Source organism: Pedobacter sp. AC163 (genome assembly GCF_979258665.1).
Genome location: NZ_OZ409872.1, coordinates 461,369 through 692,054, shown reverse-complemented (window position 1 = coordinate 692,054; position 230,686 = coordinate 461,369). Strand labels below are relative to the sequence as shown.

The 230,686-nt window shown below is 38.7% G+C and carries 153 protein-coding genes and 4 tRNA genes (2 of these 157 cut by a window edge); 109 read left to right on the top strand and 48 right to left on the bottom strand.

Features of this window, described 5'->3' with window-relative positions:
- The 13 genes from ACZZZK_RS02775 to ACZZZK_RS02715 all read left to right on the top strand — a co-directional run.
- Positions 1–94 carry the end of a Dps family protein gene (locus ACZZZK_RS02775; RefSeq protein WP_056849934.1) on the top strand. It extends 380 nt beyond the left edge of the window, so the window shows 94 of its 474 coding nt (coding positions 381–474); its start codon lies off the left edge, out of view; its stop codon occupies positions 92–94.
- A 68-nt stretch (positions 95–162) separates the two neighbouring features.
- Positions 163–858, top strand: a complete 696-nt coding sequence (locus tag ACZZZK_RS02770; protein WP_463482753.1) for a LytR/AlgR family response regulator transcription factor — start codon at positions 163–165, stop codon at positions 856–858.
- Between the two features lie 75 nt (positions 859–933).
- Positions 934–3,141 (top strand): response regulator, encoded by a 2,208-nt coding sequence (locus ACZZZK_RS02765; RefSeq protein ID WP_463482752.1) that lies wholly within the window; start codon positions 934–936, stop codon positions 3,139–3,141.
- 13 nt (positions 3,142–3,154) lie between these two features.
- Entirely contained in the window at positions 3,155–4,213 is a 1,059-nt protein-coding gene (locus ACZZZK_RS02760; protein ID WP_463482751.1) for an NADH:flavin oxidoreductase/NADH oxidase, read from the top strand.
- 21 nt (positions 4,214–4,234) lie between these two features.
- Complete coding sequence (locus tag ACZZZK_RS02755) at positions 4,235–4,786, top strand: antibiotic biosynthesis monooxygenase (RefSeq protein ID WP_463482750.1); 552 nt, start codon at positions 4,235–4,237, stop codon at positions 4,784–4,786.
- Positions 4,787–5,187: 401 nt separating this feature from the next.
- The gene (locus ACZZZK_RS02750; protein ID WP_463482749.1) at positions 5,188–5,745 is read left to right on the top strand and encodes a hypothetical protein; all 558 of its coding nucleotides are present in this window, start codon (positions 5,188–5,190) and stop codon (positions 5,743–5,745) included.
- A gap of 179 nt (positions 5,746–5,924) precedes the next feature.
- The gene (locus ACZZZK_RS02745; protein WP_463482748.1) at positions 5,925–6,971 is read left to right on the top strand and encodes a cupin domain-containing protein; all 1,047 of its coding nucleotides are present in this window, start codon (positions 5,925–5,927) and stop codon (positions 6,969–6,971) included.
- Between the two features lie 28 nt (positions 6,972–6,999).
- A complete protein-coding gene (locus tag ACZZZK_RS02740; RefSeq protein WP_463482747.1) occupies positions 7,000–7,731 on the top strand; it encodes a M17 family peptidase N-terminal domain-containing protein in 732 nt (243 codons plus the stop codon).
- 31 nt (positions 7,732–7,762) lie between these two features.
- Positions 7,763–8,461 carry a YoaK family protein gene (locus tag ACZZZK_RS02735; RefSeq protein ID WP_463482746.1) on the top strand — a complete coding sequence of 233 codons (699 nt, stop codon included), beginning with the start codon at positions 7,763–7,765 and terminating at the stop codon, positions 8,459–8,461.
- A 54-nt stretch (positions 8,462–8,515) separates the two neighbouring features.
- A complete protein-coding gene (locus tag ACZZZK_RS02730; RefSeq protein ID WP_463482745.1) occupies positions 8,516–9,031 on the top strand; it encodes a DsbA family protein in 516 nt (171 codons plus the stop codon).
- A 155-nt stretch (positions 9,032–9,186) separates the two neighbouring features.
- A complete protein-coding gene (locus ACZZZK_RS02725) occupies positions 9,187–10,008 on the top strand; it encodes an alpha/beta fold hydrolase (protein ID WP_463482744.1) in 822 nt (273 codons plus the stop codon).
- Between the two features lie 490 nt (positions 10,009–10,498).
- Positions 10,499–11,053 (top strand): YciE/YciF ferroxidase family protein, encoded by a 555-nt coding sequence (locus ACZZZK_RS02720; RefSeq protein WP_463482743.1) that lies wholly within the window; start codon positions 10,499–10,501, stop codon positions 11,051–11,053.
- 11 nt (positions 11,054–11,064) lie between these two features.
- The gene (locus tag ACZZZK_RS02715) at positions 11,065–13,257 is read left to right on the top strand and encodes a catalase (RefSeq protein ID WP_463482742.1); all 2,193 of its coding nucleotides are present in this window, start codon (positions 11,065–11,067) and stop codon (positions 13,255–13,257) included.
- Positions 13,258–13,320: 63 nt separating this feature from the next.
- Here the strand turns inward: ACZZZK_RS02715 and ACZZZK_RS02710 are convergent, their stop codons facing one another.
- Together ACZZZK_RS02710 and ACZZZK_RS02705 are read right to left on the bottom strand one after the other, a co-directional pair.
- Entirely contained in the window at positions 13,321–13,815 is a 495-nt protein-coding gene (locus ACZZZK_RS02710; protein ID WP_463482741.1) for an ankyrin repeat domain-containing protein, read from the bottom strand.
- 38 nt (positions 13,816–13,853) lie between these two features.
- Positions 13,854–14,168: a hypothetical protein gene (locus ACZZZK_RS02705; RefSeq protein WP_463482740.1), complete on the bottom strand. Its 315-nt coding sequence runs from the start codon at positions 14,166–14,168 to the stop codon at positions 13,854–13,856.
- A gap of 517 nt (positions 14,169–14,685) precedes the next feature.
- Between ACZZZK_RS02705 and ACZZZK_RS02700 the strand changes: the two genes are divergently transcribed.
- The gene (locus tag ACZZZK_RS02700; protein WP_265799207.1) at positions 14,686–15,246 is read left to right on the top strand and encodes a fasciclin domain-containing protein; all 561 of its coding nucleotides are present in this window, start codon (positions 14,686–14,688) and stop codon (positions 15,244–15,246) included.
- Between the two features lie 69 nt (positions 15,247–15,315).
- Here the strand turns inward: ACZZZK_RS02700 and ACZZZK_RS02695 are convergent, their stop codons facing one another.
- Entirely contained in the window at positions 15,316–16,140 is an 825-nt protein-coding gene (locus tag ACZZZK_RS02695; RefSeq protein ID WP_463482739.1) for an SMP-30/gluconolactonase/LRE family protein, read from the bottom strand.
- Positions 16,141–16,272: 132 nt separating this feature from the next.
- Here ACZZZK_RS02695 and ACZZZK_RS02690 point away from each other — a divergent pair, with 132 nt between their 5' ends.
- A complete protein-coding gene (locus tag ACZZZK_RS02690; protein ID WP_463482738.1) occupies positions 16,273–17,037 on the top strand; it encodes a hypothetical protein in 765 nt (254 codons plus the stop codon).
- A gap of 1 nt (position 17,038) precedes the next feature.
- Here the strand turns inward: ACZZZK_RS02690 and ACZZZK_RS02685 are convergent, their stop codons facing one another.
- Positions 17,039–18,091, bottom strand: a complete 1,053-nt coding sequence (locus tag ACZZZK_RS02685) for an endonuclease/exonuclease/phosphatase family protein (protein ID WP_463482737.1) — start codon at positions 18,089–18,091, stop codon at positions 17,039–17,041.
- A 293-nt stretch (positions 18,092–18,384) separates the two neighbouring features.
- Between ACZZZK_RS02685 and ACZZZK_RS02680 the strand changes: the two genes are divergently transcribed.
- The 10 genes from ACZZZK_RS02680 (at position 18,385) to msrA (ending at position 35,175) form a co-directional block, all read left to right on the top strand.
- The gene (locus ACZZZK_RS02680; protein WP_463482736.1) at positions 18,385–18,987 is read left to right on the top strand and encodes an RNA polymerase sigma factor; all 603 of its coding nucleotides are present in this window, start codon (positions 18,385–18,387) and stop codon (positions 18,985–18,987) included.
- Between the two features lie 62 nt (positions 18,988–19,049).
- Positions 19,050–20,195: a FecR family protein gene (locus ACZZZK_RS02675; RefSeq protein WP_463482735.1), complete on the top strand. Its 1,146-nt coding sequence runs from the start codon at positions 19,050–19,052 to the stop codon at positions 20,193–20,195.
- Between the two features lie 43 nt (positions 20,196–20,238).
- On the top strand, positions 20,239–23,844 hold the full coding sequence (locus tag ACZZZK_RS02670; protein ID WP_463482734.1) for a SusC/RagA family TonB-linked outer membrane protein: 3,606 nt from the start codon (positions 20,239–20,241) through the stop codon (positions 23,842–23,844).
- Positions 23,845–23,848: 4 nt separating this feature from the next.
- Positions 23,849–25,279, top strand: coding sequence for a RagB/SusD family nutrient uptake outer membrane protein (locus ACZZZK_RS02665; RefSeq protein WP_463482733.1), 1,431 nt, complete (start codon positions 23,849–23,851; stop codon positions 25,277–25,279).
- Between the two features lies 1 nt (position 25,280).
- The gene (locus tag ACZZZK_RS02660; RefSeq protein WP_463482732.1) at positions 25,281–27,728 is read left to right on the top strand and encodes a zinc-dependent metalloprotease; all 2,448 of its coding nucleotides are present in this window, start codon (positions 25,281–25,283) and stop codon (positions 27,726–27,728) included.
- Between the two features lies 1 nt (position 27,729).
- On the top strand, positions 27,730–28,266 hold the full coding sequence (locus tag ACZZZK_RS02655; protein WP_463482731.1) for a DUF3347 domain-containing protein: 537 nt from the start codon (positions 27,730–27,732) through the stop codon (positions 28,264–28,266).
- Positions 28,267–28,441: 175 nt separating this feature from the next.
- Complete coding sequence (locus tag ACZZZK_RS02650; protein ID WP_463482730.1) at positions 28,442–31,267, top strand: FAD-binding and (Fe-S)-binding domain-containing protein; 2,826 nt, start codon at positions 28,442–28,444, stop codon at positions 31,265–31,267.
- Positions 31,268–31,706: 439 nt separating this feature from the next.
- A complete protein-coding gene (locus ACZZZK_RS02645) occupies positions 31,707–33,785 on the top strand; it encodes an FUSC family protein (protein ID WP_463482729.1) in 2,079 nt (692 codons plus the stop codon).
- Between the two features lie 82 nt (positions 33,786–33,867).
- Positions 33,868–34,662 (top strand): SDR family NAD(P)-dependent oxidoreductase, encoded by a 795-nt coding sequence (locus tag ACZZZK_RS02640; protein WP_463482728.1) that lies wholly within the window; start codon positions 33,868–33,870, stop codon positions 34,660–34,662.
- A 21-nt stretch (positions 34,663–34,683) separates the two neighbouring features.
- Positions 34,684–35,175 (top strand): peptide-methionine (S)-S-oxide reductase MsrA, encoded by a 492-nt coding sequence (gene msrA, locus ACZZZK_RS02635; RefSeq protein WP_463482727.1) that lies wholly within the window; start codon positions 34,684–34,686, stop codon positions 35,173–35,175.
- Positions 35,176–35,332: 157 nt separating this feature from the next.
- On the opposite strand, the gene ACZZZK_RS02630 is transcribed toward msrA, so the two are convergent.
- From ACZZZK_RS02630 to ACZZZK_RS02605, 6 genes are read right to left on the bottom strand one after another with little or no spacing between them, the layout of a single operon-like run.
- Entirely contained in the window at positions 35,333–38,461 is a 3,129-nt protein-coding gene (locus ACZZZK_RS02630) for an efflux RND transporter permease subunit (RefSeq protein WP_463482726.1), read from the bottom strand.
- A 26-nt stretch (positions 38,462–38,487) separates the two neighbouring features.
- The gene (locus ACZZZK_RS02625) at positions 38,488–39,585 is read right to left on the bottom strand and encodes an efflux RND transporter periplasmic adaptor subunit (protein WP_463482725.1); all 1,098 of its coding nucleotides are present in this window, start codon (positions 39,583–39,585) and stop codon (positions 38,488–38,490) included.
- 5 nt (positions 39,586–39,590) lie between these two features.
- Entirely contained in the window at positions 39,591–40,862 is a 1,272-nt protein-coding gene (locus ACZZZK_RS02620) for a TolC family protein (RefSeq protein WP_463482724.1), read from the bottom strand.
- Positions 40,863–40,918: 56 nt separating this feature from the next.
- Positions 40,919–42,268, bottom strand: coding sequence for a sensor histidine kinase (locus ACZZZK_RS02615; protein WP_463482723.1), 1,350 nt, complete (start codon positions 42,266–42,268; stop codon positions 40,919–40,921).
- A complete protein-coding gene (locus tag ACZZZK_RS02610) occupies positions 42,268–42,945 on the bottom strand; it encodes a response regulator transcription factor (RefSeq protein WP_463482722.1) in 678 nt (225 codons plus the stop codon). The genes ACZZZK_RS02615 and ACZZZK_RS02610 overlap by 1 nt, the downstream gene beginning before the upstream one ends.
- Before the next feature lie 47 nt (positions 42,946–42,992).
- Complete coding sequence (locus ACZZZK_RS02605; RefSeq protein ID WP_463482721.1) at positions 42,993–43,694, bottom strand: NUDIX hydrolase; 702 nt, start codon at positions 43,692–43,694, stop codon at positions 42,993–42,995.
- A 156-nt stretch (positions 43,695–43,850) separates the two neighbouring features.
- On the opposite strand from ACZZZK_RS02605, the gene galK reads away from it, so the two are divergent.
- Positions 43,851–45,002 carry a galactokinase gene (gene galK, locus ACZZZK_RS02600; RefSeq protein WP_463482720.1) on the top strand — a complete coding sequence of 384 codons (1,152 nt, stop codon included), beginning with the start codon at positions 43,851–43,853 and terminating at the stop codon, positions 45,000–45,002.
- A 68-nt stretch (positions 45,003–45,070) separates the two neighbouring features.
- On the opposite strand, the gene ACZZZK_RS02595 is transcribed toward galK, so the two are convergent.
- A complete protein-coding gene (locus ACZZZK_RS02595) occupies positions 45,071–45,391 on the bottom strand; it encodes an RNA recognition motif domain-containing protein (RefSeq protein WP_056849966.1) in 321 nt (106 codons plus the stop codon).
- Positions 45,392–45,824: 433 nt separating this feature from the next.
- Here ACZZZK_RS02595 and ACZZZK_RS02590 point away from each other — a divergent pair, with 433 nt between their 5' ends.
- The 4 genes from ACZZZK_RS02590 to treY all read left to right on the top strand — a co-directional run bounded on the left by ACZZZK_RS02590 (position 45,825) and on the right by treY (position 53,016).
- Complete coding sequence (locus ACZZZK_RS02590) at positions 45,825–46,688, top strand: OmpA/MotB family protein (RefSeq protein WP_463482719.1); 864 nt, start codon at positions 45,825–45,827, stop codon at positions 46,686–46,688.
- Between the two features lie 172 nt (positions 46,689–46,860).
- The gene (locus tag ACZZZK_RS02585; RefSeq protein ID WP_463482718.1) at positions 46,861–47,094 is read left to right on the top strand and encodes a hypothetical protein; all 234 of its coding nucleotides are present in this window, start codon (positions 46,861–46,863) and stop codon (positions 47,092–47,094) included.
- An 11-nt stretch (positions 47,095–47,105) separates the two neighbouring features.
- Complete coding sequence (gene treZ, locus ACZZZK_RS02580; protein WP_463482717.1) at positions 47,106–48,980, top strand: malto-oligosyltrehalose trehalohydrolase; 1,875 nt, start codon at positions 47,106–47,108, stop codon at positions 48,978–48,980.
- Positions 48,973–53,016, top strand: a complete 4,044-nt coding sequence (treY, locus tag ACZZZK_RS02575) for a malto-oligosyltrehalose synthase (protein ID WP_463482716.1) — start codon at positions 48,973–48,975, stop codon at positions 53,014–53,016. The genes treZ and treY overlap by 8 nt, the downstream gene beginning before the upstream one ends.
- Positions 53,017–53,027: 11 nt before the next feature.
- Here treY and ACZZZK_RS02570 read toward each other — a convergent pair whose 3' ends face one another.
- Entirely contained in the window at positions 53,028–53,225 is a 198-nt protein-coding gene (locus tag ACZZZK_RS02570; protein WP_463482715.1) for a hypothetical protein, read from the bottom strand.
- A 256-nt stretch (positions 53,226–53,481) separates the two neighbouring features.
- On the opposite strand from ACZZZK_RS02570, the gene ACZZZK_RS02565 reads away from it, so the two are divergent.
- The 6 genes from ACZZZK_RS02565 to ACZZZK_RS02540 all read left to right on the top strand — a co-directional run bounded on the left by ACZZZK_RS02565 (position 53,482) and on the right by ACZZZK_RS02540 (position 59,320).
- The gene (locus ACZZZK_RS02565) at positions 53,482–53,676 is read left to right on the top strand and encodes a hypothetical protein (protein WP_463482714.1); all 195 of its coding nucleotides are present in this window, start codon (positions 53,482–53,484) and stop codon (positions 53,674–53,676) included.
- Positions 53,677–53,864: 188 nt separating this feature from the next.
- Positions 53,865–54,494, top strand: coding sequence for a Crp/Fnr family transcriptional regulator (locus ACZZZK_RS02560; protein WP_463482713.1), 630 nt, complete (start codon positions 53,865–53,867; stop codon positions 54,492–54,494).
- A 374-nt stretch (positions 54,495–54,868) separates the two neighbouring features.
- A complete protein-coding gene (locus ACZZZK_RS02555) occupies positions 54,869–55,438 on the top strand; it encodes a UbiX family flavin prenyltransferase (RefSeq protein ID WP_463482712.1) in 570 nt (189 codons plus the stop codon).
- Between the two features lie 126 nt (positions 55,439–55,564).
- Complete coding sequence (gene mtaB, locus ACZZZK_RS02550; RefSeq protein ID WP_463482711.1) at positions 55,565–56,887, top strand: tRNA (N(6)-L-threonylcarbamoyladenosine(37)-C(2))-methylthiotransferase MtaB; 1,323 nt, start codon at positions 55,565–55,567, stop codon at positions 56,885–56,887.
- 432 nt (positions 56,888–57,319) lie between these two features.
- Positions 57,320–58,468 carry a prolipoprotein diacylglyceryl transferase gene (locus ACZZZK_RS02545; RefSeq protein ID WP_463482710.1) on the top strand — a complete coding sequence of 383 codons (1,149 nt, stop codon included), beginning with the start codon at positions 57,320–57,322 and terminating at the stop codon, positions 58,466–58,468.
- 60 nt (positions 58,469–58,528) lie between these two features.
- Entirely contained in the window at positions 58,529–59,320 is a 792-nt protein-coding gene (locus tag ACZZZK_RS02540; protein WP_463482709.1) for an inositol monophosphatase family protein, read from the top strand.
- Positions 59,321–59,389: 69 nt separating this feature from the next.
- Here ACZZZK_RS02540 and ACZZZK_RS02535 read toward each other — a convergent pair whose 3' ends face one another.
- The 5 genes from ACZZZK_RS02535 to ACZZZK_RS02515 all read right to left on the bottom strand — a co-directional run bounded on the left by ACZZZK_RS02535 (position 59,390) and on the right by ACZZZK_RS02515 (position 62,415).
- Positions 59,390–59,941: a NifU family protein gene (locus ACZZZK_RS02535; RefSeq protein ID WP_056849978.1), complete on the bottom strand. Its 552-nt coding sequence runs from the start codon at positions 59,939–59,941 to the stop codon at positions 59,390–59,392.
- Between the two features lie 87 nt (positions 59,942–60,028).
- Complete coding sequence (purB, locus tag ACZZZK_RS02530; protein ID WP_463482708.1) at positions 60,029–61,375, bottom strand: adenylosuccinate lyase; 1,347 nt, start codon at positions 61,373–61,375, stop codon at positions 60,029–60,031.
- Between the two features lie 166 nt (positions 61,376–61,541).
- On the bottom strand, positions 61,542–61,739 hold the full coding sequence (locus tag ACZZZK_RS02525; RefSeq protein ID WP_056849980.1) for a hypothetical protein: 198 nt from the start codon (positions 61,737–61,739) through the stop codon (positions 61,542–61,544).
- 138 nt (positions 61,740–61,877) lie between these two features.
- A complete protein-coding gene (locus ACZZZK_RS02520) occupies positions 61,878–62,075 on the bottom strand; it encodes a hypothetical protein (RefSeq protein ID WP_116167967.1) in 198 nt (65 codons plus the stop codon).
- Positions 62,076–62,217: 142 nt separating this feature from the next.
- Positions 62,218–62,415, bottom strand: coding sequence for a hypothetical protein (locus ACZZZK_RS02515; RefSeq protein WP_116167967.1), 198 nt, complete (start codon positions 62,413–62,415; stop codon positions 62,218–62,220).
- Between the two features lie 202 nt (positions 62,416–62,617).
- Here ACZZZK_RS02515 and ACZZZK_RS02510 point away from each other — a divergent pair, with 202 nt between their 5' ends.
- From ACZZZK_RS02510 to ACZZZK_RS02495, 4 genes are all read left to right on the top strand, one after another.
- Positions 62,618–63,184: an RNA polymerase sigma factor gene (locus ACZZZK_RS02510; protein WP_463482707.1), complete on the top strand. Its 567-nt coding sequence runs from the start codon at positions 62,618–62,620 to the stop codon at positions 63,182–63,184.
- Between the two features lie 8 nt (positions 63,185–63,192).
- Positions 63,193–64,293 (top strand): S1C family serine protease, encoded by a 1,101-nt coding sequence (locus ACZZZK_RS02505; protein WP_463482706.1) that lies wholly within the window; start codon positions 63,193–63,195, stop codon positions 64,291–64,293.
- Between the two features lie 158 nt (positions 64,294–64,451).
- Entirely contained in the window at positions 64,452–65,087 is a 636-nt protein-coding gene (locus tag ACZZZK_RS02500; protein ID WP_463482705.1) for a peroxiredoxin, read from the top strand.
- A 208-nt stretch (positions 65,088–65,295) separates the two neighbouring features.
- The gene (locus ACZZZK_RS02495; RefSeq protein ID WP_056849985.1) at positions 65,296–65,493 is read left to right on the top strand and encodes a cold-shock protein; all 198 of its coding nucleotides are present in this window, start codon (positions 65,296–65,298) and stop codon (positions 65,491–65,493) included.
- 63 nt (positions 65,494–65,556) lie between these two features.
- Here the strand turns inward: ACZZZK_RS02495 and ACZZZK_RS02490 are convergent, their stop codons facing one another.
- From ACZZZK_RS02490 to ACZZZK_RS02475, 4 genes are read right to left on the bottom strand one after another with little or no spacing between them, the layout of a single operon-like run.
- Positions 65,557–66,741 carry a class I SAM-dependent methyltransferase gene (locus ACZZZK_RS02490; RefSeq protein WP_463482704.1) on the bottom strand — a complete coding sequence of 395 codons (1,185 nt, stop codon included), beginning with the start codon at positions 66,739–66,741 and terminating at the stop codon, positions 65,557–65,559.
- 16 nt (positions 66,742–66,757) lie between these two features.
- Positions 66,758–68,038 carry an aspartate kinase gene (locus ACZZZK_RS02485; RefSeq protein ID WP_463482703.1) on the bottom strand — a complete coding sequence of 427 codons (1,281 nt, stop codon included), beginning with the start codon at positions 68,036–68,038 and terminating at the stop codon, positions 66,758–66,760.
- A 1-nt stretch (position 68,039) separates the two neighbouring features.
- On the bottom strand, positions 68,040–68,507 hold the full coding sequence (locus tag ACZZZK_RS02480; protein WP_463482702.1) for an N-acetyltransferase family protein: 468 nt from the start codon (positions 68,505–68,507) through the stop codon (positions 68,040–68,042).
- Positions 68,507–69,205: a YggS family pyridoxal phosphate-dependent enzyme gene (locus ACZZZK_RS02475; RefSeq protein WP_463482701.1), complete on the bottom strand. Its 699-nt coding sequence runs from the start codon at positions 69,203–69,205 to the stop codon at positions 68,507–68,509. Before ACZZZK_RS02475 ends, ACZZZK_RS02480 begins: the two co-directional genes overlap by 1 nt.
- A gap of 70 nt (positions 69,206–69,275) precedes the next feature.
- Between ACZZZK_RS02475 and ACZZZK_RS02470 the strand changes: the two genes are divergently transcribed.
- The 4 genes from ACZZZK_RS02470 to ACZZZK_RS02455 all read left to right on the top strand — a co-directional run bounded on the left by ACZZZK_RS02470 (position 69,276) and on the right by ACZZZK_RS02455 (position 74,091).
- Positions 69,276–69,833, top strand: coding sequence for a DUF4296 domain-containing protein (locus tag ACZZZK_RS02470; RefSeq protein WP_463482700.1), 558 nt, complete (start codon positions 69,276–69,278; stop codon positions 69,831–69,833).
- Between the two features lies 1 nt (position 69,834).
- Positions 69,835–72,213 carry an endonuclease MutS2 gene (locus ACZZZK_RS02465; protein WP_463482699.1) on the top strand — a complete coding sequence of 793 codons (2,379 nt, stop codon included), beginning with the start codon at positions 69,835–69,837 and terminating at the stop codon, positions 72,211–72,213.
- A gap of 473 nt (positions 72,214–72,686) precedes the next feature.
- Complete coding sequence (locus ACZZZK_RS02460; RefSeq protein ID WP_463482698.1) at positions 72,687–73,394, top strand: CoA transferase subunit A; 708 nt, start codon at positions 72,687–72,689, stop codon at positions 73,392–73,394.
- Positions 73,395–73,428: 34 nt separating this feature from the next.
- Complete coding sequence (locus ACZZZK_RS02455) at positions 73,429–74,091, top strand: CoA transferase subunit B (protein WP_463482697.1); 663 nt, start codon at positions 73,429–73,431, stop codon at positions 74,089–74,091.
- Between the two features lie 57 nt (positions 74,092–74,148).
- Here the strand turns inward: ACZZZK_RS02455 and ACZZZK_RS02450 are convergent, their stop codons facing one another.
- Complete coding sequence (locus tag ACZZZK_RS02450; protein ID WP_056850047.1) at positions 74,149–74,793, bottom strand: uridine kinase family protein; 645 nt, start codon at positions 74,791–74,793, stop codon at positions 74,149–74,151.
- A gap of 2 nt (positions 74,794–74,795) precedes the next feature.
- Positions 74,796–76,337, bottom strand: coding sequence for a LysM peptidoglycan-binding domain-containing protein (locus ACZZZK_RS02445; protein WP_463482696.1), 1,542 nt, complete (start codon positions 76,335–76,337; stop codon positions 74,796–74,798).
- A gap of 282 nt (positions 76,338–76,619) precedes the next feature.
- Between ACZZZK_RS02445 and ACZZZK_RS02440 the strand changes: the two genes are divergently transcribed.
- The 3 genes from ACZZZK_RS02440 (at position 76,620) to ACZZZK_RS02430 (ending at position 81,510) form a co-directional block, all read left to right on the top strand.
- Entirely contained in the window at positions 76,620–77,099 is a 480-nt protein-coding gene (locus ACZZZK_RS02440) for a Dps family protein (RefSeq protein ID WP_265799259.1), read from the top strand.
- Positions 77,100–77,205: 106 nt separating this feature from the next.
- Positions 77,206–79,041, top strand: coding sequence for a UbiD family decarboxylase (locus ACZZZK_RS02435; protein ID WP_463482695.1), 1,836 nt, complete (start codon positions 77,206–77,208; stop codon positions 79,039–79,041).
- Positions 79,042–79,143: 102 nt separating this feature from the next.
- Complete coding sequence (locus ACZZZK_RS02430; RefSeq protein WP_463482694.1) at positions 79,144–81,510, top strand: hypothetical protein; 2,367 nt, start codon at positions 79,144–79,146, stop codon at positions 81,508–81,510.
- Between the two features lie 50 nt (positions 81,511–81,560).
- On the opposite strand, the gene ACZZZK_RS02425 is transcribed toward ACZZZK_RS02430, so the two are convergent.
- Both ACZZZK_RS02425 and ACZZZK_RS02420 read right to left on the bottom strand, forming a co-directional pair.
- Entirely contained in the window at positions 81,561–83,084 is a 1,524-nt protein-coding gene (locus ACZZZK_RS02425; RefSeq protein WP_463482693.1) for an OmpP1/FadL family transporter, read from the bottom strand.
- Between the two features lie 24 nt (positions 83,085–83,108).
- Positions 83,109–84,116, bottom strand: coding sequence for a hypothetical protein (locus tag ACZZZK_RS02420; RefSeq protein ID WP_463482692.1), 1,008 nt, complete (start codon positions 84,114–84,116; stop codon positions 83,109–83,111).
- A gap of 199 nt (positions 84,117–84,315) precedes the next feature.
- Between ACZZZK_RS02420 and proS the strand changes: the two genes are divergently transcribed.
- The 10 genes from proS (at position 84,316) to ACZZZK_RS02370 (ending at position 103,022) form a co-directional block, all read left to right on the top strand.
- A complete protein-coding gene (gene proS, locus ACZZZK_RS02415; RefSeq protein WP_463482691.1) occupies positions 84,316–85,788 on the top strand; it encodes a proline--tRNA ligase in 1,473 nt (490 codons plus the stop codon).
- A 124-nt stretch (positions 85,789–85,912) separates the two neighbouring features.
- Positions 85,913–87,052 carry a cystathionine gamma-synthase gene (locus tag ACZZZK_RS02410; protein WP_463482690.1) on the top strand — a complete coding sequence of 380 codons (1,140 nt, stop codon included), beginning with the start codon at positions 85,913–85,915 and terminating at the stop codon, positions 87,050–87,052.
- A gap of 87 nt (positions 87,053–87,139) precedes the next feature.
- A complete protein-coding gene (locus ACZZZK_RS02405) occupies positions 87,140–87,988 on the top strand; it encodes a TIGR02757 family protein (RefSeq protein WP_463482689.1) in 849 nt (282 codons plus the stop codon).
- 113 nt (positions 87,989–88,101) lie between these two features.
- Complete coding sequence (locus tag ACZZZK_RS02400; protein ID WP_463482688.1) at positions 88,102–88,716, top strand: Crp/Fnr family transcriptional regulator; 615 nt, start codon at positions 88,102–88,104, stop codon at positions 88,714–88,716.
- A 520-nt stretch (positions 88,717–89,236) separates the two neighbouring features.
- Positions 89,237–96,868 carry a beta strand repeat-containing protein gene (locus ACZZZK_RS02395; protein WP_463482687.1) on the top strand — a complete coding sequence of 2,544 codons (7,632 nt, stop codon included), beginning with the start codon at positions 89,237–89,239 and terminating at the stop codon, positions 96,866–96,868.
- An 8-nt stretch (positions 96,869–96,876) separates the two neighbouring features.
- Positions 96,877–97,383 carry a hypothetical protein gene (locus ACZZZK_RS02390; RefSeq protein ID WP_463482686.1) on the top strand — a complete coding sequence of 169 codons (507 nt, stop codon included), beginning with the start codon at positions 96,877–96,879 and terminating at the stop codon, positions 97,381–97,383.
- An 11-nt stretch (positions 97,384–97,394) separates the two neighbouring features.
- Positions 97,395–99,953 (top strand): hypothetical protein, encoded by a 2,559-nt coding sequence (locus ACZZZK_RS02385; protein ID WP_463482685.1) that lies wholly within the window; start codon positions 97,395–97,397, stop codon positions 99,951–99,953.
- A 9-nt stretch (positions 99,954–99,962) separates the two neighbouring features.
- Positions 99,963–101,255 carry a gliding motility-associated C-terminal domain-containing protein gene (locus ACZZZK_RS02380; RefSeq protein WP_463482684.1) on the top strand — a complete coding sequence of 431 codons (1,293 nt, stop codon included), beginning with the start codon at positions 99,963–99,965 and terminating at the stop codon, positions 101,253–101,255.
- A gap of 14 nt (positions 101,256–101,269) precedes the next feature.
- A complete protein-coding gene (locus ACZZZK_RS02375) occupies positions 101,270–102,241 on the top strand; it encodes a PorP/SprF family type IX secretion system membrane protein (protein WP_463482683.1) in 972 nt (323 codons plus the stop codon).
- Between the two features lie 133 nt (positions 102,242–102,374).
- Positions 102,375–103,022: a response regulator gene (locus ACZZZK_RS02370; protein WP_463482682.1), complete on the top strand. Its 648-nt coding sequence runs from the start codon at positions 102,375–102,377 to the stop codon at positions 103,020–103,022.
- Between the two features lie 19 nt (positions 103,023–103,041).
- Here ACZZZK_RS02370 and ACZZZK_RS02365 read toward each other — a convergent pair whose 3' ends face one another.
- From ACZZZK_RS02365 to ACZZZK_RS02345, 5 genes are all read right to left on the bottom strand, one after another.
- Positions 103,042–103,221, bottom strand: coding sequence for a hypothetical protein (locus tag ACZZZK_RS02365; protein WP_463482681.1), 180 nt, complete (start codon positions 103,219–103,221; stop codon positions 103,042–103,044).
- 249 nt (positions 103,222–103,470) lie between these two features.
- Positions 103,471–104,442 (bottom strand): MlaD family protein, encoded by a 972-nt coding sequence (locus ACZZZK_RS02360; RefSeq protein ID WP_056850009.1) that lies wholly within the window; start codon positions 104,440–104,442, stop codon positions 103,471–103,473.
- A 2-nt stretch (positions 104,443–104,444) separates the two neighbouring features.
- Positions 104,445–105,215 carry an ABC transporter ATP-binding protein gene (locus ACZZZK_RS02355; protein WP_463482680.1) on the bottom strand — a complete coding sequence of 257 codons (771 nt, stop codon included), beginning with the start codon at positions 105,213–105,215 and terminating at the stop codon, positions 104,445–104,447.
- A gap of 4 nt (positions 105,216–105,219) precedes the next feature.
- Positions 105,220–106,023 carry an MlaE family ABC transporter permease gene (locus ACZZZK_RS02350; protein ID WP_463482679.1) on the bottom strand — a complete coding sequence of 268 codons (804 nt, stop codon included), beginning with the start codon at positions 106,021–106,023 and terminating at the stop codon, positions 105,220–105,222.
- Entirely contained in the window at positions 106,014–106,376 is a 363-nt protein-coding gene (locus ACZZZK_RS02345; RefSeq protein ID WP_463482678.1) for a hypothetical protein, read from the bottom strand. Before ACZZZK_RS02345 ends, ACZZZK_RS02350 begins: the two co-directional genes overlap by 10 nt.
- Before the next feature lie 549 nt (positions 106,377–106,925).
- Here ACZZZK_RS02345 and ACZZZK_RS02340 point away from each other — a divergent pair.
- The 8 genes from ACZZZK_RS02340 (at position 106,926) to ACZZZK_RS02305 (ending at position 137,892) form a co-directional block, all read left to right on the top strand.
- Positions 106,926–127,763, top strand: coding sequence for a tandem-95 repeat protein (locus ACZZZK_RS02340; RefSeq protein WP_463482677.1), 20,838 nt, complete (start codon positions 106,926–106,928; stop codon positions 127,761–127,763).
- Positions 127,764–127,820: 57 nt separating this feature from the next.
- On the top strand, positions 127,821–128,795 hold the full coding sequence (locus ACZZZK_RS02335; RefSeq protein ID WP_463482676.1) for a PorP/SprF family type IX secretion system membrane protein: 975 nt from the start codon (positions 127,821–127,823) through the stop codon (positions 128,793–128,795).
- A 24-nt stretch (positions 128,796–128,819) separates the two neighbouring features.
- Positions 128,820–130,775 (top strand): OmpA family protein, encoded by a 1,956-nt coding sequence (locus ACZZZK_RS02330; RefSeq protein WP_463482675.1) that lies wholly within the window; start codon positions 128,820–128,822, stop codon positions 130,773–130,775.
- A 311-nt stretch (positions 130,776–131,086) separates the two neighbouring features.
- Positions 131,087–132,394: a DNA polymerase IV gene (gene dinB, locus ACZZZK_RS02325; RefSeq protein ID WP_463482674.1), complete on the top strand. Its 1,308-nt coding sequence runs from the start codon at positions 131,087–131,089 to the stop codon at positions 132,392–132,394.
- Between the two features lie 176 nt (positions 132,395–132,570).
- Entirely contained in the window at positions 132,571–135,588 is a 3,018-nt protein-coding gene (gene dnaE, locus ACZZZK_RS02320) for a DNA polymerase III subunit alpha (protein WP_463482673.1), read from the top strand.
- 17 nt (positions 135,589–135,605) lie between these two features.
- Complete coding sequence (locus ACZZZK_RS02315) at positions 135,606–136,181, top strand: hypothetical protein (RefSeq protein WP_463482672.1); 576 nt, start codon at positions 135,606–135,608, stop codon at positions 136,179–136,181.
- A gap of 81 nt (positions 136,182–136,262) precedes the next feature.
- Positions 136,263–137,369 carry a Fic family protein gene (locus ACZZZK_RS02310; RefSeq protein ID WP_463482671.1) on the top strand — a complete coding sequence of 369 codons (1,107 nt, stop codon included), beginning with the start codon at positions 136,263–136,265 and terminating at the stop codon, positions 137,367–137,369.
- 4 nt (positions 137,370–137,373) lie between these two features.
- A complete protein-coding gene (locus ACZZZK_RS02305) occupies positions 137,374–137,892 on the top strand; it encodes a YdeI/OmpD-associated family protein (RefSeq protein ID WP_463482670.1) in 519 nt (172 codons plus the stop codon).
- Between the two features lie 63 nt (positions 137,893–137,955).
- Here ACZZZK_RS02305 and ACZZZK_RS02300 read toward each other — a convergent pair whose 3' ends face one another.
- The 8 genes from ACZZZK_RS02300 to ACZZZK_RS02265 form a co-directional block, all read right to left on the bottom strand.
- Positions 137,956–138,693, bottom strand: coding sequence for a polyprenol monophosphomannose synthase (locus ACZZZK_RS02300; RefSeq protein ID WP_463482669.1), 738 nt, complete (start codon positions 138,691–138,693; stop codon positions 137,956–137,958).
- 118 nt (positions 138,694–138,811) lie between these two features.
- A complete protein-coding gene (locus ACZZZK_RS02295; RefSeq protein WP_463482668.1) occupies positions 138,812–140,314 on the bottom strand; it encodes a peptide MFS transporter in 1,503 nt (500 codons plus the stop codon).
- 1 nt (position 140,315) lies between these two features.
- Positions 140,316–142,085, bottom strand: a complete 1,770-nt coding sequence (locus tag ACZZZK_RS02290) for a peptide MFS transporter (RefSeq protein ID WP_265799281.1) — start codon at positions 142,083–142,085, stop codon at positions 140,316–140,318.
- A 146-nt stretch (positions 142,086–142,231) separates the two neighbouring features.
- Positions 142,232–143,128, bottom strand: coding sequence for a hypothetical protein (locus ACZZZK_RS02285; RefSeq protein WP_463482667.1), 897 nt, complete (start codon positions 143,126–143,128; stop codon positions 142,232–142,234).
- 37 nt (positions 143,129–143,165) lie between these two features.
- A complete protein-coding gene (locus tag ACZZZK_RS02280; protein WP_463482666.1) occupies positions 143,166–144,341 on the bottom strand; it encodes an acetyl-CoA C-acyltransferase in 1,176 nt (391 codons plus the stop codon).
- A 176-nt stretch (positions 144,342–144,517) separates the two neighbouring features.
- Positions 144,518–144,685 carry a type II toxin-antitoxin system antitoxin gene (locus ACZZZK_RS02275; protein ID WP_463482665.1) on the bottom strand — a complete coding sequence of 56 codons (168 nt, stop codon included), beginning with the start codon at positions 144,683–144,685 and terminating at the stop codon, positions 144,518–144,520.
- 2 nt (positions 144,686–144,687) lie between these two features.
- Positions 144,688–145,209, bottom strand: coding sequence for a hypothetical protein (locus tag ACZZZK_RS02270; protein ID WP_463482664.1), 522 nt, complete (start codon positions 145,207–145,209; stop codon positions 144,688–144,690).
- A 4-nt stretch (positions 145,210–145,213) separates the two neighbouring features.
- Complete coding sequence (locus ACZZZK_RS02265) at positions 145,214–146,071, bottom strand: SPFH domain-containing protein (RefSeq protein ID WP_056849385.1); 858 nt, start codon at positions 146,069–146,071, stop codon at positions 145,214–145,216.
- Positions 146,072–146,261: 190 nt separating this feature from the next.
- Here ACZZZK_RS02265 and ACZZZK_RS02260 point away from each other — a divergent pair, with 190 nt between their 5' ends.
- The 6 genes from ACZZZK_RS02260 to ACZZZK_RS02235 all read left to right on the top strand — a co-directional run bounded on the left by ACZZZK_RS02260 (position 146,262) and on the right by ACZZZK_RS02235 (position 151,095).
- Positions 146,262–148,268 (top strand): HD family phosphohydrolase, encoded by a 2,007-nt coding sequence (locus tag ACZZZK_RS02260; protein ID WP_463486269.1) that lies wholly within the window; start codon positions 146,262–146,264, stop codon positions 148,266–148,268.
- A gap of 80 nt (positions 148,269–148,348) precedes the next feature.
- Positions 148,349–148,435, top strand: a tRNA-Ser gene (locus tag ACZZZK_RS02255).
- A 102-nt stretch (positions 148,436–148,537) separates the two neighbouring features.
- A tRNA-Pro gene (locus ACZZZK_RS02250) sits at positions 148,538–148,611 on the top strand.
- Between the two features lie 57 nt (positions 148,612–148,668).
- A tRNA-Pro gene (locus ACZZZK_RS02245) sits at positions 148,669–148,742 on the top strand.
- 961 nt (positions 148,743–149,703) lie between these two features.
- Complete coding sequence (locus ACZZZK_RS02240) at positions 149,704–150,408, top strand: hypothetical protein (RefSeq protein ID WP_463482663.1); 705 nt, start codon at positions 149,704–149,706, stop codon at positions 150,406–150,408.
- Between the two features lie 60 nt (positions 150,409–150,468).
- Positions 150,469–151,095 (top strand): cupin domain-containing protein, encoded by a 627-nt coding sequence (locus tag ACZZZK_RS02235; RefSeq protein ID WP_463482662.1) that lies wholly within the window; start codon positions 150,469–150,471, stop codon positions 151,093–151,095.
- A gap of 371 nt (positions 151,096–151,466) precedes the next feature.
- Here ACZZZK_RS02235 and ACZZZK_RS02230 read toward each other — a convergent pair.
- From ACZZZK_RS02230 to ACZZZK_RS02220, 3 genes are all read right to left on the bottom strand, one after another.
- Positions 151,467–151,542, bottom strand: a tRNA-Lys gene (locus tag ACZZZK_RS02230).
- 163 nt (positions 151,543–151,705) lie between these two features.
- Complete coding sequence (locus tag ACZZZK_RS02225) at positions 151,706–152,404, bottom strand: NUDIX hydrolase (RefSeq protein WP_463482661.1); 699 nt, start codon at positions 152,402–152,404, stop codon at positions 151,706–151,708.
- The gene (locus ACZZZK_RS02220; protein ID WP_463482660.1) at positions 152,404–153,075 is read right to left on the bottom strand and encodes an HAD family hydrolase; all 672 of its coding nucleotides are present in this window, start codon (positions 153,073–153,075) and stop codon (positions 152,404–152,406) included. Before ACZZZK_RS02220 ends, ACZZZK_RS02225 begins: the two co-directional genes overlap by 1 nt.
- Before the next feature lie 129 nt (positions 153,076–153,204).
- Between ACZZZK_RS02220 and ACZZZK_RS02215 the strand changes: the two genes are divergently transcribed.
- Positions 153,205–154,356, top strand: coding sequence for an aldose epimerase family protein (locus ACZZZK_RS02215; RefSeq protein WP_463482659.1), 1,152 nt, complete (start codon positions 153,205–153,207; stop codon positions 154,354–154,356).
- A gap of 127 nt (positions 154,357–154,483) precedes the next feature.
- Here ACZZZK_RS02215 and ACZZZK_RS02210 read toward each other — a convergent pair whose 3' ends face one another.
- From ACZZZK_RS02210 to ACZZZK_RS02190, 5 genes are all read right to left on the bottom strand, one after another.
- Positions 154,484–155,653, bottom strand: a complete 1,170-nt coding sequence (locus ACZZZK_RS02210) for an alpha-hydroxy acid oxidase (RefSeq protein WP_463482658.1) — start codon at positions 155,651–155,653, stop codon at positions 154,484–154,486.
- Positions 155,654–155,749: 96 nt separating this feature from the next.
- Complete coding sequence (locus ACZZZK_RS02205) at positions 155,750–156,571, bottom strand: amidohydrolase family protein (RefSeq protein ID WP_463482657.1); 822 nt, start codon at positions 156,569–156,571, stop codon at positions 155,750–155,752.
- Positions 156,572–156,577: 6 nt separating this feature from the next.
- A complete protein-coding gene (locus ACZZZK_RS02200) occupies positions 156,578–156,907 on the bottom strand; it encodes an L-rhamnose mutarotase (protein ID WP_463482656.1) in 330 nt (109 codons plus the stop codon).
- Position 156,908: 1 nt separating this feature from the next.
- Positions 156,909–157,763 (bottom strand): fumarylacetoacetate hydrolase family protein, encoded by an 855-nt coding sequence (locus tag ACZZZK_RS02195; RefSeq protein WP_463482655.1) that lies wholly within the window; start codon positions 157,761–157,763, stop codon positions 156,909–156,911.
- Positions 157,764–157,791: 28 nt separating this feature from the next.
- The gene (locus ACZZZK_RS02190; protein ID WP_463482654.1) at positions 157,792–158,556 is read right to left on the bottom strand and encodes an SDR family NAD(P)-dependent oxidoreductase; all 765 of its coding nucleotides are present in this window, start codon (positions 158,554–158,556) and stop codon (positions 157,792–157,794) included.
- A 339-nt stretch (positions 158,557–158,895) separates the two neighbouring features.
- Here ACZZZK_RS02190 and ACZZZK_RS02185 point away from each other — a divergent pair, with 339 nt between their 5' ends.
- The 7 genes from ACZZZK_RS02185 (at position 158,896) to ACZZZK_RS02155 (ending at position 174,184) form a co-directional block, all read left to right on the top strand.
- Positions 158,896–161,640 (top strand): alpha-d-galacturonidase, encoded by a 2,745-nt coding sequence (locus ACZZZK_RS02185; protein ID WP_463482653.1) that lies wholly within the window; start codon positions 158,896–158,898, stop codon positions 161,638–161,640.
- A complete protein-coding gene (locus ACZZZK_RS02180) occupies positions 161,640–163,193 on the top strand; it encodes an MGH1-like glycoside hydrolase domain-containing protein (RefSeq protein WP_463482652.1) in 1,554 nt (517 codons plus the stop codon). The genes ACZZZK_RS02185 and ACZZZK_RS02180 overlap by 1 nt, the downstream gene beginning before the upstream one ends.
- A 141-nt stretch (positions 163,194–163,334) precedes the next feature.
- The gene (locus ACZZZK_RS02175) at positions 163,335–164,912 is read left to right on the top strand and encodes a glycoside hydrolase family 28 protein (RefSeq protein WP_463482651.1); all 1,578 of its coding nucleotides are present in this window, start codon (positions 163,335–163,337) and stop codon (positions 164,910–164,912) included.
- Between the two features lie 6 nt (positions 164,913–164,918).
- On the top strand, positions 164,919–167,729 hold the full coding sequence (locus ACZZZK_RS02170) for a glycoside hydrolase family 95 protein (RefSeq protein ID WP_463482650.1): 2,811 nt from the start codon (positions 164,919–164,921) through the stop codon (positions 167,727–167,729).
- A 110-nt stretch (positions 167,730–167,839) separates the two neighbouring features.
- Positions 167,840–171,328, top strand: a complete 3,489-nt coding sequence (locus ACZZZK_RS02165; protein WP_463482649.1) for a malectin domain-containing carbohydrate-binding protein — start codon at positions 167,840–167,842, stop codon at positions 171,326–171,328.
- A 358-nt stretch (positions 171,329–171,686) separates the two neighbouring features.
- The gene (locus tag ACZZZK_RS02160; RefSeq protein ID WP_463482648.1) at positions 171,687–173,201 is read left to right on the top strand and encodes a sodium:solute symporter family protein; all 1,515 of its coding nucleotides are present in this window, start codon (positions 171,687–171,689) and stop codon (positions 173,199–173,201) included.
- Between the two features lie 50 nt (positions 173,202–173,251).
- Entirely contained in the window at positions 173,252–174,184 is a 933-nt protein-coding gene (locus tag ACZZZK_RS02155; protein ID WP_463482647.1) for a dihydrodipicolinate synthase family protein, read from the top strand.
- 159 nt (positions 174,185–174,343) lie between these two features.
- Here the strand turns inward: ACZZZK_RS02155 and ACZZZK_RS02150 are convergent, their stop codons facing one another.
- Entirely contained in the window at positions 174,344–175,213 is an 870-nt protein-coding gene (locus tag ACZZZK_RS02150; protein WP_463482646.1) for an AraC family transcriptional regulator, read from the bottom strand.
- A 228-nt stretch (positions 175,214–175,441) separates the two neighbouring features.
- Here ACZZZK_RS02150 and ACZZZK_RS02145 point away from each other — a divergent pair, with 228 nt between their 5' ends.
- The 23 genes from ACZZZK_RS02145 to ACZZZK_RS02035 all read left to right on the top strand — a co-directional run bounded on the left by ACZZZK_RS02145 (position 175,442) and on the right by ACZZZK_RS02035 (position 216,070).
- The gene (locus ACZZZK_RS02145) at positions 175,442–177,073 is read left to right on the top strand and encodes a fucose isomerase (RefSeq protein ID WP_463482645.1); all 1,632 of its coding nucleotides are present in this window, start codon (positions 175,442–175,444) and stop codon (positions 177,071–177,073) included.
- Positions 177,074–177,090: 17 nt separating this feature from the next.
- On the top strand, positions 177,091–177,759 hold the full coding sequence (locus tag ACZZZK_RS02140; protein WP_463482644.1) for a DUF3826 domain-containing protein: 669 nt from the start codon (positions 177,091–177,093) through the stop codon (positions 177,757–177,759).
- Positions 177,760–178,291: 532 nt separating this feature from the next.
- A complete protein-coding gene (locus ACZZZK_RS02135; protein ID WP_463482643.1) occupies positions 178,292–181,468 on the top strand; it encodes a SusC/RagA family TonB-linked outer membrane protein in 3,177 nt (1,058 codons plus the stop codon).
- A gap of 11 nt (positions 181,469–181,479) precedes the next feature.
- On the top strand, positions 181,480–183,336 hold the full coding sequence (locus ACZZZK_RS02130) for a RagB/SusD family nutrient uptake outer membrane protein (RefSeq protein ID WP_463482642.1): 1,857 nt from the start codon (positions 181,480–181,482) through the stop codon (positions 183,334–183,336).
- A gap of 42 nt (positions 183,337–183,378) precedes the next feature.
- On the top strand, positions 183,379–184,347 hold the full coding sequence (locus ACZZZK_RS02125) for a hypothetical protein (protein ID WP_463482641.1): 969 nt from the start codon (positions 183,379–183,381) through the stop codon (positions 184,345–184,347).
- A gap of 373 nt (positions 184,348–184,720) precedes the next feature.
- A complete protein-coding gene (locus ACZZZK_RS02120; RefSeq protein WP_463482640.1) occupies positions 184,721–186,376 on the top strand; it encodes a pectate lyase family protein in 1,656 nt (551 codons plus the stop codon).
- Between the two features lies 1 nt (position 186,377).
- Positions 186,378–188,009: a pectate lyase family protein gene (locus tag ACZZZK_RS02115; protein WP_463482639.1), complete on the top strand. Its 1,632-nt coding sequence runs from the start codon at positions 186,378–186,380 to the stop codon at positions 188,007–188,009.
- A gap of 162 nt (positions 188,010–188,171) precedes the next feature.
- A complete protein-coding gene (locus ACZZZK_RS02110; RefSeq protein WP_463482638.1) occupies positions 188,172–191,324 on the top strand; it encodes a DUF6298 domain-containing protein in 3,153 nt (1,050 codons plus the stop codon).
- A 3-nt stretch (positions 191,325–191,327) separates the two neighbouring features.
- The gene (locus ACZZZK_RS02105) at positions 191,328–192,728 is read left to right on the top strand and encodes a glycoside hydrolase family 140 protein (RefSeq protein WP_463482637.1); all 1,401 of its coding nucleotides are present in this window, start codon (positions 191,328–191,330) and stop codon (positions 192,726–192,728) included.
- A gap of 358 nt (positions 192,729–193,086) precedes the next feature.
- A complete protein-coding gene (locus ACZZZK_RS02100) occupies positions 193,087–194,013 on the top strand; it encodes a glycoside hydrolase family 43 protein (RefSeq protein ID WP_463482636.1) in 927 nt (308 codons plus the stop codon).
- 162 nt (positions 194,014–194,175) lie between these two features.
- Positions 194,176–196,005 (top strand): six-hairpin glycosidase, encoded by a 1,830-nt coding sequence (locus ACZZZK_RS02095; RefSeq protein ID WP_463482635.1) that lies wholly within the window; start codon positions 194,176–194,178, stop codon positions 196,003–196,005.
- 169 nt (positions 196,006–196,174) lie between these two features.
- Positions 196,175–197,584, top strand: a complete 1,410-nt coding sequence (locus tag ACZZZK_RS02090) for a sialate O-acetylesterase (protein ID WP_463482634.1) — start codon at positions 196,175–196,177, stop codon at positions 197,582–197,584.
- On the top strand, positions 197,584–200,361 hold the full coding sequence (locus ACZZZK_RS02085) for a glycoside hydrolase family 2 protein (RefSeq protein WP_463482633.1): 2,778 nt from the start codon (positions 197,584–197,586) through the stop codon (positions 200,359–200,361). The genes ACZZZK_RS02090 and ACZZZK_RS02085 overlap by 1 nt, the downstream gene beginning before the upstream one ends.
- Positions 200,362–200,541: 180 nt before the next feature.
- Positions 200,542–203,280, top strand: a complete 2,739-nt coding sequence (locus ACZZZK_RS02080) for an alpha-L-rhamnosidase (RefSeq protein WP_463482632.1) — start codon at positions 200,542–200,544, stop codon at positions 203,278–203,280.
- Between the two features lie 171 nt (positions 203,281–203,451).
- Positions 203,452–204,120, top strand: coding sequence for a DUF3826 domain-containing protein (locus ACZZZK_RS02075; RefSeq protein ID WP_463482631.1), 669 nt, complete (start codon positions 203,452–203,454; stop codon positions 204,118–204,120).
- Positions 204,121–204,237: 117 nt separating this feature from the next.
- Positions 204,238–205,374 carry a sialidase family protein gene (locus ACZZZK_RS02070; protein ID WP_463482630.1) on the top strand — a complete coding sequence of 379 codons (1,137 nt, stop codon included), beginning with the start codon at positions 204,238–204,240 and terminating at the stop codon, positions 205,372–205,374.
- A 142-nt stretch (positions 205,375–205,516) separates the two neighbouring features.
- On the top strand, positions 205,517–205,810 hold the full coding sequence (locus tag ACZZZK_RS02065) for a GIY-YIG nuclease family protein (protein WP_463482629.1): 294 nt from the start codon (positions 205,517–205,519) through the stop codon (positions 205,808–205,810).
- On the top strand, positions 205,764–207,419 hold the full coding sequence (locus tag ACZZZK_RS02060) for an acetylxylan esterase (RefSeq protein ID WP_463482628.1): 1,656 nt from the start codon (positions 205,764–205,766) through the stop codon (positions 207,417–207,419). The genes ACZZZK_RS02065 and ACZZZK_RS02060 overlap by 47 nt, the downstream gene beginning before the upstream one ends.
- Positions 207,419–208,351, top strand: coding sequence for a sugar phosphate isomerase/epimerase family protein (locus tag ACZZZK_RS02055; RefSeq protein WP_463482627.1), 933 nt, complete (start codon positions 207,419–207,421; stop codon positions 208,349–208,351). Before ACZZZK_RS02060 ends, ACZZZK_RS02055 begins: the two co-directional genes overlap by 1 nt.
- A 6-nt stretch (positions 208,352–208,357) precedes the next feature.
- On the top strand, positions 208,358–210,943 hold the full coding sequence (locus ACZZZK_RS02050) for an L-rhamnose mutarotase (RefSeq protein WP_463482626.1): 2,586 nt from the start codon (positions 208,358–208,360) through the stop codon (positions 210,941–210,943).
- Positions 210,944–211,042: 99 nt separating this feature from the next.
- Complete coding sequence (locus tag ACZZZK_RS02045; protein WP_463482625.1) at positions 211,043–212,128, top strand: Gfo/Idh/MocA family protein; 1,086 nt, start codon at positions 211,043–211,045, stop codon at positions 212,126–212,128.
- 135 nt (positions 212,129–212,263) lie between these two features.
- Entirely contained in the window at positions 212,264–213,853 is a 1,590-nt protein-coding gene (locus ACZZZK_RS02040) for a sodium:solute symporter family transporter (protein ID WP_463482624.1), read from the top strand.
- 51 nt (positions 213,854–213,904) lie between these two features.
- A complete protein-coding gene (locus ACZZZK_RS02035; RefSeq protein ID WP_463482623.1) occupies positions 213,905–216,070 on the top strand; it encodes an alpha-L-rhamnosidase-related protein in 2,166 nt (721 codons plus the stop codon).
- Between the two features lie 683 nt (positions 216,071–216,753).
- Here ACZZZK_RS02035 and ACZZZK_RS02030 read toward each other — a convergent pair.
- On the bottom strand, positions 216,754–217,524 hold the full coding sequence (locus tag ACZZZK_RS02030; protein WP_463482622.1) for an IclR family transcriptional regulator: 771 nt from the start codon (positions 217,522–217,524) through the stop codon (positions 216,754–216,756).
- 296 nt (positions 217,525–217,820) lie between these two features.
- Here ACZZZK_RS02030 and ACZZZK_RS02025 point away from each other — a divergent pair, with 296 nt between their 5' ends.
- The 7 genes from ACZZZK_RS02025 to ACZZZK_RS01995 all read left to right on the top strand — a co-directional run.
- Positions 217,821–220,958: a SusC/RagA family TonB-linked outer membrane protein gene (locus tag ACZZZK_RS02025; protein ID WP_463482621.1), complete on the top strand. Its 3,138-nt coding sequence runs from the start codon at positions 217,821–217,823 to the stop codon at positions 220,956–220,958.
- 10 nt (positions 220,959–220,968) lie between these two features.
- Positions 220,969–222,510, top strand: coding sequence for a RagB/SusD family nutrient uptake outer membrane protein (locus ACZZZK_RS02020; RefSeq protein WP_463482620.1), 1,542 nt, complete (start codon positions 220,969–220,971; stop codon positions 222,508–222,510).
- 242 nt (positions 222,511–222,752) lie between these two features.
- Entirely contained in the window at positions 222,753–225,512 is a 2,760-nt protein-coding gene (locus ACZZZK_RS02015; RefSeq protein ID WP_463482619.1) for a family 78 glycoside hydrolase catalytic domain, read from the top strand.
- Positions 225,505–226,611, top strand: a complete 1,107-nt coding sequence (locus ACZZZK_RS02010; protein WP_463482618.1) for a glycoside hydrolase family protein — start codon at positions 225,505–225,507, stop codon at positions 226,609–226,611. The genes ACZZZK_RS02015 and ACZZZK_RS02010 overlap by 8 nt, the downstream gene beginning before the upstream one ends.
- A gap of 163 nt (positions 226,612–226,774) precedes the next feature.
- Entirely contained in the window at positions 226,775–229,159 is a 2,385-nt protein-coding gene (galB, locus tag ACZZZK_RS02005; protein WP_463482617.1) for a beta-galactosidase GalB, read from the top strand.
- 256 nt (positions 229,160–229,415) lie between these two features.
- Positions 229,416–230,576, top strand: a complete 1,161-nt coding sequence (locus tag ACZZZK_RS02000) for an ABC transporter substrate-binding protein (protein WP_463482616.1) — start codon at positions 229,416–229,418, stop codon at positions 230,574–230,576.
- Positions 230,573–230,686 carry the beginning of a CaiB/BaiF CoA transferase family protein gene (locus ACZZZK_RS01995; RefSeq protein WP_463482615.1) on the top strand. Its footprint extends 1,047 nt past the window's final position, so 114 of the gene's 1,161 nt are visible here — the first part of the coding sequence; it begins with the start codon at positions 230,573–230,575; its stop codon lies beyond the right edge, outside the window. Before ACZZZK_RS02000 ends, ACZZZK_RS01995 begins: the two co-directional genes overlap by 4 nt.

Here is a 230,686-nt window from a genome sequence, read left to right as displayed (position 1 = left end):
GAAGTATAAAGATTATGGTACCAGCGATTTTATTACAGGTTTGATGGAAACTCACGAAGAAATGGCCTGGATGATTCGTTCATATTTCAGATAATCATTTTCAGGGTCTTCAAAACAAAATAGAGTAATTATATTTGGTGCAAATCATAAATAAACATCTCTATGAAAGCTCTAATTGTTGATGATAACGACATTGCCAGAACTACTTTGGCACACTTGGCGAAGAAAATTCCAAATCTTACTATCGTAAATGAATATGCTAATGCCATTGAAGCTTATAGTCATATACTAACGCAACCGGTAGATTTGATATTTCTAGATATCGAAATGCCCGAAATGACAGGAATTGAACTTACAAAAAACCTGTCGGGAAGGGATGTCATTATCATTTTTACATCTTCTAAAAAAGAATATGCGCTGGAAGCCTTTGAGTTAAATATTGCAGATTATTTGCTTAAGCCTTTTACGCCTGCCAGATTTTTACAGGCGGTGACTAAAGCCCAGGCTATATTTGACAGTAAAAAAGAAAGTGTAGAATACGAAAAGGACGAATTTCTTTTTGTTAGAGATGCAAATATTACAAGGCGATTGAAGCTAGACGATATTTTTTATGCGGAGGCCATGGGCGATTATGTGAAGTTTTACACCAGGGAAAAAATGTTTGCCATTCATGGAACCATGAAAGCAGCTGAAGAGCGCTTGCTACGAGATAATTTCATCAGGGTTCACCGTTCTTATATTGTTGCCGTAGGTAAAATAGATACTTTGCAAGACGGGGGAATCATCATCAACGGAAAATTTATCCCCGTAGCCGATGCCTATCGCAAAGCATTGAATACCAGAATGAACGTTTTTTAGCTTAAGTTTCGCTTTTGAAATTTTACCAGGTTTAAGGCTGATACAATCATAATTATCGACTTTATATTTTAATTTATGATCAACATTTCGACAGTTATGGGCAATAAACGATTTGCTTATTTGATTGTACTTACCTTTGTTGCAGGCTCTGCTTTACTAATTGCAGTACAAATAAATTCGGCCAGAAATACCAAAGCGCTCATTAATAACAACAATACGCTATTGCACGAACTCCACGCCAGCAATCATTTGCGTGAGATTGATCGGGATATTTTAGGCGTGGAAAGCAGGATAAGAGCATCCATCGCAACGAACGATACTACACATTTGGAGGGTATTGATCAGAAGATCAACCAGATTGAAACCTTTTTAGATTCGCTTTCTAAAGACAATGCAGATACTGCCGAAGAACATCTAATTACCCGTTTGAGTGTGCTTGCCATGGATAAAAAAGTGGTGAAGGAAAAACTCTTACATCGTTACCACGAGCTGGGGAATATGAATGATCAAACTTCGATTGCAAATCCCCGGGCTAGAAAAATCTCTAACGAGATTACTTCTATCACCGCGAAAATTTATCGGAGCCGTCAATTACACATGATCGAGCTGAGTAAAAAAAGCGAGGAAATGGGAGATAAATCGCGGTTGTATGATATCTATATTTTGATCTTGCTGGTATTAAGCGGTGCGGTTGTTGGTTTCCATATCATTCGCCAGTTTCGTAGGCAACACCTGTTAATTAAGGAACTGGATGTTGCCGAGAAAAATGCTACCGTAGCTGCTCAAACCAAAGAAAACTTTTTGGCCAATATGAGCCACGAAATCCGAACGCCTTTGAGTGGAATATTAGGCTTTACCAATCTATTACAAAAAAGACCCTTGGATGATACCGCTGCGGAATTTGTTTCTTCTATTCAGCGCTCGGGAGAAAATCTAATGGCCATCATCAACGATATTCTTGATCTTTCCAAAATAGAAGCTGGAATGATGCGCATCACACCAGGGGTGTTCAGTATTAACGGTTTAATCAACTCTGTGGAGACGCTGTTTTCCGAGCGTGTGAAAGAGAAAAAACTGACCATATCGAGTCAGGTAGATCCATCTATTCCAGATACATTAATTGGAGATGCTACCAGACTTACACAAATTCTGGTCAACCTCATCGGAAACGCCATTAAATTTACACAGCAGGGAAACGTAAATATCGAAGTTTATAATAAAGAACAGCTAGATGGTAAAGTTACTGTCGGTTTTAAGGTTTCTGATACAGGGATTGGAATTGATAAAGAAAAATTAACCGAAGTTTTCGAACGATTTAATCAGGGTGAAGATTCCATCACCAGAAACTACGGTGGAACGGGTTTAGGCCTATCTATTGTAAAAAATCTGATTTTGCTACAGCATGGAAACATCGAAGTGAGTAGTGAGCAAGGTAAGGGAACAACTTTCAACTTTTACATCCCTTATGGCATTTCTGCTGAACAAATACAAAATGTACCGGCATTAGATGTCAATCATTTTAAGGATAAAAATAATATGCCTTGGCGGGTTTTAGTGGTAGATGATAATGCCATTAACCAGAGTTTAATGAAGCATTTATTGTTGCAGTGGAACGTAGATTTTGACATTGTTGCTAACGGAGTTGAGGCTATTGAAAATTTGCGGCACCAGACATACGATTTAATTTTGATGGACATACAAATGCCACAGATGGACGGTTATACGGCAACGCAGCAAATTCGGGAAGTGTTGCAATTAGATACTCCAATAATTGCAATGACGGCACATGCAATGGCAGGTGAGCGAGAGAAATGTTTAAGCAGGGGTATGAACGATTACATCTCCAAACCGATTAAAGAAGAAGAACTTTTTAAGCTAATTTCTGGTTTTGGATTGCAAGAGCGTCATCAACAAGCGGCAGAAAATGTAACTGATCAAAATAGTTTCAAATTTATCGATCTGGATTACATGCGGTCCATTAGCGGAGGCGATGTCGATTTTGAAAAAACAGTTACGCAGCAATTTATAACCAATGTACCCAAGCATTTACAGCAGTTAAAAACTGCCTATCAAAATAATGATTTTACTACGGTAAACATGCGGGCGCACGATTTTAAAACCAGTATTGCTATGCTCGGCTTATTAAATATCCTGGCAGAAAAACTAGATTCGATTGAATTGGTTTCTGAACAAAATGAAGTGACGGAACAGATTATAAAAGATTTAGAATACGTGTTAATGCAAGCAGTTGCTGAAGCAAAAATATTCTTACAACAACTTTAAAAAGATTTAGATTATGGATTTGTTTTCTCCTTTTAACCTACGCAACTTAACGTTAAAGAATAGGGTAGTGCTTTCTCCAATGCAGCAATACAGTGCAAAAAATGGCATTCCTGGAAACTGGCATTTGGTACATTTAGGAAGCCGGGCAGTTGGTGGTGCTGGTTTAATTATCACCGAATGCACAGCGGTAGCGCCTAAAGGTTTAGCCACTCTAAGTGATGTAGGGATTTGGAATGAGGAACAAAAAAATGCCTGGAAAACTATAGTTGATTTTGTTCATGAGCAAGATGCTAAAATTGCGATTCAGCTATGGCATTCGGGAGGAAAGGGAAGTTTAAAACATCCAAATGAAGGGATGAAACCATTAACGCCAGAAGAAGGTGGCTGGACGGTGAAATCGTGCTCTGCAATAGAGATGAACGGAGTAGCCTGGCAAGAATTTACCCTTGAAGAAATTTCTGATTTAAAAAGGGATTTTGCTAATGCAGCAATACGTGCGGTCGAAGCCGGCTTTGATGCCATAGAGATCCACGCGGGGCATGGTTATCTGTTTCACCAGTTTTATTCTGCCGTGATCAATAAGCGACAAGATAAATACGGGGGCAGCTTGGAAAATCGAATTCGTTTTTTGGTAGAAACCGTTAAAGAAATAAGAAGTGTCATTCCAGAAGGCATGCCGCTATTGGTTAGAATTTCGGCTGTAGATTATATCGAAACCGCTGAAGGATGGACTTTGGAAGATAGCATAGCGCTTTCAAAAACACTTAAAGAAAATGGGGTTGATTTTATTACCGCCTCTGGTGGAGGATTTACCAATGTAAGTAAAGACAAGGTTTTTCCTGGATACCAGGTTCCGTTTGCAGCTGCAATTAAAGAGCAAGTGAACATCGCCACTGGTGCTGTCGGGATGATTACCACAGCCGATCAGGCAAATGAAATTGTGGCTAGCGGTAAGGCAGATTTGATTATCATTGCCAGAGAACATCTACGTGATCCGTATTTCGCGCTCCACTCGGCTAAAACTTTGGGTATTGATATAGAAGTCCCTTGGCAATATAAAAGAGCTTTTTAGTTTATAATAACTGGTTTCAACATGGAAAAAGACGGTGCTTCGGTTGTAATTACCCATCATATTTTAAACGATAAACAGAAAGAATATGAACAATGGCTGAGTGAAATTATTCCTATCTCTAATCATTCTGAAGGCTTTATAGATTTACAGATTGTAAGGCCCATTCCGAAGCTTACCTTTGTGTACACCGTAATTATTCGTTTTGATACCATTGAGCATCTCAAAGTTTGGATGGAATCTGACGATCGAAAAAGAATGATCGATAAGGCACAACCATTCTTTAGAAAAAATGATCGGTATCAAATCAAATCAGGTTTAGATTTTTTATTTAACAATGAAAGTGAAGGCAATAAAACGCCTGTCCGCTGGAAACAATTTCTCGCCACCTGGTCGGCCATTTACCCATTATCAATCTTGGTACCGCTACTCTCATTGCCAGTTTTAAGACTGCTCCATATTCCGGTAAATCATTATTTTGACGCCTTTATAAATTCGGGATGCATTGTGCTGTTAATGGTTTACGTGGTAATGCCGAATTACACTAAAATTATTAAGAAGTGGCTTTATAGATAGCATTATTCGCTTCATCATTTCAAGTTGTTCAAAAAGCAGCAGACATTATTCTATTTGTCTGCTGCTTTTTTGTTGCGCTTTTCCTTTGAACAGAAACTTAATCAATTCTTTTTGATTCCGCCTCCGGTGGGTTTTGCGTTAGGGATTGAAAGGGTTTAGTACCAATTCTTTATTGGTACCGTAGCGAAGCGGAGCCCTGCAAAGCCCGACCCTTGCGTAGCTTGGTTAACGCACAGATGGATTAGAAAATTCATGCAAAATGAAAGGTAATCTCACCCATTTATCGCCATGCCCCTGTATTTAACGACATTTTTTGCCCGTTCATCGAAGAGTGATTTATTTGGCCTGATACTCGTATTAGTTTTACACCATCAAGTTAATACAATTAAAACCCTAACATTATGGAAATTCTACAAACTCCAGAAAATGCATTATCTCATTCAACAGTAACAGCTATCATCAATGCGCCGTTTGAAAAAGTAAATATCGCCGATTGGTTATTAAACCTTCCCGACGCTGAATATCAAAGGTGCTCAACCCAACATATCGGCGCCGCCATTTCTTCAACATACGAAGGGCAGCCTGTATCATTAAACGTCGAAACTATCGGTGATGCGCTGATGGTTCAACATTATGTAGCTGTTGAGCACCGCCCGGATTATTGCCGGATGCTTTCCATTTCTGATTCGATTACAAAAGGTGGCCGTACTAAAGTTCAGGTGCTTTGGGAACTTAAAGCCACAAAAATAGACGAACAAACTACCTTGTACACTAACGAAATTCACGCCACTGCTACACCAGAAATGTTCGAATATTTAAAAGCGCATAACATCAATTTAGCTGATGCTGCTGCTTCCAGACAAGCCGCTTCTGATGAGCACAACCATGAAGAAACACCGAACTTTGCAAAAAGTATCGAAAACAAAGCATTAACGGGAGAGTATAACCAACCTTTTTAAAACCGATCACGAGCGTAGTTCAATACGCTCAATCATTAAACAACCTTAACAAGTTTTCAAATCTATCTCAGCTGATCTCAACGATTACTTTCGCCCATTCACCAAATTGAAAATTAAAATGAAAGGTTTCTGAGATAGATTTACAATAGAAAAAACAAGAACCAAAAAAAAATACGACTATGAAAACAACATCACTAAGTTTTAGATACGAACTCGAAAAAAAGGAACCACGTACCAACGATGGAGGAACTACGAGAGGTGCATCTGTTACTGATTTTCCAGCATCGATTGGCATTGCCGGAGTTTCGATGAGATTGCAACCTGGAAGTATGCGTGAATTACATTGGCATGCCAACGCTGCAGAATGGGCGTATGTAATTTCAGGAAACGTTCGTACTACCATTATTCATCCTGATGGACATAGCTATGTTGATAATTTTGAGCCTGGAGATGTTTGGTATTTCCCTAAAGGTTATGGTCATTCCATCCAGGCAACGGGAACGGAAGAATGCCATTTCATTTTGATTTTCGATAATGGAAATTTTTCTGAAGACCACACATTCAGTGTTACCGATTTTGTTTCTTGTATGCCGCCAGAAATTGTAGCTCAAAACTTGGGTTTAACGCTCGAAGAGGTTGCCTTACTACCTCAAAAAGAAGCTTATTTTGCAGCTGGCGTGGTTCCTGATGAAATGTCGTTTGTTGCGCAAGCTCGCCCCGATGAAAAAGATATTCAGTTAACTAGTTTTCACCGATACCCTTTACATGCGCAACAACCAAGAATTGTACCTGGTGGAGGATTACAGCGATTGGTTAGCAGTAAAGAATTCCCGATTAGCAGTACCATGTCTGGTTCTCTTATCGAATTGCAACCTGGTGCGCTAAGAGAAATGCATTGGCATCCAAATGCAGACGAATGGCAATATTACATTTCCGGTCAGGCCGAGATGTCGGTTTTCCTGGCGGAATCTACTGTGGTAACCGAACAATTTAACGCTGGAGATGTGGGTTATGTGCCAATGGGAGCGGGGCATTATATCAAAAACACAGGAGATACAGTTTGTAAAATCCTGATTGGCTTCAATAGCGGAACCTATCAATCCATTGATTTAAGCGAGTGGCTAGCCGGAAATCCTAAAGATGTAGTGGTAACTAACTTCGGATTAAAAGACGGTGAAATTGAAAAATTTCCAACTGAAAAAATCTTTATTCAACCTAAAATATAAATTTCAAACCTCATTTAAACTATTGATTATGAAAACGACACAAATCAAAATTACAGCCCGCATCAGCTTATTCTTAGTGATGCTTTTGGGCTCGGTACAATTTTCTCTGGCTCAAACTTCAGCACCAACTGTAAAGGCCAATACCTCAAAAATTTGGGGTGCTGTAGATGGAATTGCCATTGAAGGGATGGTTCAAGGTCCTTCTACCGAAATTACGCCGCTGCAAATTGCATGCGTTTTTGAATATACCGAAGGCGATATTTTCAATTCTCCACCAGCATTGCCCGAAGCGGTAAATGGAATGGTACATCTTGATAAAAGCCTGAATGGTTTGATCACTGAAATCCGTAAGTCAGGCAAATTTGCGGGCCATTCTTTAGAAACCTTATTAATTACGCCACCAGCCGGAACTATCGGAGCAAAAAAACTATTGCTAATCGGTTTAGGCGACCGAAATAAATTTACACCCGAGTTAATGAAGCAAGTGGCTAGCGTAGGTATGGAGGAAGCATTGCGATTAGGAGTTACTCAATATGCATTCGCAAGCGACCTTAAAGATGCGGGAATTGATTCTCCTACAGCGGAAGTGGCAGGTTATGGGGTAACGGGTGCTGTTAATGCCTACAGAACCCAGGTGTTTTTGAAAGCGAAAAAGATGGCAAACTTTAAACCGATTCAAAAAATAACGTTATTGGCTGGCCCGGCTTACTTTACAACTGCTGGAGAAGGTATTAGCCAGGCCATTACAGCTTTAAAATAATTGATAATCGGTTATAAAGTTAAAATCTAAAATGCAACAGCCAATGGTTTCTTCAGCTAATAGATCCTTACTGCCGGCACAGATAGCCTTGCAAGAAAAATTGGCCATATGCCTGGCTTTAGTTGCCGGATTTATTGATGCAACGGGGCTGATTAAGTGGAAAACTTACGTATCTTTTATGAGTGGAAATACCACGCAGTTAGGATCAGCGATTTCTTCGGATCAATTCGGAACGATGATCATATCGCTTACTGTTATTGGATGTTTTGTATTCGGCATTTACCTGGGAACCTGTTTATCGTTATCAAAACTTAACAAAACGAAAGCTTTAACATTTTATCTCGTTTCTGAAATGTTAATCGTTTATACAGTGGCCGACAATGTTTTTGCGATACCAGCTATTCCATCTGTTGCCATTATTGGATTTGCGATGGGATTAATGAACACAATAGTAACCGCCGTTGGCAACCAGAATGTGAATACCGATTTTGTAACCGGGACACTAAATAGTTTCGCCAGGAATACGGCAATGCTAACCATGAGCAATGACGAGTTAGAAAATAAAAAGTATAAATCAAACGCCATACACCTTTTACTGGTTTGGCTTGGCTTTTTATCCGGTGCATTTATGGCGCATTATGCCTTAATTATTATTGGCGCCTGGATCTTGCTATTGCCTGCATCGGTATTGCTAATCTGCTCACTATTTTATAAATCCAACAGCAATTAGTCCTGGTGCTGATGGAATTTTGGAAACTTTAGGAACCCTTAAAACTAAATAATTATGTCACTAAAACCAACCGTCAGCAATGCTGACCATGCACAAGGAAATATGGATGCCGACCTTGTTGTTGTAGAATATGGCGATTATCAATGTCCTTACTGCGGAGCAGCGTATCCTATCCTTAAAACATTAATGAGTCAATTTGGAGATCAAATCAAATTTGTGTTCAGGAATTTTCCACTTTCAGAAATGCATCAATATGCTAGAGCTGCGGCGCTGGCTGCAGAAGCCGCTGGTTTGCAAGGTAAATTTTGGGAGATGCATGATGCTATTTACGAAAACCAGCGAGCGCTAAACGAAATGTTACTGATGAAGCTAGCCGAAAAATTAGAACTCAATCTTCCTCAATTTGAGGAAGACATAAAAAGTTCAAAGCTGGCAGAAAAAGTCGATGCAGACTTTGAAAGCGGGGTGATGAGCGGCGTAAATGGTACCCCATCGTTTTATGTAAACGGAAAAAAATTCGATGGTGGTGCAGAAGATTTACTGCAACTGATTAGCGCAGAAGAAGAATAGCATTGGTATAATAGCTGCGATATTTAAAATTAATGCCGAAAGCGATTGATTTTTATCATAGATCAATTTGATCTGAAATTCTCAAAGCTACATTTGTACTATAAGTAATTAAAAAACCCTATAAATATAGATCATAAACTTAAAACTTAGAAACCATGAGTACACTAAAATTAAAAGACGGAACAGAGATTTTTTACAAAGACCAAGGTAAAGGACAAACTTTAATGTTTCACCACGGATGGCCGCTATCATCAGATGATTGGGATGCGCAAGTGATATTTTTCTTACAGAAAGGTTATCGCGTAGTCACTCACGACAGGAGAGGACATGGTCGCTCTAGTCAGGATATTTACGGCCATACCATCGAGCAATACGCGTCTGATGCAGCTGAATTGGTAGCGTTTCTTGATCTGAAAGATGTGATCCACATCGGGCACTCAACAGGCGGTGGCGAAGTGATTCGCTATGTGAACAAATATGCCAATGGCAGAGCCAAAAAAGCAGTTTTAATCAGTTCAGTTCCACCGATTATGGTAGCTAGCGACAGCAATCCTGATGGAGTTCCAATGTCTGTTTTTGACGGGATCAGAGAACAGACTTTGAACAACAGACAGCAGTTTTATATCGATTTAACTTTTCCTTTTTACGGGTACAACAGAGAAGGTGCTGATGTGAAGGAAGGCGTACAGAGAAACTGGTGGAGACAAGGTATGATGGGCGGAATTGTGGCTCATTATGAAGGAATCAAAGCCTTTTCTGAAACCGATTTTAGAGAAGATTTAAAAGCTGTGGATATTCCTGTTTTGGTTTTGCATGGTGAAGATGATCAGATTGTACCTTATCAAAATGCCGCTTTAAAATCAATTAAATTATTGAAAAACGGTACCATAAAAACGTATCCTGGTTTCCCTCATGGAATGCCCACAACTGAAGCAGCGACAATAAATAAAGATCTTTTGGAGTTTATTGAAGCATAGTCACAAAATTTTGGTAACTTCAGTACCAATTACTTATATAAAAATAAAGCCTTTCATTTCTGAAAGGCTTTATCTGAAACAAACCATATTATAGATGGTATGGTTTGCAATCTATCTTTCTATCCTATCCAGGCATAGATCGTCCCGTGTTAAACTAGATGCTCCTAATTTGACATTGTAAATTTAGCTATTGTTGCTATTGCGGTATATAGCCCTTTACTACCATTCTCATTTAGTTTTTTTCTCTACTAGCTTGCTCTGTTTTTGATTAATTCGTTGCAGAATTTCAATTAAGAAAACTGCTCTTAATAGGAAAATCTGCCTTTAGCGAGCTGTTGAAACTGGCTGTCCTCTCTAAATTCAATGGGTAAATAAGAATTACAATTTTAGAAAGTTCTAAGAATTTGATCCGTATTCAGATTTAATTAATAACCAAAACTTAATGGTAAAATCTATGGTTGTAAAAGAAAGCAACCCTACAGAACATACCATGAAAACAAAAGACACAGGAAGCGATCCAAAATTCGCATCTAAAACAACTGTTGACGATTCTCCGGCCTTAAACGATTTATTTAAGGATTCAATTGCAGATTTATATTGGGCAGAAAACCATCTGGTTAAGGCCTTGCCAAAAATGATTTCGGCAGCTACAGCAGATTCGCTTAAGAAAGCGATCACCTCTCATCTAGAAGAGACTAAAACGCATGTAAAAAGACTAGAGCAGGTTTTTGAGCTGATGGGCGAAAAGGCTATCGCCAAGAAATGCGATGCCATGGAAGGTTTAACTAAAGAAGCGGAAGGAATTGTTGAAGAAACGCCACCTGGAACTGCAACAAGAGATGTAGGTATTATTCTCGCTTCGCAGAAAGTAGAGCATTATGAAATTGCCAGTTATGGCGGCCTTCATCAATTGGCCATTACTTTGGGTTTAACAGATGTTGCCGATGTATTAGCGCAAACGCTTGAAGAAGAAAAATTAGCGGATACAAAACTAACTGATATTGCAGAAAACGAAATTAATTATAACGCGGCTGAGGAGGCATAAAGATTAAAAATATGGCTAAGAAAAATGCTGAAAATAATCCAGCGCCTGCACAGCAGGAAAATGATAAAACCAATAAACTAGAAGCTTTTGTGGCCGATTCGACTGGGCAAAAGCTCACCACCAACCACGGCGTTAAAATTAATGATGACCAAAATTCACTAAAGGCAGGCGATAGAGGAGCCACACTTCTGGAAGATTTTATACTTCGGGAAAAGATTACTCATTTCGATCACGAGAGAATTCCAGAACGTGTTGTACATGCCCGTGGATCTGCAGCACACGGTGTATTTAAGGTTTACGAGGATATGTCTGAACTTACCCGGGCAGCTTTTTTATGCGATCCTGGTGCTGAAACCCCTGTGTTTGTTCGGTTTTCTACCGTAGCAGGTTCACGAGGATCGACAGATCTTGCAAGAGATGTACGTGGATTTGCCGTGAAATTTTATACCCAGGAAGGTAATTTTGACCTTGTGGGAAATAATATGCCGGTATTTTTTATTCAGGATGCTGTTAAGTTTCCAGACTTAATACATGCTGTTAAACCCGAACCAGATAACGAAATGCCTCAGGCAGCTTCTGCTCACGATACTTTTTGGGATTTTATCTCACAGCTACCTGAATCTGCGCACATGATTATGTGGGCCATGAGTGATAGGGCGTTGCCGAGAAGTTACCGGATGATGGAAGGTTTTGGGGTGCATACTTTTCGTTTCGTAAATGCAGAAGGTGTTTCCAATTTTGTTAAATTCCATTGGAAACCTTTATTGGGAGTTCATGCCGTAGCTTGGGATGAAGCCCAGAACATTTCAGGTAAAGATCCTGACTTTCACAGAAGAGATTTATGGGATGCGATCGAAGCAGGTGCATTTCCAGAATGGGAGCTAGGCGTTCAAATTGTGCCCGAGGCTGATGAATTTAAGTTCGAATTCGACATTCTCGATCCAACGAAAATTATTCCGGAAGAGCTGGTTCCTGTTCAGAGAATTGGAAAAATGACCTTAAATCGGAACCCGGATAACTTCTTTGCCGAAACAGAACAGGTTGCCTTCCATGTGGGCCATGTAGTGCCTGGGATAGATTTTACCAATGATCCATTATTGCAAGGCAGGTTGTTTTCGTACACCGATACGCAACTTATTCGTTTAGGTGGGCCAAATTTTCACGAAATTCCAATTAACCGTCCGGTAGTTCCGGTGCATAACAATCAAAGAGATGGTTATATGCGCCAAACGATAAACCGCGGCAAAACAAGTTACGGTCCGAACGGTATTGCCAATCAAGATCCTCAGCAAGTAAAAGCTGCTGATGGTGGTTTCGTGAGTTATAACGAACGAATCGATGCCAAGAAAATCCGGGCGAGAAGTAGAAGCTTCTTTGATCATTTTTCGCAAGCGAGATTGTTTTTTAATTCGCAAAGTGATCCTGAGAAAAACCACATTATCGATGCCCTAAGTTTTGAGCTTGGTAAGGTTAAGGCGGTAGAAATTCGTGAGCGCATGCTGGCAGTTTTGGCGCAAATTGATAAAGGCTTAGCTGCGGAAGTTGCTTATGCACTAGGTTTGCATATTCCAGAAATTGCTTTGGAAGATTTAAATAATAGTATTCCAGCAGATGCTGATCGAGCAGATTATGCCTCTGAAAATCCGGAAGGAAGTTTGGCAAAATCTGATGCATTGAGTATGGCCGGAACAGTGAAGGATACTATTAAAACGAGAAAGATCGCAATTTTGGCAGCTGATGGCGTAGATGAAAAAGCATTGAGCACCGTTAAAACTGCTTTGGTAGCAGGAGGAGCCATAGTACACATCATCGCCCCAAAATTAGGAGAAATCATTTCTAAAGGAGATCAAAAAATTGTACCTGATGAAAGTTTCCTTACAGCAGCTTCGGTATTGTATGATGCGGTTTATGTTCCTGGTGGTGCGAACAGCGTAGCCACTTTAGAAGCAGAAGCTAACGCCGTACATTTTTTAAACGAAGCGTTTAAGCATTGCAAGGCCATTGCCGCAGATGATGAAGCCATACAGGTGTTAGAATCTACTTATTTCCATAAGAAGTTACCGGCTGAATATTCGAAAGAAACAGTGTTGAGAGAAGGGGTTATAGTTTCGGGAGATGTGGAAGAATTAACAAGCACATTTATTGAAATGATTGCCCTCCATCGCTTTTGGGAACGTGAGAATCCACGGAAAATCCCAGCATAATTACAAAAAAATGGCGCCATTTGGCGCCGTTTTTTTGTTTTGAGGTTTTGTAAATAGTTAATGTTATCCTGCGATTTTTGCCAAATGTGCTTCCAGCAACTCAATTCCTTTCTCATTTCCCTGCATCGCTGCAAAATCTAAAGCATGTTGCCCTCTATTATCAAGTAAATTGGCATCAGCACCGCTAGCCAATAGTAATTGCAAAACGTCATTTCTACCAAACATCGCTGCAAACATTAATGCCGTTCCTCCATTTCCATGTTTCAAATCTAAGTTTGCCCCATGTTCAATTAATAATTCGACAATGCCGATATAACCTTTAAATGCCGAACCCATTAAAGCAGTATTGCCGCCAAAATCAGCAGCATCGATATTGGCACCATGCTCAATCAATAATTTGGCTGCTTCAGGTTGATTATTATAACAAGCGATGATCAGAGGCGTATAGCCCTTTTCATCTTGAAAATTTAAGTCTGCATTGCGGTGAATCAATTCTGTTAAAACTTCAATTTCTCCTTTTCTTGCAGCTGGTATAATGAGTAAGTTTATGTCGTTCATGTTCTTACAACCTTGCTATGATTTAAAAGTTTTAAAAACTATTTTCCGTACACAAGTATCTTTAATTCTTTCCCTTCCGTACTTTGCTGCAGTGTATTGCTCAAAGCCAAAAAGCACTTTTCATAGTCAATACGTTCATTAAACATCCGGTGACCCCGAAGTTTTAATAAGGCTTTTAGAAAGGTGATGGCAATTGTAGCATCAGGATGTGATGAGAAAAACTCCAGGTATTTTTTGTTTCTGATCGTCGCCCTCATATCATCCAGATCGATATTTAATTGTCCACCTCTAACTTGAGCGCTATCAATTTCATCAGCAATATTAATGGTGGTGTTATTTTCAAAAATCAACATTCGATAAGATTTCGGCAGGAAAGCATATGTCTTTTTGGCTTCTTCATAAGTTTTAGTCGAATCTGGGCCGAGAAAAAAATAGCGATTTGCTTATTTTCCATTTCACATGGTTTTTTAAATGCAAACGCGAAATCCTTTTCCTTTATCGGTTGAAAATATTGCTTTTTTGAGTTTAGATCATAAATGAAAACATACTTATTGTTCGCGGTAAATTTAATATGGCCGGTTAATTTAAGGCTATCGGTTTGAGCAAATGCGTTAAATGAAGCCAGGAAGCCGATCATCAATAGAATTCTTTTCATGAAGAGTATTGTTAAGTGTAGATAACTGATGTAAAGTATTTAATTTACTTTATATATCTAGCTAATTGGCTTTTTTTATCTGTTAAAATTCCCTTCTGATTAATTTATTTCAATTTAAACTTCTGTTAATCAACTGTTTGATGTTAAAATTGATTTTAAAAAATCCGGGGTTCATCACTTTTGCGTAAATGATGTCATAACAGAAACAAAAAACCATGAAAAAATTATTTTTATCGGCAGTGGCTATAGTAGCTATCGCAATCGCATCAAACACATCAGTTCAGGCTCAGGAAAAAACCAAAATGGTTGGCGGCGCTGCAATGTATCCATCGAAAGACATTGTAGACAATGCAGTGAACTCAAAAGACCATACTACCTTGGTTGCAGCAGTTAAAGCAGCTGGTTTAGTAGAAACATTAAAAGGAGCTGGACCGTTCACGGTGTTTGCACCAACAAACAGTGCTTTTGGTAAATTACCAGCAGGTACAGTTGAAACATTGGTTAAACCAGAAAATAAAGCAACGTTAACCAAAATCTTAACCTACCACGTAGTATCAGGAAAGCTAGATAGCAAAGCAATTGCAAAAGCAATTAAAGCTGGTAAAGGAAAAGCTGAACTAACTACAGTTGAAGGTGGTAAACTTTGGGCTTGGATGGAAGGCAAAAAATTAATGTTGAAAGACGAAAAAGGTGGTATGAGTACCGTTACAATCGCTGACGTGTATCAAAAAAATGGTGTTATCCATGTAATTGATACCGTTTTAATGCCAAAATAATCATCCCTACAGTAATGTTAAAACCGCATCGAAATATTTCGATGCGGTTTTTTTATTTAGTGCATAATGCTAAAATTCCATTTTATATGCGATCACTGAATTGGTATTGAATGTGGGTACGTATAGCATTTTGCTTTTCGGATCGTAGCCGATATCTGCAGTGTTCATTTTACCTCTTACATCCAAAAGCTTTTGTTTATTGCCATCTTTCTTGATGTGGTAAATGATTCCTTCCCAACAGGTAACAATAAAATTCCGCTTTCCATCAGGTTCGAGGCCATCGCCAGAAGCTTCCAAACCTTCAGCAATTTGAGTTGCAACTTTATGCTTGTCAAACTTTAATAATTTTGTGCCTGACAACACATGAAGTTCATTGTTAATAAATTTTAAACCATTCGCAGATGTTACATTTTCCAAATAGATTTCGCTTTTATTGTTAATTATCCGATGAATTTTATTTGTTCTCGTATCTGAAACATAAATTATTCCACGTTTATCTATCGCAATATCATTCAGAAAAACTGCTTCCGGAACTCTTATTGTTGCGGTGATTTTAGCCGTGGCCGTATCGATCTCATGTACCACATCAAGGTCGGCCACATAAAGTTTTCCATTGTAAATTGCCATTCCTTTCGGCGCATTTAAACCCGTAATCCAGGTTAAATTTTTAGTGCTACCATCTCGGTTTAAAATGGCGATACCGCCTTTGGCGTCTTTCTTATTAGCCGCACCATCAATCAGCGATACATACATTTGTTGTTTTTGGGGGATATAAAGAACCGATTCAGGTACGGCAAGCTGATCTTTAGACTTCCATATCTCTTTCAAACTGGTGCTTTGAGCATTTAAAGATAATGCTGCAAAAAGCAATGTCGTGGAAAAAATGTATTTCATGTTTTGAATTTGGAGGATGATTAGCAAAATATAAAATTTAAAATCCCGATACAAACTTTTATGGAAATCACCCATTGAGGTATTGCATCCTACCGTGATGTGTGGCAATTTTAGTAAAAATAAAAGAGGGTTATGTTACACAAAATATTAGTGCTTGTTTTGATGCTTTCATCTTGCGGTGAAACAGATGCACAAAACAAAAAAGTAGTTAAAAAAGCAATTGTGGTAAAGCAGGTTTCGCCATTATTTGTAGGCAATTATGAAGGAATCAATAATGCTAAAGCCATTTCAATTAATTTGAAAGCCGATGGAGCGAAGGTTTCAGGATCATTAATCATGAATGGAGAATCAGCGAAAATTTCGGGCATTGCTTCAAAAAATATTGCCAGTGGGAAAATTATCGAAGATATTAGTGGTAAAGTCTATGCTTTTAATGCAGAACGAAAATTAAATACATTATTCTTTTCGATTACTTTTCCAGAGTATAATAATCAGGTGGTTAAAATGGAGCTCACCAAAATTAATGCGCTAAACACTGCCAATTTAACTAAGCAAAGAGATTCGAGATTATTGGGCACCTGGCGCAATACCGAAGTCATCAGTAGTGGGAGTGGAGAGTTTTATTCATCTTTTTCTACCGATTATTTTCTTACGCTCAATGCGGATGGAAGCGCCTTTGCATGGTCTGGAAAAAGCGCTGGCGGAACCAAAGATGTTATGGTTGATGCCAATGGAAATGGTAAAGCCCAAAAGATGGAATGGTACACGCAAGGTAAAAGTCTATTTTTTGTTGATCCTTTAAGTAGAAAGCAATCATCGGTAAGCTTTTATGCAGAGCCAGCCCGAATGATGTTATCTACCAACAATAGCAAAAAGGTTTACCATCGAATGAAGTAATTTACTCTACTTCTGCATTAACTTTCTCTTCTGCCAGTTCAAGATCTTCTTGTGTGGCTTGCGGTTTTTCATTTTGGCTTTCTGCCTTCGGGTTATGTTGCAATTCCACGCACATAGGGAAGTGATCGGAGCCACAATTTTCCAGGCGTTTGATGGAGTTAAGAGAAAAATCTGTCGAGCAGAAAATATGATCTAAAGGAAAACGCAAGAAAAAATAATTGGCATTAAAAGAGTTGAAAAATCCTCTGCCACGTCTTGGGTCAAGCAATCCGCTAATTTTACCGAATAATTCAGTGGTATAACTCCAGGCGACATCATTCAAATCGCCCATTACAATCACTGGGTACTTATCATCTTTTGCTTTGTTTGCCACCAACAAGATCTCTTTGTCCCGCTCTGTTGATCGAGGATTTTCTTGCGGTACTGGTGGCTCTGGATGTAAACAAAACAATTTAACCAACTGTCCTGATGGTAATTTCACCAAAGTTTCAATAGAGGGGATATCACTTTTGACGAGGTAGTTTACCTGACCATCAATTAATTCATATTTAGAGTATAACAGCATTCCGTAGGTATTTTCCAGCGGAATTTTAACTTGATGTGGATAATCGTTGCTTAGAAAATCCATTTCCTGCTGCCACCATAAATCGGTTTCTACCAATAGAACCACATCTGGCTTGCACTCGGCGATGATTGTAAGATATTCATTCGCTTTTCTATTCTCCTGAAAAACGTTTCCGATAAATAATTTTAGGGTAGAAGAAGTTTCCTTGTTTTTAGAATCTATAATCTGTTTTTTACCAAAAATGGTGAAGGGACTAATCAGATATAGTAAATAAAAAAGGTTAAGCAATAAAGCAACTATAATAATGAGATCAACTGTGGTTTTTGGAAAATCAAATAAAAATATAACCCCAACTAGCACCAGGTTTAATACCAGCTTTTGCAACCTTGGGTATTCAAACACCCTGAAAATCCAGAAGTCGTGACGGATGAATGGAATGAGTGTTGAAATGATAATCAACAAACTAAGAAAAAATGGAACTGAATGCATCAAATAGGAAAGTTCGGCAGGCGACCGAGCGCTTTAAGTTTAGTTTACAATTTTTAGAACGTATTTAACACCGCTTTGTTTGTTTTGACTGCGTGAAATACTGGATTCAGCCTTGGATTTTTAATTGACAGGAGTCTTGTACGCTAATTTGCAAACGCTAACCTCAATTGTAAAATCCTCAAGGGCATCTGTTTAATGTAAAATATGACTGAAATTCTTTAAATTTAATTCATATTGGATGTGCTTTCAGGATTTCTTAACATTTAATTAGCATAATTTGTAGCTTTGACAAAATGTCCCTTGAAAATCTGAACGATAGCGACGAATTAAGATACCTCGAATACTTAAAAAGTGGTCGCAGGGAGGGTTTTGATTTCATTTATTCCACCTATAGCCGGCTGCTATTGCCAAAACTGCAGCGCATGGTTAAGAATAATGAAGTTGCTGATGAGCTTTTGCAGGATATTTTTCTCAAAGTTTGGATAAACAGGAATGATATCGACTTATCTAAATCTTTTAAAGGCTGGATTTTTACCATTGCGCAAAATACGGTTTATGGCTACTACAGAAAATTGGCCTTAGACATTAAAATGCAGAAATACCTGATCGAAACCTTTGCAGAATTTTACAATCAAACCGAAGATTACATTTTTAACAAAGAACGTTACGCCTTACTAAATTCAGCGATAGATAAATTACCAGCTCAACGCAAGGAAATATTCAAACTTTGTAGGTTAGAAGGTAAAAGTTATCAGGAAGCTGCCGAAATTCTAGCAATAAGTCCTTCAACTGTGAGTAATCAATTGGTAAATGCAACGAAATACGTAAAGCGCTATGTTTTTTTTCATTCCCAGGAGTTTATTATGCTCTGTATTCTGGCATATTTAAAAAAATAACAAAAAAAATCAAAGTGCGATAGTGTGTTTGTCCATCTCGTGCATAATATATAATGACAACGATGGAGAAAAACTCAATAAAACCAGAACTATTCGAAAGATTTATTGCTAATGAGAGCAATGCTGCGGAGCTTAACCAGCTTTTTCAGTATTTTGAAGTTGCTGATGAATTGGAGTTGAAAAACTTAATTGCCGCTGAAATTGAAAGTGGTGCCGAAGACTTTGATACACTTGGAAACCAGAAGCGTCTGGATGCTATTCATGCCAAACTTACTGAACATCTTTTTGAGAAGAAGACAAGTAAAGTTTTAACCTTGGTAAGAACTGGCAGCTTGCTTAAAATTGCTGCAAGTCTCCTCATCATTTCACTATTTGGCTTGCTTGCGTACAGGCTTTTAAATCCTGGTCACCTAATCACTCCAGGAACTGCAATTGCCACATTAAGTTTTGATGGTAAAAAGACCAAACTTGGGGTAGGACGTGACACAACGATTTATCAGAAAAATGGCATTCAGGTAAGTACAAAGGCGGATGGCACTATTGTTTACATGGCTGTAAATGCTGATTCGGCAACGGCCTCGAGGTTGAACACGCTGGAAACGCCGAAAGGTGGCGAGTACAAAGTTACTTTGGGCGACGGCTCAATTGTAATGCTCAACGCTGGCTCGAAGCTAACTTTCCCAACAGATTTTAGAGGAACTGAAAGGAAGGTTTCTGTAGAAGGTGAGGCCTTTTTCCAAGTGGCCAAAAATGCCGCAAAACCATTTATTGTTGCCGTTGCTGGTAGTGAAATTAAGGTTTTAGGGACACAGTTTAACGTGAGCAGTTACCCCGAAGATCGGGAAACAACCGCAACATTGTTAGAGGGAAGCATTCAGTTTTCAAATGCGGGTCGCAAGGTTATTTTAAAGCCAAACCAACAGGTTTCTGCAGGCTACAGTAAATTAGAGGTGAGAAATGTTTCGGCCGACGATTTTGCAGCATGGACCAAAGGTGAATTTTTGTTTAACGATGTTCCGTTGAATGTAGTGATGCAAAAACTTGGGCGCTGGTACAAAGTTGAAGTCGATTTAGCTGCGATGCCGCAGAAAAACCTGTACATCAAAATATCCCGCAAGGCGGATATTGATGAGGTTCTAGAAAACATTTCAAAAGCCACCGGTTACCAATTCGAGATCGAATCGAATAAGATTGTTTTAGAGAAGTAAGATACCCGTCGTCGTCAGTTAACAACCAACCAAACTAAATTTTATGACAAACCACTACTTTCGCTTCGTCCGATCGGGATGCGGCTATTTATTAAACTGGTCGGCATTTCTATGCATAGCGATGCTAGTTTCGCTAAATGTATCGGCGCAAAATAACCAGTACAATTTTGTTAAAGCACCACTGAATACCGTTATTTCGGAAATTTCGACCAAAACCTCGTATGAATTTGTATATGATGCGGAACTGGTGAAAAAAGCTACGCCAATCAGTTTAAGCCTTAGTACCACCAGTATCAGAATATTAATGGATGCGGTGGTTAAGGGGCAAGATTTTACTTACGAGATTAACAACAACAAAACAATTGTACTAAAAGCGGTTGCTCAAAATCTGGAAGAATACACTGTTCATGGAATGGTTACCGATAGTATCGGTGGGCCACTTCCGGGCGCTTCAGTAAAAATCAAGGGGACCAATAAATATACCACCACAGATGGTAATGGGCATTTCAATGTAAATTTAAATAGCCAGTTCAATACTTTGGATATAAACTACATTGGATACCTCTCAACCACACAAAAATTTGATAGAAATGCTGCTTTAAAAGTGGTAACGGTAAAATTGAATGCAAATTCATCTTTGCTAGCTGATGTGGTCGTAAATGGTTTTCAATCTATTAGCAAAGAGCGATCAACTGGAGCAGCAACCATCATTGACGAGAAAAAGCTAAACGAAAATATTAATATTGACATACTGAGTGCGCTTGAAGGCCGTGTTGCAGGATTGGTTTATAATAAAAATCCAAACGGGCAGGGTCCTGATCAGCCAGTGTTAAGAGGGCAGGCTACATTTACAATAGTAGGAGGAAACGCTCCCTTAGTTGTAATTGATGGTTTGCCAACAGAAACCCCTTTAGAGGAAATTAATCCTTATGATATTGAATCAGTTACTGTTTTAAAAGATGGTGCTGCCGCTTCAATTTACGGATCAAGATCGGCAAATGGGGTGATTGTATTAACGACTAAAAAAGGAAAAGAGCCGCTTAAAATTTCTTTAAATACCGATTTTTTCATCGATACCAAACCTACTTTCGAAAGTATGCATTATGCATCAACTGCTGATATTGTAGATTTTGAAACAGATGTTTATAATAGAGAACGTGCCCGTTATGCCAATACTGAAACCATGTTTGCCGCTTATGGAACAGTTGCTAATGGAAGTATCAAATATTACAGTCCCTTATATCAGTTATTTAGAGATAGAGATGCGGGCAAAGTGACCACAGATCAGTTTAATCAACAAATAAGTTCTTTTAAAAACGCAGATTACTACGAGCAATATCGCGATAACGTATGGCAGAATGCTTTTCGTCAACGTTACAACTTGTCTTTGAGTTCAGCAGGTTCTAAATCAAATACTTTTGCATCCATCAACTACGATCGCTCTGCTGAACGTATAGTAGGAAATAACAGCCAAAAATTTACACTTTATTTCAAAAATACTTATAACATAAAAAAATGGTTGTCAACCAACATCGGTTTTAATGGTGCTTACTCAACATCTACTTCAACTGAAGGAAGTTATGATTCTCATACCGCTATCTCCCCTCGATATGCTTCCATAGTAAATCCTGACGGGAGTTTGGTATACTCAAATTATGTTAATCTTCAAGACGGTATTGCGGGTTCGATTATTAATGGTGCAGTTGCAGGAGCACTTAGTAACATGCCGCAATATAAATCATACCGATTTAATATTTTGGAATCGCTGAATGAAGGTTTAACAGATGCCAATACGGTTTCTTTAAGAGCTTTTGCCAACGTTCAAGCTAAAATTATGGATGGTTTGAATTTCTCCAGCCAGATTCAGTATGAAATGGGAACAACAAAAGCAGAGCAGATTTATGATGTAAACTCCTATAAAATGCGAGCGGCATACAACGCATTAGTGAATTTTACCCCTGCTACCAATGTTTATACATTTGGATTGCCTACAGGTGGTAGAATAAGCCAAAATATGCAGCAAAAAAACTCTTATACCTTTAGAAATCAATTGAGTTTTGATCGATCCTTCGGTGATGGAAAACATTCCATAGCTGCTATTGCAGGTACAGAGATGCGTCAAACCTTTTCACCTATCGGAATGAGTGACATTAGATATGGTTACGATCCGGTAACGTTAACATCGACTATAATTAATAATCAAATTGTGAGTCAAACAGGCTTACCGAGCTACATTTTTGGTGGTAATAAAACTCTCGGTATTGCTGGTCGTAGCTTCCAAGAAACTAAGCACAGAAATCTTTCTTATTTTTCAAATGCCAGTTATACTTATTTAAATCGTTACAACGTAACTGGTAGTTTCAGGATAGATCAGGCAGATCTATTTGGAGCTGATCCAGAATTTAAAAACAGGCCATTATGGTCAGTTGGTTTAGGGTGGAACGCTAGCAACGAAAAGTTTATCGAATCGCTTGGTTGGGTTAATTTGCTCAAACTTCGGGCTACATATGGTGTAAATGGAAATCAAAATACGGAAACCACAAAGTTCTTAACTGCAAGAAGAGTTAATGATAATCTATTTACATCACTTCAATATTTAAACATTATTGGCTTGCCAAACCCGAAATTGAGATGGGAAAAGACAGAAACTTACAACTTAGGTTTGGATATGGCTTTTTTGGGTAATCGACTACGCGGAACTATTGATTTTTATGATAGAAAAAGTACCGATTTAATGGTAACGACTGATTTAGATCCAACTGTTGGAACAGCATCATTAACCATTAATAATGGTATCTTAAGAAATAAAGGAATCGAGTTTACAGTAAATGGCGATTGGTTTAAATCTGGCGATTTGATGTTAAGTTCTACTTTTGTTTTGGGTTTTAATAGAAGTAAAATTGGAAGAGTAAATAGAGCGCTGGCAACTGCTACTTCATATGTAAGCTCTCCACAAACCTATTATACAGAAGGCACAGACTATAATACTTTGTATGCTTACCGTTATGGTGGTATGGTTAATGGTTATCCTTATTTCTTGGATGAAAATGGTAAGGCAACGCTTGAGTTTGATGCAACCGGAACTCCAATAGTATCTACAAGTAGAGATATCAATAACTATGCTGCTTTGGTAAGTATGGGTTCTTTAATACCAACCTACAATGGGTCATTCTCTCAACGCGTTTCCTACAAAAATTTTGATTTAAGTGCCTTATTGGTTTTCTCTGGTGGCAATGTGATGAGGAAGGATGTGACGCCATTAGGTTCAAACGATATCTCTGATCAGGATATTACACAGCGTTATAAAAATGGGATCACGCCTGAATTGCCAAGGTTATATGTTGATTATTCAGAAGCGATGCTACAGCGAGCGTCTACAATCTCAACTTTGTGGCAGAAAGCAGATGTGAATGTGGTAAAAGCTGATTACGTTAAACTGAGAAGTATTTCTCTTGGTTACAGTTTGCCAAAACAGTTTATCAAAAAGTTCAATATTCCATCAGCTAAATTTACTGCACAGGTTAACAATCTGTGGTATGCAAGTGCTGCCGGAGATGATATTGATCCAGAATCATATTCGCTGAACTCGGGTACGAGAACACTTCAAAATCCAAAATCATTTGTATTGGGCATCAACTTAACTTTTTAACGTCATGAAAAAAAATATAGCAATACTTGCATCTTTTCTAATTGTCTTCGCAATTTCTGGATGTAAAAAATATACTGATTTAACGCCAAAAGGATCACTAGTGATAGAGAATGCTCAAGATTATTATGAGTTAGTTTCTTTTCCAAATAGAGCATATCTCATCAGTAATTTTCAATATCTGGTAGATGATATGTGGATTAAGGAATCGAATTTCATTGGTATTACTCCAAATATCAATACCGTCCATTTCAGTTTCAACGAAAATATCGATCGGGTATCAATGATCAGTTCATCTAACTTTTACGATCGTGCCTACTTATATATCAATCGCTGGAACACCATCATTTCATCGGTAGATGCAAGTAAGGGCGAACAAAACGTTAAGGATTTGGCCAAAGCTGAAGCCAAAGCATTGAGAGCTTTTGATCATTTCCTGTTAGTTAATGTTTATGCTAAAGCTTATAATCCGGCTACTGCCGCTACCGATGGTGGAATTTGCATCATGGATAAATATGATTTAGAGGCACAACCTACTAAATCAACAGTGGCGCAGGTTTACGATTTCATTCAGAAAGATATCGATGAAGCTATTCCGTTTTTACAGGTTCAGCCCAGCGATCCATATCATCCATCTTTGGCTTTTGCCTGGGCGCTAAAAGCGAAAATCCATTTATTTAAAAGAGAAATTGCACAGGCAAAAGAAGCATGCGAGAAATCGCTTTCTTACAATAACCAGATTTTCGATTTGGTAAAATATACCACTACGCAAGGCGGACCAGCGGTTACGCCAATTATAGCGCCTAATAATCCTGAAGTATTGAGTTATCAATACATTCAGGGCTACAACGAAACTAATTTTGGTTATACCTGGTTAATTAGTCCTGAGTTAAGAGCTTTATTCGGAACAAATGATGCTCGCTTTAACCTGTTTTTTAATACGACAAGCGCAAGCTTTTTGGATATTGGTTCTGGTGCTGCCTATTACAGTATTGCTTATACACGCTTTTTCTATCCAACAGTGGGTTTGAAAACTACCGAGGTTTATTTAATGCAGGCTGAATGTTTGGCCCGTCAGAATGATTTGGCAGGAGCAATGGCCGTTGTAAATAAGTTGCGGGAGAAGCGTATTCTTTCTGGCACCATTAATCTTCCTGTTCCGGCAACGCGGAAAGAAACTATGGAAATTATTATCAATGAGCGCAGGAAAGAGATGGTATTAGGCTTTAATCGTTTTTTCGATTTAAAAAGATTAAACACCGAAACAGAATATGCAAAGACAGTAGTTCGTACCTATCCTGTGGTGAACAAAACTGTTCCTCAGCAAACCTATACGCTCTTGCCAACATCAAGATTGTATGTGATTCCGTTTCCGCTTAACATCCTAAAGAAAAATCCAAACCTAACTTTAAATACCGACGAAAAACTTCCGTTTTAAGATGAATTTTAAACAAATTTTACTTCCGATTTCATTTGCGCTCTCCTTAACAGCATTTGGTCAAAAACCGGTTGCAAAACCCGATAGTACGGTTAAAAAAGCTCCTGTTGAGTACAGCAAAATTATCCCTGCCAGTGCTATTGGGCAAGATGGACTTTTCAATGTTCGTCAGGTTGATCAAAAATGGTTTTTTGAAATTCCTGATAGTTTGCTTGGCAGATATTTGCTTGCCGTGACCCGATATGTCACCACTCCTCAAGGATTTGGGAGTTTCGGTGGTGAAAAAGTGAACGAACAAACATTATATTTTCAGAAAGGGAATAACAATAACCTGTTTCTTAAAGGTGTTGTGTATCGCCAGGAAGCTAAAAGCCTCGATGGGCCTATCTTTCAAGCGATGATGCAATCGCAGGAAAGCCCGATTGTAGCCAGTTTCGATATAAAAGCGAAGAATCCGGTTACGGGGAATTATGTAATTGATGTAACGGATTTTTTTAAGAAAGACGTGGCCGTGGTTTCAATTTCTGCTGATGAAAAATCAACGAAAAAGTTAAATAGTTTAGCCGACGATCGTTCTTTTATTGAGAAGATATCCTGCTATCCGATTAACACCGAAATTAAAACCACCAAAACATATGCAAGTGCTGGTTTGGGCATTCCCGCTGGAGCTTTAACCGGCGCCGTTACCTTGCGTTTAAATACCTCTTTTATCCTTTTGCCTAAAGTGCCCATGCGTAAGCGCATTGCTGACGAGCGAGTTGGATATTTCAATAACAAATACATCCTTTTTGATGATGATTATCAACGTACGCAAACCAAATATTTGGTACAACGCTATCGCTTAGAACCGAAGCAGGAAGATATTTCAAAGTACAAAAAGGGCATTTTGGTTGAGCCAAAAAAACCAATTGTGTATTATATAGATCCGGCTACGCCAAAAAAATGGCGTCCTTATCTAATCCAGGGGATAAACGATTGGCAAAAAGCATTTGAGCAGGCGGGTTTTAAAAATGCCATCATTGGTAAAGAATGGCCTGTTGCAGATACGACGATGAGTTTAGAGGATGCCCGCTTTTCGGTGATCAGATATTACGCTTCGGAAACGCCGAATGCCTATGGTCCCCGAATTAGCGACCCCCGCAGTGGTGAAATTATGGAAAGCCATGTGGGTTGGTATCACAATGTGATGAAACTGGTGCACAACTGGTATATGATTCAGGCTGGTCCGCTAGATAAAAGATCCCAAAAAATGCAGTTTGATGATGAATTAATGGGGCAGTTAATTCGCTTTGTTTCCTCACACGAGCTTGGGCATACGCTTGGGTTAAGGCATAACATGGGTGCAAGCAGCCAAACTCCGGTAGAAAAACTTCGTGATAAGGCCTGGGTGGAAAAGAACGGACACACAGTTTCGATCATGGATTATGCCCGCTTCAATTATGTGGCGCAGCCTGAAGATAATATTTCTCCAAAAGGAATTTACGCCCGGATTGGTGCCTACGATAAATGGGCAATAAATTGGGGTTACCGGTATTTTGATGGTGAGAAAGATGAATATGCAGAGGAAAAGTTGTTAGATAAAATGACCACCGATACCCTCACCAATAACCCAAGATTATGGTTCGGTGGTGAAGGTAAAGACGAAGACCCACGTAGCCAGTCGGAAGATTTAGGCGACGATGCCATTGTTGCCAGCGACTATGGAATCAAGAATTTGAAGAGGGTAGTGGCTAATCTGAAACAGTGGACATACGAGCCTGGAGATCAGTATAATAACCTGGCTGAGCTTCACAAGGAAGTTGTTAAGCAATACAGTCGTTATTTGTACCATGTAATGAAAAACATTGGCAATCGCTACGTAACTACCCGAAGTGTAGATGAAAAAGGAGTGGTTTACAGTGAGGTTCCTAAAAAGAAAGTGAAAAGCGTAGTGAGCTATGTTGGTCGCCAGGTTTTTGAGGCACCACTTTGGATGTATCCGGCTGATCTGGCTAAATACATCGATTTAAAGCCGATGGAACAAATTTCCGATCAGCAATCGCAGATGTTAAATATGTTTCTTAGTCCGGGGATGCTTTATAATTTAAGTCAAAAAGCGCTAACCTCTGCTGATCCATATCCCGTAAGTGAATTTTTGGATGATTTAATGGTAACAGTTTGGAAAAAACCTTCACTCGATATTCAGCAGGATACTTATTTAAGGAATTTACAACGTTCGTATGTAGAAAAGATAGGCATGGTCATCAACCCGAAAGATGTTGCAGATGGTAAGATGATGAGTGGTGCTCAGCGGAGCGATGTTCGGCTGGAAGCATTGGCGCACATTAAAGCCATCAGAAGAAAGGTAGAAGAAATCATTCCTCAAACAACGGGTATAAATAATCTTCATTTGCAGGATATGCGCATCGAAATCGATAAAATTATTAAAAAGACAACCATAAATCCATAACATGAAAAAATACATTTTAACAGGTTTGCTTTCTATTGCTGCCTTTGGTTTTTCGGCATCTGCCCAAGTAAAAACATCGGCACAAGAAGTAGCTACGCCAGAACTGGCAGAGAAAAGGGAATTACTTAAGAAGCAGGTGATCGCAAATTATTTAGGTATGAAAAATAGCCTCGTGCTTTCTGATGAGAAAAAAACAGCTGCTTATGCCAAAGAATTTTCTAATTCGCTTACGTTATTCAAGTTTAAAAAACTGACGCTAGAGGAGATGAACATCGCGACAGTTGCCAGACAAAGCATTAAAGCCCTTGCAGATAGTATCACTGCCGCTCCATCTATCAACGAACAGAGAAAACTGATGGAGAAATTGTCGACTCAATTTTGGGCAAATATCGAAAAGTATAAACCAGCAAACACTGCTCTTTATCAGCAAAGATGCCCTATGATGGGAACAACATGGGTGAGTGATGAAAAGAAAATCGCAAATCCTTATTACCCTAAAAATATGCTGACTTGTGGAGAGGTGATTGCGGAGAAATAATAGAAAGATTTTAAATAATAGTTAATGATAGACTGCTGCAGAATAACGGATGTTTTCTGCAGCTTTTTAGTTTTCGGATTTCCTCTTCATATTGTTACCAATCGTGGAATTTGTTGTTGCACCTGATTGATAGTTTAAACTATCTTTGTTTTAGAAAGACTATTGTGAATTAAAGATGAACGAGATTGGAAAATTGCTTAGCAAAATAATTGCTGAAGACCGAATCAAAACCAGATTAATCGATCTGGTTTCATACGCCTCTGATGCCGGATTTTATTACTTGAGACCAAAAGCAGTTGTTCAGCCTATTTCTATAGATGAAGTGGTCGCTTTGTTCGGATTTTCCCATCAGCATAACGTTCCGATTACTTTTCGTGCTGCGGGTACAAGTTTATCAGGTCAGTCGGTTTCTGATGGTATTCTGGTCGATTTAAGTCAATACTGGAATCTGGTTCGGGTAGAAAACAGTGGCGAGCAAGTTCGTGTGTATCCAGGCGTGACTGGAGCAGTCGTCAACTCAGAGTTAAAAAAATACTCTAAAAAAATTGGGCCGGATCCGGCCAGTATTAATTCTGCCATGATGGGTGGGATATTATCAAACAATGCAAGCGGAATGTGTTGCGGCGTGAGCAAAAATTCTTACCACACCATTAAGTACATCAACTTTGTTTTACCAAATGGTAAGCGTTATTCGACGGAGCAGAAGGATGATTATGTTCGTTTTGAAAACGAGTGTAAAGACATCTGTTCGGGCATTTCGGCATTAAAAGAGCAAATCACATCTGACGAGGAAATTTTCAATCTCATCAGAAATAAATATAAAACCAAAAATACAGTAGGTTATTCGGTAAATGCCTTTATCGACTATGCTCATCCGCTAGATATTCTTGCCCATATTTTGATTGGAGCGGAAGGTACGCTAGGATTTATTGCTGAAGCAGTACTTAATACGGTACCGGATTATCCTTTGAAAACCACAGCTTTACTGTATTTCCCAAATATTTATGCCGCTTGTAATGCAATTGTTCCATTAACGCATTCTGGAGCAGAAGCTGTGGAGCTGATGGATCGGGCATCACTCCGTTCTGTGGAAGATATTAAAGGTGTTCCAATAATTCTTAAATCGTTACCAGAAGAAGCTGCAGCACTTTTGGTGGAGTATCAGGATCATACGCAAACTGCTATTGATTTTAAATTAGCACAATTTCTTGCCGTTGCTGACGCACTTGAACTTATGCTGGCGCCAGAGTTTACTAACGATCCTATCGAGCAGGCATTTTTATGGAAGATTAGAAAAGGCATGTTCCCCTCTGTTGGTTCTGTTAGGGCCAGTGGTACAACGGTAATCCTTGAAGATATTGCTGTGCCTGTAGCTGAATTGGGAAATGCTATTTTAGACCTGCAAGCCCTATTTAGTAAGTATGAGTATAGCAATGCGATTATTTTCGGCCATGCTAAAGATGGAAATATCCATTTTGTAGTGACGCAGGCTTTTGAGACTGCAACTGAAATTGACCGTTACGATCGTTTTCTACATGAAGTAGTTACACTGGTAACTGAAAAATATAAAGGCGCCCTTAAGGCAGAACATGGAACGGGAAGGAACATGGCGCCATTTGTTGCAACTGAGTGGGGTGAGGGAATTTACGAAGTAATGAAAGCGTTGAAACAACTTATTGATCCACAGAATCTGCTAAACCCTGGAGTAATCATTAATGAAGATAAACATGCTCATATCAAAAACTTAAAAGATCTACCTAAAGTTGAAGAGGAGGTTGATAAGTGTATGGAATGTGGCTTTTGCGAATACAAGTGCCCGAGCCGAAATATTACCTTAACCCCTCGACGTCGGATCGTAGTGAGACGTGAGTTACTTAAGTTAAAGCGAAATAACGATAATGCTACTTACAAGAAGCTTCTTAAGGAGTATGAATATGACGGGCTGGAAACCTGCGCCGTTGATGGCCTTTGTGCAACGGCTTGTCCGGTGGATATTAATACAGGTTCATTAGTAAAGCGTTTGAGAAGAGAAAGCCATAGCAAATTTGCTAACGGGCTGGCCTTAATGGTTGCGAAAAACTTTAAGCCGATAACTTCTATTGTTAAATTCGGGATAGAAGTTGCCTCTGGAATGAATTCGGTATTTGGCGCAAATGCCATGACGAACTTGACTAAGGGCGTCAGGAAAATAATTCCTGGAGTGCCGCTTTGGTCAAACCAAATAAAACCGACCCATGCAAAAGGCGACAGGATATCAAAATCAAATGTTAGTGATGCGCCAGCTGTAGTTTATTATCCAACCTGCATCAGCAGGACCATGGGTGGAGCCGTAACGGATCAAAAAAACATCATCGAAACATTTCTTCAGGTTTCCGAAAAACTAAATATTAACTTCCATATTCCTCAAAATATTCAGAACACCTGTTGCGGGCAAATCTTCTCATCAAAAGGTTTTAATGATGCATTCAAACATACTGTAAATGATACGGTTAACAAATTATGGGAGTGGAGTGAGGGTGGTAAAAACCCAATTGTGCTAGACATTACTTCCTGTACTTATACGCTTCAAGAATGTCGCCCTTCTTTAACTGAGGATAACAAGGTTAAATATGATGCTTTAACCATAATTGATAGTGTAGACTATATTTTAGATTATTTACTGCCAACGGCAAATGTGGTACGTAAGAAGAACAAGATTGCACTTCATCCGGTCTGTTCCTTACAAAAAATGGGTTTAGAAGGCAAGTTTGTAAAGATTGCCCAGCAACTGGCTGATGAAGTTCTGCTACCTGTTCATTCGGGTTGTTGCGGAATGGCAGGCGATCGTGGATTTCTTTTCCCTGAACTTACCGCTTCTGCTACATTGCCTGAGGCAACAGAAGTAAAAAAAGATAACTATGAAGGTTACTATTCATCTGGTAAAACCTGCGAAATAGCCATGTCTGAGGCAGTTGGGAAAAATTACGAGTCTATTATCTACCTGCTGGCAGATTGTATTTAACTTTTTCGATTGCTTTAAATACTTTATTAGCCTTCCGTTTTTTGCTATCTGAAGATAAAATTAAGCGTACTTCAATTTCTTATACGGGTAGTAATACTCTTTTGAAATCATCATATTCCCTTTAAATTTGTACTGTAGATTAAATCATCGGGACGATTTATCGCTAGAGAAGAGCAGCAGATAGTACAACACTATCTGCTTTCTTTTTGCTTTGCTAGCATAAGCGAGTGTTGCTTAAGTTTCCTGGCAAATTACTCAGATGGATCTCTAAACAATTTATTTGACTTATTTACAATTTCAGGGCTATGCTTCAAGCCATTCTACACTTATTTGAAGTATCGTTATTTCAGTATGGGAGTATTTCTTTCCAGCGATGTTTCGCTGATTAACGAATGGATGAGCTATCTTTGCGGTACTAACAAAATCATTCATATTCATCTTGATTACTAAAGGCAAACGAGTAATTTCATCTATCACCTATTTTTTTCTTGGAGAATATTTTTCAGATGCGCTGCGCACTACGCTCACAGTAATCATTCCCATTATATTTTTCTTTTATCTTGGAAATAGAGAGGCGGCAACTGGTATTGGCGTAGGTGCATTGCTCATTAGTTTAACCGATTTGCCCGATAACCGATTTAACAAGTTTAGAACGGCTTTATTGAGTCTTGCGTTTTTCTCATTTACCACTTTTGTGGTTTCACAGGTTTTAGATTATCCTATTTTTAAAGCGCTTGTGATTACCTTCCTGGCCTTCGCATTTTCACTTTTAAGTGTTTATGGTCAAAAAATGGGTTTGATAGGTACCATGTCACTTATTGTATGTGCCTTTGTAATGGGGCTTCATCCGCCACGGCCAATTTATTTTAGTGGCTACATGTTACTTGGAGGAATTTGGTATTATATGATCAGTTTAATTCAGACCGTCATCAGACCGTATCGTTCGTTGAATCATGCTATTTTTGAATGCCTGATGGCTAGTGCCGAATTTTTAAAGGCGAAAGCTAGAAATTATGATCCCAATATCCCGCTGGATCATCAGCAAAAGGAGGTCATCAAACTTCATATTCGTGTTAACCAAAAGCACGAACTGATCCGAAATTTGCTTTTGACTGATCGCTATGCAATGGATCCGGGAAATAGCAACGGGCAAATTCTGCTGGCACGGGCCGGCTTTCTGATTGATTTGTATGAGCAACTTAACGCGGTGCATTTCGATTACGAAAACGTAAGGCAAACCTTGGCGGGAACTGATGTGCTGCCGTTGATTGCAAGTTTGATAGCTGAGCTCGCAGAAGTAATTGAAGCGCTTGAGCAGCACATTCGTTCGAAAAACAATCGACCAAGTTCATCAAAAGAGGTGAGCAGGTTTTTAGAAAGTAGAGTGCTTTTGATCCAAAAACTTCCAGCGCTTACTGAAATTCAAACAAAATTTGTCAAAAACGTCTTAACAAACGTCGACGAGATCAGCAGTATTATAGCTTCCATTCGTAATAAACAAACTTTTACTGCGCACCACAAAGCTGGTCGTGAAAAAATTGCTTTTCCTCGTTTTTTAAGTTCCGACCGTTTTCCCTTGAGCGATCATCTCACTTTAAAATCACCGATTTTTCGCTTTTCTCTGCGGATGGCGATTTGCTTTCTTTTTGGTTTTATCTTAATCAGTCAATTTCAGGCTAGTAAATATAGCTACTGGCTGTTTCTAACGCTGGTAATTGTCGCCCGCCCCAAATTCTCCATCACCTGGAAACGAAATTTTCAAAGACTTAAAGGCAGTTTAGGAGGGATTGTAATTGGTTTGGTTTTGATTTACATCATTAAAAGTCCGGCAGTCCTATTGTGTATTTCGGCAATTTGTCTGCTTGGGTTTTATGCTTTCAACAGAATCAATTATACCATTAGCGTGCTATTTATTACGCCTGCAGTTATTCTTACTCTAGGGAGTTATCATGGTCATTTTGATCATATTGTGCATGATAGAATTTTGTATACTGCTATCGGATGTGCCATAGCGATTATGGCTACCTATCTCTTCCCCATCTGGGACAGCAAAAACCTACATCAAAAGATAAAGGAAGCAGCAGATGCCAGTTTGAAGTACTTTATTATCGCCACAACGGAATCTAATCAGGGTGAAAATGCGGCCAGACTCGCACGCAAGAATGCAAATCTTAGCCTTTCAAGCTTGTCTGAGTCTATAGAATCTGCCAGTCAGGAACCTCAGCAATCGTTGAGAGATTTGAAAAATTTCTACGAGTTGCAGGTGATCATTTATAAAATTAATGCGATGGTTACTTCTATCTTTTTATCAGGAGAAAGAGTAAATCAAAATATTAATGATCAAATATTTAACGAGATTCATTTCAATCTGAACTTAAGTTCGGAAAGTTCTACTAATAGACTTGAATCTAATCAACAGTCCATCGGCGAAGTAGTTGGCAATAATGCATTGTATCAAAAACTACATATCATTCTAGCCTTATCTGCGAACCTTAATGAGTGCTACAAAAGCAGCTAGTTGAATTTTACATCAATATGCATTTTCGCATAAACAGATTCAATACGTATTTGTTATCATTACGTTTTAATTGATATACAAAATGGATTTAAATCTAAAAAATAAAACAGCTTTTATCAGTGGATCAACCGCTGGTATTGGTTATGCTATTGCCGAAAGTTTTTTAAAAGAAGGGGTTACCGTAATTATCAACGGAAGATCGAAAGATACTGTTGATACTGCCGTAGAAGATTTGAAAAAGACTACCGGAAGTAATGCGGTAAGTGGAATTGCTGCTGATTTTTCAAAGGTAGAAGAGGTGAATGATTTAATCGCTGCTTTACCACAGATTGATATTTTAATAAATAACGCCGGGATCTTCGAACCAAAATCATTTGAAGAAATTAGTGATGAGGATTGGTTTCGCTTTTTTGAAGTGAATGTGATGAGCGGAATCCGTTTATCACGTCATATCTTTCCAAGGATGTTGGAAAACAACTGGGGCAGAATTATATTCATTTCCAGTGAGTCTGCAGTGTTCATTCCTGATGAAATGATCCATTATGGAATGACAAAAACCGCCCAATTGGGTGTAAGCAGAGGTTTAGCTGAGCTAAGCAAAGGCACAAATGTTACCGTGAATTCGATCCTTCCAGGGCCGACAAAATCGAAAGGTGTCGGCGGTTTTATTGAAGATTTAGCTAAAAAAGGAAATATTAGTGTAGCTGAAGTTGAAGATGATTTCTTTAGGAATATGCGTCCAACTTCGTTAATCCAGCGGTTTTTGGATGTAAGTGAAATTGCCAATGCAGTAACTTATTATTCAAGTCCATTGGCTTCTGGCACAAACGGGGCAGCAATACGTGTAGAAGGCGGTTTAATCCGCTCAATTTTGTAAATAATAGATTAGAATATAATTATGAATACTGAAAAAGCCATATTAGCAGGAGGTTGTTTCTGGGGGGTAGAGGAATTGATCCGTCATCAACCAGGCGTAATTTCAACAGTAGTGGGTTATACTGGCGGTGACGTACCGAATGCTACATACCGAAACCATGGCACCCACGCCGAAGGAATTGAAATTGTATTTGATCCTGAAGAAATGTCCTATCGAAAATTATTGGAGTATTTTTTTCAAATCCATGATCCGACAACAAAAAACCGTCAGGGAAATGATGTAGGTACTTCTTATCGTTCGGCGATCTTTTACCTCAGTGAGGAGCAAAAAAATACGGCACTGGAATTGATTCAGGAACTCGAAAATTCGGGCAAGTGGCCTGGAAAGTTTGTTACAGAGGTTGTTCCTGCCGTAGATTTTTGGAATGCCGAAGAAGATCATCAGGATTATCTTCAGAAGATTCCTTATGGTTATACCTGCCATTTTGAAAGACCGGATTGGAAACTGGATTAACAAGCAGCAGGCGTATCAAAAACATCAGTATCATCTTGACCTTATAGAAGGGCTCATTAAAATTCCCTGAAGTAACGTTTAGACAAACTCAAAGGCTATATTAGAAAAAATTATTTTAAACAACAAAGCCTTTCGGATTCTGAAAGGCTTTGTGCTTTTATGCCTGTGCAGGATTAATCTTTTCAACTTTCTTTTTGTACGACCAGTAGAATACAATCGGATAAACAAAAAGGTTGAAAAGTGTATTGGTAATTAAGCCTCCAATTACAACAATGGCTAAGGGCTTCGAAGCTTCAGAACCAATTCCTGTAGATAAAGCAGCCGGCATTAATCCAATCGCTGCCATTAAAGCAGTCATTAAAACTGGTCTGAATCTGCTTGCAATACCATCTCTCATGGCATCGGTAAATGTCCAGGTTTCGTGGTGTTTCAGTTCGGCAATATTGGTTTTGAAACGGGTAATCAGAATTACTCCGTTTTGAACACAGATGCCAAACAAAGCAATGAAGCCGATACCTGCAGAAATGTTAAAGTTTACACCTGCAAATAATAAAGCCAAAATTCCACCAATCATGGCAAACGGAACATTATTTAACACCAGCAAAGCATCTCTTATATTTCCGAAAAGCACAAACAGAATGAAGAAGATTAACAACAAACTCACTGGAACGGCTTCTGATAATCGGGAAATGGCTCGTTGCTGATTTTCAAAATCTCCAGCCCATTCCAGTTTGTACTCTTTCGGAAGTTTTATTTGTGCATTTACCTTTTGTTGTGCTTCGGCAATTACGCTGCCCATGTCGCGGCCACGGATGGAAAATTTAATAGCGCCGTAACGTTTATGTTTATCGCGGTAAATCATACTTGGTCCGGTAATTTTTCTGATGCTCGATATTTCACCAAGTTGTACATTTGAGCCCGATAAAGTTGGGATCCTTAGTTTGCTGATCGAACTTTCATCATTCCTGAAATCTTCCGGATAACGAATAATAAGGTCAAACTTTCGCTCACCTTCATAAATTTGTGTGGCCGCTTTACCGCCAATTGCCATTTCGATAACCGCATTTGCATCAGCAGTGCTCACCCCATAAAGCGCCATTTTCTTTTGGTCGAGGTTAATTTGTAATTCTGGTTGCCCAAGGTTGCGCAAAATTCCGAGGTCTTCAATACCCTCAACTGTTTTTAAAATCTTTTCAATTTTTTCTTCTTCCTGTTCGATGAATTCGAAGTTTTCGCCAAATATTTTTACCACAATAGAACCCTTTACACCAGAAACGGCTTCTTCCACATTATCAGAAATGGGTTGCGAAAAATTGAGACTGATGCCTGGAAAAGTTTTGAGCTTTTCCTGCATCCGCTCGATCAACTGCTCTTTGCTTTGTTTTCTTTTCCATTCTTTCCGTGGATAAATATCGACGTGAAATTCCATGTTGTAAAATCCCGTTGCATCGGTACCATCGTTTGGTCGGCCAGTTTGCGACATCACTTGTTTAACTTCTTCAAAACTCAAAAAGATCTTTCTCATATCATTGGAAAGCTTTTTGGTTTCATCTAAAGAAATACTCAGCGGCCCTGTTGCCCGAACGTAAATAGAACCCTCATCTAAGCTCGGGAGAAATTCTGTACCTAAAAACTTAAAGCTAAATGCGCCCATCAGCAACACGATAATAGAGATGGAAAAAACCAGTTTTTTCTTACTGAAACAGATATCGTAGAATTTTAGGGTGGCTTTAGTCATCCATTCCAGAAAAACATTGTGTTTTTCTTTTACATTTTTCTTCAGCAATACACTCGCCATTGCAGGTACCAGTGTAAAAGTTAAAATAAGCGCACCTAAAAGCGCAAAACTCAGTGTCCAGGCGAGTGGAGAAAACATTTTGCCCTCTACTTTTTCAAAAGTGAAAATCGGCAACAAGCCCGTAATGATAATCAGTTTGGCAAAAAGGATTCCCTTTCCATTTTCCATACAGGCTTTTTTGATGAATCCGAGCTTGCTAATTTTATTAAAACGATCCATGCCCAGCTTCTTCGCCCGCATATCCAGGGTAACAAAAATTCCTTCGACCATCACCACTGCACCGTCGATAATGATCCCGAAATCTATCGCCCCCATAGATAACAGATTTGCAGGCATTCCTTTCAGTTTAAGACAGATAAATGCAAATAGAAGCGCTAACGGAATGATGATTGATACGATCAGCGTGGTCCGCCAATCGGCCATAAAGAGGAAAACAATCAGAGTAACAAATAAAATTCCTTCGAGCATGTTTCCCATCACTGTGTGTACAGAATAGTTAACCAGATCTTCACGGTCGTAGAAGGGCTTAATCTTCACATCATCGGGTAGGATGGAACCGTTAATCACATCGATCTTTTCTTTTAAACGGGCAATTACTTCACTCGGATTACCACCCTTGCGCATCACCACAATGCCTTCAACCACATCCGGATCATAATCTCTACCTACCTGACCTAATCTCGGCAAAGCCGATTCTGCAACCTCGGCAATTGTTTTTACGTAAACCGGAGTTCCGTTTACGTTATCCACTACTACGTTTCTAATTTCATCTATATTGTTGAGCACGCCAATTCCACGCACCACGTAAGCCTGCCCGCTTTGAACAATAACATCGCCACCAACGTTGATGTTGCTTTTTGAAACAGCTTCAAAAAGTTCGGTAGCGGTTACGCCATATTGAATTGATTTCTGAGGATCAACTGTGATTTGGTAGGTTTTTACCTCTCCACCAAAACTAACTACATCAGCAATGCCCGATACGGATAGGAGCTCACGCTGGATCACCCAATCCTGCAATGTTTTCAACTCCCGAACCGATTTCTGATCACTGCTTAAAGTGTAACGAAAGATTTCTCCTGTGGGTCCGTATGGTGGCTGTACCTCAGGCTGAATTCCCTCGGGCAAATCGGCTTCATCAAGGTGATTGTTTACCTGAACCCTCGCTTCGGCGTAATCAACATCATCTTCAAAGCTTACTTTAACTATCGATAATCCAAATAGTGATGATGAACGAATGCTGGTTCTTTTCTCGGTTGGATTCATGGCAATTTCCAACGGCCTACTTACGAATTTCTCTACCTCTTCGGCACTTCTGCCTGGCCACTGCGTAATAATAGTGATGTTGGTATTGGTAACATCTGGAAAGGCATCTATCGTGGTACTTTTGAAGCTGAAATAACCGGCCAGGACGAGGATGAATGTGGCGAAAAATATAAAATATTTATTTTTCAGCGCAAAGCCGATGATACTTTTAATGAATTTGTTCATGATTAAAGTTTGATGATGTAGGGATTTTACTGGGTTTTCAGGTTTTCAAAAAGGAAAACTTGTTTCGACGCAATGACACGATCGCCAGCTTTCACACCTTTGCTGATAAAGATCTTGTCGGCAGTTTTGCGGCCGATTTCGATCTCCTGAATGCGGACTTTATTATCGCCGCTTAATAGTAAAACATAATTTTTATTCTCATCAAAAATTACCGCCCTTGCGTTTACCACAGGTAAATTCACACCTGAACTAGCTGAAACCTTTACCGTACCGAGCATACCTGGCTTCAATAAAAAATCAGGATTTGCAATGACAACCCTTGCGTTCATAACCTTGCTATCTTGATCTATCAGGTTGTAAATTTTGTCGATTTTTCCCTTAAAAGTTTTCTCCGGATAGGATAGGGTCGACAAATTCACTTCATCGCCAGCTTTTACCCTGGAGATATCCGATTCGTAAATGTTAATCATTGCCCAAGCATTAGAAAGATCGGCCACTGTAAATAAACTTTTGTCGTTATCGCCACGCAACTGCATATTGTCGTTAACATTTTTTTCAATTAAGAAGCCATTCAATGGCGATTTTATGGCATATAAACCCGTGCTGCTTCCTCCATTTATTTTTAAAACAGAATTGGCCCTTTTCAGCTCCGCTTTCTTAATTTGATAATCGTTTTTAGCCTCTTCTAACTCTTTAGCAGATGATAAACCACTTTCATAAAGTTGTTCGGCTTGCTTAAAAGTTCTACCGGCAGTTTTAAGTTCAGCATTTGCAGCGATTACTTCTTTATCAAAGCCGGCCATTTCAGCACTGTTTACTGTTGCGAGGGTTTGTCCTGCCTTAACCTGGTCGCCTAAACGCACATTCACGCGATTTACCGAACCGCTTACCATGGGGAAGAGCTCCGATTTTCGATCTTCATTGGCCGTAATTTTAGCAGAAAATATAATGTCCGCTTTGCCATTTGCCTGCTGAACAGTGTCGATAGTAAGCCTGTTCAACAGCGAATCTGTAATCGCGAATTTTTCAGATGGAGGCGCTGCTTGTTTATCGCTACAGCCAAAGCCGAAACTTACTGATGTTAATAAGAGTGCCTTAATGATATTTTTGTGGATGGTTTGCATAGTAATTATTTGAAAATGTTGGTGCCAGTAACGTAGTTTAATTCCTCTCTCGAGCTCATTCTTTCGAATTTCAGATTGTTTATTTGCAGGATATTTTCCTTGTAGGATTCATATAAATCGAGGAATTCGATTAAACTGATGTTTCTTTCTCTGAAGTTTTTAATTAAACCGTTAATCAGTTTATCAAATTCGCCATTGAAGGCAGGATCGATTTCTGAAGAAAGTTTTTCATTTCTCAACGCAGTGCGATAGCTGTTAAAAACCTCGTTCGATAGCAAGATCTCCTGCTTTTTGATGTTCGAAGTAGCAGCATCAATTCCAACTTTTGCCTTTTTAATTTCCCCCTGGTTTCTGTTGAATAAGGGAATAGGAATCTTTAGTCCAATACCCGTATATTTTTCAGGGTAATTGCCTTTTAAATCGTAAGCCAATGAGATTTCGACATCAGGAATGGCCATTGCTTTTTGAAGCTTTAAATTGAGTTCGTTATATTCAAGATCAGTTTTCGCAAGTTTTAAATCGGCCCTGTGTGTTCTGGCAGAGTCGAGCAGATTGGAATAGGGAATTTGATTTAAGGAAATATCCTTTTCCACTCTTTCTGGAAGTTCTAAAACCAGGGAGACATTGGGTTCCAGGCCGCATAGTAAACGTAAATCTTTGTGATAATCTTCCAAATCATTCAGCAGGTTTACCCGTTCTGATTTTAGGCCAATAATCAATGATTTTATTCTAACTACATCTTTTAGTGCAACATTACCCGCTTTCAACTGCAAATCGTACGCCTTTAAAAGGCTTTCAGTCGATTTGATCTGGTCATCATAAACCTTTATCGTTTGGGTGGAGAAATAAGTCTTGTAAAAAGTATTGCGTAACTCAAACTTAAGTGTACGTATCAAATCGAAATATTCAAGTTCCGCCAATTTTACGCCTGTTTGGGCAAGCTTAATGTTCTTGTTTCGCTTGCCGGCGAGTTTAATTAATTGAGAAACCGAAGCCGCATACTGCCCATACTCAAAGGATGTTTGCAGGAATTTCTTTGTTTCGTGGTTGTAAAAAAGATTTTCGTATTCAAGCTCCGGATTATCGAAAAGCTTTGCCGTAATTACTTCGGCTTTGGCGGCATCTATTTCGTAATTACGGGATAACAGGTCAAAATTATTCTTTAGAAAAAGGACTTCGGCCTGTTTTAAATTGAGCTTTAAAGTGTCAGTTTGTGCTAAGCTTACCTTGGTAGAAACAGTAACTATAAAAAGTAGAAAAATACTTATTCTCATCATGCGGCAAAACTATCTTTGCCGAATTAAACATGAATTAAATCGAAATTAAAACCGGATTAAAATAAAGGCAGGGTAATAATAAAGGTGCTTTTTTGAGTGCTTGAGCTTGAAATCTCAACTTTCCCTTTAAATAGGTTTATAATTTTTTGAGCCATATATAGACCCATTCCTTCACCGGTTTTCCCTAGTTCTTTAGAGCGGGTGTAGAATGGTTTAAAAACTTCTTCTCGCTCCGACGCAGAAATTCCTTTTCCCTGATCACTTATTTTGACAACTAAATTTTCAGCATTTCGTTCCAGTGCACAGGTTACCTTTTTGTTGTCGGAGAACTTAAAGCCATTTGAAATAATGTTATCAAACACGATTTGTAACAATACAATATTTGCCAACACCTGGGGTTGGCTGCCAGCCAAATTGTTTATTATATCAATTTTGAGATTTTTTTGATGCTGCCACTCCTGTTTAATTTTTATCAACAGCTCATCTATCCGAACAGGAGAAAGCTGTGACTGAATCAATTCGACATCCATTTTTGCCAGGGCCAATAATCCGGTAATGATATGATCCATCTTTTCTGCATCATCCAGCATGGATTGAATCGCTTTTTGATAGGAATCACTATCACGCTCTTTAGATAGCGCCAGTTCTGCAGTCATCATCATCCTCGTAACGGGTGTGCGCAACTCATGCGAAGCATTGGCAACAAAGGTTTTTTGAAGAATAAAAGCCTGCTCCAACTCGTTCATCAATTGATTGAAGTTTTTTGCGATAAGACTAATTTCGTCTTCGGTGTTGCGCTCTTCAACTCTAAATTCCATGTTTTTCAAGCCAATTTGTTTCACTTCGGTCATAAACTTTTTTAATGGCTGTAGCATTTTTTCAGCAATCCATCTACTCAAAAGCAAAACGATAATGGAAATCATTACGAAAACAAAAACCATAATTTTCAAAAGCTTTACAAGCCTGTCATGAGAGCCTTGGTCGGTTGCCGAAGCCAGGATTACAAAATCGCCTTGGTTGTCTTTGTAATAAATGCCAACAACCTGCCGCTCTCCATCGGTATATTTTAAGCGTTTGTTTCTTCTAACCTTTTCTATTGTAGCTTTTGTCCAATATTGTGCGGAATCGCCAATAAAGGTTGCCCTATTTTTATAGTCATAAATGCGGGTTACCTCACCATTTAACTTTTGCAGGTATTTATGCCGCACTTCGTTTAAGGCATCTCTGCTAATTTCGTCGGCCTCCAGATACAATTTCGCCGTAACCATTGTTCTATCTGTAAGGCGCTCAAAAAAATCAGCCTGCAGAAATTTCATGAAAGTAAAATACACTACGCAAAGCACCGCGAAAAGCAAGGAAGTGCTGATTAAAGTAAAATACAACGCAATGCGATCTTTTATTTTCATTACTTAAAAATGTAGCCCATATTTATTTTAGTGTGAATTAATTTTCTGTCGAAGTCTTTGTCTATTTTCTTCCGCAGAAAATTAACATAAACATCTATCACGTTTGTCCCTGTATCGAAATTAATATCCCAGGCCATTTCAGCAATATACCGACGCGATAACAAACGGTTGGGATTTCGTAAAAACAACTCTAATAAAACAAATTCTTTGGCACTGAGGTCGATGATTTTTCCGGCCCTGCTTACCTCTTTGCTTAAGGTATCCATTGTTAAATCCTCGAAAATAAGTTGATGATTTGGAATGTTTTCTAAAGAAGTTTGTCGTCTTAGTAGTGCTGAAACACGGGCAAGCAGTTCCTTTAAATGAAAAGGTTTTACCAGGTAATCGTCAGCGCCAGCATCTAAGCCAGTAACCTTATCATCAACGGTACCCATAGCGGTGAGCATTAGGATAGGAGTCTGGATGTTTTTTTCGCGAAGGCGTTTACAAACCTGGATGCCGCTTAAACCCGGCATCATAATGTCGATAATTAGCAGGTTAAATAGTTCCTGAACGAAGTGTTCCAACGCATCAATTCCATTGGAAACAACATTTATCTGATAGCCGTTTTCTTCCAAAGCAGTTTGTAACAATGCTGCAATTTTTGGATCATCTTCAGCTATTCCTATTTTAAGCATTTACAAAAATAGTGATATGATCTTAAAACGGGATTAAAATGAAGGTGCTAAAGGGGTTTTAGGTTTGGAATCAGGTTTAAAAATGCTTGGAGGTTTGCCTGATATTTTTTCTTATCCAGCTTAAAATAATAGGCGCCTTTTTTAGAGCAGGATTTGTCTTTCTCTTCCAACTTAATTAGTAAGCCCGTTGAACTGATCTTCCTGCTGAAGTTTCTGGTGTCAATCTTGGTATCATTTACCTCCTCAAATAAAATCTGTAACTGAGGAATGGTGAATTTTTTAGGTAACATTTCGAACAAAATAGGGTGTAAGGCTGCTTTATAGCGTAATTTTTCTCTCGCATCTGCCACCATCCTGTCGTGGTCGAAAATGAGTTTAGGTCGCTCACTAATTAAAAACCATTCTGCGTGGTAATCATCATTTAGTTGCGTTTTGTATTTATTGAGATCAATCAATGCAAAATAACAAACGGAAAGCGTTCGCTCGATCGGGTCTCGGGCAGGCTCTCCGTAGATTTGCAATTGCTCCAGATAAATTCCTTCTAAGCCAGTATTCTTTTTTAAAACACGTTGAGCGGCTTCATCCGGACTTTCATTACTGCCCACAAAGCCTCCAATTAAACTCCACTTGTTGATTTCTGGTTCCAAACCTCGCTTCACAAGTAAAATTTTCAAGTGTTCTCCGTCAAATCCAAACACAATGCAATCTACAGCGACTAAATAATGAGGTTGACTAGAATATTCTAACATGTTTAATAATTATCGGGTGATGGTTTAAATTTCTACTAAAATATAAAATATTAGCAAAGTTATTAATTGTCGTTTTGACATTTAATATATTATAGATAGCTTTGTTATTATTAGATTAACGAAAATACGCTCAATTCAAAACACAAAGAAATAGTTATGGACATAGAATCTTTAAAAGCCTCATTTGTAAAAACTTTTAATACTGAACCAATCATTGTAAAATCGCCTGGTAGAATTAATATTATTGGCGAACATACCGATTACAATGGAGGCTTTGTGATGCCTGCTGCCATAAATAAAGCTATTTATGTTGCTGTTTCTAAAAGGACAGATAACGAGATCCATCTTTATTCAGAAAGCTATCAGCAATTTCATAACTGTAGTATTGAAAGCATTGAGAAATCAGACAAAGGCTGGGCAAACTATATTTTAGGTGTTGCAGATCAGCTAAAGAAGAGAGGTTATAAGTTTGGTGGATTTAATCTTTATTTGGATGGTAACGTTCCGCTAGGAGCTGGCCTGTCTTCTTCTGCTGCATTAGAATGTGCAACCGTATTTGCAATCGATTATCTCAACGGCCTCGGTATCTCTCCAATGGATAGGGCGCTAATTTCACAGAAAGCGGAGCATGTTTTTGCGGGAGTGAACTGTGGGATTATGGATCAATTTGCTTCCGTTTTTGGTAAAAAAGACTATGCCGTAATGCTGGATTGCCGTTCGATGAAATACGTTTACATCCCCTTAAAATTAGATGGCTATAAATTGGTTTTATTGAATACGAATGTCAAACATTCACTGTCCGACTCGGCATACAACACCAGAAGATCGCAATGCGAACAAGGGGTAGCATGGGTAAGCGAATTTGTTGCGGGTGTAGCTAGCTTACGGGATGTTAACCGGGCTATGCTTGAGCAATACGTAAAGCCAAAAAGTTTGGAGGTTTTCCAGAAATGTAACTTCGTAGTAGAAGAAATCGAAAGGGTAGTGAAAGCCGCTGATCAACTTGCCAATGGCGATCTTGCCGCTTTAGGTCATCTGATGTTCCAAACTCATGAAGGCCTGAGCAAAGATTATGAGGTAAGCTGCGCTGAACTTGATTTTCTGGTAGAACTTGTAAAAAATGATAATGCTGTTCTTGGCGCACGAATGATGGGAGGCGGGTTTGGAGGCTGTACCATCAATATTGTGAAAGATGAAGCTATAGATGAACTGATTGATCGGGCGAAAATAGACTATAAAGAGCGGTTTAATCTGGAACTTGATGCCTACGTGGTACAAACAGATAATGGATCTGAATTAGTGAATTAAATTTTAGGATAAATAAGGTTTATACAACATAGGCCTTATTTATTGTAATCAATTTTACACTAGGTGTTTTAACGTTGCATTCTTGGCCGTTTACTTTTTTGAGGCTGTGAACCAGAAGGTTTTGGCTTAAATACTTTCTTAGGTGCTTCTTCAGCGCTTTGTTTCACTGTAATTACATTTCCCTTAAAAGTTTCACCATTTAACATAGAAATAATATTGCTAGCATCTGATTGATTGAGTACTTCTATAAAGGCATAACCCTTACATTTTCCGGTTGCTCTATCTCTAACAATTTTTATGGTTTCAATTTTACCATGTAGGCTGATAAAAATTGCAAGATCCATTTCCTGGATATTATCTGCTAAACCACCGACAAAAAGCTTAATCATATTAAGAAAGTTAATCTAAGGATAATTTTAATTATTAATATGTCCTGATAATCACCTTTTATATTAATAATGTTGCAAAATAAGCAATATTAACGCAGAAACAAATGTAATTGTTCTCTTTTTTTGCGAAACTTATTGAATTATAGTAGTTTAATATTGTTTGAAAAATCAGTAAGGCGATTTGTTTGTGCTAAAGGTTCAACATCTCTTTAAATATGTTTACTATCAGTCATTTTATTGGTATTGATTATCACCTCAGATATTCAAAATTTTATAATCGATCGCCGCTTCTAATCAGAATAGATGAACTTTAGATTACTTTTTCAAGCAGAATGAGTTCTTCTTCTAAGAACCAACCTGCTTCAATTGGCCTGAAATCGGGTTTTTAATATTACGGCAAGGAATTTGTTAAGGATTTGGAAAAAATAAGATTATGAAAATATACAAATCATTCCCATTAGTGCTTCTGGCAATTGTACTGGTATCTGGTTGTGTTAGCAACAAAAAATATACAGAGTTACAGGATACTTATGCTAAACTCAGAGAACGGAACCAGGAGCTGAGTAATCAATATCAGGATAGTCAAAGAGAACTTACTGGTGCAACCAGCAGGGTTAAAAGTTTAGAAGAACAAATTGCATCAGAAAAAGCAAATGTAACCGCCCTTCAAGATGCATTGAACAAATGTTTAAGTTCAAGCAGCCAGGGAAATGTTAACATTTCAAAATTGGTTGATGAAATCAATAGTTCAAATAAATACATCAAACAATTGGTTAATGCTAAAAACAAAAGCGACTCACTCAACATGGTATTAACAAATAACTTAACCCGCTCATTAAGTAGGGAAGAATTAAGTGATGTTGACGTTCAAGTGTTAAAAGGCGTAGTGTACATCTCTCTGGCCGACAACATGTTATATAAGTCAGGTGGATTTGAAGTAAGCGATAAAGCAGGAGAAACTTTAAGTAAAATCGCTAAAATTATTCAAGATTACAACACTTATGATGTACTAATCGAAGGTAACACAGATAATGTTCCAATTTCTCAGCCTAATATTCGCAACAATTGGGATTTAAGTGCTTTACGTGCTTCTTCGGTTGTTCAGGTTTTGCAAAACAAATATTCTGTCGATCCAAAACGCTTAACAGCAGGTGGAAGAGGTGAATACAATCCGGTGGCCGATAATAATACGCCAGCTGGTAAGGCTAAAAACAGACGTACTCAAATCATCATAACCCCTAAATTAGATCAATTTATGGATCTGATTGGCAAAGCACCCGAAGCATCTCAAAAATAAAATAACGAATTAGTTAAATTAAGAGCCTGGCCATTTATTGATGCAGGCTCTTTTTTTATTACCAATTCTATCAAACTAATAACCATAACAACATAATCAATAAAAAATTTCATCTGCATCACAATTCCTTCAAACATTTTCTATCCTTTAGCGATTGTTCATATACAAAATTATGGAAGAGCTAATCAATCAATTAAAAAAATATTTAGGAAACAGGGTTGAAGAAGTGCGAAGCAAAGGACTTGCCGAGGTGGAAATAGTTATCGGGGAAATGGAAGATGTTGATCAGCTTTCGGCTGATCTTAAAACTCATATCGGGGAAATTGTAGATGAGATCACGTTAGCAAAAATTGATTTTGTTACCCCTGAAGGAAAGCAACTCTACAGCTTTGCGCTAAACCAATAACATCAGGTATTATGAAAATAGATATCCGAAAGCGAAGCATTGGTTTGAATTTTTTGGAAAGTAATAAAGTCGAAATCTGGCTTTGGGCTCCTAATGCTAACAATGTAACATTATTAATTCCAGAAAAAGACTTAGAAATACCATTATTGAAACAAAATTTTGGTTATTGGTATGCACTCTCATCCGATATTTCCGAAGGTGATCAATACTCTTTTAAAATCTGGCAATCTAGTGAAACAGATGACGATGTTTCTGATGCTAAATTTATCACAAGAGCAGATCCTGCATCAGTTTACCAAAAAGATGGCATTTCTGGAATGTCAACTGCGTTAAATTTGAAATCATTCCATTGGACGGATAAAGAGTGGAAAGGCATCTCGTTAGAAGATTATATTATCTACGAGCTTCACACCGGTACTTTTATTCCTGATGGAGATTTTAAATCCATTGAAAACAAGCTGGATTATTTAGTTGATTTGGGCATAAATGCGATCGAAATCATGCCTGTGGCACAATTTCCTGGTAACCGAAATTGGGGTTACGATGGTGTATATCCGTTTGCTGTGCAAAATACCTATGGCGGCCCAAAAGACTTACAGCATCTGGTAAACCTTTGTCACGAAAAGGGCATTGCAGTAATTTTAGATGTGGTTTACAATCACTTAGGACCGGAAGGGAATTATTTCAGCGATTTTGGGCCCTATTTTACGGATAAATATCACACTCCCTGGGGTAGCGCAATCAATTTTGATGATGAAAAATGCGATCCCGTAAGGCAGTATTATATCGAAAACGTATTGATGTGGTTCCGCGATTTTCACATTGATGCATTGAGACTAGATGCCGTTCATGCGATTAAAGATGGAAGTGCCAAGCACATTTTAAGAGAAATTAAGGAAAACGTAAAACTTCTTTCTGAAACTGTTGGCAGGGATTTCAATCTTATAGTTGAACTTGATTTAAATGACAATAAATACATCAATCCAATAGAGCAGGGTGGTTACGGTATGGATGCACAATGGATTGACGAATTCCATCATGCGCTTCGCGTAACTGCCGGTCAAGCGAAATACGGCTATTATTCTGATTTCGATGGAATTGAGCATTTGGGTAAAGCTTTGACTGATGCCTATGTTTATGATGGTCAGTTTTCGGCTCATCGAGAAAAGCGCTTTGGAACAAAAGCCAAAGACAATCCTGGAAAGCAATTTATCGTTTTCTCTCAAAACCACGATCAGGTTGGCAATAGAATGCTTGGCGAGCGGGCAAGCCAGCTGGTAAGTTTTGAAATGCTAAAGCTGATGGCTGCAACTGTATTTGTGAGTCCTTATTTACCACTCATTTTTATGGGTGAAGAATACGCTGAAGAAAATCCATTTATGTTTTTTATCTCACATATTGATGAAGAACTGGTTGGACTGGTAAGGGAAGGAAGAAAAAGAGAATTCGCCGCATTCCATAATGGTGAAGAAGTTCCTGATCCGCAAAGTGAGGAAACATTTAATCATTCAAAACTAAATTGGCAAAGCCAGCTTCAGGGCAAACACCAGATCATGCATGCATTTTACAAGGCAATTATAAAGCTGCGAAAATCCTTACCTGCATTGGCTCATCTTAACCGCCAACAATTAAAGGTTGATGTTTATCGAGATCAAAATTGTTTAACGATGATCCGATGGCATCAAAATCAAAAAGTATTATGCGCATTAAATTTTTCAAAGCAACAGCAAGTTTTGCCAATCTCAAATGGATTGGATTATAACCTCGTTTTAAATTCTGCAGCCGATCAGTGGGGAGGAAACCACAATAACGATGTAGATTTTACTGATAATAAGCTCACTATTTTTTCAGAATCGATCCTAATTTTTACTAGCCAAAATGTTTAAACCGACTTCAACATACCGCATCCAATTTCATAAAGATTTTAATTTTAAATCATTAAATAACATCATTCCGTATTTACAAAAACTAGGGATCGATACCATTTATGCCTCACCGATATTCGAAGCTGTTGAGGGTAGTACTCATGGTTATGATGTTGTAAATCCACTTCGGGTGAACCCTGAAATTGGTACAGAGGAGGAATTGTTAGAGATCTCCACAAGGCTAAAGACAGCCAACATTACCTGGATTCAGGATATTGTCCCTAATCATATGGCATTCTCACCAAAAAATAAATGGTTGATGGACGTTTTGAAAAATGGGAGCAAGTCAAAATATGCCTCTTTTTTTGATATCGATATTTCGAATGACCAAAAACTGATGGTACCTTTTTTAGGTTCAGATCTGGAAGATGCTATTGAAAGCTCAGCGTCAAAATTAATCAAAAATAAAGATGAATACTTTCTAAACAATGGAGATTCAAACTGGCCCCTAAATATAGTTAGTCAGGAAAGGCTTGCTGGGAAAAACGACGATGAAATCATCGATAAACAACTGATTAAAGAAATTGCGAATGAGCAGTTTTATCGCTTGTGTAACTGGCAAGAAACAAATCATACCATCAATTATAGAAGGTTTTTTACGGTAAATGCACTAATCTGTCTGAACATTCAGGATCACGAAAACTTCGACATTTACCATGAATACATTTTAGAGCTAGTTAAAAAAGATATTTTTCAAGGTTTACGCATTGATCACATTGATGGACTTTATGATCCAAAAGTGTACTTAGATAGATTGAGAAAAGCTGTTGGGGATGAAGTTTATATTGTTGTAGAGAAGATTTTGGAGCGAGATGAACAATTGCCGTCCGATTGGCCGGTACAAGGCAATACAGGATACGACTTTTTAGCCATGACAAATAACTTATTCACTAATCAAACGAATAGGGGCAAGTTCGATGAAATTTATAAAGAAATCACGGGCAAAAATCTTGATCCAAAGATATTAATAAATGAAAAAAAAGAAACTTTCCTGTTTCAATACATGCAAGGAGAGCTAAACAATTTATTTGATTTATTTACCGATTTAGAGCTTCTTTCAACTGAAGAAATTGACCGGCTTAAACCTGAAAAACTAAAACGAGCTATTGCAGAGCTATTGATTCAGATGCCTGTTTATCGCTATTACAATTACAATTTTCCACTTCCAGAAAACGATAGCGAAAATTTAAAAGCATTATTGACTCTAACGGCAAATCAAGAAGACTTAAAAGAAGCGGCTTCTGCTTTAAAACGAATGTTTCTAATGGTACCATTAGACTCGGATGCTGAATATAATGGTAAACTGAGCAAATTTTACCAGCGGTTAATGCAATTTAGCGGGCCGTTAATGGCTAAAGGGGTAGAAGATACTGTAATGTTTACCTATAATCGTTTTGTTGGGCACTCGGAAGTTGGCGATGCACCCGATGCATTTGGTTTCAGTGTCACCGAATTCCATCAGAAAATGGTTGACCGTCAGTTGTATTGGCCATTGTCGTTAAACGGAAGTTCTACACACGATACCAAGAAGGGAGAAGATTTTAGAGCAAGAATAAATGTACTTACTGATCTTCCTGAGGTATGGAAGGTAGCAATTAAGGATTTTAATTCAGCGATAAAAAACTCCGAAAAACTAAGCGAAATCTATAAGTTAATCCACAATAATGATTTTTACCTTATTTTCCAGACTATTTTAGGTGCTATCCCTTACCCCGGCGAGGATGCGGATGAGTTTGATAATCGTTTGGTTCAGTTTATAGAAAAGGCCTTAAGAGAAGCAAAAAAAAGATCTGATTGGGCAGAACCGAATGAAGAATATGAAAAACTATTACAGGATTTCGCACTTCAATTAATTGATGAAAATGAAGAAAGCTTCGCTATAATCTCGAAACTTCTCAATCGCATTGCAGATTTTGGAATTTTAAACAGTTTGTCTCAACTGGTTTTGAAATTCGTTTGTCCAGGGATTCCCGATGTTTACCAGGGAACAGAACTTTGGGACTTGAGCTTAGTTGATCCAGACAATCGCAGGCCGGTTGATTATGAAAAACGGAGTGAGTTTATACAACAAGAATCATCGGTAAAAGAACTTTGGTCTTCAAGGTATTCTGGAAAAATCAAACTATGGTTAACTAAAAAACTCATTAATTTTAGAAAAGAAAATCAGGATGTTTTCACTCAAGGGGATTATATTCCGTTAAAAGTAGAAGGTACTTATCACGATAATATTTTAGCTTTTGCTCGTAAATACAAAGAGCAATATGTTGTTATTGCGGTTCCTTTAGGTTTAGCAACGATAAGCAAAGTTGAAGAAATTGTGGATTTTAATTGGTTAGATACCCAGATTATACTTCCGAAAGAGTTTCCTACAAGCTGGCGCAATATTATAACTGAAAAAGATGAAGTAAAAGATATCCTTAACGAAAACATTTTGGTTAACCAGTTATTTGGTGAATTGCAAATTGGTTTAATTGAGTTAAAAAACAAAACCATTGAGCGATCTGCAGGTATCCTGATGCACATTACTTCCTTGCCTTCGAAAAACGGAATTGGTGATTTTGGATCTGAAGCCAATCGATTTGTTGATTTTTTAGCAGAAACAAACCAACAATACTGGCAAATATTACCACTAAATCCCACGAAAGTTGGAAATGGCTATAGTCCATACTCCAGCAATTCGGCTAAGGCGGGTAATGTTTTACTAATTGATTTAGAACAATTGGTAGATGAAGGTTGGCTTACGGTTGATGATTTGAGCGCTTCCGTTTTGCCTTTTGAAGATAAAGTTGAATTTTCTCAAGTCGAGGAGGCAAAATTCAAGTTGCTCAAAAAAGCTTACAAAGCTTTCAAAAAGGACAAATCGGAAAATACTGACCTAGAATTTTCAAACTTCTGTACCAAAGAAATTGAATGGCTTAACGATTTTGGTTTATATACTGCTTTAAAAAATCATCATCAACAATTAGAGTGGTATAACTGGCCGGCAGAATTTAAAAAAAGGGAAACCAAACAAATCGATGTTTTTCGTAGTGAATTTGCTGAAGAAATTGACGAGGTAAAATGGCAGCAGTATGTATTTTTTAAGCAGTGGCATAAACTGAAAGATTATTCAAACTCAAAGGGTATTAAAATAATTGGAGATTTGCCATTTTATTTAGATTATGATTCTGTGGAAGTTTGGTCTGATCCCGAGCTTTTTAAATTGGATGCTAATTTGAAACCGACATTTGTAGCTGGTGTTCCTCCAGATTACTTTAATGAGAATGGCCAATTATGGGGGATGCCTGTTTTTAACTGGACTGTACTTGAAAGCACTGATTACGAATGGTGGATTAAGAGGTTACAGAAAAATATGGAAATGTTCGATCTACTTCGTTTAGACCACTTTATTGCTTTTTCGTCCTATTGGGAAATACCTGCAGATAGAGAAAATGCTATTAACGGGAAATGGGAAAAAGGAGGGGGAGAAAATTTCTTTAAGGTAATTAAAGATAAATTTCCAGAGATGCCTTTCATTGCCGAAGATTTGGGGGAAATAAGCACCGAAGTAGAGCAGCTTAGGGATGAATTTAAATTGCCTGGAATGAAAGTGCTACAGTTCGCTTTTGGAAGTGATCTTTCTGCATCTTCGCATATTCCCCATAACTTTACAAGCCAAAATTGTATTGTTTATTCTGGTACACATGATAATAATACATTAGTTGGTTGGTATGATAGAGATGTTGAACAACAAACAAAGGAGCGCATAACAAGATATTTTGATCGCCAGATTGATAAAAAGAATATTCATCAGGAATTTATCAGACTTGCATTTTCATCGACTGCTAAAATAGCCATTGTGCCGATCCAGGATGTTTTAGGTTTAAATGAAGAAGCAAGAATGAATATTCCAGGTAACGCAAATGGCAACTGGTTATGGCGATTGGATCTGGAAAAGCTCAAAGCAATCAAACATTGGCTAGCAGATATTACTTCAATTTACGGCAGAACAAAATAACGCGGATACATTCACGCAAAGTGCTTGATGTCTTTCTTGTCTAGGTAAACGAAAATATCATTTAAAGTGACACATCTGGTTGCTCTGATTGCAGATTTAAGTACTTCCGTTGTAATTCCAAGTCTGATGGTCCAATAAATTAGATCTTTTTCTTCAGAAATGCTTACAATTTCTGTTTTTTGGTCAATTGATGAAGATGAATTGTTCATAATAACAGTTTTTTGGGTTTTTATAAAACAATAATTAAACAAATGGAGCTTTCAATTCTAAGTTAGTAATTATTTTGTCTATTTATTGTGCCTTGTGAAACTTTTTTGAAAATTTCTCATATTAAATTCCTTCGGTAATTTTTTTCTCTTTGCATATTGTTATCTTATTATAGCTAAAAGTTGTTCAAAAATGATTAATATGTATTTTTAATTCTACATATTTAGTTATTTTTGTCGAATTTTTAGGATGATATAAATGAGTAAATTAAGAGTAGGCACTATTGTCTACATTGATAGCGAGAAACAATCGGGTGTAATCGTAGACGAGAATGCTCAAGATATTACATTTAGTATGGAGTTCGTTAATGACTTTGTTAAGGTAGATGATCAGGTTTCTTTTGAAATTACATTAGACGATGGTTTAAAAGCCATCAATATCTCAATTCTTTAGATAGATAGTTTCTAGATATCCTCTACATTCTCAAATCATTCTAAATCGAAAAGGATTTCAATAGGAACTCATCAAAATTGATATCATGAACTCCAAATTCTAAAACTTTTTCTTATTATTGTTATTCATTATTCCCTAATATCTAATTTACGGCTCGAAAACATTTTCCACGTCCCTAAATTTTTAAAATGAATCCCGAAAAAATCTATAATGCAGATAAGTGGTTAGCGTATGGCGGATTTTCACCTTTAATTACTGTCTTTCGCACCTTTCACGATTTGTCTCCCGAAATTGAACAGATTATAAACGAGCAAACATTTCCTGTAGCTTTTAAAAAAAATAAATTTATTTCATCTCCATTACACCGCAATAAGTTCATCTTTTTATTGTTAAAGGGAGTTGCCAGGGGGTATATGAAGGAGGAAGATAAAGAAATAACCACCTGGATTGCAAAGGAACATGAACTTGTGGGCAACATCAGAAACTTGTGGGATGAGCAGCAGCCAACAGAAGAGTATGTGCAAGCTTTGGAAGACGTAGAAGCTATTGCTGTTCCGCATGCGATGTCGAGGCAACTTTATAATAACTTCGAAATTGCCAATTATGTAGGAAGGAAGATGACACAAATCCACTACTTATATGCTTGCGAAAGGGCTTATATATCTAGATTACAGTCAGCTGAGAAGAGATACAAGCGTTTTTCACAGAGCTACCCTGAACTGGTCAATCGTGTACCACTTAAATATATTGCATCTTTTCTGTGCATGCGATTGGAGACTTTAAGTAGATTGAGGTCTAAAATCTCGGCTGAAAGTTAATATAGCTAATCAGTCTTTCTTACAGCTTATTATTCAGCCGATATTTTAAGTATTTATACGTTTTTTTAAGCCCTAAATCATTTAATTTTTATTTCCAATGTTGTAATTGTGCTGAAAAAAATACGCTAATCGTTAAAAAGATAAAAATTAAATTTATATAAACTGTTATAATTCAGTCTGTTAATCTGTGTGTAAGCTCAAATATCTGATTTTTCCCATTTAACACTTCTTGATTATCTTTTTTTAAAAATTTATATATATTTGTTCTTACCCTTTCGAGGGTATGTTTTTCATAGGTAGATGTAGGGTCAGAACATTGTTCTGGCCCTTTTTTATGTGTGCTAATTCTATTTATAAAACGCTAATTTTGTGTTATGAATAAAAAGAAAGTTGTAGTTGCGGTAACAGGAGCAAGCGGTTCAATTTATGCAAAGGTATTATTTTATAAGCTGGCACAGTTAAGCGATCAAATTGCAGCAGTTGGGGTTGTGATGAGCGATAATGCTAAAGAGGTTTGGCAGTTCGAACTCGGAAACCAAGATTACAGCAGCTATCAAGACTTTACTTTTTATAATAAAAACGATTTTAATGCACCATTCGCTTCTGGTTCAGCGAAATACGACACGATGATAATTGTTCCATGCTCAATGGGTACATTAGGCCGAATCGCTCACGGCATCTCGAATGACTTAATTTCGAGAGCTGCAGATGTAGTTTTAAAAGAACGAAGAAAACTAATTGCAGTTGTTCGTGATACGCCATTCAGCTTAATCCATATCAATAATATGAAATTGGTTACAGAAGCCGGCGGGATCATATGTCCGGCAAATCCATCGTTTTACAGCCTTCCAAAAACAATTGAAGAAGTAGCTGGAACGGTAATTAGCCGGGTGCTAGATTTGGCCGGTTTTGAACAAGAAAGTTATCGCTGGAATGAAAAGTAATAGGACTTGAAATATTGGTTTCGACGGGAGTACCCTGCTGTCTAATGTTGATTCACTGTAATTTACTTTATATCTCAAATCTCATATTCCAATACTCTAATCTATTTTCCTATCTTTGCAGGCTCAATGAAAAAGGTCGCATTTTATACATTAGGTTGTAAATTAAATTTCTCTGAAACTTCCACAATCGGTCGATTATTTACCGATGCGGGTTATTCTGTTGTAGAATTTCAAGATCAAGCCGACGTTTATGTGATTAATACTTGCTCTGTTACCGAACACGCAGATAAAAAATGCCGTAAAGTTGTAAAAGAAGCTCTAAAATATTCACCGAATGCATTCGTGACGATTGTTGGTTGTTATGCACAGCTAAAACCGCAGGAAATTGCTGAGATTGAAGGCGTTGATATGGTATTGGGCGCTGCTGAAAAATTTAGAATTGTTGATTTCATCACCGACTTAACGAAAAATCCTAAAGCTGTAGTTCACCAACAAAACATTGAAAAGGTAAATCACAACTTCATTGCATCATATTCTATCGGAGATAGAACCCGAACATTCCTAAAAGTTCAGGATGGTTGCGATTATCCATGCACTTATTGCACCATTCCATTGGCTCGTGGCGCTAGTCGTAGCGATACAATTGAAAATGTAGTAAGTAGAGCAAGGATGATAGCAGAAAGTGGTGTTAAAGAAATTGTGCTTACAGGGGTTAATATCGGCGATTTTGGTATCCGTAATGGCGAACGAGAAGATAAATTTTTCGACTTGGTTAAAGCTTTGGACGAAGTTGATGGTATTGAAAGAATTCGTATTTCCTCTATAGAACCGAATCTATTGAGCAATGAAATTATTGAATTTGTTTCTACTTCGAAACGTTTTGTTCCACATTTTCATATCCCTTTACAATCTGGTTCTGATAAAATTTTAGGTCTAATGCGCCGTCGCTACCGTACAGATTTGTATGTAGAGCGTGTTGCTAAAATTAAAGAAGTAATGCCTCATTGCTGTATCGGGGTCGATGTTATTGTAGGTTTTCCTGGAGAAACAAAAGAGGATTTTCTCGATACTTATCAGTTTCTAAACCAGTTAGATATTAGTTACTTGCATGTTTTTACTTACTCTGAACGTGAATTAACAGTAGCTGCTGAAATGGCTGGTGTTGTTCCTGGAAGTCAAAGAAACGAACGCAGTAAAATGCTACATATTCTTTCTGACAAGAAACGCAGAGCTTTCTACGAATCGCAAATTGGAAGCGAGGCTGAAGTGCTTTTTGAAGCTGATCAAAAAATGGGTTACATGCATGGGTTTACCAAAAACTATGTTAAAGTACGTGCCAAATATGATCCGGTTATGGTTAACGAACTTAAGGCTGTTAAGCTGTTAGAAATGACAGCTGATGGAGAAGTTGAAGTGGCTGAACTGGAAACTACATACGCACATCATTAAACTGAATTTAATTTTTTAGAGAGCAATCTATAAGCTGCTTTAACGCTACCCGGGCTATCTGCTAAATCTTTTTGCAAATTTTTAGTAATTAATATAAGTGAGTGAAACAAAAAGGATATCGCTGCTATCCCGTCTATACACCCAAAAAATTGCTATAAACTCTGGTATGATCCCCTCGTTATGCCAAGAATTACTTAGTGATGTAATCTAAACCTGATCGAAGCGAACATGAGCATCAGCCTTTTTCTGGCTGCTGGCGAATAAAGCGTAGAGCAGGACAGAGGCAACCGATTTAAACCGAAATTGCTTTCCAAATCATAACAAATCTCCAATATAGTAATAGAATCTTTCAATTTAACATTGCCAATTAAGAGTTGCGCCATACCTTTCAGCTTTGGTCTTTCTTTCCTATCTTCGCAACAAATAATTTTTATGTTTCCTACCGTTTCGCATTTTTTAGAATATCTGTTTGGTATTAACTTGCCATTGCCATTTAACACTTTTGGCGTTTTTGTTGCCATTGCATTTATAGCTGGTTATTGGGCTTTCACTAAAGAATTAAAACGCAAAGAAGCACTGGGAATTCTTCATCCAATAAAGAAGACCGTTGTTATTGGTAAACCCGCTACCACATCAGAAATTGTAATGAATGCACTTTTTGGCTTCATTATCGGTTACAAGTTGGTTTATGCATTTCTAAATTATTCGCTTTTTGTAAGTGATGCTCAATCTATTTTAATGTCTACCAAGGGGAACATTATTGGGGGGTTATTTTTCGCTGGTTTGTTTGCTTATTGGGATTATAAAGAGAAAGATAAAAACAAGTTAGATAAGCCGAAAGAGACGCAGGTTACGGTACATCCGTATCAATTAATGAGTAATTTAATTGTATGGGCTGCTATCTGGGGTTTTCTAGGTGCTAAATTTTTTGATAATTTAGAGTATTGGGATGATTTTGTTAAAAATCCAATTGAGCGATTGTTGTCTTTTAGTGGCCTTACCTTCTATGGCGGTTTAATTTGTGGGGGTGCAGCAGTACTGATCATTGCCAAAAGAAATGGAATAAAACCTTTACACATGCTGGATGTTGGTGGACCGGGTATGATGCTGGCTTATGCTGTTGGCCGTATTGGTTGTCATTTATCTGGTGATGGTGATTGGGGAGTTGTAAATTCAAATCCGAAACTATTTTCTTGGTTGCCAGATTGGATGTGGTCTTATACTTATCCAAACAATGTGGTGGGGGAAGGAATCCCAATTCCGGGCTGTACTGGTAAATTCTGTAACGAGCTGGCGCAAGGCGTATATCCAACACCGTTATATGAAGTAATTGTTTGCCTTATTCTTTTTGCATTTCTGTGGAGCATCCGCGATAAAATAAAAGCACCGGGATTAATGTTCGGTATTTATATGATTTTGAATGGAATAGAACGTTTCTGTATTGAATTGATTCGTGTAAATTCAAAATATCATGTATTCGGTTTGCGGTTTACTCAAGCTGAAATGATTTCTACCTTTTTAGTGTTAGGCGGTATTGCCTTAAGTATTTATGCACTAAGGAATAAGAATAAGCTAGCCTAAATTCCTTTCCAAAAATTCATTTTAAATCCAACAACCTTGCTAGGTTTTTGTTAAACAGCTATGAATTACGAATTACTATGCAATAAAGTAATATCAATTGTAAGGCTTACCGGAAATTTTATCCGTAAAGAGTCGATGCAATTTGATGCTACAAAAATTGAATACAAGGGGTTAAATGATATGGTTTCCTACGTTGATAAAACTGCGGAGCTGAAATTGGTTCAAAACCTTGAAAAATTAATTCCCGATGCTGGCTTTATCACCGAAGAGAAAACTATTTCCAGAGAAGGTAAAAGCCATACCTGGATTATTGACCCCTTAGACGGAACTACCAATTTTATTCATGGCATACCTGCATATGGAATAAGTGTAGCACTTTACGAAGATGGTTTGCCTGTTATTGGTGTAGTTTACGAACTTAATAGAGCCGAGATGTTTTACTCGTATGAAGGTGGAAAGGCTTTTTTAAATAAGAAAGAGATTCAGGTTTCTGTAAACCCTGATTTAAAATCCAGTCTTTTAGCTACAGGTTTTCCTTATTACCAGTTCGATAAGCAAGCGCAGTATTTGAAGTTGCTCGAAGAAATGATGCAAAAAAGCCACGGTGTCCGAAGGATAGGAGCAGCTGCGATAGATTTAGTTTATACCGCCTGCGGTCGTTTTGATGCTTTTTTTGAATACAATTTGCAACAGTGGGATTTTGCTGCCGGATGTTTTATCGTTCAGCAAGCTGGCGGAGAGGTTTTCGATTTTTCTGGCGGAGATGAATACTTCACAAAAAGAGAAATTCTAGCCACTAACGGCAAGTTGACCAAAGAAATGTTAGAAGCAATAAAAAGACATTTCAGTTAACAAAAAGAGCATAAACAATAAAGGCTCACTTGAAAAAGTGAGCCTTTATTGTTTAATGAATATGATTGGTTATAAAGCTTCAGAAACCACATCAGTAACTTCAGGAACCATTCTTTGTAATAAGTTTTGAATACCAGATTTAAGCGTTATGGTTGATGAAGGACAACCACTGCAAGATCCACGTAATTCTACAGTTACCACACCATCGTCAAAAGATTTGTAAGTGATTGCACCCCCATCTTGTTCAACGGCAGGGCGAACGTAATCATGCAAAATTTGTTGAATTTTAATCTCCGTTTCCGAACCTTCGAATGCTGGAGCTTCCTCCGCTGTTGCTTCTTTTATCTTTAATTCAGATTCTACCGCACCCTTAACAAATTCCTTTAAAATAGCTTCGATATCAGCCCAGTCTGCATCGTCAGTTTTCGTAATGGTTACAAAGTTACTGGCGAAAAAAACACCAGAAACAAAATTAAACTTGAACAATTCCTTTGCGAAAGGAGAATGCTCAGCGCTTTCTTTAGTTGCGAAATCTTCACTGCCGTTAATTAAAAGCTTGTTAACCATGAATTTCATGGTTGCCGGATTTGGAGTTTGCTCTGTATATACGTTAATCGTCATGTCTTAATCAATTTGAATAAACAAAATTAACAATTAGTGGCCAATAATACTTTTCGCTGCTGTCTGTTTAGCGTCAATTTAATTCTGCTAAAAAACGCCAGTGTAATTAAATGGAGTTATCGTCCTTAACTGTACTTTAACTTCCTCAGTAACAGCCAAACCTTCAATAAATTCTGCAATGCTTGCTGCATTAATTTTCGAATTTGTTCTGGTCAATTCTTTTAATGCCTCATAAGGATTTGGAAAGTTTTCTCTACGTAACACTGTTTGGATAGCCTCCGCAACGACAGCCCAATTATCATCTAAATCTGCGTGTAAAGCAGCTTCGTTTAATAAAATTTTATTTAAACCACGTAAAGTAGAATTGATTGCGATTAAAGTATGCCCGAAGGGAACACCTATATTCCTTAATACTGTAGAATCTGTTAAATCCCTCTGTAACCTGGAGATTGGAAGTTTTGCTGCAAAAAACTCAAATAAGGCATTTGCGATTCCTGCGTTTCCTTCCGCATTTTCAAAATCGATTGGATTAACCTTGTGTGGCATCGCTGATGAACCAATTTCACCCGCCTTGATTTTTTGTTTGAAATAATTCTTCGATATATAAGTCCAGATATCGCGGTCCAGGTCAATGATAATGTTATTAATGCGCTTCAAACCATCACACTGTGCTGCAAACTGATCATAATGTTCAATTTGGGTGGTGTGTTGCGCTCTTGTTAAGCCTAGCGTTGAGTTTACGAAATTGTTTGAGAAATCAACCCAATTAACTTGCGGGTAAGCAATGTGGTGTGCATTAAAGTTTCCTGTTGCACCACCAAATTTTGCGCTGTTTGGAATGATCTTCAAGCTTTCTAATTGAATACTTAATCTTTCTGAAAACACTAAAAATTCCTTTCCTAATTTAGTAGGTGAGGCGGGTTGCCCATGCGTGTGCGCCAACATTGGAATGTCCTTCCACTCAGTAGCCAGCTCATTTATTTTTTGAATTAGCGAATCAATCGCTGGATAATAACTTTCGTTTAAGGCCAGTTTTACTGAATATGGAATGGCTGTATTATTGATGTCTTGCGACGTTAAGCCGAAATGGATAAATTCTTTATAGTCTTGTAATGAAAGTGCATCAAATTTTGCTTTGATAAAATATTCAACAGCTTTAACATCGTGATTGGTAACTTTTTCAGTTTCCTTAATTTCGAGCGCATCAGTTTCTGAAAAATTCTCGTGTATCGTTCTTAATTTAGCGTACAACGATTTGTCGAAATTTTCTAAACCTGGTAAATTAATTTCGCATAAGGCAATAAAGTATTCAATTTCGACAAAAACACGATATTTTATTAGCGCTTCTTCAGAAAAATAGCTAGATAAACGTTCGGTAGTTTTTCTGTAACGACCATCAATAGGTGAGATTGCTTGTAGCGAAGTTAAATTCATTATGCGGATTATAATTTTGCCGCAAATTTACTACAATTGATGGATTAAATAGACTGAATGAAATAAAATTTGAGCCTACATGATTATTTCATTTTTTATAGTGGAAGATATAAACGAAAAAAGCTCCAATCGGTTACGATTGGAGCTTTTTTATATAAACCGTTAATTAGTTTTTAACAACAGTAGTATCAGTTTTAACAACTGTATCAGCAACAGTAGTGTCAGCTTTAACAGTAGTATCAGCAGTGATAGTAGTATCAGCGCCTAAAGTATCAGTACCTTCGCCTTTTTTTTCTGAGTTACAAGCAGCAACTGATAAAGATAAAGCGATAGCTAAGAAGCCTAATTTGAATGCATTTTTCATTTTAATTTTGTTTTAGGTGATTAATTAATTTACCCTTAATACCTAAAAAGAAAAAAGGTAACCCAGAAAAATTAAATTAAATAAAAAAACTCCAACCCATTAAGATTGAAGTTTTTCTATATTTTATTAAACTATTAACTAGTGTTTTACAACAGTAGTATCAGTTTTAACAACTGTATCAGCAACAGTAGTATCAGCTTTAACAGTAGTATCAGCAGTGATAGTAGTATCAGCACCTAAAGTATCTGTACCTTCAGCTTTTTTCTCTGAGTTACAAGCAACAACTGATAAAGATAAAGCGATAGCTAAGAAGCCTAATTTGAATGCATTTTTCATTTTGAAATTTCGTTTTAGTGATTAATTAATTTACTGTTAATACACGAAACCTAAAAAGGTAACCCGTGAAAATAAAAAAATAAAAAAAAAAGCTTGAATCCCTAAAGGATTGAAGCTTTTCTATATCTTATTAGACTATTAACTAGTGTTTTACAACAGTAGTATCAGTTTTAACAACTGTATCAGCAACAGTAGTATCAGCTTTAACAGTAGTATCAGCAGTGATAGTAGTATCAGCACCTAAAGTATCTGTACCCTCAGCTTTTTTCTCTGAGTTACAAGCAACAACTGATAAAGATAAAGCGATAGCTAAAAAGCCTAATTTGAATGCATTTTTCATTTTTGAATTTTTTTAAGTAATTAATTTTCTTGTTAATGCCGCAAAGTTAAAAAGGTAACCCAACAATTTTCAAAAAAATGAAAATATTTTTTATCCGGCTTGGGTTACCACATTTGTGGAGATTGTATTAAGTAATGATAGTAGCTATAAATAATTTTTTATCTAATATTGGGTTACTATTTTTAGAAAAATGTATTAACTAGTGAATAACAGTTTAAAGAGTTCAGTTCCAACAGATAGAGAGGTTGTTTTAGGTATTCTAAATAACTCAGAAGATACACTTAACAAGTTATACAAGGCTTATTATACAATGGTTTTGCAGTTTATTCTCAATAATAATGGAGATGAAGATGATGCAAAAGATGTTTACCAGGAGGCTATAATAATTTTATATAACAAAATTAAGGAAGGTAATTTTGAACTCAGCAGTAAGCTTAAAACATACATTTATTCAGTTTGCAGGCGTATTTGGCTTAAGAAATTAAGCTTAAATAGTAAAAAATCCGGCAACATTACTGATTACGAAGATGTTTTAATTGTTGAGGAAGATGTGGAGGAGCATGAGGAGAAGGATTTGCAATTTGTTAAAATGCAATCAGCTCTCGATCATTTAGGCGAACCCTGTAAAACCATTATTCAGGATTTTTATATCCACAACTTATCCATGCAGGATATTTGCGAAAAGTTTGGTTATACCAATACTGATAACGCAAAAACACAAAAGTATAAATGCCTGCAAAGGTTAAAGAAAATATTTTTTCAACCATAGTAATTGAAATGAGAAACGATTTGGAGTTAGATGCAATTATTGAAGATTATCTTTTAGGTAAACTTAATCCACAGGAAACAGAAGCCTTTGAAACTTTGCGTCGCAATGATGCAGCAGTTGATCATAAGGTGGTTTCACATAAGTTCTTTCTAGAATCGATGGAGGTGTTTGCTGCCCAATCACGCTTAAAAGATCAGTTGAATAACATTCATAGTGAGATCGATGTAGAAGGTTTAGCTTCTGCTTTGAGGCCTCATCCGTCAAAAGTGGTTCAATTATGGAGAAAACATAAATCTGCCATTGCTGTAGCCGCTTCGTTTTTAGTATTGTCGCTGGTTTCTGTTTATTCTATTCAGCATAACTCGAAACAGAAAGAACAACTTGTGTTATTAAGCAACCAGGTTAATAAGGCAATTAAAACGCAAAATAATTTAATTAGAAAAATTAATAATACCACTAATGCAACTGGTAAACCTGCTGTACAAAATAGCTTTGGTGGTACTGGGTTTGCCATTTCTACAAATGGTTACATTTTAACGAATCTTCATGTCATCAATGGCGCAGATTCTTTATATGTTCAAAACAATAAAGGCGAATCTTTCAAAGTGAAATCAATTTACACCGATTCCCAGAACGATATCGCTATTCTTAAAATCAGCGATAAAAACTTTAGCCATCTTTCTTCTATTCCGTATTCGATTAAAAAAACAACAAGCAGTATTGGCGAAACGGTTTATACTTTAGGCTATCCAAAAGATGATGCTGTTTTAGGTGAGGGATATGTGAGTTCAAAAAATGGATTTATTGGTGATACTACGCAATATCAGGTATCTATCCCTGTAAATCCAGGTAACAGTGGCGGACCGCTGCTTGATAATAATGGCAACTTGGTTGGTATTATCAGTGGAAAACCAGACCAAACTGAAGGTGCTGCTTTTGCTATCAAATCAAAATATATCTTAGAAGCCATGAGAGCAATCCCTCAAGATTCGTTAGGCACAAATAAACTATCAGCAAGTAGTAAAAAAAGTTTGCTTTCTGGTTTAAAACGTACTAAGCAAATTGAAAAATTGCAAGATTATGTATTCATGATTAAAGTTTATAATTAATTACCCAAACAAATTAATATTCTTGAAACCCTGTTGATTAACCTCTTCAGGGTTTTTTGTTGCGATTATAATTTCATTGTATTAAAATAATACAAAGCCTATGTATTTAGTATAGTAATGTTTAGATTTGTTTAAATCAACTATAAAATAAGAATATTATGAGTATAAGATTAGGCGATACCGCACCAAATTTTCAAGCAAATACCTCCATTGGCGAAATAGATTTTTATGACTACCTGGGCGATAGCTGGGGTGTTTTGTTTTCTCACCCGGCAGATTACACACCCGTTTGCACTACTGAACTTGGGCGCACAGCTGCATTGAAAGATGAATTTGAGAAGCGTAATGTAAAAGTCTTGGCTATTAGTGTAGATACTGCTGAATCACATAAAGGCTGGATTAGTGATATTAATGAAACGCAGAATACCTCTGTTGAATTTCCAATTATTGCTGACCCTGATAGAGTAGTTGCTAATTTGTATGACATGATTCATCCCAATGCATCAGAAACCTTAACCGTTCGATCTCTCTTTGTCATTGGCCCTGATAAAAAAGTTAAACTGATCATTACTTATCCAGCCTCGACAGGTAGGAATTTTAACGAGGTGTTGAGGGTAATCGATTCTCTTCAATTAACTGCAAATTATAGTGTGGCAACGCCAGCCGATTGGAAAGATGGGGAAGATGTTATCGTGGTAAACAGTATAAAAACGGAAGATATACCGGCAAAATTTCCGAAAGGACACCAGGTGATTAAGCCATATTTGCGTACAACACCTCAACCTAATAAGTAATTTCGAAAATCAGTGATTTTGTTCGCAACATTTTTGTTGAGTTGCGCCAGGTAGGTTGTTTTAAAGTTGCGAATCATTATATTTGATAGTTTTGTTTCAGAATTGGCGCTTAATCTGGTTGTTTACTTATTTATTTGATAAAAAATGATTAATTAAGAGGTGAATCAAAGCATAAGGGTTTATTTTTTTATACAATTTTTTATTTTTTATGGCAACCGGAAAAGTTAAATGGTTCAACACGCAAAAAGGCTTTGGATTTATTGTTCAAGAAGACAATAAGGATTTATTTGTCCATTTTAAAGACGTTTTGGGTGGAATTGAAAGCATCAAAGAGAATGACACAGTAGAATTTGAAGTAGCTGAAGGCAGAAAAGGTTTACAAGCAGTAAACGTTAAAAAGATTTAAGCGAAAATATATAAACTTAATCATCCTCACATTAAGCCTTTCTATGGAGAGGCTTTTTGCGTTTTAGTAATATTGAAGAATAGTTGATCTTAGGATAATATTATTCCCTGAAATATCTTTTGTGAAAATAAGGAACTCATCTTTCCCCGCTTTTATTTTATACTTTTTAGCTAAATCTGCTGGTTTTGCAGGGTAGTTTCTTACAATAATATTTCCAATTAATTCTGCGCCTTTTTTCAAATCTTTGGCTGAAAAAATTTCATTTATTATAAATATTCTTCCAGGAAAATCAGTGTTTAGTTTTGCGGAGGTATAGAGTTGTGTTTGCGGATGAAGTTTCCTTAATCCATATTTTTTTCCTATCAAATTAAAGGCACCCGATTTAAGTAATGCGGCATCCGGCTCATATAAATAATCTTGTGGTAAAACACTTTCGATAAAGGTGGCGGAGATATTTGATTCATGTTGTAGAAAAGAAAAGGTTTTTTCAGTATCGTTTATGGTAACAGCTTGAATTTTTACTTCTTTATCCGAGTTGCTGTCGATAACCCAAAGCAATTCTTTACACTCATTTTTTACACTTACAATATGAATTTCGCTTACGTTTCTTAATTCTGATAAACCTGCTGAAATGTCTAGTAGAGGAGCGGTTTTAATGATAATCCTTGATGATTTAGACAACAATAAATCAAGATTGCTAACTACATCAGGCGTACAATCTTTCAGCATGAAAACTTTGCCGCTATCAGCTCTTCTTGCTGGATCTACATAAATGGTATCGAAACTTTTTGACGTTTTTTTCAGGTATTCGATTCCATCTCCAGCATAAAAACTGATGTTTTTAACATTTAAAATCGAGGCGTTATATTCAGCAATCTGCGATAGATCCTTATTGTATTCAGCATGGGTAACCGCTTTGGTTTTTTGCGCAAAGTAATAGGCATCTACGCCAAAACCGCCAGTTATATCAATCAAGCTATTGCCTTTTGCAAGTTTTGATTTGTATTTGGCGGTAACTTCTGATGAGGTTTGCTCAATCGAGAGTGGTGCTGGATAATAGATTTTTGGTGTGTTGTACCAGGTAGGCAATTTCTTTTGCGCTTTTTTCTTTGCACTAATTTGTTGAGCCAGTTCAACGGAAGAAACTTTTTCAAAACTACTTCTAGACAAAACAATTTTATTTACATCAACATTTAGGTTTGCATCGATGTATTTTTGAATTGCATCATCTAAAATATTCTTATTCATTCTTTTTAAGTAGCACTTAAATTGAGTCAATTTTATTTTTGCCCCTCATTACCATTTGGCAGGTATGACGGCTTTTAACCTCTAATAAAATATCTTTATCAACCGTAACCCGATCAATCGTATTTTGGTTGTAATATCTAATGGTAACTAATTCCAGTCCCTTATTATATTTTACTGTAAATTCTGCTGATAGGTCTTTAATCAGTTTTTCAATCTGAGCCGGATGATCATCAACACTAACAGAAAAGCTAATGGCGGAATTCAGCATGGTGTTGATTTTGATTTTATGCTTATGAAAGAGTTCGAAAATGTTGCTCAAATTCTCTTCAATAATAAACGAATAGTCTTTCGGAAAAATAGAAATTAACGCCTGATTTACTTTGAAAATAAAAGAGGGGATGGGTAGGGGATTGTTCTCGCCCGTAATCGCAGTGCCTGATCCTTCCGGTTGAATAAATGATTTAACCAATAAAGGAATCCCTTTATTTTGTAATGGTTTAATGGTTTTAGGATGGATAACAGTTGCGCCATAATAAGTTAGTTCAATCGCGTCATGATAAGACAATTGCGGAATTTTCTCTGTTTCATCGAACCATTTAGGGTCAGCATTCAAAACCCCAGGTACATCTTTCCAAATGGTTAGTGCAGCGGCATCAAGGCAGGATGCAAAAATTGCAGCAGAATAATCAGAGCCTTCCCTACCTAGGGTGGTTGTATAATTTTCGCTTGTGCCGCCGATAAAACCTTGGGTAACCACTATCTTTTCAGCTAATATCGGCATCAAGTCACGCTGAATAATTTGATTTGTTTTTAGCCAATCTACTTTTCCTTCCCGATAAGTATTGTCAGTTTGGATGTAATTTCTCGCATCCACCCAAAGTGATTTATTCCCGGTTTCATTCAGCCATGCTGCTACAATTTTAGTTGAAACCACCTCGCCAATGGAAACAATCTGATCGTAAATATAGTCAACATCATTGTCGGGCTCGTCTTCAATTAACCAATCAATTTCTACGAAAGAATTTGCTACATCATCATAAACCGGATTTACTTTGCCTTCAAAAAGTGCTTCTATTATCTGAAAGTGAAAATTTTTTATCTCGTCGAAAATAGCATGTGTTTCATCACTTTGTGACAAATAGGCTTTGGTTAAATCTTCCAATTGATTGGTGATTTTTCCCATTGCAGAAACCACAATCAAAAGGTTCCCTTTTCTATAATCGCGAACAATATTGGCTAAATTTTTTACTCCTGCTGCATCCTTAACCGATGCACCCCCAAACTTAAAAATATCCATATTAAAATGCCTTTACTTGTTCTTTAGAAAGTGCTGCATTTAACCAGCCACTTTCTAAATGTGCTGCATATTTATTGTAAAAATTTATTGCCGGCTCATTCCAATCCAATACCTGCCAAACCATTCCGGTATATTTTTCACTTTTGGCTTCGTCAATCACCTTTTCAAAAAGTACTTTACCTATCCCTTTGCCACGCATTTCTTCTGTTACGATAAAATCTTCTAAGTATAATCTACAACCTTTCCAGGTAGAGTATCTTGTGTAAAATAAGGCGAAACCAACAATTTCCGTATCTACTTCTGCAACGAAAGCTTTCCAAACAGGATTCTCTCCAAAACCAGCATCGATAAAGTGATTGATATCTACAGTTACCTCTTCGGGAGCTTTTTCATATACAGCCAATTCATGGATCAATTCCAAAATCGTTGGGCAATCATCCGCTTTAGCTATTCTAATATTTAAGTTCATTAATTTGGCGATATATTTTTAAAATGCTTGATTATTCTTTTACCGAAAATACTGCTTCCTATACGAACCATGGTACTACCTTCTTGTATGGCAATTTTGTAGTCAGCGCTCATGCCTGTCGAGATCTCCTTAAAAGAATCTTCGTTTGGAAAAAAACTAGCCTTAACGCCATCAAAAAAGACTCTAAGTTCATGAAATTCGATCGTGATCTGTTTCTCGTTTTTGGTATTTGTCGCAATACCCATCAAACCAACTATGCGAATATTTTTAAGCTGTTGATATTCATCAGACCTTAATAGCTCAATCACTTCATCATAGCCCAAACCAAATTTAGTATCTTCATCAGCAATATAAACTTGTAATAAACAATCAATTACTCGCTTGTTCTTCAAAGCCTGCTTATTAATTTCCTGGAGAAGTTTAAGGCTGTCCACACCGTGTATCATCTTTACAAAGGGTGCAATATATTTCACCTTATTGGTTTGAAGATGACCAATTAAATGCCATTCAATATCGTTCGGAAGTTTTTCTTCCTTTTCTAACATTTCCTGTACATGGTTTTCGCCAAAAATACGTTGTCCGGCATTGTAAGCCTCCTGGATAATTTCTACTGTTTGTGTTTTTGAAACAGCAATTAGCTTAACTCCACCAGATTCTACTTCGCTTTTATATTGTTTAAGATTATCAGCTATGCTCATTTATAACTATTTTTGGGTAAAATTAACAACCTTGCTGCAATTTGGGCAAAAAAATAATGTTTAATTAATAATGAGGAGATTAGTCTGGACTCTGGTAGTCCTGTTTTTCGTGTTCGGCTGCAAGCCAAAAGCGCCAGAAGGCATTATTGATAGAGAAACGATGGAACAGATATTATATGATGTACATTTGGTAGATGGCTATCTATCGACCATTTACATACAAGATTCTGCAAGAAAAGTTGGTGCAGCTTATTATAACGGCATTTATAAAAAGTACAATACGGATTCTGTTCAATACACAAAAAGCTTAAATTATTACAACAGCAACCCGGATCAATTGCAGGAGATTTATAAGGCGATTTCCAAAAAATTGGAGAATCAAAAAGTAAGTTTAAAAAAGGCAGACTCATTAATGCAACGAAAAGCCTTTGTCAAAGATTCTGTTAAAATTATAAAAGCCTTCAAAGCTGACTCTCTTGCCATCAGAAAAAAGATGAAACCAGATTCTGTATCGAAAGCGGCAGCAGAAAATCAAATTAAAAAGAAGAAAGCCAAGGCTGATTCGGTATTAAATACAAAAAGAAATTTTAGCGGAGCGTTACAACTAGCGCCCGCGGCAGTACAATAATATGTTATACCCTGATAATTGTTTAGAACGTTTAGGATTTGTAGAGATAAGACAGCTGATTAGCAAACATTGCTTAAGCCCAATGGGTCAGGCAATGGTGCAAAAGATGCAGGTGATGAGTCGTTTTGACCAGATCGATAAATTTTTACGCCAAACCAACGAATTTAAAAGCATCCTGCAAAATCAGGAACCGCTACAAATCAATACCTTTTTTGATATCAAATCGCTAGTCGAAAAGATTAGGGTGGAAGGTACTTACCTTTTGGAAGATGAGTGGTTTCAGGTTTATACTTCCCTGCAGACTGTTTTTTCAGTTTTGCGTTTTTTTGAAGAAAGAGCAGAAGTGTATCCAACACTCGAGGCCTTATTTGAACATTTGCCGATCGAGAAAAACATCCTTCGAAAGATAGAGACAGTTATTGATGCGAAAGGTAAAATTAAGCCAAATGCATCTAAAGAATTGCAAGAAATCACTTCATCTATTGCTAAAGCCGAGCAAGATGTGCGCAAGCGGATGGACTCCATTTACAAACAAGCTATTGCCAATAATTGGGTAGCCGATGGTAGCTTAACCATTCGCGATGGCAGAATGTGTATTCCTGTTTTAGCCGAAAATAAAAGGAAGCTTAAGGGATTTATTCATGATGAGTCGGCCACTGGTCAAACTGTTTATATCGAGCCAGAAGAAGTTTTTACCCTTAACAATAAACTTCGTGATTTGGAATTTGATAAGCGCAGAGAAATCATTAAAATTCTGATTGCATTGACTGATGAACTACGTCCTTATTCGCCACTATTGCTTTCCTATCATGGTTTTTTAACCAAACTTGATTTTGTTAGGGCCAAAGCTTTATTTGCTTTGGATATTGAAGCGGAAATGCCTGGGTTACTAAAAGAACCAAAAACCAAATTAATAAATGCAAGGCACCCGCTGTTATCTATTTCTTTCGCCGCCGAAAAGAAGACAGTAACGCCATTAAATATCCATATTGATGCTGAAACACGTGTAGTTTTAGTTTCTGGCCCAAATGCTGGAGGTAAATCAGTGTGCATGAAAACGGTTGGTTTACTCCAGATTATGTTGCAAACGGGCTTACTAATCCCGGTTGATGCCAATAGTGAAGTGGGTATTTTTGAAAATATATTTGCTGATATTGGTGATGATCAATCGATAGAAAGTGATTTGAGTACCTACAGTGCCCACTTAAAGAAAATGCGTTATTTCGTTGAGCATGCTTCCCCAAAAACGATGGTTTTGATTGATGAATTCGGTACGGGTACTGATCCACAATTTGGAGGTCCGATGGCCGAGGCAGTATTGGAAGTACTCAACAATAAAAAAGTGCGTGGCGTAATTACCACACATTATTCTAATTTGAAACTTTTTGCTGGCAACACGCCTGGTTTAGAAAATGCGTCAATGCTTTTCGATAACGCTAAAATGAAACCTTTGTACATTCTAGAGATGGGCAAACCCGGAAGTTCTTATGCGTTTGAAATTGCTCAAAACATCGGTTTGCCTAAAGAAGTGATTCAGCTTGCCAGGGAAAAAACCGGTTCGAATCAAAATCGCGTTGATACCATGTTAGTAGATTTAGAGCGTGAAAAGAAAACGATTTACGATGCAAAAGTGAGCCTGGCCACTCAACAAAATAAGGCTAAAAATTTAGTTGCCGAAAATGAAAAATTAAGAGCTTTTTTGGATGAAAACAGAAGGGTTTTAATCAAAGAAGCAAAGCAGGAAGCGCAAAACATTATTAAAAATGCCAATAAACTGGTAGAAAATACGATTGCTGAAATTAAAGAAAAGCAGGCTGATAAAGAAGTAACCAAACAATTAAGGCAAAATTTGCATCAGGAGTTAGTTAAGAACACCGTTCCAAAAGAAAAGCCAAAACCTGTTCAAGTTATTGTTGGTGGCGAAATTACGGTTGGAGATTGGGTAAAATTTACTGACAGCGAAACAACCGGGCAAGTGCTGGAAATTAACAGAAACGAACTGGTTTTGGCTATTGGAGATTTACGCTCGAACGTGAAAAAAAATCGTGTTCAAAAGATCAGCAATAAGGAAGCGAAAAAGGTAATCCAAAGCAGTGCCGGTTCGTTCGCGGGGAGAATGAACGATGCTGTATCAGGCTTTAGAGCTGAATTAGATCTTCGCGGAAAAAGAACTGAAGATGCTTTATTTGAAGTAGAGAAATATTTAGATAAAGCGATTATGTTAGGCTTTCCATCTATCAAACTTATTCATGGTAAAGGCGATGGAATATTGAGGAAAATGATTCGGGAGTATTTGAGGAAATATAGTCAGGTGAATAGGATGGAAGATGAACACGCAGATAGAGGCGGTGATGGGATAACCTATGTTTATCTGAATTAAAATTTATCTTTAATTTCTTATTTGAAGAAGGTAGATTTCAAAGTTTTAATACCACTCTCTTGCCGTCATTACGAAAACATTTTGCGATTCTTCATCGCTAATGTTTTTGGTATGCTCACGCTAATGTGAATTGCTGGAAGGATTGTTAAGTTGAGATTTGTAAATGATAGAATGAAAAATTATTACTTTTTATTCCCGGGACATTTCTTACAGCGTTTACCTTTTTTAAACTTCTCACAACATTTCTTATGTTCCGCAGTGCAGCTTAAAATAAAACCCATTCCTTTTTGAAACTCAGGATCGGTAGGTAGAATAAAATTGTTTTCTTCTCTCTCGTAAATCATTGCAGTACAAAGGTAATGCTTGTTTAGATCAATTCCAATTAAAAGTTATTCGTAGAAGATTTAAACTGATTTCATGCTGGGTTTGTAGCCGCAATTTGTAAATTAGCGAACTAACCAAAAATTCATAAAATGATTAATAAAGTGGTATCAAGCGCTAAAGAGGCGATTGATGATATATCAGATGGCGCAACCTTAATGCTTGGTGGTTTTGGACTTTGCGGAATTCCTGAGAATTGTATAAATGCTTTGGTAGAAAAAGGCGTTAAGAATTTAACCTGTATTTCGAATAATGCTGGGGTTGACGACTTTGGCATTGGATTGATGTTAAAACAGCGTCAGGTTAAAAAAATGATCTCTTCTTATGTCGGCGAAAATGCAGAGTTCGAACGGCAATTACTAAGTGGCGAATTAGAGGTTGATTTGATTCCGCAAGGAACTTTAGCGACAAGATGTTTGGCAGCAGGATATGGAATGCCTGCTGTTTTTACACCAGCAGGAGTAGGAACAGAAGTTGCAGAAGGTAAAGAAATCAGAAATTTTGATGGTAAAGATTATTTAATGGAATATGCCTTCGACGCTGACTTTGCTATTGTAAAAGCTTGGAAGGGCGATACCGCTGGGAATTTAATTTTTAGATCGACCAGTAGAAACTTTAATCCAGTAATGGCAATGGCTGGCAAGATAACCATCGCAGAGGTGGAAGAGTTGGTTGAGGCAGGCGAACTGGATCCAGATTATATTCATACGCCAGGAATTTATGTTCACAGAATCTTTCAAGGTAAAGATTACGAGAAAAGAATAGAACAGCGTACGGTTAGAAAGTCTCCAGTTATTTAATCATCCTCTCATTCAAAATTCATTCATTTACATAATGGCATTTTCAAAAGAAGAAATAGCGCAACGTATAGCGCAAGAAATAAAAGATGGTTACTATGTTAACCTTGGCATTGGTATACCAACCTTGGTGGCCAATTATATTCCAAAGGGAATAAATGTTGTATTGCAATCCGAAAATGGACTGCTTGGAATGGGACCATTTCCATTTGAAGGTGAAGAAGATGCTGATTTAATTAATGCGGGTAAGCAAACCATCACTACTTTACCGGGCTCCTCAATTTTCGATTCGGCAATGAGTTTTGGAATGATCAGGGCGCAAAAGGTTGATTTAACCATTTTAGGGGCAATGGAGGTTTCTGAGAATGGCGATATCGCCAATTGGAAAATTCCTGGTAAAATGGTTAAAGGAATGGGTGGTGCAATGGATTTAGTAGCATCAGCAAAAAATATCATTGTAGCCATGCAGCATGTAAATAAAGCGGGAGAGAGCAAGTTGCTATCTAAATGTACTCTTCCACTGACTGGGGTAAAGTGTATTAAAAAAATTGTTACTGAATTAGCCGTTTTAGATATTCTGCCCGAAGGAGGTTTCAAACTTTTAGAACGAGCACCCGGAGTGAGCGTTGATTTTATTAAACAATCTACAGCAGGAAGGTTAATTGCTGAAGGCGATATTCCGGAAATGCGATTGGATTAAAATAAAAAAGGGGTCAAGTTTTTAAAGCTTGACCCCTTTTTGTTTACATCTATTATTTTAATTTATATCAACCAGAATACTGTTCCTTAAGTCATTCGAAATATCTTCAGTGATGGCGATGATTTCATCAGGCTCATTGGTGTTATTCATAATCACCTTATTACATTGCTCTCGATAAGGCAACAAATATTCCTTGTAGGCTGGAACCACATGGTTATGCCACTTATAAAGGACGTCATCTTCGGGGTATCCACGTTCCAAACCATCGCGTTTAATGCGGCGATCTAAAGCAACTTGTTCATCAGCATCAACAAAAATGGTATGATCTAGCAAGGCTGCAATTTCTTTGAAATGCAAAATAAAAAGGCCTTCAACAATGATTATAGGTGCTGATTTAATCTCTAATATTTTAACTACCGCAAGTGGATTATTGAAATTATACTCCTTTTTATAGACAACCTCTCCGCTTGTAAGTTGTTTTATATCCCTTAAAAACTGTTCACTATCAATGGTTGAAGGAAGATCAAAATTGTAAAGTTTATTTTCTTCCTGGGTCATATCGCCTGCAGGAATATAATAATCATCCTGGGATACCAAAGTTACTTCATCTTGCTTGAAGTGATGTAAAAAGCAGTTTAAGAAAAATGTTTTACCCGATCCACTTCCACCGGCAATACCAATTATAAAAGGTTTTTTATTCAAACTCATTGAGCACTATATGTTAGATTGCAAAAAAAACGTTTGTCTAAAGCACCTAATGAATCGGCTACCGCTTTAGTCATTACAATGATAACATCTTTTGTGGATTCGTTCTCTGTAAATTTACCAACAACCTTTGCGAATGTTGTTTTGTTAGTCATTGGGTTGGTAATTTTTATTACTCTGCCTACTGGTGCTGTACGGTGTAAAACTAGCATTTTCGAGCCGTCTAAATCTGCATCAGCAATCCAAACAGCTGCACCTTTTTCCTCAATTTGGCTTAGGCCATAAACACTTGGGTCGCGACGAAGTTTTGGATCTTTAACCATTGTGCTATCTGGTTCACTTTCCTGCTCTTGTTTAGATGCCTCATTTACAGATTTTGGTTGAGGTGGCTTAGGAATAATTAATTTCTGATCTACTTTTATGGCGTTATCATCCAGTTTGTTAGCTGTTCTGATTTGATAAGCCGTTAAATTATACTTCTTCGCGATGCTGAAAATATTTTCTCCAGTTGCTACAGTATGAATAAAACTTTCTTCTTTCGAAGGTGAAGCAGACGACGTTTTTACCGGTTCAGCTTGTTTTTCTTCCGGTACTTCTACTTCAGCAACTACTCCTCCGGGCACTTTTAAAACTTGCCCAATCGTAATCGCATTATCTGGCAAATTATTTAATTTCCTTAATTGGTAAGCAGTAATACCATATTGCTTTGCAACCGTAAAGATGGTTTCGTTACGCAAAACCGTATGAGTACCTGCAGCATCTGAAGTTTTGGCCGCTTCGGTTGGCGTTTTGGCAACTTCGGTTGGAGTTTGTTCTGCAGTGCTGATTACTTTATTTTCATCAACATTTTTTGTAGCCGGAATCTTTAATTTCTGACCAATTCTGAGATTATTGTTTGATAAATTATTTGCCTTTTTAACCTCTTCTACGGTGGTGCCGTATTTTTCTGCTATTTTCCCAAGAAACTCTTTAGGCGCTACCGTATGCTCAATCATGGTTTGATCTGCAACAGTACTCTCAATAGCGGGCGTAGTTACCGTAGTTTTAGCTGGTTTTATTGGCTCGCTTGTAGCGGGGGCATCTGTACTATTTTTCGTAGCGATCTTTAAAACCTGCCCAATACTTAAATTATTTCCGGTAAGGTTGTTCAGCCTTTTAATTTCATTTATAGTTGTTCCATACTTTTCAGCGAGCATATTTAAATTGTCTTTTGCTTTAACAGTATGCTCAATGATGCCGCCGTCTTTGCCCGAAGAAACAGGGGGCGTGCTGCTTGTTGTTCCCCAGGGAATATTGGTTGGAACTTTTATAATGACCCCAACTTGAAGGTATTTGTTCTCGTTGTAGCTCATAATATCTTTTGGCGAAACATTATATCTTCTTCCAACAGAATAATAAGTGTCTTTGGCTACAATTTGATGAACGATAAGTTTCTTTCCGTTATTATTTTCAACGCCGATAGAGTCTCTAAGTGTGTTTGCTTTAGCATTTGCGATGTTTAGAGCAAATAGAACAAAAGCAGATAAGTATATTTTGTGCATTTATTTTCTATAAATTTCTTAGTCAAAGGAAGCAATTATACGAATAAAATATTTAACCCTGTGGAGTTAATTAACCCGTTTTTAAGTAAAAATAAGATAACTTTATTTCAAAAAAATGGTCATAATATTCATTCACAATATCTTGTGAAAGAAAACAATTGGCTTCGTGTTGATTAATAAACGAACTAATAAATAAGGTATTGTATAGATGAGAATTTAGATTAAAACATTTATAAATTTGGGTTGTTACGTACACATTAATATCACATAAAAATTAATAAAATGGACGCTAAAGAAATAAGCTTAAATGAAAAAGAAGTAAAACCAGTGGTTGATCTTTTGAACGATTATTTGGCAAATTATCATATTCACTATCAGAAATTAAGAGGTTGTCACTGGAATATAAAAGGTCAGAATTTTTTTACGCTTCATGTTAAGTTTGAAGAATTATATACCAATGCACAGCTTACCATCGATGAAATTGCCGAGCGTGTTTTAACTTTAGGTAAACCACCACATAGTCGTTTTGCAGATTATATCAGTGAATCTGAAATCAAAGAAATTGACACGATTGGCATGAAAGATTTAGATATGGTTGATGCGGTATTGGATGATATGGCTAAGTTGATTGAAATTGAAAGAGAACTATTAGAAGCTACAGATAAAGCTGGCGATGATGGGTCGAATGATATGGTAAATCGCTTCATGCAGTTTAAAGAAAAAAATACCTGGATGTTACGTTCTTTCGCTGGAAAGAAATAATACTTTGAAGTAGGTTTTAAAAGCCTCAGTTAAATGGATGAATTGTCAAATCTGTTTATCTGAGGCTTTTTTGTGTTATAGAATAGCTATTTATTTATCTTTGGGCATGGCATATAAAAGTTTAGCAGAGTGTGTTTCCGATCTTGAAAAACACGGTCATCTAATAAGGATTAAAGAAGAAGTCGATCCTCATTTAGAAATGGCCGCCATCCATTTAAGGGTTTATGAGAAACAAGGCCCTGCTTTGTTGTTTGAGAATGTGAAGGGTAGTCCCTTTCCGGCGGTTTCTAATTTGTTTGGAACTTTGGAGCGGTCGAAATTCATCTTCAGAGACACCTTGCCAAAAGTGCAGCAATTGGTTTCATTAAGAAATGATCCAATAAAAGCATTGAAAAATCCTTTCAAGTATGCAGGGTCAGCAATGTCGGCATTGTCGGCGTTGCCCATGAAAACGCCATCTGCAAAAAATAATTTTTTGAAAACCTCCATTAGTAAATTGCCACAAATTGTAAACTGGCCCATGGATGGAGGCCCTTTTGTAACGATGCCTCAGGTTTATACTGAAGACATTGATAGGCCGGGAGTTCTAAATGCAAATTTAGGGATGTATCGCATTCAATTGGGCGGGAACGATTATATTCAAGACAAGGAGATCGGTCTGCATTATCAGATTCACCGGGGCATTGGTGTTCACCAATCTAAAGCAAATAAAGCAGGTTTACCACTTAAGGTGAGCATTTTCGTCGGTGGTCCTCCATCTCATCCTCTGGCTGCGGTAATGCCATTGCCAGAAGGTTTATCAGAAATGACTTTTGCCGGAGCATTAGGCGATAGGAGATTTCGCTACTTTTATGATGATGAAGGATTTTGCATTTCTGCTGACGCCGATTTTATTATTACTGGAACTGTTTATCCTAATGAAAATAAGCCAGAAGGTCCTTTCGGCGATCATTTAGGTTATTATAGCCTTACGCATCCTTTTCCTTTGATGAAGGTGCATAACGTATACCATAAAAAAGATGCCATCTGGTCGTTCACAGTTGTTGGACGGCCGCCGCAGGAAGACACAAGCTTTGGTGCATTAATTCACGAAATTACAGGATCGGCCATTCCACAAGAAATTCATGGATTGAAAGAGGTACATGCTGTTGATGCAGCAGGTGTTCATCCTTTGCTGTTTGCAATCGGAAGCGAACGTTATACGCCATATTTAAAGGAGCGAAGACCACAGGAAATCTTAACGATCGCCAACCATATCCTGGGTAAAAATCAACTCAGTTTAGCTAAATATGTTTTCATCGCAGCTAAAGAGGATGATGAAAAATTAAGTACACATCACATTCAGGATTTTATTACTCATATTTTGGAAAGGGTAGATTTAACCAGAGATATCCATTTCTATACCAACACCACAATCGATACCCTGGATTACAGTGGCGATGGTTTAAATAGCGGATCGAAGGTTGTTATTGCAGCAGCAGGGGAGAAGAAGCGAAATTTGTGGAATAAAAAGCCTGAAGGCTTAAAGTTAGGGGATGGTTGCTATCAATCTCATCTGGCTATCCCTGGTGTTTTAGTTATTGAATGCGACAAATATATCAGTGCGGAAAAAACAGCAGCAGAAATTGCTTTGTTAAACATCACCTTAATCGATCAGGATCTTTCCGGATTACCATTAATTGTATTGGCCGATGATTCTGAATTTACAGCAGCAAATATTGATAATTTAGTTTGGATCACTTTTACCCGAAGTAATCCCGCTGCCAATATTTATGGCGTTAATGATTTTACTATCGATAAACACTGGGGTTGCAAAGGCCCAATGATTATTGATGCAAGGAAAAAACCTCATCATGCTCCTGAACTCATTAAAGACAAAAATGTGGAGGAAAAGATCGATGCCTTGGCTAAGCCAGGAATGCCGCTACATGGAATAATTTAGTTGAATATTTGAAAATATTTGCCCATTTTTAGGTACATGTTTTGCATTTTACCTCAACTTTCGCGTGCCTTAGCTATCATTTTATTAATACTTTGTTGCTGGATGAAGTTGTCCGCTCAACAGGTTGACAGTTTGATAAAGGTAATTCGTCAGTATGGAAAACAGAATGCAACGTCTAGCATCTTTGTTCACTTTGATAAAAACGTTTATTCCAATAACGATCAGGTTTGGTTTACCGGGTATTTACTCGAAGGTATTGCACCAATAGCCGATTACCATACTTTACATCTTGCATTGGTAAATAATGCTGATAGTTCGGTAGTTCTTCAAAAGAAATTTTTAATTCGTGAAGGCTTTGCATTCGGAGATTTAGTTTTGCCAGATTCGCTGTCCGGCGGATCTTACCGGTTTGTAGTGAGTACCAATATTAGAATAGCTGGCTTTAACGTTTCTGACTTTATTCAGCCCATTACCATAAAATCTACCACAAGAAATCTTTTACAACCCAGCATTTCCGTTTTTAATTCTTACAATGATCAAACTCAAAATGGAACCATGTTGCTTAAAGTTTTGACGAGTGATAATCGTTTTGTTGAAAATGCTGAAGTGAAGTACACCATTGGTCGTGATTCGATTTTGAAAAGAGCTTCGTCAAAAACGAGCGTGATTGGAGAAATGATGATTGATTTCCCGGCAAACAAAATTAACGCGAAGAACAATTTATTAAGAATTGCAATAAAAAAAGATAACCAGGTTAAATATCTCAAGCACGAATTGCCAATAATCAACGGGAAAAAATTTCAGATTAGTTTCTATCCTGAAAGTGGCTATTTGGTTAATGGATTGTTTAGTAAAGTGGGGATTGAAATTAAAGACCTAATGGGTACTCCTCTTCTTACAACGGCAGTTTTGTATGAAAATGATAAAGCTATTGATACGGTTAATACGAATTCTATCGGGCTTGGTTTTCTTTCTATCATACCCAATATCAAATGCAAATACAGCCTAAAAGTATTAACTGGTGATATTGAAGGAGATCATTATGATTTGCCACCTATTTTGAGTGCGGGTGTGACGATGAATGCTAATAATGTTATTGCAGATAAAGACTTTCGTTTAAAATTACAAAGTAGTTATGATACTCAAGTTCATGTTGTGGTTCATAATTATACCGATCTCTATTTGCACAGCGAGATTGCCTTGAAGAATGGTGTCACTCAACATGTTAGACTTGATCTGGATTCTGTACCGATGGGATTAAATGCCATAACCTTATTAGATAGTGATTTCAAGCCTCTTGCGGAACGGATTTTTTTTAGCCATTACGATCAAACGAACCAATTGCAAATTTCAACTGATAAGGATGTATATGGTACGAGGGATAGTGTTCGATTGGATATCCATACGATTACCAGAAGCAAAAATTCCCTTCAAGGTTTGGTATCCATTTCGTGTACACAAGCTAACCGATTCTCTGAATTAAACAATATAAATATTGTAGACTATGCATTGCTAGAAAGAGAATTGGTAAACTTACCGGCTAACCCGATGGGAATCAAAGTTACGGATCGTGAGTATTTAAATAATATTCTCCTGGTGAAAGGGTGGAGGCGGTATCATTGGCCCCGGTTAAGAGATAGCTTATTTGCGCAAAAGAAAATAATTAATGATGAAGTTAGCGGCCAGATAAGAAAAGGGAAGAAAAACGTAATGCTACCTATGGAATTATTTACGATAGCGAAGAGTACTGTTCATAGCATTTCATCAGATAGTACCGGTAAATTCAAAATCCCTTATTCTAATTTAATTACCGATGATAAAGATGATGTATGGGTGAACCTTAACCATAAAAACGCATCCAATTATACATTAGAAATTCATGATCCGGCTGAAGAGCTGAAAAAAAATATTAGTGCGCAGCATTATGAAGAAGTAGTTGCTAACTTATCAAAATCAGTAATTAATCAAGCTTTTACTGATCCTCGTGGTATAAATCTAAAAGAAGTAGTGATCAAGAGTGATAAAGGCGAAAAAATTGATTTTGCGAATAATGGTTATATGAATAATTGTGGTGATTATGTCTGTCCTAATAACATTTTAAATTGTGTAAATCATTTTGGAAATTCTGAGAACAAAAGCCCTAAAGAGGGAGGTCAGTATCGGAATCAAAACGGTGGAATTACCATTTATCATGGTTGTGCAGAGCGTAAGAAAGATGCAAATATTTCTATTTTGAGGGGGATAAAACTCGGGAAGGAGTTTTATAATTTCGAGTTGGATAATAAGGATGAACCTATTAATATGTCAACTATATTTTGGGATTATCAACAAGTTTTAGATTCTGAAGGAAAGGCTCGACTAAATTTTACAACTGGTGATTTAACAGGCCGTTTCAAGATTGTAGTGCAAGGTGTTACTGCCAATGGTCCAATTTATGGTGAGCATTACATCACAATCAAGCGGCCATAAAAAAAGCTCTCGATGCAAATCGAGAGCTTTTGATAAAATATTATCTATTCTTAAAATCTAACTCCGAAAGTTAAGAATACATTATTTCTATTGCTCTTAACATCTGCAACAGGCTCAGAATAATCATCTAGTAAATAAGGGCTAGAATTGAAATTCGTTTTATAATTCTGATAAGCCAAATCGAAATAGTAATTATCAACACGGTAACCTATACCGCCTGTTAAAAACTGGCCTTGGTAAAAAGAATTCGATCCACCTTGAATACCGTTTCCATTTACACCATAACCACCTCTCAAACTTACTTCATTGCTTACTTTAACTTCTGCACCAACTCTATAGTTTATAGCTTCTTTGTACGATGCTTTTACAAACGCATTATTGTCGCTAATCGTTGATGAACTTCCACCACCATCTGCCGAGAAACGCATTGATGAATAGTCGATATAATCAACATCTGCAGAAATTAGAGCGATATTACTAATTACATAGCTTAAACCTGCCGATGCTTTTAGTGGCGTACGCAGATTATAAGTAAAGTCATAATACCTGCTTGGGCTATTAATTGATGAAGCGGCATTAGTTGCATTACCTGCTAATCTAGCTTGCAAAGTTTCGGTTGTATTATCCTGAATATTAAGCCACGTTGGAGTCTGGAAGTTTAATCCAATCCTCAACTCTGGAACCGGGCGATAAATCATTCCTAACTTTAAATTGAATCCATTACCCCGAGACTGTTGATATCTAATATGAGTTAAGGTGTAATTTTCGTTGCCAGTGTAAGCAGGAATCGCGTCATCATAAGAATTAACAATACCAGATTCTGTAAAGGAAGCATCACTAGTATATTTTACATTCACAAAACTCGCTGTTCCACCTATATATAATTTATTCGAAAAATTAAGTGCTCCAGCTATATTGAATTCTGAAGTAGATCCAAGTCTGCTTTCAGTCCAGTTTTGATTGAAGTTTGCATTATTATAAGGTTCTGCCGAGAAACCATTTGGATAGTTTGGAGCGTTTTTATTAATTAGATAACTATCATAAGCATCGCCTGCAACTGAATTCTCAGTTCCGAAACTATTAGCCTGATCAACATAAGAGTCTCTTATTGAACTATTGGTGTTAATGCCATTATAGTCGATGTTATTAAGAAAATCATTGTTCCTGGTATAGCTAAGTCCGAAAACAGTACTAACCAAGCCTTTATTTACATCAGAACCTTTTAGTTTTGCGGCTGGATTATAAAATACAACACCTAGGTTATTTAGATTGATTTGACTTTTGTTGGATTTAATGTTGTTGCCTAAGTAAGAACTTTCATTGGAAACGCTATTAAACTCAGGAGTAATGTTAAATTCTGATTTGGTGAATAATCCAAGTCCCGCAGGATTCGCATTGATTGATCCTATGTCGCCACCAACGCCAATTTGAGCACCAGCCATTCCTTTAAAACGCGATGAACTCCCATAATTTGTTTGCGAAAATCGGAACGCGTCAGGGGCATAACTCTGTGCGTATGCTGAACCAATGGTAGCTACTGTAGCTACCATGGATGCCAATATATATTTTTTCATTTAATGTGCTTTATTAGTAAGATATTAACCTCGTCCTGCTCTTGATGGTCTGGAACCACCACCGCCGCCGCCGCCATTAGAACCGCCGCCGCTGCTTCCACTACTTGATGGAGGTGGAGAATATGTTGGTCTGCTCATTTCAGTTCTTTGAGGTTGTTGAGGTGTATAATTTTCGTTTCTGGTCGGTCTACTACCTTGTGTTCCTTGCGGAGTGTAGCCTCTTCCAGCATTATTACTAACTGGTCCTTGATTACGGGTAGGTCTTCCTGCATTGTTATTTGGCGCATAGCTTTGACCTGTTTGGCCGTTTGAATTTGCAATACCTGATCTACTTGGTCTTCCAACATTCCCTGCGGTACCATTTCCATAAGATCTTGGAACACCTCTATCGTTACTTCCTGGTCTAGGTCTGTAATTGTTATTGGTAATCACGCCGCCGCCATAATAGCCGCCGCCTAAGCCCCAGCCACCACCGTACCAGCCACCGCCGCCCCAACCGAAGCGATCGTAATATGAATATGGCCCCCAATTGTTCCAGCCCCAGTTATTCCAACCGTAGCCCATGTTGCCATAATAGAAAGGATTATTCCAGATGCTGCCGTAACCGAAGCCACCGCCCCAACCGAAACCACCACCCCAGCCACCTAAACCATAGCCATTATTCCAACCCATGCCATAACCTAAATAAGTGGTTGCGCCATAACTATTGCCATAATTGAAGTTTTCGTAGTATGGATCGTAATAGCCACGAAAGCTACTGCCATTGTAGAAACGATTAATTCTGGAAGAGTAGTCCATATCATAATAAGGATTACTGGTCCCATAGTATTCATCGTAATCTTCGGTTTGTCCTTGTACCTGTGCTTGGGCTTGACTTTGAGGAGGAACGTAAGCTTCTACCTCTCTCGCCTTCGCCACGGAATTATATACATCATCATTGGCTTTGGTTTGGGCCAATTTTGTTGTAGAGCATGATGCCGCCAACCCTGCAGCAGCAATCATTACAATGGGTAAAAATTTAATTGGTTTCATTGTGTTTATATTTAGTTGTGTGTGTTCACTAATTTACTAAAAATGGATCAAATTTACTAAAAATCAACTATTTAATTAGTCAGATTTATGTATTAATGCAAATGCCTTCACTGTATAATCGTTTTGTAGGCATAAATTTATAAATTTGTGATCTAATTTCACCTTTTTTAACACACAAATTACGTTCCAAATACATAAGATGAGCAAAGAAATTACAAGCAGAGAAGCAGATTATTCTCAATGGTATAATGATATCGTTATAAAAGCCGATCTGGCTGAGCATTCGGCAGTTAGAGGCTGCATGGTAATTAAACCCAATGGTTATGCTATATGGGAAAAAATGCAGGCCGTATTGGATAAAATGTTTAAAGATACAGGCCATCAAAATGCCTATTTTCCATTGTTCATTCCGAAGTCATTTTTTTCAAAGGAAGCCTCACACGTTGAGGGGTTTGCCACAGAGTGTGCTGTCGTGACACATTATCGTCTAAAAAATGACGGTAATGGAAATATTGTGGTGGATGAAACTGCTAAATTAGAAGAGGAGCTTATCGTTCGCCCAACCTCAGAGACTATTATCTGGAATACTTATAAAGGATGGATTCAATCTTATCGTGATTTACCAATTTTAATTAATCAATGGGCTAACGTGGTTCGATGGGAGATGCGCACCAGGTTGTTTCTTCGTACAGCCGAATTTTTATGGCAGGAAGGGCATACTGCTCATGCAACTGCTGAAGAAGCGATTGAAGAAACAGAACGTATGCTGCACATCTATGCCGATTTTGCTGAAAATTGGTTGGCCGTTCCAGTGGTTAGGGGAAGAAAATCCCCAAATGAAAGATTTGCTGGTGCTTTAGATACCTATTGTATTGAAGCCCTAATGCAAGATGGAAAGGCGCTACAGGCAGGTACTTCCCATTTCTTAGGTCAGAATTTTGCCAAAGCTTTTGATGTAAAGTTTACTGGAAAAGATGGTAAGTTAGATCATGTTTGGGCAACTTCATGGGGTGTTTCTACACGTTTAATGGGTGCACTTATTATGGCGCACAGTGATGATTCAGGACTTATTATCCCACCTAAATTGGCGCCAATTCAAGTGGTGATTGTTCCAATTTACAAGGGAGATGAAGACTTAGCGAAAATTTCGGCTTATGTAAATGAGTTAACAATGCGCTTAAAAGGAATGGGAGTGTCGGTAAAATACGATGACAGAGATACACAACGTCCGGGCTTTAAATTTGCTGATTATGAATTGAAAGGCATACCAGTACGTATTGCTATTGGTGGCCGCGACTTAGAAAACAAAACAGTGGAAATTGCCCGTAGAGATACGAAAGTTAAACAAACTGTTCCACAGGAGGGTTTAGATATATACATTGTGAAATTACTGGAAGATATTCAGACCAGCATGTTTAACAAGGCCTTAGCTTATCGTGATGAGCATATTACTGAAGCGAACAGCTATGAAGAGTTTAAGGAGTTGTTGGATGGTAAAGCTGGTTTTATTTCAGCCCATTGGGATGGAACTCCAGAAACAGAACAAAAAATTAAAGAAGAAACCAAAGCAACCATTCGTTGTATTCCTTTAGATAATAAATTGGAAGATGGGGTTTGTATTTATTCTGGGAAGCCATCAATACAACGTGTTTTATTTGCGAGAGCATACTAAAAAGTCTTCAGTCGATAGTCCTGAGTCTTCTTAATGATTGAAATATTAATGTAAAACTGTTTAGATAAGATTGGGAAATCTCAATCTTATCTCGATACTTGAAGCGCACATCTCAAAAGAAAAAATGAAATTCGGAACAAAAGCCATACATGCAGGTCAAGAACCTGATCCAACAACTGGTGCTGTAATGACACCAATTTACCAAACTTCAACCTATTGGCAAAAATCGCCAGGCGATAACAAGGGTTATGAATACTCTCGGGGAACAAACCCTACACGTAAAGCATTGGAAGATTGCTTGGCAGCTTTAGAAAACGCCAAATATGGTTTGGCTTTTTCTAGCGGTATGGGTGCTACAGACGCAGTTTTAAAACTGCTTCAGCCGGGTGATGAAGTGATTACCGGAAATGATTTATATGGTGGATCTTACAGGATGTTCACTAAAATCTTTTCTAAGTATGGAATTAAATTCCACTTTTTAGATTTATCCAAACCAGAAAATATTATACCTTATATTAACGATAAAACTAAACTGGTTTGGATTGAAACACCCACAAATCCTACCATGCAAGTTGTTGATATTGAAGGTGTAGCAAAGATCACAAAAGAAAAAAAGATAATATTAACAGTTGATAACACTTTTGCTTCGCCTTACTTGCAAAACCCTATCGATTTGGGAGCAGATATCGTGATGCATTCGGTTACAAAATATATTGGAGGCCATTCGGATGTAGTGATGGGTGCATTGGTTACCAATGATGACCAATTGTACAAAGATTTGTGGTTTATCTATAATGCTTGTGGTGCAACGCCTGGGCCACAAGATTCATTTTTGGTTTTACGTGGAATAAAGACACTGCATTTGCGGATGAAAGCGCATTGTGAAAATGGCGAACGCATTGCCCATTACCTCAAAGCACATCCAAAAGTAGACAAAATTTACTGGCCAGGATTTGAAGATCATCCAAACCACGATGTTGCTAAAAAACAAATGAGAGGTTTTGGTGGTATGATTTCTATTACTTTAAAGGGAGCCGATTTACAGGAAACTTTTAGAATTGCATCAAATTTTAAAGTATTTACTTTGGCAGAGTCATTAGGTGGTGTAGAATCTTTAATTAACCACCCTGCAACGATGACCCATGGATCAATTCCGAAAGAGGAACGAGAAAAAGTGGGCGTTATTGATAGCCTTTTGCGTTTAAGTGTAGGGGTTGAAGATATCGATGATTTGCTTGAAGATTTAGAAAATGCTTTAAAATAAGCATTTGAAAAAAGAAGTTAATAACTTTAGTCATCCATTTGATCTGCTTTTGACTGATCGGATGGATGACTTTTTAGTATAAATGGAATGGATTTCTTAGCACTTCAAAACTTTTTGGACAGTAAGGTAGAACAGTATAATCGACCAGAGTTCATTGCTAACGATCCAATTTGTATTCCTCACTTATTTGCTAAAAAGCAAGATATTGAAATTGCAGGTTTTTTCGCTGCGATTCTGGCATGGGGACAACGTAAAACCATCATCAATAAGTGCAGAGAGTTGTTAGCTAGAATGGATAACTCGCCACATGATTTCGTTTTGCATCATCAGGATGCTGATCTGAAACAGCTCCTGCAATTTAAGCACAGAACATTTAACGATACAGATCTACTCTATTTTATAGCTTTTTTCAAAGCACATTATGCGAAATATAATAGTTTAGAACATGCTTTTATTCCCGAAAATGCATTTCAAAATGGTTATTTGGAAACAATGTCTGACTTGCCTTCCGTTGAAATGTCTTCAGCAGTGTGTTTTGCAAGCGATTTGAATTTCACAATTGAACAATCATTAAACTACTTCAGAAGCTACTTTTTTTCTCTTGAAGATTTTCCTCACCGAACTAAAAAACACATTTCTTCACCGGCACAGAAGTCAACCTGTAAGCGACTAAATATGTTTTTACGATGGATGGTGCGGAAGGATACTAAGGGGGTTGACTTCGGGATTTGGGAAACTTTAAAGCCTGAGCATTTGATCTGTCCTTGTGATGTTCATGTTGATAGGGTAGGGCGGTTACTGGGTTTAATCACCAGAAAACAAACCGATTGGTTAACGGCAATTGAATTAACTAACAATTTAAAACAGTTTGATCATAGCGATCCAGTGAAATATGATTTCGCTTTATTCGGGTTAGGAGTAGAGAAAGTGCTTTAATGCCCCTATAATTAAGAAAAGTCTAGAAAAGCTTCTTTTTTACAATCTATCTTCCTATACTTACATAGTAATTTCAATAGATATTACAATTTATCTGTCCCCATATTTTATCGATGATTGCAGTTAATTTATCTGACCAAGATAGATGGAAGAAATACAATAATTTTTCTCCATTAATTTCAATATTTAAAAAATTTCATCCGCTGAATGATGAAATTGAAAAGCGCATTAATCAGCATACTTTTCCGATAAGTTATAAGAAAAATAAATTCCTGGTTTCTCCTGTAGATCGAAATAAATATCTTTTTTTAATAGTTAAAGGCGTGGTAAGAGGGTTTATTAAAGATGGGGCTTCTGAAATCACTACCTGGATTGCTATGGAGAATGAAATTGTGGGCACGATTAGGAATTTATGGATCGATGGAGATTCAGAAGAATATTTGCAGGCACTGGAAGATGTTGATCTCATTGCTATTCCGCATGTGCTTTCAGAATATTTATATGAAAATTTTGCGGAGGCCAACGTTGTTGGACGAAAGATGATGGAGCTTTATTACCGTTCTGCTGAAGAGCGAGCCTTCTTATGCCGCATCTCGTCTGCCGAAAAACGATACAAGCGATTCTTGTTATCTTTCCCTGATTTAATCAATCGTGTATCATTGAAACATATTGCATCTTTTTTAGCCATACGATTGGAAACTTTGAGCAGAATAAGAGCAAAAATTTAATAAGCTTATTACACAAATAAATTCCTCAAATATCTCTAGAAGGGCTAAGTTTTTGATACAAAAACTTAGCCCTTTTTGTTTGCTCAATAATTGCAAAATCAACCTATTTCTGTAATATAAATTCGACATTTTGTTATTATGTTGTTGATTATTGTCAAATAATCTATCCCTCTATTTCGTCCAATAATTTTGCTTTTAGAAAATATTGTCAATTTTTATCTCGTTTGTATTATTGGTAATACAGTTTTTGACAAAAAAAGAACAAATAGCAGCGCTAAAATTGGCCTAATTATGTGCTTGTGGATATCCAAAAAATAGTTTAGTTTTGCGGCCCTTAAAAAAGGGTCAATTTTAGGTTGTTTTGTATGTTAAAACTGGTTTTAAATCAACGAGATACAGCATATTTTAAAATTGAAATTTTGTTAAGATAAATTAAATTTTAAGAAGAATTTTTAATTGGATTAAACCTGATTAAACCACAAACTGAGAATATTTATAACGCTCACAATTTCTAATCAAAATGAAAAAAAATCTACTGCTTGCTTTAGGTCTTACATTAACCATTTTTAGCGCTGTTGCTCAGCAAAAAATGAAAGACGGTACAGTTGTACAAAGTAATTTACCAAACAAAGATGCAATTCTTGAACTGGAGAGTAATAACAAGGGTTTGTTATTTTCGAGGGTGATGCTGAAGGATTCGAAAAATCCAGCTCCGCTTTCTGCTCATGCTGCAGGTATGATGGTTTACAACACACAAAAGATTGCTGATGTTGTTCCAGGTATTTACTATAACGACGGAACACAGTGGATTTTGGCTCGTCAAGGCCAGGCGTCAGGTATTACATATAACCCTGTAACCTATACGATCACCTATATTGATCCGGCCACCAACTTACCAGCCAACATCGATTTGAAAGATGTTGTTAAGAAAAATGAAACTGTAACTTCTTTGGTAAAGCAAGAAAATGGGACTTATTTATATACCTCGGAAAGTGGCAAAACTACCACGATTAATGTTCCAGCCGATGTAATTAATAATTTCCAATCAATTGTTAACGATAACTCTGTCAGGACGATTTTAGAGAGTATCTTTAAAAATACCGGTGGAAATGTTTTTTACGATGGAGCCAATTTTACTTACGTTGATAATAACGGCGTAAAGCAAACCATCAATATTGCCCAAATTGTAAAGGCGAATGAAACGATCACTACACTAATTGATAACAAAAACGGAACTTACACTTACACTGCTGAAGACGGGAAGACAACTTTAATAAACGTTCCTGCAAATGTGATTTCAAATTTTCAAACTATAGCCAACGATAATTCGGTACGAACCATCATCGAAAATATCGTTAAAAATACCGGTGGAAATGTTTTTTACGATGGAACCAATTTTACTTACGTTGATAATAACGGCGTAAAGCAAACCATCAACATTGCTCAAATTGTAAAAGCGAATGAAACAATCACTACTTTAATTGATAATAAAAACGGAACTTACACTTACACTGCAGAAGACGGGAAGACAACGTTGATCAACGTTCCAGCTGATGTTGTTAATAATTTTCAAACTATCGCAAACGATAATACAGTAAGAACGATAATCGAAAATATTGTTAAAAATACCGGTGGAAATGTTTTTTATGATGGAGCTAATTTTACTTATGTTGATAATAATGGCGTAAAACAAACCATCAACATTGCACAAATTGTAAAAGCGAATGAAACCATCACAACCCTAATTGATAATAAAAACGGAACTTATACTTACACTGCAGAAGACGGGAAGACAACTTTGATTAACGTTCCAGCTGATGTTGTTAATAATTTTCAAACTATCGCAAACGATAATACAGTAAGAACGATAATCGAAAATATTGTTAAAAACACCGGTGGAAATGTTTTTTATGATGGAGCTAATTTTACTTATATCGATAATAGCGGAGTAAAGCAAACCATCAACATTGCCCAAATTGTAAAAGCGAATGAAACCATCACTACTTTAATTGATAATAAAAACGGAACTTACACTTACACTGCAGAAGACGGTAAAACAACTTTGATTAACATCCCAGCTGATGTAGTCTCAAATTTTCAAACTATTGCAAATGATAATTCAGTAAGGACAATCATCGAAAATATTGTTAAAAACACTGGCGGTAATGTTTTTTATGATGGAGCTAATTTTACTTATATCGATAATAGCGGAGTAAAGCAAACCATCAACATTGCACAAATTGTAAAAGCAAACGAAACATTGACGGTTCTTGCCTATGACAAGGTTACAAACAAATTAAGCTATACAGACGAGAAAGGCTTGAAAACTGATCTTGATTTGAACAACGGCGCTTTGGCTTACGACAAAGCTACGAACACTTTAAACTACACAGACGGAAAAGGTTTGGTAACTTCATTACCACTAAACACCACTGCTTTAGTTTACGATAAAACCAATAATGTTTTAACTTATACCGATTCAAAAGGTAATGCGACGACTATCGCCATTAAAGATCTGGTTGCTGCGAACGAAACTTTAACAGTTCTTGCCTATGATAAGGTTACAAACAAGTTAAGCTATACAGATGAGAAAGGGTTGAAAACAGATCTTGATCTGAACAATGGTGCTTTGGCTTATGATAAAGCAACTAACACTTTAAACTACACAGACGGAAAAGGGTTGGTGACTTCATTACCATTGAACACCACTGCTCTTGTTTACGATAAAACCAACAATGTTTTAACTTATACCGATTCGAAAGGCGTTGCAACAACAATTGCCATCAAGGATCTGGTTGCAGCAAACGAAACATTGACGGTTCTTGCTTATGACAAGACTACAAACAAGTTAAGCTACACAGATGAAAAAGGTTTAAAAACCGATCTTGATCTGAACAATGGAGCTTTGGCTTATGACAAAGCAACTAACACTTTAAACTATACAGACGGAAAAGGTTTGGTGACTTCATTGCCATTAAATACCACTGCTCTGGTTTACGATAAAACCAATAATGTTTTAACATATACCGATTCGAAAGGGAATGCGACGACCATCGCTATTAAAGACTTGGTTGCTGCGAACGAAACATTGACGGTCCTTGCCTACGACAAGACTACAAACAAATTGAGCTATACAGATGAGAAAGGTTTGAAAACCGACCTTGATCTGAACAATGGTGCTTTGGCTTATGATAAAGTAACGAACACTTTAAACTATACAGACGGAAAAGGTTTGGTGACTTCATTGCCATTGAACACTACTGCTTTAGTTTACGATAAAACCAACAATGTTTTAACTTATACCGATTCGAAAGGCGTTGCAACAACGATTGCCATCAAAGATCTGGTTGCAGCAAACGAAACATTGACGGTTCTTGCTTATGACAAGATTACAAACAAGTTGAGCTATACAGATGAGAAAGGTTTGAAAACCGATCTTGATCTGAACAACGGCGCCTTGGCTTACGATAAAGCAACTAACACTTTAAACTACACAGATGGAAAAGGTTTGGTGACTTCATTGCCATTGAACACCACTGCTCTAGTCTATGATAAAACCAACAACGTTTTAACCTATACGGATTCAAAAGGCGTTGCAACAACAATCGCCATCAAAGATCTGGTTGCTGCGAACGAAACTTTGACCGTTCTTGCCTATGATAAGGTTACTAACAAATTAAGCTATACAGATGAGAAAGGCTTGAAAACCGATCTTGATCTGAACAATGGCGCTTTGGCTTACGATAAAGCTACGAACACTTTAAACTACACAGACGGAAAAGGTTTGGTGACTTCATTGCCATTGAACACTACTGCTCTGGTTTATGATAAAATCAACAATGTTTTAACCTATACCGATTCAAAAGGCGTTTCAACAACAATTGCCATTAAAGATCTGGTTGCTGCGAACGAAACATTGACGGTCCTTGCCTACGACAAGACTACAAACAAACTAAGCTATACAGATGAGAAAGGTTTGAAAACCGATCTTGATCTGAACAATGGCGCCTTGGCTTATGATAAAGCCACGAACACTTTAAACTATACAGATGGAAAAGGTTTGGTGACTTCATTACCATTGAACACTACTGCTTTAGTTTATGATAAAATCAACAATGTTTTAACCTATACCGATTCAAAAGGCGTTTCAACAACAATTGCCATCAAAGATTTGGTTGCAGCAAATGAAACTTTAACAGTTCTTGCCTACGACAAGACTACAAACAAATTAAGCTATACAGATGAAAAAGGTTTGAAAACTGATCTTGATCTGAACAACGGCGCTTTGGCTTACGATAAAACGACGAACACTTTAAACTACACAGACGGAAAAGGTTTGGTGACTTCATTACCATTGAACACTACCGCTTTAGTTTATGATAAAACCAATAATGTTTTAACCTATACCGATTCAAAAGGTAATGCGACAACCATCGCCATCAAGGATCTGGTTGAAGCCAATCAATTAACGGCTAGCGTTGTCGATGGTGTAACTACTAGCATAACATCTGCTGCAAGTATTGCAAATCCACGAAATACAGAATACAAGGTTGAAGTGAAAGATGCTGCGATTACTACAGCTAAACTCGCAAATAATGCAGTGACTACTGAAAAGGTAATAGATAAAGCGATTACTGCGACAAAACTTGATGCCGGAGCAGGAACAGTGGGAAGAGTAGGGGTTGCTGATGCAAGTGGCGTGGTGACTTATCAAAATCTTACGCCAGGCACCTTAACTGGTAAAAAAGACATCACTACAGATGGAATTATTAGCGTTAACAACACAAATTCTTTAACTGGTGCTGTTTTAGAAACTACTGATCTTAAAATTAACGATAACTCCATCACAACTAAAAAAATCAATGCTCCTGCAGGTACAAGTAAACTTGTTTTAGGATATGATGGGGCTGGAAATGTGGTTTGGTCTACAGTGGATGGAATTGCTGGCAGTACAACAGTAAGTAACAATGTAATAGGAACTTCATTAACAACTACTGTAAATGGTACAACAGGTGCTCCAGTTGACTTAAAGGATGCTATTCAGGCTGGTCAAAAAACTACAGTTGTAGCGGCTGGTACAGGTACAACTGTAACACCGGTAACTGCTGGAGCTGTAACAACATATACTGTCGCAGCTGATCTGGCTAATATTACTTTAGCAGGAGACGTAACGGGAGCAGCAAATGCAACCAAAGTTGAAAAATTGCAAGGTACGCCTGTGAGTGCAACTGCTCCAACAGCTAGCCAGGTATTAACTTTCGAAAACGGAGCCTGGATAGGTAAAAAACCTACAGTGGGCGCTACCGATGTTTTGAATGCTGGTAACTTAACTTCTGATCAAATTACATTTGCTGATGGTACTGGTGCAACTTTGAAAAATGTAGTTGCCACTGTTAAATCAAAATCAATTACAGCGGCCATGTTAAATTCTGATGGTGCTACTGCTGGTCAGTTGGCCACAGCAGATGGAACAGGTGGTGTAACTTACAAAACGTTTGATGCAACATCGCTTGCAAATAAAAAATCGATTACCGGCGAGGGAATTACAGTTAATAGTCCGGCCGGCGACGGAACAGATGCAGTTTTAAAAGACGTGAAGTTAGGCATTGCCGACAATGCAATCACAACTGCTAAAATTGCAACTGATGCGGTTGAAACTTCAGATATCAAAGATAAAAATGTTACGGCAGCTAAGTTAACAGCTGGAACAAGTACCATTGTAAATCGTATCGCGACAGCTGATGCAGCTGGAAATGTAACCTACACTGATTTAACTACATTGGTAACTGGTGCTGAGACTAAATTAGTAAACGGTACCAACACAACTGTTACCGGTTCTGGTACTGTAGCCGATCAATATAAAGTAAACGTTGCTACTGCAAATGGTACAACATTAGGTGTGGTGAAACAAGGTAATGGCTCTGTTGTAGTGGCTGCAGATGGCGGACTTTCGGTTGATGCTGCTGCAATTACTACCGGTAAAGCTTTAAGTTCTACAGATTTATCTTTATCTGCCAATGCGCCTACGTCACTATTAAAAGATGTAACGATCAACATAAAAGATAAAGCGGTGACGGCGACAAAACTTGGCGCGGCAACTGATGGAACTGATGCAAACAAAGTAGCCACTGCAGATGCCGCTGGCAACGTAACTTATAAAGCCATTACTGATGCCAGTGTAGTCAGTACAAAAGCAATCACTGGTACTGATATTAATGTAACAGGTGGTAATGGAGCAACGCTTAAAGATGTTAGTCTTTCTATTAAGCCAGGAACAGCTGGACAATTATTAACTACAAATGCCGCTGGTACTGGTACGGAATGGATTAATAAAGTTGACGCAACCACAGTAAGCAATACTTCAAATTTGAACAGCTTAACTACAACTGTAAATGGCAAAACAGGAGCGGCAGTAAATATTATTAATTCAAATACATTAACACTAGATGTTGACAAAAAATTGATCAGTACAGTTAACGGAATTGCTACTACACCAGCTTTAGATTTAGCCCCAGCAATTGCTGCTGCTCAGAAAACAAGTTCAGTAGTGAATGGTACAACGACTACGGTTAGTTCAACTTTAGCTGGAAATAACACAGCATACAAAGTAGAAGTAAATGATGGTGCAATCCAGGCTGGACAGTTTACAACTTCTTTATCGAATGGTGTGAATACTACAGTTACTTCAAGCACAGCTGGAAAAAACACTAACTATGTAGTGAATACTAATGTGGCTACTACTTCGGTTGTTGGTGCAGTTAAGCCTGGTACAGGTTTGGCCATCGATGCAACTGGTACTTTAACTGTTGATGCAAATACAATTACTACAGGGAAAGATGTTACTACTGGCAGTGATAAAATAAAATTAGGCGGTACTCCCGCAGGAGCAGCATTGAAAGCTTTCTCAATAGATGTTGATGAAACAAAATTAAACTTGAATGCAAGCCAGATTAAAGGTGGCACAGCCGGGCAAGTGATGGTAGTTGGTGCAGGGAATGTTGGTTCGTGGGTAGATAAATCTACTCTTGTTCCGCCGACTGTTGTGAGCAATGGCTCAAACCTTAATACATTAACTACAACTGTAAATGGAACAACAGGAACAGGTGTTACGATTATCAATTCCAATACCTTAACACTTGATGCAAATAATAAATTAATCAGTACCGTAAATGGACAAGCCACAACACCAGCTTTAGATTTAACTCCCGCAATACAGGCTGCACAAAAAACAACAACAGTTGTTGCAGGTACAAATGTTTCGGTAACGCCACCTGCTCCAAACGCAACTGGAAATACAGCTTATACGGTTAGTGTTGCTACAGCAAATGGCACTGCTTCAGGAGTAGTTAAACAAGGTAATGGTTCAGTAGTTGTTGCTACAGATGGTGCACTTTCAGTGAATGCTGCTGCGATTACAACTGGCGCAAATGTTACTGCTGGAAGTAGTAAAGTAGTGTTAGGCGGAACTCCGGTAGGGGCTGCCTTGAAAGCATTTTCTGTTGATGTTGTGGAAGCAAATTTAACACTCTCGAATATTGGGGGTAAAGTGACTAATAATCAAATCACAACTGGCACAACCGGGCAGGTTTTAATTACAAATGCTGCTGGAACAACTCAGTGGGTTGATCAATCAACATTGGGAGACAATACTACTGCAAACAATGGTTTAACCAAAACAGCTAACAATATTCAGCTTGGAGGTGCTTTAACTACACCAACTGCCATTACTACAAACGGATCAAACACTCTAGCTATCGCTGGTTTACCTACAACAGGCACAACCACCGATAAAATTGTAGTAGCCGATCCAACAAGTGGAGTTTTGAAACTGGCCAATGCTGCTATGCCTAAGTGGTTTTATATGCCATCAATCGTATTGGATGTCGCAACAATTAGCACCGGAAAAACTGTAAATCTTTATAACCTCTATAAAGCACAATTTGAAAATGTACCAGGTACAATGAATAGTACCGGGTCAGCAAAGAGCATTCCATTCCTGTTAAATCCTACAGATTTAGAATACTATGTTACCTATGTAGATGCTGCGGTAATTACGGTTACTTCGGTTAATGCGAATGGCATAATGACCTATAACGTAACCGGAAAAGCAAAAACTACCTCATTCGCTAACATTGTATTTGTTGTTAAATAATCAAAGCCATGAAAAGATTAACGCAATTAATATTGGTAATGATTTTATGCTTTACTATTAAAGCGAAAGCACAGATTACCAAAATAGAGACATACAGTGAGCACGTAAAGGATTTTTCATCCACACAAAAGGATGAGATTAATATGCTGTTTTTTGGTACTGTTCCTAAAATTTTTATTTCTGAAACTGGTAAAGAAATCCTACTGTGGGCTGACAAAGGTTCGTTTAAAACGGTGGAATTAAGCTACCAACAAATTGAACAGCTTAAGAACACAGAGTTGTCAAAATCTTACAAAACAGTAGAAGTAATTTCATTGAATATAGAAAAGGGTAAAGCATTTAAATTTGACGATAGTTACTTAGCTGGTTTTCCAAATCTTAAGTATTTATTGATTAATAGTAGTGATGGAATAAGCGTGGAAGAAGTAAAGCAACTTCTAGCAGATCTACTCTCTTCTTCCGCTTTATCAGATCAAATACAAGTTATCCTTAACAAAACAAATACTTCTTCTTAATACAAGCAGCCATGAAAATCAATTCAAAGATAAACTTAACTGCTGGATTAAGAATTATAGTAATTCTTGGATTACTTGGTCTGAATTTCAAAGCGTTCTCTCAAGCGTTGGTGAAGAAAGCGTTCACACCACGAATTTCTACGTTAGCACCCGGGAGCTATCAAGGTAAATCTATTTATAATCTCCAAGGAGATTTTAATATGATTGGAAACGCAAATGCCAAAAGTGCTACCGGGCCGGATAATGCCTCTAATATGGTGTTTAATAAATTGCCAGGAGACTTATTAAATACGAGTATTAAAAACTCATCATCTGCTGATTTTGTGCTACCATCTAACGCCAGTTTAGCCTGTACAAAAATTGTATTCGCTGGTCTTTATTGGACAGGTAGAGGGGATGATAATTCGGGAGATGTGCTTAGTAAGGTTGGGAATGCAGGCAATGGCATGAACAAAAAAACTGTAAAATTTAAAGTGCCAGGCGCAACAAATTATGTTGACCTCACCGCCACTGATATTTTTTATGGTGGATCGGATGTTTCGGGAATGTATGCGGGTTTTTATGATGTAACTGATTTAGTGAGTGCTGCAAAAACGGGTACCTACGCTGTAGCCAACATAGCAACTTTCGAGGGTTCAGATGGTCTTAGCAATCCTAGGATTGGTTATTATTCTGGTTGGGGACTCGTGATTGTTTACGAAAATGCGGCTTTACCTTGGCGCAACATTACGGTGTTCGATGGTTTTGGTTATGTTAAAGGTTCTTCTTCCAGTAGTAATTACGGAACATTAGATGTTTCTGGATTTCAAGCTGTACAGAATGGTAATGTAAATATAAAAATGGGGATGATGGCGGGTGAAGGAGATAGATCTTTAACCGGTGATTATTTTAGTATTCAACAAAGGCTGTCCGGTAACTTCACTGCCCTATCTCACGGATCGAATAGTACAAATAATTTCTTCAACTCCTCAATCTTTACAGGAGGAAACCCGAGGGTTCCTAATAATGTTGATAATGATGGGATTGACATCGCTATGTTCAATCTCAATAATACTGGTAATGTATTAATTAATAATAATCAAACCGCTACATCTTTTCGTTATGGCTCCAGTGGAGATTACTATAATATTTTCAATATTACTTTTGCCGTTGATGCTTACATTCCGGAGGTTCAGGTTTTTAATGCAAACGTATCCAGCGTACCCAATGGAGGTACAGTAGATCCAAATCAAAACATAGAGTTTACCTCAACAATTTATAATAAAGGTACTGAGCCTATCAGTAACGGTGTGGTAGAAATACCAATACCATTTAATGCGCATTATGTAAGTTCCAGTGTAACGGTAGGAAGCGGTTCGGTTACCTGGTCACACCCATCGGGTGCAACAGACCCGAACGTTACGCCAGGAGGGGTATTGAAGTGGACAGTAGGTAATTTAATTAAGCCAACAGACCCTAATACGATCCTTGCGCAACTGAAATATAGCATCCGGGTTACCAATGATTGTACAATTCTTAAAACTGGTGGCGCATGTGGTTTATCTATCAATCTTGATGGAACTTTTACAGGTACTGGAACCAACTCAGGCATTCCCATTAATAATGGATTTGTTATCGGTTACAATTCCGATTGCGGTAACACGCCAATTCGCGATCCTTTTACCTTAACCATTGTACCATCACAGGCATTTTTGAACGCTTGTCCTAATGATGTAATCAATGGTTCTAAACAATTTAAAGCATTTTGTTCAGTAGTTAATAATGTAATTCCTCGGGCTACCATCACTTCAAGTTATCCGGCAGGAACGAAGTTTTATACTCAACAGCCAGGAACAGCAGGCTATTTAGCTACAGAGGTTACCGGCAATTTTGCTGTAAATCCTACTGGAATCGCTACGAAATATTATGCAGTTTTAAGTGGAATGCCTATTGGGTGTTACCTAAGTTTAGAAACGGTAGTAGAGATAGTAAGTACTCAACCAACTGCTGCAAATATTCAATATTGTATCGGCTCACCTGTACCGCTTAACGTTCAACTGTCATCTGTAGGATCGACGAAGGGCTATCAATTGTATTACTTCGATAATAATAGTACAACACCTTTAGCCAATCCGCCGGCGCCAACTGCAGCAGGAATTTACACTTACCAGGTAGCGGAAGGTACAACGCAGAATAATGTAACCTGCTATGGTCCAAAAGTTAGCTTTACTGTAGAAGTTTATGCAATGCCTGTAATCACTCAAAACCTGACAGATTTTTCTGTTTGTGCTGACAACATCCAAACTTTAGTTATTCAAAGCAATGCCAACCAGGTGAGTTGGGAATATTTCAATACCACAACAAGCACCTGGACAACGTTAACTGCTGCAACTTTTCAAAATCAATTGGTGTCAAGCGGATCTACTCTAACCATTGATAATCCTTCTATTAATATTGATCAATTGAAAATTAGAGCAAAGCTAACATCAGCTAATAGTTGTGTAATGTATTCTGCAGAAGCCATAATGGATGTGCGACTTTGTAATATCATCACTAATCCAATGCTTCCGGCAAAAATCATCAAAAATTAATCTCAGAAAATGATAAAGAAAATTATACCTATTCTACTTTTGATTTTTCTGTCTATTGGAACTGTAAAAATTTATGCGCAAACTGGTGCAGGAAGTAAAACTGTAGATGATTCTGCTGTAATTGTTTCGGTAGGAAATACGGAAAGCCGTTATGCGGAAGGTACCTATTTTGGGCCCAATGCAAATTGGGTTATCGATGGAACATTGGAAATTTATAGTAAAAACATTTGGATTGCACCTGGTGCAAAATTCTCTGGCTCGGGTAAGATTGTAATTTATAATCCTGGAGACAATCCATTTTATGCTGATATGCCATCGAGTTCAACGATAATTGATGGAAACAATAGTAATTTCATCAATCTGTTAATCGAGCACCACAATAGAAACAGTGCTACGCTGAGTGATATTGCTGATCCAGGTTATGGAACAGCTAATCCATCGGGTGTGCTTGCAGCCACGCTTAATATTGGGGGTACGCTAGATTTGGCACAGAACAATGCCAACATTATCTTGAATGGCAGCAACCTCGTTTTTAATGATGCTGGAAAAATTACCAATTATAGCCAAAATAGAATGGTAGTTACCGGTAACAGTATCTCCGGGCACATGGTTAAAGAGTTTTCAGGAAGTTCAACCTTCGTTTTTCCGGTTGGTATTGCTGAAGGCGATTATACTCCCGCAACGTTAACACCTCAGGCGGCAGGCAAACTTTATGTCAGTGTACAAAATTACACGGGTGCCAACCTTCCTGGAATAACCACTGTTCAGGGAATGGATCGTACCTGGAATATTTATTCATCAGTACCTGTTCAAACCACGATTACACTTCAACACAATCAAAATACAAACGGTTCTAAATTCGTTGATGCCACCGCTACCATTGCCCGCTATTTAGGTAATTCCAATTGGGATATCGTAGCCGGGACAAACCCATCGTTAGGTGTTCATACCCGGTCGAGTGTGCTCATTGGAGCAGATATGGCGGCAAATGGAGCTTTTTTTACCAAGCATTCTATTTCCGGAAGCAACCTATTTATACCAAACTTATTTACACCTAATGGTGATGGTACCAACGATATGTTCGAAATCCGTGGTCTTAACTTGTTCTCGCAAAACGACCTGGTTATTGTAAACCGTTGGGGTAACGAAGTCTATAAATCAAGTAACTATCAAAATAACTGGACTGGCGAAGGCCTGAATGAAGGTACTTACTATTATTTGTTGAGAGTTAAAGAAAATGCTTCTTCGCCTTGGCAGGTATTTAAGGGATACATCACGTTAATTCGTGCATTTAAAAACTAATGGATATCGTGAGAATGAAAAAAATATTATTGTTAATCGGGTGTTCCATCTTGTTTTTTGTAAAACCAGTTTCTGCCCAGCAAGACGCACAGTATAGCCAGTACATGTTCAATGGCATCTATATTAATCCGGCTTATGCGGGGTATAAAGAGGTTTTGAATGTTCACAGCTTTTACCGCAGTCAATGGACAGGGATTACTGGTGCACCGAAAAGTATGTCGTTAGCCGTAGATGCTATTGCGAACGATGGAAATGTAGGTTTGGCGCTTCAGGTATCTAGCGATAAACTGGGAGCACAAACCAATCTGGCCTTATATGGAAACTACGCTTACCGTATTAGATTGAATAATGATGGTAGCTCTCGGTTGGCTTTAGGTTTAGGGGTTGGTATGGTTCAATTGGGTATTGATGGTTCGATGCTAAACCCAAACGATCCAGAACCTTTTCAGCCAGTTGGTGTACAGAGTACCATTTTGCCCGATGCCAGAGCAGGTGTATATTTTGCAAACGATAAATTTTATGCAGGTTTTTCTGCTGATAATTTAATTGCTGCCTATATTGATATTGATCGTTATGCGTTTATACCACAGCCAAAGCCACATTTTTATTTAACTGCTGGTGCTTTGTTTCCAATAAATGAGGATTTCCAGATTAAGCCATCTTTCCTTTTAAAAGATGATAGGGGCGGACCAACGAGTTTAGATGTGAATGCTTTTTTAATGGTCAAAGAATTTTTGTGGGTTGGCGGATCATATCGTACAGGTGTGAAGCTTTACGATAAAAGTTATCTTCAAAAAGATTTATCTCAACGAAATTCAGCAGTAGCCGCGATTCAGATTTTTCCATCCGAAAGGTTAAGAATAGGTTATGGATATGATTTTTCAATTGGTCCATTGCAAGGATATAGCGGAGGCACACATGAAATTTCGATTGCCTATTCCTTCATCAGGCCAAATATCAGAATGGCAACACCAAGGGTGTTTTAGATACATATCCTGGAATCTGTAAGATAAGATTTACAGACTTAATTGATAAAAAAGTGTCTTTTTATGAATAAAAAAACAGACAAAATACTATAAAAACGAAACAATTTATTAAATTGCAAAATATCTAATTAACATGAAAGCAAAGAATACTGGAAGTACCTTTACTGTGCTAATTGCCGATGACCATGAGATTATTCGCAGAGGTTTAAAAAGCTTAATATCGGATTTTTGGGCTGGAGTAGAAATTATCCATGCGGCAACACTAGAGCAAGCGCTTATAGAAACCGAGAAAGCACCCAACCTAATCATTATCGATGTGAATTTGCCTGGAGGCAATAATTTAAAGGTAATTGATCAAATTAAAATGGTTCAACCCAATGCTAAAATATTGGTGTTCTCCTCCCTAAATGAAAACATTTACGCAGTACCTTACCTAAAATCAGGAGCCTCGGGTTATTTAACTAAAAACGCTGAAGAGTCTGAAATTGTAACAGCCATTACCACCATTTTAGCAGGTAGCCGTTACTCTAGCCGCAACGTAAAGGAAAATATGTTTAATAGTATTTTAGGTAACGATGCAGATAATCCGTTTACAAAGCTATCTGGAAGAGAGCTAGAAGTTGCCGAATTGCTGACCAAAGGTGTTGGGGTGTTGGAAATTTCCAATCAACTTAATTTGCAAATGGGAACTGTAAGTACTTATAAATTGAGGTTGTTCCAAAAGCTGAAAATTAAAAGTATTATTGAACTTGCCGAGAAGATGAGCATCTACGAAAAATAAGGATTGCTCCCAAGCATCCTTATTTTTTATTTTCATTTGTTGTTCCAGTACCTTCTTCACCAGATTCGTTAGGACTATCTCCTGCCTGGCCATATTTTTCGGAAGCACCCTTTCCATTCTGGTCAAAACTTGCTTTCTCTTTGGATGTTCCTGAAGTTTTAGCTTTCCCTTTATCTTGATCTTTTTCCTTCGTTTCCATGATAATTCTTTTATTTAACTGTTTAACAAAGCTCGAAAGTTAAAAGTTTTAGCTAATTGCGATTCATCTAAGGAGAGCCTATCTTTTTAACGGACTTTTAGATGTTCCATGACTTGTTCCAATTTCCAGCAAGTTCTTTCTTTGGGTAAAGAGCAAGCAGATTAGAAGGATCAGAATTGCTCCAATAATCAATAGCCATTTCTTCATCATTTTGCCAGCGTTTGGGATAATGAACGATTGAAGTATCTCTTACTTGTTTTTTACTGAATCACGGGCACGTTTTTTAAAGAAACCGCGAAGCAAGAAGTTGCTTTGTAAAGCTTCTAAATCTTCATCTAGCTTCTTGCTGCTTTTTTCCAGATTGATCATAATTGCCCTTACCTGATCGGCAGTTTTAGCATCGTTAAGCAGTAAACCTGCTGCGTTATCGTTACTATTTAATTTTCCAGAAGCCTTTTCTAAGTTAGCCGCCATTACAGATGCCGATTGAGCAGTTTTTTGTAGTGTGCTGGCAGAGCGTTCCAGCTTAGCAAATACCGCCGTGTCCGTCATCATTTTATCCATTAAGCCATTTTTGGTATTCAGTGTTTTCCCGAATGTGTTTAAGCTTTGTGCTGTTTGCGCAGTTGAAGCTGTTATTCTATTCAAGTTAGCAACCATTGTTTTAAAATCCTGGGCCAACTTTTCATCAGAAAGGAGTGCACCAGCAGCACCTTTTCCATCTACCAGGTTATGGGCAAGAATTTTGAAGTCGCCGGTTACGTCGACTAAGTTTTTATTGTTTACCTGAAGGGTTTTCATGATGTCATCAGTAGATAAGGAATTATTTACCTTCAGCACGTCGCCGTCTTCCACGAAAGGAAATTTTGGATTTCCACCGGTGATCACCACAATTTTATTTCCGATTAAACCATCGGCACCAATGCTTGCACCCGCATCTTTATGGATGTATTTATGCACATCTTCTTCTATGCTCAGAAATACGCGTACCTGTGAGGTTCCAAAAAATTCAATCTTTTTGATTGTGCCGATTTTAACACCAGAAAACCATACATTGTTTCCTTTTTTCAATCCCTGGATATCGTTAAAAACAACACTCAAGGTAAAGCTTTTAACAAAGGTTTTCTTTTGGCTACCTAAAGTAAAAATGGCAAAAACGAATATCAAAATGCCAATGGCAATAAATATTCCAACAGTTATTTTCTTCTTATTATCGTTCATGGTTACTGTATAAAATTATAATCAAAAAATGGTTGTGCTTGCGGATCTCCGGAATTGAAAATATCGTCGAAAGATCCCTGACGTTCGAAACTACGTTCGACCAACATGGCTACCCTGTTCCCGGTTTCTTTAGCACAGGTTAAATCGTGGGTAATTACGATTGCGCTGGTATGGTAACGTTCCTGTACGGTATTGATCAGTTTGTTTATTTCTTTAGATGTAATTGGATCCAGCCCTGCAGTAGGCTCATCATAAAGCATGATTTCCGGTTTCAAAATCAACGTTCGGGCAATTCCAATCCTTTTTCGTTGTCCCCCGGAAAGCTCGGAAGGCATTTGATTGATGGTTTGCGATAACCCCACTGCATCAAGCATTTCTTCCACTAAATCTTTAACTTCCTGTTTGCTCAAATCCCTGCGATTTCTTACCAAAGGAAATTCCAGGTTTTCCCTTACCGTCATACTATCATAAAGCGCACTATTTTGAAAAGAGAAACCTACCCGAAGGCGGAGTGCCAATAATTGTTCGTAAGAAATATCATCTACAACATGATCTAATACATTTACCAGGCCTGAATCTGGTTTGAGCAGACCGATGATGATTTTAATCAACACGGATTTTCCTGTTCCGGATTTACCCAAAACCACCAAATTTTCTCCCTTGTAAAGATCGAGAGAAGCATTTTCCAATACCTGGTAGCTGCCGAAAGCCTTATAGAGATTTTTGATCTCGATCACCTTTTCGGTGCTGTTTAAGATTTCTTTTTGTACCATGCGATTAGCTGTTAAACAAACTGAAAATTTGTACGCAAACTACTTCCTCAATAAAAATAAGGAACATTGCCGTTACTACCGATGAATTAGCAGCTTTACCTACACCTTCAGTGCCTTTTGATGAATTGTAACCCTGATAACAACCGACTATTGCAATAGTGAAACCAAAAAGAATGGCTTTGAAGGTTGATGCAATAATATCGAGGAAAGTGATGCTTTCTAAGGCGCTTTGAAAAAATGTAGTTGCGCTAGTGCCTTCGTTAACGGACACGTTAAGTAAGGCACCCAACATGCCTACCATTGCTGTATAAAAGGTGAGTATGGGCATGGTAATGGTAGCGGCCATTACCCGGGTTGATACCAGGAATTTGAATGGATTTGTCGCCGAGACCTCCATGGCGTCAATTTGTTCGCTTACCTTCATTGATCCAAGCTCCGCACCAATGCTCGAACCAACTTTTCCAGCGGCAATTAGGCCTGTAAGCAGCGGAGCAAGGGTTCTTAATAAGGCAATTCCCACCAACGATGGGAGCCAGGATGTTGCGCCAAATTCTGACAAGGATGGACGCGATTGTTTTGTAAAAACCAATCCTGTAATAAAGCCGGTGGTTGAAATTAATAAAGCTGAACGATAACCAATTTCGTAACATTGACGCATTAATTCCTTAAACTCGTACGGAGGCAAAAATGCTTCCTTAAAAAAACGGCCAATAAAACGGAAAACCTCGTAGAGGTTGATGAATGTTTGAGCGAATTTTCCAACAGGTTTTGGATGATCTTTGGGATCTTCCACTTTTTCTATTCCCATCTTGATGCTTTAGTCTTTTTGGTAGAATCTTCTTTAATTATTGCCTCTTTCTGAATGCGATACTCGGTCACTTTTAGCGTATCGGCTGGAGACAAACTTTTATAAAGCACATTAAAGGTAGTCATTAAAGATTTTTTATTTTGATCATATTCAGTATTCGAGATCATTCCGTCGATATGTTTCTGGTCCAATTCGAAAGATTGATCCAGCAGTGCTTTGGTGGAATCTACAATCGCATCATTTGATAATGTGACCTGCTTATCGACTTTATTCCCGCCCGAACCCTTTTCTGGATTGGTATTGTGACAGGCGATGGCTAAAAGAGCAATTGGAAGCGCCAAAATTATTCTCATTTTAAGAATACAGATAGCTAGGGAAATTGTTTGTTTAGATGGAAAGTATTCGAAATATTTTTGAAATCGAAATTAGGCACTTCAGTATCCAATTTAATAAAGGGAAATTGAGTAAGTCGTTAGTTTAACGCTTAACTATTGATCAAAACTATTATATCGGTGGAATTTTAAACTAAATTTTGGCTAATACTGTGGGTCAAAAAATATTACAACCTTCAGTTGTTAGTAAAAATTTGATTTAGATCAATAATTCTTAAAAGTTGGTGTTTCAAAAACACCGTCTGAATCGGTCTAATCGAATAAGTTTAATGACATAGATCAAACATTCCAACTTATGTATTATTAATACTACAAAATAAATACATGTTACATTATTTTGACAAAGGAATGTAATATCTTCGCGGCCTAATGCCCAAACTGTAAGCTAAGGAAATAAAAGTTTGTCTTTTAAAACCATAGTGTTTAGACCTACGTATGTACGTTTAACCAACAGACAAGCTTAAAAAATACTACATCACCCCAATTGTTGTAGACTTTATCGTCCCCCGTATGAATAAAAATTTACCCTCTTTGTGTGGCTTCACACAAAACTCTTCTCGTATTAACAATTATTTAACGAAGAAGTTTGTAAAATGTTTTAGTTGTTTGCTCATCTTTCTAGTTTTTTCGCTATTGTTATTTTTGGGTACAGCTTCCGCTCAAACTTACAAAACACATTACATTGCACCAGCGCCTTGGCAATACTGGACAAGAGCGAATGAGCTTATTGTTACAACAAATGTTGCGAATACGACTGTTACAGTTAAAAAGAGTGATGGTACAGTTGTAACCACGCTGACACCAACACCAACCTCCCCAGCGGTTTACAGGTTTGTTGGTGATCCAAACACCTTGGTACTGAATAGTTTGAACACTGTTCTTTCTGACCGCGGTATGATTGTAGAAGGGACAAATCCTATTTCTGTGAATGTTAGAAATGTGGCGTCAGATCAGTTTAATGATGCAAATGGTAAGGGAAATGCAGCATTATTTAGTTTCGGAGATGCAGCTGTTGGTACGGCTTTTAGGGTAGGGTATTACCGAGACGGAAACTTAAATGGTTCAACTCAAAAGCCTATTTACAGTATCATGGCTCTTGAAAATAATACTACCGTTAGGTTAAATGGTACCGCATTAGTAACCTTAAATGCAGGTCAGAGTTATTTGTTTCAAGGTGCGATTGGCTCTTTGGTAGAAAGTTCGGCAGCAGCTGTAATGAATTCTGGAGCACATATTGATACCCCACTGGGTTGTGGCGATGGAGTTTATAACCCTGTTCCGCCAGTTAACTCCTTGGGTAACGAATACCTGGTTATTAGAAGTGCGGGTAACAACGTAGCAGAACAAACTACTGTGGTTGCCACATTGCCAAATACAACAGTTACCGTTACCAATTATAATCTAAACGGAACTTTAGCCTCAACAAATAGTTATACACTAGTTGCCGCAGGTAGTTTTGTCACTTTTGCCAATGGTATTCCTGGAGCTACTGCTAATGGCTCTAACCAGGTTGGAGTACAGTATTCTGCCTCAAAAATTTCTGCTACAAAAAATGTAGTTGCTTATTCTGGTACGGCAAATAACTGCGAGGTTGATATGTTAACCTTGGCCCCAATTGCCAGTTGCGGAGGAAGTTTGATAGCTAAAACATATAAATTTCGACATAATGATGGATCAGATCTGCCATATTTTGGCTACATCACCACCAAAAGTGCGACAGACAAAATATTATTAACTACTACAGGAAGTGCGACTACAAATTATACCAATGTAGATCTAGAATCAGTTGCGGGAGTAGGAGTTAGGAGACAATTAGGTAGTACGGGTATTTACTTAATCGACTTTACCAATACAAATCTAGGTTCACCTGCGTCTCTAACTTTTACAAGTGGTTCGAGGGTAAATGCCGTATTGGTTCAAAGTGGATCAGGTTACTCGATGTCGAGTTTTATCACACCATTACCAGAACAATCAATTAAACCAATTTTAACACAAGGTAGCTGCGCTAGTGCAACACTTTCTGCTGATCCTACAGCTGTTGGGCCTTATCAATGGTTCTTAAATGGTCTTCCTATAGCAGGTGCAACTAACCGTACATTTTCGCCTACAGAATCTGGTTCTTATTCATTAACAACAAATTTAGGTTGTGGAATATCTGCACAATCTGTGCCTATTACAATTGCGCTTTGTAACGTAGATAGAAGTATTACCAAAACAGTTGATGATCCAAATCCGCCAATAAATGGTACCGTTCGTTTTACTTTAACAGCCTCAAATACTGGTGTAGGTACTGCGTTAGGTGTTTCGGCTACCGATTTATTGCCGTCAGGTTATACTTTTATTAGCAGTGTTGCCTCAACAGGTACTTCATATAGTGGCACAAATGGGATATGGAATATCGGGTCTTTGGGGCCAAATGGATCAGCTACCTTAGTAATTACTGCAAAAGTAAATTCATCAGGTAATTACACAAATACTGCTACAATCACGGGTTCTCAATCAGATCCAAATACTGCCAATGATGTAAGCACTGTAACCGTAGTTCCTATTACTTCAATTTCACTAACCTCATCTACCACACCACCTAGTGATGCGCAAACAGTTTGTATTAATACTGCCATAACCAATATTACTTATGCAATTGGAGGTACAGCAACTGGAGCGAATGTAACGGGTTTACCTGCTGGAGTTACTGCAAGTTATAACGGTACAACCAAGGTGCTAACCATTTCTGGTACACCAACTGCTACTACAACCGGTCCAAAAGGTTATGTTGTTACTTCAACAGGTGGAAGTCCTAACGTATCCGCTTCTGGAACAATTCAAGTAAATGGGATAGTGGCAACGCCGGTATTTGCAGCAGGATTGGCTTCTAACAGATGCCAAGGCGCAGGAACTCAAACTTACTCGGCCACTGCGACTAACTCAACGGGGATAACTTATAGTATTAACACTACAAGTCAGCAAGCTGTAATTGATGCCACAACTGGAGAAGTAACGTTTTCTTCATTGTTCTCAGGAACTGCAATCGTAACCGCTTCTGCTGCTGGATGTTCGCCTAAAACTGCTACACATACTATTGTTGTCACCTCAACTGGTACAATCACTGGTACGGCAAGTGTTTGTAGTGGAAGTAATGGTACTTTACTTTTGAGTGGAACAACCGCATCGGTAGTGAGATGGGAATATTCTACAGATGGAGGTACAACTTGGATTACTTATACCCCTGCAAATACAACAGCAACTTTAAATTATACCAATCTAAATGTAACTACAACCTACAGGGCAATTGTCACAGGTGGCGGTTGTGTTGAAGCTGCATCTTCACCATTTACGGTTAGTGTTACACAAAGACCAGCTATCTCTAATCAAACTTATAATTTGTGTGTGAGTGGCACTTTCAATTTTCAACCAGTTGAGGCACCTGCAGGAACAACTTATACTTGGTCGGGACCTTCAATTTCTGGCGGAACCGTTACTGGCGCAACCAGTGGAACGGCAGCAACATCGGTTAGTCAGACGTTAACAAATACAGGAACTACCACTGCAACTTTAATTTATACGGTAACGCCAACAAATGGACTTTGTGCTGGAAATGCGTTTACAATTACTGTTACCGTTGGACCAACAATTATAGCGTCTGCGGTTAATCCAGCTGCTATCTGTAGTAGCAGTTCGTTCTCGGTTACACCAACAACATCAAATGCCAATCTTAAATATACTTGGACAGCTAGTATATTAAGTGGAACAGGGGTTACAGGTTTTAGTAATCAAACCACTTCGGTTTCTGCACCAATCAGTCAAACATTAACTAACTCTTCATCAGCCAATGCTGTGGTAAGATATGTGGTAACGCCAGTTTTAGATAACTGTTCTGGTACTGCTTTCAACATTGATGTTACTGTACAAAGCGTAGTAACTGCAGGAACAATTGCCGCTAATCAAACTATTTGTGCTAATACTACTGCCGCTCCAATTACTTCTACAGCTAACGGAACTGGTGGCGGAACAATAGCTTATATCTGGGAAAGTTCTTTGAACGGAACAAGTTGGACAGTTATTTCTGGGGCAAACTTAGCAACCTATTCACCAGGTGTTTTAACTCAAACCACCCAATACCGCAGAACTACAGTTTCTACGGTAGGGGCAGTAACTTGCCAATCTCCAACTACAACTCCTGTTGTAATTACAGTGGGTACGGCAAGTACAATTACTACGCAACCGGTTAACCAGAATGTAAGGGCTTTAAGCAATCTTACCATTACGGTAGCAGCAACTGGTGGTTCTGGTACACGCCAAATTCAATGGCAAGTAAGTACAGATAATGGCGCAAACTTTACTAATATCGCAAATAATGCAATTTATAGTGGCGCTACAACTACCTCGCTAACCATCACCAAAGTTGATCAAACGATGGAAGGTTACAAGTACAGGGCGGCTATCACACAATCTGATAATGCTTGTGCAGCAGTTAATTCCACCGCTATTAATTTGACCATAGATTCAGACCGAGATGGTGTGCCGGATACAATTGACTTGGACGATGATAACGATGGTATAACAGATATCGTTGAAGGTAATATTGACAAAGATGGTGATGGCATTCCAAATTATTTAGATGTTGATTCTGATAATGACGGCATTGTTGATGCGATTGAATCTAACGGAAATCCTGCAAATGACCCTAATAAAGATGGTAGGTTTGGAATCGGAACCTTTGTAGATGTGAATGGCAATGGCTTGCTGGATTCATTAGATCCGGCAGCAGGCGGAACGGCATTAGTAATTCAGGATAAAGATAAAGATGGAAAACCTAATTATTTAGATCTTGATTCCGACGCAGATGGTATTCCTGATAATTACGAAGCCGCTTTCTACATTGTAGACGGTGATAACGATGGTATCATTGGAACTGGACCGATAGTAGATGCTGATGGAGATGGTTTATCAGATTTAAACGATCCAGATTTTGTTGCAATTAGCAGTTTGTTTAATCAGGATCGCGATTTTGATGGCTTTTCTAACTATTTGGATATCGATGCGGATAATGATGGTATCATTGATAATATTGAAGGTTTACCTACTACGGTGTATGTTGCACCAACAGGTATCGATACAGATGGTGATGGGATAGATAATGCGTACGACATCAACAATGGAGGTGTTGCTTCCGGTTATTCAAATATTGATGGAGGTAGTGCGCCGGATTATGTAGATACTGATGCGGAGAATGATGGGTTTAGAGATTGGTTGGAAAATGCAGTAGTGAGTCCGCTAGAAGTTGACGTAAAAAACAACCAAACCGGTGCAAATGGCTCAGATGGGATAATGGATGTTTTGCCAGATGCAGATAATGATGGTTTGGCAGATATTTATGATAATGATAACGGGAATTCGAATGTAACCAGGTATGCTACAAATGGCGGTCAAACACCTGCCAGTATGCCAAATACGCAAGTTCCAGGCGGTGAAAAAGATTGGAGGGCATCAACAGATTATGATAAAGATGGCGTGCCTGATGGAGTAGATTTAGATGATGATAATGACGGGATTTTAGATACAGTAGACGGTATATTGGATACAGGCGGTAGAGATGGTTTGCCAAATTATCATGATCTTGATTCTGATGGTGATGGTATTCCGGATGTACTTGAAGCTGGCGGTTCTGACCCAGATAATAATGGTTTGCCAGGTATTGGCTTAGTTGGGAACAAGGTTGATGCAAACGGAATTCCTTTAGCTGCAAATGGCGGTTATACACCGAGAGATAAAGATGGTGATGGAACTCCAGATTTCTTAGACCTGGATTCTGACAATGATGGTATTACTGATGTAATAGAAAATGGCGGACCAGATCCAGATGGTGATGGAAAAGCTGGAATCGGTTTTACCAATGATTTTGATAGCGATGGAATCAACGATCTGGTTGATGATTATAATAACAATACGGGTAGCTTAACAGGTGATCCATCGGGAACACCAATGACGGTGAAAGATGCCGATGGTGATGGTATTCCAAATTATTTAGATATTGATTCTGATAATGATGGAATTTTGGATGCTGTTGAAGGTGCTGGTGACCTGGATGGAGATGGAATCCCTAACTTCCTGGATCTGGATTCTGATGGAGATGGTATTCCTGACAACATTGAAGCGCAATCTACTGCAAACTATATCGCCCCAACCGGGATTGATTCAGATGGCGATGGGTTGGACAATGCTTATGAAGCTACAAGTGGCTTAACTCCGGTAAATACGGACGGTGCAGATCAACCCGACTATTTAGATCTAGATGCTGATAATGACGGAGATAGCGACACGATAGAAGCATACGATACAGACAATGATGGTGTAGCAAATGTTATTGCAGCAGGTGCTGATGCAGATAAAGATGGCCTAGACAATAACTTTGATAACAACGATGCTGCTTTTAATCCAACTAATGGACAAACGCCATCTTCATTTCCTAATTTAGATACACCTGCTACAGCAGAAAGAGATTGGAGAGAGGACTATAACATCCCTCCGGTAGCAACTGTGCCAGCCAATACTGTGTTAACAGAAGATACGCCGAAAACAATTACAGGTATTAGTTTTATAGATCGTGATGCTGGTAATAATTCAGTAACGGCTACACTAAGCGTTCCTGCAAATCAGGGTATTTTTGCAGCAACTAGTGAAAGTGGTATTACAATTGGAGGTTCAGGGACAAGGTTGGTTACCATTACTGGGTCCATTGCAAATATTAATGCCTTTGTTGCTGCCAATAAAGTAACATTTACCCCGTTTGCCAACCTAAACGGAAACGTTACTTTAACTACGTTGATAAATGATTTGGGCAATACAGGTGGTGCACCTTTAACAGATACCAAAACAACAATATTAAATATTCAGGCAGTTAACGATATTCCAGTAGTTGCAGATATAAATAAAACAGGAACAGAAGATACGACGGTTCCATTTGCAGCTGCAGATTTTACCAATCAATTCACAGATGTAGATGGTACTTTGGCTAAAGTTAGAATCATCACTTTACCAACTCCAGCTCAAGGTTTATTAAAATTAAATGGTGTAGATGTTACCGCTAATCAGGAAATATCAGTTGCCGATTTAGCGCTAATCACCTTTGTGCCAACAGCTAATTTCAATAGCAATTTATCATTTAGTTATAACGGAAGTGATGGGGTAGATTATGCTGCCTCACCAGCAAATATCACCATCGCGATAGCTGCAGTAAATGACAAACCAGTTATTGGTGTGGTAGGAAAAACAGGAGCGGAGGATGTGATTTTAACCTTCTCAGCTGCGGATTTCACTAGTCAATTTACCGATGCAGATGGGGATGCTTTAACAAAAATTAGAGTTGAAACATTGCCTCCAAATACTCAGGGTATCTTAAAACTGAATGGTGTTGCGGTAACGGTAAATCAAGAAATCCCAATAGCAAATTTAGCTCAGCTTACGTTTGAGCCTTTTGCTAATTACAATGGTCCGGTTACCTTTAAATGGAACGGAAATGACGGAACTGACTATGCAGCAACCAATAACAATGTAAACATCGTTTTAACATCTGTTAACGATTTGCCTACAATTTCTCCAATTAGTAAAACTACTGCAGAAGATGTTCAAATTGCCTTCACCTTAAACGATTTTACTAATAATTATTCAGATCCAGAGGGGGATGCTTTAAGTAAAATACAGATTAGCAATTTGCCGTCAACCACTCAAGGGGTTTTGCTATCAAACGGAGCTTTGGTTACTGCCGGACAAGAGATACAAGCTGCTGATATTCCGAATTTGGTATTTGTACCAGGTAGCAACTTTAATGGTAGCACTTCTTTTAGGTGGAATGCAAATGATGGAACCGGTTATGCTACCCCTGTAAACGTAAACATTACGGTTACACCTGTAAATGATCCGCCAATAGTAACAAGTATAGCAAAATCTGGAGATGAAGATACGACCATTGGTTTTACAGCTACAGATTTTACCAACAGTTTTACAGATGTTGATGGAAATACCTTAACTAAAATTCAGGTGGTAATCTTGCCAGCGAATGGCTTGCTAAAATTGAGTGGGGTTAACATTACTGCTGGTCAAGAGATAGATTTGGCTGCTTTAGCTAACATCACTTTTGTGCCAGACCCTAACTATAATGGTACAGCAACATTTAGATGGAATGGCTTTGATGGAACAACTTATGCCCTTGCAACAGATAATGTAAGCATAACCATCAACCCGGTGAATGATTTACCAGTTGCAGCAAATGATGTTGCCACAGTTGTGGAAGATAACGTGTTAAATGCCGCATCTGGTGCAGGTTTGCTATCAAACGATAGTGATGTTGATGCAGGAACAACTTTAACCGTTACTGGATTTACTTATTCTGGAATAGTGGGTACGCCAGCAATTGGTTCACTTTTCTCTATTTCAAGTGTTGGCTCGATAACCATTAATGCAAATGGAAGTTATGTATTTACACCGTTAGCGAATTATAGTGGTGCAGTACCTGTGATAACTTACACGATAAGTGACGGGAATGGAGGTACAGCAACAGCAACATTAACAATTACCATAATTCCAGTAAATGACGCTCCGGTTGCGCTTAATGATACAAATTCTATTGCTGAAGATGCAACCTTAACTGTTACGGCATCGCCAACTACAGGCTTATTATCAAATGATACAGATCCTGATGGAAATGCATTAACTATAACGGGCTATACAATTGCAGGGATCTCCGGAACTCAAAACATTGCTGCCCCTGTAAATATTCCAGGGGTAGGTATAATTAATATTTCGGCTGATGGAGGTTACACTTTCACTCCATTGTTAAATTATAACGGGCCAGTACCAATCATAAATTATACTGTAAGTGACGGTACAATATCAACTACCGCTACACTTACCTTATCTATTACACCAGTTAATGATAATCCAATTGGAGTTAATGATGCAGCCACTATTTTAGAAGATGCAACCTTAATCAGAGCAGCAGCTAATGGTTTATTAGCAAACGATAGTGATGTAGATGCAGGAACAACCTTAACTGTTACTGGTTTTACCTATTCGGGTATTACGGGTACGCCAACTATTGGTTCTGCATTTACCATTCCGAGTGTTGGAAATATTACTATCAATGCAGATGGCAGTTACACTTTTGCACCGGTTGCTAACTTTAATGGTGCAATACCTGTAATTACCTATACTGTAAGTGATGATAGTGGCGGAACAGCAATAGCAACCTTGACAATTACAGTTACTCCTGTTAATGACCCACCACTTGTTTCTGATGTACCTAAAACAGGAGCAGAAGATGCAACCATCAGCTTTGCTGCAACAGATTTTACAAGTAAATATTCAGATGCTGAAGGTAATGCAATTACAAAAATTAAGATTGTTAGTTTACCAGCCAATGGCGAATTAAAATTATCGGGTGTTAACATTACGGTAAACCAAGAAATAACACTTGCCGATTTAGCAAATATCACCTTTGTGCCAGCTGCCAACTTTAATGGAAGCACCACGTTTAAATGGAATGGATTTGATGGGACAACTTATGCAGATATAGATGCGAACGTAAACATTACCATCACACCGGTAAATGATGCACCAATTGCAGGTAATGATGTGGCCAGTATTAAGCAAGGTGAACAATTAACTATTGCAACACCAGGTTTGTTATCAAATGATATTGATGTAGACGGACAAGCATTGACCATTAGCGGTTATACTATTGCAGGTATTGCAGGTACTCAAATTCCAGGAAACGCGGTTGTGATTCCGGGTGTAGGAACCATTACCATCAATGTAAACGGTAGCTTGATGTTTATGGCTTTGCCAGGTTACAGCGGTGCCGTTCCATTAATTACCTACACAGTAACCGATGGTTCATTATCAGCTACAGCAACCTTATCTATTTCTGTTTCAATAGATAATCGGGCGCCAATTGCGACAAACGATACAAAATCTACAAATGAAGATGTAGTTGCAACTGGAAATGTAAGAACGGATGGTACGCCAGATACTGACCCAGACGGTGACCCAATTTCAGTTGAAAACTTTAGTATTGATGGTAGTCCGACAGTTTATTTGCCAGGTAACACCGCAACCATTCCAAATGTTGGTCAAATTGTAATAAATGCTGATGGAAGTTATACTTTCACACCAGTACTTAACTTTAATGGAATTGTACCTACCATCACTTATACTATGGTAGATAATCCATTGCTAAGAAACGCTTCGGCAACTGCAGCAGAAACAGCTGCAACTTTAAAAATTACAGTTACCCCTATAAACGATACGCCAATTGTTGTTAACGAAACAGAAACAATAGATGAAGATGCTCAAGGCATTTCTAAAAACTTATTAGCTAACGATAGTGATGTTGATGCTGGAACGACTTTGATTATTACCAGTTTCGTAGTAAATGGAAATACAATTCCAGTAACAGGAACACCTGGAACCTTTGCCATTCCTAATTTTGGAGTAATTACCATCAACCAAAATGGCAATTATACCTTCGTGCCAGATGCCAACAAAAATGGAACTGTACCAACAATAACATACACAGTAAGTGATCAAAGCGGAGCTGGAAATGCGACAGCAACCGGAACTTTAAATATTACAATTAACGCAGTTAATGATGCTCCGATAGTAACTGATTTAGCTAAATCTGGTTTAGAGGATGTAGTGATCACTTTTGCAGCGGCAGATTTTACTGCTCAATTTAGTGATGTAGATCCTAATCCATTAGCTGAAATTAAAGTAATTACTTTACCAGCAAACGGAACATTGAAGTTGAGTGGAGTACTCATTACTTCAAATCAAATCATTAGTGCTGCAAATTTAGCTAACATTACATTTGAACCTAATGCTAATTTCAATGGTTCTACAAGCTTTAAATGGAACGGCTCTGACGGTTCATTATATGCTGTGGTTGACGCAAATGTAAACATCAGCATCACTCCAGTTAACGATCAACCTTTAGTTAATAACGAGATTGAGAATATTTCCGAAGATGCAACGGGTATTGTTAAAACTGCTGCAAACGGACTTTTAGCTAACGATAGCGATGTTGATGGTAATTCACTTGCTATAACAGGCTATACCATTGCCGGTAATCCAGGAACTGGAACACCAACTTTAGCAACACCATTTAATATTCCAGACATAGGTACAATTAATATTAGTGGCGATGGAAGTTATTCATTTACGCCTGTTGCGAACTATAATGGTTCAGTTCCGGTAATTACTTATACGGTTAGTGATGGTCAAGCACAACCAAACTCAACTAACCTGGGTACTTTAACCATCAACGTAACTGCTGTAAATGATGCGCCAGTTGCTACTAACGATAGCGGTAATGTGGATGAGGATGCTACGTTAACGGTAGATGAAGTAAACGGATTGGTTGCAAATGATTCAGACATAGATGGACCAACAAAAACCATTACAGCATATTCAGTTTCTGGTATAGCAGGTACACCTACTATTGGCACGCCATTTTTAATTCCGAATGTGGGTAACATCACGATCAATGCAAACGGAAGTTATGTTTTTGCACCATTAGCAAATTACAGTGGTACCGTTCCGGTTATTGTTTACACGCTAAGCGATGGAACATTAACAGCTACAGCAACACTTACTTTAACTATAAATGCAATTAATGATGCGCCAGTTGCCGCAAATGATACAGCGACATTGTTGGAAGATGGTAGTGTTACAAAAACTGCAAATAATGGGTTGTTAGCCAATGATACAGATGTAGAAGGACAAACTTTAACAATTACCGGTTTTACTGTAGCTGGTATTGCCGGAACACAGCCTGTAGATGCACCATTTGAAATTCCGAATGTAGGTTTCGTTAATATTAGTGCAGATGGTAGTTATAACTTTACTCCTGCTCAAAACTACAACGGAACTACACCAACAATTACCTACAATATTAGCGATGGTAATGGTGGAACGGCGTCGGCTACTTTAATATTTACCGTAACTCCCGTAAATGATGCCCCTACAGCAACCAATGATGCAGTTAACATTAACGAAGATGAGACTGTAACCAGAAATTCTGCCAATGGATTATTGGCAAATGATTTCGATATTGATGGAGATGCATTTAACGTAACTGGCTTTACCATTGCTGGTATGGCTGGTGTACAAGCCGTAGGCTCCAATCCAATTACCATTACTGGTCAGGGCGGCGTAGCTGTCGGAACAATTAGCATTTTAGCAGATGGTAGTTTCACCTTTATACCTGCCGCCAATTACTTTGGTGCGGTTCCGATTATTTCTTATACCGTAAGCGATACAAATGGAGCTACGGCGACGGCTTCGTTATCTATAAACATTGCTTCGGTAAACGATGCACCAACGGCTTCTGCGATACCAATCTCTATCACCACATTAGAAGATACCCCACAAAATGGATTAATTAATGCTGCTGATGCAGATGGCGACCCATTAGCATTCAGTTTAACAACACCTCCAACTAACGGAACTATTTTATTAAATCAGAATGGAAATTATACTTATACACCGAATGCAAATTACAATGGTCCAGATAGCTTTACAGTAACTGTTAGTGATGGTAAAGGTGGGGCAATTGTAATTACTGTTACTATCACCGTAACACCTGTTAATGATCCGCCTGTTGCTAGTTCACCTTCAATTTCAACTGCAGAAGATACCCCTAAAAATGGTGTGGTTACAGCAAGTGATGTGGAAGGAAATCTGCTTACTTATACTTTAACCACAGTACCAACAAATGGTACCGTTGTGGTAAACACAGATGGAACTTATAGCTACACACCAAATACAAATTACAATGGTTCTGATAGTTTCACCATCACTGTAAATGATGGTAATGGGGGTACTGCAACTGTAAATATTCCAGTTACCGTAACACCAGTAAACGATGTTCCTATAGCCACATCGCCAGCAATTAATACTGCAGAGGATACTGCTAAAACTGGATTAATTACTGTCTCAGATGCTGATGGAGATGCATTAACGATTACAATTACCACACCACCAACAAATGGTATTGTAGTTGCTAATCAGGATGGTACCTATACTTATACACCAAATGCAAATTATAATGGCAGTGATAGTTTCACTGCAACGGTTTCTGATGGCAAAGGAGGAACAACAACCGTAACTATCCCAATTACAATAACTTCTGTTAACGATGTTCCTGTTGTTAATTCTCCTGCCGTATCAACGCTTGAAGACATGCCAAAAAATGGAACAATTACCGCTACAGATGCTGATGGCGACCCGTTAACATTTACGGTTACTACATTACCAACAAAGGGAACTGTAGTGCTTAATGCAAATGGTACTTATGTTTATACACCAAATGCTAATTACAACGGCACGGATAGTTTTGTAACCAGAGTTAGCGATGGCAACGGTGGAACTGTAAATGTAACTACTTTAATTACGGTAACACCTGTAAATGATGCTCCTGTAGCAAGTTCACCTTCAATTATTGTGAGTGAAGACACCCCTAAAACCGGCGTAATTACTTCAACTGATGTTGATGGAGATACACCACTTTATACGGTAACTACGGCTCCATTACACGGAACGGTAATTGTAAATGCAAACGGAACATATACTTACACGCCGGCTGCTAATTATAATGGTCTGGATAGTTTCACAGTTACGGTAAGTGATGGTAACGGTGGTATTACAACAGTTACTATCCCGGTAAATGTAACCCCGGTTAATGATGCGCCGGTGGCCACAGCTCCGGCAATCACCACAGCTGAAGATGTTCCGGTGAACGGAACGATCACGGCAAGCGATGTGGATGGAGATGCTTTAACTTTCACCATCACTACACCTCCAACAAACGGAACGGTAGTGGTCAATACAGACGGAACCTACACCTATACGCCAAACGCCAACTTTAACGGAACGGATAGTTTTGTTGTAACGGTGAGCGATGGCAAAGGAGGAACAACAACGGTAACCATCAGTATAACGGTAACTCCGGTCAATGATGCGCCAACAGCTACGTCGCCAGCGGTAACTACAGCTGAAGATGTTCCGGTGAACGGAACGATAACGGCAAGCGATGTGGATAGTGATGCCTTGACGTTTACTACGACCACACCTCCAACAAACGGAACGGTAGTGTTGAGACCAGACGGAACATACACCTATACGCCAAATGCGAACTTCAACGGAACCGACAGTTTTGTTGTAACAGTAAGCGATGACAAAGGTGGATCAACCACGGTGACCATCAACGTAACGGTAAACCCTGTGAACGATGCGCCGGTGGCCACTGCTCCGGCAATCAATACAGCTGAAGATGTACCTGTGAACGGAACGATCACTGCAAGCGATGTGGATGGCGATCCATTAACGTTTACTACGACCACAGCTCCAACAAACGGAACGGTAGTTTTGAGACCAGACGGAACATACACCTATACACCAAACGCGAACTTTAACGGAACCGACAGTTTCGTGGTAACAATAAGCGATGGCAAGGGCGGAACAACAACGGTAACCATCAACGTAACGGTAACTCCGGTCAATGATGCGCCAACAGCCACTGCTCCGGCAATCACCACAGCAGAAGATGTTCCGGTTAACGGAACGATCACTGCAAGCGATGTGGATGGCGATGCATTGACGTTTACTACGACTACACCTCCAGCCAACGGAACGGTCTTAGTCAATACAGATGGAACCTACACCTATACACCAAACGCGAACTTCAACGGAACAGACAGTTTTGTGGTAACAGTAATTGATGGCAAAGGAGGAACAACAACGGTAACCATCAATGTAACAATAACTCCGGTCAATGATGCGCCAACAGCCACTGCTCCGGCAATCACAACAGCAGAAGATACTCCGGTGAACGGAACGATCACGGCAAGCGATGCCGATGGCGATGCTTTAACTTTCACTACCACTACAGCTCCAACAAATGGAACGGTAGTGTTGAGACCTGATGGAACCTACACTTACACGCCAAACGCGAACTTCAACGGAAGCGATAGCTTTGTGGTAACAGTAAGCGATGGTAAAGGCGGAACTGCAACGGTAACCATCAATGTAACAATAACTTCGGTGAACGATGCGCCGTTAGCAACTGCTCCGGCAATCACCACAGCTGAAGATGTTCCGGTGAACGGAACGATCACGGCAAGCGATGCGGACGGTGATGCATTGACCTTCACCACGACTACACCTCCAACAAACGGAACGGTAGTGGTAAGACCAGATGGAACCTACACCTATACGCCAAACGCAAACTTCAACGGAACGGACAGTTTTGTGGTAACAGTAAGCGATGGCAAAGGTGGAACAACAACGGTAACCATCAATGTAACAATAACTCCGGTGAACGATGCGCCGTTAGCAACTGCTCCGGCAATCACCACAGCTGAAGATGTTCCGGTTAACGTAACGATCACGGCAAGCGATGCGGATGGCGATCCGTTAACGTTCACCACAACTACGCCTCCAACAAACGGAACGGTAGTTTTGAGACCAGATGGAACCTACACCTATACACCAAACGCAAACTACAACGGAACGGACAGTTTTGTTGTGACAGTGAGTGATGGTAAAGGTGGAACAACCACGGTAACCATCAACGTAACGGTAACTCCTGTGAACGATGCGCCGGTGGCCACTGCTCCAGCAATCACCACAGCTGAAGATGTTGCGGTTAACGGAACAATCACTGCAGGCGATGTAGATGGCGATCCATTGACGTTTACTACGACTACACCTCCAATAAACGGAACGGTAGTGGTCAATACAGACGGAACCTACACCTATACACCAAACGCCAACTTCAACGGAACGGACAGTTTTGTGGTAACAGTAAGCGATGGCAAAGGTGGAACAACCACGGTTACCATCAATGTAACGGTAACTCCTGTGAACGATGCACCGGTGGCCACTGCTCCTGCAATCACCACAGCTGAAGATGTTCCGGTTAACGGAACGATCACGGCAAGCGATGCGGATGGCGATCCATTGACTTACACCACAACAACACCTCCGACAAACGGAACAGGTGTGGTAAGACCTGATGGAACTTACACTTACACACCAAATGCAGACTATAACGGAACCGACAGTTTTGTTGTAACTGTTAGCGATGGCAAAGGTGGAACGACCACGGTCACCATCAACGTAACGGTAACAGCTGTCAATGATATTCCGGTTGCAACTTCTCCTGCAGTAACCACGGCAGAAGATATTCCGGTGAACGGAACGATTACAGCCAGTGATGTGGATGGCGATCCATTAACGTTCACCACGACGACACCTCCAACAAACGGAACGGTAGTTTTGAGACCAGACGGAACATACACCTATACACCAAACGCGAACTTTAACGGAACCGACAGTTTCGTGGTAACAATAAGCGATGGCAAGGGCGGAACAACAACGGTAACCATCAACGTAACGGTAACTCCGGTCAATGATGCGCCAACAGCCACTGCTCCGGCAATCACCACAGCAGAAGATGTTCCGGTTAACGGAACGATCACTGCAAGCGATGTGGATGGCGATGCATTGACGTTTACTACGACTACACCTCCAGCCAACGGAACGGTCTTAGTCAATACAGATGGAACCTACACCTATACACCAAACGCGAACTTCAACGGAACAGACAGTTTTGTGGTAACAGTAATTGATGGCAAAGGAGGAACAACAACGGTAACCATCAATGTAACAATAACTCCGGTCAATGATGCGCCAACAGCCACTGCTCCGGCAATCACAACAGCAGAAGATACTCCGGTGAACGGAACGATCACGGCAAGCGATGCCGATGGCGATGCATTGACTTTCACTACCACTACAGCTCCAACAAATGGAACGGTAGTGTTGAGACCTGATGGAACCTACACTTACACGCCAAACGCGAACTTCAACGGAAGCGATAGCTTTGTGGTAACAGTAAGCGATGGTAAAGGCGGAACTGCAACGGTAACCATCAATGTAACAATAACTTCGGTGAACGATGCGCCGTTAGCAACTGCTCCGGCAATCACCACAGCTGAAGATGTTCCGGTGAACGGAACGATCACGGCAAGCGATGCGGACGGTGATGCATTGACCTTCACCACGACTACACCTCCAACAAACGGAACGGTAGTGGTAAGACCAGATGGAACCTACACCTATACGCCAAACGCAAACTTCAACGGAACGGACAGTTTTGTGGTAACAGTAAGCGATGGCAAAGGTGGAACAACAACGGTAACCATCAATGTAACAATAACTCCGGTGAACGATGCGCCGTTAGCAACTGCTCCGGCAATCACCACAGCTGAAGATGTTCCGGTGAACGGAACGATCACGGCAAGCGATGCGGACGGCGATGCATTGACTTTCACCACGACTACACCTCCAACAAACGGAACGGTAGTTTTGAGACCTGATGGAAGCTACACCTATACGCCAAACGCGAACTTCAACGGAACCGACAGTTTCACAGTAACGGTAAGCGATGGTAAAGGCGGAACTATAACGGTAACCATCGTCGTAACGGTAACTCCTGTGAATGATGCTCCGGTAGCGACTGCACCAGCAATCACCACAGCTGAAGATGTTCCGGTGAACGGAGCGATCACGACAAGCGATGTGGATAGCGATGCATTGACCTTCACCACAACAACAGCTCCAACAAATGGAACAGTAACAGTGAACAGTGATGGAACCTACACTTACACGCCAAACGCCAACTTCAACGGAACAGACAGTTTTGTTGTAACAGTGAGCGATGGCAAGGGTGGAACAACAACGGTAACCATCAATGTAACGATAACTCCGGTGAACGATGCGCCAACAGTCACTTCGCCAGCGGTAACCACAGCTGAAGATGTTCCGGTGAACGGAACGGTCACGGCAACTGACATAGACGGTGATCCATTAACGTACACCACAACAACAGCTCCAACAAACGGAACGGTAGTGGTCAATACAGACGGAACCTACACTTACACGCCAAATGCCAACTTCAACGGAAGCGATAGCTTTGTTGTAGCAATAAGCGATGGCAAAGGCGGAACCACAACGGTGACCATCAACGTAACGGTAAATCCGGTGAACGATGCACCAACAGCTACTGCTCCGGCAATCACCACAGCAGAAGATGTTCCTGTGAACGGAACCATCACGGCAAGCGATGCCGATGGCGATCCATTGACGTTTACTACGGCTATACCTCCAACAAACGGAACGGTAGTGTTGAGACCTGATGGAACCTACACCTATACGCCAAACGCAAACTACAACGGAACGGACAGTTTTCTTGTAACAGTGAGCGATGGCAAGGGTGGAACCACAACGGTGACCATCAACGTAACGGTAACCCCTGTGAACGATGCACCAACAGCAACTTCGCCAGCGGTAACCACAGCTGAAGATGTTCCGGTAAACGGAACGATCACGGCAAGCGATGTGGATGGAGATGGCTTAACGTTCACTACGACCACGCCTCCAGTCAACGGAACGGTAGTGGTAAGACCAGATGGAACCTATACCTATACACCAAACCCGAACTTCAACGGAACGGACAGTTTTGTGGTAACAGTAAGCGATGGTAAAGGCGGAACTGCAACGGTAACCATCAATGTAACAATAACTCCGGTGAACGATGCGCCGTTAGCAACTGCTCCGGCAATCACCACAGCTGAAGATGTTCCGGTGAACGGAACGATCACGGCAAGCGATGCGGACGGCGATGCATTGACTTTCACCACGACAACACCTCCAACAAACGGAACGGTTGTGGTTAATACAGACGGCACCTACACTTATACGCCAAACGCCAACTTCAACGGAACGGACAGTTTCACGGTAACAGTAAGCGATGGCAAAGGCGGAACCACGACGGTAACCATCAATGTAACAATCACTCCGGTCAATGATGTTCCGGTAGCGGCTACTCCGGTAACCGTTGGCACCAATAAAAATACGCCGGTAAGCGGTCAGGTTACCGCTACTGATGTTGACGGCGATCCGTTGACCTTCACAGCAGGAACACCTCCGGCAAATGGTACTGTTGTGGTAAATCCTAATGGAACATTTACCTATACACCTAACAACAATTACAGTGGAACGGACAGTTTCACAGTAGTGGTTAGTGATGGCAAAGGCGGAACAGCAACGGTAACGGTCAATGTAAACGTTGCCCAAACCAATGTTGCTCCGGTGGCTACCGCTCCGGCAATCACCACAGCTGAAGATGTTCCGGTTAACGGAAAAATCACGGCAACTGATGCCGATGGCGATGCATTGACGTTCACCACAACAACAGCTCCAACAAACGGAACGGTAGTGTTGAGACCAGACGGCACCTACACTTATACGCCAAACGCCAACTTCAACGGAACGGACAGTTTTGTGGTAACAGTAAGCGATGGCAAAGGTGGAACAACAACGGTAACCATCAGTGTAACGGTAACCCCGGTCAATGATGTTCCGGTAGCCACTTCACCGGCCATTGCTACGCCACAAAATACACCTAAAACCGGTGTTGTTACGGCAAGTGATGTAGATGGCGATACCCTAACATTTACGCTGAGTACTGCGCCAGCAAACGGTACTGTTACCGTTAACGCAGATGGAACGTATATCTACACACCAAAACCTGGTTATGTAGGAAATGATTCCTTCTCCATTACCGTAAGCGATGGCAAGGGCGGTACAGCTGTGGTAACAGTTCCGGTAAACGTAACGCTTGTTGCCGCTCCGTCAATCGGTTTAACAAAACAGGCAACCAATGCGGTAAGCAAAGCCGGTGATGTGATCAACTATAACATCGTGGTAACCAATACGGGCAATGTTAATTTAACCAATATCACTGTTGTAGATGCAGGTGCTGATGTGGGTTCGATAACTCCTGCAGGTATTGCCAACCTGAGTCCGGGCGCCAGTGCAACCGTTACCGCCCGCCATACCGTTACGCTTTCAGATGTTAACAACGGATCGTTTAGCAACCAGGCGAGCGTTACGGCAAATGATCCGAACGGAAATGCCGTAACTAAATCAAAATCTGATAACCCGGCTACACCAGAGGTGGATGATGCAACGGTTACTGTTATCGCTCCGGCATCGACCATTACATTGGTGAAAACAGGTGTGGTGAGTGCAGACGGCAATAGCATCAGCTATAATTTCAGTATCAAAAATACAGGAAACGTAACCTTGCATGTGATCACTTTGGTGGATGCAAAACTTGGGTTGAACAGGACCTTATCGGGCAATCTCGCTCCGGGGGCAACAGCTACCGAAAGCGTTACCTATCAGCTGACACAGGCTGATAAAGATGCCGGAAGCGTAACCAACTCTGCAACCGTAAGCGCCAGAACGCCTGCCAACCTTTCGGTAAGCGATATTTCCGGAACTACAGAAAGCAATGATACGCCTACGGTAACAAGCTTTAGCGTTAATCCATCGATTGCACTGGTCAAAACAGCAGCTTTCAGCGGAAATAAGGTAACCTACACCTTTACCATCAAAAATACCGGTCCGGTTACTTTGAACACGATCACTCTGACTGATGCCAAACTGGGAATCGCAGGTAAAGCAATCACAGTTGCGGGCGGTTTAATTCCGGGGGCAACAGTTTCAGATGTAGCGGTTTACACCTTAACGCAGGCCGATAAAGACCTGGGTACGGTGAGCAATACCGCTACGGTGAACGCAAAATCGCTGAACGGCATAAATGTAAGCGATGTATCGGGAACAGCGGAAACCAATAACACTGCAACAGTCATCAGTTTCCCTAAATCGCCAACAGCGGTTGATGATCTGGGGACTACTAGTGCAAATGCTCCGGTGGTGATCAGTGTACTGGCGAACGATGATCCGGGCAACTCGGCCTTTGATAAATTATCGGTTGAAATTGTAACTCAGCCCAAAAATGGTAAAGTGGTGGTAAACGCCGATGGAACGGTAACCTACACACCAAATGCAGGCTTTACCGGCGAAGATGTGTTCACTTACCGCGTTAAAGATGCCTTCGGCTATTATACCAACGTGGCATCGGTAACACTTACGGCCAATTTCATCGGCATCAAAGTGCCAAACCTGTTTACGCCGAATGGCGATGGCATAAACGATGTGTTCGAGATCAGGGGATTGAACCAATACCAATCCAACGAATTACAGATCGTTAACCGTTGGGGCAATGAAGTTTTCAGGGCCAAAGGCTACCAGAACAACTGGACAGGTGAGGGGCTGAACGAGGGCACCTATTACTATCTGCTCCGTGTTAAAAAAGCAGGAAGCGATGAATTTGAAGTGTTCAAGGGCTACATTACTTTGATCAGGGCATTTAAAAACTAACACATGAAGCTTAGGGAAATCAGGAGTTCAAACCTGATTTCCCCTTAAGATATTAAGATGATGAAGAAATTATTATTGTTATTCGGGTGCTCCATCCTGTTTTTTGCAGGACCGGTTGTTGCCCAGCAAGATGCACAGTACAGTCAGTACATGTTCAACGGCATCTACATCAATCCGGCCTATGCGGGTTACAAAGAGGTCTTGAATGTGCACAGTTTTTACCGCAGTCAGTGGACGGGGATCACCGGCGCACCCAAAAGCATGTCGCTCGCCGTAGATGCGATTGCAAACAGCGGCAACGTGGGCCTGGCGCTTCAGGTATCGAGCGATAAACTGGGTGCACAGACCAATCTGGCCGTTTATGGCAATTACGCTTACCGGATCCGGTTAAACGATGACGGAAGTTCGCGGTTGGCTTTGGGTTTAGGTGTTGGAATGGCCCAACTGGGCATTGATGGTTCGATGCTGAATCCCAACGATCCAGAACCTTTTCAGCCGGTCGGCGTACAGAGCACCACTGTTCCGGATGCCAGGGCAGGGGTTTATTTTGCGAATGACAGATATTATGCCGGCTTCTCGGTGGATAATCTGATTGCCACCTACATCAACATTGATCGTTACGCCTTCATCCCTCAGCCAAAACCCCATTACTACCTGACTGCAGGGGCTCTGTTTCCCATAAATGAAGATTTCCAGGTCAAGCCCTCGTTCCTGTTGAAGGATGACAGGGGCGGACCGACAAGTCTGGATGTCAATGCTTTTTTGATGATCAAAGAATTTTTGTGGGTTGGGGGATCTTACCGGACGGGGGTAAAGCTTTACGATAAAAGCTACCTTCAGAGAGACCTTACACCCAGAAACTCGGCAGTGGCCGCGATTCAGATTTTTCCGACCGAAAAGCTGAGAATTGGCTATGGGTACGATTTCTCGATCGGTCCGTTGCAGGGGTACAGCGGCGGCACACACGAAATTTCGATTTCCTATTCCTTCATCAGGCCAAATATCAGAATGGCGACACCAAGGGTTTTCTAATAAATTAACAGCGATCAACATATAATGAACAAAATTTTACCAGCTTTTACTGTTTACTGCCTTTTGGCAGTCGGTTTTTCAGCAAGGGCACAGTACGTATTAAAAGATGCAGACAAGCAGTTCGAACTTTTCAATTATGCCAAAGCTGTAGATTTATACGAACAGGCTTATAAAAAGAAAGAAACTTTGCATGCGGCAGAGCGTCTGGCCAATGCTTATGCTTACATGAATAATTACAAACAGGCGGAAAGCTGGTTTGCTATTGCCTCAAAACTAAATGGCAAAAAACCTGAAAACATTTTAGGTTATGCAAAGGCTTTGCAAAATAACTCCAAGTATAGCGAAGCCAAGGTTCAGTATCAAAACTATATCGACCAGAAAAAAGATGTTACCGAGCGCCAAAAAGACGTTTGGCTTTCCTCTTGTGATTCGGCTCTGCAATGGATGAGACATCCGAAGCAAGTGGAACTGATCAATCAAAAATCCTTGAACAGCAGTCAGTCCGACTGGGGCGCTACCACTTACCAGGGCGGGGTAGTTTTCACCTCAGATAGAACCGAGACTGGTCTGGAATCAAAAGAAAATACACCGTTTTTAAAATTCGACGGAGCTCAAACTCCCGATAAAAATATTTATGGTTGGACCGGGAATGGATATTTAAAACTGTACATCAATAGTAGTCCAACGGATAGCTTGAAATTGTTTCCCATAAAAACAGGTACCCGGTACCATGTTGGATCGGCAACCTTTACCGCCGATGGGAACACGGTATATTTCACCATGACGCCCATTCCGGACGATCTGGAAAAAGTAAAAAACAGGCCAAGCACGGTCAATGTAGAAATATACAGCAGTACAAAAGCCGCTGATGGAAGCTGGGGCGAACCGGTCGCTTTTCCGTACAACGATGTAAACCGGTATTCTGTTGGCGATCCGTTTATCTCTGCGAGTGGAACAAGTCTATATTTTGCATCGAACATGCCGGGTGGAAAGGGCGGAACAGATATTTACGTTTCTTTGAAAACCGATGCAGGAGAGTGGGGAAAGCCGGTCAATCTGGAAGAAATCAATACCGCTGGAAACGAACGCAGTCCTGTTTTTGATGTCAACAACAACCTGTTTTTCTCGAGCGACGGCTATGTTGGTATGGGCGGGCTGGATGTTTTCAGGGCACTGAGAGATGGTTCAGGTATTGGTAAAATCGAGAATATGGGCTATCCTTTTAACTCACCGCAAGATGATTTTGGCTTTAGCCTGAATGAAAAGGGCGGCATCGCTTATCTGTCTTCAAACAGAAACAATGGTTTGGGCAGCGACGATATTTACGGCATCGATCAGAAAATGATTATCGCTTTCAAACTGGAGGGTACGGTATTCGATAAGAAGACCAGTCAACCTTTACCCAATGCGCTGGTTACGCTTGCCAGGGTAGGCGGTGGATCCATCAAAACTGAAGCAGATGCCGATGGGAATTACAAATTCAATCTCTCAGCAGAAAGCGAATACAATGTAAGCGCAGAAAAAACCAATTACCGGTTGGATACCGAGAATCTGGCCACAATCGGTTTGACAACTTCTGAGGTGATTAGACAGGATCTGCATCTCGAACCGGTCGAAATCAACAGGGCAATCAGATTGGAAAACATCTACTACGATTTTGATAAATGGAACATTCGTGCTGATGCCGCAATGGAACTGGATAAGCTGGTTAGGATTATGGTCGATAACCCTACCATATGGATTGAGCTTGACTCACATACCGATAGTCGCGGTAAAGACAGCTACAACCTTACATTATCTCAAAAACGTGCTGAATCTGCGGTTCAATATATCATTTCTAAGGGCATTGATAGAAACCGCATCACGGCTAAAGGTTATGGCGAAACGCAGCTATTGAATAAGTGTGCCAACGGCATCGAATGCAGCGATGCAGACCACCAGTTGAACAGAAGAACCGAATTTAAAATTGTGAAGCAATAATTTATAGAGAAGGTAGAATATTATGAAAATGTGTTTGCTCAAAATGCGGTTCTGAATAAATGCTTTTTAGCAGTTCAACGAACTTAAAAAAGTCTTAATTAATCTTTACTTTAAAAGATGCCCTGGTAGCGATGTCAGGGCATCTTTTTTTTAGGTTAATTTTTTTGGATTGAGATATGAGAACTCTTTAAGACTAAAAATGTTAGTATTTTGTGGATAAAATATCCGATAAATCGAGATTAAAACTAAATTAATTAGTATTTTTGGTTTTGAATTTGAGGTAATTTGCAGAATTTGGTAATGTTGGAATCATGACGGACAAGGACAAACATATCATTCATATGGATCAAGATGCATTTTTCGTATCAGTTGAACTTCGGAAGAATCCTAAACTAGTTGGCAAACCAGTAATTGTTGGTGGCAGTGCAGATCGGGGCGTAGTGACTTCCTGTAGCTACGAAGCCCGTAAATTTGGCGTGCATGCAGCAATGCCGGGTCGAATGGCAAAACAGCTTTGTCCTCAGGCTATTTTTGTAAGGGGAAATATGGATGACTATTCCAGGGCTTCGCATGAAATTACCGAAATTATAGCCGATCGTGTTCCTTTATTTGAGAAGGCTAGTATTGATGAACATTATATCGATATGACAGGTATGGACAAGTTTTTCGGCTGTATGAAATTTGCTTCCGAACTTCGGCAAACGATTATCAAAGAAATGGGATTGCCAATTTCTTTCGGCTTGTCGGTAAATAAAACCGTCTCTAAAATCGGCACCAATGAATGTAAGCCAAATGGAGAGTTGGAAATTCCCTTTCCAGAAGTTCGACCTTTTTTAAACCCTTTGCCGGTACACAAAATTCCAGGTATTGGCGATGCAACTTATAAAAAGCTAAGCGAAATGGGGGTTCGGAAAATCCAAACTTTAGCAGAAGTTCCTCAAGATTTAATGTTTAAAATTCTAGGCCAGCAGGGCTTGGCAATTTGGCAGAAAGCCAATGGTATAGATTTTTCACCAGTAGTTCCTTACCGTGAACGGAAATCGATCGGTACACAAACGACTTTTGAAAGCGACAGTATGGATATCGCAAAAATGAAGGCGATTTTAAGCGGCATGGTCACTAACCTCACTTACGAGCTCCGGAGTCAGCAGAAGTTAACCGCCTGCATTACGGTTACCATTCGTTATTCGAATTTTGAAACCGTAACGCAACAGGCCCGAATTCCTTATACCGCACTCGATTCTTTCCTGATTTCCAAAGCACACGAGTTATTTAAGAAGCTATATAGCAAAAGAATGTTGTTACGCTTAATCGGTGTGAGGTTGTCTCATCTGGTAAGCGGTTTCGAACAGATTGGTTTATATCATACTTCAGAAGAAGAATACGATTTATACCAGGCGATGGATAAAGTGAGGAATCATTACGGTATCGAATCGGTTGTAAAAGCCTGTATTGTTAAAGGCCCGGAACGAGATGAAAATGGAAAAGTCATCAAATATAATCCCCGAAAGAAAAAGTTGCCTGGAGCTGAAAATGAAAATGGAGAAGAAAGAAAGCGATCGAGAATTAGAACTTTTATTAACGCTGATTTAGGAACAGCTACCAAATTAGACGGATAGCTTTTTTCATTACAATTGGTTAAATGTTTAATAATCTATCCTTAACCCTAAACCTGGAAGCCCGGAAACTGTCAACCAGCAAGGAATTCGGCAACTAACAACTGGCAACTGTTAATTGCCAACTGGAAACTGGCAACTGAAAACCGGCAACTGCCAACTGGTAACCGACAACTGAAATGTTTCTTAACGTACATTCATCATATAGCTTAAAATACGGAACGATGGATATTCAAACAATCGTTGCCAAAGCCCGTGCTTTAAATATTGGTCAGCTTGTTTTAACAGATATCAACAATTCTACCGGAGCTGTCGAATTCATTAGGGAATGCTATCGACAAGGAATTGCGAAAGAAGCAGATGATGTTCAAAAAGGAAATATTCCCTATCCACTCAAACCCATCACTGGAATAGAATTTAGAAAAGACCAGCAGCTTTTATATATCGGTATTGCAAGAAACAGAGAAGGGATGCGGGCGCTCAACGAGTTTTTGAGCTTCCATAATATCGAAAATATTCCACTTCCGGATACTGCGCCCATTCTTAACGATGTTTATTTTATTTATCCTTTTACTAAAATTTTTAATCGGACATTAAAATCGAATGAGTTTATCGGCATAAAAAGCGATCAGTTAAACCACCTTTACAAACACCCTTTGCTCGGGCAAAAGGAAAAGTTGGTAATCTGGCATCCGGTTACGGTAGGTAGCCGGGTAGAACATCGCTTACATGAATATCTACGAGCGATTGAATTGAATACCTTATTAACCCTGGTGCCAGAAAATGCAAAATGCGGATTTAATGAAGTTTTGGTTTCCGAAGAAGAGTTGAAACTCAAGTTTGAAGCATTTCCGTTCATTGTTGAGAATACACAGAAATTATTAAATGCATGCGATTTGAGCAGTTATTTTGAGCCTGGCCCTCAGCCTGTCTCTAAAAACCGCTTTTCCTATTGTAAGGAAGGTGAAGATTTGGACAAGATTTTGCTCAGGCGAATTGCATACAAAGGTTTAGAAAATCGTTACGGCAAAAATAATCCAGTTGCCAGGGAACGAATGGAAAAAGAGTTGCGCATCATTGAACTGAAACACTACTGCGCCTACTTTTTAATTACGTTCGATATTGTTCGATACGCCATGGGAAAATGCAAGTTTTACCATGTAGGTAGAGGGTCGGGTGCAAACAGCATCGTTGCTTATTGTCTGCGCATTACTGATGTAGATCCCATTGATCTTGATTTATACTTCGAGAGGTTTTTACATGAGAAACGTACCAGCCCCCCAGATTTTGATATAGACTTTGCCTGGGATGAGCGGGAAACCATTCAGAAATATATTTTTAATAAATACCCGAAGTGGCATGTTGCTTTTTTAGGTACGATGAGCACTTTTAAAGACCGGGCCATTATTCGAGAAATTGGTAAAGTGCTTGGTTTGCCGAAAGAAGAAATTGATGGTTTCATCGACCCCACAAAGGAACGTGAAAATCAGCAAAATGCTACCTATCAAAAGTTAGCTGCCGTTCACCATCACATGCAAAATATGCCAAATCAACGTTCCATTCATGCAGGGGGTATTCTCATTTCTGAAGAACCTATTACTTATTATACTGCTTTAGATTTGCCTCCAAAAGGTTTTGTAACAGTACAGTGGGATATGTACGAGGCAGAGGCAATAGGTTATGAAAAGTTTGATGTATTGAGCCAACGAGGCATCGGCCATATTCGTGAAGCAGTGCAACTGATCAAGAAAAATTGCGGTCGTGATATCGATATTCATGATTTTAAAACTTTTAAAAATGATCCAAACCTCAATGCTATTTTGCGTGAAGGCCAGCCCATTGGTTGCTTTTATATCGAGTCGCCAGCCATGCGCCAATTACTAAAGAAATTGAAGTGCGAAGATTATTTAACCCTGGTAGCGGCGAGTTCGATTATTCGTCCAGGAGTGGCGAGTTCTGGCATGATGAAATCTTTCATTGAGCGTTATCATGCGCCCGATAAGGTGGTTTATCTCTGCGAAGAGATGAAGGAACAGCTTAAAGAAACGTACGGGGTTATGGTTTACCAGGAAGATGTGATTAAAGTTTGCCATTATTTTGCAGGTTTGGATTTGGCCGATGCCGATGTGCTGCGAAAAGCGATGAGCGGTAAATATCGATCTAAGTTAGCTTTTGAAGAACTCGTGAATAAGTTTTTTATTTCTGCCCGTAAGCAAGGGCATTCAGAAGAATTAATTACCGAAGTGTGGCGACAGATATCTTCCTTTGCCGGCTACAGTTTTTCTAAGGCACACTCTGCTTCTTTTGCTGTAGAAAGTTACCAAAGTTTATACCTAAAAACTTATTATCCAAAAGAGTTTATGGTGGCGGTTTTAAATAATTATGGCGGTTTTTACAATAGGTGGGTTTATGTTCACGAGCTTCAAAAAACTGGTGCAAATGTACATTTGCCTTGTGTAAACCACAGCGATGAAGTGGTGAACATAAAAGGAAATAATGCTTTTTTAGGCTTCACGGGAGTTCAGGGTTTGGAGCATAAATTTATTGAAAGTATTCCTCAGGAACGCAGGTTGAATGGACCTTTCAAAGATTTAGAGAATTTCGTAAAACGAACTCAAATTACATTAGAACAAGCAATACTATTGATTCGCTTAGGCGCCCTTAGGTTTACCGGAAAAGATAAGAAAACACTACTCTGGGATATTTACAACTATTTAGGACACAAGAACAAAATTGTAAATGCGGCCGAGTTGTTTAGCCTCGAACGCAAAGAATATACGCTGCCAGAACTGGCCAACTCTCCGATTGAAGACGCGTACGTAGAATGGGAACTATTGGGTTTTCCGCTAAACTACCAAATGTTTGATTTTTTAAAAACCAGCTACCGCGGAGAAATAATGGCTGCCGATATGAATAAGAACGTAGGGAAAACAGTCAGAATGGTAGGGAATTACGTTTGCGAAAAAACCGTTCGAACCGTAAAAAACACTAAAATGTGGTTTGGGACTTTTTTAGATAGTAATGGCGATTTTTTTGATACAACCCATTTTCCTAACGCAACTCCAATGTATCCTTTCAAAGGAAAGGGCTGTTATCTGATATTGGGTAAAGTTGTTGAAGACTTTGGCTTCCAAAGTGTGGAAGTTTTAAAGTTCGCCAAGTTGGATATTAAGATGAACCCGGTAGCGGTTGATTAATAGAAATAAGAAATAGTATGAATTTAAAATCACACCGAGAGTGGTATTCAATAGTTCTTTACCCTCAAAAAGAAATTATTGATAAAGTTAAGGCCATTAAAGATCTTTTGGCAGATAAAGTTGGTGATTATGCCAGTCGAAATTCAGAAGCACACATTACAATTGTCGAATTCCCTGCAAATCCCAGCGAATTTGTTTTATATAAATTATATATGAAGAACTTTTGTTATAGCCAGAAATATCAAGATGTATCATTTAACAATTTAGTAGTTTCCAGTAGGAACGGGGCTGTAGTTTTATTGCCATCCCATGATTCAAAATTATATCTAAGCAATCTTCTAAGAATCTTTAGAATTGGATTAAAAACAATGTGTGTAAAACATGGAGGAGCTGCACATATCTCCATTGGACGAAAATTAACTTCCAGCCAAATTAAAGTTGCTAAGAATGCATTTGATGAGATAAATTTAGATTTTCTTTGTGAAAAGATTGCAATCAGAAAGTTTAATCCTTTAAGAGGTCAGTATGAAGTATTATATGAATTCTACTTTCTCGGGAATCGACTTTTGGAAAGACAACTTTGTCTATTTTAACAAAGCTCTGAGCCGATTAATTTCGTTAATCGGCTCATGATTTGGCTAGTTTTTGAGCCGAATAAATCGTATATTCGGCTCATGAACTATAATTGGGAACTTCCAGATTGGCCAAAATTTGCTTACTCAATTAAAGAAATTGCAAGTAAGTTGTACAATTTTGCACAAGAAACCGGAGAAGTTAATGTCTTATTAAAATCGCTGCCAGCCGATCTTAGACAAGAAACCCTTTTAGAAACAATTTTATCGGAAGCCATTAAAACTTCAGCAATAGAAGGAGAATTTTTGAGTAGAGAAGATGTAATGTCTTCTATCAAGAATAACTTAGGTATAAATAAGGTTGTAGAGGTAATTAAAGATAAAAGAGCATTAGGCATTGCCGATTTAATGATTGATGTAAGAAACACGTTCAATAAACCTTTAGATGAGCAAATTTTGTTTCATTGGCACCGGTTATTGCTTGGAGATAACAAGGTTGTGAATGTTGGTGCGTGGAGAATGAGCGATGAACCGATGAGAGTAGTCTCCGGCGGTTTAGACAAAGAAAAAATACATTTTGAAGCGCCACCATCCTACAACGTGCCAAAAGAAATGAAACTTTTTATTGAATGGTTCAATGACACAATGCCTAATGGGAAAAAAGAGATTGATGATCCGGTAGTTAGATCAGGCATTGCTCATTTATATTTTGAAAGTATCCATCCATTTGAGGATGGAAATGGACGAATAGGACGTGCTATTGCTGAGAAGGCGCTTTCGCAAACTTTGGGAAGACCAGTGATGCTTAGTTTATCTAAAATAATTGAACGGAATAAAAGGGCTTACTACGATGCATTGAAAACTGCCCAAGCGAGTGATGAAATTTCAAGTTGGTTGGCGTATTTTGTTGAAACGGCATTGATTGCTCAATTAGATGCTAAACAAATGATCGATTTTACACTTAGCAAAATTAAGATGTTCGACTTGTTTAAAGATAAATTTAACGAAAGACAGGTAAAGGTGCTACAAAAAATGTTCAGTTTTGGCCCTGATGGTTTCGAAGGAGGAATGACTGCAAAAAAATATATCTCATTAACTAAGTCATCTAAAGCTACAGCAACCAGAGATTTAAAAGAGTTAGAAAATTTAGGTGTGCTGGAATCTTTTGGGGCAGGAAGAAGCGTGCACTATAAAATAAATTTAACTTAAACCCATGATCCACATCAAAGCCGAAATAGAAAAGTTTGAACAAATGGCCGATAAAACGGGTTGGAGCTATGTTTTTATTCCAGCGATAATAGCCAATCAAATTAAAGCTGATTGTAAAGTTTCTTTTAGGGTAAGAGGAAAAATAGATGATGTGGAAATCGCAGGCGTCGCTACAGTTCCAATGGGTGAAGGTGATTTCATTATTGCGCTTCGAGCCGAACTTCGAAAAAAATTAAAAAAAGAGGCTGGGGCAAAAGTAGAATTGTGGCTGGAAGAAGATAAAAACTTTAAAATAGAAATACCCGAAGATTTGGAAATGTGCCTGGCCGATGTTGATGATTTATTAGAGCGATTTCTAAATCTTTCAAAATCACATCAAAACTATTTTATTAAATACATCAACGAAGCTAAAACCGAACCAACGAGAACGAAGCGCCTCACAATGACAGTTATGGCGATGGAGAAAGGGCAAGACTTTGGAGCAATGATCAGGGCAAGCCAAAAAAGAAGTCTTGAGTCCTAAGTCCATAGTCTCGAACCATAAGTCGGTCGATACTTTCAACCTGCAAGTTTTAACTTTCAGCAGTTAACTTTTCTCCCGACTGTAATTTCTAAACCAGCTGCTCACCTTCATTTGAATCACTCCTAGAAAAGCTTCTCTGAAAATACGGGTACTCATTTTTGATGTTCCCTCTGTTCTATCTGTAAAAATAATTGGAACTTCAACTACCTTAAATCCAAACTTAATGGCGGTAAATTTCATCTCAATTTGGAAAGCATAGCCTACAAAACGTATTTTTTCCAATGGGATAGTTTGTAGTACAATTCTACGATAACACTTAAAGCCTGCTGTCGCATCCTGAATGTTAATTCGAGTAATAAAACGAACGTACATTGATGCAAAATACGACATGAGAACTCTTCCCATTGGCCAATTTACAACATTAACCCCTCTAACATAACGAGATCCGATAGCAAGATCAGCACCATTCACACAAGCTTCGCGAAGCCTGAATAAGTCATCCGGGTTGTGAGAAAAATCAGCGTCCATTTCAAAAATGTACTCATAATCACGCTGCAAAGCCCAGTTAAAACCATAAATATATGCTGTACCCAAGCCTTGTTTGCCCGCCCGTTCCTCTATAAATAGTTTCCCGCCATATTCAACTTGCAGCGTTTTCACAATGTTTGCAGTGCCATCCGGAGATCCATCATCAACAATAAGCACATGAAAAGGTTGCGTTAATGAAAAAACCTTTCTAATGATCTTTTCAATGTTTTCCTTTTCATTATAGGTAGGGATGATTACTAAACTATCAGACACGTGTTGGTATAATTTTAGAATTACGATTGAGGAATTGTTGTATGGGGCGAAATTAGTTATTAAAAACCAAAAGCCCGAAATTTTCTTTCAGGCTCTTGATTGTGTTGTATTTGATGTATTATCTTACTTCTCCCATTAGCTTTTTAACCAATTGTGAAAATGCGATTAAGGCTATACCTGCAATAAGCGAGTAAAGTGCTAATGCTTTATACCCTTCGGTGTAAGCTACCAGCTTTGTCATTAACGAAGCATTATCAATGCTCGACATTTCTGCACCCAATTTGCCGGCAGCAAGCTGGCCAAATGCACTCGAGAGAAACCAAAGTCCCATCATCATACCAAACATTTTCTTTGGCGAAAGTTTCGTAATAATCGACATGCCAATTGGCCCCAAGCATAGCTCGCCCAAAGTAAGTAGGAGATAGGCCAGGGTGAAAATATTTAGGGAACTTATCCCTTGCTCATTGGAAAAAAATCTCGTTGCGTAAAAAACATAAAAGCTCAGCGCCAACAACAGAAAACCGATTCCAAATTTAACAACCGTATTGGGTTCAATTTTGCGTTTGTACATTCCAATCCATAACAAACCCACCAAAGGACTGAAAACAATTACGAAGAATGAGTTTACGCTGTTGTTCACCACATTGGGATCGATGTTGAAAAAAAGCAAACTGTGATCTAAATTGTCTTTAGCAAAAAGAGATAAGGAACCGCCACTTTGCTCGGATATTGCCATAAAAATGAAGTAGCAAAATATGAATACAAACGCAGCAATCAGTTTATATTGTGCCTTGATGTCTTTAACCATTGCGGTTTCGTAGATAAAATAGATTAAAGCTACAATGCCGATAGTGTACATAAAATAGTCAGTATAGGCAGTGTTTTTAACCATGATAAAGATCAATGGAATACAAAGCAAAGAGCCTATGTAAACGGATATTTCGTAAGCGGTTCTTTTAGATTTTTCTAGATTAAGCAATGGAGAATTTCCAATAGGACCTAAAAACTTTTTGGTAAAGATAAAGGTTCCCAAACCGAAAGCCATTACAACAGCTGCCGAAAGAAAACACAAATGCCAGGAAACATATTTACCTAAGTAAATGCACATAGCGCCACCTAAAAGGCCTCCAACATTTATCCCGGCATAAAAAAGACCATAACCTGCATCTCTTCGGTTGTCTTTTTCGTGGTAAAGTTCGCCAACCATCGATGAAATATTTGGCTTGAAAAAACCAGTTCCAATGATTGAAAGCGTAATCCCTACATAAAATAAATCCTGAGGAGAAAAAGCTAAAATCAGGTTTCCGATAATCATTAACGATCCGCCCCAAAAGAGCGACTTCCTAAAACCTAAAATCTTATCGGCAAAGATGCCGCCAATAAAGGTAAAGGCATAAACAAAAGCCTGAATTGCACCGTATTGGAGATTCGATTTTTGATCAGTTAATCCCAATTGATCAACCATGAAAAACGCCAGGACACCTCGCATCCCATAAAAACAGAAGCGTTCCCACATCTCTACTAATGATAAATACCAAAGTTGCTTCGGATATTTACCATCAAAATTCTGAATCGCTTCTAATGTTTCAATAGAAGGCGTTTTTTCTGTAGCGATTTGCATGCTATTTAACCCCGTGCATTAATTTTTTGATGATCGGCGTTAACAGCATAATGAAAATACCTAATCCTACTGGGATCAAAGTGAAAATCAAAAAGAATGTCGACATCGAATACTGCGCCGTAATTTTATCAATCATTCCACCCATGGTACCTGCAATTTTGTTTCCAATGGCTATGGCTAAATACCATATTCCGAACATGATCCCGATCATTCTTCCCGGAACCAATTTTGAAACATAAGATAAGCCAACAGGAGAAATAAAAAGTTCACCCATGGTATGGAAAAAGTAAGCTAGAATTAACCAGATCATACTTACGGAGGCAATTTTCGCACCTGGTGGAATTGAACTCGAACCATAAGCCAAAGCAGCAAAGCCGATACCCAATAAAATCATTCCGATACCGTTTTTTACAGTGGCGGTAGGGTTGAATTTGCTCTCCCAAAGTTTTGAAACAATAGGTGCACAGGAAATAATGAATAATGAATTTAATACACCAAACCAGGTTGCAGGAACTTCAGCTTTAACATCGCTATACTGGTTTTTCAGCATGTAAATTACCAATCCCCAAATGATAGCAAAACCGGCTGCAAGAATAATATTCCCCAACGCGAAATTTGCAAATGTTTTTCTGAATAAACTAAAAAGAACGTAAGTAATAATGACCAAAGGAACCACCGTAATCAATGTATTGGCAACATTGAAGATAATTTTGGCATTTCCTTCTAATAACCTTGCCGTGTAGTCTTTTGCGAAAATCGTCATCGAACCGCCGGCTTGCTCAAACGAAGCCCAAAAGAAGATAGTGATAAAAGCAAGTACGATTACCACAATCATTTTATCTCTCAGCTTAGGTGAGTATTGTGCAATCCTTTTAATCAAGATAAAAATAAACAAGGCCAGTGCGATGATAATAGCGAAGTTATCTCCCGTTAAACTGCCGATTTTAAAATTAAACACCGTTGAACCGGTAATTTTTGATACCGGATCATTTATAATCCAGATTAGCCCAATGATTGATATTAGCCCAATAAGTACGATATCGAATAGGGAGAAAGGATTTTTTTTTGCCTCTGCAGGGTCTTCATCTTCATCAATAACTACATTGTTTTTCTCAGGTTTAAGCCCAATTGAACCAAATATATTTTTAGTGAAATAGAATTGAAGCATACCTACAAACATGAAAATTCCGGCCAAACCGAAACCATAGCTCCAACCCCAATTTGGATTCTCGCCAATGTAACCGCATAATAACATTCCTAGAAATGCTCCTGAGTTAACACCCATGTAAAAAATAGTATATGCACCATCTTTTTTCTCTGGATGTTTTTTGTACATGTGTGATAAAATCGAAGTCATGTTTGGTTTAAAGAAACCGTTTCCAACCACCAAAAGGCATAATCCAAGGTACATGAAAATTGGATTGAACTCGAAGGCCATCGATAGGTGTCCCAGGGTCATTAAAAGCGCCCCCAAGATAACCGCCCAACGATAACCGATAAATCTATCGGCAATAAAGCCGCCCAAAATAGGAGTTAAATAAGCCAAAGAAGTATAAGAGCCATAAATTGCAAGCGCATGTTCTCTTGGCCAACCCCATCCTGGGTTATCGCCAAACATGGAAGAAGTAAGAAATAGAACAAGTAAAGCACGCATACCGTAGTACGAAAATCTCTCCCACATTTCCGTGAAGAAAAGCACGAATAACCCTGCCGGATGACCCAATACTTTGCTGCTAAAGAAATCGTCTTTGGTTTCAATGGATGTTTGCATAAAACATTTGTTGGTTTTAGTTTATGAATTCAGAATTTGTGTGTTGTTTAAGCCTGTTTGCAAGGCGCAATATAGGTAGCGATTGGCAAACTCACAAATTTTTACCGTATAGCAATAGTAATGATGTTGTTAAGCAGCGTTAAATTTTAAAACTTTCGTTCTGGTTTAACATTTTTCTTTGGATCGGCATATAACTCATCCATTGCATTTGGATCATTATTTAATTCTAAACCTTCCATCAGTTTTAGTTTTCCACCTATTATTTTAAAGCCATCAAACGTTCCGTCCGATCCATAAAATTCATATCTACCAGTCATCTGAGAATCGAAAGGCGCCAAATGATCAAATACAATCATACCTGCTTTTCGATCTGTTTTCAAAAGCATCGCATTTGATTTGGTGTATTCAAAAATGAATCTGTTTTTATCTTTTATGTTTTTTCCATCGAAAACTGGTGCGCCAAATGTTAACTTATCCTTACTAAAGGAAAGAATTTCGATTACCTTTTTAGTGGTCGTTTGATTGTTGCCTTTCCATCCCAACAAGATGTAATAGGGCAGCCGGCTACCACTGGTAACGGGTATAATCTCGTAATAACGGGCCCCAAACCATTTTTGGTTGTCAGTAATAATATTTGGATCATTCAGGTTTTCGGTTTGATCGATTAAAGGGAAAAGTTTCAGCGGACCATTGTTGCTATTCATTTGGATGGCTCCATAGTATCGGTAGGTACCATTTTCCAACAAAAGGTACCAACTAATTACTCTAAAAGCCTGATCTGGAGATTTAATGATGGAAACATTTTTTAATGAATCGAAAGAAAAACCAAATGAATGAGGTGTCTTCAGTGCATCAACTAACGTTTTAACAAACTTTCCATTCAATTCTAGCTTCTTTACATCAAAAGTTTCTGCGGTGGTAGCCTTCGATATCTTAACTAGTGTATCCTGGAAATTTTCAAGTGTCTTTGTGTTTTGCTGGGCACCAGCATAAAGCCCGGCAAACAGAAAAATTAATAAAAGATATATTTTTTTGATTTTCATTTACATTAAGAATGCCGGGCATAAAGCCCGGCAAATTTTAAATTCTTTCGATAACAATGGCACTTGCGCCACCACCGCCATTGCATATTCCGGCGACGCCAATTTTACCGTTATTCTGTTCCAATACAGAAAGTAAAGTAACCACAATGCGAGCACCAGAAGCACCAAGTGGATGCCCTAATGATACTGCTCCACCATTAATATTCACTTTATCGTTTGACAGTTCTAACAGTTGATTATTGGCAATTGATACCACAGAAAACGCTTCATTGATTTCAAAATAATCGACATCTTTAATGTCAATATTGGCTTTTTGTAAGGCCAGCGGAATCGCTTTTGATGGCGAAGTAGTAAACCATTCTGGCGCTTGTTGTGCATCTGCATAAGCTAAAATTTTCGCTAATGGTTTAATCCCCATTTCTTTGGCTTTATCTGCACTCATTAACACTAATGCTGCTGCACCATCATTTAAGGTTGATGCATTGGCTGCAGTAACCGTCCCATCTTTTTTAAATACAGGTTTTAAGCCTGGAATTTTTTCAAATTTTACGGCAGTTGGCTCATCGTCAGTATCAATAAGGGTTATTTCACCTTTTCTGTCTTTCACTTCAACTGAGGTAATTTCAACTGCAAATTTCCCTTCCGTTTGAGCGCTCTGAGCTCGTTTGTAAGATTCTATTGCAAACTTATCCTGATCTTCACGACTGATGTTGCATTCTGAAGCGCAAAGTTCAGCAGCAGAACCCATGTGGTAATCGTTGTAAACGTCCCACAATCCGTCTATAACCAAACCATCAGTAAGCTGCCCGTGGCCTAAGCGATAACCATTCCTTGCTTTATCTAAATAATAAGGAACATTGCTCATGCTTTCCATACCGCCTGCAACCATAATCTCATGATCACCGTTGGCAATGCTTTGTGCGGCCAACATAATCGCCTTGGTTCCCGATGCGCAAACTTTATTAATGGTAGTAGCAGGAAGATCTGGCAAACCCGCAAATTTTGCAGCCTGGGTTGCTGGGGCTTGTCCTAAATTTGCAGATAGCACGTTGCCCATATAAACTTCCTCTATATCTTCTGGTTTTAAACCAGCTTTCTCAACGGCAGCTTTAATAGCAAAGCCACCTAATTGTGTAGCAGAAAATTGATTTAATGAACCGCCAAAGCTTCCAATGGGTGTTCTAGTAGCTGATACAATTACAACTTCTTTCATGAATAAATATTTTTATGAATTTTTGGTTAGTCCGCTAAGTTATACATTTTTTAATATTGCAATAACGAATACACGGCCATTTTAGCATGAAGGAAATGTCAGCTCAGTCGCATTAAAATTAATAACGGTTGACACCATCTCAAATGATGATGCGTTGAGGTGTAAATGGTTTGTTTTTAGTCTTCCTTTGTTTTTCCCTTTTTTCGCAATTTAAGCGCCTGATTAAGTAAGAATTCAATCTGTCCGTTTGTACTTCTAAACTCATCAGCTGCCCAGATTTCTACTTCCTTTAACAAAGCAGGACTAATTCTCAAAACAAAAGCTTTTTTATCTTTCTCTGCCATCCTTAACTTATTGCTCGTATTTGATATCTTGTTTTCAAATTAATGAGGAATAATTCCATTTCTTCAATTTTATTAGAACTGAACAACAGCTTCTTCCCGTTTTTAAATTCTATCTGTAACCCCTTCGATTTATCATTTAAAAGGTAAGCCTTATCGTTTCGTTTAAACCAGAGTCTGTTTTTCACTCCATAACCACCATAATCGCCGAAGGCATCATATTTTGTGATGTAAACATTTTCTACACTATTCCAGTCGATAGGTGTTAATTTGATTTTGAAGGGAAAGTATTTATAAAAGATTCCTTCTTGATTTATTCTCAAGGTCAAAACGTTTTTTTGAATAATATAAACCACTAAAAAAGGAAGTAAAATCGCCCAAATGGGAGCGAAATATGCATTTTTTAAATCCTGGAAGTTCATTCCGCCCTTATCGAACAGCACAATAGAACCTACCATTATGGCATCCACGCCGATTAAAATATAAAGCCACCACAGGTTTAACTGTTGTTTTTCTTCAAATTCCATGGCATTAATTGTATAGTGTGCCGGTGTTTACTACGGGCTGTACATGGCGATCTCCACATAAAACAACTAATAAATTACTCACCATCGCAGCTTTTCTCTCTTCATCTAAATCAACAATTCCTTTTTGTGATAATTTTGCCAAGGCCATTTCTACCATGCCTACGGCACCTTCAACAATTAGCTTCCGGGCAGCAATGACGGCAGTTGCTTGCTGACGTTGCAACATGGCACTGGCAATTTCTGGTGCATAAGCCAAATGTGATATCCTTGCTTCCAAAACTTCAATGCCTGCTCTTGATAGCCTATCGTTTAGTTCGTTTTCGAGCAACTCACTAACTTTATCAGCACCGTCTTTTAAAGTGATGCTATCTTCTTCACCTTCAGAATGATCATAAGGAAAAATATTGGCGAGGTGTCTTACAGCAGCTTCACTTTGAATATTAACGTACTGCATGTAGTTTTCTACCGAAAAAACAGCTTTTGCAGTTTCATTTACCTTCCATACCACAACGGCAGCAATTTCTATCGGGTTTCCCAGCTTATCGTTTACCTTAAGCTGCTGACCGTTTAAGTTATTGGCTTTTAATGATAGCCTTCTTTTAGCAGTTAATGGGTTAACCCAAAAAAATCCATCGGCCTTAACGGTGCCAATATATTTACCAAATAAGGTTAATACCATAGATTGATTCGGATTGATAATTAAGAAACCTGGAAAGATTAGGAAAATATCTAGCGCCAGTAGTAAACCTCCCCATAGAAAGCTTTCAGTTACGAAACAAAAAATAGCAGCACCAATAAGCGCTAAAAATAATACAAAGGTTAAATAACCTGATGGAGGACTGATAATTTTTTCTTGATACATAATTGATATTAATTTGATATCATAAAGTAAATTATAAAAGATGGTAATTGCAAACAAATTCAGTAAAATGTATATTAGATAAAAATGTTAATTTTGAAAGCACAATAATCCTATCGTTTTGGCCAAAATCAAGAAAAATTCACACAAAATCCTTTACCGTAAATATTCATCAAACTTGAAGTATGTGATGATGATTTTTACAGTTTTCATCATTACGCTTTTTCTTCCTAAACAGCCGCGTTTTAGATATGAATTCGAAAAGAACACTGTATGGAAAAATAAAGATCTGATTTCGCCATTTAGTTTCGCCATATTAAAAACCAATCCACAGGTTAGTAATGATAAAAAAAATGCCCTAAAAAATATTCTGCCTGTTTACCAATTTGATAAAGCAATTTCCGATAACGCTTTAGAAGAATTTTCGAACGACTTTGATATTAAATGGAAATCAACGCAACTTGATGAAAAAGATCGTTTTCAGTTTAAAACTGAAGCTTACAACCTTTTAAAAAGCATCTATCAAAAAGGAGTTATCGGCTTAAATGTGAAACATCAAGGTGGCGCAAAAAATTACGATTTTTCTTTAATGGAAAATAACGTGTCAAAAACTCGAAATACTCAAGACGTTTTTACTGCAGAAAGTGCACTCTTGTTTTTCAAGGCTAATTTCAAGGCCACGAGTCAAGTAATGGTTGATCTGGTAGCAAACCTTGCAATGGATCACATAGCTCCCAATATCGTTTTTGATGAAAGGCTAACTCAGGTTATTCAAGATAATACGATTAGCAATATCTCTACTACCAAAGGCATGGTGCAAAAGGGCGAGTTAATTGTATCTAAAAATGATGTGATTGATGAAGAAATTTATCAAAAACTCGAATCTTACAAAACTACTTACGATGCGCAAACGAAAACCATAGGTAGTAGCGTGTTAGTTTATTTTGGTCAGGTAGTTCTCGTAAGTTTCATTCTAGCCATTCTGATGTCCTTTCTGTTTCTTTTCAGGAAAGATATTTTTGCTGATAATCGCCAGCTATCCTTAATACTTATTGTAACTACAGGAATGCTTTTGGCACTTACTTGGGCCATTAAGATGGAAATTCCAAGTTTATATTATATTCCATTCTGTGTCGTTCCTATCATAATAAGGATTCTTTTTGATACACGTCTGGCACTTTACCTGCACATGTTAGTGATTCTAATTGCTGGTTTTTTTGTAGCCAACAGCTTTGAATTTGTGTTTTATCAGGTAACTGCTGGTATGGTTGCCATTTTTAGTATTAAAAACTTCGTAAAACGTGAGCGGTTTTTAGTTTCCGCCATGTTTATACTTTTTTCATACTTCGTTGCTTTTGTGGGTATTGCTTTATTAAGAGAAGGTAGTTTCAGGGAAATTGAATGGATCAATTTTATTCCTTTTGTTTTCAGTGTTTTACTTTCCCTTTTGGCTTACCCCTTAATTTACCTTTTTGAGCGTATTTTTGGTATTACTTCTGATGTTGCCCTAATAGAACTTACAAACACAAATAACAAATTGCTTCGCGAGCTTGCTTTCAAAGCACCTGGAACGTTCCAACACTCGTTACAAGTTGCTAATCTTGCAGAAGCGGCAATCTTCAAAATTGGAGGAAACTCTGTTTTGGTTAGGGCAGGAGCACTTTATCATGACATCGGTAAAGTTGATAATCCACAATATTTTATAGAAAACCAAAATACAGCTATAAGTCCACACGATAAGCTGCCTTACGAGCAAAGTGCACAGATTATTATTCAACACGTTCATAAAGGAATTGAAATTCTCAGGAAAAATCAAATCCCTGAAGCTATTATAGATTTTATTAGAACGCATCATGGAAATACCCGGGTGGATTATTTTTATCAGTCTTTTTTAAAAAACACACCAGAAAAATTCGTTGATGAGAATATTTTTAGATACCCTGGACCAATCCCTTTTAGCAAAGAACAAGGCGTTCTAATGTTAGCAGATTCGGTAGAAGCAGCGTCTAGAAGTCTGAAAAATCCCGATGCTCAGAACATAAATGATATTGTTGAACGGATTATTAACTATAAATTGGAGCAAAATCAGTTAGATAATTGCGATTTAACATTAAAAGATATTGAAACTATCAAATTGATTTTCAAGACGATGCTAATGAGTATCTATCATGTGCGAATAGATTATCAACAAGTTTTGTAATTTTTTTTTGTAGAATAGGTTGTTTTACTATATTTGCAGACCTCAAAACAACGTCGGTAGGACAGAAAGTAGAGGAAGTTGGAGAGGTGCCTGAGTGGCCGAAAGGAACAGTTTGCTAAACTGTCGTACTGGTAACGGTACCGCGGGTTCGAATCCCGCCCTCTCCGCAAAAAGAAAAAATAATTTGGCAAAAAAATTGATTTATCATTTAAAAATCGTTTCTTTGCCAACCCTTCGAAAAAGGGTTTAACAAGAGAAGATACCAAGTTCGGGATGTAGCGTAGCCCGGTATCGCGCCTGCTTTGGGAGCAGGAGGTCGTAGGTTCGAATCCTGCCATCCCGACAAAAAGTTCAAACCTACTTTCAAAAAAAAGGTTTAAAAAAAGGTGATACCTAAGTTCGGGATGTAGCGTAGCCCGGTATCGCGCCTGCTTTGGGAGCAGGAGGTCGTAGGTTCGAATCCTGCCATCCCGACAACTACAGATACAGTTTGTATCAAAAACCCTCTAAATGATGAATTTAGGGGGTTTTGTTTTTTAAAATGGGTCAATATGGGTCAAACATTTTGCAACCAAAAAGACTACCAAATTATTCTTCGTAAATTTATAATCTCACAAAACTGAAATTTTCTTGTAATTAATTTTTTTAAATAGAACCGATCAGGTCTACCGCTTTTTTCTGCTGTTTTTTGGTAGTCTTTTTGGTTGCAAATTAAGGAGAAGATTTTATGAAATCTAACCACAGTTTTAGCGTCAATTTCTTTATTAGACGCAATAGGGAGTCCTTTGGAAGAACTCTAATTTATGTTAAAATTACTGTCGATGGTATTAGGTTTTTTGTGCCCATAGCACAGACAGTGTAAGTAGCACAGTGGGACCAAAAAGCCAAAAGCTCAACTTTAAAAAAAATAAGCTTTGCATTGTAGGAGCTAGGCGAAATTAATAACTGTGGCTTTACTCATTTTATAATAGCTTCCACTCGTTAAAATACATGTTTCAATCATTGTCTAAAAATATCTTCCCAAAGGCATGTAAATTAAGCTAAGCAATTAATCCTGAAATTTTAGCTGTAATAGCAGGTTTTTAACCAACTTTTAAAAGTCAAGATCATGAAAACTTAACAAAGTTATTGGCAAACCCTCATTGTAATCGATATATATTGATATTTACAATTGGTGGTAATGTCTCTGGCGAATTCTGCAATGGAGAGAAAAGCTTATAGATCACTTCAGAAGTGGTGTTTAAGATTAACCTTGAGGAGAATTTCAGTTATTTTGATTCAGAAAATGGCTTAATGATTAAGGAATAATGACAAAAATAAATATGCTAAATGCTCATAATCAACAGATTGTTTCCTTAGATTTAGTAAAAACAATAATAAAGCTTGTAGACGTCCACTGAAAATAAGGTTTAGTTAACCCATAAAGCTATATAATATGAAAAACATAATATCAATCTTATTACTATCATGGCTCTGTTTAACAGCAAAAGCGCAGAACAGATATTTTGAAATCTATACCGATTCCGCTGCATTGAAAAAGCAAAACGATGATATCATCCGTGATATAGAAGAACGGGTAAAACTTGTTGAGTCTTCTTTTAGTTTCAAAGGACTTACTACAGAAATCCCAAAAACGTTTATGCCTGGGCAATTCAGGTCCAGGACAAATAAGATCTACCAGTTAACCTGGCAAATAGGTGGTCCGCCTATGGAGAGTTTTCTCACAGAAGTGGGCGGAAATACAGAGAAGGGTAAATCTTTAGCTGCGCTGTTTTTTTACGGATTTTTTCTGCCCCACGAAGTGGGGCATGCATTGCAGTTTCATACAGGAAATGTTCCCCAAAATAATTATGACGGAGAGTATGAAGCAAACGAATTGGCTCTTCTATATTGGAGAAGCAAAGGAAAGCAAAAAGAGCTTCGACAATGTTATGAAATGGCAAAAAGGGTACTTACCAAAGTTAAAAATCCTATACCGGAAAATGTCGATGCAAAAAAGTATATCACGGAGCATTATGTCGAATTATTAAAAGACCCCAATAAATATGCTTTTATCCAGTTTTCTCAGATAGTGAAAATATTTGAGGACAAATCCTTGCCGGATTTTAATATCTATATTAAAAAATACTTTAAGAAGTAAGGAGGATACTTTAAAACATTAATTAAGAGTCCTTTTAACAGATATTTAGAACAACATTCTATGAAACGACGTAAATTTTTGCTGACCTCATTGCTGACGGTTCCGTTTACCGCGTTGGCAAAACTTAACTTTTTAACGGAAAGAAAAGCTTGGGCAAAGCCTGAGAAAGGGTTTATCGTGAAGGCATCTGAGAGTAGGTTTTTCGGAAAGAAGACTTCTCCCAAAGAGACTTACGGCCGTTGTATGTTATCCTCAGTAGATACCGAAAATCAACTGTATATGAGTGCCAGTGCTGATTTGTCGAATAAGGAAGTTGGTGGCCCGGCATTGCATATACACCACAAAGACGATGAGATATTCTATGTGGTTTCTGGAGAATTTTTAATCCAGATTAATGAAGAGGTATCCCTGATCAAGAAAGGAGATACAGTTTTTATTCCCAGGGGAACGGCCCATACATTTGCCAACCACCTTGTAGAGAATCCTGGAGAAATGCTTACCATTCATCAACCTATTTCTCCCGAGCTTGAAAAATTCTATGATGTATTCTGTCACAACGGGTACATGAACGAAGAGCAGATGGGTAAGCTTTTTACTAAAGATGAACTGAAAACGCTTTTAGCCAATAATACCTTTGTAGGGCCGCCTATCGATATTGAAGCAGCGCTAAAAACATTAAAGCCGTAATATAATTTTTAAATAAGATCTGTTTCACAAATAGTTGTACAGTAAATGCGTAACTAATAAAACGCAATGGCGAAGAGATCGTAAGTAGTTTTTTGAGAATGGGGATGGCGTTTCAGGACGCAAGTTATACTATGGTTTTACAAAACGTGCTCTCTTGACTATGATAATTTATTGGATAAAACTTTTTTTTTGATGTAATGGAGCATTTGATCAAAAGCTCAATGATATCAATTCGATCTGGGATGTTTGGTGCTTAACATTACTCATTACAATTGCCATCATTTTATCTGGTCTGAAATGAATTAAGTTTTCAGAATTGCGGTTTAAAATATCTTTGAAACAAAAAAGCCTCACATAAATGTGAGGCTTTCTGGTGATCCCGCTGGGATTCGAACCCAGGACCACTACATTAAAAGTGTAATGCTCTACCAGCTGAGCTACGGAATCATTTCCTTTTGTTTAAGGAGGTGCAAATATAGAGATAAAAATTAATCGAGCAAATAAATTTAAATAATTATTAAAAAATTATTTTAAGGTTAAAAAAAAGTAAAGCCAACTCGCTGATTTTGAATTTTGTAAGCTTGCATAACGTTCGAAAAATTTTTTAAAATTATTTTATAGTCCTTGGAATAAAGTTCAAAAACGATTGAAATTGTGCCTTGTGCTTGTTTTTATCCAACTTGAAATAAAACGCACCACGCCTCGAATTCGATTTATCTTTTTCAGTTTGTTTAATTAGCAGTCCGCTGGCGGTAATTTTACGAATGAAGTTGCGGTTATCAATCGGTGAGTCGTAAACCTGCTCGTAAAGTGCCTGCAACTGCGGAATGGTGAATTTTTTCGGCAGCAGCTCAAACAGAATAGGGTGCAGTGCTGCCTGGTAGCGAATCTTGGCCATAGCAGCCTTAACCATATCGTTATGGTCGAAAATCAGTTCGGGTACTTCTTTTAACTTAAACCATTCTGCGTGGTATTGATCGTTGATCTGTTTGCTGTATTTGTTAATGTCAATCAAAGCAAAGTAAACTACCGAAATAGTGCGTTCAATGGGGTCACGGTCTGGGCGACCGTAGGAGTGGAGTTGCTCCAGGTAAACATCATGCAAGCCTGTTAGTTCTAACAGGATTCTTTTTGCGGCGCCATCTAAATCTTCCGTATCGCCGATAAAACCGCCCATTAAACTCCATTGATCTTTAACGGGTTCAATCGCCCTTTTGATTACTAATAATTTAAGTTGATCGCCATCGTAACCAAAAATAATGCAATCTACAGCAACAAGGACAGGTTTTTGATTTAAATATTTTCCCATTAAAAAAGAGAGTTAAGTTTTTCGTCGTTATAATCACTAATAAAGCCTAAGATGTTCGGATATCCATCAAACTCCTCGATGCTGTGAGTGGTAGTGAGTACGATGCATTTCATTCCAGCATTTAATGCTGATTCGACGCCTTTCGGCGCATCTTCAAAAACCACACAATCTTGCGGCGAAATATTTAATGCTGCTGCGGCTTTTAAAAATGTTTCAGGATCTGGCTTGCTAATTTCCACATCATCAGCACTCACTATTGCGTTCAAGTAATTGCGAATGTTTAATCCATCAACAACAAAATCGATATTAAATGGAATTGCTGCAGAACCAATGGCCATCGCGATATTTTTCTGCCTGGCCAATTCTAAAAAATTGTCTAGTCCGGAAATTAAAGCCAGGTGCGGAAAATAGCCTTCCTGATATTTTTTCTCCTTATCCATAGAAAGCTTTTCTATTTCTGATGGAGAAAATTTATTGCGACCAAATACCCGCTCTAAAACTTCGTGGTTTTTGCCATACATCTCTTGCTTAACGGTTTCGTAATCTAAATTTGCACCTAAATCTTCATTCATAATGGAATGCCAGGCCAAGGTGTGATATTGCATATCGTTGATCATGGTGCCATTCAAATCAAACAGAAATGCTTTAGGTTTGAAGTCGAAATTTTGCATAAGCCGCTAAATTATGTGAAATTTTTAGATGTGAGCTAATCCAATCAATATTACCTTAAATTTAATTGATAATCGTTGGAATAACGTTAATTTATTTTTCATACTTTAGCCTTAACCAAAATAAATCTTATGAAACGAATTTTTTTAAAAGGCTTTCCAATTGCAGCAATTTGCTTAGCGGCCACGTTATATTCCTGCAATCCAAAAAGTGAAAAAAAGGATGAAACAAGCGTTCAGGCTGATTCATCAAAATATAACACCACACTTGAGGGTAAGGAAGTGAAGCTTTTCACTTTAAAAAACAAGCAAGGTGCAGTAGTTACAATTTCCAACTATGGTGGTCGAATTGTATCACTTATGGTGCCTGATAAGGATAACAAACTTACCGATGTAGTTTTAGGATATGATAGTATCGGAGCCTATCGCAAAAAAGGAGAACCGTTTTTCGGTGCTTTAATCGGTAGATATGGTAACAGAATTGCTAAAGGAAAATTTACCCTTGAAGGTAAGGAGTATCAACTTCAGTTAAATGATGGGGTAAACACCTTACATGGCGGAACAGACGGTTTCTTTTCAAAAGTTTGGGAAGCCAAGCAGTTAGATGGACAAAAATTAGAACTTAATTACATTTCTAAAGATGGTGAAGCGGGTTATCCTGGTAAGCTTGATGTGAAAGTGGTTTACAGCTTAACAGAAGATAATTCATTAACAATTGATTATACTGCTACGACAGATAAAGCAACGGTGGTAAACTTGACCAATCACGCTTACTTCAATTTAAATGGTGAAGGAAACAAAACGATTTTAGACCACGAGTTAATGATTGCTGCTGATGCTTATACGCCCGTTGATTCAACGTTGATTCCTACAGGTAAGTTACAGTCAGTTAAAGGCACTGCTTTCGATTTCAATACAGCCAAAGCCATAGGCAAATCAATTGATGAAAATGACCAGCAATTAAAGTACGGCAAAGGCTACGACCATAATTTTGCACTTAAAGCAAATGATGGCAAAACTGCTGTTGCAAAGGTTACAAGTCCATCGACAGGAATTATATTAGAAGTTTTTACCACTGAGCCTGGCTTACAGTTTTACAGCGGAAATTTTTTGACAGGTGCAGATAAAGATGGTAAAGGCGGAAAATCGTATCCTCACCGTTCGGCCTTCTGCCTGGAAACACAACATTTCCCAGATGCACCGAATCACCCGAACTTTGCTTCAACCGTATTAAAACCTGGTGAAACTTACAAAACCAGCTCTACTTATAAGTTTTCTAAGTAAACCCCAATTTTATCAACTTAAGCTTTTTTACCACAGATGCACATAGATAAACACAGATTTTATTTGGAAAATAATTTTATCTGTACCTATCCTGTTCATCTGTGGTTAATTAAATCGCAAATCTCATTTAAGATTTCAACAACCGATCGGGAAACTGAGTAATTTTCTCAATGGTTAACTGCTGCATAATCTGATACAAATGCGTCTTGAACATATTGATAGTGTGATCGCCACCTTCATTGCCAAGCGCACCCACGCCATACATAAAAGGGCGGCCCATAAAATTAAATTCCGAACCTACAGCATGTGCCCTTGCTAAATCTACACCTGAACGAATACCTCCGTCCATCATAATTTTAAGCTTTGATTTGTATGCCGGATTAGCGGCGAGTTTGATTAACGAATTAATCGAAGACTCGCCTGCATCAATTTGCCTGCCGCCATGGTTAGACACGATTACGCCATCTACACCAATTTGAATCGCTGCCTGCATGTCTTCATCGGTAGCAATTCCTTTAAGTACCAAAGGGCCTTTCCAAATCTCGCGGATAGCCGAAACTTTTTCGATATCAACTTTTCCGGTAAAGGTCTTGTTCATGAATTGCCCTAACTGCGACATATCCATGCCTTTTTCCATATAAGGTTTTAATGTTGCGAAAGAAGGAATGCCATGTTGCAAAGTTTTTATTCCCCATAATGGACGGGCAAAAGCTTGCAGAATATTATTGATAGACATTTTTGGTGGGATGGAAAGTCCACTCTTGATCTCTTTATATCGTAATCCAAAAGCTGGTACATCAACTAAAACGACCAGAACCGGGCATTCTACTGCTTTTAATCTTTTAAGAATATCATCTCTTAAGCTATTTTCTGTCGGATGATATAATTGGAACCAGGCTTTTCCATCCGATACTTCAGCAATACGTTCGATGCTGCTCGTAGAAACCGTACTGAGCGTATATGGGATATCGGCTTTTGCTGCGGCCCTCGCTAAAATTTCTGGTGCGTTTGGCCACATTAAACCTTGCAAACCAATCGGCGAAATTCCAAACGGTGCACTATAACGGCGACCGAAAAGTTCGACAGACATGTCAATATCTCCACCAACTTTTAAGTAGTTTGGTTTTAAATAAATGTCATCAAAATCGTTTTCGTTTCTAATGAGGTTGAGTCCTTCATTGCAACCTCCTTCAAGATAGTCGAAAGCAAACTTTGGAATTCTTGACTTCGCCTTAACTCTTAAATCGGCAATGGAGGGATATTGTGGATTATAAGGGAACGTGATCTTTTTACTCATATTAATTTGTTCATTATCTATTATTTGGTTCGAGAGGCGAAAACTAATATTTTAAATTAAATTTCCCATCCTGCTCTATCGGCCTGGTTTAAATGATCAGAGTTTGTAAAAAGCACTTGCATTCTCTCCAAAAATAAGTTTTCTTTCGGCGTCAGTAAATCGCATTGCATACTTACTTACCAGATTAAACCAATCCTGGTAGGGGCGACTGATGAGCATTACCGGCCAATCACTGCCATACATCACCCTTTCGCAGCCAAAATTTTCAAAAATCACATCGAAACAATTAAATATTTCGACTTCCTTCCAGTTTTTCCAATCGGCTTCGGCTAATAATCCGGAAACTTTGCATGACACATTCGTGTTTTGCGCAAGCGTTTTGATATGACCAGACCATGTTTTGAGGTCTTGGGATTTTACATCAGGTTTAGCACAATGATCCAAAACCAGCGGCTGATCTGGAAGTTGGTCAACAAGCTCCAAAATACTTTCCAGTTGGTTATGATAGCAAAGTAAATCATAGGTGAATGCAAACTGATTAAGCTGCTTTACGCCTTCAACAAATTTCGGATCGACAATAAACTCGTGGCTTTCGGCCTGCAAAACATGCCTGAAACCCTTAATCTTCTTAAAATTTTTCCAATGACTTAACCGATCAGGTAATTTTTTGTCTTTCAAATCAACCCATCCCACTATTCCTTTGATCATGTCATTTTGCTCCGCGAGTGTAAGCAGAAAATCATTTTCAGCTTCCGACTGGTTTGCCTGAACCGCAACACAACCTGAAATTTGAAGCTCATTGTAAGTTCGCATCAAATTTTTTGGAGAAAAGTCTTTCCGGATGGCATTCATTTTCTCTGAAATCCAACTGTCTCTAACAGGGTCGAAATTCCAGAAATGTACGTGAGAGTCAATCATAAATTATTATAGTTTAAAAATCTGGTCCATCAATCTCCATTTTTCGCGGGGTAAAGCACCGGGCAAGGCTTGCTGATATTTCCACATCAACGCTTCCCATTCCTGCACTTTTGAATTCTTTAAATCGGCTGCTGTTTTCTTTTCAAAAGTAAAGCTGTCGTTTACATCCATCACCATGAAAAGGCGGGTTCCGGAAAGGTAAATTTCCATATCATCTATCCCAGAAGATTTAATGCTATCTAAAATTTCAGGCCAAACCGATTGGTGATACTGCTTGTAAGCAGCAATTAGTTCGTTATTATCGATCAAATCGAGCGTAAAGCAGTGTCTTTTCATGTTAGTTTCCGCTGTAAGCTTTAACAGTTTGTTTGCTGCTACCTAAGCCGTCAATGCCCAATTCTACAACATCGCCTGCTTTTAAATACCATGGTTCAGGTTTTTGGCCCAAACCAACACCTGCAGGTGTTCCGGTAGTAATCACGTCGCCAGGTAAAAGTGTCATAAACTGGCTGATGTATGAAATCATGAAAGGAACATTGAAAATCAGATTCGATGTGTTTCCATCTTGTAAGGTTTTACCATTCACGGTTAGCCACAGGCGAAGATTGTGGACATCAGCAATTTCATCTTGCGTGGCAATAAATGGGCCGATAGGGGCGAATGTGTCGCAGCTTTTACCCTTAACCCATTGTCCGTTTCTTTCCAGTTGGAATTCGCGTTCGCTGTAATCATTATGCAAAACATAACCGGCAACATGATCTAAAGCGTTTTCTTCTGAAACATAACTGGCTTTTTTGCCAATCACGATAGCCAGTTCTACTTCCCAGTCAGTTTTTTTGCTGTTTTTTGGAATCACTAAATCGTCATTCGGACCAACGATTGCCGAGGTTGCCTTAAAAAACAAAATGGGCTCAGTTGGGATCGCCGCATTGGTTTCTGCAGCGTGATCTTTATAGTTTAAGCCTACGCAAATAAGTTTTGATGGGCGAGCAAGGGCTGCTCCCAAACGTACATTTTGATCAACTTCTGGTAAATCAGCCGACTCAAGATTTTTTTTTAATTTCTCTAAACCGTCGCCACCAAAAAACGCCTCGTTATAATCATCAACCAATGATGAAGCATCGTAATATTTTTCATTGATAATCACACCTGGTTTTTCAAATCCTGGTTCGCCAAATCGTATTAATTTCATTTTAGAAAGTATTTATATTTTATTTTATCTAATTATTTAATGTGGTAAAGCCGCCATCAATAGGATAATCGCAGCCAGTTATAAAAGAAGCCTCGTCGCTACATAAATATAAGGCAAGGGCACCAACTTCCTCCGGCTTCGCCATCCTTCCAATCGGTTGAGTTTTCGAAAGTTTCTCAAACATTTCATCGATGTTATCTGGGTAGTTCTTTTGTAGAAATCCATCAACAAAAGGCGTATGCACCCTGGCTGGAGAAATAGAGTTGCATCTGATATTTTCGCCGATATAATCTTTTGCAACGCTCATCGTCATCGCTTTAACTGCACCCTTTGCAGTACTGTAAACAAAGCGATCGGGCAGGCCGATTAATGCAGCAATGGAAGCCATATTGATAATTACACCACCGCCAGCTTCCCGCAATTGTGGGATAGCCGCGTATAAACAATTATATACGCCTTTTACATTTACACGCATTACCCTGTCGAAATCAGATTCTTCAGTGGTATCGGCCTTACCAATATGGGCAATGCCAGCATTATTTACCAAAATGTTAATCGCTCCGATTTGATTGAAAATTTCTTTTACTGCCTGATGATCAGCAACGTCGCAAGCATAACTAAAAGCCCTTCCGCCAGCCGCTTCTATTTCTGATAACGCTCCGGCAGCTTGTTCTACACCCAGCTCGATGATGTGCACTTCTGCACCTTGTTTTGCCAATATGGTCGCTATGGCTTTTCCAATTCCACTTCCACCACCTGTAACTACAGCTCGTTTATTTTGTAATGAAAACATATTTTTTTTTCAGATTAATAATTGATAATTTGGTTAAAATCCTGATCGAAATCGGAGTAAGAAGCAAATATATACAACGCTTCTCTTTGTTGTTGTTTTTATACTTACAAATAAAGCAGATATTCTTGATTAAAAATTTGATCTTCTTATCAAAATACTTGCTGATGTTGTCATATTGCCTTTAAAGTTATTAAAAGATGGTTTACCTTGCAGAAATATTACAAAATCCAAAGGCTATAATACTTATATTTGAATAATTTATTTATATTTAAATAAGCTTTTTAACCAAATGTTATTTCCTTAGCCTTGTTTTCAAGGTTTGTTATTAGAGCCAACCGAATGAGAAATTTTCTGATTTTTATTTTCCTTTTTATTTCCAGCAGTGCGATAGCGAATTCAGTAACGCCAGCAGCAAAATCAAAAACCATCTATTTATCCTCGCAAAGTGGTACACGTGAAAAGTTTGGCTTGAAACGCCTGACGGATGCGTTAGTTGCAAGTGGTTATAGCGTTAAGTTTAATGTGATTGATTATCGCCAGAAGTTTGTAAAGGGTAAAAACTCTATTGTTATCGGCACTGCAGACGACAAAATTTTTAAACCGCAATTCCCGGTTTCACTTGTCAAAAAGGCTTCTACAGCTGGTAAAGAAGGTTTTTCTATCTCTTGTGATCAGGATGGTACACTTTATATTATAGGTGCAGACCATTCAGGAACCCTTTATGGTTGTTTGGATTTGATCGATAAAATTGCTGAAAACAAAGTTCTCCCAGCAAAGCTTTCCTATACCGATCATCCGGAAATGGTGTTAAGGGGAACCTGCATTGGCCTCCAAAAACCCGATTATCTCCCGGGTCATGATGTTTATGAATATCCTTATACCGAAGAATCTTTTCCATGGTTATATGATAAAAAGCTATGGATAAAATATCTGGATATGATGGTTGAAAACCGCTATAATTCTCTTTATTTATGGAACGGGCATCCATTTTCATCCTTGTTAAGGCTTAAAGAATATCCTTATGCGGTTGAAGTGGATGACGCGACTTTAAAAAAGAACGAAGAAATTTTCCGTTTTCTAACCAGTGAGGCTGATAAACGTGGAATTTGGGTTATTCAGATGTTTTATAACATCATTATCCCGAAACCTTTTGCAGACAAGCATGGCTTGAAGACTCAAGACAGGAACCGACCGATTATTCCTTTAATTGCTGATTATACACAGAAATCTATTTCTGCTTTTGTAGCGAAATATCCAAATGTGGGTTTAATGGTGGCGCTAGGCGAGGCTATGGAAGGTGTCGGCCAGGATGATATTGATTGGTTTACCAAAACAATTATACCCGGAGTGAAGGATGGTTTGAAGGCAGCCGGAATTAAAGAGGAGCCACCAATTGTTTTACGGGCGCATGATACCGATGCACCAGCGGTGATGAAGGCAGCTTTACCTTTTTATAAAAACTTATATACTGAAAATAAATTTAATGGCGAGGCTTTAACAACTTACGAACCTCGTGGTGCATGGGCAGAGCTCAATCGTAAATTGGCAGCCATAGGCACTGTAAACATTTCAAACGTTCACATCTTGGCAAATCTGGAACCTTTTAGATATGGATCTGCAGATTTTATTCAGAAATCGGTTATAGCGATGAATAAAATATACAATGCGAAAGGTTTGCATTTGTATCCTCAACACAGCTATTGGGATTGGCCTTATGCCGCCGATGATGTGAAAGGAAGGATTTTAGAGGTAGATCGCGACTGGATTTGGTACAAGGAATGGGCAAGATACGCCTGGAAATCAGAACGTGATCGCCCACAGGAAGTTAATTATTGGGGCAAACAGCTTGCTGATAAATATGGCTCGAGCTTGGCGGATGGAAAATCAATTTTGAACGCTTATGAAGAGTCTGGAGAGATATCGCCAAAATTATTGCGTCGGTACGGCATTACAGATGGCAACCGCCAAACCTTAACTTTAGGTATGCTGATGACGCAGTTAATTAACCCTTTCCGTTACGGTTTATTTACATTGATGTACGAATCGGAAGCGCCGGAAGGCGAGATGATTATTGAGTATGCGGAAAAGGAATGGAAAAAACAAGGTCACATTGGCGAAACACCTGTTCAGGTTGCTAAAGAAGTGGTGGAACATGGGAAAAAGGCATTGGCATCTATCGAAAAGGTAAAAGCAACGAAAGATGTCAAAGAATTTAATCGCCTTAAAAACGACATGTATTGCTATGATGAAATGGCTAATTTCTATGCAGAAAAGGTAAAATCAGCACTGTGGATTTTGAGGTATAAATATTCTAACAACGTTGCCGATTTAGAGCAGGCATTGCCTTTTCTTCAAAAAAGTGTGGATCATTATGCTAAACTGGTTAAGCTTACTGAAAGCAGTTATTTATATGCCAATAGCATGCAAACCAAACAAAGGAAAATTCCGATGCGAGGAGTTGATAAAACTTTTATCCATTGGGAAGAAATGTTGCCTGTTTTTACAAAAGAATTAAACCATTTTAAGAAGAGCATCGATTCTTTAAAATCATTAAACGGAGCAGCTGTTACTAAAGTTATGCCTTACAAAGCTGCTGAAGTAAATGTACTTAACGAATCTGCAAACTACATCATCAACAAAAATGTGGAGGTATTTACAGATACCACCGTTCAAATCAAAGAAGTTGCCGAACAATTGATCGGTTTGAAAGGAATAAAAATTTCAAAGGAAAAGCAAGTTAAAACGGGTACCGAAATCAAATTTTCGACTAAAGCGCCTGTGAAGTTGTTGGTGGGATTTTTCAGTCAGAAAAACCCAAAATACCTGGCTCCACCTCAGTTGGAAACCGATGCAAGTGCAAATAATTATGGCCAGTCGGAAATTAAAATTTCGAATGCTTTGGTGCTAAACGGCTTTCCGCCGGCAAACGTACATGCTTATTCATTCTCGGCAGGAACGCATAAGTTGAATCTGGGTAAAGGCGAATGTTTAATATTAGGTTTTATTGATGATAAACAAGAACTGCGTATCTTCAATGCAGGCTTAGATGGTAGAGGAAAAGATATAGACTGGTTATTTGAATAATGAGAAATACACGAAATTTTATAGCGACCATTTCCTTATCGGTTATGGCGTTTACAGGCTTTGCACAGCAAAAATCTATTTTAGGCACTGAAAAATTAAATAAATATGTGTCGTATTTTAATTCAATCGATGACGAAGCGGTAAAAAATTATATTCCAAATGCCGACGCTTTTAATTGGCTGGCAGATCAGGCGCCTTTATTCGAATGCCCTGATTCTGTTCTAGAACAAAATTATTATTACCGTTGGTGGACCTTTAGAAAGCATTTGGTTAAAACACCGGAAGGATTCATTTTTACCGAATTTATTGAACCTGTAAAACATGCTGGAAAATACAACTCCATCAGCTGTGCTTTAGGGCATCATATTTATGAAGGCCGTTGGTTGAAAGACAACAGCTATTTAAAAGATTATATCAAATTTTGGCTTTATAAAGCCGATGTTGGTCAACCTAAGCAACGTTTTCATCAATTCAGCAGTTGGGTTGATGATGCCATTTATCAGAACTATCTGGTAAAACCTGATCAAGGTTTTTTAAAAGAAATTCTCCCGGCACTTGATGAAGATTATGCCAAATGGGAAACTCAGCGACAACTTAAAAATGGCTTGTTCTGGCAACATGATGTGAAGGATGGAATGGAAGAATCAGTGAGTGGCTCAAGGAAGGATCAAAATCAACGCCCTACCATTAACAGTTACATGTATGGAAATGCTGTGGCTTTAGCTAAGATTGGTGAAATGTTTAGCGATCAGGCTTTGGTTTCGAAATATCAATCAAAGGCTAAAGCGATTAAAAAATTAGTGCAGGATAGTTTGTGGAATTCATCTGAATCATTTTTCGAAACCAGGAAAGCAAAAGGTGGTTCGTCTGATGTACGCGAAGCCATTGGTTTTACACCCTGGGACTTCAACCTGCCTGATGATAAGGCAGAATACGCAAAGGCATGGAATCAATTACTGGATACCGCCGGCTTTAAAGCGCCATGGGGATTAACCACTGCCGAGCGTCGGGAGCCAACTTTTAGAACCCGTGGTACGGGCCATAGCTGCGAATGGGATGGTGCACTTTGGCCTTTTGCAAGCTCGCAAACCTTAAAAGGGCTTTCGAATTTGCTTACAAATTACAAAAATCACGGTAAAATGAATGCACAGGTCTTTTATCAGGAATTGCATCAATACGCGGCTTCTCATGTGAAAAACGGTAAACGGTATATTGGCGAATATCAGGATGAAAAAACGGGAGAATGGCTAAAAGGCGATAATCCTAGAAGTAGTTTTTATAATCACTCCACTTTTAACGATTTAATCATTAACGATCTGATTGGAGTAAAACCTCGCCAGGATAACATGTTAGAAATCTATCCATTAATTCCGAAAAATAAATGGGATTGGTTTGCTTTGGATAATCTAACTTACCATAATAAAATAGTGACTTTAATCTGGGATAAAACCGGGAAAAAGTACAATAAAGGAAAAGGTTTTGCGGTGTATGTTGATGGAAAAGAAATTTATAGATCTAAAACATTGAAGCCTGTAAAAGTTGAGATGAACTAAAGAGAGCTGAAGCCAGTATGTGGGTTGGCAGTTCCTCCTTTTCGCGACGGCAGAAATTTGAAAGCAGCATGTTATGCTTTAGGCTTAGTTAATTGTAAATGATCACATCATAAATTAAAAATATAAATAGTAATAAACAAAATGAAACACATCCTAAAGTCGCTAATCTTTTTACTATTAACAGGTTTTTATTTATCCGTTAACGCACAATCGTTTTATAATGTTACCAAATATGGTGCGAAAAACGACAGTAGTAAATTGGCTACTGCTGCCATCAAAAAGGCAATTGATGCGGCATCAAAAGCAGGTGGTGGAACGGTTTATTTCCCAGCAGGAAAATACTTAACTGGTGCAATACATTTAAAAAGTAATATCACCATTTTTATAGATGCTGGTGCTGAATTGCACTTCAGCGATAACTTTGATGATTATCTGCCAATGGTGGAAAGTAGATATGAAGGTGTAGACGTTAAAAGTTTCTCGCCATTATTTTATGCTTACAAAGCGGAGAATATCTCCATCATAGGGCGTGGACTAATTGACGGCCATGGCAAGAAGTGGTGGGATTTTGTGGAAGGTTATAAAGAGGGGCAAGCTCGATCTAAATGGCAATATGAATTCGATAAATTAAACAAAGACATTTTGTTGCCAGACGATCCGAAGCAAATGAAACGAGGTTTTCTTCGTCCGCCGTTTATTCAAACCATGTTTTGTAAAAACGTATTGATTGAGGGCATTACCATACGGAATTCGCCATTCTGGACGGTTAACCCTGAGTTTTGCGAAAATGTAAAGATCCATGCGGTAACAATCAATAATCCGCACTCCCCAAATACGGATGGAATTAACCCGGAATCTTGCAAAAATGTTCACATTTCAGATTGCCATATTAGCGTTGGCGATGACTGTATCACGATTAAATCGGGTAAGGATAAACCTGGAAGAAGAATGGCAATTCCAGCCGAAAACTATGTAATTACCAATTGTACGATGTTATCCGGTCATGGCGGTGTGGTGATTGGCAGCGAAATGTCTGGCGATGTGCGGAAAATTACCATATCTAATTGCGTTTTTGATGGAACGGATAGAGGAATCAGAATTAAAACTGCAAGAGGAAGGGGTGGTGTAGTGGAAGAAATTCGGGTGAGCAACATCATCATGAAAGATATTAAGCAGCAAGCTATTGTTTTAGATATGCAGTATGCTAAAACGAATGTAGAACCGGTGTCTGATCGAACCCCAAAATTCAGAAATATCCACTTCAGTAATATCACAGGCCAGGTAAACCAGGCAGCTTACCTCAATGGTTTAGAAGAAATGCCGATTGAAAATATCACGTTTAACGATATTAATATGGATGCAAAAACTGGTTTTGATATCAGTTTTTCAAATAAAATTGAATTTCATAATGTACAGGTGAACACAGAAATGGGTGCTTCTTTAAAGGCATCAAGAGTAAATAATCTGGTAATTAATAATCTTAAAACCTATACTCCGCATAACGATGCAGCAGTGGTAGACTTAAAAAATGTAAGTAATTTATTTCTTTACAACTCTTTTCCAGTGGTAGGAACAGGCACTTATTTAAGGTTAAGCGGTGCCGGAACGAAAAATATCTCTTTAGGAAATAACAATTTTAGAAACGCCAGGGTAGGTGTAAGAAAAGAAAAAGACGCCTTCGAAGCGATAGACTATGTTTCTGGTGATAAAGGACAATAGAACCTGATGAAAGTTAAATCGATTATTTTAATAGCTACGCTCTTATGTACCATCAAGGTTTCTGTTGCACAACAAGCCAAGCAGGAACTCTGGTACAAACAACCTGCAGAGAAATGGACCGATGCCTTACCAATTGGAAATGGCAGAATTGGAGCAATGATTTATGGAGGTGTAACTTACGATCATATTCAGTTTAACGAAGAAACTTTATGGACCGGAAAGCCTCGCGACTACAATCGGAAGGGCGCCTATAAATATCTTCAGGAGATTAGAAAACTACTTTTCGAGGGGAAGCAAAAAGAGGCTGAAGCACTTGCTCAGAAAGAATTTATGGGCCTGCAAAGCGAAGCAGGTGATCGTAAAGCATGGGTAGCGGAAATGAAAGAAGGTAAGGGAATGACCGGAAACCCTGCTTCAGCGAATTATGACGACAAACTCTGGAAAACGATTGCGGTACCCGCTTACGAAGGTTGGGAAACTGTGGGTTTAGCTAATGTGGATGGTTCAGTGTGGTTTAGGACAACCTTTGATGTAGCACAAAGCTGGGCGGGTAAAGATTTGGTGCTCGATCTTAACAAAATTTTTGATCAGGACGTTACTTACGTAAACGGCCAATTGGTTGGCAATACCGATGGCCCCGATGCCAGAAGATATACTGTACCTGCAAAACTGATTAAACCTGGTAAGAACGTAATTGCGATCCAGGTGCTTAACTACTATGATCGTGGTGGGATAGGTGGATATAAGGATACGAGTAAAAAGATTGGTGTTTATCCCGTAGGTGCAACAATTGAACAGGGCGTTTCGTTAGTGAAAACCTGGAAATATAAAATTCAGGATCAAAATCCTCCAGCCGTTCCACAGTATCAGGCCAGTTATCAGCCTTTTGGCGATTTGAATTTACAGTTTGCTCAGCAAGGTTCAATTAGCAAGTACAAGCGTTCCCTTGATTTAGCCACTGCAACCGTTCGCACTGCTTATCAGGCAAATGGAGTTAATTTTATTAGGGAGTATTTCGCAAGTCAGCCTAACCGGGCGATCGTGATAAATCTTACTGCCGACCGTAAAAAATCAATTAGTTTCACTGCTGCTTTTTCTAGTTTACATCAAAAGTCTGGGGTAAAAGTATTGCCGAATAACACACTTTCACTTACCGTAAATGTGAAAGATGGCGTATTGAGGGGTGAAAGCAGGTTGAATATTCAGGTTAAAAATGGATCGATAAAAACAATCGGTAAAAAAATTGAGGTAATCAATGCTGATGAAGCCACATTATACTTAACAGCGGGAACTAATTTTATAGATGCTCAAAACGTTTCTGGCGATCCAGCCAAGGCAAATATCCAAGCGCTAACTTTGTTGAAAGGTAAGTCGTACGAAGAAGTGAAGAAAAATCATGTTCAGGAATACCAGAGTTACTATAATAAATTCAAAGTTAATTTTGGTACCTCAGAAAATGAGATACTGCCGACTGATGAACGTTTAGTAAAATTTGCAACGTCTAATGATCCTGCTTTCTCTGCACTTTACATGCAATATGGTCGGTATTTGTTGATTTCTAGTTCACGACCAGGTACACAACCTGCAAATCTTCAAGGGATTTGGAATGATTTACTTACGCCACCATGGGGGAGTAAATACACCACAAACATTAACATGGAGATGAATTACTGGCCAACGGAAATTCTAAATCTTTCGCCATTAAATGAGCCTTTGGTTAAGAAGATTGAAGGTTTGGCAAAAGCGGGCGCAGAAACCGCTCGTGAGTATTATGATGCACCGGGCTGGGTTTTGCACCACAATACTGATATTTGGAATGCTACGGCACCTATCAATGCCTCCAATCATGGAATTTGGGTAAGCGGTGCCGCCTGGTTAAGTCAGCATTTGTGGGAACATTATGCGTTTAGCCAGGATAAAAAATTCTTAAGTGAAGAAGCTTATCCCTTGATGAAAGGAGCGGCGTTGTTTTTTGATACTTTCTTGGTTAAAGACCCGAAAACAGGTTGGTTAATCAGTTCGCCTTCCAACTCGCCAGAAAACGGCGGCTTAGTGGCCGGACCAACGATGGATCATCAAATCATCCGTACCTTATTTAAAAATTGCATTGCTGCTGCCGATATTTTAGGTGTTGATCCTGATTTGAGAAATTCATTGGCAGCAAAGCTGAAGTTAATTGCACCTAATCAAATCGGAAAATACGGGCAGTTGCAAGAATGGTTAGAGGATAAAGACGACACCACAAATAAACATCGTCACGTTTCCCATTTATGGGGTGTATTTCCTGGAAATGACATCACCTGGACTCAGGATGAAAAGATGATGAATGCCGCAAAACAATCTCTGCTTTATCGCGGCGATGAGGCCACAGGCTGGAGCTTAGCATGGAAAATTAACTTTTGGGCGAGATTTAAAGATGGCGACCATGCCATGGAACTGGTAAAAATGCTGCTGAAACCAGCGAAAAGTGGAGCCGGATCTTATGTAAACTTATTTGATGCTCACCCACCATTCCAGATCGATGGAAATTTTGGTGGTGCAGCCGGCATCGCAGAAATGATTGTACAAAGCCACCAGGGCTTTATCGATATTTTACCCGCCTTACCAACAGAAATCCCTCAGGGAGATGTTAGTGGTTTGCGAGCCAGAGGTGGTTTCGAGCTAGATATTAAGTGGAAGGATGGACAACTGGAAGCACTCGAGGTGAATTCTAACGCTGGCGGAACATGTTTAATTCGCTATAAAAATCAAACCATTAGTATTTCGACCCAGCCAGGTGGAGTTTATAAGTTAAGTGGGGATTTAAAAACGCTTTAAATCTTATGTAAATCGTCATTGCGAGGCACGAAGCAATCTTAAAGCAATTGCAAAATTAAATTAATGAATAAGATTGCTTCGTGCCTCGGGATAACGCATAATGTTATTGTATGAAAAATTTAAAAGTATCATTTCTTGCCATTTTCCTTTGTTTAGCATCCGGTGCTTTCTCGCAAAACAACCGAAAAGACATTCTACTTAATGCCAACTGGGTAAGCATTGCTGATGAGAAAAACATCAATGCCTACAATGGGTTTGAAAATACCACCTATAAAACCAATAACTGGAAAACCGTAAACGTTCCCCACAACTGGGACCAATACGAAGGATATCAAAGAAAACTTCATGGCAATAAACATGGTTACGCCTGGTATAGAAAAACCTTCAAAAGCAACGAACTTAAAACCGGCAAAAGGTTTTTCTTATACTTTGAAGGTGTTGGCTCTTACGCCACCATTTGGCTAAATGGAAACAAAGTTGGTTATCATGTAGGTGGAAGAACTACGTTTACTTTAGATGTGACCGATGTTATCAAATTAAATAATCAGGAAAACTTATTGGCTGTTAGGGCGGATCACCCTGCAAACATCCAGGATTTACCCTGGGTAGATGGCGGTTGCTCTACCGAAAGGGGTTTTTCCGAAGGTTCGCAACCTATGGGTATTTTCAGACCTGTACATCTCATCGTAACCAATGAGTTGCGAATTGAGCCTTTTGGTGTTCACATCTGGAATAATGATCGGATTTCTGAAAAATCTGCTCTGCTAAATTTTGCTACAACTGTCAAAAATTACGGTTCAAAACCTAAATCAGTAACGATATACAACCAGTTGTTAGATGCTGAAGGCACTATTGAAAAAGCACTGCCTAAAAAAATAGTTATCCCTGCAGGCAAAGAGGTTGTAATAAATCAAAAAACGGATGAGATTATTAATCCCAAATTATGGTCGCTCGAGAACCCATATTTATACACCTTAAAAACTTCCATTACCGAAAATGGTAAGGTAATAGATGAAATCAAAACGCCTTATGGAATCAGATGGATCAGCTGGCCAATTGGTGAACAAGCAAATCAAAAAGTATTTTTTTTAAATGGAAAGCCAGTTTTTATTAATGGAATTGCAGAATATGAGCACTTAATTGGCAACAGTCATGCTTTTAGCAATGAGCAGATTCGTTCGCGGGTAATGCAAATTAAATCTGCGGGTTTCAACGCATTCCGGGATGCGCATCAACCGCATAATTTACTTTATCAAACCTATTGGGATGAGCTGGGTATTTTAAGCTGGACCCAAATGGCTGCTCATATCTGGTATGATACGCCAGAGTTTCGAAAAAACTTTAAATTATTACTGGTCGACTGGGTTAAGGAGCGAAGAAACAGTCCTTCGGTTGTATTGTGGGGCTTAGAAAATGAGAGTACTTTACCCGAAGATTTTGCAAGGGAATGCACCGAACTGATCAGAAAATTAGATCCAACGGCATCATCGCAAAGAAAAGTAACCACTTGCAATGGGGGCAAAGGGACCGATTGGGATGTGCCGCAAAATTGGACAGGAACTTACGGTGGCAATCCTGCAACTTACGGAGAAGATTTAAAAAGACAGGTTTTGGTTGGCGAATATGGTGCATGGAGAACGATAGATCTTCATGAGGTTGATGCAAACGGGAAAGGTTTTACTGAAAACAAAATGACCGATTTAATGGAAACGAAAGTTCGTTTGGCAGAAACGGTAAAAGATCAAACTGCGGGTCATTTCTTCTGGTTATACAGTTCACATGATAATCCGGGTCGGGTACAGGGGGGAGAAGGCTTGCGAGATTTAGATCGCATTGGTCCGGTAAATTATAAAGGAATGTTTACCCCATGGGAAGAGCCGACTGACGTTTTTTACATGTTCAGAGCCAATTATGCGCCAAAAGCTACCGAACCCATGGTTTATATTGTTTCTCATACCTGGCCAAATCGCTGGTCGAAACCAGGGATAAAAGACAGCATTGTGGTTTATTCCAACTGCAATGAGGTAGAGCTTTTTAACGATATCAATGGAGCATCATTAGGCAAGCAAAAACGTGGCGCTATCGGAACACATTTCCAATGGAATAAGCCAAATATTAAATATAATGTGCTTTACGCAGTGGGATATGTTGATGGAAAGGCTGTCGCCAAAGATCAAATGGTGTTAAATAGCCTTCCGAAATCTCCAAACTTTGATCGCTTGGTAATTAATACCGATGTTTTAAAACCTCAAGATAAGTACAACTATTTATATCGGTTAAATTGTGGTGGACCATCTTATCAAGATCATTTTGGAAACCAATGGTTGGCAGATCAACAGTTAGTTTCCAATACTAAAAATTACGGTTCAACCTCCTGGACTTCCGGTTTTCCTGGAGTACCTTCATTTTTTGCTAGTCAGCGAAGAACCTTTTCGCCAATCGCGGGCAGTTCAGATTGGAAGCTCTTCCAATCCTTCCGTTATGGTAGAGATCAGCTGAAGTTTAGCTTTCCTGTTCCAAAAGATGGCGAATATTTAGTGGAGCTATATTTTATTGAACCTTGGCTGGGAATCGGCGGTGGCATGAATGCTGAAAAAATGCGGTTGTTTGATGTAGCAATTAACGACAAAACTGTGCTAAAAGATGTTGATATCTGGAAAGAAGCAGGTTCTAATACTGTTTTAAAGAAAACCGTAAAGGTTTTCAGCAAAGCTGGACAGTTGACGATATCCTTTCCGCAGATCAAAGTTGGGCAGGCGCTTATTTCAGCCATTGCCATTGCCAGCTTAGATAAAATTCAAATTACTGAAAATCAGTCTAATTCGATTGTGAACATTCAGCCTGGCAAAAATTACAAATTAGAGAGTTGGATGGATATTGGCGATAAACAATTTATAGATTCGTCTGTGCAATTTACTTCCTTGCCACCAAATCTATATGGCGCAGAGTGGATTCAAACCAGTAAAGTCAACAAAGATTTTGTTTTTAAGATAAATGCAGTAGCTGATGTTTTCGTGGCTTTAAATGAAAGCGATGAAAAGCCAGCCGACTATGAGGATACTAAAACGCAGATTACGAATAGCGATGGAGAAAAGTTTATGGTCTTCCGTAAAAGGTTTTCAGCAAACGACCAAGTTTCAGTGAGTGGCAAAATGAGGACGATAGCCATTGTTCCACCAAGTGAACTTGAGCCAGCTTACGATTTAAAAACGGTGACTAGCTACAAAGCAATTGATGCAAAACTAGCAGGTCAGAGCATCGTTAAGCAAAATTTAATGGATAAGCAACGCGTTATTTTTAAAGAAAGTAGCGGTGGAATTTTAGAATGGTCGATAGGCGTTGGAGTGGCCGATACTTATTCTTTAACCATCAAATACCATAATCCATTTTCAAAAATTTTAAAAGCTAAAATCGAATTTCTTTCTGCGGATGGCACGTTAATGAAAACAGAACAGGCCGAATTTGCCCCAACAAAATCAGGTAAATGGAATTATCTAAATACCAATACAGGCAGCATGATCAATGCAGGAAGTTATAAAGTTCGTTTAATTGCAATAGATGCGAAAGAGTTGGCGATTGATGCTTTGGATGTACAATAGGGTAGCATCAGTTGCGAGTTACCGGTTATTAGTTACCTGTTTGGGCTTTTGTTTAGTTACGGGTTGAAGGTTGTAGGTAATATCCTTGAGAAATTAGTTGCTTCAGTTATAATTATTATTTAACAGCTCTTTTTTTAAGGATTTTTTTATTTTTCGGCTTGCAGACCTGTAACTGATAACTCGCAACCCGTAACACTATTCTTAAAGATAAGATGGTACAAGATGTAGCCAAAATCTTATATGAATGCTGATGTTTAGAAATGCATATTTGTTTTAACCAAATTAATAAACGAGCCAATAAGTAATGAAAGGTCTTCCTATTTTCGATCTTGCGATAATCTTCATATACCTTGTTGGGATGATATTAGTTGGGGTTTATTTTTCACGAAAAAATAAAAATTCCGAACAATTTACAAAAGCTTCGGGCCTTATTCCCGGATGGGCAATAGGTTTATCAATTTATGCTACGTTTTTAAGCAGCAATACATTTTTGGGTGTTCCAGGGAAAGCCTTTGGAAGCAACTGGAATGCATTTGTTTTTAGTATTTCTATGCCGCTTGCCGCTTGGGTAGCCTCAAAATATTTTGTTCCTTTTTACCGCAATACAGGAGAAATCTCTGCCTATACACATTTAGAAAAACGTTTTGGCGCTTGGGCAAGGGTTTACGCAGTGCTTTGTTTTTTACTTACGCAACTCGCCAGAATGGGGTCCATATTCTTCGGAATTGCGTTAAGTTTACAGGCGCTAACCGGTTATTCCATGCAAATGATCATGATTGTGATGGGCATCTGCATTATTTTTTATACCGTGTTAGGTGGAATTGAAGCAGTAATCTGGACAGAAGTGGTGCAGGCTGTAGTGAAAACATTCGGCGCTCTACTTATTCTGTACCTCATTATTACCAATATGCCTGGCGGCGTTTCTAAAATCGTAGAAATTGGTAAATCTGCAGATAAATTTAGTCTGGGAAGTTTTAAAATGGATTTTGTCGGCTCTTCGTTTTGGGTGGTGTTGCTGTATGGATTCTTTATCAACCTGAACAATTTCGGGATGGATCAGAATTATATTCAACGTTATCATACCGCATCATCAAGTAAAGCTGCATCTAAATCAATATGGCTTTGTGTATGGTTATATATTCCAGCATCGCTATTGTTTTTTATTATAGGATCTTGCTTGTTTGCCTACTATGAAGTTAATCCCAACTTGGTGCAATCCATCAAACATCAGGTAGCACTTGAAAGATTGCCCGTTGGTACAAGTGCCTCAGAGGTTTTGAAACTTCAAAATGCATTGCTTCCATCAGATTATGGCGATAAGATTATGCCGCATTTCATGGTCACCAAAATTCCGGTGGGGTTGGTTGGATTAATCGTTTCAGCAATTTTATCGGCGGCAATGAGTACCATCAGTTCCGGTATGAATGCATCTGCAACGGTTTTCTCTGAAGATATTTACAAGCGTTACATCAAACCCGACGTAACGGAAAAACAGAACCTGTCGCTGCTACACATTGCAACGATTGGTTTTGGCTTATTGGGGATGATTGCCGGAATTGCAATGATTGGCGTTAAAAGCATTTTAGATGTTTGGTGGGAACTTTCAGGGATATTTGCTGCTGGTATGCTGGGTTTATTTCTACTTGGAATTATTAGTAAACAAACAAAAAACCACGAAGCGATAATCGCAACCATCATCGGAATTGTAGTTATTATCTGGATGACATTTTCCACCCTATTGCCACCGGAATATGAAAATTTCAGGAACCCCTTGCATAAAAACATGATTATCGTAATCGGCACGCTGACCATATTTTTAGTTGGAATTTTCGTTACCAAAATCAAGAAGAAAAAACTAGAAACTGCAAATTAACATCACTGGATTTGCACAAATTATCATATTAAATCCTACATCAATATTAAATGGAAAATGCACAAAAAGGGTTCATCCCGGTAATGCTCACACCTTTTTTAAGCAACGGCGAGATAGATTATCCTGCCCTCACGCAATTAACCGAAATCTATTTGCAAGCGGGTTCTTCTGGTTTATTTGCCAATTGCCTTTCGAGCGAAATGTTTGAATTAACTGATAAGGAACGTATCCAAGCCATTAAACATGTAATAAAAGTAGCAGACGGTTCGGTGCCAGTGGTGGCAACAGGAACTTTTGGTGGTGCAATTGCCAAACAAGCAGATTTTGTTAAAGAAGTGAGTGATTTAGGCGTTGAAGCTGTAATTGCCATCACAGGTCTGTTGGCAGACGAGCGGGAGAGCGACGCTGTTTTTAATGATCGGGTTTATGACTTGCTGAATCAAACTGGCAAAATTCCCATGGGCTTTTATGAATGTCCTGTGCCTTACAAAAGAGTTTTGAAACCTGAACAGTTGGCAGATTTTGTATCGACAGGGAGAGTAATCTATCACAAAGATACCTGTCTGGATTTAACACAGATTAAAGAAAAACTTCGGTTAACAGAAGGAAATGCTTTTGGTTTATACGATGCATATATTGTTCATGCGGTAGAATCTTTAAAGGCGGGGTCGTCTGGTTTATCCTGCATTCAGGGCAATTATTTTCCAGAGTTAATCGTATGGCTTTGCGACCACTATAATGACGAAAGTCTGGTTCAAGAAGTAAATGCTGTTCAACAATTTTTAATCGATAATATGGATGTAATGCACAATGTTTATCCAATAGTTTCGAAATATTTTCTTCAAAAACGAGGGTTAAATATTTCAACATTTACGAGGAGAAATGTAGGGTCATTTACACCGACCATAGTTAAGGAGGTAGAGAAATTATATGACGATTACACTGCTTTAAGAACGGATTTAAATATTCAGGTATTTATTTAGTTTGGCCGCAGATTCGAAAATGATAATTGTTAGTATTAATCTCTGCACTTTAGTATTCAAAATTCAACAATTTTTTGTGATTACGTATCAGGTGAATTGAAAAATCATTATTAATTATTCTTAATCAATCTGCGAATCTGCAGCCCAGAAATTATGATGCTAATTCAAGTACTTTCGTTTATAGTCCAGCGGCGTCATCCCGGTAACTTTCTTAAAGTGCCGGTAAAAGTTCGAAACGTTGTTGAAACCGCAATCAAAACAGATCATTTCGGTAGGGAGCTTGTTTTCTATTAGAAACCTGCAGGCGTGGCTTACCCTAATCTCAATCAGGAAATCATAGAAAGTCTTTTTGGTCATCAACTTAAAATAACGGCAAAACGAGGTTACGCTCAAATTGCTCAAATTAGCTACTTCTTCAAGTGTAATGTCCTTTTTATAGTTGCTTAAAGTATAATTGCAAATTTTATTGATACGCAAAGTCTCCGATTCGTTCGATTGATAGAAAGTATTTTTGCTCGTCACGATGGTCGAATACTCGTCAGTTTCGGCCAATGTTTTCAGTATTGATAACAGAATAATGATGCGGTCTAAATTTGTCGCATCAATAGCAGAACGCATTAGCTTAACCAACTTTTCTTTTGCCGTTCCATTAATAACCATTCCACTTTTCGCTTTTTCAAATAGTTTTGGCAATAAATAGGCTTCGGGTAAATTGAGCATATATTTTCCCAGGCAATCGGGCAAAAAATGGATCACCATTGCTTCGGTGTTAAGCTCCCGGTTATTTTGAAAGTACTCATCCTTACAGCGCCAGGTGTGAGGTAAATTTTCGCCTAGCAGAATCATTTCATCAGGCTCAAAATTACTGATGTTATCTCCAATAAACCGAACACCTTCTCCTTTGATTACATAATGCAATTCCAGTTCTGGATGATAGTGCCAAATATTTCCAAAATCAGGTTTAATATCATGACGGATACTAAATGAACTTTGAAGCGTAACGGGAACTTTATGAAAGTGAGGTTTCATATTTATTGAACTAATATTTGGTTAAGATTAAATATCATTATTATTTAATCGTGCTGCTAATTGACTTAAAGTTAGTAAGTTTTATGGTAACATCCTATATTAAATTGATAAAAACTATTATTAAATAACGTTTTCTATTGTTGAGTTTTGTATATAGCCCAATAAGGTTTAACCAAAATATAAGCTGACAAATTATTTTTATATAAATTTTTTGTTCATTAATAAATTATGAGAGAAGGTTATCAAGGAGAAATTCTGCTTGTTTCTAGCGGAGATTTACGACTTTCAGCAAATCAAAATTGCTGGCCGGCGCAAGTTGCAATGGAGAAAGATTTAACTGCTGCCATTGAAAAACTAGGTGGGAAAGTTAAAAGAGCTCATCAATATAATTCAGAGAAAAAACATGGTTTTATCGACTCGCAAAGAATGGGTATGGATATTTTTAGAAATATTGATCCAAATCAACCTTTAATAGTTGCTGAAAGTGTTTGGCAATATTCTCATCACGTTCTTGCAGGTTTAATCACGCATAAAGGTCCGATATTAACGGTAGCCAACTGGAGTGGGCAATGGCCTGGTTTAGTAGGAATGCTCAATTTAAATGGGTGCTTAACCAAAGCGGGCGTTTCTTATAGCACTTTGTGGAGCGAAAATTTCACCGATGAATTCTTGATCGATGGCTTACAAGAATGGATTTCAACTGGTAAAATCACTTACAATCAAAGTCATGTTAAAAGCTTAGCGCTAAACAAAATACCGGCAGAAGACGAAAAAGTAGGAAGAGCATTTGCCCGTTCGTTAAAAGAACGCAAGGTTATAATGGGTGTTTTCGATGAAGGGTGCATGGGAATGTACAACGCCATCATCCCTGATGAGCTGCTCCATAAAACCGGTTTCTTTAAGGAAAGATTGAGTCAATCGGCACTTTACGCATCGATGTTAGAGGTTACCGAGAATGAGGCTGAAGAGGTTCTTCAATGGTTGCTTAAAAAAGGAATGACATTTAATTGGGGAACAGATGAAGTGACCCAACTTACCCGCAAACAAACACTAGAGCAGTGCAAAATGTATATTGCAGCCTTGCGCATTGCCGATGATTTTAGTTGTGATACCATTGGAATCCAATACCAACAGGGTTTAAAAGATTTAACGGTTGCCAGCGATTTGGTTGAGGGATTACTCAATAACCAAGATCGTCCTCCGGTTTATTCAAAGTCAGGGAAAGAACTTTATCCTCAAAAAGCATTACCACATTTTAACGAAGTTGATGAATGTGCTGGTTTAGATGCTTTGGTAACTTATCAGCTTTGGAACGAGTTAGGGATGTCTGGAGAAACCACTTTACACGATATCCGTTGGGGAGAATATTACAAAGGTGGCGAGGTTGATGGTTTTGTCTGGTTATTTTTAATTTCGGGTGCTGCTCCACCGGCACATTTTATTGATGGTTACGCTGGTGCCAGTAGTGATCGGCAACCGGCAATGTATTTTCGCCTGGGCGGTGGCTCTTTAAAAGGCGTGAGTAAACCGGGCTTTATCGTTTGGAGTAGGGTATATGTGAAGGATAACGAATTACATTGCGATTTAGGAGTGGGAGAAGTGGTCGCCCTGCCGAAAGAGGAAACTGAAAGAAGGTGGAATGGAACCACACCAGAGTGGCCAATTATGCATGCCATATTAAAAGGTGTAAGTCGCGATCAGTTAATGGCCAGGCATCAGGCCAACCACATTCAGGTGGTTTACACAAATTATGAAGCCAATGCGCATGAAGCTTGTAGAATAAAAGCTGCAGCTTTGGACGAATTGGGTTTAAAAGTGCACTTTTGTGGTGATGTCAACTTATCAAAAAACAGAATTTAATTTAAATATACTCAAACATGAAATTATCAATATTAGCTTTGCTGTTAACGTTTTCTACTGTAGCAACAACTTTTGCTCAAAAAATGACTCCTGAAGAAAAAGCGAAGTACGTTAAATCAATTACCGAACGTGCTGATAAGATTGTGGCAAACCTGGGAATTGCAGATGCGAAAAAAGCGGAAAAGGTTAGAAACATTATCAGAGATCAATACAGCAACCTAAATGATATTTATGCTGTTAGAGATTTAAAAGCAAAGGAAATTAAAAGCAAACTGGAAGGCAACAAGGTAGAAAGAGATTCTGCTTTGGTTAAGCAAAATAGAGGGGTGATGGAATCCTTAGCCAAACTTCATAATAAATATATCAGCAAGCTTTCTGCTCATTTAAGCCAGGATCAAATTGATTTGGTGAAAAACGGAATGACTTACAACGTTTTGCCAATTACTTATAAAGCTTACCAGGAAGAAATTTTAACGCTTACTGAAGAACAGAAGAAACAAATTTTGGTTTGGCTCACTGAAGCCCGTGAATATGCAATGGATGCAGAATCATCAGATAAGAAACATGCCTGGTTTGGTAAATATAAAGGAAGAATTAATAATTACCTTTCTGCTGCCGGCTACGATTTGAAAAAGGAGGGCATTGAGTGGGAGAAAAGACGAAAAGCAAAGGCGCAAGGGAATTAGTTTTTCTGCTGCTTAATTAACGTAATTAAGCAGCCAAAATTTTTTAACATTTTTTATTTAAGAATATTTCATTTATATATGAATTTTATTTCTATATTGTAACCTAATTAAAAATTGTAATAACGGTAACTATTGCTTGTTCTATTTATTGATAATATAATACAATAACAAGCTTTAAATTTTATCAAGACTTTGTAATTAAGCTTTCTTTAATAGTTTGATTATACTTTCTAACCAAAACAAACATTAACAGAATCAAAGGGATATGAGCCATCTTAGTTAAAATTCGATCAGCATACTTAGAAAAAAAGCTGCAACCGAATTTATTGTTTAACTAACAATAACCAACGGAAGATCAAAATAGTATCAAGTCACTCATCTCTCAATTAGTAAACAAACATTAATTCAGCTGTAAAGTCAAAATAAAATTTGATTCACAATAACATATTTAACAAAATAAATTTGATACAAGCCGGCTTGTTCAACCCTCAATTGAATGTAATTAGTATTAAAAACTAACCAAATAATAAATATGAACTTAAAATTTTTACGCAAATTATCTTGGGTATTAGCACTCATGACAATTATCAGTACTTCGTTGTTTGCACAGCAGCGACAAATTACTGGTAAGGTTGTTGATAAAAAGGACGGCCAACCGCTTCCTGGAGTGACTGTAGGAATACGGGGTAAAACCAACAATGTAAGCACCAACGATAAAGGGGATTTTGCATTAATTGCAGATCCTGCTACTGATGCATTGGTGTTTTCGTATATCGGCTATGTAAGGCAAGTAGTGCCATTAGCCGGCAAAACAAACCTCACCATTAGCTTCGTTGAAGATGCTCAAAGTTTGGATAACGATGCGGTTGTAGTAGTTGGTTATGGTACAAAAAAACGTAGTGAAGTACTTGGTTCGGTAGCAACTATCACCGGTGCCGAAATTCAAGATGTTCCTGCACCAAATTTAGCTGGCGCATTAAGGAATAGAATTGCGGGTGTTGGTGTAGGACAGGTATCAGGTAGGCCTGGCGCTCCAATCACATTAAATATTAGGAACTCGACTGTATCGGACCAAGCACGATTAAACGGCGCAACCGACGAACCCCTTTATGTAGTTGATGGGATAACCGTAACGAGAGATGCATTCGATAATATTGACGCATCAATGGTGGAAAATTTAACCTTCTTAAAAGATGCCTCTGCTTCTATTTACGGAGCAGCGGGTGCAAAAGGTGTGGTTTTAGTTACTACTAAAAGAGGTAAAATTGGTAAGCCAAGTTTAACCTACAATGGTTACTTGGGTATATCAGATGCAGCGCAGGTACCAGAAATGTTGTCTGCCTATGATCACGCAGTGCTATTGAACGATACATACCGTTATCAGAATGGACCAGCATCAGGACTTTCGAATTTCTTCTTACCAGCAGATTTAGACTATATCAAAACACTAAATTACAAAAGCTGGTATGATGAAGTTTGGCAGGCATCAACCATGCAAAGACATAATGTAGGCATCTCTGGCGGTAGTGATAAGATTACTTTTTTTGCTGGTGGTAATTATCAAAGTGAGAATGCTAATTACGCAGGTATGAAGTTTGATAAATATGGTTTTAGAAGTGGTGTAGTAGCTAACATAGCCAATGGCTTGAAAGCAGATATTAATTTTAATGTTGACTATAATACGAGAGAACAACATCATAATGCTACAGATAGTGATGCCGGATTTTTCGAAAGAATTGTGAGTATTCCAAAATGGGTACCTATCAGTATTAACGGCACTTATGTTGATTTTAATGCTAATAATAGCAGGATAAATCCAGGAGCCGTGGTGGAATCGGGATATTACAATAATAGTAGCACAAAAAACTACCGCATAAATGCTGCAGTTACCTACGAACCAACTTTTTTAAAAGGTTTTTCAGCTAAGTTGCAGATTTCACAGTCAAGTGGTTCTTCAAAAGGCACACAGTATATCCCACCCTACAGACAGGGTAATTTTGTTAGAACAGGTAACAATGGTCAATTATTTACCGATCAGTTGGTTAATACTTCACCCACTTCAGGTTATATAGAACCTACTACTGCAATAGGATCAACCATTACACCTGCTGTAGGAGAAAATAGTAGTTATCAAGGTTTCTTTACTTTACAATATAATAAAACTATCGCTAAGCATTCAGTTAACCTTTTGGTTGGTGGTGAGCAAAGTGAAGGTACTACACAACAATCTACAGTTCGTTACAGTAATCAATTAATTCCCAATATCGATCAGTATTGGGCATATGATGCTACGACACTGACGCAGGTAAGTTTGGCTAGAACAGCAGTATCAAAACGCTCGTTCTTTGGTCGTTTCAATTACGATTTCGATAAAAAATATCTTTTGGAAGTAATCACTCGTTTAGACGCATCCTCTAACTTTGCTACTGGAAATCGTTGGGGTGTTTCACCAAACGCAGGTTTAGGCTGGGTAGTAAGCCAGGAGAATTTCTTTAAAGATGCCGAATATCTAAAGTTTATTAATTTTCTTAAATTAAAAGTAAATGTCGGCATTACAGGTGATGATAGAGTAGGTGTACGTTTATGGCAAGATAGATTTTTGATTGATGTAACGAACGGTTATTTATATGGAAATGCGAATCAAAATAGTTTAAACAGATCACGTTTAGCTAACCCAGACATTACCTGGGAGAAAAAAAGAACCATCAACATTGGTTTGGAAACTTCGATGTTTGATAATAAACTCGACTTTAGCGTAGAGGTTTTCCAAAACCGCAATTACGATGCATTTGATTTAGGAGGAAATAATCTTTTTCCGCTTTACTTCGGTACAGCTGCACCAGTTGTCAATTATAGAGAAACTTACAACTGGGGATCAGAATTTAGCATTGGTTACAAAGCCAAACTAGCTACCGATTGGAATTTAAGTGCAAGCATGAACTTTGGTTGGGGTAACTCAGTGGTTAATAGAACACTTTATGCTCCAGGTCAGTTAATTAATAATGTAGCACCAGATTGGCAAACACAATTCGGTACCGATCCTCGTGTATATTCATCTAGTAATATCGGTTTAAGATCGTTAGGTATGTTTAGAACTCAAGGCGAAGTGGATGCTTGGATGGCTAAGTATCCTAATTACAGAGTATATGATGTGATCCCTCAAGCAGGATGGTTGTATTTTGAAGATACTAATGGGGATGGTGTAATTTCGGATAGTGATATGGTACCGTTGTATAAAAATACTAATTCTTTCTTCGGAACTGGTTTGTCACTCAATCTAACTTATAAAAACTTTTCTCTAAATACCAATATTAATGCACGTTTTGGAGGCAAAGTATTTTACGATAGCAGGGCTAGGATTGCACCATCAGCTGCTAGAAATGTGTTGACTATATGGCAAGATCGCTGGACACCTGAAAATCCAATGGAAGGTAAATTCCCTCGTTTTGATGATCCTGCATTAACCAGGAATTCTGATTTTTGGGCAGTTGATGGTACGATGATCCGTATCAATACTATGACTTTGAGCTATAAAGCGCCTACTGCTTTTGCGAATAAATTGGGTATTGGTGGTGCTCGCCTGCTATTAACCGGAAACAATTTGTGGACAATTATCAATCCACTACCATATAAGGATCCGTACACTTCAAGTGCTTACGATTATCCAATGTTGAGAACAATATCTTTGGGATTAACTGTTAACTTATAATCTTTTAAGTAATGATTAAGCAAATTAAAAATAATATAAATAAAGCATTGTTAGTTTTTGCATTAGCAGCTGCTTTACCTGCATGTGTAAATAAAGATGAATTTTTCTTATTGCCAGATACCGAAGGTATAGATGCTGCAATATGGGATAATGAAGGATCTGTTCAACTGCACTTAAATAGAGTGTATGATGTTGTTATGCCTTGGTTTCCATTACAGGTTTTACCCGATCGTTATGGTGTTCATGTAGCAAGTGATGAAAGTTATTTTCCAGATGGTAATGACAATGCTAAAGCAGCATTGGGTTTGGTTGGGGTTTTAGGAGTTAATGACGTAAGATTTACAGGAAATCAGTATCGTGGAAATCCGGGCGATAATAAATATTGGGATATTGCCAGATGTAATGATGCGATTACTAACGTACCGAAGGGTAAGATGCCAGCAGATAGACAGCGTATTTTATTAGGTCAATATTATGCCTTAAGAGCGATGACCTATTTTGAATTGGTAAAAGTTTATGGTGGTGTTCCACTTATCTTAGAGCAGCAATTGGAAAATTCGGTATACATGGGTGGTAGAAAGAGTGCAAAAGAATGTATTGATGCAATCGTTTCTGATCTAAATACTTCTATGCAAATGTTGGAAGGCTTTAATCCTGGTGATGGAGATGGAAGAGGTAAAATTACCAAACTGATTGCAGCTTGTTTAAAGGCTAAAGTTCTTTTTTATTGGGCAAGTCCGCAATTTAATCCAACTAATGATGCTAAACATCCTTATCAAGCAGCGAGATGGACAGATGCTTTAACTGCAAATAAAGAGGCTTATGATTTAGCTGTTACAGCCGGCAAAAGATTAATGCCAAATTATCTTGATATTTTCCGTACTGAAGGAACTGCAAATTCGGAAGCGATATTGGTTAGGACCTATTCCAGTACAGTTAATGCCAGAGGGCACAATGGTGAATCAAGAAACAGACCAAGTTCTGAAGGTGGATCTTATAGCTCATTCTATACACCTACCACAAAAATGTTAGATGCATACCCAATGAGGGATGGTAAACCTAGAAATACTTCTACTGCTTTCCCTTATGATGCAACTATGTTTTGGCAAAATAGAGACCCGAGATTTGAAGCTACTTTTGCATACAACGGCAGCGTTTATCCATTAAGTGGAAATGCGACAAGAAAACAGTGGACCTACAATACCGCAGTAAACGAATCAAATGGTAACGCTGTTTATGTTAAGCGCTTCACTACACCTGGTTTAATTGCTGGCGCAGTTGCTTATAATAATGGTTTAGGCGGTAGTGGAATGGACTGGATTGAATTAAGATTCGCCGAAGTAATGCTAAATTATGCCGATTGCTTAAATGAAACAGGAAATATCGCAGGAGCAAAAGATTTGGTTAGACAAATTCGTGTTAGAGCGGGTGTGGTGGCTGGAGATGCTGATTATGGCTTAGGTTTAGCCGGTAGTACTGCTGATTTACGAACTTTAATTTTAAATGAAAGACAAATTGAATTTGCTTTCGAAAACAAACGCAATGCTGATTTGAGAAGATCTCGCACCATGCACCTGTTAACTGGAAGTATGGCAAAATTGGAAATTCAATTGGCATCTGCGGCTGATAAAACTACGCTTGAAACAGTTACGAACGGCGTTATGTTTAGAGAAACCATTAATGTTAACGATAAAACTACTTATAATAGATATTTTAGAACCGTTACTCTGACCAATGCAACATATTTGCCTTATAATGTTCCAGAGTTTCATTATTTCTACACTTTCCATAGTGATTTTGTGAATTTTGGTGCCAATATCGCTACAACAATCGGTTGGCCGGGTGGAACTTTTGATCCATTAGATTAATTAGGAAATATTAAATTCATTATCAGTTTTAAAAATTCAAAAATGAAAACTAAAAATATTCACAAGTTATTCTTTATTGCATTAAGCATATTGTTGTTTGCTTCATGTAAAAAGGAATCAGAAAATATATTTACCATGTTTACGGATGTAACCGTAACCTATAATAATAGCGATCCCCGTTGCGTAACCGACTACAAATTGGTGAACGATAAAGATGAGGTTTGGATTGATTTCACTATCAATTCAGCATCTGAGGATATGTATTCATATACCATAGAGAAATCTTCTGGAACACAAACGCCCGAGCGTACCATAATTTCAATCAATGATCCGACTAAGCGCAGAAGTTTTAGTGATATCATTAAATTAACGATGGCTCGTGATGGAAAAACCACTTACCGGATTTATGCATTAAATCAAAAGGGGATTTTTATTGGTGATGGAAAAAAGAGTGTAACTATTGAGGTGAATCCAAGTTATATGGTTTATGCCAATAGAACCATCTACCTTCCAGATTCAGTAGGAAAGTCATTGCCTAGCTTTTTCTCGTTAAGAGATGCCTCAAGCTTTAGTTATACTAATGGTGCTTCAAACTCAGCTAACATTGATTTCGGAGTTTATAGAAAACTAGCCTCAAATTCCACCCCATCAGCGATTTCGTATACTTATAATTTATATTCTCCGAGTGTGGCTGTAAATCCATTGAGTGTTTATGATATCAGTACTTGGACACCTAAAAGAACAACAAAATTTAGCGCACCTATAACGGGACAAGCTACAGCATTTTTAACAGGGGCAGTATCTGGCTCCACTGTAGAAACATTAGCTAAAGCAAGAACTATCAATTTGGATGCTACTGTTGGTACCACATTAGCCAATGGTCTTAATACCGGTAGCGCTGTATTTTTTTTAACTCCGGAAGGTAAATATGGAATTATGTATATTAATGTGGTTGCCTTAGATTTTGAGAAGAAACCTTTCATTAACGTAAGTGTTAAAGTGCAACGATAAAAATGCCTTTTCTGGCGGCTAAACACCGCCATAATTTTATATATATTTGGTTTGAAAAAAGGAAGCAGCGAGTGCTTCCTTTTTCATTTAAGAATGTTACATTTATATATGAAAATTATTTCTACCTTGTATCGTGGCTAAGTTATAACAGTCAGGTTTAAATGCATATTCTTTAGCTATTGCTAATATGATATACTTTTAAGTCAAAATGTTGCACAAAACAGCCACATATTACGGTTAACTTTAAATTTTAATATACTTTCTAACCAAAATTTTTTATTTGAACTGACAAAGAAATGAGCCACGTTTATTAATATTTTTTCAGTTAAAGATATTAGCTTCAATTCTTTGCTTTTCTTAGGAGCAAAACAATATGAAAAAAAACTTTTTTAACCTACTATTTTCATCAGCATTAATTCTCTCCGCTGGTTCGGCTTTTGCGCAATACCCCAACATTCCTGCTGATGTTAAAAAAGCATCAGATTCGATGATGAAAGCTGCTTATCATCAATCAGACGTTGCTTGGGAGAAAGCTAAGCCCATTATCGAGCAGGAAGCTAAACAAGGAAAGCCTTATATTCCTTGGGCTGGTCGTCCAACTGACTTACCTCAATCGGATATCATTGCCTTCCCGGGTGCTGAAGGTGGTGGCGCTTACAGTTTTGGTGGTCGCGGTGGAAGAGTTATTGTAGTTAAAAATCTGAACGATAGTGGTCCGGGTTCGTTACGCGATGCCTGTGAGCAAGGTGGAGCCCGTATCGTTGTTTTCAACGTTGCTGGTATCATTCGATTAAAAACGCCGTTAATTATTCGTGCACCTTATATTACTATTGCAGGTCAAACCGCCCCTGGTGATGGCGTTTGCGTGGCTGGAGAATCGGTGTGGTTAAATACACACGATGTAATTGTTCGGTTCATGCGTTTCAGAAGGGGTGAAACTTTCGTGGGTCGCCGGGATGATGCGATTGGTGGAAATCCGGTAGGTAACATTATGATTGACCACGTTTCGGCAAGTTGGGGTTTAGATGAGAATATGTCGATGTACCGCCACATGTACAATGATAGCACGGGTAAAATCGAGGACAAATTAGCAACGGTGAACATCACTATTCAAAACTCAATCTTCTCTGAAGCATTGGATACCTGGAACCACGCTTTCGGTAGTACCTTAGGTGGTGAAAACTGTACTTTTATGCGTAACCTTTGGGCCGATAATGGTGCCAGAAATCCTTCAATTGGTTGGAATGGAATTTTCAATTTCGCAAACAATGTAGTTTTCAACTGGAATAACCGCTCTACAGATGGTGGAGATTACACTGCGTTATTTAATATCGTAAATAACTATTACAAACCCGGACCGGTTACCAATTTAAAAGAACCGATCAGCTACCGGATTTTAAAACCAGAAAGCGGTCGTAGTAAATTGCCTTATGTGGTTTTCGGCCGTGCCTACGTAGAAGGAAACATTATCGAAGGAAATGAAAAAGTAACTAAAAATAATTGGGATGGTGGTGTGCAGCTTGAAGATAAAAAAGGCGAGCTAATGACATTTGAGCAGGCTTCTCCATATTTTGCAGCAATGAGGGTGAGAAAGCCATTTCCAATGGCAAAAATTACCATTCTACCAACTTTACAAGCCAAAGATTACGTACTTACCCATGTTGGTGCTAATTTACCAAAAAGAGATCCGGTGGATACAAGGGTAATTAAGCAGGTTACAACTGGTAAAATTGATTTTATTGAAGGGGTAAAGTTACCAGAGAAAGATTTTGAACACCGTCGTTTACCAAAAGATTCTTACAAAATGGGTATTATCACCGATGTCAGTCAAGTGGGTGGTTATCCACAATATAAAGGTACGCCTTACAAAGATGCTGATAACGATGGTATGCCAGATGCATACGAATTAAAAAACGGATTAAACCCTAAAGATGCATCTGACGCTGCAAAAATTTCCAAAAGTGGCTATTCAAACATCGAAGTTTATTTGAACAGTGTTGTCAATGTTTCAACCGTAAAACCTAACTAATATGCATAAGTGGAATTCTATTTTTAGCATTGCTGTGTTATGTGGTATCGGGAATGTTGCTTTTGCGCAATACCCGGTTATACCCGAAGCAATGGAAAAAAGAGCCGATTCACTTTTAAAAAGTATTGAAGAGCAATCGGAATTACAGTTTCTTAAAGTAAAACCTATCGTTGATGCTGAGGCGAAGCAAGGCAAACCTTATATTCCATGGGCTGCAAAACCAAGTGATTTACCTCAGGCAAAAATGGTTGCTTTTCCAGGTGCTGAAGGTGGTGGAGCTTATTCTTTTGGCGGCCGAGGTGGAAAAGTTTATGTAGTGACCAGTCTGGAAGACTCAGGTAAAGGAACTTTACGTGAAGCTTGCGAACAAGGTGGTGCCCGCATTATTGTGTTTAACGTAGCAGGAATTATCAAATTAAAAACACCCCTGATTATTCGGGCGCCATACATTACCATTGCTGGTCAGAGTGCACCTGGCGATGGGGTTTGTATCGCTGGCGAATCGGTTTGGATTAATACGCACGATGTCGTGATTCGTTATATGCGTTTCCGCCGCGGTGCTACCGATGTTACCCGTAGAGATGACGCAATCGGCGGCAATCCTGTTGGAAACATCATGATTGACCACGTTTCAGCAAGTTGGGGATTAGATGAAAACATGTCTATTTACCGCCATGTTTATGATCCGAAAGACGGTTCAAAACCAGAAAAATTGCCAACGGTGAATGTAACCATTCAAAATTCGATCTTTTCTGAAGCCTTAGATACTTATAATCATGCTTTTGGAAGTACCATTGGTGGATTAAATTCTACCTTCATGCGTAACCTTTGGGCTTCGAATATTGCAAGAAACCCTTCTGTTGGCATGTACGGTGATTTTGGTTTCGCGAACAACGTAATTTTTAACTGGTGGAATAGAAGTGCCGATGGTGGCGACAATGCTTCATTTTATAGTTTTGTAAACAATTATTATAAACCAGGTCCAATAACGCCTGCAGGTCAGCCAATTTCTTATCGCATTTTAAAGCCAGAATCGGGAAGAGACGTCAGGTTCAAAAATGAGTTTGGCAAGGCTTATGTGACTGGGAATATTGTTGAAGGCAATGAAAAAGTAACCAAAAACAACTGGGATGGGGGCGTTCAGCCAGAAAGCAAACGTGATATGCAGAAGTTGTTAGATTCTATCCGTGCTGACAAACCACTTCCCATGGCAAAAATTTCGATCATCGATACCAAGAAGGCGTATGATTATGTTCTGGCAAATGCTGGTGCATCTTTACCTGTTCGAGATGCGGTAGACAAGCGTATCGTTAAACAGGTAGCAACAGGTGAAATTGAACATGTAGAAGATGGAAAACTTCCCGCTGCTCAAAATTATGTTAAACGCCGCTTGCCAGCTGATTCATACAAAAAAGGAATTATTTCTGATATTGCACAAGTTGGCGGTTATCCCGAATACAAAGGTAAAGCTTACCTCGATTCGGATAAAGATGGGATTCCAGATGCCTGGGAAACTAAAAATGGATTGAATCCTAAGGATGCCAGTGACGCAGCAAAAATCTCGAAATCAGGCTATGCCAATATCGAGGTGTATTTAAATAGTTTGGTTGATGTAAATAAGGTAAGGCCTTAAAAGGAGTTGAATTGAAGAGTTTAGCGTGAAAAGTAAAAATACTAAGCACCATATATAACCGCGTCGTCATTGCGAGGCACGAAGCAATCTTAATGCGATAGCGAAAGTTTTAAGATTGCTTCGTGCCTCGCAATGACGATAAGCGTAAATAGAATAACATTAATGCCAAAAACTAACCACATATATAAATCTAAAGTACTGTCTATTCTGGCTTTACTTTTTTTGTTTACCAGTTTTTCGTTTGCCCAAAAAACAAAACCAGTTGAACCACCCAAACCGCTTTATAAAAGCAAGGATGGTAAATTGGCTTACACTCCTGATACCGAGGGAAATCGCATTCCTGATTTTTCTTACGCAGGTTACATGGCTGGTGAAAAAGCAATTCCAGATGCAACAATAAAAGTAGTGGTTCCGGTTTCGAAGGGCGATGCCACAATAAGAATTCAATCTGCGATTAATTATGTTTCAAAGTTACCTATCGGAAAAGATGGCTTGCGTGGGGCTATTTTACTCGAAAAAGGAACTTATGAGGTGGCTGGCACACTCAAAATTTCAGCGTCAGGTGTGGTTCTTCGTGGTAGTGGATTTGGCGATGGTGGCACGAAAATTTTTGCAACTGGATTAGATCGGATCGGGGTAATCAGAATATTAGGCAGGAATGATCGGTCAGAACAGAATCCAGTGGCCATCACCAATAACTATGTTCCTGTAAATGCAAATCAGGTCACCTTATCCAATATTAATGGTTTCAAAGTCGGCGATCAGATCCTGATTAATCGTCCATCCACAAAAGAATGGATCGAAACCTTAAAAACGGCTGAGTTTGGCGGTGGCGAGAGTGCTTTGGGTTGGAAACCCGGGACAAGAGATATCCGATGGGATAGAAAGATCACGGCAATAAACGGTTCTACAATTACGCTTGATGCGCCGCTTACAACTGCACTAGACGCGAAATTTGGGGGGGCAACCGTTTCCAAGTATGAATGGAATGGAAGAATCAACAATGCAGGAGTTGAAAATTTAAAAATAGAATCCGATTATCACAAAGAAAATATTAAAGATGAATACCATCGCTGGACGGCGATTTGCCTAGAGAATGCGCAAGATGCCTGGGTGCGACAGGTTGTTTTTGAACACTTCGCTGGCTCAGCGGTAAATGTGTTAGAAACCTCAAAACGCATTACTGTTGAAGATTGTAAATCATTTGCGCCGATTTCAGAGATCGGTGGAGAGAGAAGAAATACATTTTTAACTATAGGACAGCAAACGCTTTTTCAAAGGCTGTATGCTGAGTTTGGTTATCATGATTTTGCGGTTGGCTTTTGTGCACCGGGACCAAATGTTTTCGTACAATGCCAATCTTATTTGCCTTTCAGTTTCAGCGGTACAATTGATAGCTGGGCATCCGGCGTTTTGTTCGATATTGTAAACGTCGATGGGCAAGCCTTAAGTTATTTAAATCGTGGTCAGGATGGGCAGGGTGCCGGCTGGAGCGCCGCTAATAGCGTTTTTTGGCAATGCAGTGCAGCAAGGGTTGATAATCCTCAGCCACCAACCGCACAGAACTGGGCGTTTGGAACATGGGCACAGTTTTCTGGAAATGGTTATTGGGACATGTCGAATGAACAAATTCAGCCAAGAAGTTTGTATTATGCACAACTTAGAGATCGATTGGGAAGTGAAGTTGAGGCAAGGACATTTTTACTTCCGGTAGAAACCGAAGCTTCGAGCAGCCCACCTGTTGATATGGCGCAAAAATTAACCAAGTTAGCCTATAAACCTGCATTAACTATTTCCCAATATATTGATTCGGCAACAGAAAGAAATAAAATCTCTACAGATATAAATCAAGCAAAAAGCATTGATAAAATTGGCGTAGAGAAAGTAATTCAACCAACACTTGCTGAGGCGATGACCATCAAAAATGGCTGGCTGGTTCGCGGTAACGAATTGGTGGTGGGCAATCGCCAGGATGTACCCTGGTGGAATGGAAGTGCCCGCCCTTATGGGTTGAAGAAAACAAAATTCCATGCTAGCCGTTTCGTTCCTGGTCGTGAAGGAAATGGCCTTACCGATGATTTGAACGAGATCACAGACTCCATGCAAAATGGTTCTGTAAAAGTTTTGGATCATAATTACGGGCTATGGTACGATAGAAGGAGAGATGATCACGAACGCATTCGCAGAATGGACGGTGAAGTTTGGGCGCCATTTTATGAGTTGCCTTTCGCCCGTAGCGGACAGGAAAAGGCTTGGGACGGTTTGAGTAAGTACGACATCACAAAGTATAATCTTTGGTATTGGGACAGGCTAAAAAGTTTCGCAAATCTTGCCGATCAAAAAAGTCTGGTCTTGATTCATCAAAACTATTTTCAGCATAATATTATTGAAGCAGGTGCCCATTATGCCGATTTTCCATGGCGTACGGCCAACAACATTAATAATACTGGGTTCCCAGAACCCGTACCTTATGCAGGCGACAAAAGAATTTTTATGGCTGAACAGTTTTATGATATCAGTAATGAAAATCGCAAAGCGATCCACAAAGCGTACATCAGAAAATGTCTGGAAAACTTTGATGGAAATTCGGGTGTAATTCAACTTATTGGTGCAGAATTTACCGGTCCGATACATTTTGTACAATTCTGGATTGACACCATTAAAGAATGGGAAAAGGAAACCGGTAAGCATCCGATTATTGGTTTAAGTGTAACTAAGGATGTTCAGGATGCAATCTTGGCCGATAAGACAAGGGCGGATGTGGTCGATTTGATCGATATCAGATATTGGCATTACCAGGCAGATGGAACTGCTTATGCACCTAAAGGCGGCCTTAATTTGGCACCAAGGCAACATGCCCGCTTGTTGAAACCAAAGAAAACTTCGTTTGAAGAAGTTTACCATGCAGTTTCTGAATACAAGGAAAAGTTTCCAGCGAAAGCTGTCATCTATTCAGGCGATAATTACGATTCTTTTGGTTGGGCTACTTTCATGGCTGGCGGTTCTCTTTCCAATATTCAAGGGTTTGATAAAAATTTCTTAAGCACCGCTTCCTCTATGAAAGCATTCCTTCCTGCGGGTAAATCTGCCGGGCAATATGGCTTGGAAAATACAGGCAAAGCCTACATTTTGTACAATGCATCAGGCGAATCAATCAATCTCGACCTCAGTAAAGTGGCTGGGAAGTTTAGTATGAAAGTTTTAAATACGCGAAACGGAAAGATCCTGAAAGAAGAAAAAATAAATGCAGGGGCTATGGTAAAACTAAATAAGGTTGGAACGGGCGATGAGGTAATCATCATCAATAAAATTTAATACATGAATTTAAAATTTAAACTATCTCTGGTTTTCTTAGTATCAATCCTGGCATTTGGATGCAAGGATAAACCACATTTTGGTGATAAAAGTCTACTGATTTCTGAAAATGGAAGATATTTTTCTACCGGCGATGGAAAACCCTTCTTTTGGTTGGGCGATACGGGTTGGTTATTATTTAGCCGCTTAAATCGGGAAGAAACCAATACTTACCTGGAAGATAGAAAACAAAAAGGTTTCAATGTCATTCAGGTGATGGTTTTGCATGATGTGGCTGCTAAAAATATTTACGGCGATTCTGCTTTGGTGAATAAAGATGTTTCTAAACAAGTTTTAACCGAGCAAAACGATTATAAAGATTCTACTGCTTACGATTATTGGGATCATATTGATTATGTTGTTGACAAAGCTGCCGAAAAAGGACTTTACATGGCGCTTGTACCGGTTTGGGGAACCAATGTGAAAGAGAAAAAAGTAAATGAGGTTCAGGCAAAAAAGTATGCTGAATTCCTAGCAAAAAGATACCGTGATAAGTGGAATATTATCTGGTTAAATGGTGGCGATATTAAGGGAACTGACGGTTTAAAAGTTTGGAATGCGATTGGCGAAACACTACGAGCGAATGATCCAAACCATTTGATCACTTTTCACCCACGGGGAAGAACTGCTTCTTCGGCTTGGTTTCACGATGCAAAATGGAATGATTTTGACATGATTCAATCTGGTCATCGCCGTTATGAGCAAGATACCTCAGCAAAAGAAAAATTACATTATGGCGAAGACAACTGGAGATACATTGAAAGCGATTATAAACTGAAGCCAGCAAAACCTACAATTGATGGTGAACCGTCATACGAAGATATTCCGCAAGGATTGCATGATGTTACCCAGCCACGCTGGAACGACGCTGATGTAAGAAGATATGGCTATTGGTCGGTTTTTGCCGGAGCCTTCGGCTACACTTATGGCCATAATTCGGTGATGCAGATGTACAAAAAAACTGATTTGAAACCTGCTTACGGTCCGAAAGATCAATGGATTACGGCGATAAATGCCCCGGGAGCTCAGCAAATGAAATTTTTGAAAGACTTAATGTTATCACGTTCTTATTTTGATCGGGTACCTGATCAAACGATGGTTGCAGGAACCAATGGTGAAAAATACAACAAAGTTTTAGCCACACGGGGAGAGGAGTACGCAATGTTTTACATCTACACGGGTAAAACTTTTAGTGTACAGCTTGGCAAAATAGATGGAGATGAGGTGAAGGCTTCATGGTATGATCCACGGACGGGAAAATTCACCACAATTGGTGAGTTTGAGAATAAGGGAGTAAAAGAATTCAATCCGCCAGGAAAGCCTGCAAATGGTAACGATTGGGTTTTGGTTTTGGATAAGGTTTGAAGTTTGGTTTGTTGCTATTGCTAACATGCCCGTCATTGCGAGGCACGAAGCAATCTCACGAGCCAGCAATCCTCAAAATTGCTGTCATTCTGAGGTACAAAAAATCGGAAAACGATTAGTACTGCTGAAACCTAACCCACCATTTTGGTTCGGCGGTGTATTTGGTGGTAGTTTTCTGCGGCACGGAATTTTTCACTGTGTTCAGACTGACAAAGTTGGTGATTTAAGTGGCGGTTATAAGAACGGTCGTCATTCCCAATTTGATTGGGAATCTTAAAGCGATAGCAACCATTACTTGGTCATTGCATTAAGATTCACGCCTACGCGGGAAAGACGGAGTTAAAATAAAAATTAATAAATGTTTAAAGCAAAGTTCATATTAACATTACGTTTAGCCATCATCGGACTGTCTTTGTGCGTGGTAACGTCTTGTTCAAAACAAGGGTATTTATTCACCTCGTTCCATGAACCCGCAACTGATGGCTTACGTTTTTTATATAGTTACGACGCTTACCATTGGACAGATTTGAATAAAACTTTCTTAAGACCTACGGTTGGCACACAGAAAGTTTTACGCGACCCATCCATTGCTCAAGGACCAGATGGGATTTTTCATTTGGTCTGGACATGCAGCTGGAAAGGCGACAAAGGTTTTGGTTATGCCAGCTCGAAAGATTTGATTAACTGGAGCGAACAAAAATTCCTGCCGGTAATGGAAAGTGAGCCTAAAACCGTAAATGTTTGGGCACCAGAAATTTTTTATGATAAGGAGCAGGCCGAATTTGTAATCATCTGGGCATCAACCATTCCATTCCGTTTTGCTAAAGGTATTGAGGAAGAAGAGAATAACCACCGGATGTATAGCATTACTACCAAAGACTTTATCAATTTCTCTAAGCCCAAATTGTTTTTAGATCCTGGTTTCAGTGTAATTGATGCGGTAATTGTGAAACGGGCCGCAAAAGATTATGTTTTGGTGTTGAAGGATAATACCCGTCCGAACAGAAATTTAAAAGTAGCTTTTGGGCAGGATGCCTTAGGTCCGTATAAAGATGTTTCAGAAACTTTCAGTCCGAAATTAACCGAAGGACCAACAGTGGTTAAAGTGAAAAATGATTGGTTGATTTATTTTGATGCTTATGGCCAAAAAATTTATTCAGCTTACAAAACATCAGATTTTAAAAACTTTAAAGATGTGACCTCGGAGGTGTCGGTACCAGAAGGACATAAACATGGAACCATTATTAAAGTAAAAAGGAAAGTGATTGAAGGATTGAAAAAATAAAAGGACTTTCGGTTGGTATCTCACCAGCCAAAATAAAATTCGTCTTTGCGAGGTACGAAGCAATCTTAAAGCGTTGGCTCGAAACGAGAAAAAACCCGTTGTAAGATTGCTTCGTTTCGATGACAAATCGAAAACTCGCAACGACGGCAAAATAAAAGAAGAATGAAATTGAATAGACTATATATCATCTTATCACTTGCACTTGCATCATCAACATTGCAAGCGCAGGATACAGTACGTTACACCGGGAAGACTTTAGTGAACGCAGATTATCACCATGGGCAACTTTCGCCGGTAATGGGGGTACATAATATTCAAACTTTCAGGGCAAATAGAGAACATCCGGAATTGGCCGAAAATTTTGGCTGGACGTATAACCATGCCCCAATGTTGGCCTATTGGAACAATAAATTTTATGTAGAATACTTAAGCGATAAGGTTGGCGAAAGTATTCCGCCAGGGCAAACTTTATTGCAATCTTCACCGGATGGTTATACCTGGACTAAGCCAGACGTAATTTTTCCTATTTACAGAATTGCAGATGGTACCACAAAAGAAGGCAGAACCGATGTGGCTAAAGATTTAGATGCAGTAATGCATCAGCGCATGGGTTTTTATGTTTCTACCAAAAATGTATTTCTTGTTTTAGGTTTTTATGCAATCAGTTTTGATGCTAAAGATGACCCTAACGATGGCCATGGAATTGGTAGAGCAGTTCGCGAAATTCAGGCCGATGGAAAATATGGTCCCATCTATTTTATTCACTACAATCCTGGTTATACAGAGAAAAACACCAAATATCCATACTTTACAAAGAGTAAAAATAAAGCTTTCGTTGCAGCTTGCAAAGAGTTGCTGGCCAATAAGTTGATGACGCAGCAATGGAACGAGGAAGCAGATAGGAAAGACCCGCTAATCACGTTGCAAAAACAGTATAAAGCGTTTAGTTATTATCATCTACCTGACGGAAGAGTAGTCGGTTTATGGAAAAATGCTTTGACCGCGATTAGCGCTGACAACGGGAAGAGCTGGCCTGAGAGTGCCTTTCGAGCGCCAGGTTTTGTAAACAGCAATGCCAAAATTTGGGGTCAAAAAACTGCTGATGGAAATTACGCAACTGTTTATAATCCTTCGGAATATCGGTGGCCCTTAGCCATATCAACCAGTAAAAATGGTTTAGATTATACCAATTTGCTTTTAATCAATGGCGAAATCACTCCGATGCGGTACGGTGGAAACTACAAATCTTATGGTCCGCAGTATGTTCGCGGCATTATCGAAGGCAATGGGAAACCTGCCGATGGCAAATTATGGGTAACTTATAGTATGAATAAAGAAGATATTTGGGTTTCTTCGGTGCCTCTGCCTGTAAAAGATAAGGCTATGGAACACGCAAATGATGATTTTGCTAAAACTGGCAGCGCAAAATTGCTCGAAAACTGGAATATCTATAGTCCGCTTTGGGCACTGGTTAAAGTGGAAGATGGCGCTTTGATATTGAAAGATAAAGATCCCTTTGATTACGCAAAAGCCGAACGCTTATTCCCTGCATCGAAAAAGATAATTACTTCATTTTCAGTTACACCAAAGCAAAATAACTTCGGTTTATTAGAGATCGAATTACAGGATGCAAAAGGAACGGCAAGTGTTCGCCTGACATTTGATACCGCCGGAAATTTAAGTGGAAAAGCTGGTGCTCGCTACAAAAACTTCATGAAATATGAAGCTGGAAAAAGCTATGACATCAAATTGAAGTTAGATGCCCACACGCGGTTTTATTCACTTACCGTTAATGGAAAGGAATTGTCGCTAAGTTTAGCCTTTCAGCCGGTGGTTGATGTTTCGCGTATTGTTTTCCGCACAGGAGAAGTTCGTCGCTTTCCAAATGTGGATACACCTGCCGACCAGACTTACGATTTGAAAAATGCTGGAGAATTTGAGAAGAAAGAAGCCGTTTATTCAATTAAATATTTAAAAACGGAAGGGTTTTAGGATGGGAAATATTGATAAACACACCGTCATTGCGAGGAGGCACGACAAAGCAATCTCATTAGATCAATCAGATTGCTTCAGCTCGCACCAATCCAGCTTCGCAATGACGACCGCCTTACAATTAATGAGATTTATCACATCGTCTTTGCTAGGTACGAAGCAATCTCTCATGATGTTAGGTCTCCTTGTACTTTCCTTTTCTGCCAACGCCAAAATCCTTTTGCCGCAAATTTTATCGAGTAACATGGTTTTGCAGCGAGATAAGCCCATCAACATCTGGGGATTTGCTTCACCAAATGAAAAAATCGAGGTGAATTTTGCAGGACAAACAAAGCAAGCCATAACGGATAAAAATGGGAATTGGTCTGTGTTATTATCGCCATTAAAAACATCAGCACAACCACAAAGGATGACGATTTCGGGCGCTAATAAAATTGAGTTGACGAATATTTTAGTCGGTGAAGTTTGGCTATGTTCCGGTCAATCGAACATGGAATATCAAATGCGTAAACTGGCGAAAATTCCTAAACCAAAAAATGAGAAACTGCGTTTTCCTGCAGATGCGGTAGAAAAGGCCAAGAATCAACAGATCAGGATTTTCCTGGTCAACCGCAAGCAGTTGACAAAACCCGATTCTATTCATAAAAGTTGGGCCGTTGCAGAAGATTCTGCTTTAAGGGCATTTTCGGCTGTAGGTTATTTTTTCGCGAAAGAAATCCAAGAGAAATTGGGTATTCCGGTTGGAATGATTTCTTCTGCTGTTTCTGGCAGTGCCATTGAACCCTGGGTTTCTCCGGAGGCTTTTGCGCAGGAGGAATATTTCAAAAATCAAAAGGTAAGCAACGACCCCGGCAAGTTTTATACACCAATGATTGAGCCATTAACCAAGTTTAAAGTCCGCGGATTTTTGTGGTACCAGGGAGAAACCAACTGCTTTTTAAATGAAACCATTAGTTATTCCTATAAGCTTAAAACATTGGTTAACTTATGGAGAAAGGCCTGGGGTGAGCAACTGCCATTTTACTACGTTCAAATTGCACCTTACGATTATAGCAAGCAAAAAAGCGATAAAGTTGTGCTGACGCCAGATACGGAGCCTAATTTTTGGGAGGCTCAACAGCAGGTTTTACGTTTGCCAAATACAGGAATAATTTCAACATCTGACTTAAATGACAACGGAGCAGATTTGCATCCAACCTACAAATGGGAGGTGGGAAGGCGTTTAGCGCTTTTAGCTTTAGGCAAAACATACAACCAGAAAATTGATTTTTCTGGCCCGCGTTATAAAGCCGTTGCCTTCAAAAATAATTTCGCTACTCTGGACTTTGATTATTTAAAACCGATTGCAGGCAATACTATTACGGGTTTTACCATTGCAGGCAGTGATGGAAAATTTGTTGCAGCCGAAGCTAATATTAAAGAAGGAAAAGTGATTGTTTCTTCGAAAGAAATTCCTAATCCAAAAGCAGTGCGTTACAATTGGACAGAAAATCCAACAGGTAATTTATATAGCAATGGTTTACCTGCACTGCCTTTCAGAACTGATAACCCTCTAACCAGTCAATTTAAAACCAATTAATGAAACTTAGATTTATACTTTTCTTTTGTTCGATTATGTTGTTTGGTGTTGCAAGTGCGCAGCAAACGGAAAAATTATATCTTTCTGGAACGGGAAATGATGATACCGTGAACTGGGATTTTTTCTGCACTGCCGGAGCAAATTCTGGGAAGTGGACAACCATTCCGGTGCCTTCCAATTGGGAATTACAGGGTTTTGGTAAATATAACTACGGCTTTAACAAGGAGGAAAACAAAGGAAAGGAAGAAGGCCTTTACAAGTATAAATTTAAAGTTCCGGGCAACTGGAAGAGTCAGCAAATCAATATTGTTTTTGAGGGTTCGATGACGGATACCGAAGTTAAAATAAATGGAAAATTAGCAGGAGCTGTGCACCAGGGTTCTTTTTATGTGTTTAGGTATAACATTTCGAACCTGCTGAAACCTGATGGTGAGAATTTACTGGAAGTGAAGGTTTCAAAACATTCGGCAAATAAATCAGTAAACGAAGCAGAGCGTAAAGCCGATTTCTGGATATTCGGCGGGATTTTCAGGCCTGTTTACCTCGAAGCTTTGCCACAAACACATTTTGAAAGAATACAAATCGATGCCAAAGCAGACGGAAATTTAAACACTCAGGTAGCCTTCACTGGTGATGCCGACAAAGTTGAAGTAGAGCTTTTTGCTAAAGATGGAAAACGTTTTGGTGACAGGTTTACAACTTCGGTTAAAAAAGGAACGCAAAAATTGATGTTAAACCATCAGTTTTCTCAGCCAGAACTTTGGTCCTCAGAATTTCCAAACCTTTATACAGCGACATTTTCGCTTATTAAAAAAGGTAAAGTCATCCATCAGCTTTCTAAAAAAATTGGTTTCAGAACAGTAGAAGTAAAAGAACGTGATGGCGTTTATATAAACGGAGTTAAAATAAAATTCAAAGGAGTAAACAGGCATTCATTTTATCCGACATCAGGCAGAACAACAAGTGAAAAAATCAGCATAGCTGATGTTGAGCTCATGAAAGAAATGAACATGAACGCGGTGCGCATGTCGCATTATCCTCCAGATGGCCACTTTTTAGAGGTTTGCGATTCGCTCGGTTTATTTGTGATGGATGAACTGGCTGGCTGGCACGGCACTTACGACACGCCAACAGGCACAAAATTGATGAAAGAGATGATGCTGAACGACGAAAATCATCCATCAATTATATTCTGGGCAAATGGAAACGAGGGTGGCCATAACCGCGAACTCGATCATCTTTTTGCTGAAGAAGACATCCAAAAGCGGCCATTAATCCATCCATGGGAAGTATTTAACGGATTTGAAACCACACACTATCGTGAATTTAACTACGGAATAGGAAATTACGATCATGGTCACAACATTTTAATGCCAACTGAATTTTTGCATGGTATGTGGGATGGCGGTCACGGTGCTGGCATAGAAGATTATTGGAACGCGATGTGGAACAACCCGCTTTCAGCAGGTGGTTTTCTTTGGGATTTTGCTGACCAGGCCGTTGTTCGTACAGATAAAAACGGCGAATTGGATACCGATGGAAATCACGGCCCCGATGGCATTGTTGGTCCTTACCATGAAAAGGAGGGCAGTTTCTTTACCATTAAGGAAGTTTGGAGTCCTGTTTTTGTAGAGAAGAGAGAGATGACCGCTGGTTTCGATGGCTCCTTTTTATTGGAGAACCGTTATGCTTTCACGAACTTGAATCAATGTACTTACGAATGGAAATTGAGAATGCTGAAGTCTGGTGGAACTGATGCTGAATTTAAGGCCGGTAAAGCAGATGCGCCAAACATTAAACCTTTTGAAAAAGGAAAATTGCAAATCAATCTTCCTGCAGACTGGAGAACTTTTGATGCGCTTTACCTCACTATAAAGGATTTTTATGGTAAAGAGTTATTTACCTGGAGTTTTCCAATTGCCTTACCAAAGGCTGATGCAGATAAAATGGTCACAACCACTGGACCATCGAAAGTAAATTTAAAGGAAGATGTAAATTCGTATCAGGTGTCGGCAAATGGCATCGACTTTACTTTCAATAAAACTACAGGATTATTGCAACAAGCTAAAAATGCAAATGGAACAGTTCCGTTTTCAAATGGTCCTGTAATGCAGGAAGCTGAAAATAACTTCAAAAATTTCACCACCAAAATGGATGGTCAAAATCTCATAATTTCATCTAAATTCGATAAGAAAGAGAGCTGGAATACTTTACAATGGACAATCTACCCATCTGGATGGTTAAAAATGGAAGTTAAATATTTTCCTTCGGCCTATTTTACCACATTTGTTGGACTAAACTTTTCTTATCCTGAAACGGAAATAAAAAGTGTAGAATATAAAGGCAATGGGCCTTATCGGGTTTGGAAAAACAGGATGAAAGGGCAGCAGTTTGGTATCTGGAAAAAGGATTATAATAATTCGGCAACTGGTGAACCTGGCTGGCAATATCCTGAATTTAAAGGTTACTATTCCAACATGTATTGGTGTGAGTTTGTTGGAAAACAACAATCTTTTAAAGTGGTAACAGATAGAGAAGACGTATTTTTAAGGTTGTTTACACCAAAAAAATCGAAAGATACCGAGTGGGATAATATGAGCCCAACTTTTCCAAATGGCGACATTTCTTTTATGAACGGAATTTCGGCAATAGGAACCAAAACGCAGAAACCAGAAACCACCGGACCAATGGGAATGAAACATGTATTTTACGATTTCGATAAAGACCAGAGCAGGGCGTTGGATATGACTTTGTATTTTGATTTTTCAGTGAAGTAGTCCGTCATTGCGAGGAGGCACGACGAAGCAATCTCAATAACGGAATTATGGAGCACAATAACATTAGTAAAAAAGATTGCTTCAGCTCGCTCAGGCCCAGCTTCGCAATGACGAATTTTAAAAAAAACAATAACACAATCAGTGTAATCACTTAATCGATGTAATCAACCGCGAAGCGTAATGAACATTAAAATCTACATAGCGATAATCAGTATTTGGTTACTACCATTAACAAAAGTGGTGGCTCAAGTTTCTTTGCAAAATACAACCTGCGAGATGCTCGAAAACCCACTTGGAATCGATGTGCAAAAGCCGCGTTTTGCATGGCATATCATTTCGAAAGAACGAAACGTGATGCAAACCGCTTATCAAATATTGGTTTCATCAACAGCAGAAAAACTAAATGCAAATGAAGGTGATCTATGGAATTCGCAGAAAGTAAGTACAGCCGAATCAATTCATGTAAGGTACAATGGAGCGCCATTAAAAAGTAGATTAAAAGCGTTTTGGAAGGTAAAAGTCTGGACAAGCGCAGGTCAAAGTGAGTGGTCAACACCAAATTATTTTTCTATGGGCTTGCTGTATTACAAAGATTGGCCGAAAGGATGGATCGGCTTCGACAGGGCATTTCCGTGGGATAATATCAAAACTGACTCACGCTTATCTGCGAGATATTTCAGGAAGGAATTCCAAAATAAAAAGCAGGTTAAAAGTGCCACAGCATCTATCATTGGTTTAGGTTTGTACGAGCTTTTTATCAACGGAAAAAAAGTTGGAAACGATGTATTATCGCCATCGCCAACCGATTATACCAAAAATGTAAAGTACAATACCTACGATGTAACCAGTTACATCAAAAATGGAAAAAACGCTGTTGGTGCCATCTTGGGTAACGGACGTTTTTTCGCCATGCGCCAGAATGAGAAACCTTATAAAATAAAGACGTTTGGTTTCCCGAAGATGCTGATGAATATCAACATTGTGTACACAGATGGAAGTACAGCAAATATTGATACCGATAATAGCTGGAAAGGTACTGCGGATGGTCCAATTAGAACGAACAATGAATACGATGGCGAGGAATATGATGCGACTAAAGAAGCCGTCGGTTGGAATACAGTGGGTTTTGATGAGAGCAAGTGGCTGAAGGCGGAATTTGTGCAGGAGCCCAGCGGAGTGATTGAGGCTCAAATGAATGAGAATATGAAGGTGATGAATACCTTGAAGCCGGTTTCAATTTCGAAACTCTCTGGTGGAAGATACATTCTTGATATGGGGCAAAACATGGTTGGATGGTTGCAAATAAAGGTTAAAGGAGCAAGAGGAAAGCAAATTAAAATGCGTTTCGCTGAATCGTTACAAGATAACGGAGAACTTTTTACGGCCAATCTTCGCAATGCGAAATGTACAGATTTGTATACTCTAAAGGGTGGAGAAACCGAAACCTGGGAGCCCACTTTTACTTACAGGGGTTTTAGGTTTGTAGAGCTTTCGGGGTATAGTTACCAGCCGTCAGTGAACGATTTTGTGGGGAAAATGGTTTACGATAACATGAAAACAGTTGGAACTTTTGAAACTTCGAACGCCTTAACCAATCAGATTTTCAAAAATGCCTGGTGGGGAATTGCCGGCAGCTATAAAGGCATTCCGGTTGATTGCCCGCAACGTAACGAGCGTATGCCATGGTTGGGGGATAGAGGCGCAGTAGCTTATGGTGAGAATTTCTTGTTTGATAATGGCAGGTTTTATGCCAAATGGCTTCAGGATATTAGAAATTCGCAAAAAGAAGATGGTGCAATTCCTGATGTTGCGCCTGCGTTCTGGCGCTATTACAGCGATAACATGACCTGGCCAGGGGCGATGCTCCTGGTAACAGAAATGCTCTACAAGCAAACAGGCGACGTTTCTTCGGTTCGCGATAATTATCCGGCAATGAAAAAATGGCTTTCTTACATGCAAGATCGCTACATGAAAGATTATATTTTAACCAAAGATAGTTATGGCGATTGGTGTATGCCGCCCGTTACAATTGAATTTGGCCGAGGCAAAAGTGCTGATAAAAAATATCCTTCCGAATTGATTTCAACAGCATATTATTACCACTTTACAAATCTGATGATACAATTTGGAAAAGCCATTGGTAACGAGGAGGATGTAAAGACCTACGAAGTTCTGGGAGAGAAGATCAAAAATGCTTTCAATGAAAAGTATTATAATCAGCAAGGATATTATGCTACAAATGCTTTGACCGATAATATCATTCCGCTTTATTTTGGTATGGTTCCGAAAGATAAGGTAGAGACTGTTTTTAAAAATATCACCCACACTGTTGAAGTGACCAATAAGGGTCATTTAAGCAATGGCTTAGTGGGGATTCAATGGTTAATGCGTTGTTTGAATGACTATGGCAGACCAGATCTTGCTTACACGGTTGCTACCCAAAAAACCTATCCAAGTTGGGGTTACATGGTAGAAAATGGCGCCACAACGATTTGGGAATTATGGAATGGCAATACGGCAGATCCAAAAATGAATTCTCAAAATCATGTGATGATGCTTGGAGATTTACTGATTTGGTATTATGAAAACCTTGCTGGAATTAAGTCTGAAAGTGCTGCTTTTAAACAGATCACGATGAAGCCTGAAATGATTGAAGGACTGAATGCTGTAAATGCCAGTTATAATTCAATTTATGGCATGATTAAAAGCAGTTATAATAAAACAGGAAACACCTTTACCTGGAATTTAAGCGTTCCGCCAAATACAATGGCTATGGTTTATATTCCTGCAAAAAGCAAAAGCGAGGTTTCGGAAAAGATTAAATCAATTAAAGATTTGAAATTTATAAAAATGGAAAATAACCGGGCGGTTTATGAGATCGGTTCGGGTGATTATGAATTTGTAGTGGATGGGAAGTAGGAGATTGGGAATAGGAAATAGAGAGTGGAGAATAGGAAGTAAGAGAATAAAAAACAGGTCGTCATTGCGAGGCACGAAGCAATCTTAAAACGATCGCCATGCTAAAATTTTCTTAGCTCGTAATTACTAAGTTGATAAAGCAATTAAAAATAGAAACACATAATTAATACAATGATGAGAAAGATTTTAAAACCAATAATGATGTTATTGATGCTGTTAACCACGGCAACTTCCCTCAGTCAAGCTCAGGATGTGAGCGCAAATGAAGAAATTTTAAATAAAGCGAAGGAATGGGTTTCAGCATTAAACCTAACAGACGCAGCTAAAAAAACAGCCGTAGAAAATGTGATTGCTGTTCACTTAACGGCTGTGAGAGATTGGCATAACAGCCATCCTTCATCAACTGTTCCGGATGGAATTAATCCGGTTACCGGGAGCAAATTGACTGATCTTGATAAGCAAATTATCGCCGATTCTGCTATGCCCTCAACCGTTCACCAATCTTTAATGGATGGTTTAAATAAAAACTTATCTGCAGAACAAGTAGAGGTAATTCTAGATAAATACACCATTGGTAAAGTCGATTTTACCATGAAAGGCTACAAAGCCATCGTTCCGGATTTGACAGCAGATGAAGAAGCTAAAATTTTGGCTTTTATGAAACAGGCCAGAGAGCAAGCTGTCGATTATAAAAACATGAAACAGATTTCTGCCATTTTCGAGATTTACAAAACCAAGTCAGAGCAAATGTTAAACAATAATGGTCGCAGTTGGAGAGCCCTTTACAGCGCCTATACCAAAAAGATAAAAGAAGAGAAAGCGAAAAAGGCTAAACAATAACGGCGATTGTTTCACCTCATCGTCATTGCGAGGCACGAAGCAATCTTACTACGGTAGCTGGAGCATTAGGATTGCTTCGTGCCTCGCAATGACGAACTTTGTTAATTGAAAAAAACTATGTTAAAAAAGAAAATATACATCACACTAGGAATTGCATTAGCATTAGGGTTAAGTGCAAATGCACAAGTTGAAAAGTGGCAAAAAGGGGTGGTAAAGCAAGAATTCCTCTACGATCAAGCGCCGTTTCCATCCTGTCATTCAGCAACAATTGTTGAAACACCAACGGGCTTGGTTGCTTCCTATTTCGGAGGAACAAAAGAGCGGAACCCTGATGTTGAAATTTACATCAGTCGTTTTGTAGAAGGAAAATGGTTAGCGCCGGTATCAGTGGCCAATGGTGTTCAACCCGATGGGAAAAGATTACCTACCTGGAACCCGGTTCTATATCAAATTCCGGGAGGAGACTTAATCTTATTTTATAAAATCGGTCCGAAGCCATCTGAATGGTGGGGATTGATGAAAACTTCGAAAGACGGTGGAATTACCTGGTCGGATGCTACAAAGCTTCCAGATGGTTATATCGGCCCTGTAAAAAACAAGCCAGTTTTGTTAAGTAATGGAAATCTGTTTGCGCCTTCCAGTAGAGAGGGTGATGGCTGGAAAATTCATTTTGAGGTCACTAAAGACAATGGCAAAACATGGAGAACGGTTGGCCCATTGCCAGAAAACGGCATTAAGGCTATTCAGCCTAGCATTTTACAGCATGGAAACGGCAAGTTGCAAATTTTAGCAAGAACAGCTAACAGGGCTATTGTCGAATCGTGGTCAGAAGATAACGGCGAAAGCTGGTCTGCTTTAACGAAAACCTCATTGCCTAATAATAATTCTGGCACAGATGCAGTAACGATGAAAGATGGACGTCACGTTTTGGTTTACAATCACGTTTTGCCTCCCGGCGATTTAGCAAAAGGACCAAGAACGCCATTAAACGTTTCGGTTTCTAAGGATGGAAAAAACTGGTCTGCAGCTTTGATTTTAGAAGATTCACCAATTAGTCAATATTCATATCCTGCCGTAATTCAAACATCAGACGGGATGCTCCATTTCATTTATACCTGGAGAAGGCAGAAAATCAAACATGTGGTTGTTGATCCTTCAAAGTTGAAATTGAAAAAAATCAAGAATGGCGTTTGGCCTAAGCTTAACGGCTATGCAGCTCCTGTCATTACAGAAACGAAAAACGAAGAACCATGAGAGTAGGCAATTTTGCATTTATTCCAACCGTCATTTCGAGGGAGCCAGATTATTTTAGTTCTCAAAGGCGCAGATTTACAACGAAGACCGCCGTATCGTCCTTGCGAGGTACGAAGCAATCTCTTTCTATTAAATCAGCATAATGGAACGAGGTGGATATGTTTATATCATGACTAACAAAGCACATATGGTTTTATATACAGGTGTAACTTCTGATTTAAGAAACAGGATTTATGAACATATCAATAATCAGTACCACGAAAGTTTTACCTCTAAATACAAGTGCTATAAACTAGTTTACTATAATTTCTTCTGGAGTATAGAAGAAGCGATTGATGAAGAAAAAAGAATAAAAGGCGGCAACAGAATTGCCAAACTTAAATTAATAAATGAATTTAATCCAAATTGGAACGATTTATATGAAACATTGGACTAATTTTTTTACGTCGAATAGAGCAAATACGGCGCTAAAAATTAACCTTTCGAGAGAGATTGCTTCGGTTGATGAAAAATCAAGCCTCGCAATGACGGATTTGTTGATTCAGTCTCTCGCCGGATCGTCCTTGCGAGGTACGAAGCAATCTGACCTTTCGAGAGAGATTGCTTTGGTTGACGAGAAATCAAGCCTCGCAAGTACGGGCAGAATATTTAAGTATGTTGCAATATTATTGGTTTATTTTTCTTTCCCGATTAACATATCTGCCCAAACCCAAAATACTGACAATCTTTACAAAAAGCCATTAGTCGACGTTTTAAAAGAAATCCAGACCCGCTTCAACGTTCAGATTAAGTATTCAGAACCGCAGGTGAAAGACAAATGGCTGAACTACGCAGAATGGCGTTTTCGTGCCGATGTAGATGAAACGCTCACAAACGTTCTTGCTCCATTAGATATGAAGGTAAACAAGGAAAAACCCGGCGTTTACAAGTTAAAAGAATACGAATACTACCGATGGGAACCAAAAGATGGCTGGGCCTACCTAGATACGCTAGCTACAAAATACAGCGACAAAAGCAGTTGGGAAAAACGGAAGGCGGAGATAAAACCCGAGCTTTACAAAGCCTTGTTACTTTCACCGTTGCCGGCAAAATTGAATTCAAAACCAATCACTACGGCGAAGCGGGTTTTTGATGGTTATTCGGTAGAAAATATTGCTTTGGAAATCCTGCCGGGTGTTTGGATCAATGGATCACTTTATAAACCGCTAAATGTTAAAGGCAAAATTCCCGTAATTCTAAGTCCTGATGGCCACTGGGAAAAGCAACGCTACAGAGCCGATTGTCAGCTCCGTTGTGCTACGATTGCACGTATGGGCGCAATGGCTTTCAGCTACGATTTATTTGCATGGGGCGAATCGATGCTGCAGTTTAAGTACGAAGACCACCGCCGGAGTTTAGCCCAAACAGTACAAACTTTGGGCGGAATCAGAATCCTCGACTATTTCTCTTTGCTCAAAGAAACAGACACCAGCAGAATCGGAATTAGTGGTGGTTCAGGAGCTGGAAGTCATTCGATTTTAATGACCGCTATGGATGATAGAATAAAACTAAGCGCACCAGTTGTAGCGATGTCATCCTATTTTTACGGTGGTTGTCCATGCGAAAGTGGAATGCCTATTCATCAATGCGGTGGCGGAACAGATAATGTAGAATTAGCAGCAATGGCGGCCCCACGACCACAACTTTTGGTTTCAGATGGTAGCGATTGGACGGCCCACACACCACAACATGATTTCCCTTACCTGCAAAAAATGTATGGATATTATGGCGTGAGCAATAAGGTGGAGAATGTTCATCTTCCTGCAGAAAAACACGATTTTGGGATAAATAAACGCATTGCGCTCTACGATTTTCTGATTAAAAACTTTAAACTGAATGGCAGTTTGGTAAAAGATAAAGCCGGAAAATATGATGAAAGTAAAGTAACTATCGAGAAAGAAAATGCAATGTACGTTTTCGGAGATAAAGGCGAAAAGTTACCAAAAAACGCAGTGATGGGATTTGAGAATCTGGAGAAATTATTTCCATTAAACGCAACGAGATAATGCAAATGCAGCAGAACAGACGAGCTTTTATCGCCAATGTAGTCCTATTAACGGGCGCCGCATTAATTCCTGATCAGCTACTTGTAGCAGCCGAAAAAGTGGGTAAATACAAAGTTGCCGTAATTGATTTGATGATTTTGAAACGTCAGAAAATTAGTGCCTTGCCACTTGCAAAAGAGCTTGGTGCAGATGGACTTGAAATCGATATGGGTGGTTTGGGGAATAGAGAGACCTTTGATAACAAATTAGCCGACCCGATAGTGCGTCAGCAATACCTTGATCAAGCGAAAGAATTGAATCTTGAAATTTGTTCTTTAGCAATGACGGGTTTCTATGCGCAATCCTTCGCCACACGGCCAACTTATCAAAAAATGATTCAGGATTGTTTGGACACAGCAAAGGCAATGAACGTAAAAGTGGTGTTCTTGCCGCTGGGTGTTCAGGGAGATCTTGTTAAAAATCCTGAGCTGCGTGAGCCTATCGTTAGCAGGCTGAAGGTTGCCGGAAAAATGGCTGCAAAAGCGGGTATTGTGATCGGAATTGAGACAGCACTCGATGCAACAGCTGAACGTAAATTGCTCAAAGATATTGGATGTAAACACATTAAAAGTTACTTCAATTTTTCAAATCCGATAAAAAATGGGAGAGATTTAGAGCAGGAATTGAGAATACTCGGTAGAAAAAATATCATTCAAATCCACGCAACCAATGATGACGGCGTTTGGTTGCAGAACGACCCGAAAATCGATTTAAAAAAGGTAAAAGAAACCCTCGACGACATTGGATGGAGCGGTTGGTTGGTTGTTGAAAGGAGCAGAGATGCAAGCCAACCTACAAATGTGAAATATAATTTTAGTGCCAATACCAGTTACCTTAAGTCTGTTTTTCAAATCGATAACTCGTCATTGCGAGGCACGAAGCAATCTCATTAAGGAATTATGGAAGCCAGAAAGAAGCAAAGTATAAATGAAAAGAAATCGTTGTCTACTTGGTTTGTGTTGACACGAACCAGGCCATCACGATTTAAACCTTTTTTCTGTTTTGTAATTTTGCTGTCGTTGCTAAACGTTAACACAAGTGCAGTAGAAATTTATGTCGCAAAAAATGGTGCTGATACTAACAATGGAAATAAGGAACAACCTCTTGCAACGCTTCATGCAGCCATTCGGAAAGCCCGAGAATTAAGACGTTTAAAAGATCCATCCACTAAAGATGGAATTAAAATACTGGTTGGAGCAGGCATTTATCAATTGCATGAGCCCATCGTTCTTCGCCCTGAAGATGCTGGAACTAAAAGTAGCCCCACAGAGATTTTCGCCACTGAAAAAGTTGTTTTAAGTGGTGGGGTTAGAATCGCGGGTTGGAAAAAGGTCAATGGAGCCGTTCCAGGATTACCAAAAAAGTCTCTGGGAAAAATTTGGGTTGCTGACCTTCCTAACGACGGTGTCAGCGATTTGCCATTTCGCCAGCTTTGGGTAAATGGAACTAAGGCGATCCGGGCAAAAAATTATAATGGAGATGCCATGGGTAGAATTTTATCCTGGGATAAAAAAAATCAAACCTGTAGAATACCGCTTCAACAAAACACGGATTTAAGCAAAATTGCCGGTATGGAAATGTTAATCCATCAATGGTGGGCAATCGCCAATCTTCGGGTAAAATCGGTTAAAGTGATTGGTAATGCTGTAGAGCTTTCTTTCATGCAGCCTGAAAGTAGAATTCAATCCGAACATCCCTGGCCAGCGCCCTGGATTTCTGAAAAAACAGGAAACTCTGCTTTCTATTTATCCAATGCCATCCAGTTTTTAGATGAGCCAGGCGAATGGTTTGCAGATCTAAAAAACCATAAAATTTATTATTGGCCGAAGGCATCAGAAAATATGCAAAAGGCAGTTGTGATGGCCCCTTCATTAGAAAATCTGCTAAAAATTGAAGGAACAATTGATGATCCGGTTTCTTTTGTAAGCTTCCAAGGGATTTCATTCGAACACGCTACCTGGCTGAGGCCATCCAGGGAAGGACATGTTCCACATCAGGCTGGGATGTACATGCTCGATGCGTATAAACTTGCAATACCCGGAACTCAAGATAAGCCAAGTTTGGAAAATCAGGCTTGGGTTGGTAGGCCGGCAGCCGCTGTTGAAGTAAATTTTGCCAATCAGATCAGCTTTGAAAACTGCCGTTTCCAACATCTTGCCTCTACGGGTTTAGACTTCAACAAAGGAACATCAGATAATTTGATTAAAGGCAATTTGTTTAAAGATATTGGCGGTTCAGCGGTCTTAGTGGGTACATTTTCTGATGAAGCAACAGAAGTTCATTTGCCTTATAATCCCAAAGATAAACGGGAAATTTCAACGAATGCCCGGATAGAAAACAACCTGATTACGGATGTTACCAATGAGGATTGGGGTGCTGTTGGCATTGGTGCAGGTTATGTGAAAGGAATCAAAATTATCCATAATGAGATTAGCGATGTCTCCTATTCAGGAATCAGCATGGGCTGGGGGTGGACTAAAACGCAAAATGCGATGAAAAATAACATCATCAACGCAAACAAAATCCATCACTATGGCAAACACATGTATGATGTTGCAGGAATTTACACGCTCTCTGCCCAACCAGAATCTTTCATTACCGAAAATGTAGTTGATAGTATTTATAAGGCGCCATATGCTCACCTTCCTGATCACTGGTTTTACTTGTATACAGATGAAGGATCTTCTGAATTCACCATCAAAAATAACTGGACGCCTACTGAAAAATATCTTCAGAATGCGAATGGGCCGGGAAATTTATGGGAAAACAACGGGCCAAAGGTTGCTGAAAACATCAAAAAAAATGCAGGATTGGAGTTGCCCTTCAGATACATGCTTAAAGAAAAAAGCAGTTACTCAAATCGCGGTATCAATCAGGCGGAAGATAAAACGGTTGTTTTTGAATTGATATTTAAAGATGATCAGTTACCGGGGAAACAAACGCTGGATGATTTTGCAAAAGAGAACAACCTATTAACTAACGCAATCTATAAATGGAGTAACAGATTGGTTATTTATACCTCAAGCTTAAAAGTAGAAAGTTTACAGCAAACTTTGAAACGCTTAAATGCGACAGAAGTTAAGCTTTATGACAATATTTTTTACGACTTTAACAGGGAGAAAAACTGTGGGGAAAAACCAGTTGCCGAATGGGACAATGTGATTCTATCGGCCAATTTGGTTGAGGACGAAAAAATGCAGAAAGAGTATTTGGATTACCATAAAACGCAATTTGAAAAGTGGCCGGAGATATCCAAAGGATTTTGCAATGCTGAGTTTCAGCGCCTGGCAATTTTTAAAAAGGATAGGCAACTGATGTTAATTATCAGTATTCCTAAAGGCAAAAAACTAGACGATTTAAATCCAAAAACGACTTTAAATAATCCGAAGGTGGATGAATGGAATGCCATTATGAAAAAATACCAGGAAGGTATAGCAGGAACAAAACCCGGGGAGGCTTGGGTATTTTTTAAACCGATTGAATAGATAAATAACCGTCATTGCCAGGCATGATTCAATCCTACATATTCATTAAGATTGCTTCACACCTCGCAACGACGACTTAAGAAATAAGAAAATATCAACATGTTAAGACTAGGGATTTTAGGTTTAGGAGAGGGCAGAAGCACGATTTCTGCATCATTAGCGAGCAAGAAATTTAAGCTCATTCAGATTTGCGATGCGAACAAAAAGCTTTGCGAGGAACGCTCATTGGAATTCGATTTTCAAAATTGGACTACCAATTACGAGGATATGCTAACGAGCGATAAAATTGATATGATAGCCATTTACACACCAGATCATTTGCATTTTGAGCACATTAAACTGGCCTTGCAACATGGTAAACACGTAGTTTGTACAAAGCCATTTATTGATGATCTGTCTCAGGCCAATGAGCTTTTAGAATTGGCAAAAAAATCAAGAAGGAAGATTTTCGTAGGACAAAGTTCTCGTTTTTTCGAACCTGCAATGCGCCAGAAAAAGGATTTTGATAAAGGTTTAATTGGCGAGCTGATCACCATCGAAAGTCATTACCATGCAGATCACCGTTGGTTTCTAGAGAAAGGTTGGTCCTTAAAACAATCATTTAAATGGTTGTACGGCGGCTTAAGTCATCCTGTTGATTTTGTTCGCTGGTATATGCCTGATATTGAAGAAGTAATGGGTTATGGCATGTTGAGTAGCAACGGCTTAAAAGCAGGATTGAAAAATGTTGATACGATGCATTTTATATTCAAGGCAAAAGATGGCAGAATTGCACGGGTAAGCGGTGCATATACAGGCCCAACGCAACCTGCAAGTCGCGATAGCGGAATGAGTTGCATTCTCCGCGGAACAGAAGGAGCGAGTCAGGCCGATTACCACGAATTACGCTATTCTGTTACGACCAAAACCGGTGAAGAAAAGATTATTACCTGGGGTGATGCAACATTGAAACACTATTTCCGTTTCGAGGGACAAAGTCATCATGCGGGCGAATACCAGAACTATCTCGATTATTTTGCAGACAGTATCAATAACAAATTCACGGCCTATCCGGATTTAAAAGAAGGAATTGGAACTGTTGCCCTATTGCAGGCGATGGATAAATCAATGGAGATCGGTTTGCCTGTAAAAATTGATGAAATTTTAAAAGTAAACAATATTACAAGAGAATCGATTGGCTTGTAGTTTATGCCACAGCGAACGGAATAATATTAACCACAGATAGAAAGGATAAACACAGATACAAACTTAAATCTGTGTTTATCTCTGTGCATCTATGGAAAAAACCAACAACCAATAAACAACTAACCAAATAAATTAATGGGAAATATTGTAGAACGTTTAACCAACTTAGATTACTTTATTGTCGCCGCTTACCTCGTCATTTTAATTATTATCGGGTATAGGGCAAGCTTTTCAAAGAAGAAAAACGAAGATGAAAACTTGTTCCTGGCCAACAAATCACTTAACTGGTCGAGCATTGGTTTTAACATGTGGGGAACAAATGTTGGTCCATCCATGTTGGTTGCGTTTGCAAGTATCGGTTATTCTACGGGTATTGTGGCGGTTAATTTCGAGTGGTATGCCTTTATCTTTCTATTCTTGCTTGCCATTGTATTTGCTCCAAAATATCTGGCAGCTAAAGTAAGTACCATGCCCGAATTTATGGGCAACCGTTACGGCGATTCAACACAAAATATACTTTCCTGGTATGCCCTGATTAAGATTTTGATTTCATGGCTATCATTGGGTTTGTTTGCTGGTGGTGTTTTGGTGAGGCAGATTTTGGGCGTTCCGATGTGGCAATCGGTTACCGTTTTAGTAGCTTTTGCTGGCCTGTTCGCATTTTTCGGCGGACTTAAAGCTATCGCTAAAGTGAACGTTTTTCAAATGATTTTACTGATCTGCGTTTCCTTCGCACTTACTTATTTAGGTTTGGAGAAAGTTGGAGGAATAAGTGCACTATACCAAAAAACACCAAAGAATTTCTGGAACCTCGTTCAGCCTGGAAGCGATCCGCAATATCCATGGTATGCCATTCTGCTGGGTTATCCGGTTTCTGCTGTGGCTTTCTTCTGCACCGATCAATCCATGGTTCAATCGGTACTTGGAGCCAAGAATTTAGAACAGGGACAGTTGGGTGTCAGTTTTATTGGTTGGCTTAAAATACTTTCATTGCCGCTTTTTATTGTCACCGGGATTTTGTGTTACGTCTTATATCCTAATCTGGGCAACGCCGACATGGCATACATGACCATGGTTACCAATCTGTTTCCTCCAGGAATGAATGGCTTGGTAATCGTGGTGTTAATTGCAGTTTTGGTAGGTACAATTGGATCTTGCCTTAATTCTTTAAGTACTGTTTTTACCATGGATGTGTATGTGAAAAAAATTAACCCCAATGCAACAACCAAAGAAATTATTAAAACTGGCAGGTTAACAATAGTTGCAGGTTGCGTTTTTGCCATCCTGGTTGCATTAGCAATAGATAATATTCAAGGCCTGAAATTGTTCGATGTCTTTCAGGCTGTGTTAGGTTTTATTGCTCCGCCATTGTCTGTTGTGTTTTTATCAACTGTGTTTTGGAAACGAACCACTAGAAAAGCTGTTAATTTCACGTTGTCAATTGGCTCAATCATCAGTTTAGGTATAGGCGTTTGTTACCTTTGGGTTTTGCCATCTTCTGTATATACATTTTGGCCACATTATCTGGTTTTGTCCTTCCTCATTTTTGCCTTGCTGATGATTTTGTCGATTGTTATTTCTCTTGCCGATCGTTCACCATCTGTTTACATCGTAAATGAATCACATCAGGCAAATATAGAAAAGCCAAGTCGAAGGGTATGGATTTCTTTTGGTGCATTAGCCGTTGTGATGGTTATACTTTATATATTCTTTAACGGACACTAAAAAGGTGTTTGAGGTCCGAAGTCCGATGATATCAAGCAAAAAATACACTATATGAAAAACTTTAAAACAATAATTATTCTGGCATTTTTAAGCTGTTTTGTGATGCCAGCTTTGGCCCAAAAAGCCTCATGGATTTGGTATCCAGGTGACTTTGATATTTACATGAGCAATGTAATGCAAAACCGCAGAACCGAACGAGGATCATTTTTTCCAGTCTTTTGGAAAATGGATAGCCACTATGTCCTGGTAGATTTTCATAAGGAATTTAATCTTTCTCAACCTGAAGAAGTTAAGCTTTTTGTAGAAGGAACTTATAATGTTAAGATCGACGGACAGGCCATTTCTGGTTTTCCTAAAACCATCCAAATTCCTGCCGGAAAGCATAAATTGAGCCTTAAAGTTTACAATCAGGCACATGTTCCAGCGATTTTTGTACAAGGAACAACAATTGTTTCAGACGAAACATGGCTTTCGACTTTTGAGGATAAGGAATGGATTGATCAAAGCGGAAAGGTTTCCGACAAATCAGGAACCACATTCGTTTCGGCAGGTTCATGGAATTTGAATGATCCCGATCAATTGCCGTCGCAGTTTAAATTACCGGTGAAACCGATGTTTGCAATCTCGAAGAAGAAAAACGACGGCGGCGAATTGCTTGATTTTGGCCGGGAAACATTTGGTTTCATAAAAGTACACGGTTTGAAAGGCAAGGGCCGTTTGAGCTTATATTATGGCGAATCGCCTGAAGAGGCTTCCTCAGAAGAAAAATGCGAAACGTTAGATTATGTTGATATTGATCTAACGCAAAAGAAAGATTCGGTAATGCCACTTTCGAAAGCATTCAGATATGTAAATCGCCAAACCAGTGGAAATGTGACCCTTGATTCCATCTCCATGCTTTATGAGTATGCGCCTGTAACCGAAAGGGGAAGTTTTAAATCATCTGATACCGAACTGAATAAAATTTACGATGTAGCTAAATACACCTTTCACTTAAATACCCGTGAATTTTTTATCGATGGAATTAAACGCGACCGTTGGGTTTGGAGTGGTGATGCCTACCAAAGTTATCTGATGAATTATTATTCGTTTTTTGATGCACCAACAGTAAAAAAAACTTTATGGGCACAACGCGGAAAAGATCCGGTTACAGCCCACATCAATACCATAATGGATTACTCTTTCTATTGGTTTTTAGGGATTTACGATTACTACAAGTTCACAGGCGATCAAAAATTTGTGCAAGATATTTATCCCCGTATGCAATCTTTAATGACGTATATCGATGGAAGAAAAAACAAAGATGGTTTGCTGGAATGGATGCAGGGCGATTGGATTTTTATCGATTGGGCAGACAAACTGAGTAAAGACGGTGAAGTAAGTTTTGAGCAATTATTATATGCCCGAAGCTTAGAAACGATGGCTTTATGTGCCAAACTGGCCAATGATACTGAAGGTGCCACAAAATACGATCAACAAGCAAAAGAGTTAAAAGCTAAAATATTTGATTTGTATTGGAACCAAAATAAAAACGCCTTGGTTCACAGTAGGATAGATGGTAAGCAAACGGACAATGTAACGCGTTACGCCAATATGTTTGGCATCTTTTTCGATTATTTTACCCCAGAACAGAAACTTGGTGTGAAAAAGAATGTGCTCCTTAATGACCAGGTTGCAAAAATTACAACTCCTTATATGCGTTTCTACAAACTGGAAGCCCTTTGCGCAATGGGTGAGCAAAGCTACGTCTTAAAAGAAATGAAAAGCTATTGGGGTGGAATGTTAAAACTCGGTGCAACGTCTTTTTGGGAAGAATATAATCCAGATAAAAAAGGGGCAGAGCATTTAGCAATGTATGGCAGACCATTTGGAAAAAGCCTTTGCCATGCCTGGGGTGCAAGTCCGATCTATTTATTGGGCAAGTATTATTTGGGTGTTGAACCCACTACACCAGGTTATGAAACCTATACGATCACCCCAAATTTAGGTGGTTTGGAATGGATGGAGGGAAAGGTTCCTACTGCTAATGGCGATATCTCCTTGTACTGCAGTAAAAAAGAAATTAAAATTTCATCTGCCGTAGGAACAGGAAAATTAAGAATAAATAGCAAAACCAAGCCTGTGGTAAAAGGTGCAGAAGTTAAGGAAGTTTCGAAAGGTGTTTATGAGATAACAATTGATAAAGGCAGAGATTATAGTGTGAAATATTCTGGATAACATATGTTTTTTGTTTTTCGTCATTGCTTGCCTGCCCTTAGCAGGCAGGCAATGCACAAAGCATCTTTATGCGTTATCATTTTTTAAGGCTTTCAAACCTTCCACTTTGAGAGATAAACTTAAAGAACAAAGGAGTGAAGCCAATAGGTTCAAACCACATCTCTTTGTTTCCCTCTCTTCAAGGAGAGGGATGCAGTGGATTGAAAAATAACTACAACCTTTCACAGGGTGAGGCTTTTAGAACAGTTTCCACCCCAATCCTTTGTTCAATCTTCCTTATGCCCGCTTCGGGAAGACTAACCTCACCTTTCTTTCATTGATGGATCTAACAGACAAATGATTGAAGCAACGGGTTCAAACCGCATCTTCTTTGTTTCCCTCTCTTCAAGGATAGGGATGCAGCACATGGAAAAATAATTACAACCTTTCATAGGGTGAGGCTATTAGAACAGTTTATACTATAATCCTTTGCTCAATCTTCCTTATGCACGCTTCGCGAACTTCCTTATGCACGCTTCGCGAAGACTAATTTAACATTTCTTTGAGAGATGGATTTAAAGAACAAAGGAGTGAAGCCAACAGGTTCAAACCACATCTTCTTTGTTTCCCTCTCTTCAAGGAGAGGGATGCAGCACATGGAAAAATAACTACACCCTTTCATAGGGTGAGGCTTTTAGAACACTTTATACCCCAATTCTTTGCTCAATCTTTTTAACACACTTATTTGCTTCTGAGAGAATAGTATCATTTCCCATAGCCTTGTCGTTATTTAAAGCATTTAACATCGAAATAGTTAAACAGGCAATAATGCCATTGTTGCTATCTACACCAATCGGAACAGAAATATCCGTTACACCCGAAACGGAATCACTGTTTTTGAAATAAGAACCAGTTTTCTTAATATCGTCGAGCGAAACCATAAAATCTTCTTGCTGCGCTTTACTATATTTCTTGAAAATTGAATTATTTCTTAAAGTTGTTCTTTTTTCAATGTCGGGCATATAGGCTAATAAGACCTTGCCAGAAGCTGTTAATGGCAAGGGGAACAAATTTCCTTCTTCAATAGACAGGGCAATAGGCCCCGGACTTTTAGCATGGATAATCACCATCACCTGGTTCATATACAAGATACTTAAGTGGCAAGATTGGCGGATGGTATTGGCCAGTTCTTCTAATGGAAATTGAGCGGCTTTTCTCAACTCGTCCATCGGCGAATGCCTGTGTGAAAGGTAAAATAACTTTAACGAAAGCCTGTACTTTCCAGAAACTTCATCACGTAAAATATAACCACGACTCTCCAAACTCATTAACATCCTGTAAATTTCATTCGGCGTTTTTTCAATGCCAACCGCAATTTCAGTTTGTGAAAGGGGGATGGATTGTGCAGATAGATGTTCAAGTATGTCTAATCCCTTGTCTAATGCAGGGGCCTGGTATTTCGTATCGTTATTCATTGAAAGTAATTTAAACAAACTTAATAATTTGGAGCAAATAAAAATTAAAAATCAAAAGGAGTTATAGTATAAAAATTGTTTTTATATATGAAATAAATATTTATATTTGAGTTAGCCAGATATAGAGAAGATAGATTTGAAATTTCAGCTCGTTATTAACTATTGAGCAATTTCAGTTTCCAATTAACAGTAAAATTATTAACCAAATATTTACCCTAAAAATCTTTCTATTTTTTAAAAAACAATCATGGTAATTGCTAAACAATTATCAAAAAACTAACCAAATAAATTCGATTATGAACCCAATTAACTGCAAGAGCTATTGCTTGTTTAGGCTGCGCCATGTTTTAATCGCAAAAATTTTAGCCATCCTCATGGTTATTGCGACAACTGGATTTGCCCAAACCTTACCAACTAAATTTATTATTAAAGGAGTGGTTTCCTCACAAAAAGGAGAAACTTTGCCAGGTGTGAGTGTAAAAGTAAAAGGTACCGACATTGGTGCAACAACCGATACCGATGGAAAGTACTCCATTTCTGCTGCTTCGGGTAATGTAACTTTGATTTTTTCTTTTGTGGGTTTTACCGTTCAGGAAGTGGCGGTAAATAACCGTACCACCGTCAATTTAGCGCTTGCCGAAGAGCAAAACGACTTAGAGGATGTAATTGTCGTAGGTTATGGCACACAAAAGAAAATAAATTTAACAGGTGCTGTAGCTACAGTTAGTGGAAAAACACTCACTGAAAGACCAGCTCCAAATGCGGCAAATTTAATTCAGGGTCGTATAACTGGCGTTCAGGTAACGCAACCCTCGGGCGAACCAGGAAGAGATAACCCGAACTTTTTAATCAGAGGGCGTTCTACCTATGGCGGAAGCACCGATCCACTGGTATTAATTGATGGTGTAGCGGGTTCCTTCAATAATTTATCTCCTGATGATATTGAGAATGTTACCGTATTAAAAGATGCATCATCTGCCGCAATTTACGGCGCAAGGGCTGCCAACGGAGTAATATTAGTAACTACTAAAAAAGGGAAACGAGGTGAAACGGTGTTTAGCTACCGGGCCAATTTCGCCAGACATACCCCTACAGCACTACCAGATTTAATTACAAATTCTGCCCAATACATGGAAATGTATAATACAGCAGCGGCCCGTTCTGGTATCGCTTTCAGATATGCACAGGCTGATATAGATTTATATCGTAACTCGCCAGATAAAGCACAATATCCTGATTTCGATAATCTGGATTACTATATTAATCCTGCTAATGTAATGCAACATAACCTTTCAATCTCTGGCGGAAGCGATAAAAGCACTTTCAATATTTCAGCAGGTTATTTAGATCAGAATGCTGTTTTTAAAGGCTATAAGTTTAAGCGCTACAATGCATTGCTAAACTATAATAATAACCTAACCAAAAGCATCAGTGTGGGTACAATTATCAACATGACTTATAAAGACCGCAAGGAACCACCTTTTACTGGCGAAAACATGGCCTTGCTAGTGTATGCTGCAGGCCCGCTTTATGGCCCGTTTTTGCCTGATGGTAGCGGTAGGGTAGTTTCGAGGGCTTATGCAAACGAAGGCAGAAACCGTAACCCACAAGAAGCTTACGCCATGGGAGAACAAACGACCAAAGAGTATAATGTGAATGCCCAGGCTTATATCGATATTAAACCTTTTGAAGGCTTAACCTGGAGTTCAAAAGTTGCAATAAATTATGTTGATGAATATTACAAAATGTATCAGCATCCTTACTCTGCCTTTCTCTTACAAGATAGAGCACCTTTAACTAATGAATATGTAGCTAACTCTTTTGGTCCCGATATTTTAGGTGTTACCGATCAATATTCGAAGGTTTTAAATCCAACCGTATACTCCACATTAACCTACGAGAAAACCTTGGGTACAGGGCATAACCTAAAAGCTTTAGCCGGTTTTGAACAGCTATCTTATAAAAATCAAAACTTAAGAGGCAGAAGAATTAATTCGGTAGCACCAATTCTGGAAGATCTTACCGGTTATTCTGCATCAGGCGAATCTTTGTATTTTACGCATCCGAGGTTACCGTCTTTAGCCGCACCATCAGAATGGGGTATGAGATCACTATTCGGACGAATTAACTACGATTTTAAAGGGAAATATTTATTGGAGGCTAACTTACGTTACGATGGAACCTCGAAAGTTTCGCCAGATTACCGTTGGGGCGTATTTCCATCCTTTTCTGCGGGGTGGTTGGTATCTGAAGAAAGCTTTATTAAAGATAAATTAAGCTGGCTAAGTAGTTTTAAAATCAGGGCTTCTTACGGTACACTGGGCAATCAGGATATTGGTACTTACCTCTATCAGGATAATATTATCATTAATAACGTTAATTATCCTTTCGGTAATAGTGCACTGCAACAAGGTGGTGTTATAAATGATTTCAAAGATGTTAGTTTAAGATGGGAATCAACCAGAAGTATTGATGTTGGTTTCGATCTTAATATTAAAAATGGTCTTTTTGGAGCAACCTTCGATTGGTTCAGACGTTCTACTTTCGATATTTTAGCCAGACCAACCGTACCATTAAGTTTAGGGTTAGGTGCCTCGACAGTTAACGATGGAAAAATGCGAAGCCAGGGTGTTGAACTGGCTTTAACGCACCAAAACAAAATCGGCGAATTTACTTATAGCTTAAATGCGCTAATTTCTACTGCTAAAAATAAAGTGATAGAACTTAGAACACCAGCAAAAGGCAGTACCATCAACGAAGTTGGATTACCTTACTCTTCTTTCTATTTGTACCAATGGGATGGTATTTTTCAGGTGGAAGATATTGGTAACCCAAGTGTTCCTGTGCATGAATTAAATCGTAGTCCGAAAGCGGGAGATTTAAAAATGAAAGATGTAAATGGTGATGGAATTGTAAACGCAAACGATAGAATAGTGGTAGATGGTGCTTATCCTGATTTTAACTATTCTTTCGGTTTAAATTTAGGTTATAAGAGATTTAGTTTCAGCGCTTTTTTCCAGGGAGTTGAGGGCATCAAAAACCGCGTGAATAACTGGGGCGTCGACCCTTTCCAACAAGGTACAGCACCTACTACTAAGTTTTTAAATGCTTGGACACCAGAAAACAGAAGTAATACCGTGCCTGCCATTTATGTTGCTGGTTATAGCGGAGTTGCGCCTTATGCAGCATCAACTTACTATCTACAAGATGCATCTTATTTACGACTTAAAAACGTAATGCTTGGTTTCGATGTACCGGTTAGCGCTATTTCTAAAATCGGAATTAAAAGCTTAGGTGTGTATGTATCCGCTGATAACCTATTCACTATCACAAAATACGAAGGTGGAGATCCAGAAAGAGCTAGTTCCACTGGAAATTTGGCGCAATATCCACAAACGAAAATTTTTAATGTTGGCTTAAATGTTAAATTCTAAGAGATATCTCATGAAAAATAAAAATATAATATTGTGTTTCGTATTCGGATTACTAATATTCGGGTCATGCAAAAAAGATTTTTTAGATAAAAATCCATTAAACAGTGTCTCTTCTGAAATATTTTGGGGCTCAGAAACTGATGTACAAACTGCATTGGCTGGCGTGTATTCTCGCTTGCAGCAAAACTTTTTGGGCTACGAAAGGGTGTATTTAGATGCATTAAGTGATAATGCTTTCCCATACCAAAATACCAATCAGGCAAATTTGCTTGAAATGACAACCGGAAGTATTTCGCCAGGATTAAGTGGCGTTTTACCAAATCTTTATTCATCTCCATACAGAGCAATTACTTCTTGTAATTATTTTCTAGATAATGTAGACCGTGCTCCGGTGACTGAGGCGAAGAAAAATGTTTATAAAGCAGAGGTACGTTTTATAAGAGCCTTGGCTTATTTTGATTTGGTGCAGCATTTTGGAGGCGTGCCAATTAATGAGCATTACCCAAAAACTGTTGAGGAGGTAAAAATTCCGAAGAGTACAAAAGAGCAGGTTTATGCTTTTATACAACAAGATTTAGACTTTGCTATTGCTAATCTTCCAAATGATAAATATAATGGTCATGCAGTAAAGGGGAGTGCACAAGGTATTAAAGCCAGAGTTTTAATTACCCAGCAAAAATGGGCAGAGGCTATTCCAGTGTTGAAAGAAATTATGACAGACAATAAATTTGCACTTTCTAATAATTATGCAGCTTTATTTAAAACAAGTGGACAAGCTACGGCAGCTGTAAATACCGAAATTATGTTTTCTACCCAATACCTTGCTCCAACTAATCCTCAAAGAACTTCTCCTGGTGCAGGCGGTATGGATATTGAATTGGGATGGTTTTCCCTCATTCAGCCTTACAAAGATTTAGCTGATGATTACGAAATGACAGATGGAAAACCAAGTGCGGAATCGCCTCTGTTTAGCGCTGCAAATCCCTACAATAATCGCGATCCCCGATTAAATTTAACCATGAAACTTCCTGATGAGATATGGAGAAATTCGTCAAATGTAATTTGGAATGGTTTTGCACAATCTTTCACCGGATTTTTAATGGAAAAGTATGTCGATCTATCGAGAGCACCAATTACCTCTGGAACGGCCACACTAACCGATCAAGATTACATTCATTTACGCTATGCTGATATCTTATTGATGTATGCCGAAGCGCAAAATGAAGTTAGTGGCCCCGACGCAACAGTTTATAAAGCAATTAACGATGTTAGGCAACGTATCGGTATAGCAATGCCAGCTACTGATCAAACCAAATATAATACTCAGGCTTTGCTTAGAAATTATATCCGCCATGAGAGAAGAATCGAATTTGCACTTGAAGGCCAGCGGTATAATGATTTAAAACGATGGAATATTGCGCATATAAAATTGCCTACTTTGCGCACACCAGCAGGAACAGCATTGATTTTTGAGACCAAAAATTACGTATTGCCATTTCCATCATCCGAACTGGATAATAATCCGAAATTGCTTCAAAATCCAAATTATTAAATTACCAGCAGCAGCTAAGTTAATAATTAGCTGCTGCTACTTATTTCGCTACAGAATTATTACAACGTCATCTCTTTTCATATTTAAAAAAATTATTTATATTTGAATTAGTCACGTAAATAGGTTTAACGTTTAACTATAAACCTAAATGCTAACATAAAGAATTAATTTCTTTTGTTGTTTTTGAAGCTGATAACCAATTATAAACCTAGGTAAAACATCCAAAAGATGTCAATTTTTTAATGAGCAAATTCATAACTTTTTTGTTGCTTTTCACATTTAATGCTTCGCTTTTTGCGCAGCAGGTTGAAGTCATACAATTAAGTTTAGCCTCTCGCCATAATCCAATCGGAGTAGATTTTACTTCGCCAAGCCTAAGTTGGAAATTACAATCTGATCAACGAAATGTGATGCAGTCAGCATATCAGGTTCTGGTTTCGAGCAGCATTACAAAGTTGAATCAAAATATTGGCGATGTTTGGGACACCAAGAAAGTAAATTCTGCACAATCTATCCAGATAAAATATCAAGGCAATAAACTTCTATCAACCAAAACCTATTACTGGAAAGTAAAGGTGTGGGATAATTTTGGAAATGTTTCACCATGGAGCGCTACTGCATGTTGGCAAATGGGTTTACTAAATGTTGAGGATTGGAAGGGCGCCAAGTGGATTGCTTACGAAAAACTGGCAGATTCGAATATCAATGTTTTACCTGTTGATGGTAAAAAAGATAAGTATACCGGCAGTAATATATTGCCAATGTTCCGTAAAGATTTTGTCGTTTCTAAAACTATAAAAAAGGCAACCGCTTTTATTTCGGGCTTAGGTCATTTCGAAATGAGTTTAAACGGCGAAAAGGTTGGGGATGATTTTCTTGCGCCGGGATGGACAAAATATGACAAAGAAGCATTGTATGTTCCCTACGATGTAACCAAACAGATCAAGAAAGGGAAAAATGCTGTTGGTGTAATGCTTGGAAACGGTTTTTATTATATCCCTCCCGTTAAAGAACGATATAGAAAACTAAAGGTAGCTTATGGTTATCCAAAAATGATTTGTCGTGTTTTGGTTGAATATACAGACGGTACCTCTGCCAATATTATCAGTAACCAGAGTTGGAAAACGGCTCCTTCAGCAGTTACATTTTCAAGTATTTATGGCGGTGAGGATTATAACGCAAACCTCGAGCAAAAAAACTGGAATGTAGCAGGATTTAATGACCAGCAATGGAAATCCGCTTTGTTGGTCGATGGACCGAATTTAAATGCCCAAAAGGAAGAGCCTGTAAAAGTTTTTGGATATACCTCTTCTATAAAAACTACTCGGGTGCCTAATGGTGAGTGGGTTTACGATATGAAGCAAAATTCATCATCGATAATAGAATTGAAAGTTCGCGGTAAAAAAGGCGATACCATTCTCATTACACCGGCGGAGTTAATTAAAGAAGATGGCTCAGTGACGCAAAAAAATATCGGGGGCCCATCGTACTTTACCTACATCTTAAAAGGTGAAGGAATAGAAACCTGGCGGCCGAAGTTTTTTTACACGGGTTTCAGGTATCTTCAAGTAAGAGGTGGTATTCCGGCAAACACAGAAAATAAATCTGGCTCACCTGTTATAGAAAGCTTAAAAGCATTACACATCAGAAATGCCGCCGAACAAGTGGGTGAATTCAATACATCAAACGAACTTTTTAATAAAACCTTTAAGTTGATTGATTGGTCGATCAAAAGCAACATGGTGAGTGTGTTTACCGATTGTCCGCATCGCGAAAAGCTTGGATGGTTAGAGCAACTGCACTTAATGGGCAATTCTGTAGGTTACAATTATGCTGCGGCGCCATTATTCAAAAAAGCGCTCGAGGATATGAGGAATTCGCAGTTGCCTAACGGCCTTATTCCAGAAATAGCGCCAGAATATGTGAAATTTGAATGGGGAGGCGATATGTTCCGTGATTCGCCGGAGTGGGGAAGCAGTGGCATTCTACTTCCCTGGTATTTATATCAGTGGTATGGCGATAAGCAAGCAATGATTGATTATTACCCGATGATGCAAGGCTATATTAACTACCTTGCAACCAAAGCTGATAACCATATTTTGTCGCAAGGGTTAGGAGATTGGTATGATTTGGGACCAAAACCTCCAGGTGTTTCCCAACTCACGCCAATGGGCGTTACAGGTACGGCGATCTATTATTACGACTTAAAGATTTTAGAAAAAATGGCTACGCTTTTGGGTGAAAAAGCAGATGCTTTAAATTATTCGAAATTAGCAGTCGAAGTAAGAAAAGCTTTCAATGATCAGTTTTTTGATCCTAAAACCAAGCAATATGCAACGGGTTCGCAAGCTGCGAACGCCATGGCGGTTTACGTGGGTTTGGTAGCAGATCAGGATAAAAGCGCAGTGATCGAAAATTTAGTAAAAGATATTAGAAACCGGAAAAACAGTTTAACGGCTGGCGATATCGGCTACCGCTATGTTCTTCGTGTTCTGGAAGATGCAGGAAGATCGGATGTAATTTTCGACATGAACAGCCGCTCTGACGTACCTGGTTATGGAATGCAAATTGCCAAAGGCGCAACCGCTTTAACCGAGTCATGGGCCGCACTTCCAACCGTTTCAAATAATCATTTTATGCTTGGGCATTTAATGGAATGGCTTTACAGCGGCATCGGCGGTATTCGTCAGGCTGATCATTCAGTTGCTTTTAAGCATATTGTGATCGAGCCGGAAGTGGTTGGCGACTTAACTTCTGCAAATGTAAGTTATGATTCTCCTTACGGGAAAATAGCAACGCAATGGAACAAAAGTGACAAAAACTTTGTGCTTGAAGTGAATATTCCAGTTAATACAACGGCTGATGTTTATTTTCCAGGGAAAACAAAGCAAACCATTACAGATGAGTTAAATCCAAAAATGAATGCCTTAAGCTTCGAAAACGGCAAGGCAAAAATTACAATTGGTTCGGGGCATTACAAATTTATATGTACAAATGAATAGATTTAAAATCATACTTTTTCTGGTTTTGAGCACATTCAGTCTACAAGCTCAGGTTGCAAATTCTGTTTCTCAGGCGGAGATGGAAAAAATTTATCAGGAAGTTAAAACGCCTTTTAAGTATGGCCTGGTAATGGTTCCTGACGATAAAGATTATAAAATGGACTGCCCAACTATTTTTAAAAAGGGAAAATACTGGTATATGACTTATCTTATTTTCAGCGGGCGTGGTTACGAAACCTGGTTATCAAAAAGCAAAGATCTTTTGCGCTGGGAAAATCAGGGCAAATTGCTGTCGTTTGGCGACAATAGTTTGTGGGATGATAACCAAAAAGCGGGTTACAACGCTTTGCTAGATATTAAATGGGGTGGAGACTACGGTGTAAATCAATTCGATGGTAAATATTGGATGTCGTACTTTGGTGGAAAAGAAAAGGGCTACGAAGTAGAACCGCTCTCAATAGGCATGGCTAATGCGAAAAATCATCCATCAGTTGTGCAAGAGTGGAGCAGGTTAGATAAACCTGTTTTAACTTCAGCAGACAAAGATGTTCGTTGGTGGGAAAACAGAAACAAACTCTTTAAAAGTACAGTTATTGAAGACCCAAAAAGGTTAACCGGACATCCGTTCGTAATGTATTATAATGCCGTTGGTGATTCTTTGGCTAATAATAAGAAAACACGTTGGTACGAGCGAATTGGAATGGCAGTTTCAGATGATATGGTTCACTGGCAGCGTTTCAATAAAAATCCTGTGGTGCATCATCCTGTTGGAATTACGGGCGATGCGGTAATCCAAAAAATGGGTGATAACTACGTGATGTTCTATTTTGGTGCCTTTTGGCAAGACAGAAAAGGATCATTTAATCGTTTTGCGGTATCTAAAGATTTAGTAAACTGGACTGATTGGAACGGCGATAATTTAATTGAATCATCAGAGAAATATGATGAGTTATATGCTCACAAGTCTTTCGTGTTGAAGTACAAAGGAGTGGTTTATCATTTTTATTGTGCAGTGAACAAGCAAGATCAACGCGGCATCGCGGTGGCAACCTCGAAAGATTTAGGTAAAAGTAAAGTGAACTTTGTAAGTGGAAATTAGAATGAAGATGTTGAACAATTTTAAGGTTTTATTTTTTTTGATGGCAGGCTTGTCGGCAAGTCATCATTGCGAGGCAAAATCAGCCAACACCGTCATTGCGAGGTACGAAGCAATCTCATTTGTAGAATCAGATTGCTTCGGCTCACTCAATCCCAGCCTCGCAATGACAACTCGCCCAGTAATAGTGATTTCTGAATCCCGCACCAGAACAAATTTCAATAAAAACTGGAAATTCTTTTTAGGTGACGAGCCAGGGGCGAAATCTCCAGCATACAGCGATTTAAAATGGAGAAAACTTACCTTACCCCACGATTGGAGCATTGAAGGGAAATTCGACGAAAAAAATCCCGCTAAACCCGAAGGCGGTGGTCTTCCAACAGGAATTGGTTGGTATAGAAAAGAATTTACAGCGCCTGCAGATTTTCAAAACCGAGTAATCAGCATCGAATTCGACGGGGTGTATAAAAATAGTGAAGTCTGGATTAATGGAAAATATTTGGGAAAACGACCATACGGCTATTCTTCTTTCTCTTATGAGATTAGCAACTTTTTGAAATCGGGTAAAAACATCATAGCAGTTAAAGTTGATAATTCAGCCCAGCCAGATTCCCGCTGGTATTCAGGTTCTGGAATTTACAGGAACGTTTGGTTAACCTCTACAGCTAAAACTGCAGTATCAAAATGGGGAACTTTTATAACTGCAGATCAGTCTGGTAAAGTAGAATTGCAGATTCAGGTTCAGAATAAAACCTTAAAAACACAAACTGTTGCAGTAACGAATACCATTTATAATGCCGAAGGAAAAATAACTTCTGCTACTGTACAGCAAGCGCTAAAAATCGATACATCAGGTTTATTGATCAACAGGATTTTCGAGGTTAAAAATCCCATTTTGTGGTCTGTGAAAAATCCTTATCAATACAAACTGGTTACGCAAATTTCCCAGAATGGAAAAATCATTGATAAATACGAAACCAGGTTTGGCATCCGATCTTTCAATTTTGATGCTGAAAAAGGCTTTTCTTTAAACGGTAAGCCAATGAAAATTTTAGGAGTTTGCCTCCATCATGATTTAGGTGCTTTAGGTGCTGCCGTTAATGTTAGAGCAATGGAGCGTCAACTCGAAATTATGAAAGAAATGGGCGTTAACGCCATCCGCACTGCTCATAATCCACCAGCACCAGAGTTTTTAGATTTATGTGATAAAATGGGTTTCCTGGTAATGGACGAGGCTTTTGACATGTGGGCGAAAAAGAAAACCAAAAATGATTACCATTTGAATTTTTCAGAGTGGCACAAACGTGATCTCGAGGATATGATCAAACGCGACCGTAATCATCCATCTATTATACTTTGGAGTATTGGAAATGAAATTCGCGAGCAATTTGACAGCACAGGCATTGCGATTACCAAAGAATTGGTCGGTATCGTTAAAAATTTAGACACTTCCCGTCCGGTAATTTCAGCATTAACAGAAACCGACGCGAAAAAGAACTTTATTTACCAGGCGAATGCGCTTGATGTTTACGGACTTAATTACAATCATAAAAAATATGCGGATTTCCCAAAAAACTATCCGGGAGTAAAATTTTTGGCTACAGAAACTACATCTGCTTTAGAAACAAGGGGTTTTTACGATACGGCAGATACCATTCGCCGTTGGCCTAAAGATGGAAAAACCAAATTTACCGAAGGCAATAAAGAATGGTCTGCATCCTCATACGATAATGTTTCGGCCTACTGGGGTTCTACACACGAAGAAACGTGGAAGGAAGCAAAAAAATACGACCACGTTTCCGGTTTATTCGTTTGGACAGGTTTTGATTATTTAGGAGAACCGTTGCCTTATCCCTGGCCCGCCAGAAGTTCCTATTTCGGAATTGTGGATTTAGCAGGTTTCCCAAAAGATTCTTATTACATGTATCAAAGCGAATGGACGAATAAACGTGTTTTACATATTTTGCCACACTGGAACCTGCCTACCGAACAGGCGGGTTTGGAATCAGGCAAATCTGTTGAAGTTTGGGCTTATTACAACAATGCCGATGAAGTGGAGTTGTACCTCAACGGTAAATCATTGGGTAAAAAATCAAAACAAAATGATGATCTGCACGTGCTCTGGAATGTAAATTTCGAGCCGGGAACACTGAAAGCAGTTTCCCGAAAAAACGGTAAAGAAGTTTTAGTTAAGGAAGTGAAAACTGCAGGAGCAGCAGCCAAAATAGAATTAATCGCCGATAGGAAAAACATCAAAGCCGATGGTTCCGACTTATCATTTGTAACGGTGCGGGTTTTGGATGCTGCTGGCAATTTAGTGCCAAATGCGGATCATTTAGTGAATTTCAAAGTGGAAGGCGATGGTTTTATCGCTGGCGTTGATAATGGTTTCCAGGCAAGTTTAGAGCCATTTAAGGCAAATTATCGCAAAGCATTTCATGGCTTATGCCTGGCTATCCTTCAATCAACGGAGAAGGCCGGGGCTATCAAATTAACGGCTAGTTCTAATGGTTTAACATCAACATCTATCACAATCAATACAGGGAAATGATCAACTAAATATTAGAGAATAAACTAGACAAATAAATTTAAAATTAAGGTATTGTCATTCTGAGAAACGACAAATCTGCAAACGAATAGGGACAGGCTCTGCCAAAGCATATCTTACCTCAATGTTGTATGAAATAGCTTAGAGATTTTTCACCGCGTTCAGAATGACGACAGTATAAATAAACAATAAATGGTTGGCAGTTTGCTAATTCATTGCCGTTGACTTTAGTCGACGGTTTAAAAAGAAGAAATATAAAGTGGAGAAAACAATTAATTTAAAAGGAATAACCTGGAATCATAGTCGCGGGCTTTTGCCTATGGTGGCTACGGCACAGCGTTTTTCCGAATTATATCCAAATGTTAACATTACCTGGGAGAAAAGGAGTTTGCAGCAATTTGCCGATTTTTCTATTCAGGAACTGGCAGAAAGATTTGATTTACTCGTAATCGATCATCCCTGGGCTGGTTTTGCAGCGAAAACACAGTCGATAGTGCCCTTAGATTTTTATCTTTCTGATGATTATCTTGCTGATCAGGAACGAAATTCGGTTGGTCAGTCTTACGAAAGTTATTTCTATGATGAACATTTATGGGCGCTTCCGATAGATGCGGCAACCCCGGTGGCGGCTTCACGGCCTGATTTGTTTGCTGATAACGGTTTGGAATTGCCGAAATCTTTCGACGATTTACTAGCGCTTGCAGATAAAGGATTGGTTGCCTTTGCTGGAATCCCAATCGATGTACTGATGAACTTTTACACGCTCTGTTGCTCTCTTGGCGAAGATCCTTGTCAAGGTGATGATGAAGTGGTGTCGCAGCAAACTGGTGTTAAAGCCTTGCAAATGTATCGCGAACTGGCTTCGAAAATAGATCCGGCAAACTTCAATAGAAATCCAATCCACGTTTATGAAGCGATGACCTTAACAGATGAAATCGCTTATTGCCCGTTTGCGTATGGCTATTCCAATTATTCAAGAAACGGATATGCCCGCAAAACCTTACATTTTCACGATATGATTTCCCTTGATGGAAAAACAAACTTAAGAAGCACATTAGGTGGAACCGGTTTGGCGATATCTTCCAAATGTGAGGAGCTAGATGTAGCCGCCAAGTATGTCGAATTTGTGGGTTCTCCATCCTGTCAATCTACTTTGTTTTTCGAAAACGGAGGTCAGCCAGGGCATTTAGCAGCTTGGAAAAACGAAGAAGTTAACCGTCAAAGTCACAATTATTTTTTTAATACTTTACCTGCTTTACAACGGGCATTTCTTCGTCCGCGTTATCATGGCTCCATGTTTTTTCAAGATCACGCAGGCGATGTAGTTCGGGATTATTTAATGAATGGTGGAGACGAAATTGCAGTTTTATCGAAGATGAACGAATTGTATCAAAAATCTAAAACTTTGGTATTATCATGAACAGGCCGCTAGAAGGACTTTTAGTTTTGGAGTTTTGCCAGTTTCTGGCAGGACCATCTGCCGGCTTAAAATTAGCAGATTTAGGCGCTCGGGTAATTAAAATCGAACGC

What these genes read in the sequence shown, in the direction of transcription:
- ACZZZK_RS02185 (WP_463482653.1), top strand. Translation starts at nt 158,896, where the DNA reads ATGAGAAATTTTCTGATTTTTATTTTCCTTTTTATTTCCAGCAGTGCG.
- ACZZZK_RS02140 (WP_463482644.1), top strand. Translation starts at nt 177,091, where the DNA reads ATGAAATTATCAATATTAGCTTTGCTGTTAACGTTTTCTACTGTAGCA.
- ACZZZK_RS02175 (WP_463482651.1), top strand. Translation starts at nt 163,335, where the DNA reads ATGAAACACATCCTAAAGTCGCTAATCTTTTTACTATTAACAGGTTTT.
- ACZZZK_RS02680 (WP_463482736.1), top strand. Translation starts at nt 18,385, where the DNA reads ATGTCCCTTGAAAATCTGAACGATAGCGACGAATTAAGATACCTCGAA.
- ACZZZK_RS02125 (WP_463482641.1), top strand. Translation starts at nt 183,379, where the DNA reads ATGAAAACTAAAAATATTCACAAGTTATTCTTTATTGCATTAAGCATA.
- ACZZZK_RS02665 (WP_463482733.1), top strand. Translation starts at nt 23,849, where the DNA reads ATGAAAAAAAATATAGCAATACTTGCATCTTTTCTAATTGTCTTCGCA.
- ACZZZK_RS02480 (WP_463482702.1), bottom strand. Translation starts at nt 68,507, where the DNA reads ATGAACTTAAATATTAGAATAGCTAAAGCGGATGATTGCCCAACGATT.
- ACZZZK_RS02020 (WP_463482620.1), top strand. Translation starts at nt 220,969, where the DNA reads ATGAAAAATAAAAATATAATATTGTGTTTCGTATTCGGATTACTAATA.
- ACZZZK_RS02095 (WP_463482635.1), top strand. Translation starts at nt 194,176, where the DNA reads ATGAAATTGAATAGACTATATATCATCTTATCACTTGCACTTGCATCA.
- ACZZZK_RS02690 (WP_463482738.1), top strand. Translation starts at nt 16,273, where the DNA reads ATGTTACACAAAATATTAGTGCTTGTTTTGATGCTTTCATCTTGCGGT.
- ACZZZK_RS02560 (WP_463482713.1), top strand. Translation starts at nt 53,865, where the DNA reads ATGAATCCCGAAAAAATCTATAATGCAGATAAGTGGTTAGCGTATGGC.
- ACZZZK_RS02485 (WP_463482703.1), bottom strand. Translation starts at nt 68,038, where the DNA reads ATGGATATTTTTAAGTTTGGGGGTGCATCGGTTAAGGATGCAGCAGGA.
- ACZZZK_RS02670 (WP_463482734.1), top strand. Translation starts at nt 20,239, where the DNA reads ATGACAAACCACTACTTTCGCTTCGTCCGATCGGGATGCGGCTATTTA.
- ACZZZK_RS02700 (WP_265799207.1), top strand. Translation starts at nt 14,686, where the DNA reads ATGAAAAAATTATTTTTATCGGCAGTGGCTATAGTAGCTATCGCAATC.
- ACZZZK_RS02570 (WP_463482715.1), bottom strand. Translation starts at nt 53,225, where the DNA reads ATGAACAATTCATCTTCATCAATTGACCAAAAAACAGAAATTGTAAGC.
- ACZZZK_RS02015 (WP_463482619.1), top strand. Translation starts at nt 222,753, where the DNA reads ATGAGCAAATTCATAACTTTTTTGTTGCTTTTCACATTTAATGCTTCG.
- ACZZZK_RS02190 (WP_463482654.1), bottom strand. Translation starts at nt 158,556, where the DNA reads ATGTTTTCATTACAAAATAAACGAGCTGTAGTTACAGGTGGTGGAAGT.
- dnaE (WP_463482673.1), top strand. Translation starts at nt 132,571, where the DNA reads ATGTTTCTTAACGTACATTCATCATATAGCTTAAAATACGGAACGATG.
- ACZZZK_RS02265 (WP_056849385.1), bottom strand. Translation starts at nt 146,071, where the DNA reads ATGTATCAAGAAAAAATTATCAGTCCTCCATCAGGTTATTTAACCTTT.
- ACZZZK_RS02595 (WP_056849966.1), bottom strand. Translation starts at nt 45,391, where the DNA reads ATGATTAAGCTTTTTGTCGGTGGTTTAGCAGATAATATCCAGGAAATG.
- ACZZZK_RS02120 (WP_463482640.1), top strand. Translation starts at nt 184,721, where the DNA reads ATGAAAAAAAACTTTTTTAACCTACTATTTTCATCAGCATTAATTCTC.
- ACZZZK_RS02460 (WP_463482698.1), top strand. Translation starts at nt 72,687, where the DNA reads ATGATTAATAAAGTGGTATCAAGCGCTAAAGAGGCGATTGATGATATA.
- ACZZZK_RS02135 (WP_463482643.1), top strand. Translation starts at nt 178,292, where the DNA reads ATGAACTTAAAATTTTTACGCAAATTATCTTGGGTATTAGCACTCATG.
- ACZZZK_RS02150 (WP_463482646.1), bottom strand. Translation starts at nt 175,213, where the DNA reads ATGAAACCTCACTTTCATAAAGTTCCCGTTACGCTTCAAAGTTCATTT.
- ACZZZK_RS02110 (WP_463482638.1), top strand. Translation starts at nt 188,172, where the DNA reads ATGCCAAAAACTAACCACATATATAAATCTAAAGTACTGTCTATTCTG.
- ACZZZK_RS02270 (WP_463482664.1), bottom strand. Translation starts at nt 145,209, where the DNA reads ATGGAATTTGAAGAAAAACAACAGTTAAACCTGTGGTGGCTTTATATT.
- ACZZZK_RS02290 (WP_265799281.1), bottom strand. Translation starts at nt 142,085, where the DNA reads ATGCAAACATCCATTGAAACCAAAGACGATTTCTTTAGCAGCAAAGTA.
- ACZZZK_RS02025 (WP_463482621.1), top strand. Translation starts at nt 217,821, where the DNA reads ATGAACCCAATTAACTGCAAGAGCTATTGCTTGTTTAGGCTGCGCCAT.
- ACZZZK_RS02355 (WP_463482680.1), bottom strand. Translation starts at nt 105,215, where the DNA reads ATGGTACAAAAAGAAATCTTAAACAGCACCGAAAAGGTGATCGAGATC.
- ACZZZK_RS02310 (WP_463482671.1), top strand. Translation starts at nt 136,263, where the DNA reads ATGAACTATAATTGGGAACTTCCAGATTGGCCAAAATTTGCTTACTCA.
- ACZZZK_RS02565 (WP_463482714.1), top strand. Translation starts at nt 53,482, where the DNA reads ATGAGTAAATTAAGAGTAGGCACTATTGTCTACATTGATAGCGAGAAA.
- ACZZZK_RS02315 (WP_463482672.1), top strand. Translation starts at nt 135,606, where the DNA reads ATGAATTTAAAATCACACCGAGAGTGGTATTCAATAGTTCTTTACCCT.
- ACZZZK_RS02295 (WP_463482668.1), bottom strand. Translation starts at nt 140,314, where the DNA reads ATGCAAATCGCTACAGAAAAAACGCCTTCTATTGAAACATTAGAAGCG.
- ACZZZK_RS02730 (WP_463482745.1), top strand. Translation starts at nt 8,516, where the DNA reads ATGTCACTAAAACCAACCGTCAGCAATGCTGACCATGCACAAGGAAAT.
- ACZZZK_RS02285 (WP_463482667.1), bottom strand. Translation starts at nt 143,128, where the DNA reads ATGAAAATCAAAAAAATATATCTTTTATTAATTTTTCTGTTTGCCGGG.
- ACZZZK_RS02180 (WP_463482652.1), top strand. Translation starts at nt 161,640, where the DNA reads ATGAGAAATACACGAAATTTTATAGCGACCATTTCCTTATCGGTTATG.
- ACZZZK_RS02655 (WP_463482731.1), top strand. Translation starts at nt 27,730, where the DNA reads ATGAAAAAATACATTTTAACAGGTTTGCTTTCTATTGCTGCCTTTGGT.
- msrA (WP_463482727.1), top strand. Translation starts at nt 34,684, where the DNA reads ATGAATACTGAAAAAGCCATATTAGCAGGAGGTTGTTTCTGGGGGGTA.
- ACZZZK_RS02080 (WP_463482632.1), top strand. Translation starts at nt 200,542, where the DNA reads ATGAACATTAAAATCTACATAGCGATAATCAGTATTTGGTTACTACCA.
- ACZZZK_RS02040 (WP_463482624.1), top strand. Translation starts at nt 212,264, where the DNA reads ATGGGAAATATTGTAGAACGTTTAACCAACTTAGATTACTTTATTGTC.
- ACZZZK_RS02345 (WP_463482678.1), bottom strand. Translation starts at nt 106,376, where the DNA reads ATGAGAATAATTTTGGCGCTTCCAATTGCTCTTTTAGCCATCGCCTGT.
- ACZZZK_RS02330 (WP_463482675.1), top strand. Translation starts at nt 128,820, where the DNA reads ATGAACAAAATTTTACCAGCTTTTACTGTTTACTGCCTTTTGGCAGTC.
- ACZZZK_RS02440 (WP_265799259.1), top strand. Translation starts at nt 76,620, where the DNA reads ATGGACGCTAAAGAAATAAGCTTAAATGAAAAAGAAGTAAAACCAGTG.
- ACZZZK_RS02410 (WP_463482690.1), top strand. Translation starts at nt 85,913, where the DNA reads ATGAAATTCGGAACAAAAGCCATACATGCAGGTCAAGAACCTGATCCA.
- ACZZZK_RS02745 (WP_463482748.1), top strand. Translation starts at nt 5,925, where the DNA reads ATGAAAACAACATCACTAAGTTTTAGATACGAACTCGAAAAAAAGGAA.
- ACZZZK_RS02495 (WP_056849985.1), top strand. Translation starts at nt 65,296, where the DNA reads ATGGCAACCGGAAAAGTTAAATGGTTCAACACGCAAAAAGGCTTTGGA.
- ACZZZK_RS02525 (WP_056849980.1), bottom strand. Translation starts at nt 61,739, where the DNA reads ATGAAAAATGCATTCAAATTAGGCTTCTTAGCTATCGCTTTATCTTTA.
- ACZZZK_RS02605 (WP_463482721.1), bottom strand. Translation starts at nt 43,694, where the DNA reads ATGTTAGAATATTCTAGTCAACCTCATTATTTAGTCGCTGTAGATTGC.
- ACZZZK_RS02445 (WP_463482696.1), bottom strand. Translation starts at nt 76,337, where the DNA reads ATGCACAAAATATACTTATCTGCTTTTGTTCTATTTGCTCTAAACATC.
- ACZZZK_RS02540 (WP_463482709.1), top strand. Translation starts at nt 58,529, where the DNA reads ATGAATTACGAATTACTATGCAATAAAGTAATATCAATTGTAAGGCTT.
- ACZZZK_RS02735 (WP_463482746.1), top strand. Translation starts at nt 7,763, where the DNA reads ATGCAACAGCCAATGGTTTCTTCAGCTAATAGATCCTTACTGCCGGCA.
- ACZZZK_RS02305 (WP_463482670.1), top strand. Translation starts at nt 137,374, where the DNA reads ATGATCCACATCAAAGCCGAAATAGAAAAGTTTGAACAAATGGCCGAT.
- ACZZZK_RS02705 (WP_463482740.1), bottom strand. Translation starts at nt 14,168, where the DNA reads ATGTTGATTTTTGAAAATAACACCACCATTAATATTGCTGATGAAATT.
- ACZZZK_RS02585 (WP_463482718.1), top strand. Translation starts at nt 46,861, where the DNA reads ATGGAAGAGCTAATCAATCAATTAAAAAAATATTTAGGAAACAGGGTT.
- ACZZZK_RS02755 (WP_463482750.1), top strand. Translation starts at nt 4,235, where the DNA reads ATGGAAAAAGACGGTGCTTCGGTTGTAATTACCCATCATATTTTAAAC.
- ACZZZK_RS02405 (WP_463482689.1), top strand. Translation starts at nt 87,140, where the DNA reads ATGGATTTCTTAGCACTTCAAAACTTTTTGGACAGTAAGGTAGAACAG.
- ACZZZK_RS02400 (WP_463482688.1), top strand. Translation starts at nt 88,102, where the DNA reads ATGATTGCAGTTAATTTATCTGACCAAGATAGATGGAAGAAATACAAT.
- ACZZZK_RS02350 (WP_463482679.1), bottom strand. Translation starts at nt 106,023, where the DNA reads ATGGGAATAGAAAAAGTGGAAGATCCCAAAGATCATCCAAAACCTGTT.
- ACZZZK_RS02640 (WP_463482728.1), top strand. Translation starts at nt 33,868, where the DNA reads ATGGATTTAAATCTAAAAAATAAAACAGCTTTTATCAGTGGATCAACC.
- ACZZZK_RS02375 (WP_463482683.1), top strand. Translation starts at nt 101,270, where the DNA reads ATGAAAAAAATATTATTGTTAATCGGGTGTTCCATCTTGTTTTTTGTA.
- ACZZZK_RS02770 (WP_463482753.1), top strand. Translation starts at nt 163, where the DNA reads ATGAAAGCTCTAATTGTTGATGATAACGACATTGCCAGAACTACTTTG.
- ACZZZK_RS02615 (WP_463482723.1), bottom strand. Translation starts at nt 42,268, where the DNA reads ATGAAAATAAAAGATCGCATTGCGTTGTATTTTACTTTAATCAGCACT.
- ACZZZK_RS02710 (WP_463482741.1), bottom strand. Translation starts at nt 13,815, where the DNA reads ATGAACGACATAAACTTACTCATTATACCAGCTGCAAGAAAAGGAGAA.
- ACZZZK_RS02620 (WP_463482724.1), bottom strand. Translation starts at nt 40,862, where the DNA reads ATGATGAGAATAAGTATTTTTCTACTTTTTATAGTTACTGTTTCTACC.
- ACZZZK_RS02010 (WP_463482618.1), top strand. Translation starts at nt 225,505, where the DNA reads ATGAATAGATTTAAAATCATACTTTTTCTGGTTTTGAGCACATTCAGT.
- ACZZZK_RS02490 (WP_463482704.1), bottom strand. Translation starts at nt 66,741, where the DNA reads ATGAATAAGAATATTTTAGATGATGCAATTCAAAAATACATCGATGCA.
- ACZZZK_RS02060 (WP_463482628.1), top strand. Translation starts at nt 205,764, where the DNA reads ATGAATTTAATCCAAATTGGAACGATTTATATGAAACATTGGACTAAT.
- ACZZZK_RS02260 (WP_463486269.1), top strand. Translation starts at nt 146,262, where the DNA reads ATGATTTTTACAGTTTTCATCATTACGCTTTTTCTTCCTAAACAGCCG.
- ACZZZK_RS02370 (WP_463482682.1), top strand. Translation starts at nt 102,375, where the DNA reads ATGAAAGCAAAGAATACTGGAAGTACCTTTACTGTGCTAATTGCCGAT.
- ACZZZK_RS02235 (WP_463482662.1), top strand. Translation starts at nt 150,469, where the DNA reads ATGAAACGACGTAAATTTTTGCTGACCTCATTGCTGACGGTTCCGTTT.
- ACZZZK_RS02130 (WP_463482642.1), top strand. Translation starts at nt 181,480, where the DNA reads ATGATTAAGCAAATTAAAAATAATATAAATAAAGCATTGTTAGTTTTT.
- ACZZZK_RS02470 (WP_463482700.1), top strand. Translation starts at nt 69,276, where the DNA reads ATGAGGAGATTAGTCTGGACTCTGGTAGTCCTGTTTTTCGTGTTCGGC.
- ACZZZK_RS02750 (WP_463482749.1), top strand. Translation starts at nt 5,188, where the DNA reads ATGGAAATTCTACAAACTCCAGAAAATGCATTATCTCATTCAACAGTA.
- ACZZZK_RS02160 (WP_463482648.1), top strand. Translation starts at nt 171,687, where the DNA reads ATGATATTAGTTGGGGTTTATTTTTCACGAAAAAATAAAAATTCCGAA.
- ACZZZK_RS02085 (WP_463482633.1), top strand. Translation starts at nt 197,584, where the DNA reads ATGAAACTTAGATTTATACTTTTCTTTTGTTCGATTATGTTGTTTGGT.
- ACZZZK_RS02210 (WP_463482658.1), bottom strand. Translation starts at nt 155,653, where the DNA reads ATGAGTAAAAAGATCACGTTCCCTTATAATCCACAATATCCCTCCATT.
- ACZZZK_RS02760 (WP_463482751.1), top strand. Translation starts at nt 3,155, where the DNA reads ATGGATTTGTTTTCTCCTTTTAACCTACGCAACTTAACGTTAAAGAAT.
- ACZZZK_RS02030 (WP_463482622.1), bottom strand. Translation starts at nt 217,524, where the DNA reads ATGAATAACGATACGAAATACCAGGCCCCTGCATTAGACAAGGGATTA.
- ACZZZK_RS02455 (WP_463482697.1), top strand. Translation starts at nt 73,429, where the DNA reads ATGGCATTTTCAAAAGAAGAAATAGCGCAACGTATAGCGCAAGAAATA.
- ACZZZK_RS02205 (WP_463482657.1), bottom strand. Translation starts at nt 156,571, where the DNA reads ATGATTGACTCTCACGTACATTTCTGGAATTTCGACCCTGTTAGAGAC.
- ACZZZK_RS02225 (WP_463482661.1), bottom strand. Translation starts at nt 152,404, where the DNA reads ATGGGAAAATATTTAAATCAAAAACCTGTCCTTGTTGCTGTAGATTGC.
- ACZZZK_RS02435 (WP_463482695.1), top strand. Translation starts at nt 77,206, where the DNA reads ATGGCATATAAAAGTTTAGCAGAGTGTGTTTCCGATCTTGAAAAACAC.
- ACZZZK_RS02650 (WP_463482730.1), top strand. Translation starts at nt 28,442, where the DNA reads ATGAACGAGATTGGAAAATTGCTTAGCAAAATAATTGCTGAAGACCGA.
- ACZZZK_RS02055 (WP_463482627.1), top strand. Translation starts at nt 207,419, where the DNA reads ATGCAAATGCAGCAGAACAGACGAGCTTTTATCGCCAATGTAGTCCTA.
- ACZZZK_RS02545 (WP_463482710.1), top strand. Translation starts at nt 57,320, where the DNA reads ATGTTTCCTACCGTTTCGCATTTTTTAGAATATCTGTTTGGTATTAAC.
- galB (WP_463482617.1), top strand. Translation starts at nt 226,775, where the DNA reads ATGACAACTCGCCCAGTAATAGTGATTTCTGAATCCCGCACCAGAACA.
- ACZZZK_RS02035 (WP_463482623.1), top strand. Translation starts at nt 213,905, where the DNA reads ATGAAAAACTTTAAAACAATAATTATTCTGGCATTTTTAAGCTGTTTT.
- ACZZZK_RS02240 (WP_463482663.1), top strand. Translation starts at nt 149,704, where the DNA reads ATGAAAAACATAATATCAATCTTATTACTATCATGGCTCTGTTTAACA.
- ACZZZK_RS02725 (WP_463482744.1), top strand. Translation starts at nt 9,187, where the DNA reads ATGAGTACACTAAAATTAAAAGACGGAACAGAGATTTTTTACAAAGAC.
- ACZZZK_RS02720 (WP_463482743.1), top strand. Translation starts at nt 10,499, where the DNA reads ATGAAAACAAAAGACACAGGAAGCGATCCAAAATTCGCATCTAAAACA.
- ACZZZK_RS02675 (WP_463482735.1), top strand. Translation starts at nt 19,050, where the DNA reads ATGGAGAAAAACTCAATAAAACCAGAACTATTCGAAAGATTTATTGCT.
- ACZZZK_RS02045 (WP_463482625.1), top strand. Translation starts at nt 211,043, where the DNA reads ATGTTAAGACTAGGGATTTTAGGTTTAGGAGAGGGCAGAAGCACGATT.
- ACZZZK_RS02430 (WP_463482694.1), top strand. Translation starts at nt 79,144, where the DNA reads ATGAAGTTGTCCGCTCAACAGGTTGACAGTTTGATAAAGGTAATTCGT.
- ACZZZK_RS02465 (WP_463482699.1), top strand. Translation starts at nt 69,835, where the DNA reads ATGTTATACCCTGATAATTGTTTAGAACGTTTAGGATTTGTAGAGATA.
- ACZZZK_RS02075 (WP_463482631.1), top strand. Translation starts at nt 203,452, where the DNA reads ATGATGAGAAAGATTTTAAAACCAATAATGATGTTATTGATGCTGTTA.
- ACZZZK_RS02360 (WP_056850009.1), bottom strand. Translation starts at nt 104,442, where the DNA reads ATGAACGATAATAAGAAGAAAATAACTGTTGGAATATTTATTGCCATT.
- ACZZZK_RS02610 (WP_463482722.1), bottom strand. Translation starts at nt 42,945, where the DNA reads ATGCTTAAAATAGGAATAGCTGAAGATGATCCAAAAATTGCAGCATTG.
- ACZZZK_RS02365 (WP_463482681.1), bottom strand. Translation starts at nt 103,221, where the DNA reads ATGGAAACGAAGGAAAAAGATCAAGATAAAGGGAAAGCTAAAACTTCA.
- purB (WP_463482708.1), bottom strand. Translation starts at nt 61,375, where the DNA reads ATGAATTTAACTTCGCTACAAGCAATCTCACCTATTGATGGTCGTTAC.
- ACZZZK_RS02340 (WP_463482677.1), top strand. Translation starts at nt 106,926, where the DNA reads ATGAATAAAAATTTACCCTCTTTGTGTGGCTTCACACAAAACTCTTCT.
- ACZZZK_RS02625 (WP_463482725.1), bottom strand. Translation starts at nt 39,585, where the DNA reads ATGCAAACCATCCACAAAAATATCATTAAGGCACTCTTATTAACATCA.
- ACZZZK_RS02765 (WP_463482752.1), top strand. Translation starts at nt 934, where the DNA reads ATGATCAACATTTCGACAGTTATGGGCAATAAACGATTTGCTTATTTG.
- ACZZZK_RS02220 (WP_463482660.1), bottom strand. Translation starts at nt 153,075, where the DNA reads ATGCAAAATTTCGACTTCAAACCTAAAGCATTTCTGTTTGATTTGAAT.
- ACZZZK_RS02105 (WP_463482637.1), top strand. Translation starts at nt 191,328, where the DNA reads ATGAATTTAAAATTTAAACTATCTCTGGTTTTCTTAGTATCAATCCTG.
- treZ (WP_463482717.1), top strand. Translation starts at nt 47,106, where the DNA reads ATGAAAATAGATATCCGAAAGCGAAGCATTGGTTTGAATTTTTTGGAA.
- ACZZZK_RS02630 (WP_463482726.1), bottom strand. Translation starts at nt 38,461, where the DNA reads ATGAACAAATTCATTAAAAGTATCATCGGCTTTGCGCTGAAAAATAAA.
- treY (WP_463482716.1), top strand. Translation starts at nt 48,973, where the DNA reads ATGTTTAAACCGACTTCAACATACCGCATCCAATTTCATAAAGATTTT.
- ACZZZK_RS02200 (WP_463482656.1), bottom strand. Translation starts at nt 156,907, where the DNA reads ATGAAAAGACACTGCTTTACGCTCGATTTGATCGATAATAACGAACTA.
- ACZZZK_RS02555 (WP_463482712.1), top strand. Translation starts at nt 54,869, where the DNA reads ATGAATAAAAAGAAAGTTGTAGTTGCGGTAACAGGAGCAAGCGGTTCA.
- ACZZZK_RS02395 (WP_463482687.1), top strand. Translation starts at nt 89,237, where the DNA reads ATGAAAAAAAATCTACTGCTTGCTTTAGGTCTTACATTAACCATTTTT.
- ACZZZK_RS02115 (WP_463482639.1), top strand. Translation starts at nt 186,378, where the DNA reads ATGCATAAGTGGAATTCTATTTTTAGCATTGCTGTGTTATGTGGTATC.
- mtaB (WP_463482711.1), top strand. Translation starts at nt 55,565, where the DNA reads ATGAAAAAGGTCGCATTTTATACATTAGGTTGTAAATTAAATTTCTCT.
- ACZZZK_RS02660 (WP_463482732.1), top strand. Translation starts at nt 25,281, where the DNA reads ATGAATTTTAAACAAATTTTACTTCCGATTTCATTTGCGCTCTCCTTA.
- ACZZZK_RS02740 (WP_463482747.1), top strand. Translation starts at nt 7,000, where the DNA reads ATGAAAACGACACAAATCAAAATTACAGCCCGCATCAGCTTATTCTTA.
- ACZZZK_RS02500 (WP_463482705.1), top strand. Translation starts at nt 64,452, where the DNA reads ATGAGTATAAGATTAGGCGATACCGCACCAAATTTTCAAGCAAATACC.
- ACZZZK_RS02475 (WP_463482701.1), bottom strand. Translation starts at nt 69,205, where the DNA reads ATGAGCATAGCTGATAATCTTAAACAATATAAAAGCGAAGTAGAATCT.
- ACZZZK_RS02100 (WP_463482636.1), top strand. Translation starts at nt 193,087, where the DNA reads ATGTTTAAAGCAAAGTTCATATTAACATTACGTTTAGCCATCATCGGA.
- ACZZZK_RS02195 (WP_463482655.1), bottom strand. Translation starts at nt 157,763, where the DNA reads ATGAAATTAATACGATTTGGCGAACCAGGATTTGAAAAACCAGGTGTG.
- dinB (WP_463482674.1), top strand. Translation starts at nt 131,087, where the DNA reads ATGACGGACAAGGACAAACATATCATTCATATGGATCAAGATGCATTT.
- ACZZZK_RS02590 (WP_463482719.1), top strand. Translation starts at nt 45,825, where the DNA reads ATGAAAATATACAAATCATTCCCATTAGTGCTTCTGGCAATTGTACTG.
- ACZZZK_RS02065 (WP_463482629.1), top strand. Translation starts at nt 205,517, where the DNA reads ATGGAACGAGGTGGATATGTTTATATCATGACTAACAAAGCACATATG.
- ACZZZK_RS02515 (WP_116167967.1), bottom strand. Translation starts at nt 62,415, where the DNA reads ATGAAAAATGCATTCAAATTAGGCTTTTTAGCTATCGCTTTATCTTTA.
- ACZZZK_RS02420 (WP_463482692.1), bottom strand. Translation starts at nt 84,116, where the DNA reads ATGAAACCAATTAAATTTTTACCCATTGTAATGATTGCTGCTGCAGGG.
- ACZZZK_RS02695 (WP_463482739.1), bottom strand. Translation starts at nt 16,140, where the DNA reads ATGAAATACATTTTTTCCACGACATTGCTTTTTGCAGCATTATCTTTA.
- ACZZZK_RS02275 (WP_463482665.1), bottom strand. Translation starts at nt 144,685, where the DNA reads ATGGCAGAGAAAGATAAAAAAGCTTTTGTTTTGAGAATTAGTCCTGCT.
- ACZZZK_RS02280 (WP_463482666.1), bottom strand. Translation starts at nt 144,341, where the DNA reads ATGAAAGAAGTTGTAATTGTATCAGCTACTAGAACACCCATTGGAAGC.
- ACZZZK_RS02170 (WP_463482650.1), top strand. Translation starts at nt 164,919, where the DNA reads ATGAAAGTTAAATCGATTATTTTAATAGCTACGCTCTTATGTACCATC.
- ACZZZK_RS02390 (WP_463482686.1), top strand. Translation starts at nt 96,877, where the DNA reads ATGAAAAGATTAACGCAATTAATATTGGTAATGATTTTATGCTTTACT.
- ACZZZK_RS02335 (WP_463482676.1), top strand. Translation starts at nt 127,821, where the DNA reads ATGATGAAGAAATTATTATTGTTATTCGGGTGCTCCATCCTGTTTTTT.
- ACZZZK_RS02215 (WP_463482659.1), top strand. Translation starts at nt 153,205, where the DNA reads ATGAAACGAATTTTTTTAAAAGGCTTTCCAATTGCAGCAATTTGCTTA.
- ACZZZK_RS02685 (WP_463482737.1), bottom strand. Translation starts at nt 18,091, where the DNA reads ATGCATTCAGTTCCATTTTTTCTTAGTTTGTTGATTATCATTTCAACA.
- ACZZZK_RS02715 (WP_463482742.1), top strand. Translation starts at nt 11,065, where the DNA reads ATGGCTAAGAAAAATGCTGAAAATAATCCAGCGCCTGCACAGCAGGAA.
- ACZZZK_RS02070 (WP_463482630.1), top strand. Translation starts at nt 204,238, where the DNA reads ATGTTAAAAAAGAAAATATACATCACACTAGGAATTGCATTAGCATTA.
- ACZZZK_RS02155 (WP_463482647.1), top strand. Translation starts at nt 173,252, where the DNA reads ATGGAAAATGCACAAAAAGGGTTCATCCCGGTAATGCTCACACCTTTT.
- ACZZZK_RS02535 (WP_056849978.1), bottom strand. Translation starts at nt 59,941, where the DNA reads ATGACGATTAACGTATATACAGAGCAAACTCCAAATCCGGCAACCATG.
- galK (WP_463482720.1), top strand. Translation starts at nt 43,851, where the DNA reads ATGGACATAGAATCTTTAAAAGCCTCATTTGTAAAAACTTTTAATACT.
- ACZZZK_RS02050 (WP_463482626.1), top strand. Translation starts at nt 208,358, where the DNA reads ATGGAAGCCAGAAAGAAGCAAAGTATAAATGAAAAGAAATCGTTGTCT.
- ACZZZK_RS02385 (WP_463482685.1), top strand. Translation starts at nt 97,395, where the DNA reads ATGAAAATCAATTCAAAGATAAACTTAACTGCTGGATTAAGAATTATA.
- proS (WP_463482691.1), top strand. Translation starts at nt 84,316, where the DNA reads ATGAGCAAAGAAATTACAAGCAGAGAAGCAGATTATTCTCAATGGTAT.
- ACZZZK_RS02380 (WP_463482684.1), top strand. Translation starts at nt 99,963, where the DNA reads ATGATAAAGAAAATTATACCTATTCTACTTTTGATTTTTCTGTCTATT.
- ACZZZK_RS02145 (WP_463482645.1), top strand. Translation starts at nt 175,442, where the DNA reads ATGAGAGAAGGTTATCAAGGAGAAATTCTGCTTGTTTCTAGCGGAGAT.
- ACZZZK_RS02505 (WP_463482706.1), top strand. Translation starts at nt 63,193, where the DNA reads ATGAGAAACGATTTGGAGTTAGATGCAATTATTGAAGATTATCTTTTA.
- ACZZZK_RS02520 (WP_116167967.1), bottom strand. Translation starts at nt 62,075, where the DNA reads ATGAAAAATGCATTCAAATTAGGCTTCTTAGCTATCGCTTTATCTTTA.
- ACZZZK_RS02425 (WP_463482693.1), bottom strand. Translation starts at nt 83,084, where the DNA reads ATGAAAAAATATATATTGGCATCCATGGTAGCTACAGTAGCTACCATT.
- ACZZZK_RS02090 (WP_463482634.1), top strand. Translation starts at nt 196,175, where the DNA reads ATGATGTTAGGTCTCCTTGTACTTTCCTTTTCTGCCAACGCCAAAATC.
- ACZZZK_RS02165 (WP_463482649.1), top strand. Translation starts at nt 167,840, where the DNA reads ATGAAAAATTTAAAAGTATCATTTCTTGCCATTTTCCTTTGTTTAGCA.